At 73.0% G+C, this 228483-nt stretch carries 220 protein-coding genes, 1 other RNA gene and 1 riboswitch (1 of these 222 running past the window's edge); of the genes, 118 read left to right on the top strand and 103 right to left on the bottom strand.

Going from position 1 to position 228483, the window contains the following annotated elements; translation table 11 throughout:
• The 30 genes from flhA to LBW97_RS05895 all read right to left on the bottom strand — a co-directional run.
• A protein-coding gene (gene flhA / locus LBW97_RS06045) for a flagellar biosynthesis protein FlhA (RefSeq protein WP_224498510.1) crosses the window boundary here: on the bottom strand, positions 1-1178 show its 5' portion. 868 nt of this gene lie to the left of the window's left edge; 1178 of the gene's 2046 nt are visible here — the first part of the coding sequence; its start codon is at positions 1176-1178; its stop codon lies beyond the left edge, outside the window.
• A gap of 135 nt (positions 1179-1313) precedes the next feature.
• Complete coding sequence (locus LBW97_RS06040; RefSeq protein ID WP_224498509.1) at positions 1314-2462, bottom strand: flagellar biosynthesis protein FlhB; 1149 nt, start codon at positions 2460-2462, stop codon at positions 1314-1316.
• A 22-nt stretch (positions 2463-2484) separates the two neighbouring features.
• Positions 2485-3249, bottom strand: a complete 765-nt coding sequence (fliR, locus tag LBW97_RS06035; protein WP_224498508.1) for a flagellar biosynthetic protein FliR — start codon at positions 3247-3249, stop codon at positions 2485-2487.
• A 5-nt stretch (positions 3250-3254) separates the two neighbouring features.
• Positions 3255-3530 (bottom strand): flagellar biosynthesis protein FliQ, encoded by a 276-nt coding sequence (gene fliQ, locus LBW97_RS06030; RefSeq protein WP_104523809.1) that lies wholly within the window; start codon positions 3528-3530, stop codon positions 3255-3257.
• Positions 3530-4375 (bottom strand): flagellar type III secretion system pore protein FliP, encoded by an 846-nt coding sequence (fliP, locus tag LBW97_RS06025; RefSeq protein ID WP_224498507.1) that lies wholly within the window; start codon positions 4373-4375, stop codon positions 3530-3532. Before fliP ends, fliQ begins: the two co-directional genes overlap by 1 nt.
• Positions 4372-4827, bottom strand: a complete 456-nt coding sequence (locus LBW97_RS06020; protein ID WP_224498506.1) for a flagellar biosynthetic protein FliO — start codon at positions 4825-4827, stop codon at positions 4372-4374. The genes fliP and LBW97_RS06020 overlap by 4 nt, the downstream gene beginning before the upstream one ends.
• Complete coding sequence (gene fliN, locus LBW97_RS06015) at positions 4824-5561, bottom strand: flagellar motor switch protein FliN (protein ID WP_224498505.1); 738 nt, start codon at positions 5559-5561, stop codon at positions 4824-4826. Before fliN ends, LBW97_RS06020 begins: the two co-directional genes overlap by 4 nt.
• A complete protein-coding gene (locus LBW97_RS06010; protein WP_224498504.1) occupies positions 5558-6607 on the bottom strand; it encodes a flagellar motor switch protein FliM in 1050 nt (349 codons plus the stop codon). The genes fliN and LBW97_RS06010 overlap by 4 nt, the downstream gene beginning before the upstream one ends.
• Positions 6608-6760: 153 nt before the next feature.
• Positions 6761-7252: a flagellar basal body-associated FliL family protein gene (locus LBW97_RS06005; RefSeq protein ID WP_224498503.1), complete on the bottom strand. Its 492-nt coding sequence runs from the start codon at positions 7250-7252 to the stop codon at positions 6761-6763.
• Positions 7249-8151: a flagellar motor protein MotB gene (locus LBW97_RS06000; RefSeq protein ID WP_224498502.1), complete on the bottom strand. Its 903-nt coding sequence runs from the start codon at positions 8149-8151 to the stop codon at positions 7249-7251. The genes LBW97_RS06005 and LBW97_RS06000 overlap by 4 nt, the downstream gene beginning before the upstream one ends.
• A gap of 31 nt (positions 8152-8182) precedes the next feature.
• Positions 8183-8950, bottom strand: a complete 768-nt coding sequence (locus LBW97_RS05995; RefSeq protein ID WP_224498501.1) for a motility protein A — start codon at positions 8948-8950, stop codon at positions 8183-8185.
• 3 nt (positions 8951-8953) lie between these two features.
• Positions 8954-9235 carry a flagellar FlbD family protein gene (locus tag LBW97_RS05990; RefSeq protein WP_224498500.1) on the bottom strand — a complete coding sequence of 94 codons (282 nt, stop codon included), beginning with the start codon at positions 9233-9235 and terminating at the stop codon, positions 8954-8956.
• Between the two features lie 244 nt (positions 9236-9479).
• Positions 9480-10739 carry a flagellar hook protein FlgE gene (locus LBW97_RS05985; protein ID WP_224498499.1) on the bottom strand — a complete coding sequence of 420 codons (1260 nt, stop codon included), beginning with the start codon at positions 10737-10739 and terminating at the stop codon, positions 9480-9482.
• A 68-nt stretch (positions 10740-10807) separates the two neighbouring features.
• On the bottom strand, positions 10808-11236 hold the full coding sequence (locus LBW97_RS05980; RefSeq protein ID WP_224498498.1) for a flagellar hook assembly protein FlgD: 429 nt from the start codon (positions 11234-11236) through the stop codon (positions 10808-10810).
• An 18-nt stretch (positions 11237-11254) separates the two neighbouring features.
• Complete coding sequence (locus LBW97_RS05975) at positions 11255-12718, bottom strand: flagellar hook-length control protein FliK (protein WP_224498497.1); 1464 nt, start codon at positions 12716-12718, stop codon at positions 11255-11257.
• Positions 12715-13665, bottom strand: coding sequence for a transglycosylase SLT domain-containing protein (locus LBW97_RS20185; protein ID WP_304505407.1), 951 nt, complete (start codon positions 13663-13665; stop codon positions 12715-12717). The genes LBW97_RS05975 and LBW97_RS20185 overlap by 4 nt, the downstream gene beginning before the upstream one ends.
• Positions 13653-14108: a flagellar export protein FliJ gene (locus tag LBW97_RS05960; RefSeq protein WP_224498496.1), complete on the bottom strand. Its 456-nt coding sequence runs from the start codon at positions 14106-14108 to the stop codon at positions 13653-13655. Before LBW97_RS05960 ends, LBW97_RS20185 begins: the two co-directional genes overlap by 13 nt.
• Positions 14105-15415 (bottom strand): FliI/YscN family ATPase, encoded by a 1311-nt coding sequence (locus LBW97_RS05955; protein WP_224498495.1) that lies wholly within the window; start codon positions 15413-15415, stop codon positions 14105-14107. The genes LBW97_RS05960 and LBW97_RS05955 overlap by 4 nt, the downstream gene beginning before the upstream one ends.
• Positions 15412-16332: a FliH/SctL family protein gene (locus LBW97_RS05950; protein ID WP_224498494.1), complete on the bottom strand. Its 921-nt coding sequence runs from the start codon at positions 16330-16332 to the stop codon at positions 15412-15414. The genes LBW97_RS05955 and LBW97_RS05950 overlap by 4 nt, the downstream gene beginning before the upstream one ends.
• The gene (gene fliG / locus LBW97_RS05945) at positions 16316-17374 is read right to left on the bottom strand and encodes a flagellar motor switch protein FliG (RefSeq protein WP_224498493.1); all 1059 of its coding nucleotides are present in this window, start codon (positions 17372-17374) and stop codon (positions 16316-16318) included. The genes LBW97_RS05950 and fliG overlap by 17 nt, the downstream gene beginning before the upstream one ends.
• Entirely contained in the window at positions 17371-18966 is a 1596-nt protein-coding gene (gene fliF, locus LBW97_RS05940) for a flagellar basal-body MS-ring/collar protein FliF (protein WP_224498492.1), read from the bottom strand. The genes fliG and fliF overlap by 4 nt, the downstream gene beginning before the upstream one ends.
• The gene (locus LBW97_RS05935) at positions 18966-19280 is read right to left on the bottom strand and encodes a flagellar hook-basal body complex protein FliE (protein WP_224498491.1); all 315 of its coding nucleotides are present in this window, start codon (positions 19278-19280) and stop codon (positions 18966-18968) included. The genes fliF and LBW97_RS05935 overlap by 1 nt, the downstream gene beginning before the upstream one ends.
• A complete protein-coding gene (flgC, locus tag LBW97_RS05930; RefSeq protein ID WP_224498490.1) occupies positions 19280-19684 on the bottom strand; it encodes a flagellar basal body rod protein FlgC in 405 nt (134 codons plus the stop codon). The genes LBW97_RS05935 and flgC overlap by 1 nt, the downstream gene beginning before the upstream one ends.
• Position 19685: 1 nt before the next feature.
• Positions 19686-20033, bottom strand: coding sequence for a flagellar basal body protein (locus tag LBW97_RS05925; protein ID WP_224498489.1), 348 nt, complete (start codon positions 20031-20033; stop codon positions 19686-19688).
• Between the two features lie 351 nt (positions 20034-20384).
• On the bottom strand, positions 20385-20741 hold the full coding sequence (locus LBW97_RS05920) for a hypothetical protein (protein WP_224498488.1): 357 nt from the start codon (positions 20739-20741) through the stop codon (positions 20385-20387).
• Positions 20738-21124 carry a flagellar export chaperone FliS gene (fliS, locus tag LBW97_RS05915; RefSeq protein WP_224498487.1) on the bottom strand — a complete coding sequence of 129 codons (387 nt, stop codon included), beginning with the start codon at positions 21122-21124 and terminating at the stop codon, positions 20738-20740. Before fliS ends, LBW97_RS05920 begins: the two co-directional genes overlap by 4 nt.
• A 43-nt stretch (positions 21125-21167) precedes the next feature.
• Positions 21168-22547 carry a flagellar filament capping protein FliD gene (gene fliD, locus LBW97_RS05910; protein ID WP_224498486.1) on the bottom strand — a complete coding sequence of 460 codons (1380 nt, stop codon included), beginning with the start codon at positions 22545-22547 and terminating at the stop codon, positions 21168-21170.
• Positions 22548-22663: 116 nt separating this feature from the next.
• Positions 22664-23830, bottom strand: coding sequence for a flagellin (locus LBW97_RS05905; protein WP_224498485.1), 1167 nt, complete (start codon positions 23828-23830; stop codon positions 22664-22666).
• 156 nt (positions 23831-23986) lie between these two features.
• Entirely contained in the window at positions 23987-25060 is a 1074-nt protein-coding gene (locus LBW97_RS05900) for a hypothetical protein (protein ID WP_224498484.1), read from the bottom strand.
• 61 nt (positions 25061-25121) lie between these two features.
• On the bottom strand, positions 25122-26024 hold the full coding sequence (locus LBW97_RS05895) for a sigma-70 family RNA polymerase sigma factor (RefSeq protein WP_224498483.1): 903 nt from the start codon (positions 26022-26024) through the stop codon (positions 25122-25124).
• Positions 26025-26337: 313 nt separating this feature from the next.
• Between LBW97_RS05895 and LBW97_RS05890 the strand changes: the two genes are divergently transcribed.
• The 8 genes from LBW97_RS05890 (at position 26338) to LBW97_RS05855 (ending at position 32994) form a co-directional block, all read left to right on the top strand.
• On the top strand, positions 26338-26823 hold the full coding sequence (locus LBW97_RS05890; protein WP_224498482.1) for a flagellar protein FlgN: 486 nt from the start codon (positions 26338-26340) through the stop codon (positions 26821-26823).
• Positions 26820-28220, top strand: coding sequence for a flagellar hook-associated protein FlgK (flgK, locus tag LBW97_RS05885; protein ID WP_224498481.1), 1401 nt, complete (start codon positions 26820-26822; stop codon positions 28218-28220). Before LBW97_RS05890 ends, flgK begins: the two co-directional genes overlap by 4 nt.
• 5 nt (positions 28221-28225) lie before the next feature.
• Positions 28226-29119 carry a flagellar hook-associated protein FlgL gene (gene flgL, locus LBW97_RS05880; protein ID WP_224498480.1) on the top strand — a complete coding sequence of 298 codons (894 nt, stop codon included), beginning with the start codon at positions 28226-28228 and terminating at the stop codon, positions 29117-29119.
• Complete coding sequence (gene fliW / locus LBW97_RS05875; protein ID WP_224498479.1) at positions 29119-29562, top strand: flagellar assembly protein FliW; 444 nt, start codon at positions 29119-29121, stop codon at positions 29560-29562. Before flgL ends, fliW begins: the two co-directional genes overlap by 1 nt.
• An 88-nt stretch (positions 29563-29650) precedes the next feature.
• Entirely contained in the window at positions 29651-29965 is a 315-nt protein-coding gene (gene csrA, locus LBW97_RS19845) for a carbon storage regulator CsrA (protein WP_308010427.1), read from the top strand.
• 200 nt (positions 29966-30165) lie between these two features.
• Positions 30166-30669, top strand: a complete 504-nt coding sequence (locus LBW97_RS05865; protein ID WP_224498478.1) for a hypothetical protein — start codon at positions 30166-30168, stop codon at positions 30667-30669.
• A 72-nt stretch (positions 30670-30741) separates the two neighbouring features.
• Positions 30742-31839, top strand: a complete 1098-nt coding sequence (locus LBW97_RS05860) for a flagellar biosynthesis protein FliA (protein WP_224498477.1) — start codon at positions 30742-30744, stop codon at positions 31837-31839.
• Between the two features lie 156 nt (positions 31840-31995).
• Positions 31996-32994: a hypothetical protein gene (locus LBW97_RS05855; protein WP_224498476.1), complete on the top strand. Its 999-nt coding sequence runs from the start codon at positions 31996-31998 to the stop codon at positions 32992-32994.
• A 106-nt stretch (positions 32995-33100) separates the two neighbouring features.
• Here LBW97_RS05855 and LBW97_RS05850 read toward each other — a convergent pair whose 3' ends face one another.
• A complete protein-coding gene (locus LBW97_RS05850) occupies positions 33101-34423 on the bottom strand; it encodes a YncE family protein (RefSeq protein ID WP_224498475.1) in 1323 nt (440 codons plus the stop codon).
• Between the two features lie 253 nt (positions 34424-34676).
• Here LBW97_RS05850 and LBW97_RS05845 point away from each other — a divergent pair, with 253 nt between their 5' ends.
• Together LBW97_RS05845 and LBW97_RS05840 are read left to right on the top strand one after the other, a co-directional pair.
• Positions 34677-35027, top strand: a complete 351-nt coding sequence (locus tag LBW97_RS05845) for a hypothetical protein (protein WP_224498474.1) — start codon at positions 34677-34679, stop codon at positions 35025-35027.
• Complete coding sequence (locus tag LBW97_RS05840) at positions 35024-35788, top strand: hypothetical protein (RefSeq protein WP_224498473.1); 765 nt, start codon at positions 35024-35026, stop codon at positions 35786-35788. Before LBW97_RS05845 ends, LBW97_RS05840 begins: the two co-directional genes overlap by 4 nt.
• A 1-nt stretch (position 35789) precedes the next feature.
• On the opposite strand, the gene LBW97_RS20350 is transcribed toward LBW97_RS05840, so the two are convergent.
• The 4 genes from LBW97_RS20350 to LBW97_RS05820 all read right to left on the bottom strand — a co-directional run bounded on the left by LBW97_RS20350 (position 35790) and on the right by LBW97_RS05820 (position 40727).
• The gene (locus tag LBW97_RS20350; protein WP_224498472.1) at positions 35790-37910 is read right to left on the bottom strand and encodes an NlpC/P60 family protein; all 2121 of its coding nucleotides are present in this window, start codon (positions 37908-37910) and stop codon (positions 35790-35792) included.
• A gap of 164 nt (positions 37911-38074) precedes the next feature.
• The gene (locus tag LBW97_RS05830; RefSeq protein WP_224498471.1) at positions 38075-38266 is read right to left on the bottom strand and encodes a hypothetical protein; all 192 of its coding nucleotides are present in this window, start codon (positions 38264-38266) and stop codon (positions 38075-38077) included.
• Positions 38267-38376: 110 nt separating this feature from the next.
• A complete protein-coding gene (locus tag LBW97_RS05825; RefSeq protein ID WP_224498470.1) occupies positions 38377-39678 on the bottom strand; it encodes a citrate synthase in 1302 nt (433 codons plus the stop codon).
• A 44-nt stretch (positions 39679-39722) separates the two neighbouring features.
• Positions 39723-40727, bottom strand: coding sequence for a glycosyltransferase family 2 protein (locus LBW97_RS05820; protein WP_224498469.1), 1005 nt, complete (start codon positions 40725-40727; stop codon positions 39723-39725).
• Positions 40728-40821: 94 nt separating this feature from the next.
• Between LBW97_RS05820 and LBW97_RS05815 the strand changes: the two genes are divergently transcribed.
• The 3 genes from LBW97_RS05815 to LBW97_RS05805 are packed head-to-tail and all read left to right on the top strand — an operon-like array spanning position 40822 to position 43878.
• Positions 40822-41763 (top strand): GNAT family N-acetyltransferase, encoded by a 942-nt coding sequence (locus LBW97_RS05815; protein WP_224499014.1) that lies wholly within the window; start codon positions 40822-40824, stop codon positions 41761-41763.
• Positions 41760-42509, top strand: a complete 750-nt coding sequence (locus tag LBW97_RS05810) for a bifunctional 2-polyprenyl-6-hydroxyphenol methylase/3-demethylubiquinol 3-O-methyltransferase UbiG (protein ID WP_224498468.1) — start codon at positions 41760-41762, stop codon at positions 42507-42509. Before LBW97_RS05815 ends, LBW97_RS05810 begins: the two co-directional genes overlap by 4 nt.
• Positions 42502-43878 (top strand): hypothetical protein, encoded by a 1377-nt coding sequence (locus LBW97_RS05805; protein WP_224498467.1) that lies wholly within the window; start codon positions 42502-42504, stop codon positions 43876-43878. The genes LBW97_RS05810 and LBW97_RS05805 overlap by 8 nt, the downstream gene beginning before the upstream one ends.
• 16 nt (positions 43879-43894) lie before the next feature.
• Here LBW97_RS05805 and LBW97_RS05800 read toward each other — a convergent pair whose 3' ends face one another.
• The 3 genes from LBW97_RS05800 to LBW97_RS05790 all read right to left on the bottom strand — a co-directional run bounded on the left by LBW97_RS05800 (position 43895) and on the right by LBW97_RS05790 (position 47054).
• Entirely contained in the window at positions 43895-44977 is a 1083-nt protein-coding gene (locus LBW97_RS05800; protein WP_224498466.1) for a DegT/DnrJ/EryC1/StrS aminotransferase family protein, read from the bottom strand.
• Positions 44978-44997: 20 nt separating this feature from the next.
• On the bottom strand, positions 44998-45498 hold the full coding sequence (locus LBW97_RS05795) for an FdtA/QdtA family cupin domain-containing protein (protein ID WP_224498465.1): 501 nt from the start codon (positions 45496-45498) through the stop codon (positions 44998-45000).
• A 164-nt stretch (positions 45499-45662) separates the two neighbouring features.
• A complete protein-coding gene (locus LBW97_RS05790) occupies positions 45663-47054 on the bottom strand; it encodes an aspartate ammonia-lyase (protein ID WP_224498464.1) in 1392 nt (463 codons plus the stop codon).
• Positions 47055-47226: 172 nt separating this feature from the next.
• Here LBW97_RS05790 and LBW97_RS05785 point away from each other — a divergent pair, with 172 nt between their 5' ends.
• Both LBW97_RS05785 and LBW97_RS05780 read left to right on the top strand, forming a co-directional pair.
• On the top strand, positions 47227-47862 hold the full coding sequence (locus LBW97_RS05785; RefSeq protein WP_224498463.1) for a hypothetical protein: 636 nt from the start codon (positions 47227-47229) through the stop codon (positions 47860-47862).
• Positions 47863-47912: 50 nt separating this feature from the next.
• Complete coding sequence (locus tag LBW97_RS05780) at positions 47913-48536, top strand: DUF1707 domain-containing protein (RefSeq protein ID WP_224498462.1); 624 nt, start codon at positions 47913-47915, stop codon at positions 48534-48536.
• An 18-nt stretch (positions 48537-48554) separates the two neighbouring features.
• On the opposite strand, the gene glpX is transcribed toward LBW97_RS05780, so the two are convergent.
• A complete protein-coding gene (gene glpX, locus LBW97_RS05775) occupies positions 48555-49610 on the bottom strand; it encodes a class II fructose-bisphosphatase (protein WP_224498461.1) in 1056 nt (351 codons plus the stop codon).
• A gap of 111 nt (positions 49611-49721) precedes the next feature.
• Here glpX and LBW97_RS05770 point away from each other — a divergent pair, with 111 nt between their 5' ends.
• A complete protein-coding gene (locus LBW97_RS05770; RefSeq protein ID WP_224498460.1) occupies positions 49722-50351 on the top strand; it encodes a DUF4245 domain-containing protein in 630 nt (209 codons plus the stop codon).
• A 17-nt stretch (positions 50352-50368) separates the two neighbouring features.
• On the opposite strand, the gene LBW97_RS05765 is transcribed toward LBW97_RS05770, so the two are convergent.
• From LBW97_RS05765 to LBW97_RS05755, 3 genes are all read right to left on the bottom strand, one after another.
• Positions 50369-50587 carry an exodeoxyribonuclease VII small subunit gene (locus LBW97_RS05765; RefSeq protein ID WP_224498459.1) on the bottom strand — a complete coding sequence of 73 codons (219 nt, stop codon included), beginning with the start codon at positions 50585-50587 and terminating at the stop codon, positions 50369-50371.
• Positions 50584-51828 carry an exodeoxyribonuclease VII large subunit gene (gene xseA / locus LBW97_RS05760; RefSeq protein ID WP_224498458.1) on the bottom strand — a complete coding sequence of 415 codons (1245 nt, stop codon included), beginning with the start codon at positions 51826-51828 and terminating at the stop codon, positions 50584-50586. Before xseA ends, LBW97_RS05765 begins: the two co-directional genes overlap by 4 nt.
• A 159-nt stretch (positions 51829-51987) precedes the next feature.
• Positions 51988-53112, bottom strand: coding sequence for a hypothetical protein (locus tag LBW97_RS05755; RefSeq protein WP_224498457.1), 1125 nt, complete (start codon positions 53110-53112; stop codon positions 51988-51990).
• Positions 53113-53256: 144 nt separating this feature from the next.
• On the opposite strand from LBW97_RS05755, the gene LBW97_RS05750 reads away from it, so the two are divergent.
• Positions 53257-54231: a 4-hydroxy-3-methylbut-2-enyl diphosphate reductase gene (locus tag LBW97_RS05750; RefSeq protein ID WP_224498456.1), complete on the top strand. Its 975-nt coding sequence runs from the start codon at positions 53257-53259 to the stop codon at positions 54229-54231.
• A gap of 66 nt (positions 54232-54297) precedes the next feature.
• Here LBW97_RS05750 and LBW97_RS05745 read toward each other — a convergent pair whose 3' ends face one another.
• The 4 genes from LBW97_RS05745 to LBW97_RS05730 form a co-directional block, all read right to left on the bottom strand.
• Positions 54298-54819: a DUF6542 domain-containing protein gene (locus LBW97_RS05745; RefSeq protein ID WP_224498455.1), complete on the bottom strand. Its 522-nt coding sequence runs from the start codon at positions 54817-54819 to the stop codon at positions 54298-54300.
• Positions 54820-55144: 325 nt separating this feature from the next.
• Positions 55145-56305 (bottom strand): DNA recombination protein RmuC, encoded by a 1161-nt coding sequence (locus LBW97_RS05740; RefSeq protein ID WP_224498454.1) that lies wholly within the window; start codon positions 56303-56305, stop codon positions 55145-55147.
• Between the two features lie 41 nt (positions 56306-56346).
• Complete coding sequence (locus tag LBW97_RS05735) at positions 56347-56898, bottom strand: methylated-DNA--[protein]-cysteine S-methyltransferase (RefSeq protein ID WP_224498453.1); 552 nt, start codon at positions 56896-56898, stop codon at positions 56347-56349.
• On the bottom strand, positions 56898-58394 hold the full coding sequence (locus LBW97_RS05730) for an AlkA N-terminal domain-containing protein (protein WP_308010426.1): 1497 nt from the start codon (positions 58392-58394) through the stop codon (positions 56898-56900). Before LBW97_RS05730 ends, LBW97_RS05735 begins: the two co-directional genes overlap by 1 nt.
• A 203-nt stretch (positions 58395-58597) precedes the next feature.
• Here LBW97_RS05730 and LBW97_RS19835 point away from each other — a divergent pair, with 203 nt between their 5' ends.
• The 3 genes from LBW97_RS19835 (at position 58598) to ychF (ending at position 60964) form a co-directional block, all read left to right on the top strand.
• Positions 58598-59074, top strand: a complete 477-nt coding sequence (locus tag LBW97_RS19835) for a DUF222 domain-containing protein (protein WP_308010425.1) — start codon at positions 58598-58600, stop codon at positions 59072-59074.
• A gap of 61 nt (positions 59075-59135) precedes the next feature.
• Positions 59136-59837 (top strand): HNH endonuclease signature motif containing protein, encoded by a 702-nt coding sequence (locus tag LBW97_RS19830; protein WP_255600398.1) that lies wholly within the window; start codon positions 59136-59138, stop codon positions 59835-59837.
• A 53-nt stretch (positions 59838-59890) separates the two neighbouring features.
• Positions 59891-60964: a redox-regulated ATPase YchF gene (gene ychF, locus LBW97_RS05715; protein ID WP_224498452.1), complete on the top strand. Its 1074-nt coding sequence runs from the start codon at positions 59891-59893 to the stop codon at positions 60962-60964.
• A 75-nt stretch (positions 60965-61039) separates the two neighbouring features.
• Here the strand turns inward: ychF and LBW97_RS05710 are convergent, their stop codons facing one another.
• The 4 genes from LBW97_RS05710 to LBW97_RS05695 form a co-directional block, all read right to left on the bottom strand.
• A complete protein-coding gene (locus LBW97_RS05710) occupies positions 61040-61543 on the bottom strand; it encodes a hypothetical protein (RefSeq protein WP_224498451.1) in 504 nt (167 codons plus the stop codon).
• A 188-nt stretch (positions 61544-61731) separates the two neighbouring features.
• Complete coding sequence (locus LBW97_RS05705; RefSeq protein WP_224498450.1) at positions 61732-62892, bottom strand: NAD(P)/FAD-dependent oxidoreductase; 1161 nt, start codon at positions 62890-62892, stop codon at positions 61732-61734.
• A 102-nt stretch (positions 62893-62994) separates the two neighbouring features.
• Positions 62995-63219 carry a hypothetical protein gene (locus LBW97_RS05700; RefSeq protein WP_224498449.1) on the bottom strand — a complete coding sequence of 75 codons (225 nt, stop codon included), beginning with the start codon at positions 63217-63219 and terminating at the stop codon, positions 62995-62997.
• A 67-nt stretch (positions 63220-63286) separates the two neighbouring features.
• Positions 63287-63826, bottom strand: coding sequence for a dihydrofolate reductase family protein (locus LBW97_RS05695; protein WP_224498448.1), 540 nt, complete (start codon positions 63824-63826; stop codon positions 63287-63289).
• 79 nt (positions 63827-63905) lie between these two features.
• Between LBW97_RS05695 and LBW97_RS05690 the strand changes: the two genes are divergently transcribed.
• The 4 genes from LBW97_RS05690 (at position 63906) to LBW97_RS05675 (ending at position 66462) form a co-directional block, all read left to right on the top strand.
• Positions 63906-64358 (top strand): nuclear transport factor 2 family protein, encoded by a 453-nt coding sequence (locus tag LBW97_RS05690; RefSeq protein WP_224498447.1) that lies wholly within the window; start codon positions 63906-63908, stop codon positions 64356-64358.
• Between the two features lie 94 nt (positions 64359-64452).
• Entirely contained in the window at positions 64453-64758 is a 306-nt protein-coding gene (locus tag LBW97_RS05685) for a PspC domain-containing protein (protein WP_224498446.1), read from the top strand.
• Positions 64759-64802: 44 nt separating this feature from the next.
• The gene (locus tag LBW97_RS05680) at positions 64803-65420 is read left to right on the top strand and encodes a hypothetical protein (RefSeq protein WP_224498445.1); all 618 of its coding nucleotides are present in this window, start codon (positions 64803-64805) and stop codon (positions 65418-65420) included.
• Between the two features lie 64 nt (positions 65421-65484).
• Positions 65485-66462: an LLM class flavin-dependent oxidoreductase gene (locus tag LBW97_RS05675; protein ID WP_224498444.1), complete on the top strand. Its 978-nt coding sequence runs from the start codon at positions 65485-65487 to the stop codon at positions 66460-66462.
• Between the two features lie 12 nt (positions 66463-66474).
• On the opposite strand, the gene LBW97_RS05670 is transcribed toward LBW97_RS05675, so the two are convergent.
• Positions 66475-66756 (bottom strand): hypothetical protein, encoded by a 282-nt coding sequence (locus tag LBW97_RS05670; protein WP_224498443.1) that lies wholly within the window; start codon positions 66754-66756, stop codon positions 66475-66477.
• A gap of 69 nt (positions 66757-66825) precedes the next feature.
• On the opposite strand from LBW97_RS05670, the gene LBW97_RS05665 reads away from it, so the two are divergent.
• Together LBW97_RS05665 and LBW97_RS05660 are read left to right on the top strand one after the other, a co-directional pair.
• Entirely contained in the window at positions 66826-68115 is a 1290-nt protein-coding gene (locus LBW97_RS05665; RefSeq protein WP_224498442.1) for an Nramp family divalent metal transporter, read from the top strand.
• A 48-nt stretch (positions 68116-68163) separates the two neighbouring features.
• Complete coding sequence (locus tag LBW97_RS05660) at positions 68164-69069, top strand: DUF1028 domain-containing protein (protein WP_224498441.1); 906 nt, start codon at positions 68164-68166, stop codon at positions 69067-69069.
• A 6-nt stretch (positions 69070-69075) separates the two neighbouring features.
• Here the strand turns inward: LBW97_RS05660 and LBW97_RS05655 are convergent, their stop codons facing one another.
• From LBW97_RS05655 to LBW97_RS05635, 5 genes are all read right to left on the bottom strand, one after another.
• The gene (locus tag LBW97_RS05655) at positions 69076-69459 is read right to left on the bottom strand and encodes an MmcQ/YjbR family DNA-binding protein (protein WP_224498440.1); all 384 of its coding nucleotides are present in this window, start codon (positions 69457-69459) and stop codon (positions 69076-69078) included.
• 58 nt (positions 69460-69517) lie between these two features.
• Positions 69518-70486, bottom strand: a complete 969-nt coding sequence (locus LBW97_RS05650) for a hypothetical protein (protein WP_224498439.1) — start codon at positions 70484-70486, stop codon at positions 69518-69520.
• Between the two features lie 72 nt (positions 70487-70558).
• On the bottom strand, positions 70559-71368 hold the full coding sequence (locus tag LBW97_RS05645; protein ID WP_224498438.1) for a succinate dehydrogenase/fumarate reductase iron-sulfur subunit: 810 nt from the start codon (positions 71366-71368) through the stop codon (positions 70559-70561).
• Entirely contained in the window at positions 71365-73311 is a 1947-nt protein-coding gene (locus LBW97_RS05640; protein WP_224498437.1) for a fumarate reductase/succinate dehydrogenase flavoprotein subunit, read from the bottom strand. Before LBW97_RS05640 ends, LBW97_RS05645 begins: the two co-directional genes overlap by 4 nt.
• Positions 73312-73326: 15 nt before the next feature.
• A complete protein-coding gene (locus tag LBW97_RS05635) occupies positions 73327-73965 on the bottom strand; it encodes a succinate dehydrogenase cytochrome b subunit (protein ID WP_224498436.1) in 639 nt (212 codons plus the stop codon).
• A 228-nt stretch (positions 73966-74193) separates the two neighbouring features.
• On the opposite strand from LBW97_RS05635, the gene LBW97_RS05630 reads away from it, so the two are divergent.
• From LBW97_RS05630 to LBW97_RS05620, 3 genes are read left to right on the top strand one after another with little or no spacing between them, the layout of a single operon-like run.
• A complete protein-coding gene (locus LBW97_RS05630) occupies positions 74194-74799 on the top strand; it encodes a sulfite oxidase-like oxidoreductase (protein ID WP_224498435.1) in 606 nt (201 codons plus the stop codon).
• A 49-nt stretch (positions 74800-74848) separates the two neighbouring features.
• Positions 74849-75508: an FAD-binding oxidoreductase gene (locus LBW97_RS05625; protein ID WP_224498434.1), complete on the top strand. Its 660-nt coding sequence runs from the start codon at positions 74849-74851 to the stop codon at positions 75506-75508.
• Positions 75509-75527: 19 nt separating this feature from the next.
• Positions 75528-77099, top strand: a complete 1572-nt coding sequence (locus LBW97_RS05620; RefSeq protein ID WP_224498433.1) for a succinic semialdehyde dehydrogenase — start codon at positions 75528-75530, stop codon at positions 77097-77099.
• A gap of 60 nt (positions 77100-77159) precedes the next feature.
• On the opposite strand, the gene LBW97_RS05615 is transcribed toward LBW97_RS05620, so the two are convergent.
• On the bottom strand, positions 77160-79283 hold the full coding sequence (locus LBW97_RS05615; RefSeq protein WP_308010423.1) for a catalase: 2124 nt from the start codon (positions 79281-79283) through the stop codon (positions 77160-77162).
• Positions 79284-79410: 127 nt separating this feature from the next.
• Here LBW97_RS05615 and LBW97_RS05610 point away from each other — a divergent pair, with 127 nt between their 5' ends.
• From LBW97_RS05610 to LBW97_RS05595, 4 genes are read left to right on the top strand one after another with little or no spacing between them, the layout of a single operon-like run.
• Positions 79411-79806, top strand: a complete 396-nt coding sequence (locus tag LBW97_RS05610) for a hypothetical protein (RefSeq protein ID WP_224498432.1) — start codon at positions 79411-79413, stop codon at positions 79804-79806.
• Positions 79807-79835: 29 nt separating this feature from the next.
• The gene (locus LBW97_RS05605; RefSeq protein WP_224498431.1) at positions 79836-80657 is read left to right on the top strand and encodes a formate/nitrite transporter family protein; all 822 of its coding nucleotides are present in this window, start codon (positions 79836-79838) and stop codon (positions 80655-80657) included.
• 48 nt (positions 80658-80705) lie between these two features.
• Positions 80706-81608, top strand: a complete 903-nt coding sequence (locus LBW97_RS05600; protein WP_224498430.1) for an ABC transporter ATP-binding protein — start codon at positions 80706-80708, stop codon at positions 81606-81608.
• A complete protein-coding gene (locus LBW97_RS05595; protein WP_224498429.1) occupies positions 81605-82354 on the top strand; it encodes an ABC transporter permease in 750 nt (249 codons plus the stop codon). Before LBW97_RS05600 ends, LBW97_RS05595 begins: the two co-directional genes overlap by 4 nt.
• On the opposite strand, the gene LBW97_RS05590 is transcribed toward LBW97_RS05595, so the two are convergent.
• Genes LBW97_RS05590 through LBW97_RS05580 form a run of 3 tightly spaced genes read right to left on the bottom strand, consistent with a single transcriptional unit; the run spans position 82351 to position 85496 of the window.
• Positions 82351-82896, bottom strand: a complete 546-nt coding sequence (locus tag LBW97_RS05590) for a DUF1990 family protein (protein ID WP_224498428.1) — start codon at positions 82894-82896, stop codon at positions 82351-82353. The two genes, LBW97_RS05595 and LBW97_RS05590, sit on opposite strands and share 4 nt — an antisense overlap.
• Positions 82897-83904, bottom strand: a complete 1008-nt coding sequence (locus tag LBW97_RS05585) for a glutathione S-transferase family protein (protein ID WP_224498427.1) — start codon at positions 83902-83904, stop codon at positions 82897-82899.
• 50 nt (positions 83905-83954) lie between these two features.
• Positions 83955-85496, bottom strand: a complete 1542-nt coding sequence (locus LBW97_RS05580) for a bifunctional diguanylate cyclase/phosphodiesterase (protein ID WP_224498426.1) — start codon at positions 85494-85496, stop codon at positions 83955-83957.
• Positions 85497-85602: 106 nt separating this feature from the next.
• Here LBW97_RS05580 and LBW97_RS05575 point away from each other — a divergent pair, with 106 nt between their 5' ends.
• The 3 genes from LBW97_RS05575 (at position 85603) to LBW97_RS05565 (ending at position 89129) form a co-directional block, all read left to right on the top strand.
• Positions 85603-86472: a HipA family kinase gene (locus LBW97_RS05575; RefSeq protein ID WP_224498425.1), complete on the top strand. Its 870-nt coding sequence runs from the start codon at positions 85603-85605 to the stop codon at positions 86470-86472.
• Positions 86473-86500: 28 nt separating this feature from the next.
• Positions 86501-86893 carry a DUF3037 domain-containing protein gene (locus LBW97_RS05570; protein ID WP_224498424.1) on the top strand — a complete coding sequence of 131 codons (393 nt, stop codon included), beginning with the start codon at positions 86501-86503 and terminating at the stop codon, positions 86891-86893.
• Positions 86894-87005: 112 nt separating this feature from the next.
• A complete protein-coding gene (locus tag LBW97_RS05565) occupies positions 87006-89129 on the top strand; it encodes a PhoX family phosphatase (protein WP_224498423.1) in 2124 nt (707 codons plus the stop codon).
• On the opposite strand, the gene LBW97_RS05560 is transcribed toward LBW97_RS05565, so the two are convergent.
• The 5 genes from LBW97_RS05560 to LBW97_RS05540 all read right to left on the bottom strand — a co-directional run bounded on the left by LBW97_RS05560 (position 89126) and on the right by LBW97_RS05540 (position 93391).
• Positions 89126-89440: a 4a-hydroxytetrahydrobiopterin dehydratase gene (locus LBW97_RS05560; RefSeq protein ID WP_224498422.1), complete on the bottom strand. Its 315-nt coding sequence runs from the start codon at positions 89438-89440 to the stop codon at positions 89126-89128. The two genes, LBW97_RS05565 and LBW97_RS05560, sit on opposite strands and share 4 nt — an antisense overlap.
• Positions 89441-89530: 90 nt before the next feature.
• The gene (locus LBW97_RS05555) at positions 89531-90256 is read right to left on the bottom strand and encodes a phosphoadenylyl-sulfate reductase (protein WP_224498421.1); all 726 of its coding nucleotides are present in this window, start codon (positions 90254-90256) and stop codon (positions 89531-89533) included.
• A gap of 157 nt (positions 90257-90413) precedes the next feature.
• Positions 90414-92087, bottom strand: coding sequence for a nitrite/sulfite reductase (locus LBW97_RS05550; RefSeq protein ID WP_224498420.1), 1674 nt, complete (start codon positions 92085-92087; stop codon positions 90414-90416).
• Between the two features lie 233 nt (positions 92088-92320).
• Positions 92321-92866 carry an adenylyl-sulfate kinase gene (cysC, locus tag LBW97_RS05545; protein WP_224498419.1) on the bottom strand — a complete coding sequence of 182 codons (546 nt, stop codon included), beginning with the start codon at positions 92864-92866 and terminating at the stop codon, positions 92321-92323.
• 51 nt (positions 92867-92917) lie between these two features.
• On the bottom strand, positions 92918-93391 hold the full coding sequence (locus tag LBW97_RS05540) for an Rrf2 family transcriptional regulator (RefSeq protein WP_224498418.1): 474 nt from the start codon (positions 93389-93391) through the stop codon (positions 92918-92920).
• A 35-nt stretch (positions 93392-93426) separates the two neighbouring features.
• On the opposite strand from LBW97_RS05540, the gene LBW97_RS05535 reads away from it, so the two are divergent.
• Positions 93427-94164: a (deoxy)nucleoside triphosphate pyrophosphohydrolase gene (locus LBW97_RS05535; protein WP_224498417.1), complete on the top strand. Its 738-nt coding sequence runs from the start codon at positions 93427-93429 to the stop codon at positions 94162-94164.
• A gap of 103 nt (positions 94165-94267) precedes the next feature.
• Here LBW97_RS05535 and LBW97_RS05530 read toward each other — a convergent pair whose 3' ends face one another.
• Positions 94268-94438: a CsbD family protein gene (locus tag LBW97_RS05530; RefSeq protein ID WP_224498416.1), complete on the bottom strand. Its 171-nt coding sequence runs from the start codon at positions 94436-94438 to the stop codon at positions 94268-94270.
• A gap of 153 nt (positions 94439-94591) precedes the next feature.
• On the opposite strand from LBW97_RS05530, the gene LBW97_RS05525 reads away from it, so the two are divergent.
• The 3 genes from LBW97_RS05525 to LBW97_RS05515 are packed head-to-tail and all read left to right on the top strand — an operon-like array spanning position 94592 to position 98642.
• Entirely contained in the window at positions 94592-95296 is a 705-nt protein-coding gene (locus LBW97_RS05525; protein WP_224498415.1) for an ABC transporter ATP-binding protein, read from the top strand.
• Positions 95293-96000 carry an ATP-binding cassette domain-containing protein gene (locus tag LBW97_RS05520; RefSeq protein ID WP_224498414.1) on the top strand — a complete coding sequence of 236 codons (708 nt, stop codon included), beginning with the start codon at positions 95293-95295 and terminating at the stop codon, positions 95998-96000. The genes LBW97_RS05525 and LBW97_RS05520 overlap by 4 nt, the downstream gene beginning before the upstream one ends.
• Positions 95997-98642 (top strand): FtsX-like permease family protein, encoded by a 2646-nt coding sequence (locus tag LBW97_RS05515; RefSeq protein WP_224498413.1) that lies wholly within the window; start codon positions 95997-95999, stop codon positions 98640-98642. The genes LBW97_RS05520 and LBW97_RS05515 overlap by 4 nt, the downstream gene beginning before the upstream one ends.
• 10 nt (positions 98643-98652) lie before the next feature.
• Here the strand turns inward: LBW97_RS05515 and LBW97_RS05510 are convergent, their stop codons facing one another.
• Positions 98653-99615 (bottom strand): DUF3592 domain-containing protein, encoded by a 963-nt coding sequence (locus LBW97_RS05510; RefSeq protein ID WP_224498412.1) that lies wholly within the window; start codon positions 99613-99615, stop codon positions 98653-98655.
• Positions 99616-99835: 220 nt separating this feature from the next.
• Between LBW97_RS05510 and LBW97_RS05505 the strand changes: the two genes are divergently transcribed.
• The 7 genes from LBW97_RS05505 (at position 99836) to LBW97_RS05475 (ending at position 107650) form a co-directional block, all read left to right on the top strand.
• Positions 99836-101578, top strand: a complete 1743-nt coding sequence (locus LBW97_RS05505; protein WP_224498411.1) for an ABC transporter family substrate-binding protein — start codon at positions 99836-99838, stop codon at positions 101576-101578.
• Between the two features lie 176 nt (positions 101579-101754).
• Positions 101755-102744: an ABC transporter permease gene (locus LBW97_RS05500; protein WP_224498410.1), complete on the top strand. Its 990-nt coding sequence runs from the start codon at positions 101755-101757 to the stop codon at positions 102742-102744.
• A 25-nt stretch (positions 102745-102769) separates the two neighbouring features.
• Entirely contained in the window at positions 102770-103732 is a 963-nt protein-coding gene (locus LBW97_RS05495; protein WP_224498409.1) for an ABC transporter permease, read from the top strand.
• An 11-nt stretch (positions 103733-103743) separates the two neighbouring features.
• Positions 103744-105021, top strand: coding sequence for an ABC transporter ATP-binding protein (locus tag LBW97_RS05490; protein ID WP_224498408.1), 1278 nt, complete (start codon positions 103744-103746; stop codon positions 105019-105021).
• Positions 105018-106079: an ABC transporter ATP-binding protein gene (locus LBW97_RS05485; RefSeq protein ID WP_224498407.1), complete on the top strand. Its 1062-nt coding sequence runs from the start codon at positions 105018-105020 to the stop codon at positions 106077-106079. The genes LBW97_RS05490 and LBW97_RS05485 overlap by 4 nt, the downstream gene beginning before the upstream one ends.
• 300 nt (positions 106080-106379) lie before the next feature.
• The gene (mshB, locus tag LBW97_RS05480) at positions 106380-107267 is read left to right on the top strand and encodes an N-acetyl-1-D-myo-inositol-2-amino-2-deoxy-alpha-D-glucopyranoside deacetylase (RefSeq protein WP_224498406.1); all 888 of its coding nucleotides are present in this window, start codon (positions 106380-106382) and stop codon (positions 107265-107267) included.
• On the top strand, positions 107264-107650 hold the full coding sequence (locus tag LBW97_RS05475; protein ID WP_224498405.1) for a hypothetical protein: 387 nt from the start codon (positions 107264-107266) through the stop codon (positions 107648-107650). Before mshB ends, LBW97_RS05475 begins: the two co-directional genes overlap by 4 nt.
• Positions 107651-107659: 9 nt before the next feature.
• On the opposite strand, the gene LBW97_RS05470 is transcribed toward LBW97_RS05475, so the two are convergent.
• A complete protein-coding gene (locus LBW97_RS05470; protein ID WP_224498404.1) occupies positions 107660-110500 on the bottom strand; it encodes an EAL domain-containing protein in 2841 nt (946 codons plus the stop codon).
• 186 nt (positions 110501-110686) lie between these two features.
• Here LBW97_RS05470 and fdxA point away from each other — a divergent pair, with 186 nt between their 5' ends.
• On the top strand, positions 110687-111013 hold the full coding sequence (gene fdxA, locus LBW97_RS05465; RefSeq protein ID WP_224498403.1) for a ferredoxin: 327 nt from the start codon (positions 110687-110689) through the stop codon (positions 111011-111013).
• Positions 111010-112131: a succinyldiaminopimelate transaminase gene (gene dapC / locus LBW97_RS05460; protein ID WP_224499011.1), complete on the top strand. Its 1122-nt coding sequence runs from the start codon at positions 111010-111012 to the stop codon at positions 112129-112131. Before fdxA ends, dapC begins: the two co-directional genes overlap by 4 nt.
• A gap of 6 nt (positions 112132-112137) precedes the next feature.
• On the opposite strand, the gene LBW97_RS05455 is transcribed toward dapC, so the two are convergent.
• The 3 genes from LBW97_RS05455 to dapD form a co-directional block, all read right to left on the bottom strand.
• Positions 112138-112650 (bottom strand): GGDEF domain-containing protein, encoded by a 513-nt coding sequence (locus LBW97_RS05455; protein ID WP_224498402.1) that lies wholly within the window; start codon positions 112648-112650, stop codon positions 112138-112140.
• A gap of 89 nt (positions 112651-112739) precedes the next feature.
• Positions 112740-113438, bottom strand: a complete 699-nt coding sequence (locus LBW97_RS05450) for a hypothetical protein (RefSeq protein ID WP_224498401.1) — start codon at positions 113436-113438, stop codon at positions 112740-112742.
• Positions 113439-113500: 62 nt separating this feature from the next.
• Positions 113501-114481 carry a 2,3,4,5-tetrahydropyridine-2,6-dicarboxylate N-succinyltransferase gene (dapD, locus tag LBW97_RS05445; protein WP_224498400.1) on the bottom strand — a complete coding sequence of 327 codons (981 nt, stop codon included), beginning with the start codon at positions 114479-114481 and terminating at the stop codon, positions 113501-113503.
• A gap of 72 nt (positions 114482-114553) precedes the next feature.
• Here dapD and dapE point away from each other — a divergent pair, with 72 nt between their 5' ends.
• From dapE to LBW97_RS05420, 5 genes are read left to right on the top strand one after another with little or no spacing between them, the layout of a single operon-like run.
• Positions 114554-115666 (top strand): succinyl-diaminopimelate desuccinylase, encoded by a 1113-nt coding sequence (dapE, locus tag LBW97_RS05440; protein WP_224498399.1) that lies wholly within the window; start codon positions 114554-114556, stop codon positions 115664-115666.
• On the top strand, positions 115663-116487 hold the full coding sequence (locus LBW97_RS05435) for a TIGR00730 family Rossman fold protein (RefSeq protein ID WP_224498398.1): 825 nt from the start codon (positions 115663-115665) through the stop codon (positions 116485-116487). Before dapE ends, LBW97_RS05435 begins: the two co-directional genes overlap by 4 nt.
• A gap of 1 nt (position 116488) precedes the next feature.
• Positions 116489-116875: a DivIVA domain-containing protein gene (locus LBW97_RS05430; RefSeq protein ID WP_224498397.1), complete on the top strand. Its 387-nt coding sequence runs from the start codon at positions 116489-116491 to the stop codon at positions 116873-116875.
• Positions 116868-117326 carry an SRPBCC family protein gene (locus tag LBW97_RS05425; RefSeq protein ID WP_224498396.1) on the top strand — a complete coding sequence of 153 codons (459 nt, stop codon included), beginning with the start codon at positions 116868-116870 and terminating at the stop codon, positions 117324-117326. The genes LBW97_RS05430 and LBW97_RS05425 overlap by 8 nt, the downstream gene beginning before the upstream one ends.
• Positions 117323-118225, top strand: a complete 903-nt coding sequence (locus LBW97_RS05420; protein ID WP_224498395.1) for a DMT family transporter — start codon at positions 117323-117325, stop codon at positions 118223-118225. The genes LBW97_RS05425 and LBW97_RS05420 overlap by 4 nt, the downstream gene beginning before the upstream one ends.
• Before the next feature lies 1 nt (position 118226).
• Here LBW97_RS05420 and LBW97_RS05415 read toward each other — a convergent pair whose 3' ends face one another.
• A complete protein-coding gene (locus LBW97_RS05415; RefSeq protein WP_224498394.1) occupies positions 118227-119732 on the bottom strand; it encodes a glycosyltransferase family 39 protein in 1506 nt (501 codons plus the stop codon).
• Between the two features lie 148 nt (positions 119733-119880).
• On the opposite strand from LBW97_RS05415, the gene LBW97_RS05410 reads away from it, so the two are divergent.
• The 3 genes from LBW97_RS05410 to LBW97_RS05400 all read left to right on the top strand — a co-directional run bounded on the left by LBW97_RS05410 (position 119881) and on the right by LBW97_RS05400 (position 125681).
• Positions 119881-124770, top strand: coding sequence for a fibronectin type III domain-containing protein (locus LBW97_RS05410; RefSeq protein WP_224498393.1), 4890 nt, complete (start codon positions 119881-119883; stop codon positions 124768-124770).
• Between the two features lie 31 nt (positions 124771-124801).
• Positions 124802-125356 carry a DNA-3-methyladenine glycosylase I gene (locus tag LBW97_RS05405; protein ID WP_224498392.1) on the top strand — a complete coding sequence of 185 codons (555 nt, stop codon included), beginning with the start codon at positions 124802-124804 and terminating at the stop codon, positions 125354-125356.
• 157 nt (positions 125357-125513) lie between these two features.
• Positions 125514-125681, top strand: a complete 168-nt coding sequence (locus LBW97_RS05400) for a DUF3117 domain-containing protein (protein ID WP_012947303.1) — start codon at positions 125514-125516, stop codon at positions 125679-125681.
• 102 nt (positions 125682-125783) lie between these two features.
• On the opposite strand, the gene LBW97_RS05395 is transcribed toward LBW97_RS05400, so the two are convergent.
• The 3 genes from LBW97_RS05395 to LBW97_RS05385 all read right to left on the bottom strand — a co-directional run bounded on the left by LBW97_RS05395 (position 125784) and on the right by LBW97_RS05385 (position 130250).
• Positions 125784-127286, bottom strand: coding sequence for an NAD(P)/FAD-dependent oxidoreductase (locus tag LBW97_RS05395; protein ID WP_224498391.1), 1503 nt, complete (start codon positions 127284-127286; stop codon positions 125784-125786).
• A 37-nt stretch (positions 127287-127323) separates the two neighbouring features.
• The gene (locus LBW97_RS05390) at positions 127324-128985 is read right to left on the bottom strand and encodes a SpoIIE family protein phosphatase (protein ID WP_224498390.1); all 1662 of its coding nucleotides are present in this window, start codon (positions 128983-128985) and stop codon (positions 127324-127326) included.
• A 146-nt stretch (positions 128986-129131) separates the two neighbouring features.
• Entirely contained in the window at positions 129132-130250 is a 1119-nt protein-coding gene (locus tag LBW97_RS05385; RefSeq protein WP_224498389.1) for a spore photoproduct lyase family protein, read from the bottom strand.
• A 134-nt stretch (positions 130251-130384) separates the two neighbouring features.
• Here LBW97_RS05385 and LBW97_RS05380 point away from each other — a divergent pair, with 134 nt between their 5' ends.
• Complete coding sequence (locus LBW97_RS05380; RefSeq protein WP_224498388.1) at positions 130385-131569, top strand: zinc-dependent alcohol dehydrogenase; 1185 nt, start codon at positions 130385-130387, stop codon at positions 131567-131569.
• A 44-nt stretch (positions 131570-131613) separates the two neighbouring features.
• On the opposite strand, the gene LBW97_RS05375 is transcribed toward LBW97_RS05380, so the two are convergent.
• From LBW97_RS05375 to glgA, 5 genes are all read right to left on the bottom strand, one after another.
• Positions 131614-132723, bottom strand: coding sequence for a hypothetical protein (locus LBW97_RS05375; protein ID WP_224498387.1), 1110 nt, complete (start codon positions 132721-132723; stop codon positions 131614-131616).
• A 93-nt stretch (positions 132724-132816) separates the two neighbouring features.
• On the bottom strand, positions 132817-133650 hold the full coding sequence (locus LBW97_RS05370) for an ABC transporter ATP-binding protein (RefSeq protein ID WP_224498386.1): 834 nt from the start codon (positions 133648-133650) through the stop codon (positions 132817-132819).
• On the bottom strand, positions 133647-134747 hold the full coding sequence (locus LBW97_RS05365) for an iron ABC transporter permease (protein WP_224498385.1): 1101 nt from the start codon (positions 134745-134747) through the stop codon (positions 133647-133649). Before LBW97_RS05365 ends, LBW97_RS05370 begins: the two co-directional genes overlap by 4 nt.
• A gap of 10 nt (positions 134748-134757) precedes the next feature.
• Positions 134758-135669, bottom strand: coding sequence for an ABC transporter substrate-binding protein (locus LBW97_RS05360; RefSeq protein WP_224498384.1), 912 nt, complete (start codon positions 135667-135669; stop codon positions 134758-134760).
• A 295-nt stretch (positions 135670-135964) separates the two neighbouring features.
• On the bottom strand, positions 135965-137137 hold the full coding sequence (gene glgA / locus LBW97_RS05355) for a glycogen synthase (RefSeq protein ID WP_224498383.1): 1173 nt from the start codon (positions 137135-137137) through the stop codon (positions 135965-135967).
• Between the two features lie 279 nt (positions 137138-137416).
• Between glgA and glgC the strand changes: the two genes are divergently transcribed.
• Entirely contained in the window at positions 137417-138637 is a 1221-nt protein-coding gene (glgC, locus tag LBW97_RS05350) for a glucose-1-phosphate adenylyltransferase (protein WP_224498382.1), read from the top strand.
• Between the two features lie 12 nt (positions 138638-138649).
• Complete coding sequence (locus LBW97_RS05345) at positions 138650-139252, top strand: 2'-5' RNA ligase family protein (protein ID WP_224498381.1); 603 nt, start codon at positions 138650-138652, stop codon at positions 139250-139252.
• 30 nt (positions 139253-139282) lie between these two features.
• On the opposite strand, the gene LBW97_RS05340 is transcribed toward LBW97_RS05345, so the two are convergent.
• On the bottom strand, positions 139283-139942 hold the full coding sequence (locus tag LBW97_RS05340) for an O-methyltransferase (protein ID WP_224498380.1): 660 nt from the start codon (positions 139940-139942) through the stop codon (positions 139283-139285).
• A gap of 199 nt (positions 139943-140141) precedes the next feature.
• Between LBW97_RS05340 and sigE the strand changes: the two genes are divergently transcribed.
• The 4 genes from sigE (at position 140142) to LBW97_RS05320 (ending at position 143281) form a co-directional block, all read left to right on the top strand.
• On the top strand, positions 140142-140729 hold the full coding sequence (gene sigE, locus LBW97_RS05335; protein WP_224498379.1) for an RNA polymerase sigma factor SigE: 588 nt from the start codon (positions 140142-140144) through the stop codon (positions 140727-140729).
• A complete protein-coding gene (locus LBW97_RS05330) occupies positions 140726-141295 on the top strand; it encodes an anti-sigma factor (RefSeq protein ID WP_224498378.1) in 570 nt (189 codons plus the stop codon). The genes sigE and LBW97_RS05330 overlap by 4 nt, the downstream gene beginning before the upstream one ends.
• A gap of 161 nt (positions 141296-141456) precedes the next feature.
• Positions 141457-142836, top strand: coding sequence for a S1C family serine protease (locus LBW97_RS05325; RefSeq protein WP_224498377.1), 1380 nt, complete (start codon positions 141457-141459; stop codon positions 142834-142836).
• Positions 142837-142894: 58 nt separating this feature from the next.
• Positions 142895-143281 (top strand): twin-arginine translocase TatA/TatE family subunit, encoded by a 387-nt coding sequence (locus tag LBW97_RS05320; RefSeq protein WP_224498376.1) that lies wholly within the window; start codon positions 142895-142897, stop codon positions 143279-143281.
• A gap of 172 nt (positions 143282-143453) precedes the next feature.
• Here the strand turns inward: LBW97_RS05320 and LBW97_RS05315 are convergent, their stop codons facing one another.
• Positions 143454-144605: an Mrp/NBP35 family ATP-binding protein gene (locus LBW97_RS05315; protein ID WP_224498375.1), complete on the bottom strand. Its 1152-nt coding sequence runs from the start codon at positions 144603-144605 to the stop codon at positions 143454-143456.
• A gap of 294 nt (positions 144606-144899) precedes the next feature.
• On the opposite strand from LBW97_RS05315, the gene LBW97_RS05310 reads away from it, so the two are divergent.
• The 4 genes from LBW97_RS05310 (at position 144900) to LBW97_RS05295 (ending at position 147551) form a co-directional block, all read left to right on the top strand.
• Positions 144900-145820 carry a DUF2971 domain-containing protein gene (locus LBW97_RS05310; protein ID WP_224498374.1) on the top strand — a complete coding sequence of 307 codons (921 nt, stop codon included), beginning with the start codon at positions 144900-144902 and terminating at the stop codon, positions 145818-145820.
• A 108-nt stretch (positions 145821-145928) separates the two neighbouring features.
• On the top strand, positions 145929-146618 hold the full coding sequence (locus LBW97_RS05305) for an AzlC family ABC transporter permease (RefSeq protein ID WP_224498373.1): 690 nt from the start codon (positions 145929-145931) through the stop codon (positions 146616-146618).
• Entirely contained in the window at positions 146615-146926 is a 312-nt protein-coding gene (locus LBW97_RS05300) for an AzlD domain-containing protein (RefSeq protein ID WP_224498372.1), read from the top strand. The genes LBW97_RS05305 and LBW97_RS05300 overlap by 4 nt, the downstream gene beginning before the upstream one ends.
• The gene (locus tag LBW97_RS05295) at positions 146910-147551 is read left to right on the top strand and encodes a DUF6518 family protein (RefSeq protein WP_224498371.1); all 642 of its coding nucleotides are present in this window, start codon (positions 146910-146912) and stop codon (positions 147549-147551) included. The genes LBW97_RS05300 and LBW97_RS05295 overlap by 17 nt, the downstream gene beginning before the upstream one ends.
• A gap of 18 nt (positions 147552-147569) precedes the next feature.
• Here the strand turns inward: LBW97_RS05295 and LBW97_RS05290 are convergent, their stop codons facing one another.
• Complete coding sequence (locus tag LBW97_RS05290) at positions 147570-148112, bottom strand: DUF1003 domain-containing protein (protein ID WP_224498370.1); 543 nt, start codon at positions 148110-148112, stop codon at positions 147570-147572.
• On the bottom strand, positions 148105-149343 hold the full coding sequence (locus tag LBW97_RS05285) for a magnesium transporter MgtE N-terminal domain-containing protein (RefSeq protein ID WP_224498369.1): 1239 nt from the start codon (positions 149341-149343) through the stop codon (positions 148105-148107). Before LBW97_RS05285 ends, LBW97_RS05290 begins: the two co-directional genes overlap by 8 nt.
• A 101-nt stretch (positions 149344-149444) precedes the next feature.
• Here LBW97_RS05285 and LBW97_RS05280 point away from each other — a divergent pair, with 101 nt between their 5' ends.
• From LBW97_RS05280 to LBW97_RS05265, 4 genes are all read left to right on the top strand, one after another.
• A complete protein-coding gene (locus tag LBW97_RS05280) occupies positions 149445-150314 on the top strand; it encodes a PhzF family phenazine biosynthesis protein (RefSeq protein WP_224498368.1) in 870 nt (289 codons plus the stop codon).
• Entirely contained in the window at positions 150218-151240 is a 1023-nt protein-coding gene (locus LBW97_RS05275) for a DMT family transporter (RefSeq protein WP_224498367.1), read from the top strand. The genes LBW97_RS05280 and LBW97_RS05275 overlap by 97 nt, the downstream gene beginning before the upstream one ends.
• Before the next feature lie 106 nt (positions 151241-151346).
• Positions 151347-151847, top strand: a complete 501-nt coding sequence (locus tag LBW97_RS05270; RefSeq protein ID WP_224498366.1) for a hypothetical protein — start codon at positions 151347-151349, stop codon at positions 151845-151847.
• 113 nt (positions 151848-151960) lie between these two features.
• Complete coding sequence (locus LBW97_RS05265) at positions 151961-152914, top strand: CoA ester lyase (protein WP_224498365.1); 954 nt, start codon at positions 151961-151963, stop codon at positions 152912-152914.
• A gap of 48 nt (positions 152915-152962) precedes the next feature.
• Here the strand turns inward: LBW97_RS05265 and LBW97_RS05260 are convergent, their stop codons facing one another.
• Positions 152963-153658, bottom strand: coding sequence for a dihydrofolate reductase family protein (locus LBW97_RS05260; protein WP_224498364.1), 696 nt, complete (start codon positions 153656-153658; stop codon positions 152963-152965).
• Between the two features lie 8 nt (positions 153659-153666).
• Complete coding sequence (locus LBW97_RS05255; RefSeq protein ID WP_224498363.1) at positions 153667-154821, bottom strand: acyl-CoA dehydrogenase family protein; 1155 nt, start codon at positions 154819-154821, stop codon at positions 153667-153669.
• A 115-nt stretch (positions 154822-154936) separates the two neighbouring features.
• On the opposite strand from LBW97_RS05255, the gene LBW97_RS05250 reads away from it, so the two are divergent.
• The gene (locus tag LBW97_RS05250; RefSeq protein WP_224498362.1) at positions 154937-156133 is read left to right on the top strand and encodes an acyl-CoA dehydrogenase family protein; all 1197 of its coding nucleotides are present in this window, start codon (positions 154937-154939) and stop codon (positions 156131-156133) included.
• Positions 156134-156343: 210 nt separating this feature from the next.
• Here the strand turns inward: LBW97_RS05250 and LBW97_RS05245 are convergent, their stop codons facing one another.
• The 5 genes from LBW97_RS05245 to LBW97_RS05225 form a co-directional block, all read right to left on the bottom strand.
• Complete coding sequence (locus LBW97_RS05245) at positions 156344-156616, bottom strand: hypothetical protein (protein WP_224498361.1); 273 nt, start codon at positions 156614-156616, stop codon at positions 156344-156346.
• Between the two features lie 49 nt (positions 156617-156665).
• Positions 156666-157457 (bottom strand): ABC transporter permease, encoded by a 792-nt coding sequence (locus LBW97_RS05240; RefSeq protein ID WP_224498360.1) that lies wholly within the window; start codon positions 157455-157457, stop codon positions 156666-156668.
• On the bottom strand, positions 157454-158395 hold the full coding sequence (locus LBW97_RS05235) for an ATP-binding cassette domain-containing protein (RefSeq protein ID WP_224498359.1): 942 nt from the start codon (positions 158393-158395) through the stop codon (positions 157454-157456). Before LBW97_RS05235 ends, LBW97_RS05240 begins: the two co-directional genes overlap by 4 nt.
• A 26-nt stretch (positions 158396-158421) precedes the next feature.
• Positions 158422-159213 carry a DUF4097 family beta strand repeat-containing protein gene (locus LBW97_RS05230; protein WP_224498358.1) on the bottom strand — a complete coding sequence of 264 codons (792 nt, stop codon included), beginning with the start codon at positions 159211-159213 and terminating at the stop codon, positions 158422-158424.
• Positions 159214-159301: 88 nt separating this feature from the next.
• Positions 159302-159814, bottom strand: coding sequence for a hypothetical protein (locus LBW97_RS05225; RefSeq protein ID WP_224498357.1), 513 nt, complete (start codon positions 159812-159814; stop codon positions 159302-159304).
• A 116-nt stretch (positions 159815-159930) separates the two neighbouring features.
• Between LBW97_RS05225 and LBW97_RS05220 the strand changes: the two genes are divergently transcribed.
• The 6 genes from LBW97_RS05220 (at position 159931) to LBW97_RS05195 (ending at position 171955) form a co-directional block, all read left to right on the top strand.
• On the top strand, positions 159931-160866 hold the full coding sequence (locus LBW97_RS05220) for an NADP-dependent oxidoreductase (protein WP_224498356.1): 936 nt from the start codon (positions 159931-159933) through the stop codon (positions 160864-160866).
• A 227-nt stretch (positions 160867-161093) separates the two neighbouring features.
• Positions 161094-163907: a hypothetical protein gene (locus tag LBW97_RS05215; protein WP_224498355.1), complete on the top strand. Its 2814-nt coding sequence runs from the start codon at positions 161094-161096 to the stop codon at positions 163905-163907.
• Position 163908: 1 nt separating this feature from the next.
• Positions 163909-165189 (top strand): hypothetical protein, encoded by a 1281-nt coding sequence (locus tag LBW97_RS05210; RefSeq protein ID WP_224498354.1) that lies wholly within the window; start codon positions 163909-163911, stop codon positions 165187-165189.
• A 12-nt stretch (positions 165190-165201) separates the two neighbouring features.
• On the top strand, positions 165202-167226 hold the full coding sequence (locus LBW97_RS05205) for a serine/threonine-protein kinase (protein ID WP_224498353.1): 2025 nt from the start codon (positions 165202-165204) through the stop codon (positions 167224-167226).
• Between the two features lie 17 nt (positions 167227-167243).
• Positions 167244-171620 (top strand): FtsK/SpoIIIE domain-containing protein, encoded by a 4377-nt coding sequence (locus LBW97_RS05200; RefSeq protein WP_224498352.1) that lies wholly within the window; start codon positions 167244-167246, stop codon positions 171618-171620.
• On the top strand, positions 171617-171955 hold the full coding sequence (locus LBW97_RS05195; RefSeq protein ID WP_224498351.1) for a hypothetical protein: 339 nt from the start codon (positions 171617-171619) through the stop codon (positions 171953-171955). Before LBW97_RS05200 ends, LBW97_RS05195 begins: the two co-directional genes overlap by 4 nt.
• Before the next feature lie 71 nt (positions 171956-172026).
• Here the strand turns inward: LBW97_RS05195 and LBW97_RS05190 are convergent, their stop codons facing one another.
• Positions 172027-172323, bottom strand: a complete 297-nt coding sequence (locus tag LBW97_RS05190) for a WXG100 family type VII secretion target (protein WP_224498350.1) — start codon at positions 172321-172323, stop codon at positions 172027-172029.
• A 405-nt stretch (positions 172324-172728) separates the two neighbouring features.
• Here LBW97_RS05190 and LBW97_RS05185 point away from each other — a divergent pair, with 405 nt between their 5' ends.
• Together LBW97_RS05185 and LBW97_RS05180 are read left to right on the top strand one after the other, a co-directional pair.
• Positions 172729-173040: an EthD family reductase gene (locus tag LBW97_RS05185; protein ID WP_224498349.1), complete on the top strand. Its 312-nt coding sequence runs from the start codon at positions 172729-172731 to the stop codon at positions 173038-173040.
• 3 nt (positions 173041-173043) lie between these two features.
• The gene (locus tag LBW97_RS05180) at positions 173044-174585 is read left to right on the top strand and encodes an acetolactate synthase large subunit (protein ID WP_224498348.1); all 1542 of its coding nucleotides are present in this window, start codon (positions 173044-173046) and stop codon (positions 174583-174585) included.
• Between the two features lie 268 nt (positions 174586-174853).
• Here the strand turns inward: LBW97_RS05180 and LBW97_RS05175 are convergent, their stop codons facing one another.
• Both LBW97_RS05175 and LBW97_RS05170 read right to left on the bottom strand, forming a co-directional pair.
• Positions 174854-175594: an NAD(P)H-dependent oxidoreductase gene (locus LBW97_RS05175; protein WP_224498347.1), complete on the bottom strand. Its 741-nt coding sequence runs from the start codon at positions 175592-175594 to the stop codon at positions 174854-174856.
• Between the two features lie 42 nt (positions 175595-175636).
• Positions 175637-176137: a MarR family winged helix-turn-helix transcriptional regulator gene (locus tag LBW97_RS05170; protein ID WP_224498346.1), complete on the bottom strand. Its 501-nt coding sequence runs from the start codon at positions 176135-176137 to the stop codon at positions 175637-175639.
• 87 nt (positions 176138-176224) lie between these two features.
• Between LBW97_RS05170 and LBW97_RS05165 the strand changes: the two genes are divergently transcribed.
• Genes LBW97_RS05165 through LBW97_RS05155 form a run of 3 tightly spaced genes read left to right on the top strand, consistent with a single transcriptional unit; the run spans position 176225 to position 178692 of the window.
• Positions 176225-177307: an alkene reductase gene (locus LBW97_RS05165; RefSeq protein ID WP_224498345.1), complete on the top strand. Its 1083-nt coding sequence runs from the start codon at positions 176225-176227 to the stop codon at positions 177305-177307.
• Positions 177308-177331: 24 nt separating this feature from the next.
• Complete coding sequence (locus tag LBW97_RS05160; protein ID WP_224498344.1) at positions 177332-178270, top strand: NADP-dependent oxidoreductase; 939 nt, start codon at positions 177332-177334, stop codon at positions 178268-178270.
• A complete protein-coding gene (locus LBW97_RS05155) occupies positions 178267-178692 on the top strand; it encodes a nitroreductase/quinone reductase family protein (protein ID WP_224498343.1) in 426 nt (141 codons plus the stop codon). The genes LBW97_RS05160 and LBW97_RS05155 overlap by 4 nt, the downstream gene beginning before the upstream one ends.
• Before the next feature lie 22 nt (positions 178693-178714).
• Here LBW97_RS05155 and LBW97_RS05150 read toward each other — a convergent pair whose 3' ends face one another.
• Together LBW97_RS05150 and LBW97_RS05145 are read right to left on the bottom strand one after the other, a co-directional pair.
• Positions 178715-179692: a YihY/virulence factor BrkB family protein gene (locus LBW97_RS05150; RefSeq protein WP_224498342.1), complete on the bottom strand. Its 978-nt coding sequence runs from the start codon at positions 179690-179692 to the stop codon at positions 178715-178717.
• Between the two features lie 51 nt (positions 179693-179743).
• Entirely contained in the window at positions 179744-180718 is a 975-nt protein-coding gene (locus tag LBW97_RS05145) for an LppP/LprE family lipoprotein (RefSeq protein ID WP_224498341.1), read from the bottom strand.
• 220 nt (positions 180719-180938) lie between these two features.
• Between LBW97_RS05145 and LBW97_RS05140 the strand changes: the two genes are divergently transcribed.
• The 10 genes from LBW97_RS05140 (at position 180939) to LBW97_RS05095 (ending at position 190545) form a co-directional block, all read left to right on the top strand.
• A complete protein-coding gene (locus LBW97_RS05140; protein WP_224498340.1) occupies positions 180939-182168 on the top strand; it encodes a CpaF family protein in 1230 nt (409 codons plus the stop codon).
• On the top strand, positions 182165-183028 hold the full coding sequence (locus LBW97_RS05135) for a type II secretion system F family protein (protein WP_224498339.1): 864 nt from the start codon (positions 182165-182167) through the stop codon (positions 183026-183028). The genes LBW97_RS05140 and LBW97_RS05135 overlap by 4 nt, the downstream gene beginning before the upstream one ends.
• Entirely contained in the window at positions 183025-183966 is a 942-nt protein-coding gene (locus tag LBW97_RS05130; RefSeq protein ID WP_224498338.1) for a type II secretion system F family protein, read from the top strand. The genes LBW97_RS05135 and LBW97_RS05130 overlap by 4 nt, the downstream gene beginning before the upstream one ends.
• Before the next feature lie 29 nt (positions 183967-183995).
• Positions 183996-184193: a hypothetical protein gene (locus LBW97_RS05125; RefSeq protein WP_224498337.1), complete on the top strand. Its 198-nt coding sequence runs from the start codon at positions 183996-183998 to the stop codon at positions 184191-184193.
• The gene (locus LBW97_RS05120; protein ID WP_224498336.1) at positions 184190-184633 is read left to right on the top strand and encodes a TadE family protein; all 444 of its coding nucleotides are present in this window, start codon (positions 184190-184192) and stop codon (positions 184631-184633) included. Before LBW97_RS05125 ends, LBW97_RS05120 begins: the two co-directional genes overlap by 4 nt.
• Positions 184630-185097, top strand: a complete 468-nt coding sequence (locus LBW97_RS05115; protein ID WP_224498335.1) for a hypothetical protein — start codon at positions 184630-184632, stop codon at positions 185095-185097. Before LBW97_RS05120 ends, LBW97_RS05115 begins: the two co-directional genes overlap by 4 nt.
• Before the next feature lie 363 nt (positions 185098-185460).
• On the top strand, positions 185461-187257 hold the full coding sequence (locus LBW97_RS05110) for a glycosyltransferase family 2 protein (RefSeq protein WP_224498334.1): 1797 nt from the start codon (positions 185461-185463) through the stop codon (positions 187255-187257).
• Positions 187254-189173 carry a kelch motif-containing protein gene (locus LBW97_RS20345; protein WP_224498333.1) on the top strand — a complete coding sequence of 640 codons (1920 nt, stop codon included), beginning with the start codon at positions 187254-187256 and terminating at the stop codon, positions 189171-189173. Before LBW97_RS05110 ends, LBW97_RS20345 begins: the two co-directional genes overlap by 4 nt.
• A complete protein-coding gene (locus tag LBW97_RS05100; protein ID WP_224498332.1) occupies positions 189170-190204 on the top strand; it encodes a glycoside hydrolase family 6 protein in 1035 nt (344 codons plus the stop codon). The genes LBW97_RS20345 and LBW97_RS05100 overlap by 4 nt, the downstream gene beginning before the upstream one ends.
• A 161-nt stretch (positions 190205-190365) precedes the next feature.
• Positions 190366-190545: a hypothetical protein gene (locus tag LBW97_RS05095; RefSeq protein ID WP_224498331.1), complete on the top strand. Its 180-nt coding sequence runs from the start codon at positions 190366-190368 to the stop codon at positions 190543-190545.
• Positions 190546-190628: 83 nt separating this feature from the next.
• Here the strand turns inward: LBW97_RS05095 and LBW97_RS05090 are convergent, their stop codons facing one another.
• Together LBW97_RS05090 and LBW97_RS05085 are read right to left on the bottom strand one after the other, a co-directional pair.
• Positions 190629-192035 carry a hypothetical protein gene (locus LBW97_RS05090; protein WP_224498330.1) on the bottom strand — a complete coding sequence of 469 codons (1407 nt, stop codon included), beginning with the start codon at positions 192033-192035 and terminating at the stop codon, positions 190629-190631.
• Between the two features lie 151 nt (positions 192036-192186).
• The gene (locus LBW97_RS05085) at positions 192187-192753 is read right to left on the bottom strand and encodes a hypothetical protein (protein ID WP_224498329.1); all 567 of its coding nucleotides are present in this window, start codon (positions 192751-192753) and stop codon (positions 192187-192189) included.
• Positions 192754-192952: 199 nt separating this feature from the next.
• Between LBW97_RS05085 and LBW97_RS05080 the strand changes: the two genes are divergently transcribed.
• Positions 192953-193399: a hypothetical protein gene (locus tag LBW97_RS05080; protein ID WP_224498328.1), complete on the top strand. Its 447-nt coding sequence runs from the start codon at positions 192953-192955 to the stop codon at positions 193397-193399.
• Complete coding sequence (locus tag LBW97_RS05075; protein ID WP_224498327.1) at positions 193396-194439, top strand: hypothetical protein; 1044 nt, start codon at positions 193396-193398, stop codon at positions 194437-194439. Before LBW97_RS05080 ends, LBW97_RS05075 begins: the two co-directional genes overlap by 4 nt.
• A 48-nt stretch (positions 194440-194487) precedes the next feature.
• Here the strand turns inward: LBW97_RS05075 and LBW97_RS05070 are convergent, their stop codons facing one another.
• Complete coding sequence (locus LBW97_RS05070; RefSeq protein ID WP_224498326.1) at positions 194488-194724, bottom strand: hypothetical protein; 237 nt, start codon at positions 194722-194724, stop codon at positions 194488-194490.
• Positions 194725-195029: 305 nt separating this feature from the next.
• Here LBW97_RS05070 and LBW97_RS05065 point away from each other — a divergent pair, with 305 nt between their 5' ends.
• From LBW97_RS05065 to LBW97_RS20340, 20 genes are all read left to right on the top strand, one after another.
• Positions 195030-196751: an EAL domain-containing protein gene (locus LBW97_RS05065; protein WP_224498325.1), complete on the top strand. Its 1722-nt coding sequence runs from the start codon at positions 195030-195032 to the stop codon at positions 196749-196751.
• A gap of 59 nt (positions 196752-196810) precedes the next feature.
• Positions 196811-197923, top strand: a complete 1113-nt coding sequence (gene prfB, locus LBW97_RS05060; protein ID WP_224498324.1) for a peptide chain release factor 2 — start codon at positions 196811-196813, stop codon at positions 197921-197923.
• 191 nt (positions 197924-198114) lie between these two features.
• Positions 198115-198795, top strand: a complete 681-nt coding sequence (gene ftsE, locus LBW97_RS05055) for a cell division ATP-binding protein FtsE (protein ID WP_224499010.1) — start codon at positions 198115-198117, stop codon at positions 198793-198795.
• A gap of 82 nt (positions 198796-198877) precedes the next feature.
• A complete protein-coding gene (gene ftsX / locus LBW97_RS05050) occupies positions 198878-199762 on the top strand; it encodes a permease-like cell division protein FtsX (protein WP_224498323.1) in 885 nt (294 codons plus the stop codon).
• A gap of 100 nt (positions 199763-199862) precedes the next feature.
• Positions 199863-200339, top strand: a complete 477-nt coding sequence (gene smpB, locus LBW97_RS05045) for an SsrA-binding protein SmpB (protein WP_224498322.1) — start codon at positions 199863-199865, stop codon at positions 200337-200339.
• Positions 200340-200344: 5 nt separating this feature from the next.
• Positions 200345-201265 carry an NADP-dependent oxidoreductase gene (locus LBW97_RS05040; RefSeq protein ID WP_224498321.1) on the top strand — a complete coding sequence of 307 codons (921 nt, stop codon included), beginning with the start codon at positions 200345-200347 and terminating at the stop codon, positions 201263-201265.
• Positions 201265-202158 carry an amidohydrolase family protein gene (locus tag LBW97_RS05035; protein WP_224498320.1) on the top strand — a complete coding sequence of 298 codons (894 nt, stop codon included), beginning with the start codon at positions 201265-201267 and terminating at the stop codon, positions 202156-202158. Before LBW97_RS05040 ends, LBW97_RS05035 begins: the two co-directional genes overlap by 1 nt.
• Positions 202155-202550 carry a VOC family protein gene (locus tag LBW97_RS05030; RefSeq protein WP_224498319.1) on the top strand — a complete coding sequence of 132 codons (396 nt, stop codon included), beginning with the start codon at positions 202155-202157 and terminating at the stop codon, positions 202548-202550. The genes LBW97_RS05035 and LBW97_RS05030 overlap by 4 nt, the downstream gene beginning before the upstream one ends.
• 43 nt (positions 202551-202593) lie before the next feature.
• Positions 202594-203592 carry a GNAT family N-acetyltransferase gene (locus LBW97_RS05025; RefSeq protein ID WP_224498318.1) on the top strand — a complete coding sequence of 333 codons (999 nt, stop codon included), beginning with the start codon at positions 202594-202596 and terminating at the stop codon, positions 203590-203592.
• A 10-nt stretch (positions 203593-203602) separates the two neighbouring features.
• Positions 203603-204475: a hypothetical protein gene (locus LBW97_RS05020; protein WP_224498317.1), complete on the top strand. Its 873-nt coding sequence runs from the start codon at positions 203603-203605 to the stop codon at positions 204473-204475.
• A gap of 84 nt (positions 204476-204559) precedes the next feature.
• Positions 204560-206182: a DASS family sodium-coupled anion symporter gene (locus LBW97_RS05015; protein WP_224498316.1), complete on the top strand. Its 1623-nt coding sequence runs from the start codon at positions 204560-204562 to the stop codon at positions 206180-206182.
• Between the two features lie 232 nt (positions 206183-206414).
• Positions 206415-207548, top strand: a complete 1134-nt coding sequence (locus tag LBW97_RS05010; RefSeq protein WP_224498315.1) for a magnesium and cobalt transport protein CorA — start codon at positions 206415-206417, stop codon at positions 207546-207548.
• 42 nt (positions 207549-207590) lie between these two features.
• The gene (gene recC / locus LBW97_RS05005) at positions 207591-210812 is read left to right on the top strand and encodes an exodeoxyribonuclease V subunit gamma (RefSeq protein ID WP_224498314.1); all 3222 of its coding nucleotides are present in this window, start codon (positions 207591-207593) and stop codon (positions 210810-210812) included.
• Positions 210809-214066, top strand: a complete 3258-nt coding sequence (locus tag LBW97_RS05000; protein ID WP_224498313.1) for a UvrD-helicase domain-containing protein — start codon at positions 210809-210811, stop codon at positions 214064-214066. Before recC ends, LBW97_RS05000 begins: the two co-directional genes overlap by 4 nt.
• Positions 214063-215835 (top strand): exodeoxyribonuclease V subunit alpha, encoded by a 1773-nt coding sequence (recD, locus tag LBW97_RS04995; RefSeq protein ID WP_224498312.1) that lies wholly within the window; start codon positions 214063-214065, stop codon positions 215833-215835. Before LBW97_RS05000 ends, recD begins: the two co-directional genes overlap by 4 nt.
• A gap of 37 nt (positions 215836-215872) precedes the next feature.
• Positions 215873-216248, top strand: a transfer-messenger RNA (tmRNA) gene (gene ssrA / locus LBW97_RS04990).
• 160 nt (positions 216249-216408) lie between these two features.
• Positions 216409-216503: riboswitch (SAM riboswitch) on the top strand.
• A 65-nt stretch (positions 216504-216568) separates the two neighbouring features.
• Positions 216569-217579, top strand: a complete 1011-nt coding sequence (locus tag LBW97_RS04985) for a methionine ABC transporter ATP-binding protein (protein ID WP_224498311.1) — start codon at positions 216569-216571, stop codon at positions 217577-217579.
• Positions 217576-218235, top strand: coding sequence for a methionine ABC transporter permease (locus LBW97_RS04980; protein ID WP_224498310.1), 660 nt, complete (start codon positions 217576-217578; stop codon positions 218233-218235). Before LBW97_RS04985 ends, LBW97_RS04980 begins: the two co-directional genes overlap by 4 nt.
• 56 nt (positions 218236-218291) lie before the next feature.
• Positions 218292-219110 carry a MetQ/NlpA family ABC transporter substrate-binding protein gene (locus tag LBW97_RS04975; protein WP_224498309.1) on the top strand — a complete coding sequence of 273 codons (819 nt, stop codon included), beginning with the start codon at positions 218292-218294 and terminating at the stop codon, positions 219108-219110.
• A 144-nt stretch (positions 219111-219254) separates the two neighbouring features.
• On the top strand, positions 219255-220811 hold the full coding sequence (locus LBW97_RS20340; RefSeq protein WP_224498308.1) for an adenylate/guanylate cyclase domain-containing protein: 1557 nt from the start codon (positions 219255-219257) through the stop codon (positions 220809-220811).
• A gap of 62 nt (positions 220812-220873) precedes the next feature.
• On the opposite strand, the gene LBW97_RS04965 is transcribed toward LBW97_RS20340, so the two are convergent.
• Positions 220874-221902, bottom strand: a complete 1029-nt coding sequence (locus tag LBW97_RS04965; protein WP_224498307.1) for a TrkA family potassium uptake protein — start codon at positions 221900-221902, stop codon at positions 220874-220876.
• 92 nt (positions 221903-221994) lie between these two features.
• Positions 221995-223737, bottom strand: coding sequence for a class I adenylate-forming enzyme family protein (locus tag LBW97_RS04960; protein ID WP_224498306.1), 1743 nt, complete (start codon positions 223735-223737; stop codon positions 221995-221997).
• 101 nt (positions 223738-223838) lie between these two features.
• Here LBW97_RS04960 and LBW97_RS04955 point away from each other — a divergent pair, with 101 nt between their 5' ends.
• Both LBW97_RS04955 and LBW97_RS04950 read left to right on the top strand, forming a co-directional pair.
• Positions 223839-224690 (top strand): patatin-like phospholipase family protein, encoded by an 852-nt coding sequence (locus LBW97_RS04955; protein ID WP_224498305.1) that lies wholly within the window; start codon positions 223839-223841, stop codon positions 224688-224690.
• Positions 224691-224813: 123 nt separating this feature from the next.
• Entirely contained in the window at positions 224814-225962 is a 1149-nt protein-coding gene (locus tag LBW97_RS04950) for a glycerophosphodiester phosphodiesterase (RefSeq protein WP_224498304.1), read from the top strand.
• 161 nt (positions 225963-226123) lie between these two features.
• On the opposite strand, the gene LBW97_RS04945 is transcribed toward LBW97_RS04950, so the two are convergent.
• Entirely contained in the window at positions 226124-227719 is a 1596-nt protein-coding gene (locus LBW97_RS04945; RefSeq protein WP_224498303.1) for a long-chain-fatty-acid--CoA ligase, read from the bottom strand.
• A 62-nt stretch (positions 227720-227781) separates the two neighbouring features.
• Positions 227782-228426 (bottom strand): TetR/AcrR family transcriptional regulator, encoded by a 645-nt coding sequence (locus LBW97_RS04940; RefSeq protein ID WP_224498302.1) that lies wholly within the window; start codon positions 228424-228426, stop codon positions 227782-227784.
• Positions 228427-228483: the final 57 nt, after the last annotated feature.

Raw genomic sequence — 228483 nt, 5'->3', positions numbered from 1 at the left:
AGGTTGTCGCGGGTGCGGACGAGCGGGATGACCAGACCGGTCTCCATCGCCACCTTCCGCCGCAGGGCCTTCACGCGGTCGAGCAGGTCGCCGCCGCGGGTGGTGTCGACCAGCTCGACCAGGTCGAAGGCGACCTCGAGCTCGAGGGGATCGACGCGCATCTTCTCGGCGATCGCCTCGGGGGAGTCCGGGGCCGGTTCGTTCTCGGCGGCCTCGGCGGCGGCCTCGGCCTCCTCGTCGACCTCCTCGACGTCGGTCATCCGGGTCGCGAGGAAGAGGAACAGCCCGCCCACGAGCAGGAAGGGGAGCTTCGGCAGGCCCGGGATGAGGCAGAGGGCCAGGGCGGCGCCGCCGGCGATGCGCACCGACTGCTTGAACCGGCCCAGCTGGGCGATCAGGTCCGTGCCCATGTCGCCCTCGGTGGCCGAGCGCGTGACGATGATGCCGGTCGCGGTGGACATCAGCAGGGCCGGGATCATCGAGACCAGGCCGTCGCCGACGGTCAGCAGCGAGAAGGTGGAGACCGCCTCGCCGGGGGCCATGCCCCGCTGCATGACGCCGATCGCGAAGCCACCGATGAGGTTGACCAGCGTGACGACGATGCCGGCGATGGCGTCGCCCTTGACGAACTTGGACGCACCGTCCATCGAGCCGTAGAAGTCGGCCTCGGCGGTGACCTCCTGGCGGCGCTTGCGGGCCTGCTTCTCGTTGATCAGGCCGGCGTTCAGGTCGGCGTCGATCGCCATCTGCTTGCCGGGCATGGCGTCGAGGGTGAAGCGGGCGCCGACCTCGGCGACGCGGCCGGCACCGTTGGTGATGACCACGAACTGCACGATGGTCAGGATCAGGAAGATGACCATGCCGACGATCAGCGAGCCGCCGATGACGATGTGGCCGAAGGCCTCGATCACCTTGCCGGCGTAGCCGTCGGTGAGCACCAGGCGGGTCGAGCTGACGTTCAGCGACAGCCGGAACAGCGTCGCGACGAGCAGCAGCGAGGGGAAGACCGCGAAGTCCAGCGGCTTCTTGATCTGCATCGACACCAGCAGGACCAGCAGTGAGACGGCGAGGTTGACGCCGATCAGCAGGTCCATCATCGCCGCGGGCAGCGGCACCACCAGCATGAGCACGATGGCGACGACGCCGATCGGGACGGCGGCCTTGCCCAGCCCCTTCACTGGCCCGCTCCGGGCGCTGACGACGGCTGACTCACCCCTGCTTCATCGGCAGGCCGAGGAGGCGGTGGTACCAACGGCCCCTCTGCAGGATCCGGACGCGAGCCTGCGAGCGGCTGGGGGCAGAGGGGTCCTTCGTCAGGCGGCGGTGGGGGCCCGGCGGCGTCCGGCCTTGGGCAGGTCCGCCACGTCGGGCGCCTCGAAGCCCGGCCGGTGGAAGCCGCCCTTCACCCCGCGCGTGCCGAGGTGCATGACGAAGGCGAGCACGCGGGCGACGGCGTTGAACAGCTGCGGCGGCACCTCCTGGCCGATCTCGCAGGAGGCGTGCAGCGCACGGGCGAGCGGGATGTCCTGCACCAGCGGGACGCGGGCCTCGGCGGCGCGCTCGCGCAGCTTGGCGGCGACCTCGCCGGCGCCCTTCGCGACCACCCGGGGAGCGCCCTTCGCGGCCTCGTACTTCAGCGCGACGGCGACGTGGGTGGGGTTGACCAGCAGCACGTCGGCCTCGGCCACCTCGGCCATCATGCGGTTGCGCGACATCGACATCTGGATCCCGCGGCGGTGCGCCTTCATGTACGGGTCACCCTCGGCCTGCTTGTGCTCCTGGGTGATCTCGTACTTGCTCATCTTCAGCTGCTTCATCATCTTCTTGCGGACGACGATGTAGTCGGCGACGGCGAGGACGAGGCCGGTCACGGCCACGACGCGGAACATCAGGACGGCGGAGTCGGCGAAGGTGGCCGCGACGGCCGACAGGGGCAGCGCGCCGGAGGCCGCGACCAGCGCCTGGGCCCGGTCGCTGGTGATGAGGACGACGGTCAGCAGCGCCGCCGTCTTGATCAGCGCCTTGCTGGTCTCCCAGAGACCCTGGGTGCCGAACATGCGCTTCAGGCCGGGCAGCGGGTTGAACTTCTTCAGCGTCGGCTTGATCGGCTTGGTGGCGAAGTGCACGCCGCCCTGGGCCGCCGAGGCCGCCACACCCACGACCAGCAGCGCGAGGGCGGTCGGCAGCAGCGTGGTCAGGAACAGCTTCAGCGCGGTCCCCAGCAAGGTGGTCACGGTCTCGACCTCGGGGGTCTTCACCGCCGTGCCCACGTGCACGAACAGCTCCTGGACCGCCTCGAAGGCGTTGCCCACCATGATCGGCAGCAGCGCGCTGGCCGCCGCGACGCCGAGCCACGTGCCCAGTTCCTGGGTCCGTGGGATCTGGCCTTCCTTGCGCGCCTTCTTCAGGCGCTGGGGAGTTGGCGCTTCTGTCTTCTCACCGCCCGGGCCGTCCTTGGCCATCAGGCCTCCATCAGCTGGGTCATCAGCCGACGCCGAAGGACGTCATGGCGCGGGCGCCGTGCTCGAGCAGGCCGTCGAGGGCCGGCGGGAGCAGCGGGAAGGTCAGGCCGAGCATGGTGAGCGTGAGCATGATCTTCACCGGGAAGCCGAGGGTGAAGACGTTGAGCGCGGGCGCGGCGCGGCTCAGCAGCGCGAGGGCGACGTCGGCCAGGAGCAGCACGGCGACCATCGGGCCGGCGATCTGGATCGCGGCGAGGAACATCATCGAGAAGGCCGTGATCACGACCTGCGCGATCTGGTCGGCGGGCACGTCAGCGCCGACCGGCAGGCCCTCGTAGGACGCCGCGAAGCCCTTGACCATGAGCAGGTGCCCGCCGCTGGTGAACAGCAGCGTGCTCGCCAGCATGTAGTGCAGCTTGCCCAGGGAGCTGTTCTGGGTCATCGCCATCGGGTCGTAGCCGGGCTGGAGCGAGAAACCACCGGCGACGTCGAGGATGTCGCCGGCCATCTGCACGGCGGTGAACAGCACCTGGACGACGAAACCGAGCGCCGCCCCGATGACCACCTCGGTGACCGTGGCGACCAGCAGGAAGCCGGCGGTGGGCTCCGGCAGCGTGGGGGCGATCTGGGTGGAGAGCAGCACGGACAGGGCCAGGGCGAGCGCGCCCTTGACCGCACCGGGGATGACCCGGGAGTTGAAGGGAGGCGCCATCAGGACGAAACCGGCGGCGCGCGCCGTCCCGAGGAGAAGGGCCGCGAGCGTGACTGCCGGGACCGAGAGGTCCATGGCGGCTACGTCCGGTCGAGCAGTGCCGGCAGCTGGTCGAACAGGGTCTGGGTGAAGCTGACCAGCTCGGAGAGCACCCAGTTCCCGGTGACCAGCAGGGCCAGGGAGACGGCGATCATCTTGGGGACGAAGGAGAGCGTCGCCTCCTGGATCTGGGTCGCCGCCTGGAACAGCGAGATCAGGAAGCCGACCAGGAGCGCGGTCAGCAGGATCGGGGCGGCGACCTTCGCGGCGACCATCATGGTCTGGGCCGCGATGTCGGTGACGTCGGCGTCGCTCATCAGCCGGTACCCCCGTAGCTACCCACCAGTGCGGTGGTGATCAGCGCCCAGCCGTCGACGACGACGAAGAGCAGCAGCTTGAAGGGCAGCGACACGATGGTCGGCGGGACCATCATCATGCCCAGGGCCATCAGGGCGGCGCTGACGAGCATGTCCAGCACCAGGAACGGGATGAAGATGACCAGCCCGATGATGAAGGCGCTCTTGAGCTCCGAGAGGACGAACGCCGGGATGAGCGTGGTCATGCTGACCGCGGTGGCGTCCTCGGGTGCCTCTTCGCCGGAGAGGCCGATCATCAGCTTCAGCTCGTCCTCGCGGGTGTTGTCGAGGAGGAACCCGCGCAGCGGCACGACGCCGGCCTCGTAGGCCTGGGACGTCGACATGGCCCCGCTCATGTAGGGCTGGACGGCGACCTCGTTGATGTCGGAGAACACCGGGCCCATCACGAACAGCGTGAGGAACAGGGCGATCCCGGTGAGCACCTGGTTCGGCGGCGAGGTGGCCATGCCGAGCGCGTTCCGGGTGAGGCCGAGCACCACGATGATCTTGGTGAACGAGGTGGCGAGCAGCAGCACCGAGGGCGCCACGGACAGGACAGTGATGGCCAGGATCAGCGTGATGGAGCTCGACGGCGAGCCGTTGCCGATGGAGATGTCCACGTTGCCGTCGACCGCCGGGGCGGTCGGCGCGACGGGCGCGGTCGGCGCGACGGGGGCGGCCGAGGCGGGGTCGGCCAGCAGCATCGCGGCGAACACCGCGAGCAGGGTGAGGAGGAGGACCAGGCCGGCGCGCCGGCGGGTCCGCGAACCGGCCCCGGAGGGCAGCGGGCGCACCGGAGCCGTCATGTCCGCCGCACCGTCCGCTCGCGCAGCTCGTCGACCAGGGAGCCCCAGCCGTTGCGGTCCAGGACCGATCCGGCCAGCACGCCCTCGGAGGAGCGGGCGGCCCGCGAGGGCACGAGAGCCGGGGCGGGGACGGGCGCTGCGTCGTCGTCCTCGGCGTCGGCGGCGACCTTCGCGCGGGCCGGACGACGCTCGCGGATCGCGGCGTCGACGGCGTCGGGGTCGACCTCGGCGAGCAGGGTGACCTGCTCCTCGGTCGCGCCGATGACGAGCACCAGATCGGCGATCCGGACCACGTTGACGGTGCTGGTGCGGCCCATGCGGTGGCGGGCCACGACCTCGATCAGGCCGTTGCCCTGGCCGAGGCCGCGCTTCTTGGCCAGCTTCGCGGCGAAGAGGAGCACGCCGCCGATCAGGGCCAGGGAGAGGACGAGCCGGATGATCATCCAGGTCATGACGCCGCCCCGAGCTCGGCGGCGTCGGTGACGATCTCGCTGATCCGCAGGCCGAAGTCCTCGTCGACGACGACGACCTCGCCGCGGGCGATGAGCGTGCCGTTGACCAGCAGGTCGGCCGGCGCGCTGGCGGCCCGGTCGAGCTCGACGACCTCGCCGGGGTGCAGCGAGAGCAGCTCCTGCACGGTCATCCGGGTCCGGCCGATCTCGACGGTGACCTCCATGGCCACGTGCCGCAGCAGCTCGAGGCTGCCGCGCCGCTCGCGGGTGGCGGGCAGGGTGACCTGGAGGGCGAAGGTGGCCTGGTGCTCGCCGTCGGCCATGAGGGGGATCGCGACGAACATGCCCTTGTCGCGCAGCCCGTCCAGCGCGGCGACCGGCTCCTCGGTGCGCTCGGAGGCGACGCGGACGCGGCCCAGCGTGGCGGCGGCGGCCTCGAGGGCCGGGCGCAGCGCGGCGGAGACGTCCATCTGGCCGACGGGGGAGTTCTGCAGGGCGTCGACGACCTCGCCGGACACCACCAGGACGACGTCGCCGGAGACCTCGCCGGAGAGCCCGGCGGTGACCGCGAGCGCGGCCGACGGCGGGAGCGGGACGGTGTCCGGGTCGCTGACCGGCGTGCCGGGGACGAGCGCGGAGGTCGAGGGGACCAAAGCGGCCGCGGCCCGGGCAGCGGCGGCGACGACCGCCGTGACGGTCTGGGAGTCCTGCGAGTCGGTGCGGGGCGCGGTCATGCGGAGTCCTTCGCGGCGTGCGGAGCGTGCGGGGTGGGGACGATGGAGGCGGCCAGTCGGCGCCGGTGGTTGCTGGCGATCGCGTAGGCGAACGTCACGTCGTTGGTGGTGACCTCCAGCGGGCTGTCCCGCGGGTGGCGGAGCAGCAGCACGTCGTCGACGGCCAGGGAGAGCAGGTCGGAGGAGGAGACGCTCAGCGGGGCGAAGCGGACGCTGACGTCGACCGGCACCCAGTTCAGCCGCTCGGTGAGGGCCTCGCGGGCACGCTGGCGCTTGCGCAGCGCCTGCTCGGAGAGCTGCGGGGAGGCCGCGTTGTTCAGCGACTGCGCGAACGAGGAGAACGGCAGCACGACCGTGGCCTCGCCCTCGCGGGCGCCGACGGCCATCTCGTAGGTGGCCACCATGACGGTGTCCGAGCCGGCGGCCGCCTGGGCCAGGGCCGGGTTGTACTCCCGGCCGATCAGCACCGGCTGGATCTCGGTCAGGGCGCCGAGCGAGCGGGCGAACTCGTCCAGCAGCCGCTCCAGCAGGTGGTTGGTGATGGTGGTCTCCATCGCCGTCATCGGCCGGTTGGGCTGCGCCGCGTTGCCGGAGCCGCCGAGCATGTGGTCGACCATCGACATGGCGATGTCCAGCGGGAAGGCCAGCAGGCCCTTGCCGGCCAGCGGCTCCATGGAGAACGTCGACAGGAAGCTGGGGTTGGGCAGCGTCCCGATGTAGTCGTCGTAGGCGAACTGCTCGATGCCGACCAGCTCCATGCGGGCGCCGGCCCGCAGGAACGTGGTGAGGATCGTCGTCGCCTGGCGGGCGAACTCCTCCTGCGCGATCTGCATGACCCGCACGTGCTCGCGGGAGAGCTTCGTCGGGCGGCGGAAGTCGTAGGTCCGTGCGGCGCCGCGGGCGCGTCGCCCGCCGACCGGAGGAGCCGGGGGAGCGGGGGTAGGCGCAGCCTGCGCGGCCTCGGGGGCCGCGGGCGGAGCGGCCTCGGGGGCCGCGTCCGGGGCCGGCGCGGCGGCCGGGGCCGGTCCGGTCTCGGGGGTGGTCACAAACCCCCTCATCGGCGTTCCCCGGGGGCACCCTGACCGGGCGGACCACGGCGTCCGTGTCGCCCGGGGAGCGCGTGACCCGTGGGACTCCTGATGCGCCTCAGGGGTGCCCTCCGTGAGCGGAGGGCACCCCTGAGTGGTCGAGCGCAGGCGTTACTGGGTCACGTACTCCGTGTAGTAGATGCCCATGACCATCTGCACTGGCGCTTCTCCCTCCACCTCTTCGGTGTACGCCTCGATGATCTTCTCCTCGAGCGCCTCCTTGAGCGCCTCGCGGGCGCCGACGACGTCGGCCGGCTGCGCCTGGGAGAACGTGGAGATGATCTTGTCGTAGGCCTTGGCGCCGTCCACGCCGCCGGCACCGTGGCCGTCACCGGCAGCCGCGAGCGTGTACTCGAGCGTCACGCCGATCTTGAGGTACCCCCCGCCGGCGAGGTTGACCGCCACCGGCTCGAGCGCGGTGTAGCCACCGTGCTCGGGCGGCGGGACCTCGGCCTCCGCCTCGCCGGAGCTGGCGAAGAGGAAGAAGTAGGCGGCGCCGGCCGCGGCGAGCAGGACCACGGCCAGGATGATGATGAGCTTCTTCTTGCCGCCCTTCGCCTCGGTCTCCTCGCCCTCGGCGGGTGCGTTCTTGTCCTTGCTCATGGGGTCTCTCCCTGTTGGGCGGCGGCGTCGAGGTCCGGCAGGAGCGCATTGGCCTCGGCCGAGGCGTCGGACAGGACGACGACGTCGACCCGCCGGTTGACGGTGAGTGCGGTGGGGTCTGTCTGGGGCACCAGCGGCCTGGTCGACGAGTAGCCGACGGCGGTGAGCCGCGGCTCGGGGACGCCTGCGCTCGCGAGGTAGCGCACGACGGTGGTGGCGCGGGTCGCCGACAGCTCCCAGTTGGACGGCCACATGCCACCGGGGGTGACCGGCAGGTGGTTGGCGTGGCCCTCGACCCCGAACTCGTTGGGCAGCCCGGTGAGCGTCGGTGCGACGGCGGAGAGGATCTGCCGGCCCTCGGGGCGCAGCACTGCCTGCTCGGCGTCGAAGAGCACCTGGTCGGCCACGATGTGCACGATCAGGCCGCGCTCGTCGATCTCGTAGCGCGCGGCACCGGAATAGCCGGCCGCGGCCAGGGCCGCCTCGATCTTGTCGCGGGCCGCGGCGAGCTCGGCGTACTCGGCCTTGGCCTCCGACGCGATGTTCTCCGCGCGCTGGATGGCGGCGGCGGCTGCTGCCTTGTCGATCTCGGCCTGCTCCACGGTCGGGTCCGAGGGGATGGCCGAGGCGATGTCGATGACGCCGGGCAGGCCGTCGAGCACCGAGCCTTCCGGCGTGGGACCCGGCTGCACGGTGATCGGCCCGCCGAACGACTCGGCCATGCCCTTGGCCAGGGCGGCGAACTTCTGCTCGTCCACCTTGCTCATCGCGAACAGCACCACGAACAGCACGAACAGCAGCGTCATCATGTCGAAGGCCGACACCAGCCACCGTTCGTGGTTCTCGTGCTCCTCGTGCTCTTCGTGCTTCTTGCGGCGCCGGCCGTGACCGGCGCTCACGGTGAGCCCCCGTCGTGGGGGGAGGACGGGGTCACGCCGCGTCCTTGACGGCGCCCGGCGGCACGAGCGAGGTCAGCTTCATGCGGACCGCCCGCGGGCTGGTGCCGGCCTGGATCTCGGTGATGCCCTCCACGAGCAGCTCCATCTGCGCGGCCTGCAGCGCGCTGACCCGGAGGATCTTGGCGCCCATCGGGAGGAACCAGAAGTTGGCCGCCATGACGCCCCACAGCGTGGCGATGAAGGCCGCGGAGACCATCGGCCCCAGCAGCTCGGGCTCGTTCAGGTTCCCCATGACGTTCATCAGGCCGACGATGCAGCCGAGGATGCCGATGGTCGGCGCGTAGCCGCCCATGTTGTTCATGAACTTGGCGGCGACCTTGTCCTCGGTCTTCTTCGCCTCGATCTCGCTCTCCAGCACCGCCCGCAGCTCCTCGGGGTCGGTGCCGTCGATGCCCATCTGCAGGCCGCGGCGGAGGAACTCGTCCTCGATGTTCTTGACCTGGGCCTCCAGCGCGAGCAGGCCCTCCTTGCGGGCCTTCTCGGCGAGGCTGACCAGGGTCTGGATCTGCTCGGTCGGTCCCGGCACCTTGGCCGGCATCACGGCCATCTTGAACCAGCCGGGCATCTTCTTGAGGTCGTCCATCGTCTGGCTGGCCGCCGCCGCACCGAACGTCGCGACGATGACCAGGACGATCGCCGGCAGGAAGATCAGCGTCATCGGCGAGACGCCCTCGAGCACCATGAAGACGCACAGGGCGATCACGGAGATCGCAAAGCCGATGAGAGTGGCCGGATCCATGGGTCAGCGCTCCTCTCGGCTCGGGAACGGCACGACCGACGAGTCGGAGGAGACCTGTTCGGGAACGGCGAGCGGGTACGTCGTGCGGTCCATCTCGTAGGAGAGGGCGAGGATGCCGGCGCGGTACTCCCGGATCTCCTGCAGGACCTCGTCCACGCTCTCCCTCAGCAGGTACTTCGTGCCGTCGACGAGGAAGGCGACCGTGTCGGGGTGGCCCTCGACCTTCTCGATGAGGTCGGGGTTCAGCGCGAACTGATCGCCGTTCAGGCGCGTCACACGGATCACGGTCGGTTCCTCTTGCTCGGTGGGTGCCCGGGAACGGGCAGGAACGGCACTCTTGTCATCGGCCCACGGAGGGCCTGCCTTGAGCTGAAACGCCCAGGCCGGAGGCCTCTGGGGGCAATGTGACGGACGGCCCGGTCACCACCTCCAGGAGGTGACCGGGCCATCCGTGGTGACGTGCTGGAACGGCCTCGCTGCAGAGGCTCGCCCTGAGCCTGCGAAGGGCGAGGGGCAGCGAGGTCCTTAGTCAGCGCTTGAGGTTGACCAGGTCCTGGAGGAGCTCGTCGGAGGCGGTGATGACGCGGCTGTTCGCCTGGAAGCCGCGCTGGGCGATGATCAGCCCGGTGAACTCCTCGCTGAGGTCCACGTTGGACATCTCCAGCGCGCCCGACACGAGCTCGCCACGACCGCCGAGGCCCGGCTGCCCGATGTTCGCGATGCCGGAGTTGACGCCGACCCGGAACGAGGAGTTGCCGGCCTTCTCCAGGCCGCTCGGGTTGTCGAACGCGGCGAGGGCCAGCTGGCCGATCGGCTGGCGCAGGCCGTTGGAGTAGACCCCCATGATCGTGCCGTCGTTGCCGAGGGTGAACGACTGGAGCGAGCCCAGGGCGTAGCCGTCCGGCTTCGGGGCCGCGAGGGTGTTGGCCCCACCGAACTGGGTCAGGCCGGCGAGGCTGATCGTGACGTCGTTCGTCCAGCTCGGGTTCCCGGTGGGGGTGAACGCGGGGAGGTTGAAGCCGGGGCCGGCGGGGTTGGTGAGCACGCCGTTGGTGTCGAAGGTGATCTGGAGCGGGGTGACCGCCGGGTCGATCGGCGGCTCGGGGAGCAGCGTGGTCCCGTTGGCGTGCAGGACGGTGACGTTCCAGGTGTTGTCCGCGGCCTTGGTGAGGTTGTAGGACACCTTCTGCAGCACGCCCTGGCTGTCGAACATGTCGGCGCCGAGCTGGTAGGAGGTGCCGACGGGCACGTCGGAGGGGAGGTTGCCCTGGATGCGGCCGGTCTCGGTCGAGGTCGGGTTGACCATCGCGCCGTAGGGCACCGACAGCGGGCCGACCGGGCCGTTGGCGTTGACGGTGCCGTCCGCCTCGGCCATCCAGCCCTGCAGGATCGAACCGTCCGGGGTGACCAGGTTGCCGTTGGAGTCGAAGTCGAACGAGCCCGCGCGGGTGAACAGCTGCTGCCCGCCGGCGCCCTCGACGACGAAGAACCCGTCACCCTCGATCATGAAGTCGGTGGACCGGCCGGTGGACTGCTGCGCACCGTTGGTCCAGTTCGTGGTGATGCCGGCCAGCTTCACGCCCAGGCCGATCTGCGCCGGGTTTGTGCCGCCGCGGTCCGCGGCCGGCTGGCCGCCGGCGCGGACGACCTGGGAGAGCGTGTCCTGGAACACCGTGGCGCTGCTCTTGAAGCCGACGGTGTTGACGTTGGCGATGTTGTTGGCGGTGACGTCCATCTTGGTCTGGTGTGCACGCAGACCGGAGATGGCGGAGAACATGGAGCGCAGCATCGGGGGGTCCCTCCGGGGTGGGGGTCGGTGGTTCAGGGGCGCGCGGCGGCGCCGGGGTGGGGCGCGGGTCAGCCGGCGGTCGTGCCGACGTCGGTGATCCGGCCCAGCGGCACGGGACGGCCGGCGACCGTGGCCACGGCCTCCGCCGAGTCGGTGGCGAGGCGCACCGAGGAGACGACTCCGGTCACCTTGGCGCCGGTGTCGTCGGTGTAGGTGACGGTCTGTCCGACCATCGCGCCGGCGGCGCTGGAGCGCTGCAGGGCCAGCATGGAGGCGTTCTGCTTCGCGATCTCCTCCAGCTTCTCCACCTGGGTGAAGGTCGCCGTCTGCGACATCATCTGGTTGGTGTCGGCCGGGTTGCTGGGGTCCTGGTACTTCATCTGGGCCACCAGCAGCTTGAGGAAGGTGTCCTTCCCCATCTGGTCGCCACGGTCGACGGCGGTGCTGGCGCCGTAGGTCGGCCCCGTCGGGACTGCGCCGCTCACTGCGTCCGGCATCGGTCGTCGGCCTCCTTCTCAGACACGTACGTCCACGCCGGACGACGTGGATCCGTTGGACGGCAGAGCCCGTCCTTCCCCGTTATCGGCAGTGCGCCCCCAGGACCGTGACCGTTCGCCGGGCTGGTTCTGCTGCGACTGCCGGTCGGCGAAGCCCTGCTGGGCGAGCTGCTGCTGCTGGGCCTGCTGCTCGGCGGCGTGCTTGGCCAGCCACGAGCCGCCCGTGTCCGCGTCGACCTCCACGCGCGACGGGCTGAGACCGGCGGCCTCCAGGTCGCGGCGGAGCTCGGGCAGCGCGTCCAGGAGAGCCAGCCGGCCCTGCTCGTGGGCGCTGCGGAGCTGCAGGTCGAGGCTGCCCTGGGCGACCGTCACCTGGACCTCGACGGGGCCGAGGTTCTCGGGGTTGAGCACCATCGTCATGGTGTGCGACCCGTCGCCCGCGGCGCTGAGCACCGCCACGTGCCGGGCGACCTGTCCGGCGACCGGCAGCGTGGCCGCGGTCCCGGTGGCGGCGCCGGTGGCGGTGACCGGTGCGGCCGCAGTCGGAGCGCCCGCGGAGCCGACCGACGGCAGGACCACGGTCTCGGATCCTGCCTGGACCTCCACGTCGGCACGGGCACCGCTGACCGCGTCGGTGCGGGCGGCGCCGGACCCGGTGCCGCCGGCACCGGCACCACCGGACGAGGTGCCGCCGGCCTGGGCGCCGGCTCCACCGGCGCCGGATGCCGCGGCGGCGGGAACCGCGGGGGCCGGACCGGAGGTGCCTTCGGTGTCGGGTGCCGCGGCGCCGGTGGCCTCCGCCGTGCCGACAGGGACGGAGGTCGTCGGCTGCCCGGGCGTGGGAACGACGGTGAGCTCGACCGGGGTCTGCGCCGCGGTCGCGACGGCTGGCATCGTGCCGGGAACCGGAGCGGCGGGCTGGGGACCGGCGGGCGTGGCGCCGGCGGGCCGGACGGCAGGCGCCGCGGCAGCCGCCGCAGCCGCCGCAGCCGCAGCAGCAATGGCAGCCGGGGTGCCCGGGAGGGCGGGAACCGGCGCGGCGACGACGGGTGCTCCGTCCGCGGCCACGGCAGCGGTCTCCCCGGGGATCGGCGCGGAGGCGGTGGCCGCGATCGCGGCACCCACCCCGGCGAGCCCCTCGCCGGCAGCCGTGACCACGACCGGCGCCGCCACCGGCGTCGCCGTCGGAGCGCCGCCGCCGAGGGCCAGCGCCCAGAGCGCGGCGGCGACGCCGGCCGAGGCCGTGTCGATCACCGGGACGGCGGCCTCCTCGGCCGCGGCCGTCTCCTCGCCGGTTGCGGCCTCGCCGGACTGCTTCTGGCCGTTGCCGGTGGTGGCGTCGCGCACGGGGCCCTGGCCGCCGGCCAGCGCGCCGTCGAGCGCGGAGGCGAACGGGGCCGCGCTGTCGGTGGAGCCCCCGTCCGAGGAGGAGGTGGAGGTGGCGCGCGCGGGAGGAGCAGCGACGGTCACGGGAGCGGTCATCGGTAGGCCTCTGCCTTGCTCAGCACGGAGCGGACGTAGTTCTGGGTCTCGGGGAAGGGCGGGATGCCCCCGTACTTGCTGACGTTGCCCGGCCCGGCGTTGTAGGCCGCCAGCCCGAGCTCGGTGGAGCCGAACTGCTTGGTCAGGGAGCTGAGGTACTTGGCCGCGCCGTCGATCGCGGAGGCCGGGTCCATGGCGTTGACGCCGAGGCCCTTCGCGGTGGCCGGCATGAACTGCATGAGGCCCTGCGCACCGGCCGGCGAGACGGCGGAGGTGTTGAAGTTCGACTCCTGCTTGGCGACGGCGGCCAGCAGCGAGGGGTCGACGCCGTGCTTGCTCGCCGCGCGCGCGAAGAGGTCGCCGTAGGGGACGCCGGCCAGCGCACCACCGGCGGCCGCCGGGGCGACGGCGGCGGAGGCCTCCGGCAGCACGCGGCGGATGATCGAGGGGTTGCCGACCGCCTGCACCTTCACCGACTCGCCCGGCTGGGGCGCGGCGATCATCTGGCCGTTGCCGATGTACACGCCGACGTGGTCGATGCCGGCGCGGGAGCTGGAGTGGTCGAAGAACACCAGGTCACCCGGCCGCGCCTGCTCGAGGTTCGCGACCGGACGGCCCGCGGTGGCCTGCTGGGACGAGGTCCTGGGCAGCTCGATGCCGAGGTTGCCGAACACCAGCTTGGTGAAGCCCGAGCAGTCCAGGCCCTTGCTGGGATCGGTGCCGCCCCAGACGTAGGGCACGCCGATGTACTTCTGCGCCTCCGCGACCGCCGCGCTCTCCGAGGCGGTCCCGCCGGTGCTGGTCGCGTAGGTCGCCGACGAGGTGCCGGTCAGCCCCGCCGCGCTGGCGGCCGAGGCCCAGCCCGCGGACGTCGCGGCGCCGGTGACCGCGGTGAAACGGGCCTGGATCTCGCCGATGCGGGCCTGGACCGCGTTCAGTCCGTCCATGCCTGCTCCTCCCCGGTCGAGGACGCGCGGCCTGCGCGTCCGGTGACCAAGTCATCGGCAGCCCGCTCCTCCGCCATGTCCATGGCGTGCTGCTGGGCCTCGCGGTGCCGCTCGGCGAGCCGCTCGAGGGCCTTGGTCCGCTGCGCGGCGGCGGTCCACTGAGCCCGCACCGCCTCCGCCTGCTGGGCCTGTGCGGTGGCCAGGGAACGGGCGTCGGACGCGTCGGTGGCCGCGGCCTGCAGCAGCACCATCGCCGCGACGAACGACCCGGCCGGCAGCGATCGGGGCATCGTCGAGACGCCCAGCGCCGTCTCGTACTCGGTGGCGCGCCGGTCGGCGTCGGCGGCCGCGTTCATCGCGGCGGCCGCCGCGGCCGCCGCGGCACGCTCCTCGGTGCGCCGGAGCTCCAGGACCGGCTGCAGCCGGAACTTTCCGCGCTTCACGCGCCTCTCACGATCCGCTGCAGCCAGTTCCACGCCTCGTCGGCCTGCGTGGACTCACCGAGCGGCTGCTGCAGGAAGGCGTCGATCTGGGGGGCGAGCTGGCGGGCGCGGTCGACCAGCGGGTCGCTGCCGGCCTGGTACGCGCCGATCTCGATCAGCTCGCGCACGTCGCGCAGTGCACCCATGAGCCGGCGGATCTCGCGTGCGTCGGCCATCTTCGCCGGTGGCACCACCGCCCCCGCGACGCGGGAGATGGACTCCAGCACGTCGATGGCGGGGAAGTGGCCGACGGTGGCGAGCTTGCGGGTGAGCACGATGTGCCCGTCGAGGATGGACCGCGCGGTGTCGGCGATCGGCTCGTTGTGGTCGTCGCCCTCGACCAGGACCGTGTAGAGCCCGGTGATCGAGCCGACGGTGCCGGTGCCGGCCTTCTCCAGCAGCTGCGGCATCATCGCGAAGACGCTCGGCGGGTAGCCGCGGGTGGCCGGCGGCTCGCCCGCGGAGAGCCCGACCTCGCGCTGGGCCATGGCCGTGCGGGTGATCGAGTCCATGAGCAGCAGCACGTCGCGGCCCTCGTCGCGGAACGCCTCGGCGATCCGGGTGGCCACGAACGCGGCCTTGAGCCGCACCAGCGGCGGCTCGTCGGAGGTCGCGACGACGACCACGGTGCGGGCCATGCCCTCGGGGCCGAGGTTCTCCTCGATGAACTCGCGGACCTCGCGGCCTCGCTCGCCGATCAGGCCGATGACGCGGACGTCGGCGTCGGTGCCTCGGGTGATCTGGGCCATCAGGCTGGACTTGCCGACGCCGGAGCCGGCGAAGATGCCGAGACGCTGGCCCTTGCCGCAGGGGACGAGGGTGTCCAGGGCGCGGACGCCGAAGGTGAGCGGCTCCTCGACCCGGGTGCGGGAGAGGGCGTGCGGCGTCTCGGTCGCCAGGTCCACCCAGGAGACGCGGCTGCCCAGCGGCGGGCCGCCGTCGACCGGCCGGCCCAGCCCGTCGAGCACGCGGCCGAGCAGCGCCTCGCCGACCGGCACCTGGAGCGGGCGCCCGGTGGCGCGCACCGGGGCGCCGGCGTGCACGCCGGACAGCCCGCCCAGCGGCATGCAGGTCAGCCGGTCCTTGCCGACGGCGACGACCTCGGCCAGCAGCGGCTTGTCCGTGGGGTTGACCTCGACGAGGTCGCCCACGGCGGCGCTGACGCCGTCGACGCTGAGCGTCAGGCCCATCGCGCCCGTCACCGAGCCGGTGACCTGCGGACGAGCGGCGGCGCGGGCGCGCTCGAGCATCGTGGCGGGAAGGCTCATGGCCGCAGCACCGCCTGGACGCGCTCCAGCGCCGCGCTCAGCTGGGCGTCGATCCGGCGGGGGCCGCTCTCCGCGACGGCGCCGGCGCGCTCGATCCCCGCGTCGGGGACGACGAGCACGCTGTCGGGGAGCTCGTCGAGCGTGCCCGCGGGCAGCTCGGCGAGGTCGTCGGGGTGCAGGCGGACGACCGCCGGGGCGTCGGCGGGGACGAAGGACAGGGCGCGGCGGACGGCGTCCAGGACCGGGTGCGTGGCGAGGGCGAGCTCCCGGCCGAGCATCTCCTCGACCAGGGTGAGGACGGTGCCGATGATCGACTCGCGGATCTCGTCGGCCACCGGGATCGCGGCCTCGTCCAGCTGGCGGGCGGCCGCGCCCAGGGCGGCGGTCGCGGACACCATGCGGCGCTCCCATCGGGCCTGCACCTCGGCGAGCCGCTCCTGGGCGGCCCGCTCGACCTCTGCGACGACGGACTCGGCGGCCGTCATGCCCTCGGCGTGCCCGGCGGTGAAGCCTTCGGCGTGCGCCCGCGAGCGGAGCCGCTCCAGCTCCTCGGCGTACACGTCGCCGAGCCGGAACGACGGCTTGCTGCCGGCGACCGGCTGGTCCTCGGCACGCCGCACGGACGAGCGTCGCTCCACGACGGGGTGCTGGACCGCCACGGTCGGTGCCGAGGAACGGACGATCGCGGACGGCACGCCCGCGGACGGGGGAGAGGCGGACGGCGCACCCGGGGCGGGGGTCGCCGGGGCCGCCGGCCACACCGGGGCGGCCGGCAGGTCCTCCACGGCGGGGCGAGCGGTCGGCACGGCCGCGGCGGTGGCCGCGCTCAGCGCACGCTCGGCCATGACCTCCCGGTAGGGGCGGGCCTGCGCGGCGGAACCGCCGCGCAGGACCGTGCCCTCACGCAACGAACTCATCGTCTCCGCCGCGCGAGATGGTCAGCACACCCTGCTCCTCGAGGGTGCGGATGACACCGACGACCTTGGCCTGGGCCTCCTCGACCGTGCGGGTGCGCACCGGGCCGAGCAGCTCGATCTCCTCGGCGAGGTTCTCGGCTGCGCGCTCGGAGAGGTTGCGCTGCACCTTGTCGCGGACGTCGGGCCGGACACCCTTGAGGGCGGTGGCCAGGTCGTTGGCCTCGACCTCGCGCAGCACCAGCTGCAGGGACCGGTCGTCGATGGTGACGATGTCCTCGAAGACGAACATCTGCGCGCGGACCGCCTCGGCCAGCTCCGGGTCGCTGTTGTCCAGCCACTCGAGGATGGAGCGCTCGGTGGGCCGCGGCGAGCGGTTGATGATCTCGACGAGGGTCTCGACGCCGCCCACGGTGGTCATGTCCTGGTGCGCCAGGATCGAGCCCATCCGGCGGCCCAGCTCCTCTTCCACCAGGCGGACCATCTCCGGGGAGGTGCGGTCCATGGTGGCGATGCGGTGGGCGACCTCGGCCTGCTGCTCGGGGATGAAGCCCGAGAGGACCTCGGCCGACTGCGCGGCGGTCAGGTGGGCGAGCACCAGGGCGATCACCTGCGGGTGCTCGTCCTTGAGGAACGTCACCAGCTGGCGGACATCGGCCTGGCGCAGCGAGGCGAACGGCACCTCGGTGTAGACGACGTTGAGGCGGGAGAGGATGCCCTCGGCCTTGTCCTGGCCCAGGCCGGCGGCCAGGATCTCGCGGGCGAACTCGACGCCGCCGCGGCCGACGAACTGCTGGGCGGTCATCAGGCCGTGGAACTCCCGCATGACGCCGTCGACGTCGTCGAGCTCCACCGAGCCGAGCTTCATCAGCTCGCGGGTGAGGGCCTCGACCTCCCGCGGGCGCAGCTGCGCCAGCAGGACGCCGGCCTCCTCCTTGCTCATCTGGGCGAGGAAGACGGCGGCCTTGCGCAGGCCGGGGAGCTCGGGGCGCGGGGGAGTGGCGACCGCGGTGCCGGGGGCGGTGGGGATGCTGGCCAGGGTCATGACTTGTTCTCGCTCAACCAGCCGCGCAGCATGGCCGCGACCTCGTCCGGACGCTCGCTGACCATCGTCGAGATCTCCCCTCGCACCTTGGCGCGCTCGGCGGCTTCCAGCTCCATCTGCGCGTCGGTCAGCGGAGGCTCTTCGCGGATGCTGGACACCCGCAGGCGGTCGAGCTCGGCGAGCATGTCGTCGTCGAGCTCGAGCGGCTCGTAGTCGTCCTCGATCTCCTCGCGGCCGCGGCGGGAGCGCAGCCAGACGATGAGGACGATCAGCGCGATGCCGGCCGCGATGCCGCCGGTGCGGATCATGGACCACATCTGCTCGCTGGCCTCGGCCTCGCGCGCTGCCTCCATCGCCTCGGCGGCGTTGGTGGCGGCGGTGTCGTCGAAGGGCATCGAGGCGACCGTGATGTCGTCGCCGCGGGCCGGGTCCAGGCCGACGGCGGTGGTCATCAGGTTGGTCATCTGCTGCTGGTTCAGGTTGCCGGCGACCTCGTCGTTCATGACGACGGAGACGGTCAGCCGGTTGAGGTCACCGGGCGCCTCCTCGACCACCTCGACGGTCTTCCCGACGGCGTTGTTGGCCGTCGTGGACTCCTTCTCGTAGGTGTTCCCGCCGCCGCCGACGTTGTTCGCGGCGTCGGGCATGTTCTCCGGGCCGAGGATGCCGCCGACGGGAGCGCCGGTGCCGGTGTAGCGCTCGGTGTCGGTCTGCTCGGACACCGGCGGGGTCTCGCCGTCGTAGTTGTAGGTCTCCGACGTGCTGTTCCGCTTGGCGAGGTCGACGTCGGCGCGCACGGAGACGACGCTGTTGCCGGGCCCCACCACGGAGTCGAGGATCTTCTGGGCGCTCGCGGCGAGCCGGTTCTCGTACTCCTGCTCCACCTGGGAGCGGGCGTCGCCGGCGGCGGCGGTGATGCCGGAGCCGGGCGCGGAGAGGACCTGGCCGCTGGCGTCGGCGACGGTGACCTGCTGGGGGTCCATGTCCTGGACGCTGGAGGAGACCAGGTTCGTGACCGCCTGGATCTGCTCGCCGGTCAGCTGCGTGCCGGGGGTGAGGTCGAGCAGCACCGAGGCGGTGGGCTGGGCCTTGTCGCGGACGAAGACCTCCTCCTCGGGCAGCGCCACCTTGACGATGGCGGAGTTCACGCCGGCCAGCGCCTCGAGGGTCTTGGAGAGCTCGCCCTCCAGCGCCCGCTGGTAGGTGACCTGCTGCTGGAACTCGCTGGTCGTGATGCCCTGCTCGTCGAGCAGCGCGTAGCCGGTGTCCTGGCCGGCGGGCAGGCCCTGGCCGCTCATCGCCAGGCGCAGGTCGTAGACCTTGTCCTTGTCGACCATGATCGTGCCGCCGCCGTCGGCGAGCTCGTAGGCGACGCCCTGGGCGTTGAGCTCCTCGACGATCGCCGAGGCGTCGCCCGCGGCGAGGTTGGAGAACAGCGGGGCCTGGGTGGGTGCGGTGATCCAGGAGTAGAAGAAGAACCCGCCGAGCGTCAGCCCGACGAGCAGCAGGCCGATGACGACCTTCTGCCCCAGGCTGACGGTGGCGAACGTGGAGCGGGCACGCTCCAGCGTCCCGGCGAGTGCCGAACTCATCAGATCTGCATCCTCATGATCTCGTTGAAGGCCGCCACGGCCTGGTTCTTGATGGTCACGACCATCTCGGTCGCCACGCCGGACTCAGCGCTGGCGATCATGTAGTCGTGCACGTCCTTGAGGTCGCCGCTGGCGGCCTGGACGGCCAGGTCGGAGGTCACCGACTGCGTGGCCTGGAGCTTGTCGAAGGTGGAGGCCAGGACGGCGGCGAAGCCGTCGGTGCCCTCCGCCGCGGGGGTGCCGCGGGTGCTGCCGGCGACGCCGGCGATCCCGCCGACGCCCACGGGGGCGATGCCGCCGATCGGGAACGTCATCAGCGCTTCCCGAGCTGCAGCGCAGCCTGGTAGGCGGTGGTGGCCCGCTCGACGACGGCGAGGTTGGCCTGGTAGCCGCGCTGCGCCATGATCATGTGGGACATCTGGTCGCCCAGGTCGATGTCGGGGTACTTCACGTAGCCCTCGGCGTCGGCCAGCGGGTGGTTCGGCTCGTAGACCATGCGGCCCTCGGGGTCACCGAACTCGGCCCGCGCGACGCGCACGCCGCCCTCGCCGGAGCCGTAGTCGACCGCCTGGGCGACGACGAGCCGCTCCTGGAAGGCGTCCTCGTCGGTGCGGGTGACGGTGTTGATGTTCGCGATGTTGTCGGCGGTGGCGTCGAGCCACTTCCGGTGCGTCATCAGGCCCGACTGAGAAATGCTCAGTGCCTGGAACATGCTCATGTCAGCTCGTCCTCATCGCCGTGCGCATCGAGTTGTACTTGCCGTCGAGCGCGTTCAGGGCCAACTGGTAGCGCAGGCCGGTCTCGGTGGCGATGACCGTCTCCGCATCGAGGTTGACGTTGTTGCCGTTGGTGTTGGTCGGCTCCATCGACCGCATGGTGGTGCCGCCGTTGATGCTGGGGAGCTGCCCGTTGCTGACGGCGCCGCGCAACGACGTCTCGAAGTCCGTCCGCCCGGCGAGGAAGCCGGGGGTGTTGACGTTCGCGATGTTGTCGGCGGTCACCCGCTGCCGCTGGGCGAGGCCGGCGAGAGCCGCCTTCAGCACCGTCGACGTGGCGTCGGCGATCATCGAGCGGCGGACCGGCAGTAGGAGAAGGACACGATCGACCTCCGGGGTAGGCGGAAGAGCACTCGCGAGCGAGTGCGGGGCCGCCGATCCGTGGCGAAGGTATTGCTCTCCGTGCAAGTCCTTCATCGGCACGGCCGGGAAGCGGGTTGACCTCCGGTCCGTCACACGGGTGACGGAAGGTGCCCGGTGGGGTGACCGGTGCGTGATCGCACAGATGTGACTCGTGGGCCCGGGCGGCCGGGGGCGCGGCAGCGGCGACCGGGCCGTCCGGCGGTCGGGGGAGCGAACGACGGCGCCCCCGTCCCTCCCGGGCGGGAGGAGCGGGGGCGCTGCGGTGCGGGAGTGCCGGGCTCAGAAGGTCCGGTCGATGAAGGCGGCGGTCGGGCGGCTCGGTGCGTAGGACATCCGGGCGGCGAGGTCGCGCTGGCGCTGGGACTGCATGATCCGCTCGACGAGCTCCTCGGCGACGGCCAGCTGGTGCTGCAGCAGCTTCGCGGCGCGCTCCCGGAGGTCGTCGGGGAGCGGGCCGAGGCTCGACGGCGGGACCCAGTCCTCGCTGCGTCGTCCCCAGGCGGCGACCTCGTCGGTGCGGCCCTCGGCCATCGTGGCCTCGGCCGCGACGACCTCGCCCTCGAGGTGGGTGAGCACGCCGGCCCAGTCGACCGGGCTGGTCGTCTCCCCGCCGGACGAGGCCGGCGAGCCGGTCACGAGACCGAGCCGGCCAGGGACGCGGCGGCCTGGCGCCACGCGTCGCGCAGCGGCTCCACGACCTGGCGGCAGGAGGTGATGCGGTTGCCGTCGAGCTTGATGTTGGCCTGCTGCAGCTCGCTGATCAGCCAGTTGTAGAGGGCCGCCAGACGCGGACCGCCGTCCCAGACGTCGACCCGGAGGCTGGAGAGCAGCTCGTAGACGATCGCCTGCGCGTGCTGCAGCTGCTCGCTGGCCTCGTGCCGGTCGCCGGTGGCGACGGCGCGCTGCGCGCGCTCGAGGTCGAGTGCGAGCCGGTCGTAGAGCATCACCAGCACCTGCTGCGGGGATGCGGTCGCGACCGAGTCGCCGAGGTAACGGGCGCGAAGGGAGGCGGCACTCATCGTGGGATCTCCTGGAACGAGGGGGGTGGTGCGAGAAGAGGGATCAGAGGGCGCTGAGCTGGCTGCCCAGCCAGGTGGACTGGTTCTTCATCGAGCTCAGCGCCGTCTCCATGGCGGTGAACTGCCTGGTGAGCGTCTCGCGGCGCTTCTCCAGTCGCAGGTCCCAGGCCTCGATGCGCGCCTTGAGGTCCTTGACCGTGGAGTCCTTGCCGTTGGCCATCGAGCCCAGGGTGCCGGTGGTCGCGTCCGAGGCGGACTTCGCGACCTCCAGCAGCCGGGCGGCGACGCCCCTGACCGCCGGGATCGCCGTCCCGTCCTGCGCGGTGCCGGCGGCGCTGCCGAGCACCAGGGTCTGGGCCATCTCGGGCTTGTCCTTGAGGGCGGTCAGGAACACGGCCTTGTCGAACGTGATCCGGCCGTCCTTGGTGAGCTGGAACCCGGCCTGGGCGGGGGAGCCGTGCGGCGCCACGCCGAAGGAGACGGCGTCGAGCAGCTTGCTGCCCAGCGAGGTGATCGAGTAGTCGCCCCGCAGCGCGGCCGTGCTGCCCTTGCTGTTGTTGGTGTAGTCCTTGACCGTGTTGATGGCCGCGTTGACGGCGTCGACGAGCTTCTGCACGTTCGTCGCGACCGAGTCGTTGTTGGTGGCCACCCCGACGGTCACCTGGGCCTCGGGGTCCGCCTTCGACACGGTGACGGAGAGCCCGGTCAGCAGGTCGGGGAAGGTGTTCGTCGCGGACTTGGCCACGACGCCGCCGCCCAGGTCCAGCACCGCGTCACGCGCGGGAGCCGTCGTGACGAAACGCGACCCCAGGGTGGTGTCGTCCTCGCCGGGGCTCTTGATGGAGAAGCCGCCGGCCTCGCCGGCGGTGGTGCTGGTGAGCTGCAGCGTGTAGCGGTTCTCGCCCAGCTTCACCACCGACGCGGTGAGGCCGTGACCGGCGTCGTTGATGGCCTTCGCGGCGTCGGTCAGCGTGGCGCCGGCCGGGATGTCGACGGTGCCGAGGGAGGCCTCGTTCTCGTCGAGGATCTCGATCGGCCAGGCCATCGTGCTGCTGCGGGCGTCGGCGGTTGCCGAGGTCCAGACGCCGCGACTGAGGCTGACCTGCGTGCTGGCGAGGGACTGCACGGAGAACGTCACCGAGCTGCCGGGGACGGCGCTCGAGGTGGCGGTGGCGACGACCGCGGAGCTGCTGCTCGACGCGGTGCGGGCGCTGACGAGGGCGTCGGGGGTGAGCTTCCCGGCGGCGGCGGAGATGGCCAGGAAGGTCGTGTTGACCGTGCGGTAGGCCGAGGCGGCCTGCTCGGTGGCGGTGAGCCGGGTCTTGAGGGCCTTCTGCGAGGCGCCCTCGGCGCTGATGAGCTGGTTGATGAGGTTCGTGGTGTCCAGCCCGGAGACCAGACCGTCGACGCTCATGCCTGCCATGCGCTTCCTCCAGGTCCGGGGTGGGCGGGGTGTGAGTGAGGGGGGAGGCCGGACCGGCCTCCCCCCTCACCCGGGATGGTGCTGAGGTGTGTGCGCCCTCAGCTACTCAGCTGGGATCAGCGGAGCAGCGAGAGGACACCCTGCGAGGCCTGGTTGGCCTGCGCGAGCATCGAGGTACCGGCCTGGGTCAGGATCTGGTTGCGGGTGTACCCGACCATCTCCTGCGCCATGTCGGCGTCACGGATGCGGCTCTCCGACGCGGTCAGGTTCTCGACCGAGACGTTGAGGTTGTTGATGGTGTGGTCGAACCGGTTCTGCAGTGCACCCAGGTCGGCGCGGATCGTCGAGACCGACTTGATGGCCTCGTCGATCTGCTTCAGGCCCTCGGTGGCTCCGGAGGACTGCGTGAAGGTGACCTGAGCCTTGGCGACCTCGTCCGCGGTGGCGGACGCACCCGGCGCCACACCACTGAAGACGAGCTCGCCACCGGTGATGGCGACGCTGGCGTCGGAACCGAAGGCGTTGGTCACGGCGCTCTGCAGAGCGGTCAGGCGGGCAGCGCTGCCGGCCGTGTCGCTGTAGCTGACCGACGACAGGTCGAGGGTCTTGCCGCCCACGGTGAGGGAACCGTTGAGCTTGGCGAAGTCCTCGGCCTTGGACGGGTCCACCGTGCCGGAGGCGACGGTGACGGTCGCCGCCGAGCCGGCCACAGCCGCCACGGTGGTGGCGGTGATGCCGGCCGCGGAGGAGGTGACGTCCACGCCGTTGACGCCCAGGCCGGAAGCGCCCATGGCGGTCCCGATCTTGACCTGGATCTGCTCGCCGGCGTTGGCACCGACCTGGAACTTGCCGGCGTAGTTGCCGTCGAGCAGCTTCGTGCCGTTGAAGGTCGTCGTGTCCGAGATGCGGGTCAGCTCGTTCTTGAGCTGGCCGATCTCCGACTGGATGTTCTTCTTGGCGTCGGCGTTGAGGCCACCGTCGTTGCTGGCCTGGACGGTCAGGTCACGCATGCGCTGCAGGATCGAGTGCGTCTCGGTGAGCGCACCTTCAGCGGTCTGCACGACCGAGATGCCGTCCTGGGTGTTGCGGACGGCGACCTTCAGGCCACCGATCTGGGAGCGGAGGCCCTCAGAGATGGCCAGACCGGCGGCGTCGTCGGCCGCGCGGTTGATGCGGAAGCCGGAGGACAGCTTCTCGAGCGACTTGCTCATCTGGCCGTCGGTGACGGACAGGTTGCGGTAAGCGTTGAGCGCCGCGATGTTGTTGTTGACGCGCAGACCCATGATGTTCCTCCTTGGAAGGGGTCGTACTGGGGGATCCCGCTGCATCCGTGCTGCGGGGCCGTGCAGGTATGACTACGGCTCGGGAGCCGGAGGACTTGAGGCGAACGGGTCACGAATTGGCGACGTCCACCCGATCGGGGGCAGGCTCCGCGACCGTCAGGCGTATTTGCGCAGGCTGCGGGCCCGGTGGTCCGCGGCCCGGCGCCAGGCGGTCACCCACAGTTCCGCGGTGTGCTCGGTCAGGTGCCGGTCGAGGACGACCTCGCGGGCCTGGACGGCGCTCTCGGTCCGCCGGTCGCGGTCCCGGATGAACGTGGACAGGCCCTTGCTCCAGTCCTTGGCCGACTTGGCCCGCCAGCCGAGCCCGAGCCGCTCGTACTCGGCGCTGGGGGAGCGGACGAACGGAACGCCGCGGGCCGAGTACTCGAGTGCCTTGAGCCAGCTCTTGCACGTGTTGAAGCGGTCGATGCGCAGCGGGGCGATCCCGATGTCGAAGTTCTCGCCCACGGCGGTCGCGTACTCGTCGACGCTGTCCAGCCACGGCAGCTCGGCCGGCTCCTCGGTGAGCCCGAGCAGCTGCGTGGAGTTCAGCTTCTGGCCGATGACCATGAACCGGCTGCTCCCGCGGGTGCTGGCCAGCGCCTGCTGCAGACCGGTGCCCATCTCCTGCAGGTCGTAGGGGTGGGTGACCACGCTGCCGGTCCAGCCGACCGTGACGACCTCGGGCGTCCGCTCGTAGGCCGGCGGGAGCTCGGCGATCCGGCGGGGGATCGCGTTGGGGACGACGAGCCCGCGGCCGTGCGGCGCGTACTCCTCCAGGAGGGCGGGCGTCGTCGTCGTGACCACGTCGGCGGCGCGGGCGCACTCGGAGGCCTTGCGGCCCATGCCCTTCCGGACCAGGGCGAGGTGGGCGAGGTGCCCGAACGGGACGGCGGAGAGCAGGTCGTCCATCTCCACGACGACGGCGACGCCGTCGGCCTGGAGCACCCGGATGGTCTGCAGCATGGCGTCGGTCTTGGGCAGCTGGAGGACGACGACGTCGGCTCCGCGCGCGTCCGCCGCGACGACCTCGCCCTCGCCGCCGGTCGTCGACGGGCGGACGGTGGTCGCGATGCCGCGGACCGTCTCGATCTCGACGTCGAACCCGCCCTCGCGGATGGCCTGGAGCGGCTCCCGGACGCGGTAGTAGTCCTGGGCATCCTGCCCGGCGTGCATGACGAGCACCTTCATGGAGCGGGAACCTCTCTGGGAACCGGCCGGCCGGAGCCGTCCGGCCGTACGGGGACGGGGATCAGGCGGGGCGCCGGGTCGCCGTGTCGGGGGTGACCCAGCGGGCGCGGGCGGGGGAGACCGTCGGCATCGCGGGTGCCGGCATCGCCGGTATCCCGGAGCCGGACCGGCCGGTGAGCCGCTCGAGGTACGTGCGCTGCTGGTTGCGCGCCCGGACGCCACCGCTCGCCGGAACGGGAGTGCCGTCCCAGATCTCGCCCATCGCGGCGTGCAGCAGGGTCAGGGCCCGGGCTCGCATCTGCGAGACGCGGGAGAGCGTCACCCCGAGGTCCTCCGCGATGTCGGTCAGGGATTCATCACCGAAGAAATTCCGCTCGATGACCTCGTCCAGCCGATCGGGCAGCGCGCGGATCGCCTCGTGCAGGTGGCGGGCGCGCTCGCCGCGCATCACCGCGCGCTCCGGCGACTCCCCGGTGTCGGGCAGGTCGATGCTCGTGCCGTCGGGGCCGGTCTCGGCGTCGATGCTGACCATCACCGCGCGGTGCACGTCGACCTGCAGGTGGTCCAGCTCGGTCCGGGCGACGCCCAGGCTGTCGGCCAGCTCCTCCCGCGTCGGCGGCCGGCCGAGGCTGATGGTCAGCGCGTCGGCCGCGGCGTCGGTCCGCCGGGCGGCGGCCCGCACCGAGCGGCTGGCCCAGTCACCGGAGCGCAGCTCGTCGAGGACCGCACCCTGGAGGCGGGCCAGGGCGTAGGTGGCGAACGATGCGCCGGCGGTGGGATCGAACCGCTTGGCCACCTCCACCAGGGCCACGTGTGCGCAGGACAGCAGGTCCTCACGGCTGACGTGGCTCGGCAGCGAGATGCGGGCGGCGACCGCGTTGACGGCGAAGGCGGCGAGCGGGAGGTGCTCGGTCACCAGCGCGTCGACCTCCCGCGGCGTCCGCCCCTTGACCGGGTTCGGCACCCGGCCGTTCTGGGGCCGCTCACGCGAGGGCCGATCGTGTGCGGAGCGCTCACGGAGGGGGCGCTCGGAGACGAGGGCACGGACTGGGGTCACGTCCGTATAGATCGGCGGGCCTCGGCCGGGTCGGCACCACCCGTCGGCACAAATCGCGGGGAACTTGAGCGGCACTTGGGTGCTTCGGCTTGACCTGCTCCGAACGGGTGCCGATGGCAGCACCGATGGCGGTTCGACCCCGGGCCCTCCTCGTCGCCGAGGTGCAGGGCAGGGGAGACCGCCGCAGATGACGAGCAGGACGACGGAAGGCGGTGGACACGTGGACTACCAGCACCTGTCGACGTTGCTGTGGCGGGAGCAGGAGCTCCTGGACCTGCTGCTGTTCAAGGCAGAGGAGAAGCAGTACCTGATCCTCACGGGCAAGACCCGCTGGCTGCAGCGGATCGCCCACGAGATCGAGGTGGTGCTCGACCAGCTGCGCACCCTGGAGGTGGAGCGGGCCGCCGCGACCGAGGTCGTGGCCCAGCAGCTGGGCATCGAGTCGAACCCCTCGCTCCGGCAGGTGGCCGAGGTGGCCCCCGCGCCGTGGAACGACCTCTACGCCAAGCACCACGAGGCGCTGCTGGTGCTGGTCACCGAGCTTCGCAGCCTCTCCGACGCCAACCGCGAGCTGATCGAGAGCGGCCTCTCGGCCATCGGTGACGCCCTCCTGCAGGTGCGCACCCCCTCGGCCGGCACCTATGGCGCGACCGGTCGGCATTCCGACGGGAGCAACCGCGCCGTGACCCTGGACGGAGCCCTATGAGCACCTTCTCCGGCCTGAACGCCGCCACCACCGCGCTGTGGGCGAACCGGCGCGGCCTCGACGTCACCGGTCAGAACATCGCCAACGTCAACACCGAGGGCTACTCCCGGCAGCGGGTCGACCTGGCGGCCATCGGCGGCAGCAGCGTGCCGGCCTTCTTTTCGACGTCCTCGGGCATCGGCCAGGGCGTCAACGCCGACGACGTCATGCGCATCCGCGACGCCTTTCTCGAGGGGCGCGGGCACACCGAGCACGCCAACCTGGGTCAGCTCGTCGCCGAGACCGACGCCTACGAGCTGGTCGAGCAGGCCTTCCGCGAGCCCGGCAACACGGGCATGCAGAAGATGCTGACGGAGATGTGGAACGGCTGGCAGGACGTCGCCAACAGCCCGTCCGAGCCGGCGGCGCGCGGCCAGGTCCTCAAGCGCATGGAGACCCTGGTCGGCGGTATGCACTTCGCCCAGGAGCAGCTCACCGGGCAGTGGGACCAGACGCGCAACAACCTCTCCGTGCTGGTGGACGACGTGAACGCCGCGGCGGAGAACATCGCCCAGCTCAACATCGCCATCCAGCGGGCCACGCAGAGCGGCCTGCCGGCCAACGACCTCTCCGACCAGCGCGACGTGCTGGTCATGAAGCTCGCCGACCACGTCGGCGCCACCGTGCGCCAGGGCAAGGACGGCGTCCTGGACGTGGCGGTCGGCGGGATGAGCCTGGTCTCCGGGGGCACCCCGACGAAGTTCGCGCTCGTCGGCACCAACGACCCGGACGGGACCGGGAGCGACCCGCTGCGCATCGCCACCGCGATCGGCAACTTCAGCGTCCGAGTGGGTGGCACGGCTGCCGGCCAGGTGAACACCCTGAACACGATCCTGCCCGGTTACCGCGGCCAGCTCGACGAGATGGCGTTCAACCTGTCGGAGACGCTCAACGCCGCACACGGCGAGGGGTACGACCTCACCGGCGTCAAGGGCGGGCCGCTGCTCGGCAGCCCCGACGGCAGCAAGGTCACCGCGACCAACATCAAGGTCATGATCACCGACACCGACCGCCTCGCGGCCTCGGGCGTCCCGGGCGCGGCGAACCTGGACCGGGGCAACGCCGACCGGATCGCCCAGCTGGCCAAGGCGCCGAACGGCATCGACACCGGCTACCGCAAGATGATCGTCGAGCTCGGCGTCCAGTCCGCGGTGTCCCAGCGCAACCTCGACATCCAGACCAGCATCACGACCACGATCGACGCCGCGCGGGAGTCCGTCGCGGGCGTCAACCTCGACGAGGAGCTCACGAACATGCTCTCGTACCAGCAGGCCTACGCGGCCGCGGGCCGCATGGTCACCGCGCTCGACGAGGCGCTCGACGTGCTGATCAACCGCACCGGGCTCGTGGGGCGCTGATCTGAATGCGGATCACCCAGCGCGCCGTCGCCCTCACCAGCCTCCAGGGACTCAACCGGAACCTGGACGCCTTCAGCAGGCTCCAGGAGCAGCTCACCTCGGGGCGCATGCTCAGCGCCCCGTCGGACTCGCCGACCGGCACGAACCGCGCGATGCAGACGCGGGCCGACCAGGACTCGACGGAGCAGTTCGCCCGCAACATCTCTGACGGGCAGAGCTGGCTCAACCAGACCGACTCGACGCTGCGCCAGATGCTCGACGTCACCCGCAAGGTCCGCGAACTCACGGTCCAGGGCTCCAACGACGGCGCGATGTCGGAGTCCAGCCGCAAGGCGCTGGCCACCGAGACCGCGAGCCTGCGGCAGAGCCTGCTCGGCCTGGCGAACACCGCTGTCGCCGGCCGCCCGCTCTTCGGCGGCATCACGATGGGGCAGCGGGCCTACGACGTCGAGACCGGTGCCTTCCAGGGCGTCGAGGGCTCCCCGGTGGAGCGGCGGGTGTCGAACACCGAGTCGATCCGGGTGGACCTCACCGGGCGCGAGGCGTTCGGCTCCGACGAGGCGGGCCTGTTCGCCGTCGTCGACCGGATCGCCAAGAACCTCGCCGCTGTTCCCGCTGACACCGCGGCGCTCGAGACGGACCTCGCGGACCTCGACGTCGTCATGAAGAACATGCAGTCGTCGGTCGCCGACATCGGTGCCCGCGGGGCGCGGATGGACCGCGAGTCGCAGATCAACTTCGACATGTCCATCTCGCTGGACTCGCAGCTGGCGGAGGTCGAGAACATCGACCTGCCCAACACGATCATGCGGATGCAGATGCAGCAGACCGGCTACGAGGCCGCCCTGGCGGCGACCGCGAAGGCCATCACGCCCTCGCTGCTGGACTACCTGCGCTGATGACCACCCGACTCGCGGGCGCGCCCGTCCAGGCTCCGACGACAGCACCGGCTCCGCCCCCGGTCCAGGTGCTGTCGTTCGCCGAGCCCGTGCCGGGTTTCCCCGCTCATCGCGAGTACGCCCTCGTGCCGGGCGACACCTCCGGCCTGCTCTTCTGGCTGCAGGCCGTCGACCCGGACGGGCCGCGGTTCCTGGCCGTGCCGGCCCAGCAGTTCTTCCCCGACTACGCGCCGGCGATCCCGGCCGCGGTGCGGGGAGAGCTCGGCCTGGCCGACCTGGCGGACGCCCAGGTGTACTGCCTGGTCAGCGTGCCCGACGGCGATGTCCGTGAGGCCACGGCCAACCTCCGCGCTCCTGTCGTCGTCGCCCCCTCGACGCGCCGGGCCCGCCAGGTGGTCCTGACCGACGGATCTCTTCCCCTTCGGCGGCGCCTCCGCCGATAACCTCTGGAGGGTCGCGTTCCGCGACCCCGCGCCCGCACCGGCGGGCACCGCCACGGACGGCCACCACAACACCCATGGAGGGGTACACGTGCTCACACTCACCCGCAGCGTCGGCGAGACCATCCGCATCGGAGACGACATCGAGGTCCACGTCGTCGAGGTCCGCGGTGGCACCGTCCGCCTGGGCTTCAAGGCCCCGCGCGAGGTCGCGATCCACCGCGAAGAGGTCTACAAGCAGATCGCCGAGGCGAACCTGCTCGCGGCCCAGGTCACCGCCGACACCCTCGGCGCGCTGGCGGCGTTCGCGCCGGCACCCGCCGCGGAGGACACCGTCGAGGTGGTCGTGGAGATCGAGACCGCCGCTCCGGACGCCCCCGACGCGTCGACGCGCGCCGTCGACTGACAGAAGTGCACGGCAGCAGGGGGTGACTCCTCGGCAAACCGTGCCAAGTTGACGGCATCGCCGACCGGGGCGGGTGCGACACGGGCAACTATTGCCGAAGCTTCGGTCGTACAACTGCGTCGACACAGCGAGTTGTGTGCCGTGTTCGGTCCGCTCATGCGGCAGATTCCTCCCTACGCAAGTGATAGGGGGCGATGAACATGGCACGGAACGCATTCGCTACTTCGGTGGCCGGCGACCAGACCGGTGAGCAGGAGTCCGTGGTGGTCCACGTGCAGCTGCGACCGCGGCGCGGCGCAACCCGCAAGTGCCTGGCGGCACTCGCGGCACTGGCTGCCGAGCACGAGGACGTCGTCGTCACCGTCAGCGGGCTGAGCAAGGACGCCCGCGTGGCTCGCGTGACCGTCGGCATCGACCTCGGTCCGCGCACCGCCATCGCGAAGTTCTCGCCCCAGGCGCAGGCGGCCTACGCCTTCGTCTCGGCGATGTTCACCTCGCTGTACGACCACATGCCGGTCTACACCGCCGAGCCCAGCGCCGCCGAGCGCGCGGCCGCCACGGCGCTCTTCGACCGCATCGCCGACGGCACCGCCCGCGTCGACGACCTGGTCGCCGACCTGGGTGACGCCCGGCCCGCCTCGGCGCCGGTCTCCCCGATCCCCGCTCCGCGTCTCCCCGGTCCGGGCGAGCGCATCTCGGCCTGACGGCCTCCTCCGCAGTACGGGTCCCCGGCTCTCCGGTGACCCCTTCTTCCCCGTAGTGCCCAGGAGATCCCCATGTCCGACCGCATCTCGAACGCGTCCACCACCGACGACCGCAGCCGCGCCCGCCAGCCCCTGGTGTTCGGCGGCATCCCCGAGGCCGAGGGGTGGGCGCTGGCGCCCATCACCCCGCGCGACCGGGTGCACTTCCGCGCCGACCAGGAGCTCCCGCTCGAGCAGTTCCGCAGCGAGCTCCCCGACGGCGTGACCGTCAGCTACGACCAGGGCGACGGCCTCTACAGGGTCGACGGCGCCTGCGGCACGGCCGCCGTGCTCGCCGACTGGATCAAGGCCTGGTGCGCGGGTGCCGGCGTCACGACGATCGGCCTCCGCGCCGAGACCGACGTCCGCCGCCGGGCGCCGCGCGACCTGCCCTCGGACTTCCTCGCCGACCTGTGCCGGCACTACGGACCGGTCAGCCTCAAGCGCCTGCAGCGCAACATGAGCACGATCCGGCTGCACCTGCCCGACCCCGACGACCTCGGCCAGCAGGTCTACGAGTGGGTGCTGAAGGCCGTCGCGCAGTACGACGAGACGAAGTCGGTCCCGTTCGGCGCGTTCCTGGCCACCCAGCTCTCCAAGTGGGTGCACGACCTCGGTCGCAACGCGCACGGGCGCACCGCCGCCGACACCGAGCACAAGCAGCAGAAGGCGATCGCCTCCTTCATGGCCGAGCACCAGCGCCGGCCCTCGGAGAAGGAGCTGGCCGCCTACATGGGGCAGAGCGTCGCCACCCTGCGCCGCAACTCCCAGACCGTCGCCACGCTCAACGGGCTGCGCAACCTCCAGTCGCTGGACGGCGCGCCCGACGCGACCGAGATCCTGCTGCCGGACTCCTGCGAGGCGCCCGACGAGATCATGGGCGAGGCGGAGCAGACCCTGCTCTCGCACGCCCTCACCGCCGCCTGCGCCCCGGACCCCGAGGCCCGTCGCGACCAGCGCGCCGGTCAGCCCAACGTGCTCGGCTGGGCGACCTGGTACCTCACCACCTGGGGCGGGCAGACCAAGACGCAGCTGTCGTCCGACCTCAACACCTCGGTGCGGAACATGAACGTCTACGCCGACCGCGTGGAGAACGCGCTCAAGGACCGTCTCGCCGAACTCGCCGACTGACCTTCCCCTGTTGTTGATCAGGTCTCCTGATCAACAGGGGTCCTGGCTCACCATCGACGGTGAGCCAGGACGCCGCATGGTGAGCCAGGACGGTGCTCGTCCACAGGAACCGCCGCATTCGCCCAGCCGGCGGGTGGAGATGGCCACACTTTCCGGATGCATCCGGAGCTTCGTGCCATCGCCGATACTCGCCTCGGGGTGTTCACCAGCCAGGAGGCGCTCGGCGTCGGCTATCTCGTCGACGACATCCGCTCCGAGCTGAGAACCCGCCGCTGGATCCGCCTCCGCAAGGGCGTCTACATCGCGTCGGGCGACGTCGTCGCAGCAGATGCTCGGTCACGGCATCTGATCGACGCCCTCGCGGTGCTCCTGAGCCTCGGCCCCGGGCCGGTGCTGAGCCACGCGTCGGCTGCCCAGCTGCACGGGCTCGTGATTCCACGCGCGCAGCCCGTCGAGGTGCGCGTCACCGCCGTCGACCAGTGGCGTCGCGGTCGGGGCTACCGCGTTGCGCGTGCGGCACTGCCGGACGAGGACCTCGTCCCGTGGACGGGATTCCGGGCGACGTCGACCGGGCGCACCCTCGTGGACTGCGCGCGCGAGTGGTCGTTCGTCGACAGCGTCGTCGCGATGGACGCTGCGATGCAGGAACGGAAGATCGGGCGGGCCGCGATCCGACGCGCTGTCCTGTCCGGCAGCCACCGCGTCGGGATCGCCGGGGCTGCTCGCGCACTCCAGCTGAGCGATGGGCGAGCGGAGTCCCCGCTGGAGACTCGGGGCCGGCTGGCGCTGCTGGCTGCTGGCCTCCCGCGCCCCGAGCTGCAGGTGGACATCTACGACGACGCCGGCTTCGTGGGCCGAGTGGACGCCTGGTACGCCGAGGCGGCGGTGGCGGTGGAGTTCGACGGGCAGGTGAAGTACCTGGATCCCCGGAACGGCCTGTTGCCCGGTGAAGTGCTCTGGCAGGAGAAGCGGCGGGAGGACCGGCTTCGAGAGACGGGCGCTCGCGTGGTCCGTGTCGGCAACCAGGACCTCGGTGCGGGGTGGGCCGCCAAGGTCGCGCGGATCCGGTCGCTGTTGGCCGCGCCGTACGTGGGACAGCGGCAGTTCCGCGCCGTGCCGACCGCGGAGCCGGGATCGGAATCCGAGGCGGCCTGAGCCGGCGCGCCGCCGTCCTGGCTCACCATGGAGCGTCCTGGCTCACCATCGACGGTGAGCCAGGACGCCTAGTGATCAGCCCACCTGATCATCAGGGAGGGGGCGGTCAGCGCCAGGTCTTGAGGACGTTCTTGGCGACGACGCCCTCGCGCACGCGCTGGGGGTGGTCGCCGACCGGGATCCGCGCGATCTCCTGCGCCGAGTCGTAGTCGATGACGACGACCTCGTCCTCGCCGCTCACCGACACCCAGCACTCGTCCCCGAAGACGCCGTTCGTCGACCAGTACGGCTTGTCGCCGACCTCGACGAGGGAGTACTCCTCGCTGTCCCGGTCGATGATCGCCGCATACCCGTCCATGGTCCCGGCGGCGCAGAGGGTGGTCCCCTCCGGGTTCATCGCCAGGCCGTGGTGCGCGGAGTCGAGGGTGTAGAGCTCCCGCGGCTCGGTGGTCCGCTTCGGCAGGTCGACCACCCGGGTGACGGCGCCGACCGTGGGCTCGCCCTCGTAGCTGCTGGCCGCGTCGAGGTCGGCCGCCTGCGTGTCGAACTCGATCCAGCCGTGGAAGAACGACACCTGGAGGTAGACGAAGCGCTCGTCGGGGGCCACCGCCATCGGCCGCACCGCCGACTCCATGTCCGGGTAGCCCGCCTCGGCGAGCTCCTTGCCCATGTCCCAGCGCGACTCGATCGCCATGTCGTCGGTGCGGACGATCTGGAAGTACCGCTCGCCCTTGGCGGTGTCGTGGGGCTGACGGAGGATCGGCCGGTCGGTCGGGGTGTAGACCCGCCCGATGCTGGCGTGGAACACCCGCTCGCCGTCGGCGGTGTAGTTGTTCTCGTGCGGACTGTCCCCGCTGGGGAACTCCCCGGTCTTCGTGCCGGTGCGGATGTCGAGCTCGTGCACCTTGTTGGCGGTGGAGTCGCTGACGAGCAGCCGTTCCCCGTCGGGGGAGACGCCCATGTGGTCGGAGCGGTAGCCCTCCATCGGGAAGCGCCAGCGGATCTGGCCGGTGGCCAGGTCGAGGCCGACGACGTCGGCGAAGCTCGGCCGGCTGACCGCGAGGAGCCGGCCGTCGTGCGTGGTGAACATGTCGTCCGTGTACTGCGCGCGCCCCTCGCCGATCGCCGCCTGGATCGCGAGGTAGAAGACCAGCTTGTCCGGGCTGGTGAAGATCTCGGCCATCCGCTCGGCCCGGTCGGGGATCGTGTCGATCGTGGAGAGGGTCCGGTGCGACCGCGCGTCGACGACGGTCGCCGTCCCGTCCCAGTTGTTGCCGACGAACATGACGTCCCGCACCCCACCGGGGCGCGCCTCGGACTTCCCGGTGGGGCGGTCCGCCGACCCCGGGGTGGCGGCCGACGTGCCGCCGGTGAGGAGTGCGGCGCAGAGCCCGAGGGCGACGGCGAGCGGAGCGGCGGTACGGCGCACGGGAGCCTCCCGGTCGTGGGGTGTCGCCATGAGAACGCGCCGGTTCACCAGGGGTTACGCACGAGGTGCGACGGGCGTCACGTCGGAGGCCGACACGCGCGGTCACGACGTCGCTTTCGGAAAACCGCCGGCGAAGGGGTACACGGGGGCCCGAGGCTGCCGATATCCACGGTGTGACGCCACGTCCGAGCAATCGCTCCCACGCCGAACAGGCGGACAGGGGAACCGGACCGTGGTACCGGGCGGGGAACCGATGAGCGCGCTGCCCGCCGGTGACGCCGGCTCCCAGACACTGGTTCCGTACTGGCTGGACTCGGCCGCCCGCCGGCTCCTCGCCACCACCGTCGAGGCCGCTCTGGCCGACGGGGACGGACATCCGGTGACGACCATCCACCTGCAGGACGTGCTGACCGAGCTGCACGTGGCCGCCGCCCGCGAGGCGGTCTGGCCCACCTCGACCGCACGCGTCCGGCTCGCCACCGGCTGGGACGACGACGTGCTCCCGGTCCGGCTCAGCCCGGCCGAGCTCGCCGGCGTGCTGGAGCTGCCCGAGCTGCCCGAGAACCTGCGCGCCACCCTCGGCAGCAGGAGGGGGCGCCCGTGACGGCGTCCAGCGTCTTCGGCACCTCCTCGCGCCTCCTGCACCGTCTCCGCGCCGTCCCGGTGGACGTCACCGACCTGCTCGACGTCGCGACGGACGTGCTGCCCCGCCTCGAGACCTCCCGGCTGCGCCTCGCGCTGGTCCGCCGCCCCGGCGCCGGCACGGCGCTGCGGGTGGAGGAGGACGAGCGCACCCAGCAGATCCCGCTGGTCGAGCTCGCCGACGACATGAGCCGGGCCGGCGTGCCGCCGACTCCCGCGGGCATCGCCACCGCGCTGCGCGCCTGGGTGGCCCGCCGCCCGGTCACCGACGACGCCGCGGCCCGCGCGGGCATCGCCGTCGTCGACTGGTCCGACGCCGCGGAGACCGCGGTCGGCTGGACCGTGGTCGTGGTGCGCGACGACCTCGCCCTCCGGTGGGCGCCCTCTCCGGCCGCCCGCACCGTGGAACTGCACCGGACCCGCTCCGCCGCGACCGGCCGCGCGCACGACGTCTCGCTCGACATGCGCGTCGAGGGGCCGCTCGCGCTGTGGTCGCACCGCACGGTGCCGGTCCTCGCGACCTCGGCACTGGTCGCGCCGGAGCTGATGCTGCACCGCATCGGCACCGCCGGGCTGTCGACGCCGGACATGCACCTCGTCGTGACCCCGCACCGGCCGCTCGTCTGCGCCTCGCCAGGAGTGGCCCGGCGGCTGGCCGGTCAGACGAGCGAGGCCAGCGTCACGCTGCCCTGGCGGCACGTCGTCGACCTCCCCTGGCTCTGAGCTAGGAGATGTAGCCGAACTCCCAGTGCCACGGCTCGGGCTTCTCGGCACCGGGGCGCGCCCAGTCCGGCTGCACGAACCCGAACCGCGCGGCGTGCGCGGTCATCCAGCTCCACTGCGGCGTCCCGGCGACGTTGATCCCGCCGCACAGGTCGACCGCCAGTGCCCAGCCGTGGTTCGAGGTGCCGGGGACGGCGGCCAGCGCCGGCTTGCTGCGGAACGCCGCGACCTGCCCGCCGAAGGAGCGGTAGGAGTCGGTGATGCACAGGGTCGCGCCGAACTCGGCCGTGTAGGCCTCGGCCAGCTGGGCGTAGGAGGCGGCCGCGTCGCAGCGCAGCGCGTGCCCGTCCACGCCCAGGCGGCAGAGCGCCTCCACCGGGATCCGGCCGTTGGACCAGCCACCCCACGCGGGGTTGACCGGGCCGGGGACGGGCAGCGGCGCGCCGCAGTCCCCGATGCGGTCGGCGAGGGCCGGCAGCGGCGCGTTGGGCCCGGACGGTGCGGGCGCGGTCACCCGGGTCGCCGAGGCGCCGGGCGCCAGGCTCCGCACGCCGACCTGGTAGGTGGCGGCGGAGGCGCCGACGACGTCGCCGTCGCCGAGGTACATGCCGACGTCCGCGCCGCCGGGGGAGAACACCAGGTCGCCGACCTGCAGGTCCCGCACGGGGACGGCGGTGCCGCCGGCCCACTGGGCGCGGGGGCTGCGGGCGAGCGCATAGCCGCCCATGAGCCAGGACGCCGCGGTGAAGCCGCCGCAGTCGTAGGTGTCCGGACCGGCGCTGCCGGCCACGAACGGCTTGCCGAGCTGGGACAGCGCGTTGCTCACCGCGGCCACGGTCTCCGCGGGGAGGACGGTGACCGGCTCGGTGCCGATGATCCCCCACACGACGCCGGGAAGCGGTCGTCCGTCGGCGTCGAGCGCGGGGGAGAAGCCGTCGGGAAGGGCCGCGGGATCGGTGATCGAGGCCGCGGGCGGCGGCGCGATGCCGGCGGTGGCGAGACGGGTCAGGTAGTCCTGCCACCGGCGCATCACGGCGTCGTTGCGGTCCTGCTGGGGGCCGGCGACGGGGATCGTGCCGATGCCGGCCAGGACGCCGGAGACGGCGGGGGAGAGCTCGTCGACCTCGGCGCGCACGTCGACCAGCACCTCCTCGGCGCGGGCCTCGGCGGCGGCGAGGTCGGCACGGGCCGCCTCGACGCGGGCGCCGGCGGTCCGGAGGTCGCTCGCCGCGCGCTGGGCGTGGACGACGGCGGCCCGGATCTCCGACTCGGTCTGCTCCGCCACGGCCTGCTGGAGGAAGACGGCGGGGGCGGCGTCGGCGGTGTGTGTGTCGAGCGCCAGTACGGGCAGGCGGTCGGCAGGCCCGGAGCGGTACAGCAGAGCGGCACCGGCACCGACCGTCGACTTTTTCGCGGCGAAGCGCTGCTCGGCGGCCTCCTCGGCGTCCCGTGCCTGCTGCAGCCGGGCGCGGCGGTGGTCGGCGGCCCGCTCCAGCTGGCGGTAGCGGTCGGCCTGCTCGAGCAGCGAGCTGCGCGCGGTGAGGGCCAGGGTGACGGTGTCGGTGCCGCCGGTCGGCTGATCGGGGGCGGGAAGGCCCAGGGCTAGGACGACGGGGAGCAGCAGAGCGCTCGTGGCGACGACGCCGATCCGCGTGGACCAGCGCGAACCGGTGCGCTCGCGGGGGGTCGGGGCCGGCTTCTTCCGGCTGCGGGCCGGTGCCCGGCGGACAGCGCTGCGCCCGGCGGCGGGCCGGCGCCCGGGAGTCCGGGTGCTCGGGCTTCCACCTGAACGGCGCGCGGCGACGGCGGCACGCGCGGCGGCCAGCTGCTCGGGGGTGACCCCGGGCCGGGCCGCCACGGTCCGGCCGTGCGCCGGGGCGACGGTGCGGACGTGGGCATCCCGCGCTGCCAGTGCGTCGCGCAGGGCGGCGGCCTCCGCCGGGGTCAGGGGCGGTCGGCCGTCGCGGCGTGGAGCGCTCGCGGCGCGGGTGCGGGTCGGGGCGGTGCGGGTCGGGGCGGTGGCGCGGGTCGTCGCGGTGCGGGTCGGGGCCGTGGTGCGGGTCCGGCCCTGCGCGGTGGAGCGGGGAGAGGACGCACGCGCGGGCGTACGCGGAGCAGGCACTGCAGCGTCTCCCGGGGCGTCGACGGTACGGATGGGGCTCCTGGGACCAGGAGCTCGTACTCATCCATCGACACGCCGGGGGAAATGCTTGAAGAATCCGCCGGAGGCGGGGTCACCCGTCCGGGTAGGGGTGAACCTCGGGGGAGGTCGCCGGGGCTACCGGCTCAGGGCGCCCACCACGCGCCGTGCCGCTGCACGAGGGGGATGCGCAGCTCCCCGCCGTCCTCCGTGGAGATCACGAACTCGAGCTTGGTGATCCGCACCGGAGGGCCGTCGTCCTCGGGTTCGAGCAGCTGGCCGGTGGCCAGGGGCATGGGCGGCAGGACGAGGAAGTCCTCGCCGGGGAGCTCGGCCATGCGTCGTCGTCCTCTCGAGTGCTGGGGCGCACCCACCGTAGGGACCCCGCCGGGAGACGCAACGGGCCGGGTGACCTCTGGAGGTCACCCGGCCCGGTGGGCTCGGTCTGCTAGCGGCCGCTGAGCGGCACGTAGTTCCGCTCGGTCTCGCCGGTGTAGATCTGGCGCGGACGGCCGATCTTGGTGGTCGGGTCGGCGATCATCTCGCGCCACTGGGCGATCCAGCCGGGGAGCCGGCCGAGGGCGAACAGCACGGTGAACATTCGCGTCGGGAAGCCCATCGCCTGGTAGATCAGCCCGGTGTAGAAGTCGACGTTCGGATAGAGCCGGCGCTCGACGAAGTAGTCGTCCTTGAGCGCGATCTCCTCGAGCTGGCGGGCCAGGTCGAGCAGCTCGTTGCTGCCGCCGAGCTTGTCCAGCACGGTGTCGGCGGTCTTCTTCACGATCGCCGCACGCGGGTCGTAGTTCTTGTAGACCCGGTGCCCGAAGCCCATCAGCTTGACGCCGGGCTCCTTGTTCTTGACCCGGTTCACGAACGACGGGATGTCGCCGCCCTCGCGCTTGATCGACTCCAGCATCTCCAGCACCGACTGGTTGGCGCCGCCGTGCAGCGGGCCGAACAGGGCGTTGATGCCCGCGGAGACCGAGGCGAACATGTTCGCGTGCGACGAGCCGACCAGGCGCACCGTCGACGTCGAGCAGTTCTGCTCGTGGTCGGCGTGCAGGACGAAGAGCATGTCCAGGGCCTTCACCAGGTCCGGGTCCATGTCGTAGGGCTCGGCCGGGAACCCGAAGGTCATCCGCAGGAAGTTCTCGACCAGGCCGTAGGAGTTGTCGGGGTACAGGAACGGCTGCCCGACGGACTTCTTGTACGCGTAGGCCGCGATCGTCGGCACCTTCGCCAGCAGGCGCAGCGTGGAGATCTCCACCTGCTCCTCGTCGAAGGGGTCCAGCGAGTCCTGGTAGAAGGTCGACAGCGCGCTCACCGCCGAGGAGAGCACCGGCATCGGGTGCGCGTCGCGCGGAAAGCCGTTGAAGAACTGCTTGAGGTCCTCGTGCAGCAGCGTGTGCCGGCGGATCTTGCCGTCGAACTCGGCCAGCTGGTCGCTGGTGGGCAGCTCGCCGTGGATGAGGAGGTAGGTGACCTCCAGGAAGCTGGACTTCTCCGCGAGCTGGTCGATCGGGTACCCGCGGTAGCGCAGGATGCCGGCGTCACCGTCGATGTAGGTGATCGCCGACGTGCAGCTGGCGGTGTTCACGAAGCCGATGTCCAGCGCGACCTGCCCGGTCGTCGCCAGCAGCTTGCTCGTGTCGAGTCCGTCGGAGCCCTCCGTCCCTCGCTTGAGGGGGAGCGGGAGCTCGCCGCCGGGGTACCGGAGGGCTACGTCTGGGGTGCTCGCGGTCTCGGTCATCGTGGCCCGAGGCTACTCAGCACGCGGCGCTCGTGCAGCACTCCTCAGTCCGGCATCGCCGTGTCGAACGGAGCCGCGAGCGCGCTCAGGACGTCGCTCGCGTGGGCCCGCTCGAGCAGTGGCCGGTCCTGGTCCGCCGGCAGCGCCCCCTCCAGCTCGGCCAGGGCCACGAGGGACAGGTACGTCGCCTCGAGGCCGGCGACCGATCCTGCGTTCGGCGGCAGGACGACGTAGTTGTCCGCCGCGATGCGCAGCGCCTTCCCGAACGCGGCCCGCTGCTGGGCCGGGTCGGCGAGGAAGCCTGCCCGCCGACCCCAGTCGACCAGGACCGGCCAGTCCAGGGCTCCGCGCAGGACGCGCACCTGGTCACTCGAGCGCTGCGCCCCGTGCAGGCGGAAGCTGCTGAGCGTGCGGGGGCTGTAGTACGCGCTCCCGCGGGCGAGGAGCGAGAGCCACAGGTACAGGTCGCCCATGGCCGCCAGCCGCCGGCCGTCGGCCTCCCACAGGTGCCCGGGATCGACGTCGGCGCGCCGGAACAGCACCGTCGTCATCTCCCCGATGACGTTCACGCAGTTGGAGAGCATCAGGTCGCCGAGCTCCCGGCCGTCCAGCGGGCCGGCGCGATCGACCAGCGGCGCCTTCACGCCGTCGGGGAGGGGGCGGCCGTCCTCGCCGACGATGGAGCGCCGGGAGAAGGCGATGGTCGAGCCCTCGGTGGCCTGCATGCCGCGGACCAGCTCCTTGACGCAGTCGCGCATGAGCAGGTCGTCGTGCAGGAGGAACTTCACGAACTCGCCGCGGGCCGCCTCGAGCAGCGTCCGCGGGTTGTCGTAGGCGCCGACGTTCTCCTCGTGCCGGATGATCCGGACCCGCGGGTCGGCCGCGGCGGCCGCGGCCAGGATCTGCGGGGTCGAGTCGGTGGACGCGTCGTCGGCCACGACGACCTCGATGTCGGTCAGGCTCTGGTCCAGCGCGGAGGCGAGCGCCCGCTTGAGGAAGCGTTCCCCGTTGTACGTCGGGATCAGGATGCTGACGAGCGGGTCAGCCACGGGACACCCCGCGGGGCGCGACGACTGGCATGGGACCAGAGAACAGGATGATCGCGTCGGCGGGTACCGGATGCGGGAGGGAGACTTGACGACCGTGGGCGAGTTCTTTGGTGGAGGCCTGCTGTTCGGCCGCCCGGGGTTCCACGACCTCAACGGTGTGCCGGAGGGCAGCCGCTGGCGGTACGTCCACCGCGACGGGGACCGGCTGGTCGGCGTGCTCGAGGGCGTGGTGACCGACGGCGAGCTGCTCTCGGGGCACAGCGCCCCCTTCGGCGGGCCGGACTGGGCCCGGGCCGACCCCACGCTCGACGACGTCCTCGGTCTCGTCGACGGCGCGGTGGCCGCCGCCCGGGCCGACGGTCTCCGGACGCTGCGGGTGCGCTGCCGGCCGGGGGAGTACTCGCCCGCCGAGCCGCTGCTGGAGTACGCGCTGCACCGCGCCGGCGCCCGGGTCGAGCTCTGCGGGCTCAACCACACGGTCGACCTGCGCCCGCTCGCCGCCGGCGCGGACCCGCTGGAGCTGCTCGGGAAGAAGCGCGCCCGTGACGTCCGCGCGGACCAGGGGCTGCCCTACGCGCTGGTCGACGCCGACGACGACGACCTGCTGGCGGCGTGCACCGACGTCCTCGAGGCCAACCGGTCCGCGCACGGCCGACCGCCGGGCCTGTCGGCGTCCTACCTGTCCCGGGCGAGCGCCGCGTTCCCCGGCAGCATCCGCGCCTGCCTGCTCCGCCACGACGGGCGGGACGTCGCCGCCGCCGTCGTCTACCGGGTGCTCGACGACGTCGACCTGCTCGTCGCCTGGGGCGACCGGCCCGACCACGGGCTGCAGCGCTCGCCGATGAATCTGCTGGCCCACCTGCTCGTCCAGCGGTCGGTCGAGGGCGGCGCGCGGCTGCTCGACCTGGGCCCCTCGAGCGAGCACGACGGCTCGCCCAACCGCGGGCTCGCGCAGTTCAAGCGCAGCGTCGGCGCCGTCCCGGGCACCCGGAAGGTGTTGGTAGCGTCGCTGGGGAGCAAGGGGGTCGCCGCATGAGCGATGCGCCGCGCGACCTCGGGGACTACGCCGAGGAGTACGGCCGGTCACCGTTCGAGCCGATCCAGGTGGGCTTCCGGCGTCGCCGGGTCCTGTCCCGGGTGGCGGCGCGTGCGCCGCGCCGGCTCCTGGAGATCGGCTGCGGTCAGGAGCCGCTCTTCCTCGATCTCCCGGAGCTCGCCTGCACGGTGATCGAGCCGACTCCCGCCTTCGCCGAGCACGCCCGCCGGCTGGGCGAGGGGCGCCCGCAGGTCACCGTGGTGCAGGGGCCGGCCGAGGATGTCCGGCCCGACGACGTCGGAGGCCCCTTCGACATGGTGGTGCTGAGCGGGCTGCTGCACGAGGTCCCCGACCCCGAGCTGCTGCTCGGGAGCGCCCGCACCCTGTGCGCGCCGAACGGGGTGCTGCACGTCAACGTGCCCAGCGCGCACTCGCTGCACCGGCTGCTCGCGGTGGCGATGGGTCTCATCCCGCACCCCGCCGCGGAGTCGGCGAACCAGCGGCGGCTGCAGCAGCACCGCATCTACGACGCCGGGAGCCTGGAGCGGGCGCTCACCGCCGCCGGGTTCACCGTGCGCGAGCGGGGCAGCATCCTCGTCAAGCCGTTCACCCACGCCCAGATGCAGCGGCTCGTCGACGACGGCTTCCTCACCCCCGAGCTCCTCGACGGCCTCGACCGGCTCACCGAGCAGCTTCCGGAGCTCGGGTCGGAGATCTGGATGGATGCGGAGCCCCGTCGTGACTGACGCGCTGCTGGTCGGCAACAACCTCGCGGTCCTGGTGGCCGCCGCCGAGCTCGGCGAGGCCGGGCGTGACGTCGTCCTGGTCACCGACGGGCGCCCCGCCGGCGGGCACTTCCGCGGGCGGACGGTCAGCGGCACCACGTTCGACGTCGGCATGGTGGTCCTCGAGCGCAGCCCCGGCTCCGGCCCGGCGCCGGACCCCGCGGGTTACCGGCCCGAGCGCCGCTACGACTGGACGCGGTTCGGAACGCTGGTCGACGACTGGCTCGACGCCCACGCAGGCTTGCGGTGCTCGCCGACCCCCGAGGCCCTGGTCGAGGGTCGCCGGCGGCCGGACCACCTGCTCGCCGACCGGCTCGACGTGCTCGCCGAGCTGGACGTCCCTCCGCCGGCGCCGCTGTCCCGGAACGACCCCGCGCACGCCGCCGCCAAGACGACCGGGGCCGCCTACGACACGCTGACCTACGCGGAGGCCGCCCGGCTCAACCACGGACCGCAGCTGCACGGCCGGCTGGTCGAGCCGTTCGCGGACAAGGTGCTCGGACCGCTCGCCGGCGAGCTGCTCGCCCGCTACCACCGCGCCGCCTGGTTGCCGCTCTACTGGCCCGAGACGCTGGCCGCCGCCTGCGCCGGGGAGGCCGCCGGCCTGCCGGAGCACCGCTTCTGGACGACCGAGGGCGGCGCCGTCGCCGAGGTGGTCGCCGCTCTGGAGAGCCGGGTGGCTCGGCTGCCGAACGTGCACGTGTCGGCCGCGGCGGTGGAGTCGCTGGCCGCCGGGCCCGCGGGCTGGCAGGTGAGGACGGCGGACGGCACAGTGGTCTCGCACGCCCGGCCGGTGCTCGGACTGGGCCACGACCGCGTGCAGCACCTGCTGGGACTGCCCGTCACCGCGCGGGTCCCGGGAGCTGCCGTCGTCGTCGTGTGCTGCCTGGTGCGCGGAGCGGCGATGACGGCGCCCTCACCGAGCCTGGCCGTGCTCGACCCCGCGCTCGCGACCTACCGGATCACCGATCAGGACCTGATGGCCGGCCGGGACCCCGAGTGGCACCGCGTCGTGGTGGAGGCCGGTTCCCGCCTTCCGGGCGAGGACCTCGGCCCCCGCCTGGTGTCCGAGCTGTGCGAGCTGCTCGGTGTGGACCCGGTGACCGAGGGGGAGGGGCTGCGCGACGTGCGGGTGCTGGCGACCATGACGTCGGCCAACGGGATCGCCGTTCCGACCGCGGCCGCTCTCGCCGCCGACGAGGACGCCCGCGCCGCTCTCGCCGAGGCCTGCCCGGAGGCGCTGCCCACCGGCGTGCTGGCCGGGGTGGGCGTCTCCTCGCTGAGCGACCAGGTCGTGCAGGGTCTGGCGGTCGCGGCGCAGCTGCGCTGAGAGGCTGGGCGCCGGATCAGGCGCAGCGGCGCACGGCGGCGCAGACGGCCTCGACCTCGGCGTCGGTGAGGAGCGCGAAGCAGGGCAGGCTCACGACCTCGGCGCAGGCCTGCTCGACCGCCTCCGCCCCCGTCGGTCCGACGCGCACGGTCAGCGCCGGCTGCCGGTGGTCGGGCACCGGGTAGTGCACGGCGGTCGCCACTCCGGCCTCGGCGAGGCGCGCGGCGAACTCGTCGCGGCGCGGGTGCCGCCCCACGGCCAGATGGCCGACGTCGCCGGCGGCCGGCGGGTGCAGGACCAGCTCCGTGCCCTCCGCTGCCCGGGCGTACTCGGCCACGATCTCCCGGCGGCGGGCGTTCCAGCCCGCCAGGTGGGGCAGCTTGACCCGCAGCAGCGCCGCCTGCAGCTCGTCGAGCCGGGAGTTGCGGCCACCGGGGATCCCGATGACGTACCGCTCCGACCAGCCGTACTGGCGCAGCGCCCGGAGCCGCTCCGCGAACTCGTCGGAGGAGCAGGTGACCGCGCCTCCGTCACCGAGCGCGCCGAGGTTCTTGGTCGGGTAGAAGCTGAAGGTGCCGACGTCGCCGAGGGATCCGCAGCTCCCGTCGGCGGTGCGCGCGCCGATCGACTGGGCGCAGTCCTCCACCACCGCGACGCCGTCGGGCAGCGCGGCGCGGAGCGCGGTCACGTCGGCCGCGCGCCCGTAGAGGTGCGTGACGACGACCGCCACCGTGCGGGGCGTGCACGCGGCCGCCGCGCTCTCCGGGTCGAGCAGCATCGTGCCCGGGTCGACATCGGCGACGACGACGTCCGCGCCGGCGGCGAGCGCCGCGGTGGCCGCGTAGCCACCGGCGTTGCCGGCCGTCACCACCTCGGCGCCCGGGCCGGCTCCCACCGCGCGCAGCGCCAGCTCCAGCGCGTCGGTGCCGCTGGCCACGCCGACGGCGTGCGCGGCGCCGACCGTCGTCGCGAGCTCGACCTCGAACGCGGAGTGCTCCCGGCCGTGCACGTACCAGCCGCTGCGCAGGGTCCGCAGCGCCGCGGCCTCGAGCTCGGACTGGAGGAGGAGGTACTCGCGGACGGTCTCGTTGAACGGCACGCGCACGGGACGGTCCGGGGTCAGCCGCGGGCCGGGCGCTGGGCGGCGAGGTACTCGTCGTAGTCCCGGTAGTAGTCGGCCTCCTCGTAGGGCAGCGAGGCGAGCACCAGGCTCACGCTGCCGCTGGAAAAGTTGTCGAGGTGGGTCCAGTGCATCGCCGGGACGTACAGGCCGAAGTAGGACCGGTTGAGCGAGAAGCGGTGGCTCTGGGTGCCGTTGTCGACGACGACGTCGAAGCTGCCCGCGGCCGCGATGACGACCTGCTGGAGCTCACGGTGCGCATGTCCGCCGCGGGATTCGCCACCCGGCACGTCGTACAGGTAGAAGATCCGCTGGATGTCGAAGGGCACGTGCCCCTGGCCCTCGATGAAGGTCAGGTTGCCGCGCGGATCGGCGATGCGGGGCAGTTCGATCAGCCGGCAGCCGAGCCCGGCCGGGGAGCGACCGACGTCGTCGGCGCGACGGCCCCACGGGGTGGGGGCGAGCGGGTTGGCGACCTCGATCGCGGACAGGCTGGTCATGCCGCGAAGCAAACAGCCCCGGTACCGCCAGTCCGGGGAGGTCGCGCTCGGCGGACCTGACGATCGTGGGCGTGCGGTGCCGTGCAGTTGTGCCCAGCCGGAGCACCGGAGTCCCAGCAGTGCACGCGTGCCCCACCTCGGGGGCGGGGCACGCGTGCCGCGGATCAGGGGTGGGTCATCGAGAGGACGTCGAGGGCGGCGTCCAGCTGCTCCTCGGTGAGCTTGCCCTGCTGCACGTAGCCACGCTCCACGACGACCTCGCGGATCGTCTTCTGCTCCTTGAGCGACTGCTTCGCCACGATCGCGGCCTCCTCGTAGCCGATGTACTTGTTCAGCGGCGTCACGATCGAGGGGGAGGACTCGGCGTAGGTGCGGCACTGCTCGACGTTGGCGATGATCCCGTCGACGCAGCGGTCGGCGAGCAGCCGGCTGACGTTGGCCAGCAGCCGGATGGACTCCAGCACGTTGCGGGCCATGAGCGGCAGGGTCACGTTCAGCTCGAAGACGCCGGTGGTGCCGGCGTAGGTGACCGCCGCGTCGTTGCCGATGACCTGGGCGCCGACCTGGATGACCGCCTCGGGGATGACCGGGTTCACCTTGCCCGGCATGATCGAGCTGCCCGGCTGGAGGTCCGGCAGCTGGATCTCGCCGAGGCCGGTGCGCGGGCCCGAGCCCATCCAGCGCAGATCGTTGGCGATCTTGATCAGCCCGACGGCGATCGTCTTGAGCTGGCCGGAGCCCTCGACCAGGGCGTCCCGCGAGCTCTGCGCCTCGAAGTGGTCGCGCGCCTCGGACAGCGGCAGGTCCAGGTCGGCGGCGAGCTTCTCGATGATCGCCGCGGCGAAGCCGGGCGGGGTGTTGATGCCGGTGCCGACGGCGGTGCCGCCCAGCGGCAGCTCACCGACGCGGGGGAGAGAGGCCTGGAGCCGCTCCACGCCGTAGCGGACCGCGGCGGCGTACCCGCCGAACTCCTGGCCGAGGGTGACCGGGGTGGCGTCCATCAGGTGCGTGCGGCCGCTCTTCACGACCTCCGCGTACTCGGTGGCCTTCCGCTGCAGCGAGGCCTCGAGGTACCGCAGGGCCGGGATCAGGTCGCGGACGATCGCCCGGGTCGCGGCCACGTGGATCGCGGAGGGGAAGACGTCGTTGGACGACTGCGAGGCGTTCACGTGGTCGTTGGGGTGGACCGGCGACCCGAGGGCCTCGGAGGCCAGGGTCGCGATCACCTCGTTGGTGTTCATGTTGCTCGACGTCCCGGACCCGGTCTGGAAGACGTCGATGGGGAAGTGGTCGTCCCACTTGCCGTCGGTGACCTGGGCCGCGGCGGCGACGATGGAATCCGCGATCTCCTGGGGCAGGACGCCGAGGGAGGCGTTCACGGTGGCCGCGGCGCCCTTGATCGACGCCAGCGCGGCGATCAGCTCGCGCTCGATGGGCGTGCCGGAGATGGGGAAGTTCTCGACGGCGCGCTGGGTCTGCGCCCGCCACTTCGCCCAGGCGGGTACACGGACCTCTCCCATGGAGTCGTGCTCGACGCGAAAGTCCTCGGTGGCCACGGTGCGCTCCCGGTGGTGTGGATGGTGACGGTGCTCCGCACGGAACCCTAGAGACCCCTGGGATGCAGGGTGGTTCCGCCCCGGGCGGGCGCCGCCGATCACGGCGTCGAGCGGCCCGGAGGCGGTCGATCGTCCACCGGTGCCCGCAGGGGCGCGAGCCCGAGGAGGGCCCATGTCCCAGCCGCCGCAGTTCCCGGGCCCGGGCCCGTCGACGGACGGCTACGCCGCACCGGGGTGGCCGGCGCCCGCGGGCACGTGGCCGGAGCCCGCCTGGGAGGCGATCACGCCCACGTGGTCGCAGCCGACGCCGGTCGCCGTCTCCCCGTCGTCCGTGTCCGGCGGCGTTCCGGGGGCCCGCTGGGCGCTGGCCGGGGCGGGCCTCGCCGGACTCGTGGCCGGAGCCGTCGGAGCCACGCTGCTCATGACCGCCGTCGTCAGCGGCACCAGCGAGGACATCGGCCGTGCGATGGCCGGTGAGCTCGCTCCGGCGATCGCCGACGGCGTGAGGGACGGCATGGTCGAGGCCACCGAGGAGTCGATGGACGCCTACCTCGGTGACGAGTCGATGGGCTGGTACGCCGAGCCCCCGGGCGGCGAGGTCGAGCAGTTCCCGCCGGTCGCGCCGGCCGACCTGGGGCCCGACGAGGCGATGGACTCCTACGCGCTGAGCTGCTTCGAGGGCGATCTGCAGTCCTGCGACGACCTCATGTACGAGTCGCCGCCGCTGTCTGCCTACGAGGAGTACGCCAGCACCTGCGGCGGTCGCGTGAAGGAGTTCACCGTTCCCGCGTGCACCGAGCTGGAGTGAGCGCTCGCGAGGCGTGACACGCCTCCACCGGGATCGATAGCGTCCGGGGCGTGACCGACGACGCCCGCCTCCCCGCCGTGCGCGCCTCCGACGCCGAGCGCGAGGCGCTGGTCGCGCGTCTGCAGACCGCGGTGGGCGAGGGCCGGCTGGACCTCGACGAGTTCGCGCAGCGCGCCGAGGCCGCCTACGCGGCCGTGACCACCGCCGACCTCGAGCGGCTGGTCACCGACCTGCCGTCGCCGCGGGAGATCGTGGGCATGCGGGTCCCGGAGAGCCTGCGCGAGATCTGGGACGACGTCCGGCTGGCCGGGTCGCACCTGCCGCCGCGGCGGATCACCGCGGTCTTCGGCGACGTGCGCATCGACCTGCGGGGGCTGCGCACCGACCGGGCGGAGGTGGAACTGCACCTGACGTCGACCTTCGGGGACGTCGAGGTGATCGTCTCGGAGGGCGTCGACGCGCTGCTGGAGGGGAGCACCGTCTTCGGCAGCCGGAAGGTCCAGCTGGCGCCGGTGCCCCGGATCTCCGGAACGCCGCGGGTCACGGTGCGCGCCCGCAGCGTCTTCGGCGACCTGCGGCTGCGGACGCTCGCGCCGGGGGAGTCGCCCAGCCGCTGGCGGGCGGTGCTGGGCCGGCTGGACCGCGGCGGCGGAACCCCGCCGCCGCGGTCGTGACGCCGCCGTTCCTGAGCCTCAGTCCTCGCGGTCGAAGGGCACGGCCGAGTAGGCGCGCAGCTTCTGCAGCGAGTGCAGGCTGTCGATCGAGCGGATCGTGCCCGAGCGCGACCGCATGACCAGCGACTGCGTGGTGCAGCCCCCGGCGCTGTAGCGGACGCCGCGGAGCAGCTCGCCGTCGGTGATGCCGGTGGCCACGAAGAACACGTCGCCGCGGACCAGGTCGTCGATGTGCAGCACGCGGTCCAGGTCGTGGCCGGCGTCGATCGCCTTCTGCCGCTCCTCGTCGTCCTTGGGCCAGAGCTTGCCCTGCAGCGCACCGCCCATGCACTTGAGCGCGCAGGCGGCGATGATCCCCTCCGGGGTGCCGCCGATGCCCAGCAGCAGGTCCACGCCGGTGCCCTCGCGGGCGGCGGCGATGGCGCCGGCGACGTCGCCGTCGGTGATGAACTTGATCCGGGCGCCGGCCTCGCGCACCTCGTGCACGAGCTGCTCGTGGCGGGGGCGGTCGAGGATGCAGACCGTGACGTCGCCGACCGAGCCCTTCTTGGCCTTGGCGATGCGCTTGATGTTCTCCGCGACGGGCACGGTGATGTCGACGACGTCGGCGGCGGCCGGACCGGTGGCCAGCTTCTCCATGTAGAAGACGGCCGACGGGTCGTACATGGCGCCGCGGTCGGCCACGGCCATGACCGCGATCGCGTTGGGCATGCCCTTGGCCATCAGCGTCGTGCCGTCGATCGGATCCACGGCGACGTCGGTCTCGGAACCGCTGCCGTCACCGACCTGCTCGCCGTTGTAGAGCATCGGCGCCTCGTCCTTCTCGCCCTCACCGATGACGACGACGCCGTTCATGCTCACGGTGCCGATGAGGGCCCGCATCGCGTCGACGGCCGCGCCGTCGCCGCCGTTCTTGTCGCCCCGGCCCACCCAGCGGCCGGCGGCCATGGCGGCCGCCTCGGTGACGCGCACCAGCTCGAGCGCCAGGTTGCGGTCGGGGGCCGGGCGGTCGGTGCTGAAGCTGCCACCGGCGGTCGTCGTGGGGAGGGGGCCTTCGGGGACGGGCAGCGACACGGGACCTCCTGTAGGAGGACCCCGTCCTTGCGACCCTTCGCGAACTCGGGGCGGGGCCGGGACGGGGCCGGGGGCGACGGAGCGCGGGAGCGTTGCTGCGATCCTAGGGGCATGACCGGAATCGGCCCGACGAGCCAGGATCCCCAGGGGCCCGACGACGTGGCCGGGGACGAGCTGCCCCCGCCCCCGCCGTCGGCGGTGGAGCGGGCCAACCGGATGAGTGCGGCGAACATGCTGCGCTCGCTGCTGCCCCTGGTGGTCATCTGCCTGCTGATCGTCGGGTGGACCGCATTCCGGCAGAACGACGTCGACCCGGTGCGGGAGGTCGATCCCTCCGGCACCGTGCAGCTGGCCGACGCGCGGGCCGACTACGAGCTGCTGGTGCCCACCGGGCTGGACGACGGCTATCGCCCCACCAGCGCGGACACCGATGCCGGGAACGCCGGCGACGGCGCCCCGGTGACGCTGGAGATCGGTTACGTGACGCCGGAGGGCGCGTTCGCCGGCTTCGTGGTCAGCGACGCTCCCCGGTCGGAGCCGGTCGCGAAGGTCCTCGACGGGGCGACCGACGAGGGCTCGGTGGAGATCGGCGGCGAGGAGTGGACGCGGTCGACCACCGAGCGCGGGGAGACTGCGCTGTCCCGGGTCGACGGCGACGTCACCGTCGTGGTGAGCGGGTCGGCCGCCGACGAGGAGCTGGAGGCCGTGGCCGCCGCGGTCCGGCCGTACACCGCTTCCTAGTCGGTCCTCGGCCGGCGTCAGTCCTCGGTCGGCGCGGCGGCGGCGAGGCGTTCGCGGGCGCGGTCCAGCCAGTGCTGGCACAGCTTCGCCAGCTCCTCGCCGCGCTCCCAGAGGCCGAGGGACTCCTCGAGGGTGAGGCCGCCGGCCTCGAGCCGCCGGACGACGTCGGCCAGCTCCTCGCGGGCCTGCTCGTAGGTGGTCGTCGGCTCGGCGGTGGGCTCGTCGGTGCTGCTCATGCGGGGTCCTCCTGGTCGGTGCTGGGATCGCCGGCCCGGTCGACGCGGACGGGCAGCCGCCCGCCGGCCACCCGGACCCGCAGCGGCTCGGCGTCGGCCACCTCGGCGGGGTCGCGGACGAGCGAGCCGTTGGCGCGCTGGACGACGGCGTAGCCGCGCTCCAGCGTCGCGGCGGGGGAGAGGGCGGTGACGCGGGCGCGGGAGTGCTCGAGGTCGCGCTCGGCGGACTCGACGCGGTGGGTGAGCGTCCGCAGGGCGCGGGTGCGCAGGCCCCGGACGTCGTCCTCCCGGCCGTGCAGCAGCCGGTCGGGCGCCGCGAGCGCGGGGCGGCTGCGCATCGACTCCAGCCAGCGCTCCTGCTGCTCCAGCCGGCTGCTCACCAGGTGGCGGGCGCGGGCGCGCAGCCCGTCGACCAGCCGCCGCTGCTCGCCGATCTCCGGAACGATGCGGTGCGCGGCGTCGGTCGGGGTGGCGGCCCGGACGTCGGCGACGTGGTCGACCAGCGTCGTGTCAGTCTCGTGCCCGACCGCGGTGACCACGGGGGTGCGGCAGGCGGCGATGGCGCGGACCAGTCCCTCGTCGGAGAACGGCAGCAGGTCCTCCACCGAGCCGCCGCCCCGGGCGACGACGATGACCTCGACCTCCGGATCGGCGTCGAGCAGGCGCAACCCCTCCATCACGTTCCCCGCGGCGTTCGGGCCCTGGACCACGCAGTGGTGGACCTCGAACCGGACGGCGGGCCAGCGGCGGCGGGCGGTGACCAGCACGTCGCGCTCGGCGGCGCTGTCCCGGCCGGTGATCAGGCCGACCACGCGCGGAGCGAAGGGGAGCGGGCGCTTGCGGACGGCGTCGAAGAGCCCCTCGGCGGTGAGCAGCCGGCGGATGCGCTCGATGCGGGCCAGCAGCTCGCCCAGCCCGACGGCGCGGATCTCGGTCGCGCGGAGGGAGAACGAGCCGCGGGCGACGTAGTAGTCGGGACGGGCCCGCACGATGACGCGGGCGCCCTCGGTGAGCTCCAGGCCCGGGCGTTCGGCGACGTCCCGGTGGCAGGTGACCGGCACCGAGAGATCGGCGGCCGGGTCGCGCAGGGTGAGGAAGACGGTGGCCGCGCCGCCGCGCCGGGACAGCTGGGCCACCTGCCCTTCGACCCAGACCTCGCCCAGCCGCCCGATCCAGTCGGCCACCTTGCGGGCCACGGTCCGCACCGGCCACGGCGACTCGGGGGACGACGGAGCAGTCACTTGTTCAACCTGTCAGTCGGCCCCGCCCCGGGTCCCACCCTGAGCGTGCGAAGGGTGGGGAGGGTGGGGTCCTTCTGCACGTGCGCGAGCCTGCCACGGGGGTGTGACGCCGACCCTCCGCAGGTGCCCCGGGCGGGGACCTGCGGAGGGCCGGTTCGATCACATGCCGCGCGGGGAGAGCGGGCTGCTCTCGACGGCCTGCTCCTCGAGCTTCTCCAGCCGGTTGCGGAGCATCCGCAGGTAGGGCTCGCGGGACCGGGTGGCCTGCTCGTAGGCGAGCAGGTCGGACACGGAGCTCAGCGCGTAGCCGCGGAGACGGCCGCGCAGCTGGGCGATGGAGAAGCTGTCGTAACCGTCGATCGGCGCGGTGGTGGGCGCGCTGCTCGGGGTCTCCTCGGCGGGGGCGGCGTCGGAGGGGGCGTCAGCTGCGGCGACCGGGGTGCCGCCCTCGTCGACCGCCTCGGCGGGGGTGCTGTCGGCGGGCTCGTCGTTCCCGGCAGCGGCGTCGGTGGTCGCCACGGTCTCGTCGGTGCCGGGCTCCTCCTGGGGAGCCTCGACGGCGGCGATGCCCTCGTCGGTGATGGCCGCCTCGACGGTCTCCACCTCGCCCTCGGGGGTCAGCACGTCGACGGTGGTCGCGACGTCCGGCGTCTCGGCGGCAGCGGTCTCGGTGGTGGCGGTCTCAGCAGGAGCGACCGTGTCGGACTCCAGCAGAGCGGACTCGACGGCTGCGGCGTCCTCGGTGACGGCGGCGTCGTCGATCCCTTCCACGGCGTCCAGCGGGTCGGTACCGACGACCTCGGGCACCGCCTCGGCGATGGCCAGCTCGTCGAGCACCTCCTCGGTGCTCGGGGCGTCCTCGGTGATCTCGATGGCCTGCTCGGCCGTCGTCACGGCCTCGGCGGTGTCGATGACGGCGTCGTCGACGTCCACCCCGGCCTCGTCGGCCGCGGCCAGGAGCGGGGCGACGTCGGCATCGGCCACCCGGTCGAAGGCGGAGTCGCGGAAACCGTTGGACGGCTGGGTGACGGTGACCGGCTCGAGGTCCTCGTCGAAGGTGGCCAGCCCGGGCTCGCTCTCACCCCGCAGACCGGTGAGCAGCTCGTCGCCACGGGCGATCAGACCGGCATAGGTCTGCTGCACCTTCATCGCGTGCTGCATCGCCACGCCGATCACGCGCACGGGCAGCCCCGGCAGCGTCTCGGGCAGCTTGCGCGCCTCGTCGAGCACGGTGGCCGCCAGACCAGCGGCGGCGCGGACAACCTCGGGAATCTCTCGGGCCATGGGGCACAGCGTGCCCCAGAATGGTGGAACCGACACACCGACCTGCGCGGATACAGCGTGACGGAGGACCCGGTGAGCGTGGGGCGTGGCCCTTACCACTACTCGGGGGGCGGTTTCCGGGCTCGACGCACCTACCATGGGTGCATGGCTGAACAGCGCGGACGCGTCCTGCTGGCCGATCCCCGGGGCTACTGCGCCGGCGTGGACCGGGCGGTGGTGGCGGTGGAGCGTGCCCTGGAGATCCACGGCGCCCCCGTCTACGTCCGCAAGCAGATCGTCCACAACAAGCACGTCGTGGCGACCCTCGAGCGGCGGGGCGCGATCTTCGTGGAGGAGACCGACGAGGTGCCCGAGGGCTCCGTCGTCGTCTTCAGCGCCCACGGCGTCTCCCCGGCGGTGCACGAGGAGGCGGCCGCGCGGCAGCTGCGCACCATCGACGCGACCTGCCCCCTGGTGACGAAGGTGCACCAGGAGGCCAAGCGCTTCGCGCGCGACGACTACGACATCCTGCTGATCGGCCACCGCGGGCACGAGGAGGTCGAGGGCACCTTCGGCGAGGCGCCTGCGCACATGCAGCTGGTCGACGGTCCCGAGGACGTCGCGAGCGTGCAGGTGCGCGACCCGGACAAGGTGGTCTGGCTGTCGCAGACGACGCTGTCGGTGGACGAGACGCTGGCGACCGTGGACCAGCTGAAGAACCGGTTCCCGGGTCTGCAGTCCCCGCCGAGCGACGACATCTGCTACGCCACCCAGAACCGCCAGCTGGCCGTGAAGCAGATGTCCGCCGAGTGCGACCTGGTGCTGGTCGTGGGTTCGACCAACTCGTCGAACTCGGTGCGTCTGGTGGAGGTGGCGCTCGAGGCCGGTGCCCGCGCCTCCTACCTGGTGGATTACGCGGCGGAGATCGACGAGGCCTGGCTGGCGGGCGTCGGCACCGTCGGCGTCACCAGCGGCGCCTCGGTGCCGGAGATCCTGGTCAGCGAGGTGTTGGACTGGCTGGCCGAGCGCGGTTACGCGGACGTCGGCACGGTGAAGGCCGCCGAGGAGCGACTGGTCTTCGCGCTGCCGCACGAGCTGCGCCGGGCCGAGAAGGCTGCGCAGGCCACCCCCACCGACTGAGCACACCGGCACGAACGACGAAGCCCCGGTCCGCAGCTGCGGACCGGGGCTTCGTCGTCGGGGAGGTCAGCGGCGGCTGACCAGCCGGAAGATCGCCAGCAGGATGGCCACGCCGGTGGCGGCAGCCATGGTCGGGAAGCCGCGGACCAGCAGCGTCGCCATGGTGGCCGCGTTCAGCGTCGCCGACGGCGCGAGGGCGGCGTTGACGACGGCCACGAGTACGAAGACCAGGGGCGGCGCGACGATGACGGTGAGCAGGTCCTGCCGGCGGACCAGGAGGACGGCCATCGCAGTGCTCGCGGCGAGCGCGACCAGGGTGATCAGCCCGAGGCCGGTGCCGACGAAGGAGTCGATCCCGCACCCGGCGAGGGTGAGCAGGAAGATGCCGGTGACGGCGAAGATCCCGCGGAGCCGGCTCTCACGGGCAGCGGGCGCAGCGGTGCGCGGGCGGGCGCTGGGGCGCTCGACGGCACGGTCGGCCGGGCGCGGGCGCTCGTTGCCTCGTCGCGGCGGGGGTGCGGACTCGTAGCGGTCGGAGGCGTACTCGCGCTCGGCGGCCCGGAGGCGGTCGGCGGAGCGGCCGGGCACCGGGGCGCTCGGGCGGGCGGGACGGCTGGCTCGCTCGGCGCCGGCCGCGGGGCGGGGGGAGCGCGCCGGGTACGGCCGGTCCGGCCGTGCGCCGCTCTGCCATGCGCCTGCTGTGCTCGCGGTGGCCAAGGCGCACCTCCGTCCCGTTTCGATGACCGACCCGACTGGTCGCCCGTCGGAGCAACGGTAACGACAGAAGTCGCCAGACGGGCGGAGGACGCCGCCGGGCGGTCCGCAACCAGTGGTGGAGCAGCGGCACAGGGTGGTGCCTGGGACACGCGGTGCAAACGAGTTGCCATCCCGCCCGCCGACGGAAGCCGGCAGGTCAGCCAGATGTGCCGTCCCGCTCGCGATCCGTGGGAGCGAACGGCGTCACGGCTCCCAATGCCTCGTGCCCACTGAACGACTCGTGCCCACTGAACGACTCGTGCCCGGCGAACGACTCGGGAACTCCGGGCCGCTCGGCCGGGCGCAGCGTGCGGACGGTCGCTTCGACCTCCTGCGGCTCGGGCACGGGGGACTCGGCGACTCCGAGGTCGTCGAACCGGCGGGCGGCGGTGAGCACCGAGCGCTCGTAGGAGCCGACCGTCTCGTTGTAGCGGGTGAGCGTCGTCGACAGCGCCGAGCCCAGCCGCGTGAGGTGGCCGGACAGGGTGCTCAGGCGGGCGTGCAGCTTGCGGCCGACCTCCAGCACCTGGTCGGCGTCGCGGGCCAGGCGTTCCTGCCGCCAGGAGTAGGCGACGGTGCGCAGCAGGGCGAGCAGCGTGCTCGGCGTCGCCAGGACCACGTCGCGGGAGAAGCCGTACTCGAGCAGCCCCGGCTCGGCCTCCAGCGCCATCGTCAGGAATCCGTCCGACGGCACGAACAGCACTGTGAACGGTGCGGCCGGGCGGAAGGCGGTGGGGTAGTGGCGCGCGGACAACTGGTCGATGTGGGTGCGCAGCTGACGGGCGTGCATCACGATCCGCTGGGCGCGCACGTCCCGGTCGTCGGCCTGGACCGCCTCGATGTAGCCGGTGAACGGCACCTTCGCGTCGACCACGACCTGGCGGCCGTCGGCCAGGGTGACCACCAGGTCGGGACGGACACCCGCGCCCTCGTCGTTGGTGCCCGAGGGCTGCTCCACGAAGTCGCAGTGCTCCAGCAGTCCGGCGACCTCGACCACCCGGCGGAGCTGGACCTCTCCCCAGCGGCCGCGCACGTGCGGGGTGCGCAGCGCGGTGACCAGTGCCGCCGTCTCGTGCTTGAGCTGCGCCGACGTGGAACCGACAGTTCCCATCTGCTCGCGCAGCTCGCCGTGCGCGGTGGCGCGGGCGCGCTCCATGCCGGCCAGCAGGCGGTGGAGGTGGTCGAGCGACTCGTGCACGGGCTCCAGCCCGGCGTCCGCGGGTCGGCGGCGACCGAGCAGCGCGACCACGCCGAGGGTGACGGCGGTGGCCAGCAGCGCACCGAGGAGGAGCCCGAGGAGCAGGGAAGCGGCGTCCATGTCCCGGAGGGTGCCGGAGGGGTCCGACAGTTCCGGGGACCTCAGGCCGGGACGGCGGCGTGCGCGGCCTCGTGGTCGAGCAGCCAGCGCTTGACCGAAGTGCCCCAGCGGAAGCCGCCGAGTCCGCCGTCGGAGCCCAGCACGCGGTGGCAGGGGACGAACAGCGCCGCGGCGTTGCGTGCGCAGGCGTTGGCCGCGGCTCGCACCGCAGCGGGGCGGCCGCAGCGCGCAGCGAACCCGGCGTAGGTGTCGGGCATCCCCGCGGGGACGCGCCGCAGGATCTGCCACGCCTCCTCCAGGAAGGGGCCGGAGCGCTGGCTCACCGGGACCTCGTCGATGGCGCCCAGGTCGCCGTCGACGAACGCCTGGACGTTCTTCAGCACGGGGAGGTGGCGGTCCTCGTCGGCGCCGCCGGGGCGCAGCGTGCGGTGGATCACCGGCCAGAGGTCGCCGAGCTCCGCCGTCCACCCGCTGGCGAGGACCACGTCGCGGCCGTCGGGATCTAGATCCACCACGACCGTGAACGGACCGGGCGGCGTCTGGACGGTGGCGTAGCGGACGCGCGGGGCGCTCGGGTCCAGCAGATCGATCATCAGGCACTCCTGGTGAGGTCGGGTGCGCGGAGGGGTGGGACCGGGCGGGTGAACAACGACGGCACGGCGAGCGCCCAGAGGTGCAGCACGGCGTAGGAGCTCCACGGCCGCCAGCGCGTGGCGGCGTCGGTGTCGCTGCTGCCGAGCGCGGCGAGCGACTTCCGCAGCGCCAGGTCCCCGGGTAGCCAGACGTCGGGGTCGGCGAGGCCGCGCAGCCCCACGAGCGCCGCGGTCCACGGGCCGATGCCCGGAACGGCACGCAGTGCGCGCTCCGCTTCCGCGCGGTCGGCGCCGGGGCCCAGCGCGACGGTTCCGTCGGCGAGGGCAGCGGCGAGGGCGTGCACCGTCCGCCGTCGGGCGCCGGTGAGCCCGACGGCGGTGAGGTCGGCGTCGGCCAGTGCCTCGGCCCGGGGGAACGCGTGCGTGAGCGTGCCCACCGGCTCGGGCAGCGGCGTGCCGGCCGTCAGCAGTCGTGCGGTCAGCGTCCGGGCGCCGGCGACCGAGACCTGCTGACCGAGGACGGCGCGGATCGCGAGTTCGTCGGCGTCGGGGGAGGCCGGCACCCGTCGGCCGGGGGCTGCTGCGACGAGCGCGGTGAGAGCCGGGTCGGCGCCGAGAACGCTGTCGACGGCGACCGGATCGGCGTCCAGGTCGAGCATCCGGCGGCAGCGGCTCACGGCGGCGCCGAGATCGCGCAGCTCGGTGAGCCGCAGCCGGGCGGTGACGCCCGTTCCGTCGGCGGCGGGAGAGAGGCGGACGACGGCTGGCCCGTGCGGCAGGTCGAGGACGCGGGAGAACGTCGTGCCGTCCCACTCCTCGAGCCCCGCGACGGCGTGCGCGCCCAGGAAGAGGAGCACCTCTTCGGCGGCGTAGGGCGGACGGCCGGCGAGGCGCAGGGTCAGCCAGCCCGGGTTCGTCTCCCCGGAGCGCCGGCGGGTGCGGCGCAGTTCGGTCGGGGTGCTGGCGAAGACCTCGCGCACGGTGTCGTTGAACTGCCGGATGCTGGCGAATCCGGCCGCGAAGGCGACGTCGGCCATCGGTAGCTCGGTGGTCTCGATCAGGATCCGGGCGGTCTGCGCTCGCTGCGCCCGAGCGAGGGCCAGCGGGCCGACGCCGAGCTCGCCGACGACCAGGCGGTGCAGTTGCCGTTCGGAGTACCCGAGGCGGGCAGCCAGGCCGGGCACACCGGTGCGCTCCATCTCGCCGTCGGCGATCAGTCGCATGGCCCGGGCCACGACGTCGGCCCGCACGTCCCACTCCGGCGATCCCGGCGCGGCGTCCGGTCGGCAGCGGCGGCAGGCGCGGAAGCCGGCGCCCTGGGCGGCCGCCGCGGTGGAGAAGAAGGAGACGTTGCGGGCCAGCGGTGTGCGGGCCGGGCAGGAGGGTCGGCAGTAGATCCCGGTGGTGTGGACGGCGGTGACGAACCAGCCGTCGAACCGCGCATCCCGGCCCGCGACCGCGCGGTGGCAGCGCTCGTGGTCCAGGGCTTCGGTCACGACGCCGAGCATGCCAGGGGAGGGGGACATGCTCTGGCGGATTTCGGACGCCGCCGTGCGCGCGCGGGGCGGGCCCTGGGTCGAACGGTTGTCAAGACCCGCTCGCGATCTGTGGACAGGCCTCTGACCTGCGAATTCACGCTGCGATCGTCGGTCCCCTCGGCTATGATTCGTACATACGTTCGAGTCGGCAGGGAGGTGTCGTGCAGCAGCTGCAGGTGTTGGGATCGCTGCTCGACGAGCTCTCGGGTGAGCGGCTGGAGGGCATGTTCGGCCCGCAGCTGCTGGAGCGGCTGACTCCGCTGTTGACGCTGCAGAACCGGATCGCCGCCGAGGTCGCCCGCACGGTGCGGCAGTGCGAGCTGGCCGACGCGGCGGAGTTCGACGGCAAGGCGACGATGATCTCCTGGCTGCGCGGGCATGCGCGGTTCTCCCAGTCCGCGGCCAACACCCTGGTCCGCAACGGGCGGGCGCTGGAGCACCTGCCCGCGGTGGCTGCCACGTTCGCCGCAGGGGCGATCTCGGCCGAGGCGGTGTCGGTGATCGCGCCGGTCGCCGCACCCAAGAACCTGGCAGCCGCCGTCGAGCAGGACGTCGATGTCGCCGGGATCGACGAGGTGCTTGCGCAGGTCGCCGCCACCACCTTCCACACCGAACTGCGCACCGCGGTCGGGCACTAACCTCGACCGGCTGGATCCCGACGGCCCCGAACCCGACCCCACCGAGCAGCGGTCGCTGACCATGTCGAAGCACCCCAGCGGCAGCCTGTCCTTCCGCGGGGAACTGGACGCGGTCGGTGGGGAAAAGTTCCAAGCCGCGATCGAGTCGATCCTGCAGGCCAACCGGCCCGCCGGTGATCTGCGAACCCGCGCCCAGCAGTCCGCCGACGCGCTGGTGCAGCTGTGCGACAACCAGCTGGCCGCCGGCACCCTGCCGACGCTCCGGACGTTCAAGCCGCACGTCGTGGTCACCATCCCGATCGAGGACCTGGTCGGCTCCGACACCGGCTCCGCGACCGCCGACCTCGGGTTCGGCGCGACGATCTCCGCCGCCCGCGCCCGGTGGCTGGCCTGCGACGGCAACGTCACCCGCATCGTGATCGGCCCCGAAGGCCAACCCCTCGAACAGGGCCGCAGCCACCGGGTCGTGCCGCCCCACCTGTGGCGCGCACTCACCGCCCGCGATCAGCACTGCGTGTTCAGCGGCTGCGACGCCCCCGCCCACTGGTGCGAGGCCCACCACCTCATCCACTGGGCCCACGGCGGAGACACCGACCTGCACAACCTCGCCCTGCTGTGCGAGCGGCACCACACGAAGGTCCACCACGGATTCAGGGTCGTACGGGAACCCGACGGCCGATGGCACACCTACCGGCCCGACGGCACCGAGATCCTGATCCTTCCCCGCATCACCGACGAGCCGGTCACCACCCGCGCGGGGTGACCAGCAGGTCGCACGGCGGGGCCGGCAGTTCCCGGCCCGTACTCTGAACTCCCGTGAGCCTCACCATCGGGATCGTCGGCCTGCCCAACGTCGGCAAGTCGACGCTGTTCAACGCCCTGACCAAGAACGACGTCCTCGCGGCGAACTACCCGTTCGCCACCATCGAGCCGAACGTCGGAGTGGTGGGCGTGCCCGACCCGCGGCTGGGCAAGCTCGCGGAGATCTTCGGCAGCCAGAAGATCATCCCGGCGACGGTCTCCTTCGTGGACATCGCCGGCATCGTCCGCGGTGCCAGCGAAGGTGCGGGCCTGGGCAACAAGTTCCTCGCCAACATCCGCGAGAGCGACGCGATCTGCCAGGTCATCCGCGTCTTCACCGACCCCGACGTCGTGCACGTCGAGGGCAAGGTCTCGCCGAGCGACGACATCGAGACCATCAACACCGAGCTGATCCTGGCCGACATGCAGACGCTGGAGAAGGCGATCCCGCGGCTGGAGAAGGAAGCCAAGAAGGACAAGGAGCGCGCCGCGCTGCTGTCCGCCGCGCAGGACGCCCAGAAGGTGCTGGACGAGGGCAAGACGCTCTTCGCCGCCGGGGTCGACCCCGAGCCGCTGCGCGAGCTGACCCTGCTCACCACCAAGCCGTTCCTCTACGTCTTCAACGTCGACAGCGACGAGCTCGCCAACACCGAGCTGCTCGACGAGCTGCGGGCGCTCGTCGCCCCGGCCGAGGCGATCGTGCTGGACGCGCAGACCGAGTCCGAGCTCATCGAGCTGCCCGAGGAAGAGGCTGCCGAGCTGCTCGCCTCGATCGGCCAGAACGAGCCCGGCCTGGACCAGCTGGCGGCGGTCGGCTTCCGCACCCTCGGTCTGCAGACCTACCTCACGGCCGGGCCGAAGGAGTCCCGCGCCTGGACGATCCCGGTCGGCGCCACCGCTCCTCAGGCCGCCGGTGTCATCCACACCGACTTCCAGCGCGGCTTCATCAAGGCCGAGATCGTGAGCTTCGACCAGCTGGTCGAAGCCGGCTCCATGACCGAGGCCAAGTCCAAGGGCTGGGTCCGCATGGAGGGCAAGGAGTACGTCATGGCCGACGGCGACGTCGTGGAGTTCCGCTTCAACGTCTGATCGGGCGAGCCGCACACGCGCGCGGGTGGCCGCCGGTCCGGAACCCGACGGCCACCCGGAGGTGGTGCTGGGCCGTCAGGCCGTGATGAGCCCGCGCATGCTCTGGGTGACGACCAGCGCGAAGCGGCGCGTCACCCGCAGGCTCTGGTCGGCCAGCGCGTAGGTGGTCTCGATGACCTCCTCCGGCCGCACGAGGACGGCGGGCACGAGGCTGCGCACGATCGTCGCCACTCCCTGCACGAGCCCGGCGACCGCATCCTCGCTGCTGTCCGCCGCCGCGGACAGCTGCCGCCGCGCCTGCTCCTGCTCCTGCTCGCGGAGCTCCACGAGCAGGTCCCGGCGGACGGCGAGCACCAGCTGGCGAGCCCGCTCGTCGTGCGACCCGTTCCGGGACTCCTGCAGCACCTGGGCGGCCAGCAGCTCGCGGGCACGGTCCTCGGCCTCGTCGCGGGTGCGCGCCAGCTCCTCCAGCTCGACGGGAGCGCTCTGCCCGCTGGGCTGGATCGTGTCGTCGGCGGCGCTCTTGTCGCTGCCATTGGCGTCGGTCGCGCGCGAGGTCTTCGGTGAGGGCGTGGTCATGGCTTCCTCCTGGGTCGGTTTCCTGCGGACACCTCGAGGCTCCGGCTGCGAGGTGGCCGCAGGGCGAGCAGCGCGCGCACGGGAGGAGGAAGGGTCACCAACAGTCGGGCCCCGGCCCCGGCCCCGGCCCGACCTCGTGCGGCGGCCGTTGTCGCAGGGCGAACGGCCGCTGGAACCGGCGCAGGGGATCAGACGCGGCCGCGGAGGATGCGGCGCCAGTAGACCTGGGGCAGGCCGTAGCGGTCGAAGAACCACTGCCAGCGGCGGGGCACGAACGGGTCGATGAACGGCACCGACGGGCTGGGGCTGCCGTCGCGGGTGACCTCGTTCAGCATCAGCGTCCGCCGGGTCACGGTGATCGGCATGACCGTGTAGCCGTCGTAGCGGCTGAGTCGCTTCCCCTCACGGGCGGCTGCGATGTTCTTCGCCAGCACGTTCACCTGCTTCCGCAGGCCGCCGCCGGACGGGCGGGTGGCGAGATCGGCGGCGTCCCCGATCGCCCAGATCGAGTCGTGCCGGCGGGACCGCAGGGTCTCGGGGTCGACGTCCACCAGGCCCGGGGTCGCGTCGGCGGAGAGGCCGGCTTCGGCGATGAACCGCGGCGCCCGGTAGTGCGGCACGGCGTGCGCGAAGTCGACGTCCTCCAGCACCCGCCGGCCGGAGGGGGTGGCGAGCGTGACCGAGTGCAGGTCCCCGTCGACCCGCTCGATCCGCGACTCGCGCAGCACCTCCACCCCGAGGTCGGCGAACGCGTCCTCGAGATACCGGTCGGCCTCCGGAAGCCCGGTCGCGGTCGCAGCCGGGAGCACGAGGCGCACCTGCAGGTCGGCCAGCACCCCGGACCGCCGCCAGGAGTCGCACGCCATGAACAGCGGCTTGAGCGCGGTGGGCCCGCAGGACGCGGGCTCCGGCGGCACAGTGAAGACGACGGAACCGCTGCGCAACGACGACAGTCGAGGCCACACCGTGGGCGTGCTGCCCGGCACGTACGACGACGCGGCCCACCCCTCTGCATATGCCGACTGCAACCCGGGCGTGGCGTCCCAGTCCTCCACGAGGCCGGGGCAGAGCACGAGGGTCGCGCAGCTCAGCGTCAGCCCGCCGCGGGTCCGGACCGTCATCGCGGCCGGATCGACCGACTCGACGGCGTCGCGGACCCACCGGCAGCCGTCCGGCACGACGTCGGCCATGGGCCGCTCCAGCTCGGCCATCGTCGACTGCCCGCCGGCGACGTAGTTCAGCAGCGGCTTGTACCGGTGCCCTGGCGACGAGGCCACCACCGTCACATCGTCGAAGCCGTCGCGGAGCAGCCGCGCCGCCAGGGAGATGCCGGCATTGCCGCCACCCACGATCAACACATCTGCATCAGTTCCGGCCACCGCGGCCACCTGCCCAGTTCCGGCCGTGCGCACACCGCTCGCGCCGCCGCTGGACCGCAGGCAGCAGCCGGTTCAGCCGGCGATGCGCGCGCACTCCTCGCAGTGCGGGCCGCCACCCGCCGCCGGCCAGTCCGCCGCCGCGTGGGCGATCACGAGGACGCCGCAGACGGATGCCTCGAGCCCGTCCACCACCGGTCGGGACACCGCGTGCGCGACGTCGCCGGCGCGCCCCAGGGCATGCCCCTGTCCGCGGGACTCACGCCCGGCGGAACCCGTCACGACCACGCTTCGCGTCATGCCGTCAGCGTGAGCCCACCGGGTGTCCGGCGGGGAACGCCCGACCGAACACCCGGCAACAAGTCGGTCAGCTCTCGCGCACGGGCCGGTAGGTCAGGTGCAGCACGCCGGTCGGCAGCGACTCCGACGACACGAGCTCGAGCGGCGTCCGGCCCAACTCGTCGGTCCACCGGCGCTCGCCCGAGACCACGATCGGGTCGACCAGCAGCACCAGCTCGTCCAGCAGCCCGGCCTCCAGGAGGGCGCGGACCGTCGTCAGGCTGCCGGACATGCCGATCCAGCCCTCGGTGCCGTCCTTCAGCGCCCGCACCTCGTCGAGGCTGCGGAGCACCGAGGTGTTCTCCCAGTCCGAGTTCTCCAGCGTCGTCGACAGCACGTACTTGCGGATCGGGTTGATGAAGTCGCCGAACTCGTCGCTGGTGTTGCCGGGCCAGTACTGCGACCACTGGTCGTGCAGCACGCGGCCCATCAGGTAGGCCTCGCAGCGGCTGTTGTGCCGGTCGACCGCCTTGCCCATGGCGTCGTCGAAGTACGGGAAGTGCCACTGGTCGGGGCGCTCGGCGGACCCGTCGAGGGTGGTGAACAGGGCTACGGCGATCTTTCCCACGGGGGTTCTCCAAACGGTGAGCTGGTGTCGAGAAGGTAGACGGACGGCCGGAGGTGAACTCATCGGGCAGAGTGGCCGGATGTCGCGACCGCCGCTCCCGCCGTTCACGCTCGAGACCGCCCGCCAGAAGGTCCGGGCCGCCGAGAACGCATGGAACACCCGCGACCCGATCCGGGTCGCCCAGGCCTACACCGAGGACACCGTCTGGCGGAACCGCGACGAGTTCGTGACCGGCCGCGACGCCGTGGTCGCCTTCCTGACCCGCAAGTGGGCGAGGGAGCAGGACTACGCGCTGCGCAAGGAGCTGTGGGCCTTCACCGACGACCGCATCGCCGTGCGGTTCCAGTACGAGTGGCAGGACGCCGAGGGCCGGACGTGGCGGTCCTACGGCAACGAGAACTGGGAGTTCGCGCCCGACGGGCTGATGGCCCGGCGCGAGGCCAGCATCAACGACGTCCCGATCGCGCCGGAGGAGCGCTGGATCCTCGGCCCGCGGGACGACGACGACGAGACGCCGCTCCCGCTGCGCTGACCGCGAGCCCCTGATCGGGGCGCGCGGCGAACCAGGGTCGGATCCGGGCGTTCCCCGATGTACCGGACCATCCGTGTCGGCCAGGCTCGTCTGCATGACCACCACAGAGATCCCCACCCCGCAGCCGGCACCCGTCCGGCCCTTCCTCCGCAGCGGCACCGACCGGATGGCCGGTGGCGTCTGCGGCGGGCTCGCCGAGTACACCGGCATCGACGCCACGCTCTGGCGGGTCGGGGCCGTCCTCCTCACCCTGACCGCCGGTACCGGCGTCCTCGTGTACCTGCTCCTGTGGGTGGCCGTCCCCTCGGCGCCGCTCCCGGAGGGCACCAGTCCCAGCCTGCTCGAGGACTGGGCGCAGCGGCTGCGCGCCGCCCTGCTCGGCCGGCGAGGTGAGCGCTGAGGCGGCGCGTACGCAGACGGCTCGACGTGCGGCAGGATGACGGCATGACCGTTCCCGCCGGGCAGCAGCCGGCACCCATGGTGGTTCCGCAGTTCTTCGTCAAGCAGCGGATCACGATGATGGTGAACCGCTACGAGATCCTCATGGCGAACCCCGACGGCACTCCGGGCCAGCTCATCGCCTTCGCGCAGCAGAAGCGGATGAAGCTCAAGGAGGAGATCGTCTTCTTCTCCGACGAGTCGAAGTCGCGGCGGGTCTTCTCCTTCAAGGCGCGGCAGCGGCTCGACGTCAGCGCCGAGCACGACGTCTACGACGAGTACGGCACGGTGATCGGCTACTTCAGCAAGGAGTTCGGCGCCAGCCTGATCCGCTCGACCTGGAACCTCTCGGCGCCGGGTGTCGAGGCGAAGGGGCAGGAGCGCAACATGACCATCGCGATCCTGCGCCGCATCTGGGGCTTCATCCCGTACCTGGGCGACGTCTGGGTGCCGTTCCTCTTCCACTTCGACTTCACCGATCAGCGGACCGGGCAGATCGTGCTGTCCAGCCACAAGAAGATCGGCTTCCGCGACGCGTACAACGTGACCGTGCCCAATCCGCAGCTGGACTTCCGGGTGGCCGCGTCGATGGCCGTGGCCCTGGACGCACTGCAGAGCCGCTGACGGCGGGAAGCCCCGAGGCGTTCCGTCGGTTGTGCCTGGCAACCGACGTGAAAGGCCTGTCCCCATGAACACCAAGCTGTCCGTCCTCGACCTCGCCCCGATCCCGCGGGGGGAGTCGGCGAGCTCGTCCATCGCGGCCAGCGTCGCGCTGGCGCAGCGCGCGGAGGAGCACGGCTTCGAGCGGGTCTGGTACGCCGAGCACCACAACATGCCCTCGATCGCCTCGTCGGCGACCAGCGTCCTGATCTCGCACGTCGGCGCGCACACCCGGCGCATCCGGCTCGGCGCCGGCGGGGTCATGCTGCCCAACCACTCGCCGCTGACCATCGCCGAGCAGTTCGGCACGCTCGAGGCGATGTACCCCGGCCGCATCGACCTCGGTCTCGGCCGCGCTCCGGGCAGCGACCAGAACACCATGTACGCGCTGCGCCGCGACCCGCACTCGGCGGAGAGCTTCCCGCAGGACGTCCAAGAGCTGCAGGGCTACCTCACCGGCGAGACCCGGGTCCGCGGCGTCGACGCGATCCCGGGCAAGGGCTCGAACGTCCCGCTGTACATCCTCGGCTCCTCGATGTTCGGCGCGCAGCTCGCCGCCGCCCTCGGCCTGCCCTACGCCTTCGCCTCGCACTTCGCACCGGCCATGCTCGAGCCCGCCGTCGCCACCTACCGTGCCGACTTCAAGCCCTCCGAGCAGCTGGCCGAGCCCTACGTCATCGCCGGGGTCAACGTGATCGCCGCCGACACCGAGGACGCCGCCCGCGAGCAGCTCGCGGCCGTCAAGCGGAACCTCGCCATCGGGCTGTTCGGCCGCGGCCAGGCGCTCACCGACGAGCAGGGCGACCAGCTCCTGGCGCAGGGCGCGGGCCAGCACGTGAACACCATGCTGACCCACACCGCGCTGGGCACGCCCGGCCAGGTGGGCGACTCCCTCGAGGCGTTCCGCAAGACGGCCGACGCCGACGAGCTGATCGTCGCCTTCCAGGCCACGACGCTGGAGGGCCGGCTGCGCGCGGTCGAGCTGACCGCCGGGGCGCTCAGCTAGCCCTCGGCGCGGTCAGTCGTCGTCGTCGCAGACCTCGATCCCCAGCCGACCGTCGTCCTCCAGGTCGGTCTCGACGTCGACGTCCTCCCGTCCGCGCCGGAACTCGACGTCGGCCTCGTCCTCGTCGCCGCTGGTGTCGACGCTCCACCCCTCCTCGGGCCGCGCCTCGCCGAGCGCGATGCCGTTGCCCTGGCGGGTCAGGGTGACGGTGCCGAACCCCGGTGATCGGGTAGACGCCGTCCGGTGACTCCTGCACCGGCACGCAGGAGTCGGGCGCGGTCGCCGGCGCGGCACGTCGTCGCCTCCGCACCCGGCCAGGTGCCCCTTCTTGCGGCTTTGGCGGCGCAGGGTTGCACTGGGCGCGTGGCCGAGGACAGAGAACCGCTGACCGAGCCCGTCGACCCGGGCGCCGACGCGCCCCAGCAGCAGACGAAGAAGTGGAGCCTGGTCGGTCCCGGCATCGTCGTGGCCGCGACAGGTGTCGGCGCCGGCGACCTGGTGGCCACCCTGATCGCCGGCTCCCGGTTCGGCTACGCGCTGCTGTGGGCGGTCGTGCTGGGCGTCGTCGTCAAGATCGCGCTCGCCGAGGCGGTCGGCCGCTGGCACCTCGCGAGCGGCTCGACGATCTTCGCCGGCTGGCGGTCCCTGGGTGCCTGGACGTCGGTCTACTTCGTCGTCTACGTGGCGATCTGGGGGTTCGTCTACGGGGCCACCGCGATGACGTCGTCGGCGCTGCCGCTGGCCGCGCTCTTCCCGGCGCTCTCCATCCCGGCCTGGGGGATCATCTGCGGCCTGGTCGGGCTGACGATCGTCTGGTTCGGCAACTACCGGGTCTTCGAGAAGATCATGACCGTCCTCATCGGGGTCATGTTCGTCATCGTCGTCGGGCTGGCGATCCTCGTCGTCCCCGACCTCGGCGCGACGCTCTCCGGCCTGGTGCCGCGGCTGCCGGAGGGATCAGCGGTCTACACCCTCGGCCTGGTCGGCGGCGTCGGCGGAACGATCACGATGGCCGCCTACGGCTACTGGGTCAACGCCAAGGGCTGGCGTGACTCGAGCTGGATGAAGGTCATGCGCCTGGACAACCGGGTCGCCTACATCACCACCGGCGTCTTCGTCCTCGCGATGCTGATCGTCGGCGCCGACCTGCTCCACAACTCCGGCGTCTCGCTCACCGAGGGCGATCGCGGCCTGCTCGACCTCGACGAGATCCTCCGCGACAGGTTCGGCGACGTGATCGGCACGCTGTTCCTCGTCGGCTTCTTCGCGACCTCCTTCTCGTCGCTGCTCGGCGTCTGGCAGGGCGTCAGCCTGCTGGTCACCGACTTCGTCCGGACGTCGAAGCGCGCCGGCGGGCAGCTCGCCGAGGGCCGGGCCGAGCGCAGCCTGCCATACCGCGCCTACCTGCTGTGGTTGACCTTCCCGCCCATGGCGCTGCTCTTCCTCGAGCGGCCGTTCGCCCTCGTCGTCGCCTACGGCGCGCTCGGCGCGTTCTTCATGCCGTTCCTGGCGATCACGCTGCTCTGGCTGCTCAACAGCAGCCGGACGCCGGAGCGCTGGCGGAACGGCTGGCTGTCCAACGTCCTGCTCGCCGGCGCCGCCCTCCTGTTCCTCGCGCTGTGCATCAACGAGCTGAGCGGCCTCGGTTCGTGATCTTCGTCGGGGTTTGCCACCCGGGGGAGGAGCGGGTAGGCCCGAGGGGTGACCTACTCGATCGTTGCCCGTGATCCCGAGACGGGGGAGATGGGCGTCGCCACCCAGTCCCAGGCGTTCGCCGTCGGCAACAGCGTGCCCTTCGCCCTGCCCGGGCACGGCGTCATCGCCACCCAGTCGATGGCCGAGCCGATGTACGGCTCGGTCGGCCTGGACCTGCTGCAGGGCGGCTTCACCGCCCAGGAGGTGCTGACGGCGCTCAGCAGCGTCGACCCCCAGCCGGAGCGGCGGCAGCTGGCCATCCTCGGCGTGAACGGCGATCTCGCCGCGTACACCGGCACGAGCTGCGTCGACGACGCCGGCCACCTCCTGGGCGACAACTGCGTGGCGCTGGCGAACATGGCCAGCTCGCCGGCGGTGTGGGAGGCGATGGTCGAGCGCTTCGAGGCCTCCGCCGGACCTCTCGCTCAGCGGCTGCTCTCCTCGCTGGTGGCGGGGGAGGAGGCGGGCGGCGACTTCCGGGGACGGCGCTCCGCGGCGATCATGGTCATCCGCTCCACCACCACCGGTCGTCCGTGGCACGACATGGTAGTCGATCTGCGGGTCGACGACTCCCCGGACCCGCTGGGCGTCCTGGCCGACCTCACCGTCACGCGCGCCCGGTACCAGGACGTCGTCCGGGCGTTCCAGCAGGCCATCGACGGCGACCCGGTCACCGCCGACCGCGAGCTCGATCTGCTGCGCCCGATGGACCCGGTCACCGAGCCCGACCAGCTGATGTGGCGGGCGGTCATCGCGGCGCTCGCCGGCCGGGAGGACGCCGCCCGCGAGATGCTCCAGGACCTGGCCGCGCTGGCCCCGCAGTTCCTCGAGGCGGCCAGCCGCTTCGGCAAGGCCGGGCTCATGCCCGCCGACGTGATCGAGCGGATCATCCCGCCGGTGTCCGCGACCTGACCGAGCTCAGCCGAGGTGCTGGGTGACCAGCCGCGCCGGCGCCCGGGCCGCCCAGGCCTCGCTCACCAGCTCGGCCAGCGGTGCACCGTCCAGCCGGTCGAGCCGGCACAGCACCGCGGCCCAGCCGTCGAAGTGCGACGTCGTGAAGTAGACGTCCGGTTCGGCGGCGAGGAGTGCGGCCTTGGCGCCCTCGTCCGGCACCGCGGCGACCAGAACCGGGCCGTCCGGGGCCGCCGCGCCCAGTTCGGCGAGGTCCTTGGCGTGCAGCGGGCGCTCCCGGACGAACGTCTTCCCGCGTACGAGCCAGCGGCGCCGACCGCTGGCGGAGACCGCCTCGGACGTGCCCGGCAGCGCCAGGCACAGCCGCGCCACGTCGTCCCAGTCGGCCACGGGCGAAGGGTACGGAACGCGGGTCCGAACGGCGGGCGGCCGAGCTGCGGCGCGGGTGTCACCAGCCCGGGGTCATCCCCTCGTCCAGCCAGGTCTCGTACTCGTCGTCGGTCATCGGCCGGGCGCTCGCCAGCGTCTCCTCCAGCACGGCCACCGGGACGTCCGGTCCGGCCACGACCCCGATCCGGACGTCGGCGTCGTGGCGGACCAGTTCCTGCCCGGAGTCGGCCGTGCGCAGGTAGAGGCCGTCGCGTACCTGCACGCACGAGGTGACCGTCGCGTCACCGGCGGGCGTGCGCACGAAGGGCGCGGCGCACGGGTCGGACTCCGCTGGATCCAGAGCCAGGTCGCGGAACAGCAGGAGCTCTTCGTCGGGCCGGCCCGAGTCGGCCTCCAGCGGGGTCCAGATCAACGGGCTGCCGGTGTGCTGCGGTACGGCGTTCTGGTAGCCGTCGAGGTCGGCGACCCACGGGTGCTCCAGGGTGCCCACCTCGGTGAGGATCCGCTCGGCGAGGTTCCCCTCCTCGGCACGCTGCCCGGCGGGGATCACGACGGCCGCGCCGGCGACGACCAGCAGCACCGCGGCGGTGATGCGCACGATCCCCGGCCACTGCAGCGCGGCGACGGCGGCGAACGGCACCGCGGCGGACGCGGCGAGCAGTGGCACCGGGAGCCCGACGACGGCGTCCGCAGTGTCCGACGGCGACTGCAGCACCCAGAGGGCCACGCCTGCCACCGCAGCCGTTCCGAGCAGCCCGACCAGACACCCGCGCAGCACCGATCCGGCACGGCCGACGGTGGCCGGGCCGGCCATCCGGTCGAGGGCGACCGCGAGCAACGAGGAGATCCCGGCGGTTCCCGCCAGCGTGACGGCGACGGCGCTCCAGCCGCCGAGCGTCGAGGCGGCCACGACGGGCCCACCGGCCAGCGCGGTTACCCAGCCGAGCACGCCGGCGAGGAGCACGTGGCGCAGGGCCGGTGCCAGGGGAGAGGTCGGCAGGTCGGGCGGGGCAGCGGTCGCCGTCACGGGCGCAGTGTGGCAGCAACGACAGAGCCCCACCCCGGATTCCGGGATGGGGCTCTGTCGGATGTCGCGGAACTAGCTCTTCGGCCGTGCGCCGGCGCGCAGCGCGCCGAGCAGGTCGTGGTTCAGCCGGGAGATGGTCTCCATCGAGATGCCCTTGGGGCAGGCGGCCGAGCACTCGCCGATGTTCGTGCAGCCACCGAAGCCCTCGCGGTCCTGCTGGGCGACCATGTTGACCACGCGGTCGTCGCGCTCGGGCTGGCCCTGGGGGAGCAGGCCGAGGTGGGTGACCTTGGCGGCGGTGAACAGCATCGACGAGGCGTTCGGGCAGGCCGCCACGCAGGCGCCGCAGCCGATGCAGGTGGCGGCGTCGAACGCCGCGTCCGAGTCGGCCTTGGGCACCGGGGTGGCGTGCGCCTCCGGCGCGGTGCCGGTCGGCACCGAGATGTAGCCGCCGGCCTGGATGATCCGGTCGAACGCCCGCCGGTCGACGGCGAGGTCCTTGATCACCGGGAACGGCGAAGCGCGCCACGGCTCGATGTCGATCTTGTCGCCGTCCTTGAACGACCGCATGTGCAGCTGGCACGTGGTCGTCTGCTGCGGGCCGTGCGCCTGGCCGTTGATCATCAGACCGCACATGCCGCAGATGCCCTCGCGGCAGTCGTGGTCGAAGGCGACCGGGTCGTCGCCCTGCATGATCAGCTGCTCGTTGAGCACGTCGAGCATCTCGAGGAAGGACATGTCCGGGGAGATGTCGCTTACCTTGTAGGTCACCATCTTGCCCTTGACCGAGGGGTCCTTCTGCCGCCAGATGCGCAGGGTCAGGTTCATCCCGCGCTTCTCGTCGGCGGGGTTGCCGACGCTGGACTGCATGCTGGCTGTCACTTGTAGCTCCGCTGGGCGAGGTGGACGTACTCGTACTCGAGGTCTTCCTTGTGGAGCACCGGCGGCTGACCCTCCGGCGTCCACTCCCAGGCGGCGACGTAGGCGAAGTTCTCGTCGTCGCGCAGCGCCTCGCCCTCGGGGGTCTGGCTCTCGGCCCGGAAGTGCCCGCCGCAGCTCTCGTTGCGGTGCAGGGCGTCGATGCACATGAGCTCGCCGAGCTCGATGAAGTCGGCGACCCGGCCGGCGTGCTCCAGCGTCTGGTTGAACGAGTGCCAGTCGCCGCCGACCTTGAGGTCGCTCCAGAACTCCCGGCGCAGCTCCCGGATGCGGTCGATGGCCTTGCGCAGGCCCTCGTCCGTGCGCTCCATGCCGCAGTAGTCCCACATCAGCTGGCCGAGCTCGCGGTGGAAGGAGGCCGGAGTGCGGTTGCCGTTGATGCTGAGGAGCTTCTGCACCTCCTCCTGCACGCTCTGCATGGCCTCGACCGCGGCCGGGTGCGACTCGTCGACCTTCTCGAACGGGCCGTCGGCCAGGTACGAGCTGATGGTCGAGGGGAGGACGAAGTACCCGTCGGCCAGACCCTGCATCAGCGCCGAGGCGCCGAGGCGGTTCGCGCCGTGGTCGGAGAAGTTGGCCTCACCGATCACGAACATGCCGGGGATCGTCGACTGCAGGTCGTAGTCGACCCACAGCCCGCCCATCGTGTAGTGGACCGCCGGGAAGATCCGCATCGGCGTCACGTAGGGGTCCTCGCCCGTGATCTGGGCGTACATGTCGAAGAGGTTCCCGTACTTGGCCTCGACCGCCGGGCGGCCCAGCCGCTCGATCGCCTCGGCGAAGTCGAGGTACACACCCAGGCCACCGGGGCCGACGCCGCGACCCTCGTCGCACACGTTCTTCGCCTGGCGCGAGGCGATGTCGCGGGGCACCAGGTTGCCGAACGAGGGGTAGAGCCGCTCGAGGTAGTAGTCGCGCTCGCCCTCGGGGATGTCGTTGGCGGGGCGGTCGTCGCCGCGCTCCTTGGGCACCCACACGCGGCCGTCATTGCGCAGCGACTCCGACATCAGGGTCAGCTTCGACTGGTAGTCGCCCTTGACCGGGATGCAGGTCGGGTGGATCTGCGTGTAGCAGGGGTTGGCGAAGTACGCGCCCCGCTTGTGCGCCCGCCAGATCGCCGTGGTGTTGGAGCCCTTGGCGTTCGTGGAGAGGTAGAAGACGTTGCTGTAGCCACCGCTGGCGATGACGACGGCGTCGGCGAAGTGGGTGCTGATCTCGCCGCTGACGAGGTCGCGGGCGACGATGCCCCGGGCCCGGCCGTCGACGATGATCAGGTCCAGCATCTCGGTGCGGGCGTTCTGCTCCACGCTGCCGGCCGCGATCTGCCGCTCGAGGGCCTGGTAGGCGCCGTAGAGCAGCTGCTGACCCGTCTGGCCGCGGGCGTAGAAGGTGCGCGACACCTGCGTGCCACCGAAGGAGCGGTTGTCGAGCAGGCCGCCGTACTCGCGGGCGAAGGGCACGCCCTGCGCGACGCACTGGTCGATGATGTTGACGCTGACCTCGGCGAGCCGGTGCACGTTGTTCTCGCGGGCGCGGAAGTCGCCGCCCTTGACCGTGTCGTAGAACAGCCGGTGCACGCTGTCGCCGTCGTTGCGGTAGTTCTTCGCCGCGTTGATACCGCCCTGGGCCGCGACGCTGTGCGCGCGGCGGGGGCTGTCCTGGTACCAGAACGACTTCACCTTGTAGCCGGCCTCGCCGAGCGTGGCCGCGGCGGCGCCGCCGGCCAGGCCGGTGCCGACGACGATGACGGTCAGCTTGCGGCGGTTGGCCGGGTTGACCAGACGCCCACGGAACTGGCGCTCGCTCCAGCGCTCGCCGATCGGGACGTCGGAGGGGGCCTTGGTGTCGGCGATCGGGTCGCCGACGCTGAACAGGTCGAGAGGCATCGCGGGTGGAGCTCCTTAGTCGACGAGCCCGAAGAGGACGCTGAAGGGCACGATGAGGAAGCCGGCGATCAGCACGGTGGAGAAGACGATCGCGAAGGCGTTGACCGTCCGCTCCCGGCGCCGGTTGCTCTGGCCGAGGGTCTGCGTGGCGCTCCAGATGCCGTGGCGCAGGTGCATGCCGAGCAGCACGAGGGAGATGACGTAGAAGGCGGTGACGAAGGGGTTCGAGAAGCTCGCGACGAGGCGGTCGTACGGACTGGCGTCGCCGTCCGGGTTCACGGTGCCGGTCGTGAGGTCCAGGATGTGGTAGACGATGAAGAGCAGCACGATCACGCCGCCCCAGCGCATGGTGCGGGAGGCGTAGCTCTGGGCCACGGCCTTCTTGGTCACGTACCGCTCGGGGCGGGCGCGCTTGGCCTGGCGCCACAGCGAGACGGCCGCCCAGAAGTGCGCGACCACCGCGACCAGCAGGGCGATGCGGATGATCCACAGCGTCGTCTGCTCGGGGACCGCCGGCGTGCCGATCGTGCGGATCCACTCCGAGTAGTGGTTGAACGACTCGGCACCCGTGAAGACCTTCAGGTTCCCGATCATGTGTGCGATCAGGTACAGCACCATCACGATGCCGCTGATGGCCATGACGGCCTTCTTCACGACCGAATTGGTCTTCGCGACCTTCGGCGTCCTACGACCCGCATGCGTCACCGTCACCACAAGGCCCCACGCTAGGACTACCGGAGCCTTGCCACCAACCAAACACGTGGTGACACAGCTCATGTAAGGGTGCCCTCACCGCAGGTCAGGGCCGGTTTTCCGGCATTCGCGCAGGTGGCGGCGACTGTCACGATTGGGCCACGGGGTCGCGTGGGGGAGAATCGCGCCGTGCCCACCCCCACCCGCGGATTCCTCGGCCGGCGCGCACGTGACCCCCGTCTGCCGCCGGGGCAGTACGACGTCGGGTCCGACTGGCCGGTGCTCACCGCCGAGCCCACCCCACGCATCGCCCCGGAGACCTGGAGCGTCACGGTCGACGGGCGGGTCGAGCGACCCACCACCTGGACCTGGGACGAGGCGCACCAGCTGCCCCGTTCGGAGTACCGGGGCGACATCCACTGCGTGACGACGTGGTCGAAGTTCGGCACCTGGTTCGCCGGGATCTCGGTCGACACCCTGCTGGACGCGGCCGGGCCGACGGCCGAGGCGCAGTTCGTGATGGCGACGTCGAAGACCGGCTACACGACCAACCTGCCGCTGGCCGACGTCACCGGGGGCAAGGCGTGGTTGGTCTGGGAGTTCGACGGCAAGCCGCTGACCCCGGAGCACGGCGGCCCGGTCCGGCTGCTGGTTCCGCACCTGTACTTCTGGAAGAGCGCGAAGTGGATCAGCAAGCTCACCCTGCTGACTCGCGACCAGCCGGGGTTCTGGGAGCAGAACGGCTACCACGACCGGGGCGACCCGTGGCGGCAGCAGCGGTACCAGGGTGATTGAGCCGTTCCGCGCAGCGAACCGCGGATGGCGGACGGCGACCGTCTCCGGCGTGCGCCGGCCGATCGCTCGTGCGGTCCAGCTGCGGCTCGACGTGCACGACCGCGTCGACCACCTGCCCGGCCAGCACTACGTCGTCCGGCTGACCGCGCCCGACGGCTACACCGCCCAGCGCTCGTACTCGGTGGCGTCGGCCCCCGGGGACCCGCTGGTGGAGCTGTTCGTGGAGCGGCTGGACGACGGCGAGGTGTCCACCCACCTGGCCGACGTCGTGGAGCCCGGCGACGAGCTCGAGGTGCGCGGGCCGATCGGCGGCTGGTTCGTGTGGGACCAGGTCTCGCCGGCGCTGCTCCTGGGTGGCGGATCGGGGGTCGTCCCCTTCGTGGCGATGCTGCGCACCGCGCGGGCGCTGGGCCGCACCGACCTGCTGCGCATCGCCGTCTCCGCCCGCACCCGCGCGGAACTGCCCTACGCCGACGAGCTGGAGGCGGCGGGCGCTCTCGTCGTCCTCACCCGCGAGGCGAACGGCATCCGCCCGCCTGGCCGGCTGACCGCGATGGACCTGGTGCCGCTGATCGAGCCCGGCCAGACGGGGTACGTGTGCGGGTCGGGTCCGTTCGCGGAGGCGGCCGGGCAGCTGCTCGTCGAACTGGGGCTCGACCCGGCCGACGTCCGGGTGGAGCGCTTCGGCCCCAGCGGCGGACCGGCCTGACCTGCGGCAAGGTGTCGCCATGACGACGACCGCACCGCATCCGTCCCCCGCGCTGGACCCGGCGCTGGTGTCCCGCCTGGCCGCCCTCGTCACCGCCGCTCCCGACCGGCCCCGCCAGGCCTCGCACGCACCGTTCACCGGCGACGTGGTCGGCGAGGTGCCCACCTGCACCGCCGACGACGTGCGCGAGGCGCAGCGCCGGGCGCGCGCCGCGCAGGCCGAGTGGGCGCGCCGCCCGATGGCCGAGCGCTGCGCGATCATCCTCCGCTACCACGACCTCGTGCTCGAGCGGCAGGAGCAGATCCTCGACGTCGCCCAGGCCGAGACGGGCAAGGCGCGGGTGAGCGCCTTCGAGGAGCTGGCCGACGTCGCCATGACGGCGCGGTACTACGCGAACACCGCGGCCAAGCACCTGCGGCCGACCCGCCGCCAGGGCGCGCTGCCAGTACTCACGCAGACGACCGAGCACCACCACCCCAAGGGCCTGATCGGCGTGATCAGCCCGTGGAACTACCCGCTGACCCTCGCCGTCTCCGACGCCATCCCGGCCCTGCTGGCGGGCAACGGCGTGGTGCTCAAGCCCGACGCGCAGACGCCGTTCACCGCGCTGATCGCCGTCGAGCTGCTGTACGAGGCCGGCCTGCCGCGGGAGCTGCTCCAGGTCGTCACCGGCGCCGGCCGGGTGCTCGGCACCCCGCTGATCGACGGCGTCGAGTACCTGATGTTCACCGGCTCCACCGCCACCGGGAAGGTGGTCGCCGAGCAGTGCGCCCGCCGGCTGATCGGCTTCTCCGCCGAGCTCGGCGGCAAGAACCCGATGATCGTGCTGGCCGACGCCGATCTGGGGAAGACGGTCGAGGGTGCGATCCGGGCCTGCTTCTCCAACTCCGGGCAGCTGTGCATCTCGGTGGAGCGGATGTACGTGGAGGACGGCATCTACGACCGCTTCGTGCCGGCGTTCGTCGAGCGGGTGAAGGCGATGCGGCTGGCCGCCGGGCTGAACTGGGACGCCGAGATGGGCTCGCTGGTGAGCCAGGACCAGCTCGACGTCGTCTCCCGGCACGTCGACGACGCGGTCGCGAAGGGCGCGCGCGTGCTCGCCGGCGGCAAGGCGCGCCCGGACCTCGGGCCGCTGTTCTACGAGCCGACCGTGCTCGAGGGCGTCACCGACGAGATGGAGCTGGCCCGCGACGAGACCTTCGGGCCGGTCGTCGCGATCAGCCGGGTGCGGAACGCCGAGGAGGCCGTCGAGCGGGCCAACGACACCGAGTACGGCCTCAACGCCAGCGTCTGGTCCTCGCCGAAGCGCGGCGCGGAGATCGCCACCCGCATCCGCTCGGGCACGGTGAACGTGAACGAGGCCTACGCCGCGGCCTGGGCGTCGCACGACGCCCCGATGGGCGGGATGAAGGACTCCGGTGTCGGCCGCCGGCACGGCGCCGAGGGGATCCTCAAGTACACCGAGTCGCAGACCGTCGCCGTCCAGCGCGGACTGCCGGTCGGCCCGCTGCCCGGCCTGCCGCTGGACCGCTACGCGAAGGTGATGACCGCCGGGCTCAAGGCGCTCAAGCGCGCCCCGTTCATCCGCTGAGACGCACGAGAGCGCCGGCCCCGCGGCGTGCGGGACCGGCGCTCTCGTGCGCGGTGTGGATCAGGCGCTGACGGTGGGCGGCACCATCGAGGCGTTCACCAGCGGCGTGCGGTCCCAGGCGCGGTGCATGCCCAGGGCGGCGATGGTCTCGGCGGCCATCGCGGCGCTCGCCTTCTTGCCGGTGATGACGCCGGGCGCCTTCGGGTAGATCCCGGCGGCGCGGAGCACCTCGACGCCGTCGCCCCAGGCGCCGATGCCCTTCAGGTGGCGGAACGCCTCCTGCAGCATCACCAGGGCGCGGAAGTCGCCGTCCTTCGGTGCGCCGTCGGCGACGACGATCGCGTCGAACTCGATCGACCGGCCGGTGGCGAAGGTCCGCTCGACGATCTCCACGTCCTTGCCGCTGACCAGCTGGCCGCCGTGCGGTGCGATCACCTTGACCTGCGCACCCTCGGCCTCGAGCGCCTTGCGCAGCGTCGCGATGCCCTTGAGGTCGGCCTTCGGGCCGGCGACGACGCCGACGATGCGGCCGTCGATCGGGAACGGCGTCGGCTTGATCTGGCGCAGCGCCGGGGACTCCAGCCGCACCTTCTCCGCCTTGATCTTCTTCGGCACCGGCAGGCCCAGGCCCGCGGCGACCTGAGCGCAGAGCTTCTCGTCGATCCGGGCCAGGATCATGAGCGCCCGCTCCTTGATCGACTGCTCGAAGCACTTGCCGAGCTCGAAGGTGTAGGCGTCGATGACGTGCTGCTGCTCGATGCTGGTGAGGCTCTTGTAGAACATCGCCGGCTGCGAGAAGTGGTCGTCGAAGGATGCCGGCGCGCTGCGGCCGACCTCGCCGTGGACCGCCCGCGGCACCTGCACGTAGCCGCCCTCGGACCAGTCGGCCGGGAACGGGCTGCCGCCGTCCACGCTGTTCGGCGTGTACGGCGCCTGCCCCTGGTGGACGGCGTGCTGGTGGAAGCCGTCGCGGGTGTTGTCGTTCACCGGGGCGTGCGGCCGGTTGATCGGGATCTGGGTGAAGTTCGGCCCGCCGAGCCGGCTGAGCTGGGTGTCCAGGTAGGAGAAGTTGCGGCCCTGGAGCAGCGGGTCGTTGGTGCCCTCGATGCCCGGGACCAGGTGGCCGGTGTGGAAGGCGACCTGCTCTGTCTCGGCGAAGAAGTTCGTCGGGTTGGCGTTGAGCACCAGCTTCCCGATGGGCTGAACCGGGGCGAGCTCCTCCGGCACGATCTTGGTCGGGTCGAGCAGGTCGATGCCCTCGAAGGTCTCCTCCGGGGTGTCGGGGAAGACCTGGATGCCGAGCTCCCACTCCGGGAAGGCGCCGGCCTCGATGGACTCGTACAGGTCGCGGCGGTGGAAGTCGGGGTCGACACCCGCGGCGATCTGCGCCTCCTCCCAGGTGAGGGAGTGCACGCCGAGCTTCGGCTTCCAGTGGAACTTGACCAGCACCGTCTCGCGGTCGTCGTTCACCAGTCGGAAGGTGTGGACGCCGAAGCCCTCCATCGTCCGGTAGCTGCGCGGGATGCCCCGGTCGCTCATGTTCCAGATCGCGTGGTGGGTCGCCTCGGTGTGCAGGGTGACGAAGTCCCAGAAGGTGTCGTGCGCCGACTGCGCCTGCGGGATCTCGTGGTCCGGGTGCGGCTTGCCGGCGTGGATGACGTCGGGGAACTTGATCGCGTCCTGGATGAAGAAGACCGGGATGTTGTTCGCGACGAGGTCCCAGGTGCCTTCCTTCGTGTAGAACTTCGTCGCGAATCCGCGGGTGTCGCGCACGGTGTCGGCCGAGCCGCGCGATCCCAGGACGGTCGAGAAGCGCACGAAGACCGGCGTCTCCAGGCCCTTCTCGGCCAGGACGGCGGCGCGGGTGACCTTCGATGCGGTGCCGTAGGCGGTGAAGACGCCGTGGGCGCCGGAGCCACGGGCGTGCACCACGCGCTCCGGGATCCGCTCGTGGTCGAAGTGCATGATCTTCTCGCGGAGGTGGAAGTCCTCCAGCAGCACCGGGCCGCGGGGGCCGGCCTTCAGCGAGTGGTCGGTGTCGGGGATGCGGACGCCGTTGGGCGTCGTCAGCTTGTCGCCGGCCTGCGCCCGGGGGTCGCGGCCGTCCTTGGGCCCCTCGTAGCCCACCCCGGTCGGGCTCACGGTGCGGGGGGCGGACGTGTTCGGCTTGCGCGTGGGGGGCACGGGTCTCCTCGGGGAATCGACTTTTTCGATCTTCGCGGCGCTACCCGGTTGGTTGACCTGCGCAAACGATCGCTTCCGTGCAGCGGGAGACTTCCCCGGGGCGGCTCCCGTGCGGCAGGCTCGGCGCGTGACCGACATCGCCGCCCTCGGCCTGGCCGGGCTCATGACCGGTTCCGGCATCGGCCACGCCGTCGTCCCCGGGTACTTCCGCGGGCTGATCCCGGACTGGGTCCCCGCGCCGGGTGCGGCCGTTGCGGTGAGCGGAGTCCTGGACGTGCTGGCGGGTGCGCTGATCGCCGTCCCGTCCACCCGGGTTCCCGGCGGATGGCTGGCGGCCGGGCTGGTCACCGCCTACCTGCCGGCCCACCTCGACCCGATCCGCCGGATGGGGACGGCCACCCGCGCCTACGACCGGGCGCCGGGCATCGCGGCGCGGGTGCTCGTGAACGTGGGCTACATCGGCTGGGCGGTCGCGGTCGCCCGCGCGGCCGGCCGCGTGTCCGACAGTCCTCGTCCGGTGTGACCCCGGCGGCCACGGGTAGGGCGGCTCCCGTGGCAGTGGAGAGCGCGCGCGAGGAGCTGGGCGACACCGACGCCCCGGCCGAGGACGAGCTGGTGGAGGCGTTCGACCGGATCGTCGCCCAAGGGGCGCAGCGGCTGCACCGCACCTGGCGCGAGGTGCTGACCACCGGCCTCGCCGGCGGGCTCGAGGTCGGGATCGGGGTCGTGGCCCTGCTGGCCGTGTACGCCGAGACCGGCAGCCACCTGCTCGCCGGGCTGGCGTTCAGCGTCGGCTTCATCGCCCTGCTGCTGGCCCGCAGCGAGCTGTTCACCGAGGGCTTCCTCGTGCCGGTGACGGCGGTCGTCGCGAAGCGGGCGAGCGTCGCCCAGCTGGCCAAGCTGTGGGGCGGCACCCTGGTGGCCAACCTCGTGGGCGGCTGGCTGGTCATGTGGGTCGTGGTGCACGCGCTCCCGGAGCTGGGCCCGGTCGCCGTCGAGTCGGCCACCACCTTCGTCGACGCACCACTGGACCTGACCGCGGTGTGCCTCGCCCTGCTGGCCGGCAGCTCGATCACGCTGATGACCCGCATGCAGCAGGGGGCCGAGAGCGAGGGCGGGAAGATCGTCGCCGCGGTCGCCGGCGCCTTCGTGCTCGCCGGGCTGGTGCTCTTCCACTCGATCCTCGACTCGCTGATCATCTTCGCCGGCATCCACGCCGGCGGCCCCTTCGGTTACGGCGACTGGCTCGCCTGGTTCTGGTACGCGACGCTGCTGAACATGGCCGGCGGACTGCTGGTCGTCACGTTGCTGCGGCTGGTGCGCAGCAAGGACCTCATCGAGCGCGAACGGGACGACGTCGCAGACGGTCGGTGAGCGCGCGCCTCCGGTACACGGAGGAGCCGCTTCCGCGATGCTGACCGCGTGATCGAGCTGCGCGGGCTGACGAAGCGGTACCGCACCCGCGTCGCCGTCGACGCGCTCACGGTCACGGTCGAACCGGGCCGGGTCACCGGCTTCCTCGGGCCGAACGGCTCGGGCAAGACGACGACGATGCGCTGCATCCTCGGGCTGACCCGCCCCACCGAGGGAACGGCGACCGTGCTCGGCCGGCCCTACCGCGAGCTGTCCCGGCCGATGCGACGCGTCGGAGCGCTGATCGACCCGCGGGCCCGGCACCCGGGCAGGTCGGCCTACGCGCACCTGCTCGCCCTGGCGCAGAGCAACGCCCTGCCGCGCACCCGGGTCGACGAGGTGATCGAGCTGGTCGGCCTGGACGCGGTGGCGCACGACCGGGTGCGCGGCTTCTCCCTCGGCATGGGGCAGCGGCTCGGCATCGCCGCGGCGCTGCTCGGCGACCCCGACGTCCTGCTGCTCGACGAGCCGGTCAACGGCCTGGACCCCGAGGGCATCCGGTGGGTGCGCGAGCTGCTCCGCTCGCTGGCCGACGAGGGCCGCACGGTGCTGGTCTCCAGCCATCTGATGAGCGAGATGGAGGACACCGCCGACCACCTGGTGGTGCTGGGGCGCGGGCGGCTGCTCGCCGACGTCCCCATGACCGAGCTGCTGGGAGCGCACGCCGCCGTCCGCGTCCGCAGCCCGCAGGCACCGCTGCTCGCCTCGGCGCTGCAGCGCGCCGGCGGGCACGTGGAGCTTGAGATCGACGGGGCGCTGCGGGTCGAGGGCCTCGAGTCCGACGAGATCGGGGACATCGCCTTCCTCACCGGTGCGCGGGTGCACGAGCTCGCCCGGATCACCGCCTCGTTGGAGGCCGCCTACCTCGAGCTCACCGGTGACGAGGTCGAGTACCGCGGAGTGGCGCCGTGAGCCGCGGCGTCCCGTTCGGCGCGGTGGTCGTGAGCGAGTGGACCAAGCTGCGGTCGGTGCGCTCCACCTGGGTGTGCACCGCGCTCTACCTGCTGGTCGTGGCGACCGGGGGCTGGTTCGGGGCGGCGATCACCCAGTCCGCGCCGCGGGCGGACATCGCGGTCAGCTCGGCGCTCACCGGTTTCGGGTTCGGTCAGGTGCTCGTGGTGGTGCTCGGTGTCCTCGCCGTCACGAGCGAGTTCCGGACGGGCATGGTGCTGACGTCGCTGACCGCCGTGCCGGGTCGCGGGCGGCTGCTGATGGCCAAGACCGTCGTCGTCGTGGTGTGGACCGTGCTGCTCACCGCCCTGCTGGCGCTGTTCTGCTGGTTCGCCGCCACCCGGCTCACCGCCGTCGAAGGCGGCATCCAGCTGACCGATCCGGCGGTGCAGCGCCAGCTGCTGCTGCAGGTCGCCTGCGCCACCCTCACCGCCGTGCTGGCCGTGGGCCTGGGGGCGCTCGTGCGTTCCTCGGCCGGCGCGCTGGGCGCCGGTCTCGGCGTCATGCTGGTGCTCCCCCCGGTGCTGGCCATCATGGGCAGCGACCAGAGCCGGGACCTCGCCCGCGTCCTGCCGGTGTTCCGGGTGGGCGACGAGGCGTTCTTCTCGGTGGCGACGTCCTGGCAGCACGGCCTGCTGGTGCTGGGCGTCTGGGCGGCCGCCGCCTGGGTCCTCGGCGTCGTCCTGCTGTCCCGCCGGGACGTCTAACCGGCAGTGGCGCGGCGGATGGCCGAGACGTACCGCGCGGTCGATGCCCGCTGCAGCAGCAGGCTCGCCGGCCCGGCCAGCCGCGCGGCGGGGGAGGCGAGCCGGAAGAAGACCCGGATCCGGTAGACGACGTCGCCGTCCTCGGTCAGCCGCACGGTGAACCGCTCCTCACCGCTCTCCGGATGGCCGGGCAGCGTGCCGTAGGAGAACCCGCGCAGGTCGCCCTCGGTGCTCGCCCACACCACCCGGCAGGGGATGTCGTAGCCGAACCGGGGCAGCCCCGCGGTCAGGACGACGACGGTGCCCGGTGTGCTCGCCGGGCCGGTGGCGCGGATGCGCAGCCCCACCCCGCGCTGCGCCCGCCAGCCGAACACCGCTGCCGCCGCCCGCTCCAGGGCAGCGGGCCCCGAGCCGACGACGGCGGAGTGCTCGGCCAGGTGGTAGCCGGGTGGGAGCAGGTCCTCGCCGGTGCCGCCCACCTCGGGGTAGGTGAACGGCACGTCGACGAGCGCGGCGGGGTCCAGGGCCCGGAGCAGTCCCATCTACAGCTGCTGGGCGATGACCTCGTCCGCCGGCGTCGGGCCCGGGGGAGTGCCGTCGCCGAACGGGCGGCCGCCGAGGGACTCGCGGCCGTGCGGGGTGGTCAGCCCGGAGAGGTCGGGGCCGGCCGGCACGACCCGCGTCGGATTGATGTTGGCGTGCACCTCGTAGTAGTGCCGCTTGATGTGGTCGAGGTCGACGGTGTCGCCGAAGCCCGGCGTCTGGAACAGGTCGCGCAGGTAGGCCCAGACCACCGGCATCTCGGTGATCTTGTTCCGGTTGCACTTGAAGTGGCCGTGGTAGACGGCGTCGAACCGGATCAGCGTGGTGAACAGCCGGATGTCGGCCTCGGTGATCGTGTCGCCGACCATGAACCGCTGACCGGCCAGCCGCTCCTCCAGCCAGTCCAGGCAGGCGAAGACGCGGGTGTAGGCGTCCTCGTAGGCCTCCTGGGTGGTGGCGAACCCGGCCTCGTAGACGGCGGCGTTGAGGTCCTTGTAGATCCGGGCGTTCACCTCGTCGATCTCGCCGCGCAGCGCCTCGGGGTAGAGGTCGGGGGCGCCCTCGCGGGCGAGGGCCCGCCACTCGGTGGCGAGGTCCAGGGTCACCTGGAAGACGTCGTTGGTGACGACGGCGCCGGTGGGCACGTCGACGATCGCCGGAACGCTGATTCCGCCGTCGTAGGTCGGGTCGGCCTTGTGGTACGCGTCAGCGAGGAAGGCGATGCCGAGCACCGGGTCGACGTCGCCCGGGTCGAGCGTGAACCGCCAGCTGCGGTCGTCCTGGATCGGATCGGTGACCGCCACGCTGATGGCGTCCTCCAGGCCCATCAGCCGTCGGGTGACCAGCGTGCGGCTGGCCCACGGGCACGCCCGGCTGACGACGATCCGGTAGCGACCGGCCTCGGCCGGCCAGCCGTCGCGGCCGTCGGCGGTGATCCGGCCGGTGAAGTGGAACGGCTGCCGCTCGTAGCGGCCGTCGTCGGTCGTCGGAGGTGCACTGTTCGCCACGCTCCCAGTCTCCACGCGCGGGGCCCGGACCGCCTGCTCGTCCCCGGTCGTCAGCTCGTGCGGGAGACGGCCAGCCGCTCCTCGAGGGCCGCCACGCAGGGGGCGACGTCCTCGAACGGCTGCGGACGGGCCAGCCAGTAGCCCTGCGCGTCGTCGCAGCCGAGGCGGCCCAGGTCGTCCCAGGCAGCGCGCGTCTCGACCCCTTCGGCGACCACGCGCAGCCCGAGACCGTGCGCGAGCTCGATGGTGCTGCGGACGATCGTGCGGTCGCTCGCGTCCAGCTCCATGGTCTGCACGAACGACCGGTCGATCTTGAGCGTGCCGACCGGGAGCCGCGTCAGATAGGCCAGCGATGCGTGGCCGGTGCCGTAGTCGTCGACCGACAGCGCGATGCCGGTGTCGCGCAACCGGTGCAGGACCTCCAGGGCCCGGCCGGGGTCGCGCATGGCCACGCTCTCGGTGATCTCCAGCTCGAGGCAGGAGGCCGGCAGGTCGAGGTCGCGCAGCAGGGTGGCGATCCGGTCGGCGAGGCCGGCGTCGAACAGCCCGCGGACGGAGAGGTTGACCGCGACGGTCAGGTCCAGCCCCGCCTCGCGCCACCGGCGGCAGGCAGCCAGGGCGTTCCCCAGGACCGCGTCGGTGAGCGGACCGATCAGCCCGGTCTGCTCGGCCACCGGGATGAATTCCGACGGCGGGACCAGCCCGCGGACGGGGTGCTGCCACCGGACCAGGGCCTCGACCCCGAGCGTGCGGCCGTCGGACAGGCGCACCCGGGGCTGGTAGTGGACCACCAGTTCGCCGTCCCGGATGGCGCGCCGCAGGTCGGCGATGAGGGTGAGCTGCGCCCGGCTGTCGGCGTCCATCGACGGCCGGTAGACGGTCACCCCGGCGTGCTCCTCCTTGGCCGCGTACACCGCCACGTCCGCGTGCCGGAGCAGGTCGGCGGCCGTGTCACCCTCGATCGCGACGCCGCAGCTCCCCTCGAGCTCCAGCACCGTCCCCTCGACGGTCACGGGGCGGCCGACCACGGCGAGGGCCTGCTCGGCCACGCGCTCGGCGTCGGCCTGTCCGCGACCGGGCAGCAGCACGGCGAACTCGTCGCCGCCCAGGCGGCCGAGCACGGCGTCCACCGGGAGCTCGCTGCGCAGCCGGCCGGCGATCCGGACGAGCAGCGCGTCGCCGATCGAGTGCCCGAGGACGTCGTTCACGTCCTTGAAGCGGTCGAGGTCGATCAGCAGCACGGGGACAGGTCCGGCCTCCCGGGCGCGGGAGAGCTCCTCCAGCAGGGCGGAGCGGTTGAGCAGCCCTGTCAGGTCGTCGTGGCGAGCGCGGTGCAACAGGTCCCGCTCCGCGGCGTCCCGGGAGAGGTACTCGGCCTTGAGGTCGTCGGACCGGCGCTTGCCGAACACCATCATCAGCAGGTGCGAGAAGGCGAGGAGGAGCACGACGTGCGCGACGGGGCCGGTCAGCCGCTCCGGCAGGTCCCAGACGACGGCGGCGACGCCGAAGAGCACGGTGAGGGTCACCACGGCCAGCGCCTCCCGCAGGACGCGGCGGCGCAACGGTGCCAGGCGGGACGAACCCACGGTCATCCGTCCCCTCTCTCGTCGTCGGGTTGGTATCGGCTGTCCCGCGACCGGGGTTGAGTGGATCGGACGGGCGGTTCCCCCGCTCGGGTGGCGCCGCCTCGGAGGTAGGTTGACCAGCACTGTGCTGCCCGCCGTCACCGCCACCCGCTACGTCACCCCGCTGCGCGAGGGTGGCTCCCTTCCTGGGCTCATGGAGGCCGACGACCTCGGCACCTACGTGGTGAAGTGGCGCGCCGCCGGTCAGGGCGTGCGGGTGCTCGTCGCCGAGATCGTGTGCGCCGGAATGGCCCGCGCGCTGGGTCTTCCGGTGCCCGCGCTGGTCACGGTGGACGTCGCCCCCGAGCTCGCGGTGGGGGAGCCCGACCACGAGGTGCAGGAGCTGCTGCAGCGCTCGGCCGGGCGCAACCTCGGGCTGGACTACCTGCCCGGGGCGCTGGACTTCGAGGCCGGCGCCGACGGCGTGGACCCCGAGCTCGCCGGCCGGGTGCTCTGGTTCGACGCGCTGGTGGGCAACGTGGACCGCTCCTGGCGGAACCCGAACATGCTGTTCTGGCACGGCCGGCTGCAGCTGATCGACCACGGCGCCGCGCTGACGTTCCACCACAACTGGCCCGGCGCCGAGGCGGCGATCACCCGCCCCTACGACGCCTCCACCCACGCCCTGATCGAGTGCGCGCCGGACGTGCCCGCCGCGGACGCGGCCCTGGCCGCACAGGTCACCCGGCCGCTGCTCGAGGCCGTGCTCGCCGAGGTGCCCGACGAGTGGCTCGAGGGAGCCACCCCGGACGAGCCGGCGCACGCCGTCCGCAACCGGTACGTGGGGCAGCTTCTGGCGCGGCTGGCGGCCCGTGACGCGTGGCTGCCCGGGCTGGTGTCCGCGGCGGCGACGGGTGGCGCCGGCCGGCGCCGCCCGAAGGTGGGGGAGAACCGGCCCGGCTGGCTGGGACCTCCGCCGCCCGAGGGGATGACCCAGCGATGAGGCACGAATCGCTGCAGAGGGCAGAGCGATGACGCGGGACACCTTCGAGTACGCGGTGCTGCGCGTGGTGCCCCGCATCGAGCGCGGGGAGTCGCTCAACGCCGGAGTCCTCGTCTACTGCCGGCAGCGCGACTACCTGGGATCGAAGCTGTACCTGGACGCCGACCGGCTGCGCGCGCTCGACCCCACCGCGGACCCGGCGGCGATCGGCCGGGCGCTGCAGGCCGCGGCGGACGTCTGCGCGGCCGACCCGGGTGCCGGGGCGGCCGGGCGGGAGGCGCTGGGTTCGCGGTTCCGCTGGCTGACGGCGCCGCGGAGCACGGTCATCCAGCCCGGGCCGGTGCACACCGGGCTCACCACCGACCCTGAGGCCGAGACCGAGCGCCTGCTCGGGCTGCTGGTGCTGCCCGTTCCCGGCTGACGCCCGGATCGGTGGTCAGGAGGTCATCCCGGGTTCATGCGGTGGCCACTCCCGCGTGGACCGGGCGGGGTTTGCTGCGGGAGCCCGCCTCCCGCGCGACCAGAGGGACCCGATGACCGACACCCAGGAGCCCCGCTCCCGTGCGCTGCTGCCGTTCCTGAGCACCGTGCGGCACGGCAGCCGCAGCCACGTGACCTGCTTCTACAAGTGCGGCAACGCTTGCGACGCCGCCGTTCCCAACCAGAGCGACAACCCCACGTTCGCCGACGTCGTCCAGACGGCGTTCAGCCGGCGCAACGTGCTCAAGGCAGCGGGCGCGAGTGCGCTGCTCGTGGTGGCCGGCCCGGCGCTCTCCGCGGCGGCGACCGACCGTGGCCCGGGTGGCCGCCCGGGAGCCGGCGGCCGGAGCGGCGCGCTGACCTTCCGGCCTGTGCAGCAGAACGTGCTCGACGAGCTGGTCACCGCCCCCGGGTACCGCTACTCGGTGGTGATGCGCTGGGGCGACCCGGTGGAGTTCGGCGCCCCGGAGTTCGACATCGACCGGCAGACGCCGCAGGCCCAGGCGAAGCAGTTCGGCTACAACTGCGACTACATCGGCCTCCTCCCGCTGGACGACCGCGACCGCGAGGCGCTGCTCGTGGTCAACCACGAGTACACCAACGAGCAGCTGATGTTCTCCGGCGTCGCGAGCGAGTCCGCGCCGACGACCGCCCAGCAGAAGAAGATCGCGATGATGGCCCACGGCATCTCGGTCGTGGAGGTCCGGCGGCACGGCAACAGCGGCGAGTGGCGGCCGGTGCGCAACGGGAAGCGCAACCGCCGGATCACCGCCGAGACCCCGATGGAGTTCACCGGCCCCGCGGCCGGGTCGGAGTACCTGAGGACGAAGGCCGACCCCCGCGGGCGGACCGTCCTGGGCACCCTCAACAACTGCGCCGGCGGTCAGACCCCGTGGGGCACGACGCTGCACGGCGAGGAGAACTTCAACCAGTACTTCGGGCCTGTCTCGGGGCCGGTGGCCGACCCCGAGCGGCGGCTCGCCCGGTACGGGATCTCCACCACCGCTCCGGCCGGGCGCCGGTGGGACGAGGTGGACCCCCGCTTCGACATCGCCCGGGAGCCGAACGAGGTGAACCGCTTCGGCTGGGTCGTCGAGGTGGACCCCTACGACCCGACGTCGCGGCCGAAGAAGCGCACGGCGCTGGGGCGGTTCAAGCACGAGGGCGCGAACGTGCGGATCGCGGAGGACGGCCGGGTCGTCGCCTACTCCGGTGACGACGAGCGCTTCGACTACATCTACAAGTTCGTGTCGAAGAAGAGGTTCCGGCAGGGGCACGACCGGGCTGCACGCGCGCACAACCTGACGCTGCTCGACGAGGGCGACCTGTACGTCGCGCAGTTCACGGGAGACTCCCCGCCCGCGGAGATCTCCGGCACCGGCACGCTCCCCGCGGACCGCGAGTTCGACGGCACCGGCCGCTGGATCCCGCTGGTGAAGGACGGCCGGTCGAAGGTGCCGAACCGCGACGTCGCCTGGGTGCTCACCTTCACCCGGCTGGCCGCCGACGAGCTGAGCGCGCTCGGCCCCGCATCGGCGCCCACGAAGATGGACCGGCCCGAGGACATCCAGGTCAACCCGGTCAACGGCCGGGTGTACGCGGCGCTCACGAACAACACCAACCGCGGTATCGGCACCAACCCGAAGGCCGACGAGGCCAACCCGCGCACCGCCAACCGGCACGGGCACGTCGTCGAGTGGCAGGAGACGGCCGGAGCCGCGGGGGAGCGGTTCTCCTGGCGGATCTTCCTGGTGGCCGGCGACCCGACCGACCCGAGCACCTACTTCGCCGGGTACGACAAGTCGAAGGTCAGCGCCATCTCCTGCCCCGACAACGTCGAGTTCGACCCCGCGGGCAACCTGTGGATCTCCACCGACGGCAGCCCGAGCAACCTCCCGGGCAGCAACGACGGGCTCTACGCGGTCCCGACCGAAGGCCCCGAGCGCGGGCTGGTGAAGCGGTTCCTCACGGTGCCGTTCGGCGCCGAGTGCAGCGGGCCGTTGATCTCCCGGGACGCGCGGTCGGTGTTCGTGGCCGTCCAGCACCCCGGTGAGACCAACGGGTCGACGGTCGACTCGCCGTCCAGCACCTGGCCGGACCGGCGCCGGGTCAGGCCGTTCCCCCGGCCCAGCGTCGCCGTGGCCTACCGCGAGGACGGCGGCCGGGTCGGCAGCTAGCTGCTTCCCTCGGCGGGGTCGGCGGGCAGCAGCGCGTCGATGCGGCGGGCCAGCTCCAGGTCCAGCTCGCTGACCCCGCCGGCGGAGTGGCTGACCAGCGTCAGGTGCAGCGTGCGCCAGCGCAGGTCGACGTCGGGGTGGTGATCCATCTCCTCGGCGACGTCGGCGATGGACACGATCGCGGCGACGGCGTCCCGGAAGCTCGGCAGCTTCACCGAGCGGCGGATGCCGTCGCCGTCGCCGGACCACAGCGGCAGGCCGTGCATCGAGGCGGCGAGCTCGTCAGGAGACAGGCGTGGTGGGCGAGGCACAAGCCCATGGTGACTGGTGACGTGCTGGAACGGCCACCCCCAGGGACCCGCGGCGCGCGGAGCGTGTCGCGGGGAGGGGGTGGTCCTTCTTCAGGTGTGGAGGCCGCACTCCGTCTTGCCACGGCCGGCCCAGCGACCGGCGCGGGGGTCCTCGCCGGGAGCGACCGGGCGGGTGCAGGGCGCGCAGCCGATCGAGCCGTAGCCGATCTCGAACAGCGGGTTCACCGGGATCTGGTGCTCGACGGTGTAGGCGTCGACGACGTCCTGGGTCCAGGCCGCCATCGGGTTGACCTTGACCATGCCGCGCTTGGCGTCCCAGTCGACCAGCCGCGTGCCCGCGCGGGTGGGCGACTCGTCGCGACGCACGCCGGAGCCCCACGCGGTGAAGCCGGCCAGCGCGTGCGCCAGCGGCTTGACCTTGCGCATGTCGCAGCACAGGTCGGGGTCGCGGTCGTGCAGCTTCGGGCCGAACTCGGCATCCTGCTGGGCCACGGTCTGCGGCGCGGTGACGTTGTGCAGCGTGATCGGCAGGACGCTGCTGATCCAGTCGCGGGTGCCGATGGTCTCGGCGAAGTGGTAGCCGGTGTCGAGGAAGACGACGTTGACCCCGGGGATGACCCGGCTGGCCAGGTGCGAGAGCAGCCCGTCGGCCATGGACGACGTGATCGCGAAGCGCGCGCCGAAGGTCTCCCCGGCCCACTGGAGGACGGCGAGCGCCTGCTCCACGGGGTCGCTGATGGCCTCGAACCGGGCGTCGGCCTCGGCCGCGAGCTCTGGCGTCGGCGCCACCGGCATGGTTGCTTCTGCAGCGGTCATCCCTGCACCCCCGTCGCGATCAGGCGGACCGAGAAGGCCCGCAGACACGCACTGCAGCGCCAGCCGGAGTCCTCGTGCGGAGTGAGGTCCTCGTCGCCGCAGTACGGGCAGTGGAACACCGGCAGCTGCCGGGTCCTTCCCGACGTCGGCTCCTCGCTCACAGCAACCAGTCCTCTTCCGCCCGGGAGACGTAGTGGGCGAAGGACTCGCCCGGCGTCTTCCGCTCCTGGAAGCCGCGCAGGACGCGCTCGCAGTAGTCGGCGGTCTCCGCCTTGGTCACCTTGTGGCCGCGGAACTTGCGGCCGAAGGTGGCCTCCACGCCGAGGTGCCCGCCCAGGTGCACCTGAAAGCCCTCGACCATCTCGCCGGACTCGTCCTTGACCATCGAGCCCTTGAAGCCGATGTCGGCGGTCTGGAACCGCGCGCAGCTGTTCGGGCAGCCGTTGACGTTGATCCCGATCGGGGTGTCGAAGTCCGGCAGCCGCTTCTCGAGCTCGGTGTAGAGGTCCTGCGCGTGCTGCTTGGTCTCGACGATCGCCAGCTTGCAGAACTCCAGGCCGGTGCAGGCCATGGTGCCGCGGCGGAAGGCGCTGGGACGCACCTGGAGGTCGTGGGCGGCGAGCGCGTCGACCAGCGCCTCGACCTCGTCGTCGGCGACGTCGAGGATGACCAGCTTCTGCTGGGTGGTCGTCCGGATGCGGCCCTGGCCGTACTCGTCCGCCAGGTTCGCGATCGTGGTCAGCAGCGAGCCGCTGATCCGGCCGGTGCGCAGCGCGAAGCCGACGGCGTTGAGGCCGTCCTTCTGCCGGCTGACGCCGACGTGGTCGCGCTGGTCGTGCTTGGCCGGCGCGGGAGCGGGACCGTCGGGCAGCTCCGCCTTCAGGTACTCGTCCTGCAGCACCTGGCGGAACTTCTCCGGACCCCAGTCGGCCATGAGGAACTTGATGCGCGCGCGGTTGCGCTGCCGGCGGTAGCCGTAGTCGCGGAAGACGCTCGTGCAGGCGGCCCACACGTCGGTGACCTGGTCGGGGCGCACGAAGACGCCGACCCGCTGGGCGAACATCGGGTTGGTGGAGAGTCCGCCGCCGACCCACAGGTCGTAGCCGGCCTCGCCGGCCTCGTTCACCACGCCCACGAAGGAGACGTCGTCGATCTCGGGCTCGGTGCAGTGGTCCACGCACCCCGACATCGACGTCTTCCACTTGCGCGGCAGGTTGCTGAACTCGGGGCTGCCGAGGTACTTCGCCACGGTCTCCGCGATGACGTCCGTGGCGTCGAGGACCTCGTCCTCGAGGATCCCGGCCATCGGGCAGCCGAGCATGACGCGCGGGACGTCGCCGCAGGCCTCCATCGTGGAGAGGCCCACGGACTCGAGACGGCGCCAGATCTCGGGCACGTCCTCGATGCGGATCCAGTGGTACTGCACGTTCTGCCGGTCGGTGACGTCGGCGACGTCGCGGCCGAACTCGGTGCTGATGCCGCCGATGACGCGGAGCGCGTCGCTGGTCAGCTGCCCGCCGTCGATGCGGGCCCGCATCATGAAGTAGGAGTCCTCGAGCTCCTCCGGCTCCAGGACGGCGGTCTTGCCGCCGGGGATGCCCTGGGCGCGCTGGGTGTAGAGGCCCATCCAGCGCATGCGGCCACGGAGGTCGCCGGGATCGATCGAGTCGAAGCCGGCCTTCGAGTAGATGTCGAGGATCCGCTGACGGACCTCGAGCCCGTCGGAGTCCTTCTTCATCCGCTCGTTGGGGTTGAGCGGCTCGCGGTAACCCAGCGCCCACTGACCCTGCCCACGCTGGGGCCGGTTGCTGGTGCGGGTGGGGGTGCTCACGTGGCTTGCTTCTTCCTGCGCTCCTCGCCGTCCGGCAGCGGGCCGGGAGACGGGGCGCTGCTGGATCGGGACGCAGCCGGAGGAGCTGCGCGGAGGAACCGGGTGTCAGCGCGCGGCGCGACAGGCGGCGCTGGAGACCAGCGCCAGATCGATGTGCAGGCGCGCCACGAGGAGCGCTCCGCGATCGGTCATGGCGCCGATCCTCCCATACCTCGCGCCAGAGGCGGCGTGAGTCAGCCGACGGGGGGAGCGTCGAGGGCCGCGCGGATGCGGGAGACCGACTCCTCGAGCGGGGTGACCGAGGTGTCGATGACCAGTTCTGCGCGGACCGGTGGCTCGTAGGGGTCGCTGACCCCGGTGAAGACGGCGATCTCGCCGGCGCGGGCCTTGGCGTAGAGGCCCTTCACGTCGCGGCCCTCGCACACCTCGAGCGGGGTCGACAGGTGCACGAGCACGAAGCGGCCGTGCTTCTCGACGAGCGTCCGGGCCTCCTCGCGGGCGGCCTCGTAGGGCGCGATCGCGGCCACCACGACAGTGCCGCCGTGCTTCACGACCTCGCCGGCCACCCAGCCGATGCGCCGGATGTTGAGGTCGCGGTCCTCCTTGGAGAACGTCAGCTCGCTGGACAGGTGCGTGCGGACGACGTCGCCGTCGAGCACGGTGACCGGCCGGCCCTCCGCCTCCAGCTGGGCGACCAGGGCGTCGGTGATCGTGGACTTGCCCGCGCCGGAGAGGCCGGTCAGGAAGACGGTGACACCGGGGCGCGGAACAGCGGTCATGGGTCCCAGTGTCGCCGCCGCGCCCGGAGGCGCGGGCGACCGGGTGCCCGGTCAGTCGCGGGACGGCTCGCTGAAGGAGCGCCAGGCGTTGTCGATCGCGACCAGCTCGGCGGCGTGCTCGGGAAGCTGCCCGGCGACGACGTCGGCCACGGTCACGCCCTCGAGCACCCGCCGGTAGGCCTCGCGCGCGGCGACCCAGACGCCGGCCAGCTCGGTGGCCGGCCCCGGGTAGGTGACGTCTTCGGGCCGCTGCCCGTGCACCTCGGCGAGGAACCCCTGCTCTACCCGCATGACCCGGGCGATGGAGATCTCCGAGGCCGGCAGCGCCAGCCGGTACCCGCCGTCGCGGCCGCGCTGGCTGGTGACCAGCCGGGCGTGCTGCAGGTCGGCGAGGATCGCCTGCAGGAAGCGGGACGGGATGTCCTGGGCGGCGGCGATCTTGTCGCAGGTGAGCGCCTCGGGCGCGGCCGCGGCCAGTTCGAGGACGGCTCGGACGGCGTAGTCGACCCTCGCGTTGATGCGCACGTACCCATAGTGCCGTGGTCTGGGAGAGTCCCCGCGTGCCGACGCTGCGTTTCACCACTGTGGTGGAGGCACCACTGACCGTCGCGTTCGACGTCGCGCGGGCCCTCGGGCGGCCATGGCCGTTCGACCTGGAGGAGGTCGGCTCGGTTCGACCGGAACGCGACGTCGCCTCTGCGATGATCGGCCGACGGGGTCGGGTCACCCACTCGCGCCGCTTCTCCGGCACCGCGGCGGGCACGCTCGTCGAGGAGCAGCTGGACTGGGAGCCCGGCAGTCCCGGCGGGTTCCTCCGCAGGCGCAGGATCGCGCGGGCGATGCACGCGCACCTGGACGCCTTCGCCGCCGCGGCCGAACGGCGCGCCCTGGACGTGGTGCAGGTCGTCGGGGCGGCGGTCGTCGACGCGGGCCGGGTCCTGGTCGCGCAGCGCTCGGGAGGCGTCTTCGACGGCCGCTGGGAGTTCCCGGGCGGCAAGGTCGAGCGTGGGGAGTCCGAACTCGAGGCCCTGGTGCGGGAGTGCCAGGAGGAGCTCGGCGTCACCGTCGTCCCGCGGGAGTTCGTGGGGGAGGTGCCGCTCGACGGCGTCGTCGCCGGAGGGGCGCCGGGCGCCTCGACGATGCGCGTCTGGGCGGCCCGCCTTCCCGAGGGCGAGCCGGTCGCGCACGAGCACTCCGAGCTGCGCTGGGTCGGCCCCGAGGAGCTGGACGCGATGGACTGGATCCCGGCGGACCGGCCGTTGCTGCCGGCGGTCCGGGCACTGCTCGCCGAGAACTGACGCCGAGAACCAACGCCGGGCGACGACGCGGGCGCCGTTCCCCGAGGGGAACGGCGCCCGTGCAGCGTGCCTGTCGAGGCCCCCTCCGAAGGGGGCTCCGCGGTTACTTGAAGGCGTCCTTGACCTTCTCGCCGGCCTGCTTCAGGTTGCTCTTCGTCTGGTCCTTCTGGCCCGCGGCCTGCAGGTCCTTGTCGTTCGTGGCGTTGCCGAGAGCTTCCTTGGCCTTGCCGCCGAACTCCTCGACCTTGTTGTTGGCCTTGTCCTCGTTGCTCATGGTGGGCTCCTTCCAGCCACGGGGGCACTACCCCGGTTGTCTCGGCCCGACACACCGCCGAACGGCAGGCCTGGGCGAACACCCGTCCGGGTGATCACCGCAACTAGGGTTCCCGCTCGGAGACAGCGCCCGCTTCGGACGAGAGGTGACCCGGTGACGTCGAGCGGGGTGCCGGCCTCCTCGGTGGACGGCGCCGCGGCGGAGTGCTCCCGGGTGGTCAAGACCTACCGGACGGCGACCGAGTCGGTGACCGCGCTGGACGGGGTCGACCTCGCGATCCCACGGGCCCGGCTGACCGTGGTGGTCGGACCCTCGGGAGCCGGCAAGTCGTCGTTGCTGCGGCTGCTGGCCTGCCTCGACCGGCCCGACTCCGGTTCGGTGCACGTCGGTGGACTGCGGGTGGACGGCTTGCGGGCCCGCGGCAGGCGGCGACTGCGCCGGCGGCACGTGTCCTACCTCTTCCAGCGGCCGGGGGAGAACCTGCTGCCCTATCTCGGCGCGGCCGAGCAGGTGCGGCTGGCGGCGTCGATGCGCGGTGCGGAGGTCGACGACGACGCGATCTCCGCCCTGCTGAGCCGACTGGGCCTGGGCGCCCGGGTGTCGCACCGGCCGGGCGAGCTCTCCGGCGGGGAGCAGCAGCGCCTGGCCGTGGCTTGCAGCGTGATCGGTTCCCCGACCCTCGTGGTGGCCGACGAACCCACCGCCGAGCTGGACTCCGCCGCCGCCGACCGGGTGCTCGGCGCGATGGGCGAGCTGGCGGCCACGGGTGTGGCGTTCGTCGTCTCCTCGCACGATCCGCGGGTGATGGCCGTCGCCGACGGCGTGGTCCGGCTGGACCACGGCCGGGTGCAGCAGTGAGCGCAGGCAGGGCCGGCGTCGTCGCCCGCTCCCTCGTCCGCACGTTCGCCCGGGGCGCGGAGTCCGTTCCCGCGCTGGCCGGCGCCGACCTCGTCCTCACCGGGGGAGAGGTGGTCGCCATCGCCGGCCCTTCCGGATCGGGCAAGAGCACGCTGCTGGCGGTCCTGTGCGGCTGGGACACGGCGGACTCCGGAACGCTCACCTGCACCGGATCCCTCGCCGGGCGGCGGCCCGCCGAGCTGACGTGGGCCGAGCTGGCCCTGGTGCCCCAGTCGCTCGGGCTGGTCGCGGAGCTGTCGCTCGCCGACAACGTGCTGCTGCCCGCGCGCCTGACCGGCGACCTCCCTGCGGCGGAGCGCCGCGGGCACGAACTGCTGGCGGACCTCGGCCTGACCTCGGTCGCCGGCCGGTATCCGCACCAGACGTCGCTCGGGGAGCAGCAGCGGGCGGCGGTCGCCCGGGCACTGGTGGCCGACCCCGCCGTCCTGCTCGCCGACGAACCGACGGCGCACCAGGACCGGGAGCACGCCGACGCCCTGCTGGAGCTCATCGGCGCGCAGGCGCGGCGCGGTTCGGCGGTGCTCCTGGCGACCCACGACGAGCAGGCCTGGCGGCGGGCCGACCGGGTGCTGCGGATGCGCGACGGCCGGATCGACGAGGGCCGGATCGACGAGGGCCGTATCCCGGACGGAGCGCCGGCATGAGGCTGTGGCGGCTGGCCCCGTGGCGCCGGGCGCCGTGGCTGGTGCTCGGCTCGCCGGTCACCGTGCTGGCCGTCGTCGTGGCGACGGCGGTCCTGGCCTGCGCCCTCGCCTCGGCGCCGCTGCTGCTCTCCTCGGCGCGCTCCGCCGCCCTGCAGGAGCAGCTGGCGCCGCAGTGCGCGGAGGCGGCGCGGCCGGCGACGTCGGTGACCCTGCGGTTCCCGCCCGGGACGTCGCCGGAGGTCCTCGCCGCGGAGGCGGACGCCCCCCGGCAGATCTGGACCGACCTCGGCCGGGAGCCCGAGCGGACGTTGCTCGTCCTCGCCTCCATCGGCGCCGCCGGCAATCCGCAGGGCGGGCTGCCGGTCCGGGACGCCCGGGGCACGCTGCTGACGCTGCCGGCCAACCTGCTGTGGCGGCCGGACGCCACCGAGCACGTCGAGGTCGTGGCCTCCGCCGGCGCCCAGGGGGTGTGGCTGCCGGCCTCCTACGCCGCGGCGGCGGAGGCGACGGTCGGGGAGTCGATCTCCGTGGCGGGCGTCGCGGTGCCGGTCGCCGGCGTCTACACCGACCTGTTCGACACCGGCGGCGGGCCGTACTGGTGCGCCTACGGCGAGCTGTACCTCAACGCGGCCTCGGCCGACGTGCCCCCGCCCGCGCTGCTGCTCGCCACCGACGAGGCGACGCTCACCGCGATCAGCAGCCGGGCCGGGCTGCTCGTCGTGACCGAGGCGGTGCCCACGCGAACCGCGGACCTCACCGTCGAGGTGGCCCGCGGACTGGTGGCCGAGCAGCAACGGGCGGCCCGGGCGGTGCCCGAGGGGAAGGCGACGACGCTGCTCGGGGCCGGGGAGAACGAGCAGCTCGACGCGGCGGTGGAGCGGGCCGAGCTCGTCGAGGCCGGACTGCGCGGCCCGGTCGTGGCCGTCGCCGCCGCCGCGGCGGTGCTGGCCCTCGTGCTCGTGGCTGCCTCGGGCGGCTTCTGGGCCGACCGCCGCAGCGCGGAGGTGCGCCTGCTGGCCGCCCGTGGCGCCGGCCCGGGCGCGCTGGCCGGCAAGGCGGCCCTCGAGCTGCTGGCGCCGGCGCTCGTCGGCGCGGCCGTCGGATGGCTGGCCGCCCGGCTGCTCGTGGGCGGGCTCGGCCCGGCGGACGATCTCGATCCCGCGGCGGTGGCCGCGGCGGCCGCGTTCGGCGCCGCGGCCTTCCTCGCCGGGCTGCTCGCCGCCGCCGTCGTCGCCGGGCTTCGGGCGCACGCCACCGTGGAGCGCCCGCTCGGGACAGCTCCCGGCCGGCTCGCCGCCGTGCCGTGGGAGCTGGCCCTGGTCGTGGCCGCGGGCGCCTGCTGGCTGCTGCTGGAGAGCCGGGACGCGATCGTGGTCACCGGCGGCGTGGCCCAGGTCAACGGGCTGCTGGTCGCCTTTCCGGTGCTCGCGATCGCCGGCGCCGCGTTGCTCGCGGCCCGGCTCGGCACCCGGCTCCTCCCGCGCCTGCGGCGGCGCGCCGCTCGCCTCCGCCCGCCGGTGTTCCTGGCGGTCAACCGGCTGGCCGCGGGTCCCGGCGCGGCTGCCGCGCTGCTCGTCGCGGTGACCGTGCCGGTCGCCGTCCTCGGGTACACGGCGACGCTGACCGCGGGCTCGCAGACCACGCTCGCCGCCAAGGTCGGCGTCCAGATCGGGGCCGACCGGGCGCTGATCTCGATCCCGCAGGTGACGCCGACGACGGCCACCGACGCCGTCGGCACCGTGCTGGACCGGTACGACGGCAGCGTCGTGGACGACGCCGGCACCGCGACCGACGTGCAGGTGCTCGCCGTCGACCCGGCGACGTTCGCCGGAACCGCCTTCTGGGACGGCAGCTTCGCCGACGTCCCGCTGGAGGAGCTGGTGGCCGCGCTGCGGGAGCCGGCGGAGGACGGGCGCATCCCGGTCGTGGCTGCGGGCCTGCCGCGCGGCGACGTCGAACTCCGGCTGGGCACCCTCCCGGTCGCCGCCGAGGTCGCCGGCACGGCGCGCGTCCTGCCCGGGCGCCGGACGGCGGAGCCCGTGGTGCTGGTGGCCGCCGACCGGCTGCCCGAGGTGCCGTCGGCGGCCGGCTCCGACCGGCAGTCCGAGCTGTGGACGAACGGACCCGAGGGGCCGGCGGTGGAGGCGCTCACCGACGCCGGTGGCCGGCTCGGCCGCAGTCTCGAGCCCGCCGACGTGCTGACCACCGCCGACTTCCTGGGCATCTCGTGGACCTTCGGCTACCTGTCCGCGCTGGCCGTGTTCGTCGGGCTCGTCGCCGCGGCAGGGCTGCTGCTGCACCTGGAGTCGCGCAGCCGGAGCCGGGTGGCGGGCTACGTCATGGCCCGCCGGCTCGGGCTCTCGCGGCGGGCGCACCTCACCTCGCTCGTCGTCGAGCTCGGCGCGGTCGCCGTCGCCGGGCTGGGGCTGGGCGCGCTCCTGGCCGCCGGCGCGGTCGCCGCGGTGCACCGGCGGCTGGACGTCGACCTGCTGCGCCCGCCGACGCCGCTGCTCGACGTGCCGTGGCCGGCGATCGGCCTCACCGTGGCCGGCGCGCTGCTCGTAGCGGTGCTGGCCGCGCGGTACGCGCAGGCTGCGGCCGACCGGGCCGATCCGGTGTCGGTGCTGCGCGAGGCGGCCTGACGCCGTGCCCTCAGGCGCGCGCCGGGGCCTCCGGGTCGGAGCCGAGGCGCTGGAACAACCAGAAGATCAGGACGGCGCTGAGAGCGGTCGCGCCGGCGAACGAGGCCACGCCGCCGTCGTCCACCCAGGCCCAGACCAGGCCGAGCAGGGGAGCGGCGACCGCGGGGACGGCGTCCACCCGGACCTGGCGCAGCAGCCCGATCGTCGGCCGGCCCGAGGTCGCGCGGGGCGCGCGTTGCTCGCCCCGCGGGACCTGGTCGCGGATCCGGCCGGACGGCCAGACCTCGGCCCCGTCGACGACCGGGAGGACCAGGCGGTCGGCGAGCGGATCCCCGTGCAGGTCGATGCGGCCGCCGGGTTCCAGACCGGTCAGCTCCGGCGTCCAGAACACCGGCAGCCACCGCGGCCCGCGGGCGGTCTCCAGCTCCAGCCAGCTGCGCACCAGGAGGCCGCGCCGGACGACCAGACGGGTCGCGGCGACCGAGCCGGCCGGCCGGGAGCGCAGTCCGCGGCGGGAGAGCGCCAGCAGCGCGGTGGCGCCGGTGGTCAGGAGGAGGACGACGGCGAGGACGGCCATCGACGCGACGAGATCCTGGACCCGGCGGGTGGCGGCGTCGCCGTCGGCGTAGACGGTGCTCGCGGGGCCGTCGGCCGCGGCCGGGTCGTAGCGCACGCGCACCTCCGCGCCCGGCTCGACGGCCACCGGCTCGGCCAGGACCAGCCGGCCCGTCCGCGCAGCGCCGTCCTCGTCGTCGAAGGTCACGAGCACGCCGCGCCCCTCCGGCGGCCGGCCGGCCTCCTGCACGCGGGCGACGGCGGTCGCGGTCGCGTCGGCGAGGGGCGCCCGCGCGCCGGGCAGCTGCACACCGAGGGCCACGATCAGCGCCACCCCGACGGCGAGCAGCGGGGCCAGACCGAGCACCAACTGCGTCAGGGCCCGCCGGTGCGGCCGGGCGGGAACTGGCGGGATCACGGGGCCATCGTCGCAGTACCCATCACGGTAGGTCACAGAAGGATGACGGTCGTGGACGCCCTCGCCGGGCGTACCTAGGGTTTGGCCGCATACATCCGGCGGCGCGTTCAACGTCGAACGCACGCGTGCTCCGGGGCCTGTCACCGCTGGCTCAGCAGCTGCCCGTCGGACAACCAGTCCGTCCCCCGCCACCCGGCCGGGGAAGAGGGAGGCAACGCACGTGAACTTGAGTAGGCGCGGAACTGCGCTCCTCGCGACCGGCATGGCCGGCGCGATGGTGCTCACCGCTTGTGGCAGCGACGACGAGGGATCCGGCAACGACGGGCAGGCCGCGGACCGGTCCGGCCAGGTCGTCTTCGGTGAGTCCACCGACTTCCCGGAGAACCTCTTCCCGAACATCGCGGCGGGCAATGCGACGTCCACCGCCAACATCCTGAACGGCATCCTCCCGGGTGCCTTCAACGTGCTGCCGGACTTCAGCATCACGCACAACGAGGACCTCCTCGCCGAGGAGCCGACCCTCGAGACCGAGGGCGGCACCCAGGTCAACACCTACGTCATCAACGACGACGCGGTGTGGAGCGACGGCACCCCGATCACCGCCGACGACTTCGAGTTCACCTGGCGCTCCGGCAAGAGCACCGACCCGGCCGAGGGCGGCTGCGCCTCGCTGCTGTCGACCACGGGCTACGAGCAGATCGAGTCGGTCGAGGGCAGCGGAGACGACAACAAGACCGTCACCGTCACCTACACCAGCCCGTTCGCCGACTGGCAGTCGCTGTTCAGCGGTGACTTCGGCGGCGGCATCCTCCCCGCCCACCTGATGGACGACGAGGACCCGGCCGTGGTCTGCGAGACGATCACCGAGGGGTGGCCGATCGCCGAGGGTCTGCCCGAGGACATCTCCGGTGGCCCGTGGCAGCTCAAGGCCGACGGCATCGACGTCGGCACGCAGACCGTCGTCCTGACCCCGAACCCGGAGTGGTACGGCGAGGGCCCGTTCCTCGAGCGCCTGGTCATCCAGAACATCGGCAACGACCCGACGGCCGCGGTCCAGGGTCTGCAGAACGGTGAGATCGGCGTGATCTACCCGCAGCCGCAGCTGGACCTGGTCGACCAGGTCGACGGGCTGGCTCCGGAGGTCGAGAGCGACGTCACCTTCGGGCTCTCCTTCGAGCACCTGGACTTCCAGACCCAGGACCCGCACCTGGCCAGCCTGCCCGTCCGGCAGGCCTTCGCCATGGCGCTGGACCGCGAGGAGATCGTGGCGCAGACCGTCGGTCAGTTCTCCTCCGACGCCGAGGTGCTGCAGAACCGCATCTACTTCAACAACCAGCCGCAGTACGAGGACACCGCGCCCGAGGACTACAAGCAGCAGAACGTCGAGAAGGCGAAGCAGCTGCTCGAGGGCGACGGCTACACCCTCGGCCCGGACGGCATCTACACGCACCCCCAGCGGGGTCCGCTGCAGATCCAGCTCGACACCACGGCTGCCAACCCGCTGCGGCAGACCACGATCGAGGTCATGATCCCGCAGCTGAAGGAGGCCGGCATCGGGGCGACGTTCAACGCCAACCCGGACATCTTCGCCGGTGCCGAGAAGCCGACCTCCCTCGAGGCCGGCGGCTTCCAGGCCGCGGTGTTCGCCTGGGTCGGTTCGCCGTTCCGGTCGGCCACCCAGTCGATCTACTGGTCCCCGGAGAACGGCCTCGGCCAGAACTACTCCCGTCAGGGCACGGCTGAGATCGACGCGCTGTACGACCAGTTCGTCCAGGAGCCCGACCCCGACGCGCAGACCGAGCTGGGCAACCAGATCGACGCCCTGCTGTGGGAGGAGGTGGCGACCGTGCCGCTCTACCAGAAGCCGACGTTCATCGCCTTCCAGAGCAGCATCCAGGGCGTGGAGGACAACTCCACCCAGGCCGGTCCGCTCTGGAACTCGGAGACCTGGACCGTCGAGTGATCGACCGGTCAGGGGCTCCCGGATCGCTCCGGGAGCTCCTGACCGCCGCATGACCTGGCCGCGGCCCTCGGTGCTCTGCTCCGGGGGCCGCGTGCCGCCTCGGCCCCCGAGGCGCACGACCGACCCCGCTCCGAACGCAGGTGGAGCGGCCCCACCCCCGACGTAAGGTTCGCGCCATGCTGTTCTTCGCGATCAGACGACTCCTCGGAGCCGTCCTCGTGTTGGTCGGGAGCTCGTTCCTGGTGTTCGCGCTGTGCGCGGCGAGCTTCGACCCGCTGTCGAAGTACTACACGCTGCAGCCGCGCCCGCCCGAGTCGTTCTTCGCGAACATGCGCGAGGAACTGGGGCTGAACGACAACTTCTTCCTGCGGTACTGGAACTGGCTCAGCGGAGTGCTGACCGGTGACTTCGGCGAGACCATCAACGGCACGCCGGTGGCCGACCAGCTCTTCGCGCGGCTCGGCGTCACCTCCCGCCTGATCGCCGCAGCGGTCATCATCGCGGTCATCCTCGCGATCATCGTCGGGGTCATCGGAGCGGTCCGGCAGTACAAGCCGTCGGACTACACCTTCACCTTCCTGGCCTACCTGCTGATCGCGCTGCCGACGTTCTGGTTCGCAGCCCTGCTCAAGGAGTTCATCGCCGTCGGTCTCAACGACGCGTTCGGCCGTCAGGTGTTCTTCACCCTCGGCGAGGAGACGGCGGCGCTGGGCCTGTACGCCGACGGCTGGGAACTCTGGTCCGACCGCCTCGCGCACCTGATCCTGCCGACGATCAGCCTCGCCCTGCTCTCCTTCGCCGCCTGGAGCCGGTTCCAGCGCGCCGCGATGCTCGACGTGCTCGGCTCGGACTACATGCGGCTGGCCCGCGCCAAGGGGCTCACGTACCGGCGCACGGTCGTCAAGCACGGGCTGCGCAACGCGCTGATCCCGCTGACCACCGTCGTCGCCCTGGGCATCGGCACGCTCTTCGGCGGCGCGATCATCACCGAGCAGGTCTTCGTCTGGAACGGCATGGGGCGCTACCTGCTCGAGGACGGCATCGGCGACAACGACATCAACGTGGTGCTCGGCTGGTTGCTCGTGAGCGCCGTCTTCGTCGTCGTCTTCAACCTGATCGCCGACCTCCTGTACGCGGTGCTCGACCCGCGGATCCGGCTGTCGTGACGGCCCCCGGCCGATAGGAAATCGAATGTCATCCACACAGGCCGCATCCACGGCGGGCTCGGTCGTCCCGGCCGAGCCGGGCGCTCCGGTCGGCGGCGGCGTCGACCGCGAGTTCGGCGTCCGCGCGCGCAGCCAGCGTCAGCAGATCATCCGCCGCTTCCTGCACAACAAGGTCGGCATGAGCGGCCTCGTGCTGCTGGCGATCATGCTGCTCTTCGGCTTCGTCGGCCCGCTGATCACCGGCACCGACTACGCCCTCCAGAACCGGGAGGCCCAGTCGGTCCCGCCGGGCAGCGACGGCTACCTCCTGGGCAGCGACGCGATCGGCCGCGACCTGCTCGCCGGCCTGATGCAGGGCGTGCAGCGGACGCTGCTCATCGTGGCGGTCTTCATGGTCATCGCGCTGCCGCTCGGCCTGGTGATCGGAGCGCTGGCCGGTTACTTCGGGCGCTGGGTGGACGCCACCCTCATGCGGCTGGTCGACCTGGTCCTCACCGTGCCGCTGCTGGTGGTGCTCATCGTGGTGGCCAGCAACTTCCCCGAGCTGCGGACCCCGCAGGGCGTGGGACTCATCCTCGGGCTCTTCGGCTGGCTGGACCTGGCCCGCATCGTCCGCGGCCAGTTCCTGACCCTGCGGGAGAAGGAGTACGTCGAGGCGGCGCACGCCCTGGGCGCGTCGGACCAGCGGATCATCTTCCGGCACCTGATCCCGAACGCCCTGGGATCCATCATCGTGTGGGTCACCCTGGCGGCGGCGACGGCGATCATCCTCGAGGCCTCGCTCACCTACCTCGGCTTCGGCGTCAACCAGGCGAACGCGACATCCCTGGGCCGTCTGGTGTCCGACGGCGTCCAGGCGGCCAGCACGCGGCCGTGGCTCTTCTACTTCCCCGGCGGAGCGCTGCTGCTCATCGTGCTGGCGATCAACCTGATCGGCGACGGCATCCGGGACGCGTTCGATCCCAGCCAGAGCCGCGTGCGGGCCTGAGAGGTAGTGGCATGAGCACCATCGACCCGCGGGGGTCCGGCACGTCCGCTGCCGGAGCGACGTCCCTGGACCTGATCTCCTCCAGCCGGACGGCCGGTGCGCCGGACCGCGCCGCGCGCTCCGCCTCCGACCCGCTGCTCGAGGTCCGCGACCTCAACGTCCGGTTCCCGACCGAGGACGGCCTGGTGCACGCCGTCCGCGGCGTGGACTACTCCCTGCGCCCCGGTGAGGTCCTGGGCATCGTGGGGGAGTCCGGTTCGGGCAAGTCGGTCACCTCGCTGGCGGTCATGGGCCTGCTGCCGTCGTCGGCGCGGGTCACCGGCTCGGTGCGCTTCCGCGGCGAAGAGCTGCTCGGACTCCGCGACAAGGACATGTCGCGCCTCCGTGGCTCGGGCATCTCGATGATCTTCCAGGACCCGATGACCTCCCTGGACCCGGTCTACCGCATCGGCCACCAGATCGAGGAGACGCTGCGGATCCACGACCGCAACCTCTCCAAGAAGGCCGCGACCGCGCGGGCGATCGAGCTGCTGGAGCTGGTCGGCATCCCGCAGGCCGAGGACCGGATCCAGGCCTATCCGCACGCCTTTTCCGGCGGCATGCGCCAGCGCGTCGTCATCGCCATCGCGATGGCCAACCAGCCCGACGTCATCATCGCCGACGAGCCCACGACGGCCCTCGACGTCACCGTGCAGGCGCAGATCCTCGAGGTGCTGGGAACGGCACTGCAGGAGACCGGCGCCGCGATGGTGCTGATCACCCACGACCTCGGGGTGGTCGCCGGCATGGCCGACCGCGTGCTCGTCATGTACGCCGGCCGGCCGATCGAGATCGGTGGCGTGGAGGACATCTACTACGAGCCGCGGATGCCGTACACGCTCGGGCTGCTGGGCTCGCTGCCGCGGCTGGACCGCGCCGACCGGGAGCGCCTGACGCCGATCGTCGGGGCGCCTCCGTCGCTGCTCAACATGCCGCCGGGCTGCCCGTTCGCGCCGCGCTGCCCCCTCCACGTGCCGGAGTGCGACGTCGACGAGCCGCCGCTGGTCGACGTCGGTCCGGGGCACACCGCCGCGTGCATCCGCACGGAGGTCGTCGCCGCGGCCCACGGGCACGCCACCGAGGTGTTCGACGCGGGTGTCACCGACGACGTCCTGGTCGAGGATGCGTCGTCGGCGTTGGTCGCCGGGGCCGACGAGCCGGCCGGGACCCCGCCGCCCGACCAGACCGAGCCCACCGCGCCGCAGGGCGAGACCGGCACCGTGACCACCCCCCGAGGAGAGAAGCCGTGAGCGAGCAGACGGCGGAGCGCACCCCGGCCGGGGCAGGCCGGCGCGAGCCGATCCTGTCGGTGCGCAAGCTGGTCAAGCACTTCCCGATCACCGGTGGGGGACTGCTGCGGCGCACGGTCGGCTCCGTGCGCGCCGTCGACGGGGTCGACCTCGACCTCTACCCCGGTGAGGTGCTCGGGCTCGTCGGTGAGTCCGGCTGCGGCAAGTCCACGACCGGCCGCGCCATCCTCAACCTCCAGCCCGCCACGAGCGGATCGGTCGTGTTCGAGGGGCGGGAGCTCATCGGGCTCAGCCGCAAGGAGATGCGCCCGCTGCGCCGGGACATCCAGATCGTCTTCCAGGACCCGTACGCCTCGCTGAGCCCACGGCTGCCGGTCTTCGACATCATCGCCGAGCCGCTGGTCATCCACGGGGTGGTCAAGGGCGAGGACGCGATCCGGGAACGCGTCGAGGAGCTCGTGCGGCTCGTGGGGCTGAACCCCGAGCACACCAACCGGTACCCCGCGGAGTTCTCCGGCGGGCAGCGGCAGCGCATCGGCATCGCCCGGGCGCTGGCGCTGGAGCCGAAGGTGCTCGTGCTCGACGAGCCGGTCTCGGCGCTGGACGTCTCCATCCAGGCCGGCGTCATCAACCTGCTCGAGGACCTCAAGAACCGGCTGCAGCTGTCCTACCTGTTCATCGCGCACGACCTCTCCGTCGTCCGGCACATCTCCGACCGGGTGGCGGTCATGTACCTCGGCCGCATCGTCGAGGTGGCCGAGCGCGACGAGCTCTTCGAGCGGCCGGCGCACCCGTACACGCAGGCGCTGCTCTCGGCGATCCCGCTGCCCGACCCGCGCCGCGAGCGGGCCCGCCAGCGCATCATCATCACCGGCGACGTGCCCAGCCCGGCGAACCCGCCCTCGGGTTGCCACTTCCGCACGCGGTGCCAGAAGTTCGCCAACGAGCTCTCCGACTCCCAGCGGCAGAAGTGCATCGACGTCGACCCGGCGCTGGAGGATCGCGGTGTCGGGCACCTCAACGCCTGCCACTACGCCCAGGCGGCGAAGGTGCTGTGACATCGCGATCCTCCGGATCGCACCGCGACCAGGTGCCGTGCCCCTGCTGAGCTGAGCGCGTCAGTCGTCCCTGCGCGGACTATGACTCTGTCGTCCTCCGGACGACACCGCGGCCAGGTGCCGTGCCCCTGGTGAGCTGAGCGCGTCAGTCGTCCCTGCGCGGACTATGACTCTGTCGTCCTCCGGACGACACCGCGGCCAGGTGCCGTGCCCCTGGTGAGCTGAGCCCTTTCGTCGTCCCTGCGCGGACCCTCCGGGCCCACTCGGGACGACAGGGCCGGCTCGGAGAGAATGCCGCTCGTGATCTCTGACCGGCGTCTCCTCCTCGTCCACGCGCATCCTGACGACGAGACGATCACCACCGGGGCCACGATGGCTCGGTACGTCGCGGAGGGGGCCCAGGTCACGCTGCTCACCTGCACGCTGGGCGAAGAGGGCGAGATCCTCGTCCCCGAGGTCGCGCAACTGGCCGCCGACCAGGCCGACCAGCTCGGTGGCTACCGGATCGGTGAGCTCCGGGCGGCGATGGCCGAGCTCGGCGTCACCGACATCCGCTTCCTCGGCGGCGCGGGGCGCTACCGCGACTCCGGGATGATCGGCACCCCGGCCAACGAGCGGCCGCGCGCCTTCTGGGGCGCCGACGTCGACGAGGCGGTGGGGCACGCGGTGGCGGTCGTCCGGGACGTCCGGCCGCACGTCGTCGTCACCTACGACCCGGACGGCGGCTACGGCCACCCCGACCACGTCCAGGCCCACCGGGTGGCCATGGCCGCCGTCGAGGCCGCGGCCGATGCGGCGTACCGGCCCGACCTCGGTCCGGCCTGGGACGTCGCGAAGGTCTACTGGTGCCGCCTCCCGCGCACCGCCGTCCGCGAGAGCGACGACGCACTGGCCGCGGCGGGGCAGCGGGTGCCGTTCCTCCCGTCGGCCGCGATCGAGCACGCTCCCTTCGTGGTGGACGACGACGAGGTGACGACGGCGGTGGACGCCGGGCACCTCGTGGACCGGAAGGCCGCCGCACTGCGGGCCCACGCCACCCAGATCACCGTGCGGGACGGCTTCTTCGCCCTCTCGAACGACCTCGGCCAACTGGTCCGGGGCACCGAGTACTTCCAGCTGGTCCGCGGCGAGCGCGCCGGTGACCCTTCGGCGCGGGAGGACGACCTGTTCGCCGGATTGCCGCGATGAGCCGACCCGTCGCGGCGACAGTGGGCTGGGGACTGCTCGCCGTCGTCGTCGCCGGCTGGCTGGCGCTGGTCCAGGTGTTCTGGCTGCCCCTGCGCATCGGCGGCGTGCCCGTCCCGGTGTCGATCGTGGGCGCCGTCGTCGGCAACGTGCTGCTGGTCCGCGGCGCGATGCTGATCACCGGGTCGAGGGTCGTCGCGGCTCTGCCCGCGGTGGTGTGGCTGGTCGTGGCGTTCGCGGCGATGGGCAGGCGGCCCGAGGGGGACCTGGTGATCACCAACGGCAACGTGAACCTGGCGTTCCTCGCGCTGGGCGTGCTCGCTGCCGCGCTCTCGGTCGGCCTCGTGCTCGGCGGCGCATCACGCCCGGCCGGGCCCGGCGCGTAGCCGGCCGGGTCAGGGGCGGGTCAGGGCCGGATCGTTCTCCGCCAGCCAGCTCGGCACGGAATCGGCCGGCATCGGACGGGCGATGTGATAGCCCTGCGCGACGTCGCAGCCCCACGTGCGCAGCGCGGCGAGGGCGGCGGCGTCCTCCACCCCTTCGACGACCATGCTCATGCCCAGGTCCCTGCTCAGCTGCAGGGTGCTGCGCACGATCGCGGCCGCGCGGGAGTCGGTCGTCAGGTGGGTCACGAAGCTGCGGTCGAGCTTCAGCTCGTCCACCGGCAGTGCCCGCAGGTAGGACAGCGAGGAGTAGCCGGTGCCGTAGTCGTCGACGGAGAGCCGGACGCCGAGCCGGCGCAACCCGGCCATGACCTGCTGGCTGCGCGCGGCGTCGGCCATGAGCACGTCCTCGGTGATCTCCAGGATCAGCGCCTCGGCCGGCACGGAGAAGGCGTCGAGCAGCATCGACACCTGCTCGGGCAGCGCGACGTCCTGGAGGTTGGAGACCGACAGGTTCACCGCGACCGAGAGGTCGTGGCCCCGCGCGCGCCACCCCTGGAGGTCGCGCAGCGAGCGCTCGAGGACGCGCAGCGCGAGCCGGCGCATCAGGCCGGCCTGCTCTGCCAGCGGGAGGAAGACGTCGGGGTAGAGCAGCCCGCGCGTGGGGTGGTTCCAGCGGACCAGCGCCTCCAGGCCGGTGATCCGGCCGCTGCGCAGGTCGAGCTTGGGCTGGTAGTGCGTGGTGAGCTGCTCGTCGTCGAGCGCCGAGCGGAGCTGCTCCAGCGTCTCCAGCCGGTCCCGGGAGGCGGGGGTGCCGTCGGGCGCCCACACCTCGTAGCCGTGCCGGCCGCGCTTGGCCGCGTACATCGCGGTGTCGGCCCGTGCGAGCAGCAGGGAGCGGTCCCGGCCGTGGTCGGGGCAGAGGGCGATGCCGACGCTGGCGTCGACGTGCAGGGGCATGCCGTCCAGGACGAAGGCGTCGCGCAGGGCGGTGCCGAGCGCGGCGCCGACCTCGCGGGCGCGCTCGGCGTCGGCGTCGGGCAGGAGGACGGCGAACTCGTCGCCGCCCATCCGGGCGAGCAGGTCACCGGGGCGCAGCGCCTTCTGCAGACGCGGGCCGACGAGGCAGAGCAGGTCGTCGCCGACGCTGTGCCCGAAGCTGTCGTTGATCTCCTTGAACCGGTCCAGGTCGATCATCAGCAGCGCGCAGCTGCGGTCGCCGGCGCCGTAGACGGTGGCCTCGACCTCCTCGATGAACCGCCGCCGGTTGGCCAGCCCGGTGAGGGGGTCGGCGTGCGCCTCGGTGGCCAGCTGGGTCAGCCGGCGCTGCTCGCTGGCGCGCAGTTCGGCGTTCTCGACGACGAGGGAGCCCTCCAGCGTCACCTGCCGGACTGCGTCGCGGACCGACGGCGACCAGGTGCGCGGCGTGCCGACGGAGCCGGTGACCACGAGACCGAGCAGCCGGTCACCGGACAGGAGCGGCACGCTGAGGTAGGAGGAGAGGTCGAGGGCCTGGCAGAGCCGCGGATCGAGCAGGTCGTTGGTGGTGGTGTCCTCGACGAGGGCCGGCGCCTTCTGCTCCGAGCTCAGCCGCCAGAGCGGGATGTCGGTGGCGAGCCGGCCCACCAGGTGGTTCTGCACGACCGCCTTGTGGGCGTCGGGCCAGTCGACGTGGCGGACCTCGACGAGCCGGTCGTCGGGGCCGACCAGGTAGGCGGCGCTGCGGTGGGTGCCGGCGAGGTGCTGGACGGCGCGGGCGACCACCTCGGCCGCCTCCGCGACGCCGGTGGCGCTCGAGCCGTCGACCAGCAGTTGCCGGACCACGCGGGCGGTGTTCAGGGAGGCGGCGCGGGCCTGGCTGGTGCGGGCCTGCTCGATGACGCTGCCGAGGTGCGCGCCGGCGGCGGCGGCGAGCCGGCGGACGTCCTCGGAGAACGGCCGCACCTGGGTGCTGTCGAGGGTCAGGACGCCGGCGAGCTCGGGGCTGCGGCCCAGCGGGACGGCGAGCGCGGAGGCGATCTGGAAGGAGTCGACCCACCAGCCCGAAACCAGCGCGGAGTGGCGGTCGGCCGTCATGGGCTCGCCGGTGCGCAGCACCTCCTCGGTGATCGGGAGGGGCACCGGAGCGTTGCGGAACTGCTGCCACGTGGCGAGGTCACGGCGGCCGTCGGCGTAGGCGGCCATGCTCGGCACCAGCCGGCCGTCCTCCAGCAGGAAGACGCAGGCCCGCTCCACCTCGCCGAGCTCGGCGAGCTGCCGGCAGGCGGAGCTGAGCAGGGCGTCGGTCGACTCCGCCTGGGCGGCGGACTCGATGAGACCGAGGAGCACCGCCGCCTGGTCCAGGCGGCGTTGCTGCGATCGCCGCGCCCAGGCCTCGGAGACGGCGGCGGCGAGGCGCGGGGTTGCCTGGCGCAGCAGGTAGGGGGAGGCGGCGGCCGCGGGCTCGATGGTGAGGACGCCGACGATCTGGCCGTCGACCAGGAGCGGCTCACCGTGGGCGGAGCGGATGCCGACCTCGGCCAGCTGCCGGTCGGTCGCCCGGCGACCGTCGGCGTGGCCGGTCACGGACTGGCCCGAGCGGATGACGGCGGCGAGGAAGGGGGAGTCCGAGAGGAGTGCGGGGGTGATCAGCGCGGGGTGCTGGTCCCGGGGCTCGGCGCCGGGGCGGACCGCCTGGCGGAAGGGGACGACGAGCTCGGTGGTGGCCTCGTGCACCCACACGGAGACGCGCGTGGCACCGGAGGAGGCGCGCAGCCTGGCGAGCTGGCTCTCCAGCGCGGCCTGGGCGTCGTAGGGCGACACCGGCGACGACTGTCGCGGCGGAGCCTCGGAGCGCGGCTTCTGCTTGGACACGTCGTCATCTTCGGCTGATGCGCGCCGGTCTTGAGCAGGGACCAAAGACCCACCCCGAACGGGTCAAGCGGCCCTGAGCGGGGATCCCGTCGAACGGGCCGCGACGCCGGAGGTGATACTAGGAGCGCATCTCGCACCCCCGGTCGTCGGCCGAGGGTGCCGCCGAACGCCCCGGGAGGGAACCCCGTGACCTACGTCATCACCCAGGCCTGTGTCGACGTTCTCGACAAGGCGTGCATCGACGAGTGTCCGGTGGACTGCATCTACGAGGGCGACCGGATGCTCTACATCCACCCCGACGAGTGCGTGGACTGCGGAGCCTGCGAGCCGGTCTGCCCCGTCGAGGCCATCTACTACGAGGACGACGTCCCGGACAAGTGGAAGGACTTCTACAACGCGAACGTGGAGTTCTTCTCCGACCTGGGCAGCCCGGGTGGCGCCGCCAAGACCGGCAAGGTCGGCAAGGACCACCCGCTGGTGGCAGCTCTCCCGCCGCAGGGCGAAGGTTCCTGACCACTCCGGGCCCCGGCGCGCCCCGCGCGCTGCCGGATTTTCCCTGGGACTCCCTCGCCGGGGCGCGGGCGCGTGCCGCCCAGCACCCCGGCGGGGTCGTCGACCTCTCGATCGGCACCCCGGTCGACGCGACACCGCCCGTGCTGCGGGAGGCCCTCGCCGCGGCTGCTGACGCGCCGGGATACCCGACGGCGCTCGGCACCGCCGCACTGCGCACGGCGGCGGCGGGCTGGCTGAGCCGCCGCCTGGGCGTCGACGTCGCCGACCCGACCGGTGCCGACCCGTCGGTGATCCCGACCGTGGGCTCCAAGGAGCTCGTGGCGCTGCTGCCCACCCTGCTGGGGCTGCAGGGGACCGCCACCACCGTGCTGCTCCCGGAGGTCGCCTACCCGACCTACGAGGTGGGCGCCGTCCTGGCCGGGCTGGCCGTGCGCCGCTGCGACACGCCGCCCGCGGACGGGGCCGGCGTCTCGCTGGTCTGGCTGAACTCGCCGGGGAACCCGCACGGGCGGGTGCTGGCCGACGACGAGCTGCGTGCCTGGGTCGCCTGGGGCCGGACGCACGGGATCCCGGTCGTCGCCGACGAGTGCTACATCACCCTCGGCTGGGACGTGCAGCCCCGATCGATCCTGCATCCGCAGATCGCCGGCGCGGACCACACCGGCCTGCTGGCGGTGCACTCCCTGTCGAAGCAGTCGAACGCCGCCGGATACCGGGGCGGGCTGCTCTCGGGCGACCCGGCGCTGGTGCGGCGCGTCTGGGAGGTGCGCCGGCACCTGGGCCTGCTGGTGCCGGGTCCGGTGCAGGCCGCCATGGCCGCCGCCCTGGACGACGACGCGCACGTCGATGCCCAGCGGGAGCGCTACCGCGGCAGACGTGAACGCCTGCTGGCGGCCGTGCGCGGTGCCGGGCTGCGGGTGGACCACTCCGAGGCCGGCCTCTACCTGTGGGCGAGCGGTGACGAGGACTGCTGGGTCACCATCGACCGGCTCGCCGGGCTGGGCATCGTTGCCGCCCCGGGGAGCTTCTACGGTCCGGCCGGCGCGCGGCACGTCCGCATGGCGCTGACCGCCACCGACGATCGGATCGACGCAGCCGTCGAGCGACTCCGCGCCTGACCGCTCTTAGGCGGGCTCGCGGTACCGGATGACGGTGCCGGCCCCGACACGGCGGGCGGCGGTCAGGCTGAGCGTGGCCCGCCGGAACACCTCACCGGCGGTGAGCGCCGGGTCCAGCGGCGAGATCGCGGCGGAGGCCGACAGGCCCGGGATGCCGAGGGCGTCGATCGCGGCCAGCAGGCGCGGTGCCACGACCTCGGCGGTCGTCGTCGGGCCGGCGAGGACGATGCCGAACTCCGCGGCACCGAAGGCGCCCAGCCAGTCGTCGCCGCGCACGGAGCCCGCGAGCAGTGCGGTCACCTGGCTCAGCGTGGTCCGCGGGGTCGGCCAGCCGTCGTCGCGGCGCAGCAGGCCGACGACCAGGAGGGTCACCGGCTCCACGGCGGTGCCGGGCAGCTCGTCGGCCAGGCGCTCGAGCAGCGCCTCGCGGGTGGGCAGCAGCACCGGCATGTCGGCGACCGCGGGAGCGGCCGCCGCGGTGGAAGCCGCCGGGGGGAAGTCGTTGGACGCGATCGTCATGGGGCAGGTGTCGGATCGTGGAAGCGGTTCGTTGAGCGCCCAAACGCCCGGTTACCCCTCCTGGGGGAACTGGATCGTGCGCAACGTGATCAGCTGCACTCGAGGGTGCCCGCGGCGAGCGCGGTCGTCAGCTGCTGGGCCATGGGCTCCCACTGCTGGTACAGCTCCGGGAACGCCGAGCGCTGCACACCGTCTGCGATGACGGTGAGCCGACCGGCCTCCCAGGCGGGGATGGTGATCAGCCGGTCGTAGAACTGGTTGGCCGCGTACACGGGATCCTGCACCTGCTCCGGGGTGCCCCAGCCCTGCGACGGGCGCTGTTGGAAGAGGCCGAGGGAGTCGCGGTCGCCGTAGTCGAGGTTCCGCAGCCGGGACTCCTGCTGTGCCGTGGCCAGCGCGATGACGACGGCGCGCTCGGGCAGTCCGCGGTCCCGCCCGACCTGCGCGATCGTGGCAGCGTTCGTCGCCTGCTCTGCGGTCACAGTGACCGAGCGGTCGGGAACCGTGCACGTGCCGGCCGCTGGGATGTCCGGTCGCTGCTGCTCGGTGCCCCAGGCGACCGCGGCGAAGAGCGCCGCCGCCACCAGGAGGGCCGGCCACCAGCGGGCGATGCCCTGCGTGCCGCCGGAGCTCCCTCCACCCTTCGGTCGACGCGACGATCCGCCTCCGGACGCCCGCCGGCGGGAGCTGCTGCGCCGCGCACCGCCGCGCGCGCCGGACGGACGCGGCCGCGTGGTGCTGCGAGCCCGGGCTGCGGCGGGGTGCGTCGCGGTGCGGGGGCTGCTCATCGCCACCGAGGGTAAGCGCGGAACCTGGCAGAACCCTGGTGCCCGAGGTCACCCCGGTGCGTTCAGTTGGCGTGCAGGTCCGCGTTCAGCTCGCCCCAGGTGCCCTTGCGCGGGAGCGCCTCGAGCGCGCCGCTGACGCTGTTGCGCCGGAAGAGCAGTCCGTTGCGGCCCGAGAGCTCCTTGCCCTTCACGACCGAGCCGTCGGGCAGCGTGATCCGCGAGCCGGCGGTCACGTAGCAGCCGGCCTCGACGACGCACCCGTCGCCGAGCGAGATGCCGATGCCGGAGTTGGCGCCGAGCAGGCAGCCGCTGCCGATCGAGATGACCTCGCTGCCTCCGCCGGAGAGCGTGCCCATGATCGACGCGCTGCCGCCGATGTCGCTGTCCGGACCGACGACGACGCCGGCGCTGATCCGGCCCTCGACCATGGAGGGCCCGAGGGTGCCGGCGTTGAAGTTCACGAAGCCCTCGTGCATGACGGTGGTGCCCTCGGCCAGGTGTGCGCCCAGCCGCACGCGGTCGGCGTCGGCGATGCGGACGCCGGAGGGGATGACGTAGTCGACCATCCGCGGGAACTTGTCGACGCCGAAGACGGTCACGTGGCCCACGGCGGCGCGCAGCCGGTGCGCGTTGAACCCGGCCGCCTCCACCGGGCCCGCGCTGGTCCACGCGACATTGGTGAGCAGCCCGAAGATGCCGGTCATGTTCGCCTGGTGCGGCCGGATCAGCCGGTGCGAGAGCAGGTGCAGCCGCAGCCAGACGTCGTAGGTGTCCACAGCCGGCGCGGAGAGGTCGGCGATGACCGTGCGGACCGCGATGATCTCGACGCCGCGGGCCTCGTCGCGGCGCACCAGGCCGCCGTAGTCGGGGCCGAGTTCCCCGGAGAGCTCCAGCGCGCCGAGCCGGGCCGTTCCGGAGACGGCGCCGTCGGGCGCACCGAGCCGCGGCTCGGGGTACCAGGTGTCGAGCACCGTGCCGGACGGCGTGACGGTCGCCAGACCGGCGGCAACGGCGGAAGCGGGGGCGGACGCAGCGTCAGTCACGGGGACGACGCTACCGAGCCGCCGCCCTGCCCGGACGGCCGGTGGCCCGGCCGCCGCATAGGCTCGGGCCCTGTGACGACCCTGCCGCCGCTCGATCTCTCCGCCGACGTCCTCGCGCTCACCCGCGCCCTCGTCGACGCCCCGTCGGTGTCGGGGTCGGAGGCGGCGCTGGCCGACGCGGTCGAGACGGCGCTGCGCGCGCTCGGCGGCCTCGAGGTCGAGCGGATCGGCGACTCGGTGCTGGCCCGCACGAACCTCGACCTGCCGAGCCGGGTGGTCCTCGCCGGCCACCTCGACACCGTGCCGATCGCGGACAACGTGCCCAGCCGGCTGGATGAGGCCACCGGCCGGCTCTACGGCTGCGGCACCAGCGACATGAAGGCCGGCGACGCGGTGATGCTGCGGCTGGCCGCCACCTTCGGCGTCCCGGGCGCGCAGCCCGCGCACGACCTCACGTTCGTCTTCTACGACAACGAGGAGGTCGAGGCGGTGAAGAACGGCCTCGGCCGAGTGGCGCGGGAACGCCGTGGCTGGCTCTACGGCGACCTGGCGATCCTGCTCGAGCCGACCGACGGCGAGATCGAGGCCGGCTGCCAGGGCACGCTCCGCGCGGTGCTCTCCACCACGGGCCGCCGGGCGCACAGCGCCCGCAGCTGGCTGGGGGAGAACGCGATCCACGGGCTGTCCGGCGCGCTGGCGACGCTGGCGGCCTATCGCGCCCGGGAGGTGGAGATCGACGGCTGCCGCTACCGCGAGGGGCTCAACGCGGTCGGGATCAGCGGCGGGGTGGCGGGCAACGTCATCCCGGACGAGGCCTCCCTGACCGTGAACTTCCGCTACGCCCCGGACCGTGACGAGGACGCCGCCGAGGCGCACGTCCGCGAGGTGTTCGCGCAAGCGATCGCGGCCGGGGCCACGCTCACCGTCGTCGACAACGCAGGGGGAGCGCTGCCCGGTCTCGCCGAGGCGGCCGCGGCGGCGTTCGTCGAGGCCGTCGGCCGGCCGGCGCGGGCCAAGCTCGGCTGGACCGACGTCGCCCGGTTCGCCGCCTTCGGCATCCCGGCGATCAACTACGGGCCCGGTGATCCGCAGCTGGCCCACACCCGCGAGGAGCACGTCCTCGTCGACCGGCTGCAGCCGGCCGTCGACGCCCTCACCGCCTACCTGTCCGGGAGCAGCTCATGACCACCCCGCCGTCCGACGGCCACCGCTCGCGCTCGGCCCGCCACAAGGGGCCGATCATGCTGCGCGGTGGCGAGCCCGACCCGAAGAACCGGGGGACGACGACCGACCAGCGGCTGCTCGACCGCCGGGGCGGCGCGGATTTCGTGCACACGGACCCGTGGCGCGTCATGCGGATCACGTCGGAGTTCGTCGAGGGCTTCGGCCTGCTCGCCGAGCTCCCGCGCGCGGTCAGCGTCTTCGGCAGCGCCCGCACGCCGCAGGACCACCCGCACTACGCCACCGGGGTCGAGCTGGGAGCGGCCCTGGTCGAGGCGGGCTACGCCGTCATCACCGGCGGCGGCCCGGGGGCGATGGAGGCGGCGAACAAGGGCGCGCACGAGGCCGGCGGCATGTCGGTGGGGCTGGGCATCGAGCTGCCGTTCGAGCAGGAGCTCAACGAGTGGGTCGACGTCGGCATCTCGTTCCGCTACTTCTTCGTGCGCAAGACGATGTTCGTGAAGTACGCGCAGGCCTTCGTGATCCTGCCCGGCGGCTTCGGCACGCTCGACGAGCTGTTCGAGGCGCTCACCCTCGTGCAGACGACCAAGGTCACCCGCTTCCCGGTGATCCTGCTGGGCACCGAGTACTGGTCGGGCCTGATCGACTGGATCCGCGACACCATGGTCGCTGCGGGAACGGTCAGCCCCCGCGACCTCGACCTGATCACCGTCACCGATTCGATCGCCGAGGCGGTCGCCGCGATCCGGGCGGCCGACGCCGCCCGCGTCACCGGTGACAACGGGGGCGGCCAGGTGCCGGTCACCGGCCCGTCCGACGCCTGACGTGCTCTCGTTCCTCGTCTTCGTCCTCGCCGTCCTGCTGGTCGGCGGGGTCCTCTTCCTGGTCGGGTCGCTGCTCCTCGGTCGCGGGGAGACGCAGCCGCCGGCGGACACCGGCCGGTCGCCGGTCGCGCTGCCCGACGACCGGGCCGTCACCGCCGCCGACGTCCGCGCCCTGCAGATCACGGTGACCGCGCGCGGGTACCGGATGACCGAGGTCGACTGGCTGCTGGACCGGTTCGCCCGGACCCTGGAGGACCGCGACGCCGAGATCGCCGGGCTGCGGGCCGAGCTCGCGGCCCGGGCGGAGCAGGAGACGCCGACCGATCCGGGCGCAGCGCCCGTCGAAGCAGCCCGGCCCGTCGAAGGAGGAGTGCACCGCGATGCCTGAGCTCGTGGAACGGATCGACGTCGACGCCCCGCCGGAGCAGGTGTGGGCGGCGCTCACCGCCTGGAGCCGGCAGGGGGAGTGGATGGTCGCCACCGACGTCCGCACCGTGAACGGACCGGCGCAGGGCTTCGGTGGCCGGCTGGCCGCCCGCACCGGTCTGCCGCTGCCCGGAGGACGGCACGTGGGCCTGCTCGACACCATGGTGATCATGAAGTGGGAGCCGCCCCGGCTGGTGGAGGTGCAGCACACCGGCCGGCTGATCCGCGGCCCGGGCATCTTCGAGATCGAGCCCCGGGGCGAGCACTCGACGTTCGTGTGGACCGAGCGGCTGTACCTGCCCTACGGCTACCTCGGTGTCGCCGGCTTCGCCCTGGTCAAGCCGTTCGCCCTGCTCGGCATCCGCCGGTCGCTGCGGCGCTTCGCGGAGTTCGCCCGCACCTTCCCCGCGTGAGCCGCCGGGGCTGGGCGCTGTTCCTGGCGATGTCGGTGATCTGGGGCGTGCCCTACCTGCTGATCAAGGTGGCCGTGGGCGAGGTGTCGCCCGTGGTCGTGGTCTTCGTCCGCTGCGTCGTCGGCGCCGCGCTGCTGCTGCCCTGGACGATCGCCCGCGGGCAGCTGCGCCCGGCGCTGCGGCACTGGAAGGCGCTGCTGCTCTTCACGGTGCTGGAGATGACAGGGCCCTGGCTGCTGCTGTCCTGGGCCGAGCAGTCGCTGTCCAGCTCGCTGACCGGTCTGCTCGTGGCGGGTGTGCCCTTCGCGGCGGCGCTGGCGGCCCGGCTGGCCGGGGACGAGGACCGGCTGACCCGCTCGCGGGTGCTCGGCATGGCGATCGGCGTCGTCGGCATCGCGGTGCTGCTGGGCCTGGACCTGGAGGGCGCGCAGCTGCTGCCGATCCTGGCCGTCGGGCTGGTGGTCGTCGGCTACGCGACGGCGCCGATGGTGGTATCCCGGGCGCTGCCCGACGTCCCCGGCGTGGCCGCCAGCTCGATCGCGCTGTTCGTGACCGCCGCCGTCTACGCGCCGTTCGCGCTCCCGCGGATCGGTCAGGTGGGCGACGCCTCGTCGGATGCGCTGGTCTCGCTGGTCCTGCTCGGCGTCGTGTGCACCGCGCTGGCGCTGGCGCTCTTCTTCGCGCTGATCCGCGAGGTCGGCCCGCAGCGCGCGCTGGTCATCACCTTCGTCAACCCGGCGGTCGCGGTGCTGCTGGGGGTGTGGCTGCTCGACGAGCCGTTCACGCTCGGCATCGCCCTGGGGCTCCCGCTCGTGCTCGCCGGCTGCGTCCTCGCCACCGGCCGCGGGGCGCGGTCCGCGCCGCCCGACGTCGAGGCGCTCGACGCCGCCGCCCGCTGACTCAGCCGAGCCGCCGCAGCTCCGGCCAGATCTCCGCCCACGGCACCCGCCGGCCGGTCGCGAGCCACACGGTCGCGCCCTGCTCCTCGTTGTCCAGGCCGACGCCGTTGTCGATCCGGCCGGACGCCGTCACCGATCCGAACCACCGCTCGAGGTCGGATCGCGGCAGGCCGACGACGACGGCGGCCTCGGCGTCCTCGGGTGGCGGGCCCCAGTCCGCGTAGGCGTTGTGCCCGCTGTAGGCCGGGGCGAGTCCGGGCGCGAACCGGTCCACCGCGCCGGCCTGGCCGTAGTTCCCGGTGAGGACGACGACCCGCTCGGCGGCCGGCAGCCGGTCGCGGGCCCGCTCGACCGCGGCGGCGAACCGCGGCCAGCCGACGGTCTCCCCGGCGTCGTAGTTGACATCGGGAACCGGGGTCGACGCCAGGGCACCGACGGGGACGAGGGGCAGCCCCAGCGTGGCGTCGACGGCGAGGCTCAGCGCCAGCGCGGCGGCGAGCAGACCGCCCCGCAGTCGTGTCCCACCCCGCCGGACCCAGTCGAGGACCGGCGCCGCCCCGGCGGCCAGCAGGACGGGGTAGAGCCCGGCCAGGTAGTACGGCTTGCCGCCGGTCACGAGGAAGACCACGGCGAGGACGCCGTACGCGACGGCGAACGACCGCCAGGTGCGCAGCGCGGGGTCGCGGGCCAGCCGCACCAGCCCGGCCGCCCATACCGGCACCAGCAGCGGGCTGACCAGGACGAGCTGGAAGGGGAGGAACAGGTACCAGGGTTCGCTGGTGCCCGAGCTCCCGGAGGCGATGGCCTCGGCCAGCTCCAGCTGGGGCCACCCGGAGGTCGCCTGCCAGGCGAGGTTCGGCGCCCACAGCGCCAGCGCCAGCAGCCCGCCCAGCCACGGCCAGGGCGACCGGAGGACCGGTCGTGGTCCGCCGGCCAGGACGCCCAGGAGCACGCCGGCGAGCAGGAACGCCGGCTGCACCTTGTTCTGCAGGGCCAGGCCCGCGACCACCCCGACGAGCAGCCAGGTCCGGCCTCCGTCGCGCAGCGCCCGGACGAGCAGCCAGGACAGCGTCGTCCAGGCCAGCAGGTCCGGGGTCGTCGTCGTCAGCAGGTGCCCGGCGATCAGCAGGATGCTGGAGACCGCCATGCAGCCGGCGGCCAGCAGCTGGCCCGCCCGCCCCGCGCCGAACTCGCGGGCGAGGAGGCCGGTGAGGACGACGACCGCCCCGGAGGCGAGCGCCGAGGGCGCCCGCAGCGCCGTCAGCGAGCCGGGGAACAGGCTGTCCATGGCGCGTGCGGCCAGGGGCGTCAGCGGCCCCTGGTCCACGTAGCCGAGGGCGAGCTCCCGGCCGGCGCGCAGGAAGTACAGCTCGTCGCGGGAGTAGCCGTACCGGCCGGCGACGGCGAGCAGCAGCGCGGTGACCGCCGCCCCGAGGAGCAGGAGGTCACGCCTCGCAGCGGGTGGAGGCGCAGGGATGCCCGGCTCGCCCGGCACGACGGCGCTCACCGCGCGGACGCTAGCGGCTTCCCGGCCGGGCGGGGACGGTTCGGCGCCTGCCGCTCGTCGGGGTCAGGCCGGCTCAATTCCGGTGCCCCACCTGCCGAGAAGTGTTGCGGCAGTCGTGCGCGTCCTGGGTGCCCGGAGGGGAGGGCTCGTGCAGCAGTCCGACGGTTCCGTCGGTGTCCGGCGCTGGACGCTGCGGTGTCTCGCCGCACTCCTGGTCGCGGCCACGCTGCTGCTGCCCGGCACCGCGCCGCTCCCTGCCCCGGACCTGCGGACCGTGAGCGCCACGGACCCGGCACCCCCCACGAACGTGGTGCCGGCGGCCGCGGACCGGCCGCTGAACATCACCTGGACGGCCCCCGCCGGCGAGACGACGGTCAACGGCTACATCGTGACGCTGGACGGCTCGGAGGTCGCCCGGCCGACGACGACGTCGGTCACCGTGCCCGGGCTGGTCAACGGCCGCGGCTACGTGGTCCGGGTGACCTCGCGCTCGTCGGTCCTCGGCTTCCCGTACGAGGGAACGACCCCCAGCGCCCCGGTCACCGGCACCCCCCGTGACGCCGTCCCGGCGGCTCCGCCCACCGGCGTGACCGCCGACCGCGGCGACGGGCGCGTGGTCCTCACCTGGACGCCGAACACGGCCGACTACGACGCCGACGCCTACCGGGTGATGCGGAACAGTGCGGTCGCGAGCGCTGTCCTGCCCGGCCGGGACACCGCCACCTGGACCGACTCCGCCGTCGTCAACGACACCACCTACTCCTACGCGGTGCAGACCCGCGACACGTCGGGCAACTGGTCGGCCTCGTCGTCCCCTGCGGTGAGCGCGACCCCCACCGACCTCACGCCGCCGGCCGCGCCGACGGGCCTGATCGGCGGCCGCGGGGACGCCCGCGCCGGGCTCTCCTGGAACGCGAGCCCCGAGCCCGACCTCGCCGGCTACCGCCTGCTCCGCGACGGCGTCGAGGTGGCGGCGCTTACCGGGACCGAGCACATCGACCTCGGGCTGGCCAACGACCGGACCTACGTCTACACGCTGGTCGCGGTGGACACGCACGGCAACCGGTCGGCCCCGTCCGCGTCCGTCTCGGTCACGCCGACCGACCTCACGCCGCCGGCCACGCCCACGGGTCTGACCGCGGTGCGGGGTGACGGCGAGGTCTTCCTCTCCTGGACGGCGAATCCCGAGCCCGACCTCGCGGCCTACCGCCTGTTCCGGGACGGCGTCCTGGTCGCGACGGTTCCGGGTGCCACCACCTCCTACGTCGACGGCGGCCTGACCAACGACACGACCTACCGCTACACGCTGGTCGCCGTGGACACCCACGGCAACGCGTCGGTCTCGTCCGCGGCGGTGCCGGGGACGCCGACGGATCTGGGGGCGCCGGCCTCGCCCACGGGGCTGGCGGCCGTGCGGGGCGACGGCCGGGTCACGCTCACCTGGACGGCGAACGGCGAACCCGACCTGGCGGGTTACCGCGTGCTCCGGGACGGCGTGGAGATCGCCACGGTCACCAGCACGACCTACACCGACACGGGGCTGACCAACGACCGCGTCTACGCCTACGCCCTGGTCGCGGTGGACACCCACGGCAACCGCTCGCCGGCGACGGCGCCGGTGTCCGCGACGCCGACCGACCTCACCCCGCCGGCCACCCCGACCGGGCTGACGGCGGTCCGCGGCGACGGCCGGGTCACCCTCACCTGGACGGCGAACAGCGAGCCGGACCGCGCGGGCTACCGGGTGTTCCGCGACGGGGTGGAGATCGCCGCGGTCGCCGGCACGACGTACACCGACATCGGGCTGACCAACGACACGACCTACCGCTACACCCTGGTCGCGGTGGACACCCACGACAACCGCTCGACCCCGTCGGCCCAGGTCTCCGCGACACCCACCGACCTGACGCCGCCGGCGGCGCCGACCGGTCTGGACGTCGCCCGCGCGTCGGGGAACAACGTCCTGACCTGGACGGCCAACACGGAACCCGACCTCGCGGGCTACCGGGTGCTGCGGGACGGCGTGGAGATCGCCACCGTCACGTCCCCGACCTTCACCGACGGCGGTGGAGCCTCGCGGAGCTACGCGATCGTGGCCATCGACACCCACGGGAACCGCTCTGCGGCGTCCGCGCCGGTCACCTCGCACACCGACGTGACGCCGCCGGCCGTGCCCACCGGCCTCACGGCGACCAGGGGCGACGCCCGGGTCACCCTGTCCTGGACGGCCAACGTGGAGAACGACCTGGCGAGCTACCGGGTGCTGCGGAACGGGGTGGAGATCGCGACGGTCACCGGGACGAGCTACGTCGCGACCGGGCTGACCAACGACGTGTCGTACTCGTTCTCGCTGGTGGCCGTGGACGACAGCGGCAACCGGTCCGCGGCGAGCGCGACGGTCTCGGCCACTCCCACCGACCTCACCGCGCCTGCCCGGCCTACCGGCTTCGCGGCGGTGCGCGGGGACGGCCGGGTCACGCTCACCTGGAACGCCAGTCCCGAGCCGGACCTGGCGAGCTACCGGGTCTTCCGCAACGGCACGGAGATCGCCACCGTGACCGGGACGAGCTACGTCGCCGCCGGACTGACCAACGACGTCGCCTACTCGTTCTCCCTGGTCGCGGTGGACACGCACGGCAACCGCTCGCCGGCGACGGCGGCGGTGTCCGCGACGCCCACCGACCTCACCGCGCCCGCCACCCCGACCGGGCTGACGGCGGTACGCGGCGAGCGGCAGGTGGCGCTCACCTGGAACGCCAATCCCGAGCCGGACCTGGCGAGCTACCGGGTGTTCCGCAACGGCACGGAGATCGCGACGGTCACGGGCACCTCCTACACCGCCACCGGCCTGACCAACGACGTGACGTACTCCTTCTCGCTGGTCGCGGTGGACACCCACGGCAACCGCTCGCCGGCGACGGCGGCGCTGTCCGCGACACCGACCGACCTCACCGCGCCCGCCACCCCGACCGGGTTCTCCGCGGTTCGGGGTGAGCAGCAGGTCGCGCTCTCCTGGACGGCGAATCCCGAGTCCGACCTGGCGAGCTACCAGGTGTTCCAGGACGGCGTGGAGATCGCCACGGTGACCGGGACCGGTTACGTCGCGACCGGGCTGACCAACGACGTCGCCTACTCGTTCTCGCTGGTCGCGGTGGACACGCACGGCAACCGCTCGCCGGCGACGGCGGCGGTGACCGCCACCCCGACCGACCTCACCGCGCCCGCCACTCCCACCGGCCTGACGACGACGACCGGAGAGGGGCGCATCCCGCTCTCCTGGACGGCGAACAGCGAGTCCGACCTGGCGGGCTACCGCGTGTTCCAGGACGGCGTGGAGATCGCCACGGTGACCGGGACCGGTTACGTCGCGACCGGGCTGACCAACGACGTGACGTACTCGTTCTCGCTGGTCGCGGTGGACACCCACGGGAACCGGTCGCTCGCCTCGGCCGCCGTCCCCGGGACGCCCCGGGACCTCGCGCCGGCCTCCCCGACGGACGTCACGGCTGCTCCCGGGGACCGCCGCGCCGTGCTCGCCTGGACCCCGCCGGCGGACCCCGACGTCGTCACCTACCGGGTGCTCGCCGAGGACGGTGCCGTGCTGGCGACCGCGAGCGCGCCCGCCACCCAGATCGCGGTGTCGGGCCTGACCAACGGGACCACCTACCGGCTCCGGGTGGTGGCGGTGGACGCGGGCGGGAACGTCTCGGCGCCCTCGGCCGAGGTCTCCGTCGTGCCGGTCTCGCCGCGGGTGCCGGCACAGGGTGCGGGGGACAAGGGCGGGGCCGCGGTGAGCGCGGACGGCCGGCACGTCGTGATCGGCACCTCCGCGTCGCTCGAGCCGGGGGACACCAACACCGCCTACGAGCTGTACCTGCTCGACCGCACCGCGGGCACCGCGCGGAGGCTGGCGCCGCTGCCCGCGGGTGCGACAGGTGCGACGGATCCGACGAACACCAGCGCGCCCGCGATCAGCGCCGACGGCGGCACCGTCGTGCTGGCCACCACTGCGCCGCTGGTCGCCGCCGACACCAACACGCTGACCGACGTCTACCGCTTCGACGTCGCGAGCTCGGCCTGGTCGCTGGTGAGCGTTCCGCCCGCCGGCCGGGTCAGCTCGTCGTCCGCCGGAGCCGTGCTCCAGACCGGCAGCTCGGTGTACTCGACCAGCCCGCCGGTGGCGATCACCGCCGACGGCGACCTGGTGCTCTTCTACTCCGCGCGCAGCGACCTGGTCGCGGGGGACAGCAACGGCGTCGTCGACCTCTTCGCCAAGCGGCTCTCGACCGGCACTGTCACCCGGGTCTCGACCACCACGGAAGGCGCCAACCTCGGTGGCGCCGCGACCGGCCCGGCCCTGGAGGTCACGCCCGACGGCCGCTTCGCGCTCTTCCCGGCGACGACCTCGACCGGCACCGTCCTGCTGTACCGCAAGACCCTGTCGGGGCCGGGCGCCGGTGAGCTGGTGGTGGCCTCCTCGGTCACATCCCGCGGCACCACGACCCGGTTCGGTGTCTACCGGGACGCCGGCGACATCGCGCTCAGCGACGACGGCCGGTACGTCGCCCTCGTGACGGTCAACCGGATCGCCACCACCAACCCGGCCGCCACCAGCACGGCGGCCCTGGCCTACCGGGTGGACCTCACCACGAGCACGGCGATCGCCCTCGGCGACGGCCAGCAGACGGGATGGGAGCACCAGGTCGAGCTCGATCCGACCGGCCGCTACGCCTTCTACTCGACCGCCGAGCCCGCCCTGCCGGCCGACACGAACGGCCACACCGACCACTACCGGCGCGACCTGGCCGGCGGGGTCGCCGGCCCGCTGCTGCTGGTCACCTCCGACGCCGACGGCCGGCCGACGAGCGGCCCCGTCGGCTCGGTGGCGCCGGCGGAGTACGGCCGGCTGACGGCGTTCAGCGGCGACCGCGTCGTCCTCACGACCTCGCAGGCGCTGGTGTCGGCGGACACGAACCGGATCCGCGACCTGTACCTCAAGGACCTCGGGACCGGGGTCGCCTCCTCGCCGCTGGGCTGAGGCGTCGGTGGCCCGCGCTAGCGTCCTGCGCGTGGCGGCGGAGACAGCACGGTGCGGGTGGTCGACCAGCGCTCCCGAGTACGTCAGGTACCACGACGAGGAGTGGGGCACGCCGTTCCGCGGGGACGACGCCCTCTTCGAGCGGCTCACCCTCGAGGCGTTCCAGTCGGGCCTGTCCTGGATCACCATCCTGCGGAAGCGGCCCGCCTTCCGCACGGCGTTCGCCGGCTTCGAGATCGACGCGGTCGCGGAGTTCACCGCCGACGACGAGGAACGGCTGATGGCAGATGCCGCGATCGTGCGCAATCGCGCCAAGATCCGGGCGGCCGTCGGCAACGCCCGGGCGGCCCAGCGACTGCCCGAGGGGCTGTCCGAGCTCCTGTGGTCCTTCGCCCCGACCGGCCCCCGGACCCGCCCGGCGTCGCTCGCCGACGTGCCCGCGACCAGCCCGGAATCGGTCGCGATGGCCAAGGAGCTCAAGCGCCGCGGGTTCGTGTTCGTCGGCCCGACGACCGCCTACGCGCTCATGCAGGCCACCGGGATGGTGGACGACCACGTCGCCGACTGCTTCCGGGCGAACCCGTGAACACAGCCCGAGAGCCCCTGAGCACAGCCCGAAAGCGTGGCGCGCTGGGGCTCATGTTGGACGGATCGCCCTCATACGGGATCATTGGTGGGAGCTCACAGCATCGGACACCGCGCGCCTGCCTCCGGCAGTCGTGCGGCTGGCGAAGGAGGCACGCATGGCGGCCATGAAGCCGCGCACGGGTGAAGGTCCCCTCGAGGTCACCAAGGAAGGGCGCGGTCTGGTCATGCGGGTGCCACTGGAAGGTGGCGGTCGTCTGGTCGTCGAGCTGTCGCCCGACGAGGCGGCGGCGCTGTCGGAGGCGCTGAAGGGCGCCACCAGCTGAGCCCCGCGGACCGTCCCCGGACGGTCCGCAGCAGGACGTGATGCGGCCCCGGCCGCCGGCATTCCGCCGGCGGTCGGGGCCGTTTCCGTCGGATCGCAGGCGTCAGGCGGGCCCGATCAGCCGGGCGACGATCTCCGCGGACAGCGTCACCAGCGGCAGGCCGCCCCCGGGATGGGCCGAGCCGCCGACCAGGAACAGCCCGGGCACCGGCGAGGCGTTCCCCGGGCGCAGGAAGGCCGCCCGGCTGCCGTTGCTCGAGGTCCCGTAGATCGAGCCGCCGACGCTGCCGGTGTCGCGCTCGAGGTCCGCGGGGGTGCGCAGCACACGCCGGCGCACCCGGTCCCGCACGTCCAGGCCGCGCCTGGCCATGACGGCGAGCACCTCGTCGGCGTACCGGTCGGCCAGGCCGGGGGAGTTCCAGTCCACGCCGTGCTCCGGGTCGTGCCGCGGAGCGTTGACCAGCACGAACCAGGACTCGCTGTCGCCGTCCGGTGCCAGCGCCGGGTCGTCGGGCGCGCTCACGTACACGGTGGGGTCGGTCACCGGCACGGGGCGACCGGTGTTCCGGCCGACGCCGAAGACGGCGTCGAACTCGGCGTCGTAGTCCTCGGGGAACAGCGCGGTGTGGTGGGCGAGCCCGGGGGTGCGGCCGCGCAGCGCCAGCAGCAGCACGAAGCCCGACAGCGACGGCGTCGCCCGGCCCAGGTCCCGGCGCACCCCGCGGGTGCGCCGGTCGCCGGGCAGGAGGTGTGCGTGCAGCGCGGCGGCGTCGAGCCCCGACACCACGGCGTCGGCGGGCACCCGCTCGCCGTCGGCCAGCTCGACCCCGGCCGCCCGGCCGTTCTCCATCAGCACCCGCCGCACCGCGGCGCCGGTCCGCAGGACCGCGCCGTGCGCCACGGCCCGGTCGAGGACGGCGAGGGCGAGCCGGTGCAGCCCGCCGCGGACGTACCAGGAACCGAAGGCCTGCTCGGCGTAGGCGACGGTGGCGAGCACCGCCGGCGCCCGCCGCGGGTCGGAGCCGGAGTAGGTGGCGTACCGGTCCAACAGGGTGCGGAGGTGCGGGTGCTGCAGGTACCGGCGCCCCAGCCCGCGCAGCGACTGCCACGGGGCGATGGCCGCGACGTCGGCGGGACGGCGGGCGAGCCGGGCGAGCGTGGCGGCACCGGCCAGGGGTGAGCGCAGGAAGGGGCCCTCGCTGATCCGCCACATGTCCGCGGCCCGCTCCATCAGCGCGCTCCACTGCCGGCCGGCGCCGTCGCCCAGGGCCTCGTCGAGCGCCGACGGGACGTCCTCGAGTCGACCGGGCATCGCCAGCCGGGTGCCGTCGGCGAACCGGTAGTCGACGGCCGGGTCGAGCCGCACGAGGTCGACGGCGTCCTCGAGCGGTCCGCCGGTCGCGGCGAAGAGGTCCCGCAGCACCTGGGGGAGGGTGACCAGGCTCGGCCCGGTGTCGAAGGAGTGCCCGTCGACGGAGAGCCGGCCGAGCTTCCCGCCAACCTCCGGGCCCTGCTCCAGGATCGTCACCGCGTGGCCCGAGGCGGCGAGCCGGGCCGCCGCGGCGAGTCCGCCGAGTCCGGCGCCCACCACCACGACCCGCGCCACGGCTCCACCGTAGCGACGCCCACGTGCTGCCGAGGCGTCAGCGGGTGACGGTGAGTGCCAGTACCGCGAGGTCGTCGGGCTCGTGCCGGGAGCCGGTCAACTGGTGCTCCACCGCGGCTGCGACCGCGGCGACGGTCGCCTCGGCGTCGAGCGGCGCGCCGGCGACGACCCGGAGGAGGGCGTCCTCGCCGAACTGCCGGCCGGCGTCGTCACGGGCCTCGGTGACCCCGTCGGTGTAGAGGACCAGCGTCGATCCGGGCGGCAGGGCCAGGTCGCTCTCCGTGAACCGCACGTCGGCGTCGATGCCGAGCGGGCGGCCCACGGTGCCGACCTCCTCGGCGAGGCCGTCGGGGCGGCGCAGGACCGGCAGCGGGTGGCCGGCGACGCTCAGCCGCGCGCGATAGCCGGTGTCGGCCGGTTCGAGGACCAGGCAGCAGGCCGTGACGAAGCGCAGCGGGCCCTCGCCGGTCTCGTGCAGGAGGGCGGCGTTCACGGCCGCGAGGATCTCCGCCGGGCTCCCGGCGGCCGCCGCCCGGGCGGTGTGCCGGGTGATCGCGGTGACGGCCGCGGCCTCGGCGCCGGTGCCGCAGACGTCGGCGATCAGCACCATCCAGCGGCCGTCGGGCAGGGGCATCACGTCGTAGGTGTCGCCGCCGACCAGCGCGGTGTCGCCCCCGCCGGCGCGGTAGCGGGCAGCGAGCTGCACACCCGGGATGGCCGGGAGGTGCGAGGGGAGCAGGCTGCGCTGCAGCGTGTCGGCGAGCTCGCGGACCTCGGACTCGGCGCGCAGCCGGCCGAGGAACTGACCGATCTGCCGGCCGGCGCTGCCGAGCACGTCCAGCAGCTCCGGGGGCACCGCCCGGGCCTGCCGGGTGAAGAGCTCGCACACGCCGAGCAGCGTGTCGCCGCGGAGGACGGGGAAGGCCACGCCGGTGCGGAACCCGGCCGACCGGGCCGCCGTCGCGGCGAGGTTCGCCGGTGCGGCGGGGAGGTCCTCCAGCGCCACGGGAGCCTGCCGGCGCCAGGTGAGGCCGGGCAGGCCCTGGCCGCGGGTGAAGGTCAGCGACTGCTTCGCGGTGTGCAGCGCGGCGACGTCGACGCCGGGGACGGCCCAGATGCCGGCGTAGCTGAGTCGCCGCCCGGTCTCGTCAGGCTGCCACAGGGTGGCGCAGTCCCAGTCCAGCTCGGCGCAGAGGTGGGGGAGCAGCCGCTCGAACGCCACGTCGGCGTCGGGGGCCTCGGTGAGCGCGGCGGTCACGCGCATCGTGGCGGCGAGGTACCGGCTGACCTCGAACTGCCGCTCGAGCAGGATCGTGGCGCTCGCGTCGCGGAGGACGGCGACCACCAGCGCGTCGCCGGACCCGGCGTCGGCCGGCGACGTCAGCCGCGACAGGGTCAGGTCGATCGGCACCTCGTGCCCGTCCGCGTGCAGCGCCGGTACCTGCGTGGTGGCGCCGACGAGCTTGCCCCTACCCGTGGCGCGGAAGCGGGAGAAGCCCTCGTTGTGCCCGATGCGCAGTCGCTCGGGCATGAGCACCTGCAGCGGACGGCCCGTCAACGCCGCCGGCTCGTGCCCGAGCAGATTTCGCACCGACGGGCTGATGTAGGCGATGCGGCCCTCGGCGTCGGCGACGACGACCGTGTCCGGCAGGGCCGCGAGGAGCGCGTCCGCGGGAAATTGCGAGCTGATTTCGGACACCTGTCCTCCCTCGGGTCCAAGCATCCCCCGTGGACGGCGACCCGGGGCAGGGTCTCATACCGTTTCCGTGACGCTTCGTGCACTGTCCGTCGACGGATCGACAGAGCCGCAGGTCGCGATGTCGCTACGGCGGGCGGGGCGCCTTGTCAGAACGCGTACCGCACCCGCAGCCATGGTGCATGCGCGACCAGCAGGCCCTGCAGCCGGTCCAGCGCCGCGCGCTTCACCCCGGCCCGGTAGCGCACGTTGTCCTGGCCGTTCTGGCTCCGCTTGGGCTCCTGGAGGTCCGGCCGCCAGAGCAGCGCCTCGGCGACGGGGTGCCAGCCCAGGTTCACCTCGTGCAGTGCCTCGTTGTGGGTCAGCATGATCACCTCGGCCGCCGCCTGCGCCTTGGCGGCCGGGGAGAGGACGTCGTCCAGCTGCCGGAGCAGCCCGGTCCACGCCGCCTCCCAGCCCTCGCGGAGCACCACGGGGGAGAGGTTCAGGTGCACCTCGTACCCGGCCTCGACGAAGTCGTCGACGGCGGCGATCCGTTCCGCCATCCGGCTGGTGCGCACGTCCAGCACCCGGGCGTCGTCGTCGGGCATGACGGAGAACCGGATGCGGGTGCGCCCGGCGGGGTTCAGCTCGAGCAGCTGCCGGTTGACGTACTTGGTCGCGAACGAGGCCTTCGCGGTGGGCAGATCGCGGAAGGTGCCGATCAGGTCGGCCACGTTGTCGCTCACCAGCGCGTCCACCGAGCAGTCGCTGTTCTCGCCGATGTCGTAGACCCAGGAGGCGGGGTCGCACTGGTTCGGCTCGGCCTTGGGTCCCTGGCGGGCGACGTGCCGGCGCAGGTGTGCGGTGGTCTGCTCGATGTTGGTGAACACCGTGATCGGGTTGGCGAAGCCCTTGCGCCGCGGCACGTAGCAGTAGGCGCACGCCATCGCGCACCCGTTCGCCAGGCCCGGGGCGATGAAGTCGGCGGACCGGCCGTTGGGCCGGGTGGTCAGGCCCTTCCGGACGCCGAGGACCAGCGTCTCGGTCTTGACCCGCACCCAGCGGTCCACGTTGCCGGCGTTGCCGTGCAGCTCCGGGATCTGCCAGTGGGAGGGGACCTCGACCACCTCGGCGTCGGGGAACCGGCCGAGCACGGAGTGGCCGCGGGGTGAGTCCAGCGCCGCCGGCTCTGCGTAGATCTGCCGGATCTGCAGCAGCCGGTTCGGCGGCATCGGCGTCGCCGGCGGTCCGACGTCGAAGAGGGTGAGCGGCTCGGCGGCGGCCATGCCGGGTGCAGCGTCCCTGCTCCCGACGGCATTCCGGCCGGTCCGCGCGTCGGACATGCGGTTGCGTCCCGCCACCATCGGGCACTGCTCCACGGAGCGGCACCCGAGAAGGGGTGCTCGGCGACGGGAGACCCATGAAGGCAGTGACCTGGCACGGACAGCGCGACGTACGGGTGGAGGAGGTCCCCGACCCCTTCGTGCAGGAGCCGACCGACGCGGTCATCCGCGTGACGACGTCGAACATCTGCGGCTCGGACCTGCACCTGTACGAGCCGCTGTCACCGTTCATGGGCGTGGGCAACATCCTCGGCCACGAGAACATGGGCCAGGTGGTGGAGGTCGGGTCGGCCGTCACGAACCTCAAGGTGGGCGACCGGGTCTCCATCCCGTTCCAGATCTCCTGCGGGCACTGCTGGATGTGCCAGCAGCAGCTGTACACCCAGTGCGAGACGACGCAGGTGCGCGAGCACGGCACCGGTGCGGCGCTCTTCGGCTTCTCCAAGCTCTACGGCGAGGTCGCCGGTGGCCAGGCCGAGTACCTGCGGGTGCCCCAGGCCCAGTTCACCCACATCCCGCTGCCCGACGGCCCGCCGGACGACCGGTTCGCCTACCTCTCGGACATCCTGCCGACCGCCTGGCAGGGCGTGGAGTACGCGGCGGTGCCCGACGGCGGCACGCTCGTCGTCCTGGGGCTCGGTCCGATCGGTGACTTCGCCTGCCGGATCGCCCAGCACAAGGGCTACCGCGTGATCGGCGTCGACCTGGTGCCCGAGCGGCTGGAGCGGGTGCGGGCCCGGGGCGTCGAGGTGGTGGACCTCAACGAGGTCGAGTCCATCGGCGACGCCATCCGCGACATGACCAGCGGTCGCGGCCCGGACTCGGTGCTCGACGCCGTCGGCATGGAGGCCCACGGGTCGCCGGCCACGAGCTTCGTCCAGAAGGCGGCCGGTCTGCTGCCCAAGGCGGTCTCCGCACCGCTCATGGAGCACGCCGGCGTCGACCGGCTGAACGCGCTCTACTCCGCGATCGACATCGTCCGGCGTGGCGGCACCATCTCGCTGTCCGGCGTCTACGGCGGCGCGGCGGACCCGATGCCGCTGATGACGATGTTCGACAAGCAGATCCAGCTGCGCATGGGCCAGTGCAACATCAAGCGCTGGATCCCCGAGATCATGCCGCTGCTGACCGACGCCGACCCGCTCGGCGTGGACACCTTCGCCACCCACCGGGTGCCGCTCTCGCAGGCGCCCGAGATGTACGCCAAGTTCCAGAAGAAGGAAGACGGCGTCGTGAAGGTGCAGCTCAAGCCGGAGCTCTGAGGGAGTGCCGGTGCCCCGCCGTCCGGTGGGGCACCGGTCCCCCCTCAGGACTCCGACCGCTCAGGGTCCGAGCGCTCCGGCCGGTAGCTGTAGGCGGCTTCGCGCACCGTGTCGTCCTCCTCCAGCCCGGCGCCCAGCGCGCCGCCGACGGTGGCCAGCGAACAGGTGAGCCAGGCCAGCTCCAGGTAGTCGGAGAACCGCGCCGCGTGCCCCAGGCCCTCGCTGAACAGCGGCTCGACCACCAGGAAGAGCCCGCCGAGCAGGGCGAGCACGAACAGCGCCAGGTACAGCGACAGGACTCCGATGGTCACCGTCGCTGCCGTCGCGATGTTGAACAGCACCACCTGCTTGCGCACCCGGCGCGAGCGAGGGCGCTCCCACATGTCGGCGCCCACGATCAGCGTGACGGTGATGGCGACGACCGAGCCGATCGCGACGACCAGCAGCCGCACCCAGCCGAACGCGTCGGCGAGCATCCAGATGTCCGGGGTCACCAGCGCGAAGACGCCGGCGGCGATGGCCGCCGTCAGTGCCCGCGAGAGCCGCGCGGCCAGCCGCCAGGGGCGGTTGGCCCGCACCATGCCGCTGAGCAGCCGCAGATTGCCCGTGACGACCCGGGCGGTGAACCGCACGCCCTCGGTGGAGTCGGCCGGGTCGGTGGCCAGCTGTCGCAGACGCTGCCCCAGCTCCGCCCGGTCCCCGGGGTCGTCGGGGTCGTCGCCGCCGTCGCTCACCAGGGCCTGGACGAGACCCACCGCCGTCCCGAGTGCCCGCTTCCGGCGGCCGACCGCACCGAGTGCCGGCAGGGAGAGCACCGCGACGCCGTGCAGGGGGCTGGCGTGACCGGTCACCGGACGGCGGTCGACCTCCAGCGGCACGTCGGTCAGGCACACGGCCAGGTCCCAGTCGGCGGCGAGCAGTCGTTCGCGGGTGGCGGCGACCAGCTCGGCGTCGTCGGCAGGGGGCTGGACCAGCCCGTCCTCGACGGTGGGCACCTGCCAGGTGACCTCGGGGTGCCGGGCGGCGAGCTCCGCGGCGAGCTCGCCGGCGAGGCCCTTGGCCAGTTCGGCGGGTGCACCGGGGGCCGCCACCAGCCCGACCACGACCACGGGCGGAACAGCCTGGGCCACCGGGTTCCTCTCGTCCACGTCCACGGGGACGTCCTGGGGGATCGGCGGAGTCACGACAGCCGAGCATTCCAGGCGTCGGCCGGCTCGGCCGGTCAGGAGGACCAGGAGAGCCGAAGCTCACGCGGTCGGGTGAGCGCCCCCAGACGGGAGTCGCGCGCCGTCCCGCACGGGCAGCACGGCCGGTCCGTCGGGGCCGGTGACCACCTGTGCCCGGGCGCCGTAGTGGTCGGCCAGTGCGGTGGCGGTGAGCACCTCGCCGGGGCTGCCCTCGGCCACCACCCGCCCGTGCGACAGCAGTGCCAGGCGGTCGGCGTACTGGCCGGCCAGGGTCAGGTCGTGCAGCGTGCTGACGACGGTCAGCCCGTCCTGGCGGCGGAGCCGGTCGACGAGGTCGAGCACCTGTTGCGCGTGCCCGAGGTCCAGGGACGCCGTGGGTTCGTCGAGCAGCAGCACCCGGGGCTGCTGGGCCAGCGCCCGGGCCAGCACGGCCCGCTGCTGCTCACCGCCGGAGAGGGTCGACAGCAACCGGTCGGCCATCGGGGTCAGGCCGAGGCGCTCCATGACGTCCGCGACCACCCGCCGGTCCACACCGCGCGGCGCGGCCAGCAGCGGCCGGTGCGGGGTCCGGCCGAGGGTGACGTAGTCGCCGGTCGTCACGCCCTCGGGGAGGACCGGGATCTGCGGGGCGTAGGCCAGTGCGCGGGCGCGTTCCCGGCGTGGCATGCCGGTCGTCGGGACGCCGTCGACGCGCACCTGGCCCTGGTGCCGGTGGAACCCGAGCATCGAGCGCAGCAGCGTCGACTTGCCCGAGCCGTTGGGGCCGATGACCGCCAGCCAGCCGCCCGGGTCGACGGTCAGCCGGATCGAGTCGAGAACCTGCCGGCGGCCGTAGCCGGTCGACAGGCCGACGACCTCGACCCGCGCGCCGGTCCCGGGCGGAGGCGCGCTCACCGCTGCCGCGCTCCGATCCACAGCAGGCCCGCGAAGAACGGCGCCCCGATGAAGGCGGTGACCACGCCGATCGGCAGCTCGGCGGGCGCGATCACCACACGGGCGACGACGTCGGTCAGGACGAGGAACGCGCCGCCGATGAGCAGCGACACCGGCAGCAGCCGGGCGTTCGAGCCGCCGACGAAGCGGCGGGCGATGTGCGGCACCACCAGGCCGACGAAGCCGATGAGACCGCTGACCGCGACCGCGGACGCGGTGGCCAGTGACGCGGCCACGATCACCAGCAGGCGGAGCCGACCTGGGTGGACACCCAGCGACGAGGCCTCGTCGTCGCCCACGGCGAGCACGTCGAGCGCGCGGCCGCAGAGCAGCAGGACCAGGCAGGAGGCGCCGAGGTACGGGAGCACGACCAGGACGTCGGACCACTGGGCCTTGCCGAGCTGCCCGAGCAGCCAGCCGTAGATCTCGCGCAGGTCGTCGGTGTTCTTCTGCTGGACCAGGGTCTGGCCCGCGGAGAGGAACGCGGCGACGGCGATGCCGGCCAGCAGCAAGGTGGGACCGTGCGAGCCGCCGGTGACCGCGCCGAGGGCCAGTGCGCACCCCACGCCCAGCAGGGCACCGGCGAAGGCTGCCAGCGGCACGATGCCGACCGGCCCGAGGGACTGCACGGGGGAGTAGGCGATCACCAGGGTGGCGCCCAGCCCGGCACCCGCGGCGGCGCCCAGCAGGTAGGGGTCGGCCAGCGGATTGCGGAAGACGCCCTGGTACGCGGCACCCGCGATGGCGAGGCCGGCGCCGACGAGCGCGGCCAGCAGGACGCGGGGCAGCCGCAGCTGCAGCAGCACCGCCTCCTGCGTGCCGCTGAGGCCGCCGGGCACGTCGATGCCCAGCGGCCCCAGCAGGCGGTCGAGCAGGGTGGCGACGACGGCGCCGGGAGCGAGCGGCAGTGCGCCGATCCACACCCCGGCCAGCATGGCGAGCACGAGGGCTACCCCGCTGCCCGCGAGGACCAGGCCCGGTCGCCGGCGCCCGCGAGGGGTCGCCGGCGCGGGGGTCCCGGGCTGGGAGCGGGTGCCGCTGCCCGCCGTCGCCGTCATCGCCGGTCCGTCAGCCCTGGAGGGACTCGGCGACGGCTTCGGCGAAGTCCGCGATCCGCGGACCCCAGCGGGAGGCGATGTCGTCGTCGGCCTCAAGCACGCGGCGCTCGGTCACGGCGGGCACCGTGGCGAAGGCGGGCCGCTGCGCGACGGTCGCCGCCGACTGCTCGCAGCACTTGGTGTCGGCCAGCACGATCAGGTCCGGCGCCTCGCTGACGACGTACTCGGGGGAGAGCTGCGGGTAGCCGCCGGCCGCCTCACCGGGACCGTCGGCGATGTTCTCCAGGCCGAACATCGCGTAGATGCTGCCGACGAACGTGCTGCTGTCCGCGGAGTACAGCTCCGGACCGAGCTCGTGGTAGACGGTCATGCCTTCCACGTCGTCGGGCACCGATTCCACCGCCTCGGTGATCCGCTCCTGCACCTCGGCCACCACCTCGCCGGCCTCTTCGGGATGGCCGGTCGCCTCGCCCAGGGTCTCGATCTGGGCGTAGGTGTCGTCGACGCCCACGGCTGCCTCGAGCAGCAGGGTGGGCACGGCCAGGGCGTCGAGCGCGTCGACGATGCCGTTCTGGTCGTTGCTCAGGACCACCAGGTCCGGCTCGTACCCGGCGATCGCCTCGGCGTTCGGGGTGAAGCCCGAGAGGTCGGTGACCGGGGCGTCCTCCGGGAAGTTCGAGTAGTCGTCGACGGCCTTCACCTGGTCGCCGGCGCCGATGGCGAAGAGCATCTCGGTCGCCGAGGGCGACAGCGAGACGATCGACTCCGGCTGCTCCTCGAGGGTGACCTCGCCGTTGGAGCCGGTCACGGTGACCGGGAAGGCCGCGGAGTCCGAGCTCTCGGCGGCGCTGCCGCTGCCGGAGTCGCCGCCTCCGCAGGCGGTGACGGCCAGGAGCAGAGCGAGCAGGAGGGCCGGCAGCACGGCGGGGCTTGCCCGGCGCGGTTCCCGGGCCGTCGTCCGCGGCCGGGAGAGGAAACGGGGCAAGAAGAGCCTCCAGTGGAGGCGGCGGTGTCGCCCATGGTCTGCCGGCGGCAGGATGCGCGACCCTTACCGCGAGGGTCGGTGACATGCCGCAGGGCAGGCGATCTGGCTGGGCCGGGGATCCCGGGGGATCGGGGGCCTTCACAGTTGCGGGACAGCGCCGGGATTGCACCGGACTTCGCTGCCGCTACGGCACCGGCCCGGAGGCCGGCGGGGCGAATCTACCAGCGGCCGGTCAGGACGCGGCCCCGAGCACCGCGGAGTAGACCTCCGTCGTGCGCTGGGCGATGGCCGCCCAGCCGAACTCCGACAGCACCCGCTCGCGGCCGGCGGCGCCCATCGCCGTGGCCCGCTGCGGATCGGCCAGCAGCTCGCTCGTCCGGGCGGCCAGGCCTGCGGCGAACCCGGCCGGGTCCGCCCCGTCGTAGGGCACGAGGAGCCCGGTCCGGCCGTCGTCCACGACCTCCGGGATGCCCCCGACGGCGCTGGCGACGACGGCGGTGCCGCAGGCCGCCGCCTCCAGGTTCACGATGCCGAGCGGCTCGTAGACCGAGGGGCAGACGAAGACCGTCGCGCCGGTGATCAGCGGCACCAGCTGCTCGCGCGGCAGCATCGCCTCGATCCAGACCACTCCCTCGCGGCGGGCCTGCAGGTCGGCGACCGCCTCGGCGACCTGCTGGCGCTCTGCGGGGGTGTCCGCGGCGCCGGCGCACAGGACCAGGCCGACGTCGGCGGGCAGCTGCTCGGCGGCGGCCAGCAGGTGGACCAGCCCCTTCTGCCGGGTGATCCGCCCGACGAACAGGGCGTAGGGACGGTCGGGGTCGACGCCCAGGCCGCGGACGACCTCGGGTGCGTGCACCGGGCGGTACGCCTCCGGGTCGACGCCGTTGTAGACGACGTGCACCCGCTCGGGGTCGAGCTCGGGATAGACGGCGAGGACGTCGGCGCGCATGCCCTCGCTCACCGCGATGACGGCGTCGGCGGCGAGGTAGGCGGTCCGCTCGGTCCACGAGGAGAGCCGGTAGCCGCCGCCGAGCTGCTCGGCCTTCCACGGACGGCGCGGCTCGAGCGAGTGCGCGGTGATGACGTGCGGGACGCCGTGCACGATCGAGGCGAGCATCCCGGCGCCGTTGGCGTACCAGGTGTGGCTGTGCACGAGGTCGGCGCCGGAGAGCGCGGCGGCGATCTCCACGTCGGTGCCCCAGGCCTGGAGTGCGCCGTTGGCCTCGCGCAGCGCCTCGGGCACCGGGTGTCCGGTGGCGTCGCCCCGCGGGTCGCCGAAGCAGTGCACGTCGAGCTCCGGGCCTGCCGGCAACGAGCGCAGCGCGGCGACCAGGTGTTCGACGTGCACACCCGCGCCGCCGTAGACGGCCGGTGGCCACTCCCGCGTGACGATTCCGATGCGCACGCCCTCATCTAAAAGGACCCCCTCGTCCCCCGCCGCTCGCGGGCCCGGTGGGCACCCTGAAGGGTGGCCGTGCCATCCGCTCACGTGGCCGGCGGCAGCGACAGTCGGGCCGGGCCTTCTGCCGTCCAGCCGCGTCGTGCCACGGTCGAACGGACGGCGGACCGGCTGGACCCCTCCTGGGTGGCGGCCGGGCCCGAGAGAGGGGCTGCACCTGCCCTTAAGGGTGGTCGGGAGCGGGTTCGATGCGTGGTCCGGCCCGGCAGCGGCTACCTTTCCGGCATGCGTGGCGGTCCTCGGGTTCTCGGCATCGTCCTCGCCGGTGGCGAGGGCAAGCGGCTGTCGCCGTTGACGGCCGACCGGGCGAAGCCCGCGGTGCCGTTCGGCGGCAACTACCGGCTCATCGACTTCGTGCTGTCCAACCTGGTGAACGCCGACATCCGGCAGATCGCCGTCCTGACGCAGTACAAGAGCCACAGCCTGGACCGGCACATCACCACCACCTGGCGGATGTCGCAGCTGCTGGGGAACTACATCACCCCGGTCCCGGCCCAGCAGCGGCTCGGCCCGCGCTGGTACACCGGCAGCGCCGACGCGATCTTCCAGAGCCTGAACCTGATCTACGACGAGCGCCCCGAGATCGTCGTCGTCTTCGGCGCCGACCACGTGTACCGGATGGACCCGGCGCAGATGATCGACCAGCACCTGCGCACCGGTGCCGGCGTCACCATCGCCGGGCTGCGGGTGCCGCGCCGCGAGGCCACCGGGTTCGGCGTGATCGACGCCGACGCCGAGGGCCGCGTGCGCGGCTTCCTGGAGAAGCCGGCCGACCCGCCCGGCCTCCCGGACTCGCCCGAGGAGAGCTTCGCCTCCATGGGCAACTACGTCTTCACCACCGACGCCCTGCTCGAGGCGCTGCGGACCGACGCCGAGGACGAGTCCTCCGAGCACGACATGGGTGGCTCGATCATGCCGATGCTGGCCGCGGCCGGTGAGGCGTGGGTCTACGACTTCTCCACGAACATCGTGCCGGGCACGAGCGAGCGCGACCACGGCTACTGGCGCGACGTGGGGACCATCGACTCCTACTACGACGCGCACATGGACCTGGTGTCGGTCACCCCGGTGTTCAACCTCTACAACGACCGCTGGCCGATCTTCACCCTTCCGCCGCAGCTGCCCCCGGCGAAGTTCGTGCTCGGCGGCCGGGCCGAGGAGTCGATGGTCAGCGCCGGCGCGATCATCGGCGGCGGCTCGGTGCACAACTCGGTCATCTCGCCCGGGGTCCGCGTGGAGCGCGGTGCGCGCGTCGAGGACAGCGTGATCATGGACGGCGTCTACATCGGCGAGGGCGCGCACGTGCGCCGGGCGATCCTGGACAAGAACGTCGTCGTCCCCGCCGGTGCGCGCATCGGACTGGACCCGGAGCTCGACCGGCAGCGGTACCACGTCAGCGAGGGCGGCGTGACGGTCCTCGGCAAGGGCGCCCGCGCCTACGCCTGACGAAGGACCCTCGTGCCCCCCGCCCCTCGCTCCGCTCGGACCGGGCCCCTGCACGACGGCCGTTCCAGCACGTCACCTCTGATCGTCACGCTGCTGCTGGAGGACGACGCCCAGGCGAGGTTCGACCGGCTGCGCGCCGAGCACTTCCCGTTACGGCCCCTGTCAGGGGCCCGCCCCGAGCGTGCGAGGGGTGGGGGGACAGGGGTGTTTCGGCTCGCCGCGCACGTGACGCTGTTCCACGCGCTGCCGGGGGAGCAGGTCGACGCCGTCCGTGCCGACCTCGCCGCGGTCGCGGACCGCGACGCCTTCGACGTCGCCGTCACCGGGCTGCGGTTCCTCGGACGCGGGGTGGCCTACACACTCGAGTCGGCGGAGCTGGCGGCCGTGCGCCGCAGGCTCGCCACGGCGTGGGAGCCCTGGCTGACGCCGCAGGACCGGCAACGGCACGCCCCGCACGTCACCGTGCAGAACAAGGTCGACCCCGCGGTCGCCCGGGACCTGCACGACCGGCTGCTCGCCGGCTTCGCGCCCTGGACGGTGCGCGCCCGGGGGCTGGGGCTGTGGCGCTACCTGGGCGGACCCTGGGCGCCGGTGGGCGAGCACCCGTTCCGGTGACGTCGTCCGCCCCGGGCGCGGGGCCAGCGGTCAGGCGCGCTTCGTGGCGATCAGCAGGCCGGAGCCGATCGGCAGGACGGCGGACAGCAGCGTCTCGTCGTCCCGGACGGTGCGGGCGATCTCCCGGTAGGCCACCGAGTGCGGATCCCGTGCCGTGCGGTCCGCGACCCGCCCGTCGGCGAGCAGTCCGTGGGCGGTGAGCGAACCGCCCACGCGCACCAGCCCGAGCAGGGCGGCCAGGTGCTCGCTGTAGTCGCGCGGCGGGCCGGCGCAGCAGACCAGGTCGTAGGCGCCGGGCGAGAGTCGGGGGATGACCTCGGCCGGGGTGCCGAAGATGAGCCGGGCACGGCTGGCCGGGACCTTGGCCTCGGCGAGCGCCTTGCGGGCGGCGCCGAGTTGCTCCGGGTCGCCGTCCAGCGCGGTGAGGACGCCGTCGGGCCGCATGCCGCGCAGCAACCAGAGCGCGGCGAGGCCTCCGCCGCTGCCGATGGAGACGACCGACCGGGCGCCCGCGGTGGTGGCCAGGACGGCGAGGGTGGCCCCGACCGCCGGCTCGACCGGCGGGGGACCGGAGAGGAAGTGCGCCCGGTGCCGGGCGGCGGTCATCTCCGGGCTCTCCGCGGCGAAGCGGTCGGCGTAGGCAGCGCTCGGATCGGTGCCGCTCCCGGGCGGCGTTCCCTCGGCGCTCATCACCGGCCGAGGGTAGTGGCCGCGGGATCGGTCACCCGTGCGGCGGCGTTCCCTGTGCGTCTCCTGGGAGTCCCGGTACCCGGGAACACGGCTGTGTCGACCGTCCGTTGTCCTGTACGTGCGCGCGAAGCGAGCGATCCCTGCCGACATCCCCCCTGCCGGGGAGGTCGGAACACCTCCGATCTGCGATCCTGGTGACGTGTCCGAGGCCACGCCAGACCAGCTGGCATCCCACGGCGCCGACCCGGACGTCTGGGTGGCGCCCACGTGGGAGCAGGTCGTGCGCGACCACTCCGCCCGCGTCTACCGGCTGGCCTACCGCCTGTCGGGGAACGCGCAGGACGCCGAGGACCTCACCCAGGAGACCTTCGTCCGGGTGTTCCGCTCGCTGGCCAGCTACTCGCCGGGCACCTTCGAGGGCTGGCTGCACCGCATCACCACGAACCTGTTCCTCGACATGGTGCGCCGTCGCCAGCGCATCCGGTTCGACGCACTGCCCGAGGACACCGAGCGGCTGCCCGGCCGGGCGCCCAGCCCTGAGCAGGTCTACGCCGACACCCACCTCGACCCGCAGGTCCAGGCGGCGCTGGACGCGCTGGCGCCGGAGTTCCGCGTGGCGGTGGTGCTCTGCGACATCGAGGGGCTCACCTACGAGGAGATCGCCGCGACGCTGGGGATCAAGCTCGGCACCGTCCGCAGCCGCATCCACCGGGGTCGCGTCCAGCTGCGCTCGGCGCTGGCGCACCTCGCGCCGCGCCGGCCCGTCGCCGGGGAGGTCGGGGCGTGAACATCCCGGAGAGCCACCTCGCCCAGGAGGCCATCACCGCCCTCGTCGACGGCGAGCTGACCGCCGGTCCCGCGGGCCGGGCGGCCCGCCACCTCGCCGGGTGCATGCAGTGCCGGATGGCCGTCGAGGCGCAGCGCGAGGCCAAGGAGGCCCTGCACGGCTCCGCCGACGTCGCGGTCCCCGGTGACCTGATGTCCCGCCTCTGCGCCATCCCGTTCACCGCGGAGATGCCCGGCTCCGGGCCCGGCGCGATGAGCGCGGGTCCGGGGGAGCTGACGATGACCGGCGGCAGCGGGTCCTGGTCGCTCGACCTGACCGAGCCCGCCCCACGTCGCGGGCACCTCAGCGCGCGCTGGCTGCGCCGTGGCGTGGCCGGGACCGTGGTCGGCCTCGGCGTCGGAGTCACCGCGCTGGTCCTCAACCTCCCTGGCGACGGTCCCCGCGGCCCCGTCGGCCCGGCTGCCGACAGCGTGCGCCCCGTGCAGCACTCCGAGGTCGCCCCGCCCGCCGTGCGCACGGTCACCGTCGGCACCGCTCCCGGCGCTCCGCTGGGCGGCACCCCCTGAGCACTCCCGGGCAGCAGCGACCGGACGGCGACGCCTTCGTCCGGCCGTCCGGTCAGTCCGGTCCGTTCGACGAGACGGCGGCACGCCGGCTCGAGCCCCGCCCGGTCTCCGCGCCCGCTCCCAGCCCCGCGCAGGCCTCGGCGTTCGGCCGGCCGAACGAGGTGGACGGCAGCTTCGCCGGGAGCCGCCCCCCGCTCCCGTCCCGCCCCGTTCCGCCGCCCCCGCCCGAGGCGCTGCTGCGCGCCTTCGGCCCGCCCGCTCCCGGTGCGGCCGGCCTGCAGGAGCCGCCGTCGGGCCGACCGGGTCGCCGCCGGACCTCCTCTGGCCCGTGGTGGAAGGCCGACGCCCGCAGCGATCCGTGGCGGGATCCCGCGTCTCCCGCCGGCCTGGGTGCGCCCGCCGTCTACGACGAGGACGAGCAGCCCGGTCCGGTCGTCGTCGACGCCAAGGGACGCCGCAAGGTGCGCCTGCGCGACCTCTCCGTGCGGCTCACGACGCTCGCCGTCCTCGCGCTGCTGCTCGTCGGGATCGTCGCCGGCGGCGTGGGCTGGTACCTGACCCGCACCGCCGACGAGAGCCCGCTCTACGCGCCGGGCACCACGCTGTCGCAGGTCGATCCGGGGATCACCCGGGAGCCGGGCTCGGTGTCCGACATCGCCGACGCCGTCATCCCCGCCGTCGTCTCCATCGAGGTGCGGGTCGGGCAGGCAGGTGCCACCGGCTCCGGCGTGGTCATCGACGGCGAGAACGGCTACATCGTCACCAACAACCACGTGATCTCCGGCGCCGACGACGTCGAGGGCGCCGAGATCCGCGCCGTCTTCTCCGACGGCAGCGGGTCGGCCGCGCGCATCGTGGGCCGCGACCCGGCCAGCGACATCGCCGTCATCAAGGTGGAGAAGCCGGGCCTGGTCACCGCGTCGCTCGGCCGGTCCGAGGACGTCGTCGTCGGCGACCCGGTCGTCGCCATCGGCTCGCCCCTCGGCCTGGCCGGCACGGTCACCAGCGGCATCGTCAGCGCGCTCGACCGCCCCGTGCGGCTCTCCGGTGAGGGCACCGACACCAACGCGGTGATCAGCGCCGTCCAGACCGATGCGCCGATCAACCCGGGCAACTCCGGCGGCGCGCTCGTCGACGCCTCCGGTGCGCTCGTCGGCATCAACACCGCGATCGCCTCGACCGGTGCCGGTGGCTCCATCGGCCTGGGCTTCGCCATCCCGATCGACACCGTCAAGCGGATCTCCGAGCAGCTGATCTCGACCGGCGCGGCGGTGCACGCGGCCCTGGGCGTCAACGCGCGCTCGGTCACCGACGGCACCCGGGACGGCGCGCTGGTGCTCAACGTGGAGCCCGGCAGCGCCGCGGCCCGCGCCGGCATCCGGGAGGAGGACATCATCATCGCCGTCGCCGACACCCCGGTCGGGAGCTCCGAGGAGCTGGTGGTCGCGGTCGACGCCTACGCGCCGGGCGAGGAGGTCACCGTCGAGTTCGTCCGCGGCGGTGGCTCGCAGACGGTCCAGGCGACGCTCGACCCCGCCTAGTTCGCCGGGCGTTCACCGCCGCCACCTACGCTGGGAGCCCACGGAGGAGGGAGCGCGCGTGTTCGACTCGATCGGCTGGGGCGAGATCATCGTGCTCGGCCTCGCCGCGCTGTTCATCTTCGGGCCCGACAGGCTGCCGCACCTGGCCAAGGACGCCGCCGCCGGGCTCAAGAAGGTGCGGGCCGCGATCACCGGCGTCCGCGAGCAGATGCACGACTCGATGGGCGACGACTTCTCCGAGCTGCGCGACCTCGATCTGCGCAAGTACCACCCGCGCACGTTCATCCGCGACCAGCTGCTCAACGACGACGGCCCCACCGTCCACCGCGGCAGCGCCACGGGCTCGGCGGGGCTGTCCGCCGTCGCCGGGACGGTCGCCGCGGCGGAGGCGGCCCGGCCGCGCGACCGCAGCACCCCGCCACCGTTCGACGTCGACGCGACGTAGCGACGAGGGGGGGCCGGAGGCTCCCCGAGGAGATACGTGGAGCCGCCCTGCGAGGCGGGCAGAGGAGCGGGGCCCGGAGGGTCCCCGACGAGGCGCGGGAAACGGCTCAGCGCAGGTCGGGGACCGGTCGTGGTCGCGGTCGTCGTCCGGAGGACGACAGTGTTATCGGGGGTTACTTCCGGACGGGAGTGAGCCCCAGCGACATGCCCTGCAGGCCGCGCTGGCGGACGGCGAGCCCGTCGGCGATCTTCTCCAGCGCCTTGGCGGCCGGCGTCTCCGGGTCGGCCAGCACGATCGGCGCACCGGCGTCGCCGGCCTCGCGCAGACGCGTGTCCAGCGGGATCTGGCCGAGCAGCGGCACCCGGGCGCCGAGGGTCTTGGTCAGCGCCTCGGACACGGCCTCGCCACCGCCGGAGCCGAAGACCTCCATGCGCGAGCCGTCGGGCAGCTCCAGCCAGCTCATGTTCTCGATGACGCCGACCACCTGCTGGTGGGTCTGCGTCGCGATCGCGCCGGCCCGCTCGGCCACCTCGGCGGCGGCGAGCTGCGGCGTGGTCACGACGAGGATCTCGGCGTTCGGCAGCAGCTGCGCGATGGAGATGGCGACGTCACCGGTGCCCGGGGGCAGGTCGAGCAGCAGGACGTCCAGGTCGCCCCACCAGACGTCGGCCAGGAACTGCTGCAGCGCGCGGTGCAGCATCGGCCCGCGCCACACGACCGGGGTGTTGCCCGGGGTGAACATGCCGATCGAGATCAGCTTCACCCCGTAGGCCTGCGGCGGCATGATCATGCTGTCGACCTGGGTCGGCTTCTCCTCGGTACCGAGCATCCGCGGCACCGAGTGGCCGTAGATGTCGGCGTCCACGACGCCGACCGACAGCCCGCGCTTGGCCAGGGCCGCGGCCAGGTTCACCGTGACCGAGGACTTGCCGACGCCGCCCTTGCCGGAGGCGACGGCGTAGACGCGGGTCAGCGAGCCCGGCTGGGCGAACGGGATGACCGGTTCGGGGGTGTCACTGCCGCGGACGGTCTTGCGCAGCTCGGCCCGCTGCTCGTCGTTCATGACGTCCAGGACCACCGACACCCCGGTCACACCGGGGACGGCGCCCACGGCCGCGGTGACGCGGTTGGTGATCGTCTCGCGCATCGGGCAACCGGCGACGGTCAGGTAGACCTCGACGCGCACGGCGCCGTCCTGGCCGATCTGGACGTCCTTGACCATGCCGAGCTCGGTGAGCGGGCGGTTGATCTCCGGGTCCTGGACGGTGGCCAGGGCGGCGGTGATGGCGTCGAGCGCCGGAGAACCGGTCAGCGTGTCGGACATGCGGTGTCTGTCTCCTTCGGCGGGGGGACCCGGGCCGGAGCCGCGCACGGCGACCAGCGCACTGAGGTCGCCTGCCACTGTACGGCGGGCCGCGCGGCCCGCCGCCCGCCGGAGGGTGATCTGCCGCGCAGGGCGGCTTCCCCGCAGGGTTGTGGTTGTCCAACCCATGACCCGGGCGTCCAACCCATGCCCCGTTGGATCGGGGCTGGCCGGCACGCTGGGTTCACTGGGCCGTTGTTGCCGGACCCTATGCACAGTGCCGGCGCAGCCCGGCAACGCCGCTAGAGTGTCGGGATGGCGGGTGATGTACCTCAGACGGATTCGCGAATCGATCTGGAGGACACCCTTCGCCCACCCGAGACTTTGTTCCATTACACGTCCTCGGCTGGGCTACGCGGGATTCTGGAGACGGGGCATATCTGGGCCACCGATCTCGACTTCCTTAACGACGAGCGCGAGCTTCGTTACGGCCTCGACTTACTCCTCCCGCTGCTTCGCACGCATGTATTGGGCCGGTCCGAATCGCGGCTTGCCCGGGCGATCCTGGATGTACTGGGCAACACGCCGGGAACGAGACACTTCGTCGCGTGTTTTTGCGAGCGGGGTGATTTGCTGAGCCAATGGCGTGGCTACGGGACGCCGGGCGGCTACTCGCTGGGAGTTCGCACCAACCGATACTCGCTAGCGGACGCTCCGAACTTTGAGCGACCGGTGTACCAACGCGTCTGGTACGACCCTCAAGATGCTAAGGGGTTCGCCGACGCATGGGCGGATATGGCTAGCCAGGGCTTCATCGAGAAGTTCTCGTCAGTTATAGACGTCGAAGGGCAGGGACGGCGCGAGATTGACGACGACGACTTAGCCGAGCGTCTCTACAAGTTTGATATCGAGCACTATTGGCACCTTGAGCGACTGTGCGCCGTCCTTAAGGATCCGTCCTTTGCGGAAGAGAGGGAGTGGAGAATCCTTCGCTCGACGCATATGGGCTTCAGGCGCTCCCCGGAGATTCACTTTCGCGAGGGTTCCCTTGGGTTAACTCCGTACGCCCTGGTCGATCTTCGGGACGAATCGGGGCTCGTGCCAGTGTCGGAGGTCATCGTTGGGCCAGGCCCACACGCTCGGCTACGACTCAGCGCGGTGCAATTACTGTTGGAGAAGCTTGGCTATTCGAGAGATATCGTCGTCCGTTCGTCGGACGTCCCCTTTCGGCCTTGACTCGCTCGTGAAAGTGCTGCGATGGCTGGGTGCGGCAGGCGGGCCGCGCGGCCCGCCGCCCGCCGGAGGGTGATCTGCCGCGCAGGGCGGCGTCCTAGGGTCGGCGTCGTGCCCGTCGACCGTTCCCGCACCATCCGGGACTCCGTCGGCCTGGGGCTCGCGGTCGGTCTCTACGGCGTGGCGTTCGGCGCCTCGGCCGATGCCGCGGGTCTGGACCCCTGGCAGGCGGTGGTCCTCTCCGCGCTGATGTTCACCGGCGCCTCGCAGTTCGCGCTGGTCGGCGTCCTGGGCGCCGGCGGCAGCCCCGGGGCGGCCGTGGGCAGCGCCCTGCTGCTCGGCACCCGGAACACCGTCTACGGCGTGCGGATGGCGCCCCTGCTGGCGCCCCGCGGGGCGCTGCGCCGCGCGGCGGCGGCGCACTGGGTGATCGACGAGACGACGGCCATGGCCGTGGCCGCACCCGACCGGGAGACCGGGCGGCTGGCCTTCTGGGTCACCGGCGCCAGCATCTACCTGGGCTGGAACCTGATGACCCTGGTCGGGGTGCTCGGCGCCTCCGGGCTCGGGGGAACCGCGGAGGCGGCGCTGGACTCCGTCGTGCCGGCCGCCTTCCTGGCCCTGCTGTGGCCCCGGCTGCGCCGTGGCTTCGCCGAGCACGTCGTGCAGCGGCGGGTGGCGGTCGGGGGAGCGGTCGTGGCGCTGGCGCTGACGCCGTTCGTGCCCGCGGGCGTGCAGGTGATCGCGGCGGCGGTGGCGGTCGCGCTGGCCGGCCGGCCGCGCCGGGAGGTGCCGGCGTGAGCGCCGTCTGGATCGCCGTCGTCGTCGCCTCGCTGGGCTGCTACGCGCTCAAGCTGGCCGGGTTGTCCGTGCCCGCCGCATGGGTGGAGCAGCCCTGGGTCGCGCGGGTCGTCGACTTCGTGCCCGCCGCGCTGCTGGCCGCCCTGGTCGCGGTCCAGGCGGGAACCAGCGGCCAGGAGCTCGTGGTGGACGGGCGGCTGGCCGGCCTCGCCGTCGCCGCGCTGGCCCTGGCGCTGCGGGCGCCCTTCATCGTCGTCCTGGTCGTCGCCGGGGCGACCGGCGCCGTGGTCCATGTCCTCACCGGCTGACCGGCGGGGCGCGACCCGCCTGCTGCCGGGGTTCCTGCTCGCGGGCGTCCTGGCCGGGGTCGCGGCGAAGGCCGCCGACGAGTCGGGGTGGCGGTGGGCCGCCGACCTCGGCACGTTCCCGGCGGCATGGGTGCTGGCCGTCGCGCTGATCGGCCGGTGCGCGCCGACGGTGGTCGCCGCCGCCGTGCGCGCCGCGGTGTTCTTCGCGTCCATGACCCTGGCCTACTACTGCTACGCGGCGTGGGTGCTGCACTTCGGCTGGAACCGGCTCCTCCCGGTATGGCTCCTGCTGTCCGCCACGACCGTGGCCGCGACCGCCGCCGGCGTCCGGTGGGCCGCCCGCCGGTCCGGCCCGCTCCCCGCCGCCGGCTGGTCGCTCGCGGCCGGCATCGTGCTGGCCGGGGGTCAGTTCCTCCCGCTCTGGCGGCGGGTCACCGGGACCGCCGCGCGGGGGGAGGTGCTGATCCACCCGGTGCAGGGCGTCGTGGACGCCGTCGTCGCCCTCGTGCTGGTCCTCGTCCTGCCGCGCGACCTGCCGACCAGGATCTGGGCGCTCGTGCTGCTCGCGCCCATGACCTGGCTGGCCCTGCGGCTGTTCGACGCGTTCGGCGGCCTGATCAGCTGACCCGCGCCGGAGCGGCTGCTAGGCCCAGGGGGTGGCGGCCCGGAGGTCGGCGTCCTCGCGCTCCCGCTTCTTGCGCTTCTTCTCGCGCTTCTCGCCGTCGTCGCCCTCGTCGTTGGCCTTCCGGTTCAGCTCGCCCCGGATGAAGTCCCGGGTCGCCAGCTCGCCGATGGCCACGCGCAGGGCGGCCAGCTCGCGGGCCACGTACTCGGTGTCGGCCCGGGTCTGCGCGGCGCGGGCCCGGTCCTCCTCGGCCTGCACCCGGTCGCGGTCGGCCTGCCGGTTCTGCGCGAGCAGGATCAGCGGCGCGGCGTACGCGGCCTGGGTGGAGAAGGCCAGGTTCAGCAGGATGAAGGGGTAGGGGTCCCAGCGGAGCTTCACCGCGAAGACGTTCAGCCCGATCCAGATCAGCACGATCAGCGTCTGCACGAACAGGAAGCGGCCCGTGCCCAGGAACCGCGCGATGCCCTCGGCGAACTGGCCGACGGCGTCGGGGTTGAGCCGCAGGGAGCTGAACCGGCGGTTGCCGCCGCGGGGGACGTCGAGGCGGGGGGCGTCAGCCACGGCGCGACCGCTCCCGCCAGTCGTCGGGCAGCAGGTGGTCCAGGACGTCGTCGACGCTGACCGCGCCCACGAGCCGGCCCTGGGCGTCGACCACCGGCGCCGCGACCAGGTTGTAGGTCGCGAAGTAGTGGGTCACCTCGGCCAGCGGTGCCTCCGGCTTCAGCGGCTCCAGGTCGTCCAGCACGCCACTGACCAACGTCGAGGGAGGCTCGCGCAGCAGGCGCTGGATGTGCGCCAGGCCGAGGTAGCGGCCGGTGGGCGTGGCCGAGGGCGGCCGGCAGACGTAGACCTGGCTGGCCAGCGACGGCGTGAGCTCCTCCTGGCGCACCCGGGCCAGCGCCTCGGCGATGGTCGCGTCGGGCGCGAGGATCACCGGCTCGCTGGTCATGAGACCTCCGGCGGTGTCCTCGGAGTACTTGAGCAGCTGGCGCACCGACTCGGCCTCGTCGGGCTCCATGAGCTCCAGGAGCCGGTTGCGGTCCACGTTCGGCAGCTCCGACAGCAGGTCGGCGGCGTCGTCGGGGTCCATCTCCTCGAGGACGTCGGCGGCGCGGCTGTCCTCCAGGGTGCCGAGGATGATGATCTGCTCGGCCTCGGGGAGCTCGCCCAGGACGTCGGCCAGTCGCTCGTCGTCCATGGCCTCGGCGACCTCGTGCCGGCGCTTGATCGGCAGTTCCTGCAGGGCGTGCGCCATGTCGGCGGCGTTGAGCTCGCGATAGGTGGCGATCAGCGTCTCGGCGCCCTGGCCGGTCTGGGGGAGTGCGAGCCCGGTGACCTCGTCCCAGGAGACCTGGTGCAGCTGGCCGCGGCGGCCGATGCGGCCGGGCTCCTGCACGGCGAGGCGGGAGAGCACCCAGTCGCCGGTGCGGGCCTGCTCCATCCCGGCGTCGACGACGTGCGCCGGGCGCCCGGACTCGTTGATGGTCACCTGCCGGTCGAGCAGCTCGCCGAGCACCAGGGTCTCGCCCGCCCGCTGCTCGAACCGCTTGAGGTTGAGGGTGCCCGAGGCGAGCATCACGGCACCCGGGTCGATCGCGGTGACCCGGCCCATCGGCACGAAGATCCGCCGGCGGGCGACGACCTCGACCACGACGCCGAGGACGCGGGGCGCCGCGGTGCCCACGCGCAGGGCGACGACGATGTCGCGCACCTTGCCCACGCGGTCGCCGTTCGGGTCGAAGACGGTCAGACCCGCCAGTCGGGACACGTAGGCCCTGGTCACGGTGCTCACGGACCCTCCTCGCCGGCGCTCGTCGGCCCCTCGATCGGGGTGCGGTGTCCTCCGATGACCTCGCACGCGAGGCACCGAGGGGTGAGGTTACCGTCGCAGCCGTGGCCGCCCCGGAAACGCTGGACTACGAGATCGTGGACGTGTTCGCCCCGCGGGCGTTCGCCGGCAATCCGCTGGCCGTCGTCTTCGACGCCGACGACCTGACGACGGAGCAGTGCCAGGCGCTGGCGAACGAGTTCCACCTGTCGGAGACGTCGTTCCTCGGCGCCCCGACCGAGCCGGGCGCCGACTACCGGGTGCGGATCTTCACGGTCTCCGAGGAGCTGCCGTTCGCCGGGCACCCCAGCGTCGGCGCCGCCCACACGCTGGTGCGCACCGGCCGGCTGGCCGCCGGGACGCTGCGCCAGGAGTGCGGTGCCGGCGTGCTCGACGTCGTGGTGGACGGCGACGGCGCGACGCTCACCGGCGGGCGGCCGACGCTGGCCGACGGTCCGGCGGCGGCGGAGCTGGCCCGCGCGATGGGGCTGGCCGAGAGCGACGCCACAGGTGTGCCGGTCGCGCTCGCCGGGTGCGGCCTGCCGTTCTCCTACCTCTCCGTCGCGCCCGACGCCGTCGACCGTGCGGTGCCCGACAAGGCCGCGCTGGCCGGGCTCGGGGTGGGGGAGGGCGTGTCTGTGCTGTCCTGGGACGCCACGACGTCCACGGCGTACGCCCGGGTCTTCGCGCAGGCCGACGCGTGGGAGGACCCGGCCACCGGGTCGGCCGCGCTCGGCGCCGGGGTGTGGTTGGTGGAGAGCGGGCTGCTGCCCGGCGACGGCACGTCGTCGTACACGATCCGACAGGGCGAGCAGATGGGCCGCCCGTCGCTGCTGGAGTGCACGGTCACCGCCGCCGGTGGCGTCGCGGTCGGGGCCACCGTGCGCGGCGCCGTCGTCCCGGTGGCCGGTGGGCGCATCCGGGTGCCGAGCTGAACGCCGCCCCTGCCCCGGCCTCGGCCTGGGACCTGCACCGCCCCGGCACCCGGGACGTCGGCCTGCTGTCCCTGGCCGTCATCGGCGTCTCGCTCTCCGCGCCGCTGACCGCGATGGTCACCGCGCCGATGCTGGCGCTGGCCTTCTGGCGCAACGCCGCCGGTGCCGCCGCGCTGCTGCCGGTGCTGCTGACCCGCGAGCGGTCGACGCTCACCGGCCTGCGCCCGCGCGACCTGACCAGCTCGGTGGTGGCCGGGCTGTTCCTCGCCGCGCACTTCGCCTCGTGGCTCCCGAGCTTGTCGATGACGACGGTGGCGGCGTCGGTCGCGCTGGTCACCACCACGCCGATCTGGACGGCGCTGGCCGCGCGAATCTCCGGCGTGCAGCTCCCGGCGGCTGTCTGGTGGGGGCTGCTGCTGGCGTTCGCCGGCGTCGTGCTGATCGTCGGCGTGGACGTCACGGTGAGCACCGAGGCGCTGATCGGCGACGGGCTGGCGCTGCTCGGGGCGATCTGCGCCGGCGGCTACGTGCTGGCCGGCGCCCGGGCCCGTCAGCGGCTGGCGACATCGGCGTACGCGGTGGTCTGCTACTCGGTGTGCGCGGTGGTCATCGCCGTCGCCGCGCTGGTGGTCGACGTGCCGCTGGCCGGCTTCGAGGCCCGCGACTGGTGGCTGATCGCCGGCATCACCGTCTCGGCGCAGCTGTTCGGGCACACGCTGCTGAACCTGGTGCTCTCCTCGGTCGGCCCCACGGTGGTGAGCCTGGCCGTCCTGCTCGAGGTGCCCGGCGCGCTGCTGTTCGCCCTCGTCCTGCTGGGTCAGGTGCCCCCGCTGCTGGCCCTGCCGGGCGTGCTGCTCGCCGTCGCCGGGGTGGCGCTCGTGGTCCGGGCCAGCCGGCCGACGACGCTGGTCGAACAGGGCACCTGACAAAGGACCCCGTCGCCCCCCACCACTCGCACGCTCGCGGCGGGACCCTGCGACGGGGCCGTGAGGCGGGGTGTCACATCCCGGGCGGCGCCGTCGTCCTCTGGGCATGACGCCGACTGCACGCCGGATCCTGCTCTGGCTCCTGGTCCTCCTGGGGCTGTACGTGGGGCTCTGGGCCACCCTCTCCCCACTCTCGTTCTACGACTCGTTCCCCGGGCCGTTCAGCTCCTGGGTCGCCGCCGACGGCCCGTACAACGAGCACCTGGTCCGGGACGTCGGGACGTTCAACCTGGGTCTCGCCCTGGCGTCGGCGGCGGCATCCCGGTACCGGGAGCGCCGGCCCGGCCTCGTGGTCGCGATCGCCTGGATCGTCTACTCGGTGCCCCACCTCGGCTACCACCTGCACCACCTGGCGGGGCTGGGCGCCGTGGACGCAGTCGCGCAGGTCATCGCGCTCAGCTCCACCTTCCTGCTGGCGCTCCCGTTGCTGCTGCCCGTCCGGGAGAGCGCGCCGGCCGACCGGCCCGCCGTCGCAGCCGGTGGCGGCCCCAACCCCTGGAGGGCGGGACCTGACGGCGTGTCCTCCGCCACAGTGCCTCACCCGTAGGGCGGGCCGGGGTATCGCCGGGGCGGCGGCGTGATCACCGCGTCGCTACTCTCCGGTAACCGACTTTCCCGATCCCGCCGTTCCACCCACCCCACCACCCCAGCGGAGGCACCGTGGCCGAGCTCCGATCCCGTCGTTCCAACCTTGCCGTCCCCGGCAGCAACCCCCGGTTCCTGGAGAAGGCCAAGGGCCTCCCGGCCGACCAGGTCTTCCTCGACCTCGAGGACGCGTGCGCGCCGCTGGCCAAGCCCGGCGCCCGCAAGAACATCGTCGCCGCGCTGAACGAGGGCGGCTGGGGCGAGAAGATCCGCACCGTCCGCGTCAACGACTGGACGACGGAGTGGACCTTCCAGGACGTGCTCGAGGTGGTCGGCGGCGCCGGCGCGAACCTCGACGCGATCATGCTGCCGAAGGTCCAGGACGCCGCGCAGGTCAAGGCGCTGGACATGCTGCTGACCCAGATCGAGAAGGCCAACGGCTTCGAGGTCGGCAAGATCGGCATCGAGGCGCAGATCGAGACCGCGCAGGGCCTGATCAACGTCAACGACATCGCGTTCGCCAGCGACCGCATCGAGACGATCATCTTCGGCCCGGCCGACTTCATGGCCAGCATCAACATGAAGTCGCTGGTCGTGGGCGCGCTGCACCCGGACTACCCGGGCGACCCGTTCCACTACATCCTCATGCAGATCCTCATGGCCGCCCGCGCCCGCGGCGTCCAGGCGATCGACGGCCCCTTCCTCCAGGTGCGCGACGTGCCCGCCTTCGAGGAGGTCGCCAAGCGCTCCGCGATGCTCGGCTTCGACGGCAAGTGGGTCCTGCACCCGGGCCAGATCGACGCCGCCAACGAGATCTACGCGCCGTCGCAGGAGGACTACGACCACGCCGAGCTGATCCTCGACGCCTACGACTGGGCGACGTCGGAGGCCGGTGGCAAGAAGGGCTCGGCGATGCTGGGCGACGAGATGATCGACGAGGCCAGCCGCAAGATGGCCCTGGTCATCGCCGGCAAGGGTCGCGCCGCGGGCATGTCCCGGACGTCGTCCTTCACGCCGCCGGAGGAGTGATCCCGGCTCGCTGAGAGCCGTCGCGTCGAGTGTCGGGTCGTTCGCGGGCTACTTCCGCCAGAACAGGTGGTGGACGACACCGCTGGAGCTGGGGACGACGTCGCAGTGGAAGCGGTCGCGCAACTCGTCGGGGGACTCCCACAGCCGCGACCCGGAGCCGATCTCGATCGGCGCGACGGCCACGTGCAGGGTGTCGACGAGGTCGGCGTCCAGGAACTCCCGGATCGTCGTGGCGCCACCGCCGAGCCGGACGTCCTTCCCCTGCGCGGCCTCCTTCGCCTGCGCGAGGACCGTCGCCGGCTCGCCGTCGACGAAGTGGAACGTGGTGTCCGACAGCGTGAACGACGGCCGCGGGTGGTGGGTCAGCACGAACACCGGGGTGTGGAACGGCGGCTCGTCGCCCCACCAGCCCTGCCAGTCGGGGTCGTGCGGGCCGCGGTGCGGGCTGAACTTGTTGCGGCCCATGATCTCCGCGCCGATGTTCCGCGCGAAGTCGCGGATCAGGTAGTCGTCCAGTCCGCAGCTCCCACCGGGCTCGGTGCGGTTGGGCCAGCTCGCGGTGGCCATGGCCCAGGCGTGCAGGTCCATGGGGTTCGCGGTGCCGAACGGACGCTCCAGGCTCTGGCCCTCCCCGGCACCGAACCCGTCGCTGGAGACACCGAAGTTCTGGACCTTGAGCAGCTGGGTCATCGCGCCTCTTCCGTCGTCGGTGGTGATCAGACCGCGGGCGCCCTCGGAACTCATCGGCGCCCTCAGCCCAGGCCGCCGCGGGCCACCAGCTGTGCGGCGATGACGTTGCGCTGGATCTCGTTGGTGCCCTCCCCGACGATCATCAGCGGCGCGTCGCGGAAGTAGCGCTCGACGTCGAACTCGGTCGAGTAGCCGTAGCCGCCGTGGATGCGCACCGCGTTCAGCGTCACCTGCATGGCGGTCTCCGAGGCGAACAGCTTGGCCATACCCGCCTCCAGGTCGCACCGCTGCCCGGACTCGGCCCGCTCGGCGGCGTGCAGCACCAGCTGCCGGGCGGCGGTGAGCGACGTCGCCATGTCGGCCAGGTAGTTGCCGATGGACTGGTGCTGCCAGATCGGCTTGCCGAAGCTCTCCCGCTCCTGGGCGTAGCGCAACGAGTCGTCGAACGCCGCCTGCCCGACGCCGAGGGCCCGGGCTGCGACCTGGATCCGGCCGGTCTCCAGGCCCGTCATCATCTGCGCGAAGCCGGACCCCTCGACGCCGCCGAGCAGGGCGTCGGCCGGCGCGCGGTAGCCGTCGAAGGAGAGCTCGCAGCTCTCCACGCCCTTGTAGCCGAGCTTGGGCAGGTCGCGGGAGACGGCGAGCCCGGGCCCGTGCTCGACCAGCAGGATCGACATCCCGGCATGCCGGGGCTCCGCGTCCGGGTCGGTCTTGCACAGCAGCGCGATCAGGCCCGACCGGCGGGAGTTGGTGATCCAGGTCTTGGCGCCGTCCACGACGTATCCGTCGCCGTCGCGCCGGGCGGTCGTCGTCATCGACTGCAGGTCCGAGCCGCCGCCGGGCTCGGTGAGCGCCATGGTCGCGCGCACCTCGCCGGTGGCCATCCGGGGCAGCCAGCGGTCCTGCTGCTCGCGGGTCCCGAACGCGACGAGCAGCTTGGCGACGACGGTGTGCCCGCCCATCGCGCCGGCCAGCGACATCCAGCCGCGGGCGAGCTCGGCGGTGACGAGGGCGTAGCAGGGCATGGAGACCGGGGCCTCGCCCCACGGCCCGGGCACGGCCAGGCCGAAGATCCCGAGTTCCTTCATCCGCTCGATGAGCGCTTCGGGGTAGGTGTCGGCGTGCTCGAGCTCCCGGACGACGGGGCGCACGTCTCGGTCGACGAACTGGCGGACCGCGGCGACGATCGCCTGCTCCTCCGTGCTGAGCGTGCTCACTGCGCTCTCCTTCCCTCACCCGTCACGGGGGCGTGAGCAGGCACACGCCGGGGGACGGGCGGCGGTGGCTCATACTCCCCGGTAACAACGGACACCGGAGTCCCGGAGGAGACCGATGACGCGCCTGGCGCAGACCGCTGATCTGACCGACATCCAGCAGGAGATCCTGTCGACGGTCAGGAGCTTCGTCGACCGCGAGATCATCCCGCACGCGCAGGAGCTCGAGCACGGCGACATCTATCCGCAGGAGATCGTCGACGGGCTCAAGGAGCTCGGCATCTTCGGGCTGATGATCCCCGAGGAGTACGGCGGCCTCGGTGAGTCGCTGCTGACCTACGCCCTGGTGGTCGAGGAGATCGCCCGCGGCTGGATGAGCGTCTCCGGCGTCATCAACACGCACTTCATCGTGGCCTACCTGCTGCGCCAGCACGGCACGCAGGAGCAGAAGGACTACTACCTCCCGCGCATGGCGACCGGCGAGGTGCGTGGCGCCTTCTCGATGTCCGAGCCGGGCCTCGGCTCCGACGTCGCCGCCATCCGCACCAAGGCGACGAAGAACGCCGACGGGAACTACACGATCAACGGCCAGAAGATGTGGCTGACCAACGGCGGCAGCTCCACCCTGGTCGCCGCGCTGGTGCGCACCGACGAGGGCGCGGAGAAGGCGCACGAGAACCTCACGACCTTCCTGGTCGAGAAGCCGGCCGGCTTCGGCGAGGTCAAGCCCGGGATCACCATCCCCGGCAAGCTCGCGAAGATGGGCTACAAGGGCGTCGACACCACCGAGCTGGTGTTCGACGGCTACGAGGCCAAGGCCACCGACATCCTGGGTGGCGTTCCCGGCAAGGGGTTCGCGCACATGATGGACGGCGTCGAGGTCGGCCGGGTCAACGTCGCCGCTCGCGCCTGCGGCATCTCGATCCGCGCCTTCGAGCTCGCCATCTCCTACGCCCAGCAGCGGGAGACCTTTGGCAAGCCGATCGCCCAGCACCAGGCCATCGCCTTCCAGCTCGCCGAGATGGCGATCAAGGTCGAGGCCGCGCACCTGATGATGGTCAACGCCGCCCGCCTCAAGGACGCCGGCAAGCGCAGCGACGTCGAGTCGGGCATGGCCAAGACCCTGGCCAGCGAGTACTGCGCCGAGGTGACCACGCAGTCCTTCCGCATCCACGGCGGCTACGGCTACTCCAAGGAGTACGAGATCGAGCGCCTCATGCGTGAGGCGCCGTTCCTGCTCATCGGCGAGGGCACCAGCGAGATCCAGAAGACGATCATCAGCCGCGGTCTCCTCAAGACCTACAAGCTCAAGTAGGAGGACCCCGTCCTCCCCACCCTTCGCAAGCTCAGGGTGGGCCTCTGGACGCGGCCGACGACAGAGGCCCGGAACCGTCAGGTTCCGGGCCTCTGCGCGCTTTCCCAGCCGACGACGGGCGTCGGTCCGCCGGCCGGCCGAGCTCGCTGCGCGTCTCGGCGACCTCCTCGCGCACGCCCCGCCACCACACCTGCTCGAACAGCCGGTGGGTCAGCCGGTTGAGCGGGCCCGGGAGGCCGCGGCGTCACGAGCGCTGCGGGTAGGCCGACGTCCGGCGGACCGGGAAGCTGTGCAGCGTCCGCGGCGCTCGAGCTCCAGCGCGAGGACGGCCAGCGGCTGGGCGTCCCCGCGGGTGCCGCAGGTGAGCAGGGCGATGCGCACGTGGCGCTCCTCCGGGAGGAGGCGACGGCGTCGTCCACTGGCCGGAGCCTCCTCCGGCCGGCCGGGCGCGTCCATGCCTTCGGCGACCACTCCTGCGAACACCTCTGCCCCTGCCCACGGGTGTGGGCAGGGGCAGGGGTCTTCGCAGGAGTCAGCGGGCGGGGCGGTTCTCGTAGTTCCGTCGCGCCCAGAGGTAGCCGACCAGCGCGATGACGGCGCACCAGGCCACCGACTCGACCAGGCTGGAGCCGATCTCCGTCCCGCTCAGCAGTCCCCGGAGCGTCTCGATGAACGGCGTGAACGGCTGGTGCTCGGCGAACCAACGCAGACCGGCGGGCATGGAGTCGACCGGCACGAACCCGCTGCCGAAGAACGGCAGGAGCATCAGCGGCATGGGCAGGTTGCTCGCGCCCTCGACGGTCTTGGAGTGCAGCCCCATGGCGACGCACAGCCACGAGATCGCGAAGCTCAGCAGCGCCACGACCCCGATGGCGGCGAGCCACTCCAGCGCACCGGCCGATGGGCGGAACCCGACCAGCAGGGCGACGCCGACCACCGGGACCAGACCGATCAGCGTCTGGACGACCGCACCTGCCACGTGCCCGGCAAGCACTGCGCCGCGGGCGATCGACATGGTGCGGAACCGGGTGATGATCCCCTCGGTCATGTCCATGGCGACGGTGATCGCGGTGCCCTGCGCGGCGGCGCCGATGGCGAGCACCAGCAGCCCGGGCGTCAGGTAGTCGGCGTACTCCGCCCGTCCGCCGTCTGGTCCGCCGAGGCCTGCGCCCAGCGTGCCGCCGAAGACGAACACGAACAGCAGCAGCATCACGATCGGCACGGCGGCGGTGATCAGCGTGAGGCCGGGATAGCGCTTCGCCCGTACGAGGTTGCGGCGCAGCATGGTGGTGGAGTCGTTCAGGGTGAGGCCCAGCGTGGTCACGAGGCCACCTCCTCGGGGGTCGGCCGGCCGGTGAGGGCCAGGAAGACGTCGTCCAGGTCAGGGGTGTGCAGGGTCAGGTCGGCGACCTCGATCGCCGCTTCGTCCAGGCGGGCGAGCACGTCCTTGAGCGCGCGGACGCCGCCGTCGCTCGGCACGTCGAGCGCCAGGGCGTCGGCGTCGAGGGCGGCGGAGGGGAAGAGCCGGGCGGCGTCGTCCAGCGGGCGCCGGTCGGTGAACTGCAGCCGCACGGAGCCGCCGGGCACCTGCCGCTTGAGCTCGGCCGCGGTGCCCTCGGCGACCAGCCGGCCGCCGTTCAGCACGCCGATGCGGTCGGCGAGCTGGTCGGCCTCCTCGAGGTACTGCGTCGTCAGCAGCACCGTGACTCCGTCGGCGACGAGGCCGCGCACGACGTCCCAGACCGCCCGCCGGCTGCGCGGGTCGAGGCCGGTGGTCGGCTCGTCGAGGAAGACGATCCGGGGGTCACCCATCAGGCCCATGGCGAGATCGAGCTTGCGGCGCATGCCGCCGGAGTAGGTCGACGGGTTGGTGGTGGCGGCCTCGACCAGGTCGAACCGCTCGAGCAGGTCCGCGGCGCGGGCCTGCCCCTCCTGCCGGCCGAGGTGGAGCAGGTCGGCCATCAGGCGGAGGTTCTCGGCACCGGTCAGCAGGTTGTCGACGGCGGTGAACTGGCCGGTGACCGCGATGGACGCACGAACGGCACGGGGGTCCTTCGCCACGTCGTACCCGGCCACCCGGACCTCGCCGGAGTCGCCGGGGGTGAGCGTGGACAGGATGTCGACGGTGGTGGTCTTGCCGGACCCGTTGGGGCCCAGCAGGGCGAAGACCGAGCCCTCGGGAACGGTCAGGTCCAGGCCGTCGAGCACGACCTGCTCGCCGAAGGACTTGCGCAGTCCCCGGACGGAGATGGCGGAATTCATGTCGCTTCCTCTCGGGTGGTGGCGGATCAGGCGCGGCGGACGACGACGTCGCCGTAGGCGGTCCGGGCGTGGATCTCGACGATCTCGACGGCGTCGTCGGGACCGTCGGCGGCGTCGAGCAGGTTGCGCACGCGCCCGGCGGAGGCCTGGAGGTCGAGCCAGGCGGCCGTTCCCTCGCGGACGCCGGCCTCGACGGTCCCGTAGGACGTCTCCAGGACCAGCTCGCCGCGAACGGCCTCGGTCACCCGCACCTGGCCGTACTTCGTGGTCGCGTGCACCGAGCCCGACGCCCGGTCGACCCAGATGTCGCCGCTCGAGGAGTCCAGTCGCACGTCGCCGCGGGCGGAGCCGACCCGCACCTGGCCGTAGGCGGTGCCGGCATCGACGCTGCCGTGGGCCTCGCGGACCTCGACGTCGCCGGCGGAGCTGCGGGCGGTGACCGTGCCGGCCCGGTCGATCCGGACGTCGCCGGCCTTGCTGGTGACGCGCACGTCGCCGAGCCGGCCCTCGCAGTCGACGTTGCCGAAGCCGGAGTCGGCGTGCAGCTCGGAGCCCTCGGGCAGCCGGACGTCGATGTCGACGACGGCGGAGGGGCCGAACAGGGCCAGCCGGAGCTTGCGGGGAGTGCTGATCAGCAGCCGCCCGTCGGCGAACTCGACGCGGGTCTGCTGCGCGGCCTCGACGTCGCCGGCCTTCTTCGGGTTGGCGGGGCGGACGTCGACCTCGGTGGTGGTGCGCCGAGTCGCGCTGACCCGGGCGTTCCCGGCGGCGACGTCGATGCGGGTGGTGATCGGGTCGGGGGTGTCGAACACAGGCATGGCGGTGCCCTCCTGAGGGCGCGGATGGGACACCCGCGGCCGGGCGGCCGGGGTGGAGGTGCTGTGCGAGCTGGGGGAGGAGCGGGGGCTAGCGGGCCCAGCCCGTGACGTGCTCTCCGGGAGACCACCGGCTGCTGCGCCGGGGTTCGCTCGGGGCAGTGCGGGAGCCGGTGTCCAGAGCGCCGGACACCGCACGGACGAGCCAGGTGTTGACCGAGGAGCCGCTCGCGGCGGCGGCGTCCTCCACCCGGGACTTGAGCGCCTCGGGCAGTCGGAGGGTGATCCGGATCGTGCTTCCGTCGTCCGTGTCGGGAGCGGGCGCAGCCACGGCGGCCGGCTGCGCGGCCGGCTCGGGAGCGGGCGGCTGGGTGACGGCGAAGCCGATGTCGCCGCCGCGCAGCCGGACGTCGACGGAGCCGGGAGCCAGCTGGCCGGTCAGCTCCTCGGCGGCCACGGAGAGTGCGTTGAGCAGGGCCAGCCGCACCGAGGACTCCAGCGGCGCGACCAGTCGTTCGGCGAGAGCGCGGGCGTCCTCGCCGCCGGCCTCGGCGGCGACCGTGAGTTCGCGTCGGAGTTGTTCGACGAAGGGCGTCAGGTCCATGACGTCACTGTGACACCACTATGACGTCAGCGCAAGGGCCGATGTGATGTCGCGTGACACCACCGGATGAAGGGCCTGCTGGAGCGGGCCGGGCGGCGTCCGTGTAAGCACGGCGCATGCGTGCTGCGGGAGTGACCGAGTTCGGTGGGCCGGAGGCCCTGCACATCGTCGACGTCGAGCAGGAGCCGCTGGGCCCGGGCCAGGTGCGGCTGACGGTCGAGGCGGCCGCGGTCAGCCCGACCGACACGCACGCCCGCTCCGGCGCCTACGCCGAGCGTGACCCCGTCAAGACGCCGCCGTGGGTGCCCGGCATGGACGTCGCCGGAACCGTCGCCGAGGTGGGCGAGGGGGTCGACCACCTCTCCGTCGGCGACCTCGCCATGGGCGTCGTCGTCCCGTTCGGCCCGTACGGCGCCTACCGGGAGGACAAGGTGCTGCCGGGCAACTCCGTCGTGCGGGCACCGGCGGGCGCCACCGCCGTGGAGGCCGCGACGCTGCCGATGAACGGCCTGACCGCCCGGTTCTCCCTGAACCTGATGGCGCTGCAGCCGGGTGAGGTGCTGGCGGTGACAGGTGCGGCCGGCGCGTACGGCGGCTACGTCATCCAGCTGGCCAAGGCCGAGGGGCTCACCGTCGTCGCCGATGCGTCGGAGGCCGACGAGGAGCTGGTGCGCGGGCTCGGTGCCGACGTCGTCGTCCGGCGCGGGGACGACGTCGCCGAGCGGATCCGCGAGCACTTCCCGGAGGGCGTGCACGGGCTGGCCGACGGGTCGGTGCAGGACGAGCTGGTGCTGCCCGCGGTGCGTGACGGAGGAGCTGTCGCGACGGTCCGCGGTTACCGGGGCAACGGTGAGCGGGGCCTGCGGTTCTTCCCCACGCTCGTGCGCAAGGTGGCGGAGGAGCGGGCCTGGCTGGACACGCTGCGGCAGCAGGTCGAGGACGGCGTGCTGACGCTCCGGGTGGCGCGGACGTTCCCGGCGGAGCAGGCGGCCGAGGCGCACCGTGTGCTCGAGGCCGGCGGGGTGCGTGGGCGGCTGGTGCTGACCTTCTGAGCCGCGTCGCGGGATCGGCGGACCCGTGCGATCGTGGCTGGCGGCGAGCAGCGTGACGAGTGGCCGCTGTGCACGCCGTCCTCTCTCCACAGCCGGGCGGACCTGGCTGGACCGATACGGACCGGTCCGTCTAGTGTCTCGGCGAATGCCCGCCCCGTCGCCCTGGTGACGTCCCGGACCGCTGTCCGGAGGGGTGCGGTGACGGACTGAGCGCGGGGAGAACGTTCGTGGGCAGCACACGCCTGGTCGGTTCCGGTAGCGGACGCCGATGGGGGGTGACGGCCGGGGCGGCGGTGGTGCTGCTCGGGAGTGGCGCCGTCATGGCGCCGGTCGTCTTCGCCGAGGAGGCACCGCGGCGGGCGCTGCAGGCGGTGACGATCGACCTCGCCTCGAACGGTGCGGTCACCGGGCTCACCTCCGCGCTGGTGAGCCGCGGCGAGGACGGGGAGGACCCGACCACCAGCACCACCGCGCTGAACCCCGCCGAGCACGCCGGCGATCTCCCGGTCCGCGTGACCACTTCGTGGCGGCACGACGGCCGTGTCGGCACCGACCTCGCCGACATCGAGGGTGCCGACGGGCGGGTCGAGATCAACGTGACCGTCCAGAACCTGACCGGCCGCCCGGAGCGCTTCCAGTACGACGCCAACGGCGTGGCCCGCGAGAGCTACGAGCTGGTGACGACGCCGATGACCGTCGTGGCCAGCGCCGTCCTCCCCGGCGACGGCGCCGCGACGCTGGTCCGCCCGCAGGCCGCGGCCACGGAGCCGGGCACCACGAACGGCGTGATCACCACCGAGGACGACGCGACGACGGTCCAGTGGGCCTCGATCCTCGCTCCGCCGCGACTGCAGCCGAGCACCACCTTCACGCTGGTCCAGGACGCCGAGGACTTCGAGCTGCCGGCCATCAACCTGGCCGTGCAGCCGGGTGTGGCCACCGATGACTCCGTCGCCCGCCTCGTCGGCGACATCTTCGGTGGCTCCTCCCGCATGGTGGGGTCGGAGAACCACACGATCGGCCTGATCGCCAACGTCAACGCCACGCTCGCGCAGGTGACCGACAGCCTCCAGACGGTGCGCGAGACGCTCGCGGTCAACGCCGGCCAGGTCGGTTCGGCCGCCACGAGCGCGCTGCGGTCGACCGCCGCCTCGGTGGACTCCTCGATGGCGTCCCTGATCGCCGACCTGCAGGCGCTCGACAACTCGGTCGGGTCGACCGTTCAGGGGGCCAACAGCACCGCGACCAGCGCACTCGACGAGAGCGTGCGCGGCGTTCTCCAGTTCTTCGGCTCGCCGACCCCCGCGAGCGGCCCGACGCAGCCGGTCGGCTGTGGCACCGAGGCCGTCGCCGAGGCGCCTTCCTCGACGCTGCTCGGTCAGCTGTCGGCGGTGAGCCGCCAGCTGAACGGACTGGCCGACGCCTCGACCGACTGCGTCGACGCCCTCCGCGGCACGCTCCTCGAGGACATCGGCTTCGACATCGATCCGCAGGCCGGCACCGAGCAGTGCGCCGGTGACAGGAGCGAATCGCTGGTCTGCAAGCTGATGGGCGCAGGTAAGCAGCTCGACACGATCGCCGAGGGTGTACGAACGGACCGGGCGACAGTCGCCGCCACGCTCGACCCGGACGACACGGTGGACGCGGTCCTTGACGGCATCACCGGCCTGCAGGGTGCAGTCGCCGCTCTGCAGGCCAAGGCCGGAAACATGAAGACGCAAGGCGGGGGCGCGCTCAAGGGTCTCGACGACCTTCTCGATCCCCTCACCGACAAGATCGACGGCCTCCTGTCGCTGCTGGGGGCCGTCGAGCCCTCGCCTGGTAGCACCGAGTGGACGACCGCGCTGACCGAGCTGGCCGACCAGGCCGAGCTTCAGCAAGGCGCGCTGGTAACTGCGGATGCTCAGATCATCGCGCAGAGCAAGGCTCTCGCGGTGGAGATCTGCGCCCCCGCTTCCACGCTGCTCGCCGACGACCCCGAACTGGAGCGGCTTGACACCTTGAGCGAGCAGCTCGTGGGACTCGACTGCGGAAGCCTCGACGCGGTCAGCGGTGCCGATGCAGACTCGATCGCCGAGCGTGTGCGGGCGCAGTCCAGCGACTGGGACGACCTGGCGACTTCCCTCATCCAGGCCGCCGACCAGTCGGCCGACACGGCAGAGGACCTCGCCGCGGTGAAGACTCAGGCCGCAAATCTGAGCGGCCTCGTCGATGGTGCGATCACCACGCAACTGAGCACGGAGCTGGACGCCCTCGTGGCCGAAGTGGCCACCCTCTACGACTCCGCTGTCTCGTCGGACCTCAACTGCGCCGTCCCTCCGGTGGCGGCTTCCAAGCGTCTCAATGCGCTGCACGAGAGCTTCAAGCAGCTCTACTGCGCTCGTGAGGACACCGAGGGGGCTCTCGAGCGGCTGATCAACAAGGCCGCCGACGACGTCGACAAGGCAGCGGCCGGTCCGGTGAACGAGGCGCGTGACAAGGCCAAGGAAGCCGGTACCGGCGCCGACGCCTCGCTCGAGGAGCTGGGCGGAGACATCGGCACCCAGCTGACGACCGCCGCGGCGCAGCAGCTGGAGCAGGGGCGGGTCGTCGTCGAGGTCCAGACGCAGCGACTCCAGGCCGTGCAGGCCGCCGCCGAGCAGGAGCTCGACGCCGCCGCGCAGGAGGCCATCGGACGTCTCGCCGAGCAGATCTCGCTGGCGACCGTGTCCCAGTCGGATGCCTCGCAGGCGCTGCAGGACCAGCTGCAGAAGGTGCTGCTGGACCTGGGCTCGGCGACCGAGGGCCGCGGTCTGCTCGGCGTGATCCAGAACAGCGCCGGGCAGACCGGCGTCCGCACCGACCAGGTCACCCAGACCAGCGAGAGCGCCGCCAGCTTCCGGGGTGTCCGGCAGGCAGAGGTCGCCGACGCACAGCTGGAGCAGCAGCAATTCGCCCGCTCGCTGCAGGCCGCGCAGCGGCTCGAGCCGTTCGCCGAGCAGCTCCCCAAGGGCTCGGTCTCGGCCACGGTCTTCTGCTTCCGCATCGGTGGGGAGAACTGACGTGCGGCGATCGGTGATCTGCCTCGCCGCCGTCGCGGTCGTCACCAGCGGTTGCACGTCGGACGAAGCGGCTCCCGACGAGGAGAACTTCGAGCCGGCGCCGGCGCCCACGGTCGAGCTCTCGGTGCTGGAAGGCCTCGAGTCGGGGCTCAGCGTGGGCCTCGTCGTCACCGGGTCCGGCGCACGCGGTGAGGGAGCCGAGTTCGCCGCCCCGGCGGCCGGCGCCCGCGTGGCGGAGTTCCGGCTCGACGGCGCAGACGAGGACCGGCTCCAGCTGCAGGTCATCGACGATCGCGGCACTCCGGAGGGTGCCGTCGCCGCCACCCAGCAGCTGCTGGACGCCGGGGTCGCCGGCATCGTCTACGCCTCCGCCGGAGCGCACCTCGACCCCGCCCTGGAGCTCGCCGCCGGAGCGAGCACCGCGGTTCTGCTGCCCTACGACGGCCGCGACGCCCCGGCCGGCGACAACGCCTGGCGCACCGGCCCGAGCGACGAGCAGGTCGCCGACGTCGTCGGCGCGATGCTGGCCGGTCGCGGACAGCGCGCGCCGGTCGCGTTCACCGGTGAAGGCACGGGGGAGGGCTTCGCCGCCCTCGCGCAGCCCGACCGCCGGGTGACCATCGCCGCGGGCGACGCGCTCGCCGGCCAGGTCGCGGCCGCCGCCCAGCCGCTCGTCGACGGCGCCGCGGACGCCGTCCTCGTGTCGGCCTCCGCGGAGACCTCGGCCGAGACGGTCGCCGCTCTCCAGGGTCGGGTGCCCAGCGCACCGGTCGTCCTCGGGCCCTCGGCCCTGACGCCGGCCTTCTCCGCGCGCCTCACCGACCTCGGCTCCAGCGGTGGCGCCACCACCGCCGGGCAGTTCTTCGCCGTCGGCCCGGCGGCCACCGACGCCTCCACCGACCAGGGCGTGGTCCGCTTCCTGGACGCCGTCCGCCTCTCCGCCCAGGACGGCGACCTCCAGTCGCTGTCCGGGACCGACGGCTTCGGTCGCCTGGGGGCCGCGACCGCCGACGTCCGCAGCCACGATGCGGTCGTCGCGCTGGCCGCCGCGGCCGCCGCCGCCGGCTCCACCGAGCCCTCGGCCGTGCTCGCCGCCCTCGCCGGCCTCCAGCTGGGAGCCGACGAAGGTCTGGCCGGTCCGGAGCTCGCCTTCGCCGACCAGCAGGCGCTCCCGGACGAGGGAGTGGCCGTGCTCCAGGCGACCACCCGCGGCGCCGACCGCGGCGTCGAGCAGGACGCGCCCGCGCTGTCGTGGTTCGTGCTGCCCGACGGCGAGGGCTGATAGGACCGACCCATGCAGACCACCCGCGCGCTCGGGAGCCGTTACGTCCTCGAGCGGCAGCTCGGGTCCGGTGCGATGGGCACGGTGTGGGCCGCCGTCGACCAGCGGACCGGCGAAGAGGTCGCGGCGAAACTGCTGCGCCCCGAGTTCGCCCGCGACCCGGAGATCCTGACCAGGTTCGTCCAGGAGCGCTCGATCCTGCTCGACCTCGTCCACCCCAACGTGGTCCGGGTCCGGGACCTGGTGGTCGAGGGCGAGGACCTCGCCATCGTCATGGACCTGGTGCAGGGCGCCGACCTGCGCGCCCGGCTCCGGACGGCCGGCACCCTGGCACCCGGGGAGGCCGCACGGATCACCGCCGACGTCCTCGAGGCGCTCGCCGCCGCCCACACCGGCGGCGTGCTGCACCGCGACGTCAAGCCGGACAACGTGCTGCTCACCGCCGAGGAGCCGCCCGGCGTCCGCCTCGGTGACTTCAGCATCGCGCGGCTCGCGCAGGAGACGACCGTCCGGATGACCGGGGTCCTCGGCACGCCCGACTACATGGCGCCGGAGATCTTCACCGCCGAGACCGTCAGCGCGGCCTCCGACGTCTACGCGACCGGCGTCCTGCTCTACGAGCTGCTCGCCGGCCGGGCACCGTTCGCGGGCGGAGGCACCGGGTACGCGGTCGCCAACCGGCACGTCACCGCCGAGCCGCCGCCCATCGCCGGGCTGCCGCGGGAGCTCGACGCCGTGCTGCACGCGATGCTCGCGAAGGATCCCGCCCGCCGGCCGACGGCCGAGGACGCCGCCGCCTCACTGCGCGACCTGCTGCCCGCGCTCCAGGAGCTCCCTGCCCTGCCCGTCGCGCCCGAGCCGACCACCTGGAAGGCAGCCGGAACCGGTCCCGCGCCCGCTTTCGGCGTCCTCGGGCACCGGCCGGTCGACGAACTCGACCCCGGCCGCACCAACGTCAAGGCGGCGGCCGCCGAGTCCGCCCCGGAGCTGCCCGCACCCACGACCGGTGAGGCGGCAGCCTGGCTGGGCGCGAACTCCGACGGGGAGCTGGCCTCCGCCGAGACCCAGCTGCGCCAGCGGAAGGCTCCCGCGCACGCCGCTCCGGCGGTCGTCGAGGAACCCGAGGCTCCCCGCGGCTGGCTGCGCGACCGCCGCACCTGGCTGGTCGCGGCCGGCTCGCTGGTCACCGTGGGCGCGGTGGTGGGTGTCGTCGCGCTGACGGGCTCGGACAGCTCCGACGATCCCCGCGGCTCCGTCGGTGGAGGGGGCGGCGCCGCCGCTGAGGCGCTCGTCGTCGTCGGCCCGTCGGAGCAGCTGCCGTCCGGGCTGACCGTCGTCCGCGAGGGCTCCTACGACGCCGGGACCGGAACTCTGACGACGACCGTCACGTGGTCGGCCGAGACCGCGCTGGCCGGCCCGCTGTTCGAGTCGGTCCCCGCCGCCGAGGATGGCGAGGCGTGCCCGGACGTCTCCTGGTCGGTGGGCGCCGTCCGGGACGTGACGCCCGGCGTCCCGGTCACCGCCTGCGGGTGGGAGGTGCCGGTCGACGTCCCCGCCGGCTCCGAGGTCACCGCCAGCTACACGGCGCCGTTCGAGCTGGAGGACGACGGCGACGTCCAGGGCCTGCGGCAGCGTCTCGTCGACGCCGGCACCGCCACCGGCGACGCGCTCGACGGCCTGGTCGCGACCCCGGTCTACGCCGCCCAGCGGCTGGAGGACCTGGAGGTGCAGATCGACGGCCTCGTACGGGTGAGCGCGCCGGTCGGCATGGTCGTCGTGCCGGTGTGGCGGGGCACGAACCAGGCCGACAACATCTCCGTGCTGTTCAGCAGCCGCAACCCGCAGTCGAGCCTGCTGCTCCAGCAGCTCGGCGGCGAGCTCGAGGTCGGCACGGACGACTGCACGGGCTCCCTCGCGTTCACCGACCGGGTGCCGTACGCCAACACGGTGGGGTCCGCGTGCACGGTGTCGGTGCGCCTTGGTGAGATCGAGGCCCGCAGCCGCAGCTTCGACGTCCTGCAGAACAGCGCGGGCTGAATCCGAGAGGAAGTGCCGTGCGCGTCCAGGTGAGCGTCGGGGAGGTCGACGGCACGCTGCTCGACGTCGCCCTCGACGTCGACGACGACCTTCCGGTCAGCCGCGTCTGCGCGGAGCTGAGCCGGGTCTCCGGGATGCCCGCCGAGGGGCTCTGGATCGGCGGCGAGCGGCTCGAGGACGACCTGCCCGTGGGGGAGAGCGCCCTCGTCGACGGCAGCGTGGTGCACCTGTCCGAGGCGGCCGCCCTGGCGGCGCCCGCCGGGCCGCCCACCCGCGGCTGGCAGCTGCGAGTGCTCAGCGGGCCCAGCAGCGGGCTGGTCGCCGAGTTGCCGATGGGCGACCACGAGCTCGGCCGCAGCAGTGCCTTCGGGTTCGCCGACCGGTCCATGTCGCGCCGGCACGCCCTGCTCCGCGTCACCGCCGACGGCGCGACCCTGCGCGACCTCGGCTCGGCCAACGGCACCACGCTCGAGGGCGAGCCCGTGCCCGAGGACGACGACGGCGTGGAGGTGGCGCCCGGGCAGATCGTGCAGCTCGGCGACACCCAACTGGTCATCGGCCCGGCAGCGGTCTCCGACGCCGCGATCGAGCCGATGGCCCCGGGCACGCGGGCCTTCGTGCGCGCCCCGCGTCTGCTGCCCTCCACCCGGGAGGCGCGCATCCAGCTGCCCAAGGAGCCGCAGGCGCGCGAACCGCGCCGGTTCCCGATGGTCATGATCATCGCGCCGCTGGTCATCGGCATCGTCCTGGCGACCGTGCTGAACTCGCCGATCTACCTCATGTTCGCCATCGCCAGCCCGGTGATGATGATCAGCAACACCGTGGCCGATCGCCGGCACAGCGCGCGCGAGAACCGTCGCGCCCGCGAGGAGTACGAGCAGGACCTCGCCCGCGCGCACGAGCGGATCGAGACCGCGGTGGCCGAGGAGACGCTCCGTCGTCGGGACGCCCACCCCGATCCGGGCAGCGCGTTGCTCACCGCCGTGCTGCCGGGCCGGCGGCTGTGGGAACGGCGCCGCACCGACCCCGACGCCCTCGACCTGCGGCTGGGGTCGGCGGACCTGCCGGCGCGGGTCGTGGTGACCGATCGCTCGGGCAGCGACGAGCCACCGGAGCAGCGCGTCGTGCGGGCGGTGCCCGCGGTCGTCCCGCTGCGCGAGGCCGGGGTCGTGGGCCTGGCCGGTCCGGCCGAACCGCTGGCCGGGCTGCTGCGGTGGGTGGTCCTCCAGCTCGCGGTGCACCACCCGACGCGCGACCTCGCGCTCACCGTGCTCGCGCCGCGCGGGCGCACCGACTGGAACTGGGTCCGCTGGCTGCCGCACCTGCGCGCGGCCGACGGCGAAGGGCCGGTCGCCTTCGTCGGCAACGACCCGGAGACGGTGACCGCCCGGGTCGGGGAGCTCACCGCACTGATCAAGGCCCGCCGGGAGGCGGCCGGCAGCGGCAGTCGCCTGCAGGCCGAGTCGTTCCCCGCGCAGGTCCTCGTCGTCCACGGCTACCGCCCGCTGCGCGCGACCCCAGGGCTGGCCCAGGTGCTGCAGGACGGGCCGGCGGTCGGCGTCTACGCCATCTGCGCCGACGAGGAGGAGCGGTTCCTGCCCGAGGCGGCCACGGCCACCGCCGTGTTCGACCCGGCGGAGGAGGCCCAGCTCGTCGTCCGGCGCAGCGGCCACGACCCGGTGCCGGCGGTGCTCGCCGAGCCGATCTCCGCCGAGCTCGCCGAGCGCGCGGCCCGGGCGCTGGCGCCGCTGCGCGACGTCAGCCTGGAGGAGGACGACGCCGTCCTGCCCGACAGCGTGCGGCTGCTCGACGTGCTCGGCATGGAGCCGCCCAGCGTCGACGGCATCCGCGCCCGCTGGCAGATGGAGGGGCGGACCACCCGCCTCGTGGTCGGCTCCGGGCTGCACGGCCCGTTCAGCCTCGACCTGCGCACCGACGGTCCGCACGGCCTGATCGCGGGCACCACCGGCGCCGGCAAGTCCGAACTGCTGCAGACGATGATCGCGTCGCTGGCGGTGGCGAACCGGCCGGACGCGCTGAACTTCGTGCTGGTCGACTACAAGGGCGGCAGCGCGTTCAAGGACTGCGTCCACCTCCCGCACACCGTCGGCATGGTCACCGACCTCGACGCGCACCTGGTCGAGCGGGCGCTCACCTCTCTCGGTGCCGAGCTGAAGTACCGCGAGCACTGGCTCGCACGGGCCGGCGTCAAGGACATCGACGACTACATCGACCTGCAGGCCCGCGAGCCCGGCCGCCCACCGCTCCCGCGGCTGCTCATCGTCATCGACGAGTTCGCCTCGATGGCCCGGGAGCTGCCCGACTTCGTGACCGGTCTGGTCAACATCGCCCAGCGGGGCCGGTCGCTCGGCATCCACCTCATCCTGGCCACCCAGCGGCCCAGCGGGGTGGTGTCGCCCGAGATCAGGGCCAACACCAACCTGCGCATCTCGCTGCGGGTCACCGACGGTGCCGACAGCAGCGACGTGCTCGACGCCCCCGACGCCGCCCGCCTCCCCAAGTCCGCCCCCGGCCGCGGCTTCGCCCGGCTCGGGCACGGCGCACTGGTCCCGTTCCAGGCCGGCCGGATCGGGGGCCGCCGCCCCGGGCAGGGCGCAGTCGCCGCCGCGGTGCCGTTCGTCGTCCCCCTGGGATGGCACCAGGTCGGATACGCGGCCCCCCAGAAGCCGAAGACGGCGACCCGTCAGTCCGACGTCGAGATCACCGACCTCTCCGTGCTGGTCGAGGCGGTGCGCGGCGCGGCCGTCGCGGAGGACGTGCCGGCCCAGCGCAGTCCGTGGCTGGAGGCGTTGTCCTCCCGCGTGCTGGTCTCCGAGCTCGACGCCCCCGCGGCCGGCGCCGCGTCGTCGGCCCGGCTGCCCTTCGGTCTGCGCGACCTGCCCGCGCTGCAGGAACAGCAGGTGGCCGCCTTCGACCCGGCCACCGACGGGCACCTCCTGGTCATCGGCTCGCCGAAGAGCGGCCGCTCCCAGTTGCTGCGCACGCTGGCCGGCTCGGCCGGCGCGCGCTGCTCGACCAACGACGTGCACCTCTTCGCGCTCGACTGCGGCAACGGTGCGCTGCTGCCCCTGGCCGACCTGCCGCAGTGCGGCGCGGTCGTCACCCGGACGCAGACCGAGCGCGCCGCCCGGCTGCTCGACCGGCTGAAGCGCGAGCTGGAGCACCGGCAGCAGGTGCTGGCCGAGAGTGGTTACGCCGACATCGCCGAGCAGCGCCGGTCGGCGCCCACCGAGGAGCGGCTGCCGCACATCCTGCTGTTCCTCGACCGCTGGGAGGGCTACACGCCGACCCTCGGCGAGGTCGACGGCGGCCGGCTCACCGACATCCTCATGGCGATCGTCCGCGAGGGCGCCTCCGCCGGGATCTCCGTCGTGATCACCGGCGACCGGTCGCTGGGCACCTCCCGGCTGGCGTCGCTCACCGACAACAAGCTGGTCATGCGCCTGGCCGACCGGGGCGACTACCCGCTCATCGGTGTGCCGACCAGGCAGGTGCCCGACCAGATGCCGCCGGGCCGCGCGGTCACCGTCGACGGCACCCTGGAGACCCAGGTGGCACTGCTGTCGGAGGACGAGTCGGGCCAGGGCCAGGCGGCCGCCATCGCGGAGATCGCCAAGGCCGCGCACGTCCGTGACGCGCTCGTGCCCCGCTCGGCCCGACCGTTCCGGGTCGACGTCCTGCCCTCGCGGATCACCTTCGAGGCCGCCTGGGAGATGCGGCCGCCCGAGGCCGGTGCAGGCTTCGCCCTCGTCGGGGTCGGGGGCGATGAGCTGACGGCCACCGGCCCGGACCTGATCGGCAGCGGCTCCTCGGGGTTCGTGGTGGCCGGCCCCGGGCGGTCGGGGAAGAGCAGCGTCCTGATGGCGATGGCGGAGTCGCTGCTCCGGCAGGGCACCTCCGTCGTCGTCTGCGCGCCGAAGGCCTCACCGCTGCGCGGGCTGGCCGGGCGCGAGGGCGTGCTCGAGGTGATCGAGGAGGCGTCGACGCCGGCGGACCGCTGGAAGGAGCTGCTCAACGCCGACCCGAACCTGCCGCTGGTGCTGCTGCTCGACGACGGCGACGTGCTGCGGGACTGCCCGGCGTCGGAGGTCTTCCGCGAGGTCGTGAAGGGTTATGCGGGCCCCGGCCGCAGCCTGGTGCTGGCCGGGAACGCCGACAGCATCTGCACCGGCCTCTCGGGCTGGCAGGTGGACGCCAAGAAGTCGCGGCAGGGCGTGCTGCTCTCCCCGCAGGGCAGCACCGACGGCGACCTGATCGGCGTGCGGGTGCCGCGCGGCGCGATCGGCACCCCGGTCCAGCCCGGGCGCGGGCTGCTCCACCTGGGCGACAGCTCCCTGCTCACGGTCGCGATCCCGGCACCTCCGACGCCGTGACGAGTTCCGGTGCGCGGCGCCCCGGGCTCTCGGTAGCCGCCGTCTTCAGCGCTGCCGTCTCGGCTCTCCACCGGGCCACCCGGCGGACGATCCGGGTCCGCGCGGTGGTCTCCGGGCTCGGAGTGGGCCTGGGCCTGGTGCTGCTTCTCGCGGGGGTCGCCACAGATGGCAGCACCTTCACGATCGGCGCGGCGATCACCGGTGCGGTCGTGCTCGCCGTGTGCCCTATCGCGGCCGCGGGCGTCTCGCGCTACTCGCTCCGTATGCGCCGCGTGGCCCTCCAGCTGATCCGCGACTCGGGCGTCCCCGCCGCGGAGTCGGCTGCCCGGCGCTGACGGGCCCTGACCCGGACGCGACTGAGGCCGCCTCGCAGCAGCGAGGCGGCCTCAGTGGGGATGCGGCGTGGTCAGCGACCGAGCGCGCTGGACAGCTGGGCGTCGGCGTCGCGGAAGGTCGCGGCGGCCTGGTTCAGGTAGGAGGCCATGCCGTCGAGACCCTCGATGGTCTTCTTGGCGCCGAGCGTGAACTCCTCGTAGGAGGACCGGAAGGCCTGGCTGGAGCTGTCCGTGACGTAGCCGTCGGCGACGAGCTGCTCGACGAGGCTCTGGAGCTGCCCCAGCATGCCGTCGATCTCGGTGCGCCCGTTGGTCAGCCGACCGGCCGCTTCTTCCATCTGCTGGTAGGTGACGTTGACATTCGCCATGGTGATTCCTATCGGGGAGGTCGGGGGTGCAACCGAGCACCGGTGGATCGGATACGTCTGGGACCGTAACAGCGGAAATGGCGGCCCGCGCCCCCTCCCCGAATGCCTGTGGACAGGCGCGCGGGCCGGGGAAAGCGCAACCGGTGGCGCGCATCCTGCACGCACGTGATCACCTGCTGGGAGCGCTGGGAGACGACACATCGCAGGGGCGACGCCCTCGACCGCCTCGCCGAGAATGGGGACGACGGCGCGGGCACGAGCACTGCTGTCCGCCGTGCCCCCGAACTGCGTCCGCGGCTGCCGGCCGGGCGGCGGGGGCGCGGCCGATCGGAGTCGCGGCCCGCGCCCACGACCTGTTTGCTGGACGACGGGCAGGCGCCGGACCTGCCGGAAGCGGAGCGCGCAATGGTGCACAGGCTCGTCGTCAGCTACGGACCGCCGGAGGATCCAGCCGCCTTCGACGCGCACTACCGCGACGTGCACGCGCCACTGGCCCGGCAGATGCCCGGCCTCGTGCGGTTCACCATCGGCCACGCGAGCGCCATGGATCCCTCGCAGCCGGCGCCGTACCTCGTCGCCGAGCTCGACTTCGACTCCGAGGCGGCGATGGGCGAGGCGTTCGGCTCGCCCGAGGGACAGGCCGCGGCAGCCGACGTCCCGGGCTTCGCGACCGGCGGCGCCACCATGACCCACTACGACGTGCAGACGGTGGTCTGAGCCGTGAACGGTGCACAGGCACTCATCCGCACGCTGGTCGGCGCGGGCGTCGACGTCTGCTTCGCCAACCCGGGCACCTCGGAGATGCACTTCGTCGCCGCGCTGGACGACGTCCCCGAGATGCGCGCCGTGCTGACCCTCTTCGAGGGCGTGGCCACCGGCGCGGCCGACGGCTACGCGCGCATGGCCGGGCGGCCGGCGGTGACGCTGCTGCACCTCGGGCCGGGCATGGCCAACGGGATGGCCAACCTGCACAACGCCCGGCGGGGCAAGGCGCCGCTGCTCAACGTCGTGGGCGACCACGCGCGCTCGCACAAGCGGCTGGACGCGCCGCTGGAGTCCGACATCGACTCGGTCGCCGGCACCGTCTCCACCTGGGTGCGCCGCTCGTTGTCGCCGGCCGACGTCGCCGCCGACGCGGCCGAGGCGGTCGCCGCCATCGCGACCGGCGGGATCGCCACGCTCGTGCTCCCGGCCGACGTCTCCTGGGAGGACGGCGCCGAGGTCGCCGACGCGCAGGCCGTCCGGCCCGTGCCGCACGTGGCGCCGTCGGTCATCGACGACGTCGCCGAGGTGGTGCGCACCGGGGAGACGGTCGTCCTCTTCCTCGGAGGCGACGTCATGGCGAACGAGGCCGGCCAGCTCGCCGCCGCCCAGGTCGCCGCCGGAACCGGCGCGCGCCTGGTGGCCGAGACCTTCCCGGCCCGGGCGGCTCGTGGCGCCGGCCTGCCCGAGGTGCACCGGCTGCCCTATCCGCCGGAGATGGCGATGGCCGCGCTCGCCGGGACCACCCACCTGGTGCTGGCCGGCACGACCGCGCCGGTGCACTTCTTCGGCTACCCGGGCGTGCCCGGGCACCCGGTGCCGGAGGGCTGCACGGTGCACGTGCTCAGCAAGCCGGGGGAGGACGGCGTCGCCGCGATGCAGGCACTGGCCGACGCCGTCGCGCCGGACGCCAAGCCCGAGGTCGCCGAGTTCGAGCGCCCCGAGCTGCCCACCGGGAAGTTGGACCCGCGCACGATGTCGGCGGTCGTCGGCGCCCTGCTGCCGGAGAACGCGATCATCGTCGACGAGGCGCTCACCTCCGGTGTCGGGCTGACCGAGATGACCTCGGCCGGACCGCGGCACGACGTCCTCTCGCTGACCGGCGGGGCGATCGGCGACGGGCTGCCCATGGCGCTCGGTGCGGCGGTGGCCTGCCCGGACCGGCCGGTGATCGGGATCCAGGCGGACGGCAGCGCGATGTACACGATCCAGGCGCTGTGGAGCTACGCCCGCGAGCAGGCGAACGTCACCACGATCATCTGCGACAACGGCTCCTACGCGATCCTCGAGCACGAGCTGGAGAAGGTGGGCGCGGCCTCCGACGGTGAGCGGGCGCGCAAGCTGCTCGACCTCGGCGGTCCGGGCCTGGACTTCGTGTCGATCGCGCAGGGGCTGGGGGTGCCCGCCTCCCGCGCGACGACCGCGGAGGAGCTGGCCGAGCAGTTGCGGAAGGCGCTGGCCGAGCCGGGGCCGCACCTGATCGACGCCGTCCTGAGCTGAGGATCCGGGCCCTCGGGCCCTGTCCCGGCCGCGCGGCGGGGATCAGCATCGGACCGGGTCCACCAGGACCCGGTCCGGGTGCCGGACGGTGCCCGGGCGCGACCCGGCACGAGGAGCCGTCATGAGCGTCAAGCTCCAGCAGGGACCGAGGACCGTGCACCAGCCCGAGGGCCATCAGCGGCACGTGCGGAGCAGCGCACCCCCGGCTGCCGGGCCCGGCGAGCCGGCTCCCGGCCGGCCGGTGGGGAAGCGGGGCAGCGAGCTCCGGTCAGGCCTGCTCGCCCTCGGGGTGATCGGCTTCATCCTGCTCGCCTTCACCGCCATGGTGCTGCTCACCGCGCTCGCGGGCGGGGACACCTTCCTGGGCTGACCCCGGAACTGCCTGCACCTGGTCCCGGAGGTTTGCGGGGACGTCGGGAGCGGAGCCGGTGATCGCCGACGCGATCGCCGTCACGGCGGCCTCCACGTCGCGGGCGACCCTGGCCCCGTCCTCGGACTCGGAGTCGTGGACGAAGGCGGTCACGCCGCGTCGCATGCCGCAGAAGTCGACGACGCCGCGCTCGATCTGCGTGGCGAAGGACTGCGTGTACCCGTGCCGCGCGAACGACTCCGCGGCGGTGCCGGAGATGGGCAGCAGGTGCGCCGTCACCCGGCCCAGCTGCGGGACGACGCGGTCGTCGTCGTCGTAGGTGAAGGCCCATCCTGCGATGAACACCCGGTCGATCCACCCCTTGAGCAGCGCCGGCACGGACCACCAGTACACCGGGAAGACGAGCACGAGGTGGTCGGCGGCGTCGATGCGCCGCTGCTCGGCGGTGACGGCGGGGTCTGGTACGCCCCGGGTGACGTAGGTGCGCCGGTCGCCGGGGCTGAACCTCGGATCGAAGCCCTCCTGCGCGAGGTGCGCGAGAGCCGACCCCTCGGTGCCGATCAGCTCGCGCAGCCGTCGGGCGGCGGAGTGCGTGAGCGAGTCGGGGTCGGGATGGGCGGTCACGATGAGCGTGCTCATGCTCCTGGTCCTCCAGAGGGCTCGTGGACCGGCGGCGTCCGGTCAGCCGCGGGGGCGGGCACGGGTGGCCGATCGAGGCGGTCGGGCGCGCATGTGCTGGCGGACCTTCTCCAGCAGGCGGGTGAGCTCGGCGCCGTCCCCGGGGTCGAGGGCATCGAGGAGGATCTCGCGGACGACCGCCATGTGCCCCGGCAGGATCGCCTGGATGAGCGTGGTGCCGGACGGGGTCAGCGCGACCACCGTGCTGCGCTCGTCCTCCGGCGAGGGTGCGCGGGTGAGCAGACCCCGCTTCTCCAGCTGCTGCACCTGGTAGGTCAGGCCACTGCGACTGTGCACGAGCCGGTCGGCGATGGCGGTCATCGTCTGCGTCCCGGCGGCGTCCTCGGAGAGGATCGCCAGGATCTGGAACTGCACGAAGCTCAGGTCGCCTGACTCGCGCAGCTGCGCCTCGACGCCGTGCTGGACCAGCGCCCCGGCCTCCAGCAGCGCGAAGTACGGCGCGAACTCCGCCGGTGGTCCGCCGTGGCCGGTGCTGTCCGTCATGCCCTCATCCTAGAGTTGCTTCGAATTTGACACATCCTCCGTCCGGGTCTACCTTCGAATTCGAAGCAACGGACGAGAGGAACGACGATGACCATCACCGAGACCCTGCACCACGAGGCCATGTGGTCGCCGACCACGCTGGGCCGCATCGCCCTGCCGCACCGGCTGGCCATGGCGCCGATGACCCGGAGCCGGGCGACCGCCGACGGCCGGGTCACCGACCTGACGGCGACCTACTACACGCAGCGCGCGTCGCTGGCGATGCTGATCACCGAGGGCACCCAGCCCTCGGAGGACGGGCAGGGCTACCTGACGACGCCCGGCATCCACACGGAGGAGCAGGCGCAGGCCTGGCGGGCGATCGCCGACTCCGTGCACGCCGCCGGCTCCAGCCTGGTGATCCAGCTGATGCACGTCGGCCGGGTCGCGCACCCCTCCAACACCCCGCACGGACGGCCGCCGGTGGCGCCCTCGGCGGTCGCCGCGCAGGCGCAGATGTTCACCGCCTCCGGCCCGCAGCCGATGCCGGTGCCGCGGGAGATGACCACCGAGGACCTCGCGCAGACGGTCGCCGACTTCCGCCGGGCCGCCCGCCTCGCCGTCGAGGCCGGCGCCGACGGCGTGGAGCTCCATGGCGCCAACGGCTACCTGCTGCACCAGTTCCTCAGCACCAACGCCAACCGGCGCACCGACGCCTACGGCGGCTCGGTGGAGGGGCGGATCCGGTTCCCCGTCGAGGTCGCGGCCGCGGTGGCCGAGGAGATCGGCGCGGACCGGGTGGGCTTCCGCATCGCCCCCGGCAACCCGTTCAACGACATCGTCGAGGACGACGTCGCCGCGGTGTACCCGGCGCTCGTCGACGCGCTGGCCCCGCTGGGCCTGGCCTACCTGCACGTCGTGCAGGGCGAGGACGACGCGCTGCTGCGCACCCTGCGCGACCGCTGGCCCGGTGGGCTGGTCGTCAACCGCAGCGGCGCCGACCTCGCCAGCCGTGTCCAGGACGTCGAGGACGGGCTGGCCGACGTCGTCACCGTCGGCGTCCTGGCCCTGGCCAACCCCGACCTGGTCGAGCGGGTGCGCACCGGCGCTCCGCTCAACGCCCCCGACGGCGCCAGCTTCTACGGCGGCGACGAGCACGGCTACACCGACTACCCCCGACTCGGCGCCTGACCGCGCCCTCCTGAGGAGATCCCCATGCGCGCCATCACGTTCTCGTCCTACGGCGGACCCGAGGTCCTCGAGCCCGCCGACCTCGACCGCCCGGTTCCGGGCCCCGGTCAGGCCCTGGTCCGGGTCGCGGCCACCTCGTTCAACCCCGTCGACGGCACCATCCGGGCCGGGTACCTGCAGCAGGTCCTCCCGCTGCGGCTGCCGCACGTGCCCGGGTTCGACCTCGCCGGCACCGTGACGGCCGTCGGGCCGGGCGGGCCGGAGGAGCTCATCGGTGCCGACGTCGTCGCGTTCCTCCCGATGACCGAGCCCGGCGCCGCGGCCGAGTACGTGCTCGCACCGGTCGAGCTGCTGACCCGTGCTCCGCGGTCGGTGCCGCTCGCCGACGCCGCCGCGCTGCCCTCGGCCGGGCTCACCGCCTGGCAGGCGCTGGTCGAGCACGCCGGGCTCGCAGCCGGGCAGCGGCTGCTCGTCAACGGTGCCGGGGGCGGGGTCGGCGGCTACGCCGTCCAGCTCGCCGCCGAGCTCGGCGCGACGGTGATCGCCACGGCGAGCCCGCGCAGCGCCGCCGCCGTCACCGCGGCCGGCGCGCACCAGGTGGTCGACCACACCCGTACGCCGGTGACCGAGGCGGTGACCGAGCCGGTCGACGTCGTGCTGAACCTGGTGCGCACCTCGCCGGAGGAGACCGCTGCGCTGATCGGGCTCGTGCGGCGCGGTGGGGTGTTCGTCTCCACCACGACGCCGGGGGAGGCCGACGCCGAGCGGGGAGTGCGGGCGAGCAGCGTCTTCGTCCGGAGCGACGCCGCCCAGCTGGCCTCGCTCGTCGACCGGGTCGACGCCGGCACGCTCCGGCTGGACGTCAGCGTCCGGTACCCGCTCGAGCAGCTCGCCGAGGTGCACGCGCGGGGCGAGGCGGGCGAGCTGCGCGGCAAGGTCGTGATCACGGTGGAGGAGCGGTGAGCGACTACAACGCGACGATCATCGCCGAGTTCCGCGCGAACGGCGGGCGGGTGGACTCGGCCGGCTTCGGCACCCACCTGGTGCTGCTGCACACCGTCGGTGCCCGGACGGGGCAGCCGCGGGTGAACCCGGCGATGTCGCTGCGCGACGGCGACGCCTGGCTGGTGGTGGCCTCGGCGGCCGGCGCGGAGAAGGACCCGGCGTGGGCGGTCAACCTCCGCGCGCACCCGCACACCGAGATCGAGGTCGCGACGGCGCACGGGGAGGCGCAGACGGTGCCGGTGACCGCCACCGAGCTCGACGGCGAGGACTACGAGACGGCGTTCGCCCGCTTCGTGCGCCGGTCCTCGGCCTTCGCGAACTACCAGCGCCGGGCCGGCGCTCGTCGTCTTCCGGTCTTCCGGCTGGCACCGTGGGAGTAGGAGCCGACCGCAGAGGGGGCGCTCAGTCGCCGGTGCGGTCCGGAGGGTCGAAGGTGACGTGCACGGTCTCGAAGCCCTTGAGCCGCTCGGCCTTCGCCTTGCCGGTGTAGCTGCGGCGGTCGCCGGGGGTGAGGTCGACGTCGTCGGTGAAGGGGGTGAGCAGCGCGCGCGGGTAGAGCTTGTCGACGCGCACCACGTTGACTTCCACGCACAGCACGCCGAACACCGCGGCCAGGTAGAGGAAGGCCAGCAGGCCGAGCACGAGGGCGAACACCCCGTTGACGGCGCTGGCGCTGTCCATCACGCGGCTGACGTACGTCACCCCGAAGGTCTGGAGCAGCTGCCAGAGGACGGCGGCGAGCAGTGCTCCGGGCAGCACGTCGCGCACGGTCAGCCGCCGGGTGGTGGCCAGCCGGAAGGCGAAGGTGAAGACCAGCGCGTTGACCAGGACGGAGGCGACGAGGACCAGCGCCCGGACGAGCATGCCGAGGGAGCCCGCGGCACCCGCTCCGAGCGTGGAGAGCGCGGTCGTGCCGATCACCGCCACCCCGGCGGTGGCCAGCAGTAGCAGGCTGCGGCCGCGGGCCAGGAACGGGTTGGGGCGGTTGTTCCGCGGCACGTTCCACGCGGTGTTCATGGTGTGCTGCACCGCCTGGGCGACCCCGAGCGCGCCGTAGAGCGCGCCGAGGATGCCGACCACGACGCCCAGGGTGCCGCCGCCGAGGCCCTGCGGCTCGCCCAGCTGATCACCGACGACGGGGAGCTGGCTGAGTGCGGAGTCGATCAGCCGCTCCTGCAGCTCCGGGTTCCCGGCCAGCACCGTGCCGAGGATCGTCGTGGAGAGCAGCAGCAGCGGGAACAGCGAGACGAACGCGTAGTAGGTGATCAGCGCGGCGAGGAACGGGCCGGAGTCGTCGACGTACTTGTAGACGACGGCGATCGGGAACCCGGCGACCGGATGACGGCGCTGCAGACGGTCGAGCCGGTCCGTGAGAGCCACGCGCGCAGTCGATCACGTCCGGCGCAGGCCTGCGCCCGGCCGGCTCGCGGCTCAGTTGATGCGCTGCATGTCCAGCACTTCGCCGTCGCGCACCCGGAAGCCGAAGTAGGAGTAGCTGTCGGCCCGCGTCGCGACCACGCCGGTACCGGCCAGGTCGGCGATGTCGTCCACGGTCACGTTCCGCCCCTGGCTGTCGTCCCAGTAGGAGGCGCCCGCGCCCTCCGCGGTCGGCACCTTCCGCACCTCGTCGCTGGGGTTGCGTCCGTAGTACTCGGTGCACCAGCCGCCCGCGCCGCCCAGCTCCAGCCCGTCGGCGAGGCAGGCCTCCTTCACGGCGGCCGGGCCGGTGATCCAGTCGAGCAGGTCGACGTAGACGGAGTCGTCGGTGACGCCGCGGATGATTCCCACGTGCTCGCCGTCCTCGAGCGGCTCGGCGGAGATCGGTTGCGTGCTCAGCACCTCGACCTGCTCGGTGGGCGTGAAGCGGCCGTACGCCCACTCATAGGTCACCTGTCCCCAGTGGCTCGGGCAGCAGTTCGCGTCGTCCTCACCGGTGGTTCTGCCCTCGACGGTCAGCAGGGAGTCGTCGATGGTCACGGCGGCACCCACGAAGTAGAACTCGTCGCCCACGACGTCCAGGAGCTGCGGGGTCTCCTCCTGGACGTCGAACACCACGAGCGTCTGCGGCCAGGTGGAGGTGATGTACGGGCAGACCAGCTGGATGACGGCTTCGGGTTGCTCGTCCCCGGTGAGATCGCCGGCGTGCACCTCGACGGTGGCCTCGTCCCACGTCGCGGCGCCCAGGCCGTCAGCGGTCCAGCTCTCACGGGACTCGCAGCCGGCGGGCCCGTAGGCCAGTTCCTTCCACTCCGTCTGGGACAGCTCGGGGAGTGCCGTCGTGGTCGGGAGGGTGAGGAGCTCCTCGAGCTGATCCGCGTCGAGGCGCTCCTCGGAGCAGCCGCTCAGCACGGCCACCGCCAGGAGTGCCGCGGTGAGGGGAACTGCACGGGTCCAGTGGCGGCGCATCGGTCCTCCGGGAGTGCGGCGGTCGGAGACGGTCCGCCCAGTACATCTGAGTTCGGCCGGCCGGCGCCGATGTTGAGCGAGGGCCGGCCACCGTCCCTGGTTCACCCGCGCGGGTGGAGATGGCCCCCTGCTTGTCCACAGAACCCGTGAACGGCGGCCCGCGGACTGATTCGTTTCCTTACAGTCCGACCGTTGATCATCAGGCTCGACGGGGGATGGCGTGCCGACTGCTCTGGATGTCGTGGACGGTGAGGTCCGCGAGCTGATCCGCCGGCGTGGGCTCGATCCGTTCCTGGACCCGGGCCCGGTGCGGCTGCTGGTGCGCGACGTCGTCGCCGACTACTCCGAGCGCTCGCTGAGCTCCGCGCTGCCCCCGATCGGCGACGTCGAGTCCGTCGTCCGCGACGTGCTGGACCGCGTGGCCGGCTTCGGGCCCCTGCAGCGCTACCTCGACGACCCCGAGATCGAGGAGATCTGGGTCAACGAGCCCGGCCGGGTGTTCATCGCCAAGCGCGGCCGCAGCGAACTCACGACGACGATCCTCGCGCCGGGGGAGCTCGCCGACCTGGTGGAGCGGATGCTGCGCACCTCGGGTCGACGCATCGACATGTCGACCCCGTTCGTCGACGCGATGATGCCCGACGGCTCACGGCTCCACGTCGTCATCCCCGACATCACCCGGCGCCACATGGCGGTCAACATCCGGAAGTTCGTGCTGCAGGCGCACTCGCTCGACGAACTGGTCGCGCTCGACACGATCACCGCCCAGGCGGCCCGCTTCCTCGAGGCCGCGGTCGCCTCGGGCCTGAACATCCTCGTCTCCGGCGGCACCCAGGCCGGCAAGACGACGCTGCTGAACTGCCTCTGCGCCTCGGTGCCGGCCCGCGAGCGGGTCATCACCTGCGAGGAGGTCTTCGAACTGCGCGTCCCGCTGCCCGACGTCGTCTCCATGCAGACCCGCCAGCCCAACCTCGAGGGCGCCGGGGAGATCCCGCTGCGCCGGCTGGTGAAGGAGGCGCTGCGCATGCGGCCCTCCCGCATCGTGGTGGGCGAGGTGCGGCAGGAGGAGTGCCTGGACCTGCTCATCGCGCTGAACTCCGGGCTGCCCGGCATGTGCACGCTGCACGCGAACAGCGCCCGCGAGGCCGTGGTGAAGATGTGCACCCTGCCGCTGCTGGCCGGGGAGAACATCGGGACGTCGTTCGTCGTCCCCACCGTCGCCTCGAGCGTCGACCTCGTCGTGCACGTCGGCACCGACGCCGACGGGCGCCGCCGGGTGCGCGAGATCGTCGCGTTGCCGGGGCGGGCCGAGAACGGCGTAATCGAGACCGCCGACGTCTTCACCAGCCGCGAGGGCCGCCTGGTCCGGGCCTCGGGCTATCCGCCGCACGCCGATCGGTTCGCCGCGGCGGGCTTCGACCTGCCGGCCCTGCTCGGCGGGTCGGTGTGACGGAGTCCGGCGCGTTCCTCGGGCTGCTGCTCGGCGTCGGACTGCTGCTGATCTGGCGCAGCGGCACCCGGGCGCCGAAGCCGCGCACCGATCCCCGCCGTCCCGGAAAGCGGCAGGAACTGCTGCACGCCGCCGGGCTGACCGGCATCAACGGCGCCCAGCTGCTCGCGCTCCAGGTGGGCGCCGCGCTGCTCGTGACCGTCGTCGTCCTGCTCACCACCGCCACGGTGACCGTGAGCCTGGTGTTCGGGATCTTCGGCTTCTTCCTGCCCTATCTGCAGGTCCGCCGGATGGCCGGCAAGCGCCGCGCCGACCTGCGCGAGGTGTGGCCGGAGGTCGTCGACAACCTGGCCTCGGCGGTGCGAGCCGGCCTCTCGCTGCCCGAGGCGCTCGGCGCGCTCTCCACCCGTGGGCCCGAGGTGCTGCGGCCGCCGTTCGCCCGGTTCGCCTCCGACTACCGCTCGAGCGGCCGGTTCGGGCCGTGCCTCGACCGGCTCAAGAGCGACCTCGCCGACCCTGTCGGGGACCGCATCGTGGAGACGCTGCGGGTGGCCCGCGAGGTCGGCGGCACCGACCTCGGGCGGGTGCTGCGGACGCTGGCGACCTTCCTGCGGGAGGACGCGCGGGCGCGCGCTGAACTGGAGACCCGGCAGGGCTGGGTGGTCTCGGCCGCGCGGCTGGCGGTCGCCGCCCCGTGGGTCGTGCTGCTGCTGCTCGCCACCCAGTCGACGACGATCGCCGCCTACGACTCGGCGACGGGCACCGCGATCCTGCTCGGCGGCGGCGCGGTGTGCCTGGTGGCCTACCGGCTGATGCTGCGGATCGGGCGACTGCCCGAGGACGTGCGGGTGCTCCAGTGAGCGCCGGCCTGCTCGGCATGCTGATCGGGCTCCTCGCGGCCACCGGTCTGCTGCTCGTCCTGACGTACGCGCCGCCGTTCCGCGCGGTGCGGCTGGTCGACCGGCTCGCGCCCTACGTCCACGACACCCCACCGCCGTCGCGGCTGCTGGGCACCGCGACCGAGCCCGGGATGCTCACCGCCGTCCGCCGGATCGTCGGCCCGTCGATCAGCAACGGCGCGCGCATCGTCGACCGCTTCGTCGGGGGCCGGGCCGCGGTGCGCCGTCGCCTGGACGCCCTCGGCGGTGATCTGACGGTCGAGGACTTGCGCATCGAGCAGGTCATCTGGGGCGGGGTCGGGCTGCTCGGCACCGCCGTCGTCGCGACCGTCGGCTCGATCGCCGCCGGGAACGTCAACGTGCTGACGGCCGGGATGCTCTGCGTCTCCGGCCTCGTCGGTGGCGTGCTCGGCCGGGACTGGTGGCTCACCCAGCAGGTCAACCGGCGCGAGGAGCTGCTGCTCGCCGAGTTCCCGGTGGTCGCCGAGCTGCTGGCCCTGGCGGTGACGGCGGGGGAGAGCCCCGCGGCGGCGATCGCCCGGGTCACCCGGCTGTCGGGCGGCGAGCTGGCCCGCGAGCTGGGTGCGGCACTCGGTCGGGCGCGGGCCGGGGTACCCCTGGTCGACGCGCTGCAGCACGTCGCCGACCGCACCTCGCTGGAGCCGCTGGCCCGCTTCATCGACGGCCTGCTCGTGGCCATCGAGCGCGGCACCCCGCTGGCCGAGGTGCTGCGCGCCCAGGCCGCCGACGTCCGGGAGGCCGGCAAGCGCCGGCTGCTCGAGGCCGGCGGCCGCAAGGAGATCGCCATGATGGTGCCGGTCGTCTTCCTGGTGCTGCCGGTCACCGTTCTCTTCGCCCTGTTCCCGGGGCTGATCAGCATCGTCTCGCTGGCGCAATGAGCCGGCGGACCTGGAGAAAGGACGACGCCATGCGTCGCGTTCCGAGCACCCTTCTCGCCCTCGTGGACCGGATCCGCGGGGAGGACCCCGAGCGCGGGGACGTCCCCGGCTGGGTCATGGTCACGGTCATGACCGCGGCCCTGGTGCTCGCCATCCTGGGGGTGTTCCAGGACGCCATCGTGAACGCGGTGCAGAACGCGCTGAACTCGGTCACCACCCGCGGATGACGGCCGCCCTGCACGTTCCCGCCGCCGGGGCGGATCCGGCGGGGGACGAGGGCGCTCGCTCGGAGCGGGGGAGTGCCGTCGTCGACTTCGTGATGGTCTCGATGCTGATCGTCGCGCTGCTGATGGCGGTGCTGCAGGTGGCGGTCTACGTGCACGTGCGGAACGTCGTCACCGCCAGCGCGCAGGACGGCGCCCGGTACGCGGCGAACGCCGACATCGACTCCTCGATCGGCGCCGACCGCACCGTGCAGGTCGTCGCCCGCGCGACCTCGGTGCAGACGGCGCAGGGGCTCGACTGCACGTCGGTCGAGGAGCCGGACCCCAGTGGGTCGACGGTGGTCGTCGTGCGCTGCTCGGGCTCGGTGCCCTCGCTGCTGGCGGCGCTGGGGAACCTGCTGCCGCTGGAGGTCACCGGCCGGGCTCTCAAGGAGGGCTCGTGACCTGGTTGCGGCGGCGGCTCGGGATGATCGCGGACGAGACCGGATCGGCGCTGGTGGAGTTCGTCTTCATCGCGCTGGTGGTGTTCGTGCCGCTGGTCTACATCATCGCCGGGTTCTCGGCGGTGCAGCGCGGGGTGTTCGCCTCGCAGGCCGCGGCGCGGGAGGCCGGCCGGGCGATGGGCACCGCGCCGGACGTGGCGACGGGGCAGCAGCGTGCGCTGCGGGCGGCGCAGCTGGCGATGGAGGACCAGTCGGTGGAGGTCACCGACATGCGGCTGGCGTACGCGCCGGCCGGTGCCGACTGCGACGCGGCCGGGAGCTATCAGCCCACGCTGGCGCCGGGGGAGGAGTTCTCCGTGTGCGTGGTCGTGACCGTGCGGATCCCGATGCTGCCGGAGTTCATCGAGTCCAACACCGCGACCGGCCAGTTCGTCGTCGAGCGGGACCGCTACGTCGACGGCTGACGCCACCGCGTCACGGACATCCAATTGCGCACGACGAATGTGTGACAGCCTTCACGGTTCGGGTGTGGCTGACCGGGCAGATTACGCAGCGTACGTAACGCTTGAAGTATCTCCTCACCCACCTGGGTGAACGTGCTGTTCCGGTGTCCCGTAGTGATGGCTCTCAGTGACGAGCGCCCATAAGTTGCCGAGGGCGTCCGAAAGTCGAGCGGGAAGCAAGCTCCTCCCCCGAGGAGCGGGTGTCCCGACTGGGGATCTGCGACACCCGGAACAGGAGCCTGCCTGTGCGCCTCGCGCTTCCGTCGATGACGCCCGCCTTCCCGCTCGAGAGGGAAGGAGGCAGCCCCCCGGTCACGTGCCGGCGTGGCTGATCGGGCTCCTTACCCCTATGAGGCGTTCAGCGAGCTCGCCGGTCCGATGGAGGAGCCGCCCGCGGACGGCCGCGTCCGCTTCCGTCCGGTCACCACCGGCTGGGCCCGCGTCCGTGCCTGGCTGCTGGTCGTCGGCGCCTTCGTCTTCGAGCTGGCCTTCCTTATCTGGCTCCTGCAGCCGGCCCACTACCCGGAGTTCCTCGGCGATTGGCGCTCCGTCCTGGCCCGCGTGCTGCTGGTGAGCATCGGCATCGTCGGCGCCCTGCAGATCCTCAACGTCACGACCCTGGCCGTCGGCACGCTGAACGCCCGGGACCCGATCCCCATGGCGCCGCTGCCCGGCCGCCGGGTCGCGTTCCTGACCACCTTCGTCCCGGGCAAGGAACCGCTGGAGATGGTCCGCGGCACGCTCGAGGCCGCGCAGCGGATGCGCTACGACGGCCCGCTGCACCTGTGGCTGCTCGACGAGGGCGACGACCCGGCCGTGCGGGCGATGTGCACCGAGCTGGGGGTCCGCCACTTCAGCCGCAAGGGCGTGGCGCGCTGGAACCAGGAGAGCGGTCCGCACCGGGCGCGCACCAAGCACGGCAACTACAACGCCTGGCTCGACGCGCACGGCGACGACTACGACTTCTGGGTCTCGGTCGACACCGACCACGCCCCGCTGCCGAACATGGTCGAGCGGCTCGTCGGCTACTTCCGCGACCCCGACGTCGCCTTCGTCGTCGGACCGCAGGTGTACGGCAACTACGACAACGTCGTCACCCGCGGCGCGGAGTCGCAGCAGTACATGTTCCACAGCGTCCTGCAGCGGGCCGGCAACCGGCTGGCGTCGGCCATGTTCGTGGGCACCAGCAACGCCGTCCGCATTCCCGCGCTCAAGGCCATCGGTGGGCTGCAGGACTCGATCACCGAGGACGCCGCGACGAGCGTGGTCTGGCACGCCAACCGCAACCCGGAGACGGGCGCGCGCTGGAAGTCGGTCTACACGCCGGACGTGCTGGCGGTGGGGGAGGGGCCGACCACCTGGCGGGACTTCTTCACCCAGCAGCACCGGTGGGCCTGCGGCGCGGACCACACGATCCTGCGGCAGTTCCGGCGGTCCTTCTGGAAGCTGTCGCTCGCGGGCAAGGCCCACTACGTCACCCTGCTCGCCTACTACCCGTCGGCGGCGATCAGCTGGGTGCTCGGCGCGCTGAACCTGACCTCGTTCCTCCTCCTGGGCGTGGGCGGGCTGGACGTGACGGCCGACCTGTGGCTGATGCTCTACGTCAACTCCGCGGTGCTGCACATCGGCGTCTACTTCTGGAACCGCAAGCACAACGTGAGCCCGCACGAGCAGGAGGGTTCCTCCGGCCTCGCCGGCATGGCGATGTCGGCGATGTCCGCGCCGGTCTACGTCCAGGCGCTCAAGCAGGCGGTGCTGCGGCAGCAGCCCGGCTTCGTCGTGACCCGCAAGGGCGCGGTCTCCGGGGACCACGTCGGCGTCTTCCGCCGGCACCTGGTCTGGGGGGTGCTGATCGGCGGCGCCTTGATCGCCTCGGTGCCCCTCGGGTTCGTGCACCCGGCGATCCAGAGCTGGGCGGTCCTCGGCGCCGTCACGTGCCTCGCGCCGGTCGTCCTGTGGATCGGCGCGGCCGCGCGCCGGCCGGTACCGCTCCCGGTCGCGGTGGCCACACCGCAGTACCGCTTCGAGTCGAACGTCGTCCAGCCCCTGCCCGCCCCCGCTCCCGCGGCTGCGGCGCCCACCGTCCGTGCGACGACCCAGACGCAGGAGAGCCACCCGTGATCCGAGCCAAGCCCTCACCGATGCGGCGGCTCCGCAACGCGGCGCTGGTCTGCGTCACCGTCGCAGGCGTGACAGCGGCCAACGCGCCGGTCGTCGCCGACGCCGCCAACTACGCCTGGACCGAGTACGAGCGCCGGCAGGCGGACTACCAGGCGCAGCACGGCTTCTGGGAGACCGTCGAGCTGCCGGAGGAGTACCGGCTGTCCGCCGTCCACGCGGCGCTGCTCCACACCGGCAAGGTGCTGCTCATCGCCGGCTCGGGCAACAACGCCGCGCGGTTCGAGGCAGGCACCTTCAGCTCGGTCCTCTGGGATCCGGTCACCGGCGAGGTCGAGGAGATCCCGACCCCCGAGGACCTCTTCTGCGCCGGGCACGCCTACCTGCCCAACGGCAACCTGCTCATCGCCGGTGGCACCCAGGAGTACGAGCAGCTCGAGGAGCAGGTGGACCGTGCCGCGGGTGTCCTGTCCCTCACCAACGACCACGACCAGCCGCTCACCCTGCCCGCCGGCACGGAGTTCGTCTCCGGGCGCCTGATGTACCGCTCCACCGAGGACGTCACGCTCCCGGCCGCGCACCGGATGGCCGACGGCTCCGCGATGGGCGGTGTCGGCGAGGTGTGGATCGAGGCCGAGGGCACCGGCGACGAGTACGTCATGGACGAGGCCCGCAAGTTCGGAGTCCGCGGCCTGACCGGGGACCACATGGGGCAGGTGCACGCCGAGGCCGGCACAGTGACCAAGGAGAAGCAGAACTTCCAGGGGCTCGACGCCTCCTACGAGTTCGACGTCGCCACCTCGACGTACCGGCGCACCGGCCGGCTCGACGAGCCGCGCTGGTACCCGACGCTGATCAACCTGCAGGACGGCCGGATCCTCGCGGTGTCCGGGCTCGACGAGTACGGCCGCGTCCTGCCCGGCGACAACGAGATCTACGACCCGGGCTCGCGCACGTGGACCGACCAGCCCGAGCTCTTCCGCTACTTCCCGACCTACCCGGCGCTGTTCCGGCTGGCCGACGGCCAGCGCGTCTTCTACAGCGGCTCCAACACCGGCTACGGCCCGGCCGACGAGGGGCGGCAGCCGGGCATCTGGGACCTGTCGGACAACAGCTGGGTGGACGTGCCCGGGCTGGAGGACCCCGAGTACAACGAGACCAGCTCCTCCTTCTTCCTCGCGCCCGTCCAGGACCAGCGCGTGGGCATCGTCGGCGGCGGACTGGTCGGGGACAGCGACGAGGCGACCGCCCGGTTCAACGTGGTGGACCTGAGCCGTGACGACCCGCGGTACGAGCCCGCGCCGGACCACCCGAGCCCGGCCCGGTACATCAACGCCGTCACGCTGCCGGACGACACCACCCTGCTGACCGGTGGATCCGGGGGCTACCGGGGGAACGGCGAGAGCGACCTCCACCTGACGACGATGTACGACCCGGACTCCCACACGCTGCACGAGGCCGCGCCGAACCAGGTGGGTCGCAACTACCACGCGACGGCGCTGCTCCTGCCCGACGGCCGGGTCATGACCATGGGCTCGGACCCGCTGTTCGCGAACGCGGAGGGGACGAAGTCCGGCACCTTCGACACCCGGCTCGAGATCTACTCACCGCCGTACCTGTTCGCCGGCGACCGTCCCGAGCTCACCGACGCACCCGAGGAGGTCGACCGGGGCGGGTCCTTCGCCGTCGAAGCGGACGGTGCGGTCACCGAGGCCAGGTTGCTGCGCCCGAGCGCCGTGACCCACCAGACCGACACCGAGCAGCGCTCGGTCGCCCTCGACGTCGCGCCGGGCCGCGGCGGCTCGTACGAGCTCACCGTCCCCGCCGAGGAGGGCCTGACGCCCGCCGGCTGGTACATGTTGGTCGTGCTCGACGACCGGAACGTCCCCTCACCCGCCCGCTGGGTGCACGTCGGATGAGCCGGTTCCTCCCCAGGGCCCGGGCCGGAGCGGTCGCGTTGGCCGCCGTGGGTCTGGTCGCGTGCGGCACGTCCGGGGACCCGCAGAGCGGCGGCCCCTCGTCCGCCCCCGCGAGCGCGCCCACCGAAGAGCAGGGGCGGCTCTCCGGGGAGCTCTGGACGAACCCCGACGGGCACGGTCCGGTCGCCGTCCGGGAGGCGGAGGCGCAGGGGCGGGACGACGAGGCCGCCGCACTGGCCCCGCTGGGCGAGCAGCCCACCGCGACCTGGTTCACCAACCCGGGCGACCCCTACGTCGAGGTGGAGCGGCTCTCGCTCGCGGCCGCCGAGGCGGGGGAGATGCCGGTCCTGGTCGCCTACTACGTGCCGAACCGGGACTGCGGCTCCTACTCGGCAGGCGGCGCCCCCGGCGTCGACGCCTACCTCTCGTGGGTCGGCAGTTTCGCCGCGGCCCTGGGCGACCGCCCGGCCGTCGTCGTCCTGGAGCCGGACGCGGTCGCCCAGGCGATCGAGGGCTGCGCCGGCGTGGACCCCGCGGAGCGGTACGAGTGGCTCTCCGAGGCGGTCCAGATCCTCGACCGGCAGCCGGAGACCCGCATCTACGTCGACGCCGGCAACTCCACCTGGGTCACCGACCTCCCGGCGCTGTCGGACGCGCTGCGGCGCAGTGGTCTGGCGGACGCGGACGGCTTCTCGCTGAACGTGGCGAACTTCCGGGCCACTGACGAGAGCGCCGAGTTCGGGGCGGCGCTCTCCGAGCAGCTGGAGCGGGACGGCCTGCCGGGCGTCCACTTCGTCATCGACACCAGCCGCAACGGTGCCGGCCCGCCACCGGAGGACGGCAGCCCCGACCACTGGTGCAATCCGCCGGGCCGCCGCCTGGGCGAGGCGCCGACGACGTCCGCGGGCCTCCCGCGGGTCGATGCGCTGCTGTGGATCAAGCAGCCCGGCGACTCGGACGGCACGTGCCGCGGCGCTCCGCCTGCCGGCCAGTGGTGGCCGCAGGCAGCCCTGGAGCTGGCCGGCGACTGAGTGCCGGCCACGGCGACGACGAACCAGCGGAACTGATGCGACCATGACCGCATGTTCCGGATCGCAGCACAGGCACGGCGCAGCTTCCACGCCCCCGGGGAGCAATGCGTCCTAGTCGGCGGATGACCACGTCCGCCGGGCGCCTCCCGCAGGAGGTTTCCGTGACCAAGCGCTACCGCATCAACGACCCCGACCCGCGTCCCGACCGCACGGACGCCACGCCGTGCTGCGAGGCCGGCGACCCCGAGGGCTGGGGCTTCGTCTGCACGATGGAGCCCGGCCACGACGGCGATCACGTCGCCGGGACGGGGGTCGTCATCGGGGAGGTCTGGCCCCGGTAGGGGCGGCGTGCACGGCGAAGGCTCCGTCGTCGGACGGGGCCTTCGCTCTGCGGTCGGGGCCGTCAGGCGCTGCGAACGGGGCGTCAGCCCCACCAGGGCATCTCGACGTCCAGGATTGCCTCGCTGTGGTCGGCCAGGAGGTCGCGGATCCGAGGTGCGTCCCGCTGCAGCCGCGCCTCGACCTCGTCGGGTTCGTCCTCCCAGCCGTGGTCATCGACCTCCACGGTCACCAGCACGCCGCCCCGGTTCGAGGCGGAGAGCATCTGGGTCAGCGCCTCGTTCCAGACGGCGGAGGTGCCGTCGTCCAGCGCCAGCACGCCGCCGTTCCCCTCGTACAGGGTGCGGACGGTGGTCGCTTCCTCCTCCAGCCACAAGCGCGCAGCCGCCTCGGCGTCCTCCGCGGTGGGATAGCGCGTCACCGTGGCCCAGATGTCCAGCTGCCCGAGGTCGTCGTCGCGGTTCTCGTTCAGCCGCCGGGACTGCAGAGGAGCGGCGACGTCGTCGTCGTAGGAGAAGAAGGGGTCCCGCCCCTCTCCGTCGGAGACCCAGAACGAGGAGAGCTCGAACTCCTCCGCCCCCGGAAGGGCGAGCGGCGCGCGGGTGCCGCCTGCGTTGGCCTCATCCACCACCACCCAGACGGCGGAGGAGACCGCGAGGAGGGCGGCGACCGAGGTGTACGCCACCACGAGCGCGCCCGCCGGCCGGCGCCCGGGGCCGAACCGGCGTCGCCGCTCGTGGTGGCGGCGCAGCTGAGAGCGGGCCAGAAAGAAGGTCCCGGCGGCCGCGGCGAGCACGAGCAGCCAGGTGACCGCGGAGAGGAGCCACCCCGTCGCGCTCATCTTCCAGGCGCGGTGGGCTGACGCCGGGTAGACGCCGTAGCGGTCGCCATCGGACGGGTCGCCCTCGGCGATCGCCTCGCCGTATGGGGTGTCCAGGTAGTAGTTCGTCCCGCCACCGCGGCCCGAGCTCTCCTCCTCGCGCGTGACGTAGGTGTCCTCGCCGACGGTGAGCACGAGGCCGCCGCCGCTCAGGGCGCGCACCCCCTTGTAGGCCTCGACGGCCATGCCCGGCGTGAACACCAGCAGGGTGACCAGGCCCGCCACCGCGGCGACGGAGATCCGCTTGGGTCCACCGCCACGGCTCGGGCGGAACAGGGGCGCGGTCGCCGCCGCCTCCGCGCCTCCGGGCAGGAAGCGCACCGCCCACGCCGCGACGAAGAGGATCGCGGCCGGCACACCCAGCACCACGGGGAGCAGCGGGCCCCACTTCTCCTGGATGCGGAAGCCCACGCTGTCCGAGGGGGCGTTGCTACCGGCGGCCAGCAGCATCGCCAGGACAGCCGGGAAGATCAGCAGCACCAGCAGCAGTGCGGCCCGCTGCAGTCCGGCGCGGGCCCGAGCCGGCCCGCTCGAGGACGGGGTGGGAACGGACGGCAGGGCCGGCCGATGCGCGCGCGGGCTGCGCCGCTGCCACTTCTTGCGGTCGGTCACGCGGCTCACCGGTGTCGTCGGGAGGCCGGCGGACCGGGGCTCGCGAGCTGCTCGACCGCGCGGGTGAACTCCTCGGGCTGCCGGGTGGCCACGCGCCACAGGCGCCCGTCGCCGCCTCGGGCGGAGGGGCGTTCGACGTAGCGCGGGTTCATCACAGGCTCCCGATGGCGAGCAGGTCCTCGCGGTCGATGCTGGTGAGCAGGAGCAGGGCGACGAGCTGGTCGACGTTCCCCGCAGCGGTGTCCAGATGCACGCCGCGCTGCGCGCCGCGACGGGCGACGACCCGACCTTCCGTGGTGGTGACGGTGACGGCGGAGGGCCCCGTCGCCCGCAGCCACCAGGTGCGTCCGTCCTCCAGGACGACGCGGGCGCGCTTGCGCTCCCGCGAGAAGCCGGTGACGTTCTTCCACCAGCCCTCCAGGCCAGGCCGGTCGACGACTCCCCGCACGGGCACGCCGTCGACGGTGCCGTCCACGGTGAGCCGGCCGTTGAAGTGGAACCGGTACCGGTACTGAGGATCCTGGACGGCCGGAAGCGGTCCGGTCAGCGTGAGCCTGCCTGCCGGCGCGTCCACGACGCGGACGCGCGTGCTCGAGAGCACGCCGGCCCACCACGTCCCGCCGGGTCCACGCCAGCAGTTGCTGGCCAGCAGGTCGGGCAGACGGGCCGAGTCGCTCTCCACCGGCGCGGCGACCAGGACCTCCTGGAGACGGCTCATGCGGCGCCGTCGGCGAGCACGCTCATGTCCACTCCTCGATCGGTCGGCGGAAACCATAACCGGGATACGGCCCGTCCTGGTCTCGGGCTCCGGAGCCCCGTGGACAGCTGCACGGGGAGTCACGGGAGGGCGTACCGGGTCGCTCGTACAGGTGACGCGTGCTGTCGTCGACGGCCCGCCGGCACCTACGTTGAGCGACGTGAACTCCGGCAGGTCCGTTCTCCTCGGCTTGCTGACCGCACTCGTCTGCCTCTCGGCGTGCAGCGCAGACCCGTCACCCGAGCGCGAGACGCGGGCGGCGCTGCCGGACTACGCGCCACCCGCGGGGGCGCCGTCCCTGTGCGCAGGTCTGGCCGGGTCGACCCACTTCCTGGACATCCCCGCGGCCATGGGTGAGCTGACTGCCGGCATCGGCGGTGTCGACGGGCGCAGCCGCCTGGCCGCGGCCCGGGGCGAGCTCCGTGGCCTGGTCGCCGAGCTGCCCGCGGACGAGCACCCCGAACTGCGCGCCGCCGGGGACCGCGTCGTCGCCGCGCTCCTCGAGCTGCTCGGACCCACGTTGACCGACGACACCCGGACAGCCGTGCTGTCGAGCATGGACGACTTCGTGGCCGAGCTGCAGCCGGCCTGCGGGTTCCCCGCGTGAGAGCCGCCCGGATCGGTGCGTGCGCCGTGCTCGTGGCCGCCGTCGTCCTCGGTGTGCCCTCCGGAGCCGCCGCCGACCCCGCCCCGGAGCCGTGTCTCGTCGACGGGACCCGCGGGGTGGTGCCGGACGGTTTCGTCCTCGACGCCTGCGTGGAGACCGGCGCGATCACGCTGCGGAATCCGCTCGACGTGCCCGTCAGCGTGCGGGTCAGCGGCGACCTGGGGGCGCCGGAGCGGCGCGTCACCGCCGGCGGCGCGAGCGCCGCGGTCGGCCGGGGCACAGTCGACGCGCCGGTGCTCGCTCCCGGCGATGTCGTGCGCTGGAGCCGTGGACCGGGCGCCGGTGAGCTCGTCGTCGACGTGCTCGACCGGGCTTTCTCGCTGCCGGTGATGTCCGAGCTCGAGCCACTGGCCCCGCGCCTGGCCGGGCACCAGGACCTGACCGGTCTGGTGGCGGCCGTCGGTTCGGCGGTCGCCGCCCGGACCGACTGCATCGAGGGCCGGAGCGTCATCGAACGGGTCGCGTGCGACCTGCGCGCCGCCGACGCGATCGGCACCGCCGTCGCCGGGCAGGTCCCCGCGGACGCCGTTCCCGCGGTCGTCGACCGGGTGCTCGACCCCGCTCGGTGGGAGGCGTGGATCGCGGCCGCCGCCGAGGCCGCCCCGCAGGTCGACGCCGGTCAGCGGCGCCTGGTCCAGACCGAGGCGCCCCCGCCCCCGCCTCCGCCGCCCGTCGCGGCGCCGGCTCCGGGCTCCGCGCCGGCTCCGCGCCCTGCGCCGGCTCCGGGACCTGCGCCGGTTCCCGGTCCTGAGCGGACCGCGCCGGCGCCCAGCCCGGTTCCTGGGCCGCTGCCCGTGCCGCTCCCCGCCCCTGTTCCGCTTCCGGCTCCGCCTGTTCCGCTGCCGGCGCCGCCGCGGGTGGACCTCCGGGAAGAGGCCGAGCGCTGGCTCCGGGAGTTGGCCGAGCGCGCAGAGCGCGCCCGCGAGGCCGTCCGTGAGGAGCAGAAGAACCACGACCGCGGAGGTCGCGGGGGCAGGTGAGCGACCCGGCGGGTCACGACGGCGGTGCGCCGCGACCCGCCGTCGGAGTCAGGCTCCCCGCTCGACCTCGGCCTGCACCACGCCCCGGACCGCCTGCAGCAGCGAGTCCTCCGAGGTGTCACCGTTCGCCAGGGCGGTACGTGCCTGGTCGCTCACCAGGCTGCCGTCCACCGTCTCGAGCCAGGTCAGCTCACCCCCGACGCGTCGCCCCACCCGGAAGCCATCGCCGTCGGGGCCCACCACGTACTCGTCGCCGTCCACCTGGATCGTCATCTCGTCGGTCATGCCCGCACCCCTACCCGCGAGGACCCCGGTTCCACGCAGGCGGTTCTCCGCCGGACCGCGCGGACTCTGCGTTGCCTTCCGGTCACCGAGCGCTGGCGCGTCGGCATCCTCAATCCGGGTAGTTCCGGACGCAGCGGTTCTCCGGCGCCATGGGGCCGCTGTCGATGGGACGGGTGAGCCCCGGGCGCCGGATCCTGGGTCCGCGAGAAGAGCGGAGGGCACACGTGGGCGATGAGCCACGGCATCACGAGCTGCCCATGGATGCCCGGCGCCCGCGGACCGGGGAGTCCGCCGACGGAGCCCTGGTGGCTGCAGTGCTCGATGCCCTCCCGTCGCCGACGCTGCTCATCGATCCCGACGGGATCGTGCTGCTGACCAATCTCTCGTGGCGTGTCTGGTCGGACTCCATCGGTGACCCCCGCTTCCAGTTCGGGGTCGGCGGGGACTACTTCGCCTCGGCGCTGCGGGTCATGCGCGACGAGCAGGCCACCCGCGCCCTCATCGAGGACTTCCGCGAGCTCTCCCGCGGTGCCCGCGACAGCGTCTCGGCCGACTACGCACTGCCCACGGACACCGGCACCTACTGGTTCCACCTCGTGGCGTCGCGCGTCGACCAGGCCGGCCACATCGTCGTCACGCACACCGACGTCACCTCGCGCGTGCAGGCCGAGCGCACCTCCGCCTGGCAGGCGCGCCACGACTCGCTCACCGAGCTGCCCAACCGGGCCCATCTGCACGAGCTCATCGACCTCGAGCTCGCCCGCGCCGATGCTCCGGCGGTCGCCGTTCTCTTCCTCGACGTCGACGGGTTCAAGGACGTCAACGACTCCCTGGGCCACGACATCGGCGACGACCTGTTGCGCCAGCTGGCCGGGCGGCTGCTCGCCGTCACCCGCGCCCAGGACACGGTGGGCCGGCTCGGTGGCGACGAGTTCGTGGTGCTGAGCCGCGACTGCGACGTCGACGGCGCGGCGATGCTCGCCCAGCGCTGTCAGGCGGCCTTCGACCAGCCCTTCGTGCTCGGTGGCCGCACCCACCGGCTCAGCGCGAGCATCGGCATCGCGGCGGCGCCGGCCGGGGCCGCCGGCCTGCGCTCCACCGACCTGGTGCGCGACGCCGACCTGGCGATGTACGACGCCAAGGCCGCCGGGCGCAACCGGGTCCGGGTGTTCAGCCCGGAGCTGAGGGCTCATGTCCAGGGCAAGATGCAGCTGGCCGGTGAGCTGCGCGACGCCATCGCGGACGGGCAGCTTGTGCTGCACTACCAGCCGATCCTCCACGTGCCGAGCAACGAGTACAACGGCACCGAGGCGCTGGTGCGCTGGCAGCACCCCGAGCGCGGACTGCTGTTCCCGGGTGAGTTCCTGCCCGTCGCCGAGCAGTACGACCTGCTGATGCCGCTCACCCGGTGGGTGCTGCGGGACGTGGCCCGGGAGAACGCCGTGTGGCGCGGGCAGGGGATCAACCTGGTCGTCGGCGTGAACATCCACGCGCGGCACCTGTCCACGGGAACCCTGGTCGACGACGTCCTCGCCGCGCTGGCCGAGTTCGAGATGCCGCCGAACCATCTGGTCTGCGAGCTGACCGAGACGTCCGTGGCCGAGGACCCCGAGTTCGCCGCGGTCCAGCTGGCGCAGCTGCGCGACCTCGGCATCGAGGTGTCCATCGACGACTTCGGCAGCGGCTTCTCCTCCCTCGGGCAGCTGGTCAACCTGCCCACCGGCGTCCTGAAGATCGACCGCAGCCTCATCGCGTTCAGGGAGGGCCGCGAGGCCCACGCGGCGGCGGCGATCGCAGCGATCGTGGCCCTGGGCAGCGCCTGCGGCACCCAGACCCTGGCCGAGGGCGTCGAGACGGCGGAGCAGCTGGGCTGGCCGTCGAGCTCGGCTGCACCTTCGCGCAGGGCTACCACCTCGCCCGGCCGATGCCCGCGTCCGAGATCCCCGGCTGGATGGCCGCGCGCGGCGGCGGCCGGCGGCCGCGCCCCGGGTCGGTCCTCCCCGCCGGACAGGCCGCGGAGCGGCTGACGCCCCAGGCGTGAGCGCACCCGACGGCTCCCGGCGTCCGCGCACTACCCTGGGTCGCTGTGGCTGCTGACTTCTCCGTCGTCCTGGACGAACTCGACACGACCCTGAAGTCGATCGAGGCCGTCCTCGACGTCGACCGGCTGCGCCGGGAGGTGGCCGAGCTCGAGCAGCAGGCCGCCGCGCCCGACCTCTGGGACGACGTCGAGGCCGCCCAGGCGCTCACCTCCAAGCTCTCCTACATGCAGGGCGACCTGCGCCGCGTCGAGGAGCTGCGCAGCCGGCTCGACGACGTCGCGGTCCTGCACGAGATGGCGGTGGAGGAGGACGACGAGGGCACGGCCGCCGAGGCCGAGCGGGAGCTGGTGGCGCTGCGCAAGCAGCTCGACGAGCTCGAGGTCCGCACCCTGCTGTCGGGGGAGTACGACTCGCGCGAGGCGCTGGTGACCATCCGGTCGGAGGCCGGCGGTGTCGACGCCGCGGACTTCGCCGAGATGCTCATGCGCATGTACCTGCGCTGGGCCGAGCGCCACAAGTACCCGACCGAGGTCCTCGACATCAGCTACGCGGAGGAGGCCGGCATCAAGTCGGCCACCTTCTCGGTGAAGGTGCCCTACGCCTACGGCACCCTCTCGGTCGAGCAGGGCACGCACCGGCTGGTGCGCATCTCGCCGTTCGACAACCAGGGCCGGCGCCAGACGTCGTTCGCCGGTGTGGAGGTGCTGCCGGTGGTCGAGCAGACCGACCACGTCGACATCCCCGAGAACGAGATCCGGGTCGACGTCTTCCGCTCCTCGGGCCCCGGTGGGCAGAGCGTGAACACCACCGACTCCGCCGTCCGGATGACCCACATCCCGACCGGCATCGTGGTGTCCTGCCAGAACGAGAAGAGCCAGATCCAGAACCGCGCCGCCGCCCTGCGCGTGCTCCAGGCGCGGCTCCTCGTCGTCCGCCAGGCCGAGCAGCGCGCCGAGATGGACGCGCTCAAGGGCGAGGGCAGCAGCTGGGGCAACCAGATGCGCTCCTACGTGCTGCACCCGTACCAGATGGTGAAGGACCTGCGGACCGAGCAGGAGAGCGGCAACCCCGGGGACGTGCTGGACGGCGGGATCGACTCCTTCATCGAGGCCGGCATCCGGTGGCGCCGTCAGCAGGAAGCAGTGCCCGCCAACTGAGACCCCTCGGCGCCGCCTGTCGCGGACGTCACTGATCCGGCGCCCCGGGGAGCCGGATGCCACCCTGTGTGACATCCGACCCGGCGGATGCGGCGGCGTCGTCACAGTCCGCGAGAACGTCTCCCGGCAGGTCGCGGCCAAAGGCGCAAGAGCGGGGCCTCGGGCTAGTAGCGTGGTCCCTCGTGATCGAAATGCAACACGTCACCAAGCTCTACCCGGCGAGTGGCCGGCCGGCGCTGGACGACGTGACCACCGAGATCGACAAGGGGGAGTTCGTCTTCCTCATCGGCTCCTCCGGTTCGGGCAAGTCGACGTTCCTGCGGCTGCTGCTCAAGGAGGACGACCCGACCTCGGGCACCGTCTCCGTGAACGGCAAGACGCTCAACACCATGAGCAAGTGGAACGTGCCCAAGCTCCGCCGGACCATGGGCTGCGTCTTCCAGGACTTCCGCCTGCTGAGCAACCGCACGGTGGCGCAGAACGTCGCCTTCGCCCTCGAGGTCATCAACAAGCCGCACCGGACGATCAAGCGCGTCGTCCCGGAGGTGCTGGAGATGGTCGGGCTGGAGGGCAAGGCCAACCGGCTGCCCGGCGAGCTCTCCGGTGGTGAGCAGCAGCGGGTGGCGATCGCCCGCGCGTTCGTCAACCGGCCGCTGGTGCTGCTGGCCGACGAGCCGACCGGAAACCTGGACCCGGAGACGAGCGAGGGCATCATGCTGCTGCTCGAGCGGATCAACCGGACCGGCACCACGGTGATCATGGCGACGCACGACTACCACATCGTGGACTCCATGCGCCGCCGCGTCATCGAGCTCAACGGGGGAGTCCTGACCCGCGACCAGTCGCGCGGTGTGTACGGGGTCGGCCGCTAGGCCACCGCAAGTCGTCACGACCACGTGCCGCTGACGTCGAGGCGATCGCCTCGCCCCGTGAGCGAATCCAGATAGGGAATCCATGCGCGTCAACTTCGTGCTCTCCGAGGTGGCCTCCGGGCTGCGTCGCAACCTGACCATGACGGTCGCGATGATCCTCACGACGGCCATCTCGCTCGGCCTCATGGGCACCGGCCTGCTCATCGCCTCGATGATCTCCGAGATGAAGGAGATCTACTACGACAAGGTCCAGGTCTCCATCTTCCTGGCCGACGACGTCACCGAGGAGCAGCGGCAGACGATCCAGACCGAGCTGGAGTCCTCCGACGAGGTCGCGGGCTTCATCTACGAGTCGCGCGACGAGGCCTACGAGCGCTTCCGGCAGCAGTTCGCCCAGCAGCCCGAGCTGGTGGAGAACACCCCGCCGGACGCCCTGCCGGAGAGCTTCCGCGTCGAGTTGAAGAACCCGGAGCGCTACCAGGTCATCGCCGCCGCCTTCCCGAACGGGGAGAACGGCGTGGACCAGGTGCGCGACGAGGGCGACTTCCTCGATCGGTTGTTCAGCCTGCTCAACGGCGCCCGGAACGCGACCATCGCCGTCGCCGGTGTCCAGGCCGCCGCCGCGCTGCTGCTGATCTCCAACACGATCCAGCTGGCCGCGTTCAACCGGCGCAACGAAACGAACATCATGCGGCTGGTGGGCGCCTCGCGCTGGTACACGCAGCTGCCGTTCATCCTGGAGGCCGCGCTGGCCGGCCTCATCGGTGGTCTGCTCGCCGTCGGCGGGCTGGTGCTCACCAAGATCCTCTTCGTCGACCGCACGCTGGCCGGGCCGATCAAGGCGGGCATCATCACCGGCATCGACTGGGGCCAGATCGCCTGGACCGGCGGGATCATCACCGCCGCGGGCGTGCTGCTGGCCGGCGTCGCCTCGTACGTGACGCTGCGGCTCTACGTCCGCCTGTAGCAGAAGGACCCCGTTCTCCTCACCCCTCGCACGCTCGGGGCGAGCCTCTGAACGGGGCCGTTCCAGAGGGCCAGGTCTCGGGGCGCAGTAACCTCTAGCCATGCCGCGCGAAAAGGGCCAGAAGTACATCGCCCAGAACAAGAAGGCGCGGCACGACTACTCGATCCTCGACACGTACGAGGTGGGCCTGGTGCTCACCGGCACCGAGGTGAAGAGCCTGCGTGCCGGTCGCGCCTCGCTCGTCGACGGCTTCGCCTCGATCGACGACGGCGAGGTGTGGCTCCAGCACGTCCACATCCCCGAGTACGTGCAGGGCACCTGGACGAACCACACCCCCCGCCGCAAGCGGAAGGTGCTCATGCACCGGGCCGAGATCGACAAGCTCCTGAGCAAGACCAAGGAGGGCGGGCTCACGCTCGTCCCGCTGGACCTGTACTTCAAGGACGGCAAGGTCAAGGCCACCCTCGCGCTGGCGAAGGGCAAGAAGTCCTACGACAAGCGGCACGACCTCGCCGAGCGCGATTCGCGCCGGGAGATCCAGAAGGCCTTCGGGCGGTACGTGAAGGGACGGCGCTGAGCCTCGTGCGAGGAATTGCCTACGACCAGTTCGGCGGGACCGAGGTCCTGCACCTGCGCGACGACCTGCCGGAACCGCCCGTCGGCCCGGACACGGTGCTCGTGCGCACCCGCGCAGCGGGCGTGAACCCGGTCGACATCGGCATCCGCGCGGGAGGCCTGGCCGCCTTCTTCCCGCACAACTTCCCGATCATCCCGGGCTGGGACCTCTCCGGCGTCGTCGAGGCGGTGGGCCCCGCGATCGTCGACTTCACGCCCGGCGACGAGGTGTTCGGCTACCTGCGCCGCGACGACGTCCAGTGGGGGACGGCCGCCGAGCTCGTGCCCGCCCCGCAGCGGTGCCTCGCGCACAAGCCGGAGTCGCTGTCGTTCACCGAGGCCGGCGCGCTGCCGCTGGCCGGCCTGACCGCCTACCAGGCGCTGACCGAGGCGCTGAACGTCAACGAGGGCGACCGGGTGCTGGTGCACCGCGCGGCCGGCGGCGTCGGCTTCTTCGCCGTGCAGATCGCTGTCGCCCTGGGCGCGCACGTGATCGGCACGGCCAGCCCGCGCAACCACGGCTTTCTGCTCGAGGCCGGCGCCGCCGAAGTGCTCGACTACTCGGCCGGCCCGATCAGCGAGCAGCTGTCGGAGAAGGTCGACGCGGTGCTCGACCTCAACGGCGGCGACTCGCTGGCCGACGCCCCGAACCAGGTCCGCGACGTCTCCCGCATCGCCAGCGTCGTGGACCCGTCGGTGAACGAGATGGGCGGGCGCTACGTCTTCGTCCGCCCCGAGCGGCACGACCTGGAGGAGCTGGCGCGCATGGCCGACGCCGGCCAGCTGCGGGTCGCCGTCGCCAAGGCGTTCCCGCTGGAGAAGACCGCCGAGGCGCACGAGCTTCTGGCCGGCGGCCACGTGCGTGGCAAGGTCGTCGTCACGCTCTGATGACTCTGCTCCCGCCGGTGGACGACGCCGACGTGCCGCGCTACTGGCGGGAGCTGGGCCTGCCCGGGCTGGTCGACGTGCACGTGCACTTCCTGCCCGAGCGGGTCCAGGCCAAGGTCTGGCAGTACTTCGAGGCGGCCGAGACGCACTACGGGCCCGCCTGGCCGGTGACCTACCGGATGCCGGAGGAGGAGCGGCTCGCCGTCCTCGACCAACTGGGCGTGCGCGCCTCCTCGACGCTGCCGTACCCGCACAAGGCGGGCATGGCGGAGTGGCTGAACGAGTGGTCGGCCGCGTTCGCGGCCGGCCGCCCGCAGGTGCTGCAGTCGGCCACGTTCTTCCCGGAGCCGGACGCGCAGGAGTACGTCGAGAAGGCCCTCGACGCCGGCGCCCGCGTGTTCAAGGTGCACGTCCAGGTGGGTGGCTTCGACCCCCGCGACCCGCTGCTGGAGCCGGTCTGGGCGCGGCTGCAGGAGGCCGGAACCCCCGTCGTCATCCACTGCGGTTCAGGTCCGCTGGCCGGGGAGCACACCGGGCCCGAGCCGATGGCCGGCCTGCTCGAGGTCTTCCCGATGCTGCAGCTGGTCATCGCGCACCTCGGCATGCCGGAGTACCGGGAGTTCCTCGACCTCGCCGAGCGGTACGAGGGGGTGCACCTGGACACCACGATGTTCGCCACCGACTTCACCGAGCAGCTGATGCCGTTCGATCCGGCCGACCTGCCGAGGCTGGCCGCGCTGAAGGACAAGGTGCTCCTCGGCAGCGATTTCCCGTCGATCCCGTACCCCTACGCCCACCAGCTGCAGGCGCTGCACCGGCTCGGCCTGGGGGAGGACTGGCTGCGCGCCGTCCTGTGGCACAACGGGGCACGGATGTTCACGATCGAAGCGTGACCTCCAGTCCCCGAACGCCCGGCATCCGACTCCGGGCACCGGTCCTCGGCAGCCCCGATCCGCAGGCCCTCGCCCGCTTCTACCAGCGGCTGCTCGGCTGGCCGCTCCGCGACGACGAGCCGGAGTGGGCGGCCCTGCAACCCGACGACGGCGGTCCGGGGCTGTCGTTCCAGCTGGAGGCCGACCACGTCCCGCCGGTGTGGCCGCCCGAGCCCGGCACCCAGCAGATGCAGCAGCACCTGGACTTCCTGGTCGACGACCTCGACGCCGCGGCAGCGGTCGCGGAGGCCGCCGGCGCGCGGCTGCTGAACGCCTACACCGATCCGCACGAGGACGTCCGCACCTACGCCGACCCGGACGGCCATCCGTTCTGCATCTTCACCCAGACCTGAAACCGGTGGCTGCCCCGCCGCGGGCTGCCTAGCCTGACCACTCGTGCCTCCGCTGCCTGCCGTTCCCGACGGCTTCGACGTCCGCCCGCTGACCGCCGACGACGCCGCGGCCGTCGCCGCCCTGCTGGTCTCCGCCGAGCCGCAGGACGACACCGGTGAGTACCCCGACGCCGAGGACCTCCACGAGTGGTGGAGCGGCTGGGGCCTCGAGTTCGAGCGGGACGGCGTCGCCGTCCTCGGGGCGGACGGGCGGCTCGCCGGGTTCGCCACCGTGCTGGCCTCGCCGACGTTCCGCGACGCCTACCGGATCCACCTCGAGGGGCGGATCCACCCCGACGAGCGCGGCCGCGGCATCGGCCGGGCGCTGCTGGACTGGCAGCTCGCCCGTGGCCGGGAGGTCCACGTCGAGCGGCACCCCGAGGCGCCGGCCCGGCTGGTCGTCGAGGTGCCCGGGTCCCTGCCGCCGCTGGAGCGGCTGGCCGCCGGCGCCGGGATGGCGGCGGAGCGGTGGTACCGGTCGATGGAGCGCCCGCTCACCGATCTGCCCGAGGTCCGCGAGCTCGACGGCGTGCGGCTGGCCGGGTTCGCCGCCGATCGCGACGACGAGGTCCGGCGGGCGCACAACGCCGCGTTCACCGAGCACCACGGCTCGAGCGAGCGCGACCCCGGGACGTGGGAGCGGCTCTACACCGGCCAGCGCGCCTTCCGGCCCGACCTCTCGGTCCTCGCCCTGCGCGACGACGTCGTCGTCGGTTACGTGCTGGCCTACGTCTACGAGGCGGACGCCGCGGTGCGGGGCTACCGCGAGGCGCACTACGGCCAGATCGGCGTCCTGCCCGAGGCTCGCGGTCGCGGCGTCGCGTCGGCTCTGATCGCCCGGGCCCTGCGCCTCGCGGCGGAGGGCGGCTGCGCGCGGGCCGCGCTCGACGTCGACAGCGAGAACGTGACCGGTGCGCTTCGGCTCTACGAGGCGCTGGGCTTCGGCACGGTCCGCACCCGGGTCTCCTGGTCGCTCTCGCTGCCGCCGGTCAGGGCTGACTAGGGTGCGGCGCATGGTCAGCGCCGATCACCCCGTCTTCGATCCTGCTCTCGTCGGACGCGCCCACCGCGCGATCGACCCGCTGCACTCGCAGCTGTACTTCGCACCGGAGCAGGACGAGCACCTCGCCGCCCTCGGGCTGAAGCCGGGCCGGATGGTCTACTTCGCCGGCCGGGCCGCCGCCATGGGCGCCGTCGGGGCCGGCGTGGTGACGGCGACCTTCTACAACTTCTCGCCGTCGCTGGTCGCGCACATGGTCCCGCGGTGCTGGACGCTGGCCTCCCCGGAGCAGGTGCTCGCCGCGCGGCTGGACGCGGCCCGCGCCTCGCTCACCCGGCTGCTGGGCGACGACGTCGCGGCCTCGCCGGAGATCACCGAGCTCGGCGGGCTGCTCCGCGAGGCCTGCGACGGGCTCAGCGCCGAGGGCCGCGCACTCTTCGCCGGGCACGCCGACCAGCCGTGGCCCGAGGACCCGCTGCTGGTGGTGTGGCACGGCGCCACGCTGCTGCGCGAGCACCGCGGCGACGGGCACATCGCCGTCCTCGTGCACGCCGGCCTCACCGGGCTGGAGGCGCTGATCACGCACTCGGCCACCGGCCGCGGCTTCACCGTGCCGGCGGCCAAGGCCACCCGTGGCTGGAACGACGAGCAGTGGAGCGCCGCCTCCGCCGCGCTGGCCGACCGCGGGCTCCTGGACGACGCCGGGCTCACCGCGGAGGGCGAGGAGCTGCGCGCGCACATCGAGGTGCAGACCGACGCGCTCGCCGCCGACCCGTGGCTCTCACTGGGCGCGGAGAAGACCGCCCGCGTGGTGGAGCTCGGCAAGGGGCTGTCCCGGACGATCACCGCCAACGGCGCGTTCGGCCAGGGAGTCTTCGGCCGCTGACAACGGCCCTGCTGCAGGGTCCCGACACGAGCCTGCGAGTGGCGGGGGGCAGTAGGGTCCTTCCACTCAGCACCGGGAGACGCCATGACCGCAACGGAGCGGGCACCAGGACAGCAGGGCAAGCGGACCGACGTCGACGCCGCGTTCCGCGGTAGCGCGACCTACCGCAGCCTCGGCGAGCAGGAGCTGAGCCCGGCCGAGGAGCGGTTCGAGAAGGGCCGCCGCACCATCGGGCTGTTCCTCGCCCCGGCGGTGACGATCGTCTTCGCGCTGCTGCCGATCGACCTGCCGCGCGACCAGCACCTGCTCGCGGCGATCCTGCTCGGCGTCATCGTCCTGTGGATCACCGAGCCCGTGCCGATCCCGATCGGTGGCCTCATCGGCATCGCGGCGATCGTCGTCCTGGGCGTGGTGCCGGCCGACGACGCGCTGGCCCCGTTCGGGTCGACGACGGTGTTCACCTTCATCGGCGCCTTCATCCTGGCCGCGGCGATGCTCAAGCACGGGCTGGCCCGGCGGTTCGCGATGTTCGTGCTGTCGCTGAAGTGGGTCGGCACCTCGACCTACCGGGTGGCGATCGCGTTCGGCGCCATCACCGCGCTGCTCTCGGCGTTCGTCTCCAACACCGCCACCGTCGCGATGCTGCTGCCCACCGCGCTCGGCATCATCTCGGTGATCGCCAAGCTCCTGCAGGACAAGGAGCTGGTGAAGCCCGATTTCGATCCGCTCCGGCTGCGGGTCGGCGTCGCCATCATGCTGATGCTCGCCTACGGCGCCAGCGTCGGCGGGCTGCTGACGCCGGTCGGTACGCCGCCCAACCTGATCGGCCGCGGGCTGATCGAGGAGGCGACGGGAGAGCGGATCGGCTTCCTCGACTGGATGATCATGGCGGCGCCGATCTGCCTGCTGATGTTCGTCGCGCTGGCCGCCGTCCTGCTGCTGCTGAACAAGCCGGAGATCCGCCGCATCGAGGGCGTCAGCGAGTACGTGCAGAAGGAGCGGGCCGAGCTCGGGAAGTTCTCCCGTGCCGAGAAGAACACGCTGATCGCCTTCGCCGTCACCGTCGCCTGCTGGATCTTCCCCGGCATCATCGCGCTGACCGCGGGCACCGACTCCGACCTCTACGCGACCATCAGCGACCGGATGGACGAGGGCATCATCGCCGTCCTCGGCGCCTCGCTCCTCTTTCTGCTGCCGACCGACTGGAAGAGCCGCGAGTTCACGCTCCGCTGGAGCGACGCCGCCACCATCGACTGGGGCACGATCCTGCTGTTCGGCACCGGCATCATCTTCGGCTCGCTGCTGGCCAGCACCGGCCTCGCCGAGACGATCGGCCAGGCCTCGGCGGACTCCCTCGGCCTGACCAGCACTTTCGCGATCACGATCTTCGCGGTCATCCTCGCGATCATCATCAGCGAGACGACGTCGAACACCGCCTCGGCGGCGGTCGTCGTCCCGATCATCATCCCGGTGGCGATGGCGGCGGGAATCAACCCGTTCGTGCCGGCGCTGGCGGCCACCTTCGCGGCGTCGTTCGGGTTCATGCTGCCGGTCTCCACGCCGCAGAACGCGATCGCCTACGGGTCCGGCGTCGTGCCGATCACGAAGATGATCCGGTCGGGCGCCTCGTTCGACGTCCTGGGCGCGCTGCTGATCGTGCTGCTGCTCCCGGTGATGGTCGAGGTGGTCCTCGGCTCGGTGGGCTGACTCACCCGGCTGGGCGAGTCCGGCCGCCCGGGCGGCGTGACACCATGGACGACGGCCGTTCGACGGACGACGGCTCCGGAGCGGAAGGAGGTCGACCGATGCGCAGCACCTCGCGTACCGAGCCTCCCAGTACCGCTCCCGAGGCCCTCCCCGCGTAACAGCTCCGGCAGTCGTCGGCGGGTGGGGGCCGCTCCGGTGTCCACCACCGTCCCCGCCGTTCCGGGAGTCCGTCATGACCGAGCGCCGTCTCGCGCCGTTGTCCGCGCTGTCCACCCTCACCCGCCGTCCGCGGGTCGAGCTGCCTGCCGCGCCCCGGACGCCGCTGCCGGCCGAGCCCGTTGCGCGGCCACGCATGGTCGACAACGCCGTCTACTCCGACGGCCGCCGCGTGGCCACACCCGACTCCGCCGAGGAGAGCCGCGAGGAGCTCGGCCTGGGCGAGGGCCGGCTGGCGTGGCTGGGGCTCTACCGCCCGGACGCCGGCGAGCTGGGCGCGCTGGCCGAGCTGTTCGACCTGCCCGAGCTGGCGGTCGAGGACGCGATCAAGGCCCACCAGCGGCCGAAGTTCGAGCGGTACGGATCGACGCTGTTCGTCGTCCTCAAGGCAGCCCGGTACCTGGACGCGGCCGAGGAGGTCGAGTTCGGAGAGCTGCACCTGTTCCTCGGCCGGGACTTCGCCATCACCGTCCGGCACAGCGAGTCGCCGGACCTCTCGCGCGTGCGCCGTCGGTTGGAGAGCGAGCCCGCGCTGCTGGCCAAGGGCAGCGAGGCGGTGCTCTACGCGACGCTGGACGCCGTCGTCGACGGGTACCGGCCGGTCGTCGACGGGCTGGCGAACGACATCGACGAGATCGAGACGCAGGTCTTCGGGGGAGACCCCGGGGTCTCCCGGCGCATCTACGAGCTGTCGCAGGAGGTCCTGGAGTTCCAGCGGGCCGCGCAGCCGCTGACCGGGATCCTCGTCGCGATCACCGCAGGCTTCGACAAGTACGGCGTGGACGAGGAGCTGCGCAGCTACCTGCGCGACGTCGCCGACCACGTCGCCCAGGTGACCGAGCGGGTCGAGGGCTTCCGGCTGCAGCTGCGCGACATCCTCACCGTCAACGCGACCCTGGTGGCGCAGCGGCAGAACGAGGAGATCCGCGAGCTGACCGAGACGAGCATCGCCCAGGGCGAGGAGGTCAAGAAGATCTCCGCATGGGCGGCCATCCTCTTCGCGCCCAGTCTCGTCGGCGGCGTCTACGGCATGAACTTCGACCACATGCCCGAGCTCGACGAGTGGTGGGGCTATCCGTTCGCCCTGCTGCTGATGTTCGGCGTCAGTCTCACGCTGTACGTCGTCTTCAAGCGCCGCGACTGGATCTGACGGCTGCGCGGTTCTGTCGGCGGGGTCCGGTAGACAGACCGGGTGCTGCACGTCCACCGCGCCGAACGGACCGCGCGCCTCGCCGACGGTCTCGCGACCGTGCTGGCGACGCCGCTGGCCGACCCCTTCGCGTCCGAGGTCGTCGCGGTACCGGCCAAGGGTGTGGAGCGGTGGCTCGCCCAGCGCCTCTCGACCGCGCTCGGGGCCGGCCCGGCCGGTGACGGGATCTGCTCCGGGGTCGAGTTCCCGCCGGTGGGCCGCGTGGTCGGCGAGGCGCTCGCCGCGGCGCGCGGCTCTGACGGGGCGGACGACCCCTGGACCGATCCGGTGTGGCCGCTGCTCGAGGTCATCGACGCCTCGCTCGGTGAACCGTGGTGCGCCGTCCTGGCCCAGCACCTGGGGCACGGCGCGGACGACCACCGCCGCGGCCGGCGCTGGGCCGCCGCTGCCCGCCTCGCCGGGCTGTTCCGCTCCTACGGGGCGCACCGCCCGCACATGCTGCGCGACTGGGCCGCGGGGCGGGACACCGACGGCGACGCCCCGCTGCCGGCCGACCTGGCCTGGCAGGCGGAGCTGTGGCGCCGGTTGCGTGCCCGGCTCGGAGCGAGCCCGGCCGAGCGCCTGGAGGCCGACTGCGCCGCCCTGCGCGCCGACCCCGGGCTCTCCGACCTGCCCGAGCGGATCAGCGTCTTCGGGCCGACCCAGCTGACCGCCGACGGCCTCGCCGTCCTCGACGCCCTGGCCGCGCGCCGCCACGTCCACCTCTGGCTGCCGCACCCCAGTCCGGTCCTGTGGCAGCGGCTGGAGGGCCGGTCCGTCGGCCGGCGCCGCGCCGACGACACCGCCACGCTGCCGCGCCACCCGCTGCTGCGCAGCCTCGCCCGCGACGTGCGCGAGCTGCAGGTGCGCCTGCCCGCGCACAAGGGCGAGCACCACGCCGACGCCGATCGTCCCGCCACCCTGCTGGGCAGGCTGCAGGCCGACCTGCGCGACGACGCCGTCCCGGGCGCCGCGGAGCTCGACGACAGCCTGCAGGTGCACGCCTGCCACGGGCCGGCCCGGCAGGTGGAGGTGCTGCGGGAGCTCCTCCTGCGCCTGTTCGAGGACGACCCGACGCTCGAGCCGCGCGACGTGCTGGTCATGTGCCCCGACGTCGAGACCTTCGCGCCGCTCGTCTCCGCCACGTTCGGGCTCGGATCCGACCTGCCGCACCCCGGCGGTGCGCTGCGCGTCCGGCTGGCAGACCGGAGCCTGCGCCGGACCAACCCGCTGCTGGACACCGTCGCCGCGCTGCTCGACCTCGCGCAGAGCCGGGTCACCGCCAGCCAGGTGCTCGACCTGGCTGCCACCCCGGGGGTGCGCCGCCGGTTCGCGTTCGACGACGACGAGCTGGAGCGGATCCGGGGCTGGGTCGCCCAGTCCGGCGTGCGGTGGGGCATCGACACGGTCACCCGGCGGCCCTTCGGACTGGAAGGCGTCGCCCAGAACACCTGGCAGGCCGGCCTGGACCGGGTGCTGCTGGGGGTCACGACGTCGGAGGACGAGCCGGTGTGGCTGGACCGCGCGCTGCCTCTCGACGACGTCGACAGCAGCGACATCGACCTGGCGGGACGGCTGGCGGAGTTCCTCGACCGGTTGAGCGACGTGGTCACCGATCTCAGCGGCGAACGTCCGGCCGGCGCCTGGGTGGAGACGCTGGCGGCCGCGCTGGAGTCGCTCACCGAGACCGAGCCCGACGAGGCCTGGCAGCTGTCCCAGGCGCGGCGGGAGCTCGCCGGCGCGGGCGAGGGAGCCGTCGCTCCGGTCCGGCTGGCCGACGTGCGCGCCATGCTGGCCGACCGGCTGCGCGGGCGGCCGACCCGCGCCAACTTCCGCACCGGCAACCTCACCGTCTGCACCCTGGTGCCGATGCGGTCGGTGCCGCACCGCGTGGTCGTGCTGCTCGGGCTGGACGACGGCGTCTTCCCGCGGACGGCCGGGATGGACGGCGACGACGTGCTGGCCCGCGACCCCTGCGTCGGGGAGCGCGACGTCCGCAGCGAGGACCGGCAGCTCCTGCTCGACGCGCTCATGGCCGCGGGGGAGCGGGTGGTCGTCCTCTACACGGGGGCCGACCCGGTGAGCGGTGCCGCGCGTCCGCCCGCCGTTCCCCTGGGAGAACTGCTCGACGTGCTGGACGCGATGGTGCCCGGGGCCCGGTCCGATGCGGTCACCCGGCATCCGCTGCAGCCCTACGACGTCCGCTGCTTCACCGGTGCGACCCCGACCAGCTTCGACCCGGTGAGCCTGGCCGGTGCCCGTCGGTCGGTGCGGCCGCGCAGCCCGGAGCCCGAGCGCCGGCCGCTGCCGCCCCGCACCGGTCCGGTGGCGCTGGACGATCTCGTCGGGTTCGTGGAGCACCCCGTCCGGGCCTACCTCCGGCAGCGTCTGCGGATCACGCTGCCCGGCGAGGACGACGAGGTGGACGACGCCCTCGCCGCGACCCTCGACCCGCTCCAGGAGTGGGCCGTGGGGGAGCGGCTGCTGGCCGCGGGGCTCCGGGGCGCCTCGCCCGACGAGGCCCGGCGGGCGGAGTGGCTGCGCGGCACGCTGCCGCCGAAGGGCCTCGGTGAGCAGGTGCTGCAGCGGGTCGGCGGACGGGTCGACGCCCTCGTCGCCGTCGGCCGGCCGCTGGTCGCGGCGAGCCCCCGCACCGTCGACGTGCGCCTCGACCTGGGCGGCCGCGAGCTCTCCGGCACCGTCAACGGCGTGCGCGACGGCGCGGTCGTGAGCGTCACCTACTCCAGCCTCTCGGCCAAGCACCGGGCCCGCGCCTGGGTCCACGCGCTCGCGCTCGCGGCCGCCGAGGGCACCGGCCGGGCGGTGACCGTGGGCCGGAGCGGCAGCCGCGCGCGGACCTCCACCCTGACCGCCCCCGCCGACCCGATGGCGGCGCTGGCCGACCTGCTCGACCTCTACGACCGCGGCATGTGCGAGCCGCTGCCACTGCCGGTGAAGACCTCGTGGGCCTACGCCGGGTCGCGGCTGGGCGGGAACTCCCCGGAGCAGGCGCTGGACGCCGCCCGCAAGGAGTGGAACCGCGACCCGGGCGGCGAGCGGGAGGACCGCTCCCACCAGCACACCTGGGGTGACCGGCCGCCGTTCGAGGGGCTGCTGGCCGCGCCTCCGGGCGACGGGGAGCAGTGGACGGGTGAGACCACCCGGTTCGGCGCGCTGGCCTGCCGGTTGTGGGCGCCGGTCCGGAACGGGGAGCAGTACTCGTGAAGGCCTTCGACGTCTGCGGCGACCTGCCCACCGGAACCACGGTCCTGGAGGCCAGCGCCGGCACCGGGAAGACGTTCACCATCGCCGCGCTCACCGCTCGCTACGTGGCCGAGGGGAAGGCCGACCTCTCGCAGATCATGCTGGTCACCTTCGGCAACGCCGCCTCCCGCGAGCTGCGGGACCGGGTGCGGGAGCGGCTGGTGTCCGCCGAACGCGGCCTGCGCGACCCGGCGGCGGCCCGGGCGGACGACCGGGATCCGGTGCTCCAGCTGCTGGCCGACGCCGATCCCGACGAGGTGGAGCGGCGGCGGGAGCGGCTGGCGCGGGCGCTCGCCGGCTTCGACGAGGCGACGATCGCCACCACTCACTCGTTCTGCTCGCAGATGCTGGCCGGGCTGGGCATGGCGGCCGACGCCGACCCCACCGCCACCTTCGTCGAGGACATCAGCGACCTCGTGCGGGAGGTCGTCGACGACCTCTACGTGCGGGTGTTCGCCGGCGCCGCCGATCCGCCGTTCCTCACCCACGCCGAGCTGCTCGAACTGGGCCTGCGCGCCGTGGGCAGCGACCGGCAGGCGGAGCTGTGGCCCGTGGACGGGGACGGCGACGCCGGACGGCGGCGGCGCGCCGCGGAGGCGGTCAGGGGCGAGGTCGAGCGGCGCAAGCGGCTGGCCGGACTGGTCGACTACGACGACTGGCTGTCGCTGCTCCGCGACGCCCTGGCCGACCCGTCGGCCGGCGCTGTCGCGTGCGAGCGGATCTCTGGCCGCTACCGGGTGGTCATGGTCGACGAGTTCCAGGACACCGACCCGGTGCAGTGGGAGATCCTCGACCGGGCCTTCCACGACCGCACGACCCTGGTGCTGATCGGGGACCCGAAGCAGGCGATCTACGCCTTCCGTGGCGGCGACGTGACCACCTACCTCGCCGCGGCGGCGGAGGCGACCACCGAGGCGACCCTGGGCACCAACTGGCGCAGCGACGCCGCACTGCTCGGCGCACTGGACCAGGTGTTCGGCGGTGCCGCGCTCGGGCACGAGCGCATCGTCGTGCGCTCCGTCGAGGCGGCCCACCCCGACGCCCGGCTGTCGGGTGCGGGTGCCCCGCTGCGGCTCCGGCGGCTGGGCCGGACCGGCCACGGCCGGGTGTTCCGAGGGTTCCCGGCGGTCGCCCGGCTGCGCGACGCGGTCGCCTGCGACGTGGCGGCCGACGTCGTCGACCTGCTGTCCGGGCCCGCCGAGTACGACGGGCGGCCGGTGCAGCCGGGCGACATCGCGGTGCTCGTGCGCACCAACGCCCAGGGGCAGCTGGTGCGCGAGACCCTCGGGCGCGCCGGGGTGCCGGCGGTCTTCGCCGGTGGCGGCAGCGTCTTCGCCACCCCCAGCGCGAGGTCGTGGCTGCGGCTGCTGGAGGCCCTGGAGCAGCCGCACCGGGCGGGCCGGGCGCGCTCGGCCGCGCTCTCGGTCTTCCTCGGCCACGACGAGGAGACCCTCGACGCGGCCGGTGACGAGCTCGCCGACCGGCTCGGCCCGCGGCTGCGCCGGTGGGCCGACCTGCTCGCCGAACGCGGCGTGGCCGCCTTCCTCGAGGTGCTCACCGCCGAGGAGGGTCTGCCCGCCCGGGTGCTCGCCCGTCCGGACGGCGAGCGGGTGCTGACCGACCTCCGACACATCGGCCAGGTGCTGCACGCCGCCGTGCAGCGAGAGTCCCTCGGTCTCACCGCTCTCGTGGAGTGGCTGCGGCGGCGCATCGCGCAGGCTTCCGTGGAGGGCGCCGACGAGCGCAGCCGGCGGCTGGAGTCCGACGCCGCCGCGGTGCAGGTCATGACCGTGCACGTGAGCAAGGGGCTGGAGTTCCCCGTCGTCTACGTGCCGTTCGGCTGGGACCGGTGGGTGCCCGACAACCCGCAGGTGCTCCGGCTGCACGACGACCAGGGCCGCCGGGTGATCGACGTCGGCGGACCCGGGGGAGCCGGCTACGCGCAGGCGCGCGCCCGCCACGAGGCGGAGGAGTCCGGCGAGGACCTCCGGCTGCTCTACGTCGCGCTGACGCGGGCGCGCTGCCAGGTGGTCGCGCACTGGGCACCGAGCGGCAACACCGCCGCCGCGCCCCTGAACCGGCTGCTATTCGGCGCCGCGGGGGCCGGGGTCGAGCCCCCGGCACGGATCCCGCCGCCCGGTGACGACGACGCCGAGGCAGCCCTCGCTGCGCTCGCGGCCCGGTCGCAGGGCTCGATCGAGGTCGCGGAGGTCGCCAACCGGCCGGTGCCGCGGTGGGAGCCGCCGGTGCCGCCGTCGCCGGAGCTCTCCGTCGGCCGGTTCACCCGCGAACTCGACGACGACTGGCGCCGCACCTCCTACAGCGCGCTCACCCGCAGCGCCCACGACGCCGCGCACGAGCAGCACCTGGCCAGCGAGCCCGACGAGCCGGTCACCGACGACGAGCGCGATGCGGAGCTCCCGGTGCCCGAGGCGCCGGCCGCCGATGCGCTGCCCTCGCCGCTGAGCGAGCTCCCGGGAGGCGCGACCTTCGGCACGCTCGTGCACGACGTCCTCGAGGACCTCGACCCCGCGAACCTGGACGAGCGGTGCGCCGACGCGGTGGCGCGGCACCTGGTGCCGGGGGTGACCGCGGAGGCGCTGGCCGACGCGCTGCGTCCGGTGCTGAGCACCCCGCTCGGCGACCTCGGGATCTCGCTGGCCGAGGTGGCGGCGGCCGACCGGCTCGCCGAGCTCGACTTCGAGCTGCCACTGGCCGGTGGCGACGCCGCCGTTCCGCACGCGACGCTGGCCGACGTCGTTGCGCTGCTCCGCCGCCACGACCTCGGTTCGCTGGCCGGCTATCCCGACCTGATGGCAGCCCTGGAACCGCAGGCGCTGCGCGGCTTCCTCACCGGCAGCATCGACGCCGTGCTCCGGCTCCCGGGGCCGGTGTTCGCCGTCGTCGACTACAAGACCAACCGGCTCGGCACCGAGCCGCTGACCACCTGGCACTACCGGGCCGACGCGATGGCCGAGGAGATGCGGCGCACCCACTACGTGCTCCAGGCGTTGCTGTACTGCGTCGCCATGCACCGCTACCTGCGCTGGCGGCTGCCCGGGTACGACCCCGAGCAGCACATCGGCCCGGTGCTCTACCTCTTCGTCCGGGGCATGGCGGGCCCGGACACCCCTGCCGGGGCAGGCGTCTTCACCTGGACGCCGCCGCCGGGTCTGGTCGCCGAGCTGTCCGACCTGCTGGCAGGTCGGCCGTGATCCCGGTGCGAGCCGAGGGCCTGCTGCGGGAGTTCGCCGTCGCCGGGGTGCTGACCGCCGCCGACGTGCACGTCGCGCTGCGGCTCGCCCGGCTCGGCGGGGAGGAGCGGGAGCCGGTGCTCCTGGCGGCGGCGCTCGCGGTGCGCGGCGTGCGCGCCGGATCGGTGTGCGTGGAGCTGGCTACCGTCGCGGACTCGGTGGTGCCCGACGAGGACGCGCCCCCGGTCGAGCTGACCTGGCCGCAGGACTGGTCCGCCCTCGACGACAGCCCCCTGGTCGCCGTCGGAGCCGACGCCCCGTGGCGGCCGCTGCGCCTGGTCGACGGCCTGCTCTACCTGGACCGCTACTGGCAGCAGGAGCAGCTGGTCCGCCGGGAGCTCGACGAGCGAGCGGCCCGCCCGGCCCCGCCGGTGGACCTGGCAGCGTTGTCGACACTGTTCGACGGTCCGGCGCCGGACCTGCAGCGGTTCGCGACGGCTGTGGCCGCGGGCCGCTGGGTCAGCGTCATCACCGGCGGACCCGGCACGGGCAAGACGCACACGGTCGCCCGGCTGCTCAAGCTGCTGCTCGACCAGCCCGGCCCGCGGCCGCGCATCGCGCTCGCCGCGCCGACCGGCAAGGCCGCCGCCCGCCTCCAGGAGTCGGTCCTCGAGCAGGCAGCTGCGGTCGGGCTGCCGCTGGACCTCACCGCCTCGACGCTGCACCGGCTGCTCGGCTGGCGGCCCGGCAGCAACAGCCGGTTCCGGCACGACGCCAGCAACCGGCTGCCCTTCGACGTGGTCGTGGTCGACGAGTCCTCGATGGTCTCGCTGACGATGATGGCCCGGCTGCTGGAGGCGCTGCGGCCGACGACGCGGCTGGTCCTGGTCGGCGACCCCGACCAGCTCACCCCCGTCGACGCGGGCGCGGTGCTCAGCGACCTCGTCCACCGCCCCGCGCCCCCGGCGGCGGAGGCGACGGTTCCCGCCGAGGCGACCGCCGACGGCGCGGAACTCGACGACGAAGCACGCCGCCAGCTGCGCAACGGCGTCGTCCGGCTGCGGGTGTCCCAGCGCTACGGCCCGGCGATCGCCGGGCTCGCGGAGGCGGTGCGGACCGGCGACGCCGATCTCGTCCTGGAGCTGCTCGAGTCGGGGGAGGGGCTCGTGCTCGACCCCCGGACCGAGGCCCTGGACGAGCGGATCGGCGCGGTGGCCGGGAAGATGCAGGCGGCCGCCGAGCGCGGGGACGCCGCCGAGTGCCTGGCGCTGCTCGGTCGGCACCGGCTGCTCTGCGCCCACCGGCACGGGCCCTTCGGAGTCTCGGTGTGGAACGACCGGATCGGCCGGCTCACCGGCGCGATGCCGGGGGAGTGGTCGCCCGGGCTGCCGCTCCTGGTCACCGCCAACGACTACGAGAACTCGCTGTGGAACGGCGACACCGGCGTCGTCGTCCGGACGCCCGACGGGCTTCGGGCGGCGTTCCTCCGGGGGCAGGAGCCGGATCTCGTCCCGCTCTCCCGGCTGTCCTCGGCCGGCCCCGCGCACGCGCTGACCGTGCACCGCAGCCAGGGCAGCCAGTTCGACGAGGTGACGGTGCTGCTGCCGCCGGCGTCCTCGCCGCTGCTGACCCGGGAGCTGCTCTACACCGGGGTCACGCGCGCCCGGCGTCGCGTGCGGGTCGTCGGCACCGAGGAGTCGGTGCGGGCAGCCGTCGCCCGGCAGGTGGTGCGGGCCAGCGGGCTGCGCCGCGGCGCGCCACGCGAACCGGGGAGCGGAGGGAACACCTGACTGGCGCGTGCCGTTAGGCTGTCTGCACAACTACACAGGGGGTGATTGGTCTCGACTTCGGTCGGGTGACCAGGGGAAGCGAGCCGAGGAAGGCAACGATGAGCTCGTTAACCACGCGTTGCAAAACACACAAGCGCCGATTCCAATCAGCGCGACTTCGCTCTCGCTGCCTGACGGCAGCTAGGCGAGTCTGTCAGCCCGGGTTCGTCATCGGCCCGGATCCTGGCATCAGCTAGATGACTCACTGCACGTACCGGTCGCGGGTACGTGCGGGACATCAAACAGTGACTGGGCCCGTCACGTCGACTTGTTCGCATGATCGACGGGGTCGAGCAGAGGCAATGCGAACTGCGCTCGGAGAAGCCCTGGTCGTACGTCGAAGGACGCGGGTTCGATTCCCGCCACCTCCACCACCCCTGTTGCGTGCGAGAGCCCCGGTCGGCTGACCGGGGCTCTCGTGCGTCCGGGCCACGTCGGCGTTCGCCGACCTCCGGTTCGCCGACAGCCCGTGCGTGAGCGAACTCGCAGCTCCCGCGCGGCGAGCCGCCGTCGCGCTCCGTAGAATCGCTCCCGCAACCATCCGGAGCGACTGAGAGACCTGGCTCGTCGACGTCGCAGCAACCCCCCGCATCGGCGGGCGCGGGTGCTACTGCCAGGACCGATGGAGGAACACCATGCGGCACAGCCGTGTGTCGCTGACGCTCGCTGTCACGCGCACCTCGAGGACGACCGCGTGATCGAGCTGAAGGACGTCCGCAAGGTCTTCCCCGCCCGGGGCCGGGCCGGCGAGGTCGTCGCCGTCGACGGCGTCAGCCTGAGCGTGGAGCGCGGCGAGTTCGCCGGCGTCGTGGGTCCCAGCGGCTCGGGCAAGAGCACGCTGGTCCGGCTGGTGAACCTGCTCGAGCGACCGACGTCGGGCTCGGTCACCGTCGACGGCCGGGTGCTCACCGAGCTGCCCGCCGACGAGGTCCGCAAGGCCCGCCGCTCCATCGGCATGGTGTTCCAGCACTTCGAGCTGCTCGACTCGCGCACCGCCGCCGGCAACGTCGAGCACCCGCTGGAGCTGGCCGGCGTCGGCCGCGCGGAGCGCCGCAGCCGCGCCACCGAGCTGCTGGACCTCGTCGGCCTCGGTGACCGCGCGGACGCCCGGCCCGCCCAGCTCTCCGGCGGGCAGAAGCAGCGCGTGGCGATCGCCCGCGCGCTCGCCGTCCGCCCGAACGTCCTGCTCTGCGACGAGGCCACCTCGGCGCTCGACCAGGCCAGCACCGCCGGCGTGCTGGCGCTGCTGCGCCGGGTGCGCGACGAGCTCGGCCTCACCGTCCTGCTGATCACCCACGAGATGGCGGTCGTGAAGGCCGTCTGCGACAGCGCCGTGCTGCTCGACCGGGGGCGCGTGGTGGACAGCGGCCGGCTGGCCGACGTCCTCACCCGGGAGCGCTCACCGCTGAGCGACGCCCTGCTCCCCGCGCCGGTGGCCGACGCCGGAGCCGGTCACGGCGGTGCGCTGCTGCGGGTCACCGTCACCGACCGCACGCCGGAGACCGTCGTCCTGCAGACGCTCATCGGGAAGCTGGGCCTGGCCGTTGAGATCGCCGGCGGCTCGGTGGAGACCGTCGCCGGCGGCCGCTACGGCCGGCTGCTGCTGCGGGTCACCGGGGGAGTGGAGGGCCTGGACGACGCCGTGCAGCGCCTGCGCGCCGACGGCGTCCTCGTCGAGCGCGTGACCGCGGGAGTGGACCGATGAGCGACTGGAACCGCATCTATCCGCAGCTGCTCGACGCCACCGGGGAGACCCTCTACATGGTGGGGATCGCGGCCCTGCTGACCGTGCTCCTCGGCATCCCGCTGGGCGTGCTGCTCACCGTCACCGCCCCGGCCGGGCTCGCTCCCCGGCCCCTCCTGAACCGGCTCCTGGGTCTGGTCGTCAACCTCGGCCGCGCCCTGCCGTTCATCATCCTGCTGGTCCTGGTCGCCCCGGTCACCCGAGGAATCGTGGGGACGACGATCGGCTCCACCGCCGCGATCGTGCCGCTGACCATCGGCGCGATCCCGTTCCTCGCCCGGCTGGTGGAGACCAGCCTCCGCGAGGTCGCCGGGGGCAAGGTCGAGGCGGCGCTGTCGATGGGCGCCCGGCGCCGTGACGTCGTCCGCACCGTGCTGCTGCCGGAGGCCCTTCCGTCGCTGGTCGCGGGGGTCACCGTCACCGTCGTCGCGCTGATCAGCTACTCGGCCATGGCCGGTGCGGTCGGCGGCGGGGGACTGGGCGACTTCGCCATCCGCTTCGGCTACCAGCAGTTCCGCACTGACATCACCCTGGCGACCGTCGTGCTGCTGCTCGTCGTCGTCCAGGCCCTGCAGTGGGCCGGCGACCGCTGGGCCCGCTCGCTCTCGCACGCCTGATCGCCCTACCGGACCGCACCACCGAACCCGCACCATCCACGAGGAGAAGTTCCACCATGCGCACCCGTTTCCCTGCCGTCCTGGCCGCCACGGCGATGACGGCGATGCTCGCCGCCTGCGGCGGCGGTGACGCCGAGCTGTCGGGCGCCGACGAGCCGCTGCGGGTGGGCGCCTCCCCGGTGCCGCACGCCGAGATCCTGCGCTTCATCGACGAGAACCTCGCCGAGGACGCCGGCCTGGACCTGGAGATCAAGGAGTTCACCGACTACATCCAGCCCAACGTGGCGCTGGACGACGGCTCGCTGGACGCCAACTACTTCCAGACCATCCCCTACCTGGAGCAGCAGGAGGAGAGCGCCGGCTACGACTTCCAGGCGCTGGAGCCGGTGCACATCGAGCCCCTCGGCATCTACGCGGAGACCCTGACCGACCTCGCGGACCTGGCCGACGGCGCGACGGTCGCCATCCCCAACGACCCGACCAACGCCGCCCGGGCGCTGCGGCTGCTCGAGGCCAACGAGCTGATCACCCTCGCCGACACCGGGGACACCGCCCCGACGTCGCTGGACATCGAGGAGAACCCCAAGAACCTGGAGATCTCCGAGGTCGAGGCCGCGCAGGTGCCCCGCTCGCTCGCCGACGTCGACATCGCGGTGATCAACGGCAACTACGCCATCGAGGCCGACCTGGTGCCCGCCGAGGACGCCCTGGCGCTGGAGGAGGGCGAGGGCAACCCCAACGCCAACCTGCTGGTGGTGCGGACCGGTGACGAGGACGACGAGCGGATCCAGCAGCTCGAGGAGCTGCTGCACTCCGACGAGGTCCGCCAGTTCATCGAGGACACCTACGAGGGTGCGGTTCTCGCCGCCTTCTGAGCCATCCGCACGAGAGCCCCGGCCGGGGCTCTCGTGCTCTCCCTCCGCCGTCCGGGTGAGCCGGGCAGCGCCCGGGGCTTCGGTCGACGATCATGATCGGGTGACTCCGCAGACCGATCGGCCCCGAGGCTCGTTGGTCCCGTCGTGACGACCCCCGACGCCGCCAGGCCCAGCCTCTGGCGCCGGTTCACCGACCGCGGGTGGATGCCCGGCGGACGGCTGGCCGTACCGCTGATCGTGTCCGTGGTGATCGTGGCCAACATGATCGGCGTCGGCACCGTCGTCCTGCTGCTCATCGGCGTCGAGGACGGCAGCGGCAACACCGGGCGGGCCACCGTCCTCTGGGCCACCGCCGGCTACCTCGTGCTCGCCTTTCCGCTGGGCGCCGTCGCCGGGCTCCGTCGCCAGGCGGCCACCAACCACTGGCTGACGGCCGCCCGTCCCCCGACGAGCGAGGAGGCGTCGCGCGCGCTGCGGCTGCCGCTGGACACGGCGTCCATCGCCGGCAGCGTGTGGTTCATCGGCGCCGTCCTCATGGGCGTGGTGTCGGCCTTCGCCTTCCCCGACCCGCGCGTGGGGTGGCGGATCGGGGTCGCGGTGTTCCTCGGTGGCGTCGCCACCGCCGGCGTCACCTACCTGCTCGTCGCCTGGGCGGCCCGCGCCGTCACCGCCCGCGCGCTGGCCGAGCACCCGCCCAAGGGCGTCCTGGCGCTCGGTGTGCGGATCCGTCTGCTGCTCACCTGGGGCCTGACCAGCGGGGTGCCGATGGTCGGCGTCGTGCTGCTGTTCGTCGACCCGAGCAACCCGGGCGGACCGGGGGAGGCCCCCGTCGTCTTCCTCGTCGTGGTCGCGCTGCTCGTCGGCGCGCTGGCCACGCTGCTCATCGCCCGTGCGGTCGGGCAGCCGCTGCGGGAGCTGCGCGACGCGGTGCAGCGGGTCGGCGCCGGGAACTACGACGTCGACGTCCTGGTGGACGACGCCGGGGAGATCGGCCTGCTGCAGGAGGGCGTCAACGCCATGGCGGCCGGCCTCGCCGAACGGGAGCGCATGCGCGACCTGTTCGGCCGGCACGTGGGGACGACGGTGGCCCAGCGCGCGCTGGCCACCGGCGTCTCGCTCGGCGGAGAGGAGCGGACCGTCGCGGCGCTCTTCGTCGACATCGCCGGCTCGACCTCGCTGGTCCGCCGGACCGGCCCGGAGCAGATGGTCGGCCTGCTCAACCGCTTCTTCGAGATCGTCGTCGACACCATCGAGACCGAGGGCGGGCTGGTGAACAAGTTCGAGGGCGACGCCGCGCTCTGCGTGTTCGGCGCCCCGACCGACCACCCGGACCCCTTCGGTGCGGCGCTGCGGGCTGCGCGGCGGATCTGCGCGGCGGTGTCGGAAGCCGGCGAGGTCGACGTCGGCGTGGGTGTGGCCTGCGGCCCGGTGTGGGCGGGTCAGGTCGGGGCGGCGAGCCGGCTGGAGTACACGGTCATCGGCGACCCGGTGAACGAGGCCGCCCGGCTCACCGACCTGGCCAAGGACCACCCCGGGCGGGCGGTGGCCAGCGAGACCACGGTGATGAGCGCCGGCGCCGACGAGCGCGACCACTGGATGCCCGACGCCGAGGTCGAGCTCCGCGGCCGCGACGAGCCCACGAGGACCATGATCCTGCGGTCCTCCGGACCGCACAGCGGCCAGGAGCCGTCCCCGCGCTGAGCTGAGTCAGTCGCTGCGTCGCGCCTGCGCGGACCCCTCCGGGGCCCACTCGGCGCGACAACTCAGGGGTGGGAGCGCACGACCACCAGGACGTCGTCGGCCTGGAGCGTGCCGATCAGCTGGTCGTCGAAGCGCAGGGTGCGTCCGCTGCGGGTCACCGACAGCACGATGTCGCGCAGCTGCCGCGGCCCGAGGCCGACCTCGTCGGCGGTGACCGGGCGCTGGTGCAGGTCGAGACCCTGGCCACCGGTGACCAGGTCCTCGACGACGGCGACCACGCGCGGTGCATCGGTCGAGAGGCCCAGCAGCCGGCCCGACGTCGCCGAGGTCGTGATGACGGTGTCGGCGCCGGACTGGCGGAGGAGGTTCGCGTTCTCCTCCTCGCGCACCGACGTGGTGATCGGCACGCTCGGGTTGAGCTGGCGGACGGTCAGGGTGATCAGCACGGAGGCGTCGTCACGGTTGGCGGCCACGATCACCGCGCGGGCCCGCTCGACGGCGGCGCGGCGGAGCACCTCGGTGCGGCCGGCGTCGCCGACGATGCCGGTCAGCCCGAGGGAGTTCGCCTCCTCGATCGCCCGGGGCTCGGGGTCGACGACGACGATCTTGTCGGCCGGCGTCCCGTTGGCGATGAGCGAGCGGATGGCGCTGCGGCCCTTGGTGCCGTAGCCGCACACGATGACGTGCTGGCGCACGCGGGACCTCCAGCGTCGGATGCGGAACTCCTCCCGCGAGCGCGCCGTGAGCGCCTCGAGGGTGGTTCCGATGAGCACGATCAGGAACATGATCCGCAGGGGCGTGATCAGCAGGATGTTGATGAGCCGGGCCTCGGCGGTCACCGGCGTGATGTCGCCGTAGCCGGTCGTCGAGAGCGTGACGGTGGCGTAGTAGGTGGCGTCCAGCAGCGAGATCTCGTCGCCGCGGCTGTCCTCGTAGCCGTCGCGGTCGATGTACACGATGAGGACGACGACGACGAGGACGATCGCCGCGATCAGGACCCGGCGCAGCACCTGCCGGACCGGCGAGATCTCCTCATGGGCGATCTGGACACCGGTGTGCTCGGTCTCCGTCCCGATCCGCTCGTTCTCCACCACGCGGACACTAGTGAGCGGGCGCGTGTGCGGCGCGCTGCCGCACCCGTTCGGGTCAGGGAAACCGAACGGGTGCGGCGGTACGGATCAGCTCAGCCGCCGACCTGCTCGCGCTCCTTGGCGGCCAGCTCGCGCTTGAGCACCTTGCCCGCGGCCGACACCGGGATGGCGTCGATGAAGCGGACGGCGCGCAGCCGCTTGTACGGCGTCACCTTGTCGTTCACCGCCGTCATCACCGACTCCTCGGTGAGGGCGGCGCCGTCGGCGTCGGCCTTGCGCACCACGTAGGCGACCGGCAGCTCGCCGGCCTCCTCGTCGGGCCGCCCGACGACCGCCGCGCCCCCGACGCCCGGAACGGCGAACAGGATCTCCTCGAGCTCGCGCGGGAACACGTTGTAGCCCTTGTAGAGCAGCATGTCCTTGGTGCGGTCGACGATCGAGAGGTAGCCGTCCTCGTCGAGGATGCCGACGTCGCCGGAGTGGAACCAGCCCTCGGCGTCGATGGCGTCGGCGGTGGCGTCCGGCCGGTGGGCGTAGCCGCGCATGACCTGCGGGCCGCGGATGCACACCTCGCCCCGCTCGCCGGCCGGCAGCGGGTTGCCGCCGCCGAGCGGGCGGATGCTGATCTCGGTGTCGAAGACCGGGACGCCCACGGTGCCGGGCTTGCGGGTGCCCGAGCGGAAGGACGGCGCGCCCGTCGCCTGCATCGTCACCTCGGTCAGGCCGTAGCCCTCGCCGATCGTGGCGTTCGGCATGAGCGCGGCCATCTTGTCGATCAGCGACTTCGCCAGGGGCGCCGCGCCGGAGGTCACGCCGCGGACGTGCGAGAGGTCGGCCTCGGCGAACCCGGGCACCTGGAGCAGCGCCACGAAGACCGGCGGCGCGCCGCCGATGGAGGTGACCTCGTACTTGACCATGTCCTCGACGTACTTGACCGGGTCGAAGCGCATGTGGATCACGGTCATGGTGCCGCCCATGACCATGCCGTTGAGGTAGCCGATCGCACCCATCGCGTGGAACCAGGGCGTGAGGTTGATGATCCGCGCCTCACCGAGCCGGGTGGCGACCTCCTCCTCGCCCAGCACCTGGCGCAGCGTCACGTCGCCCTCGGCGTCGAGCTCCGGCAGCGAGCCCGACGTCCAGCAGCCGGACTGCAACACGTTGGTGACGACGTTGCGGTGCGGTAGCTCCACGCCCTTGCTGACGCCGGTGGTGCCGCCGGTGTAGGCGAGGTGGGCCAGCGCCTCGGCGGGGTCCGGGCCGGCGTCCAGGTGCCGGTCGGTGGGGTCGCCGGCGAGCAGGTCGGACAGGTCGACGTCGCTGTCCTCCAGGCCGTCCAGGCGCGCCGCGAAGTCGAGGGTGTGCGCCTCGCCGGTCACGACCACCGTGCGCACCGGGGTCTGCTCCAGCGCGCCGCGTACGAAGGGCAGCACCTGGTCCCAGGTGACCAGGACGGTGGCACCGGCGTCGGTGAGCTGGGCCGCGAGGTCGGCGGCGGGCAGCAGCGGGTTCGTGGGGGAGAAGGTGGCGCCCGACAGCATGATCCCGTAGTAGAGCGGCGGGTACTGGCGGCAGTTGGGGATGTGCACGGCGACGACGTCACCGGGGCCGACGCCGTTGTCGGCGAGCCAGCCGGCGACCGCGTGGGCGCGGGCACCCATCTCGGTGAAGGTCAGCGGGACGTCGTGGTCGACGAACGCCGTCCGGTCGCCCCATCGGCGCACCGCGGCCCGCAGGATCGACCCCACCGGGACGCTGGGGTAGTCCAGCGACCGGGGGAGCCCGGGCGGCCAGCTGGCCGCTGCCGGTGCCTGGGCGGACTGCACGGTGGTCATGCGTTTCCTCTCGTAGGACGGAGCTCGGGACACAGCGTGGCCCACGTCACACGCTCTGTCGAGGGTCTGTGCGCCGGTCAGGGGTCTGTGAGGATGGCGGCATGAGCGACCAGCGCACGGCACTCGTCCTCGGTGGCGGCGGCATCACCGGCATCGCGTGGGAGATCGGCGTGCTCGCCGGTCTGGCCGAGGCGGGCATCGACCTGACCGGCGCCGACTTCGTCGTGGGCACCTCGGCGGGCTCCGTCGTGGGTGCGCAGGTGACCAGCGGGGCGCCGCTCGAGGAGATGTACGCCCGTCAGCTCGAGCCGCCGGCGCAGGAGAAGGTCGCCCGGGTCGGGCGCGGAACCCTCGCGCGCTACGCCTGGGCGATGCTGACCAGCCGGGGGCGCGACGTGGAGTTCCGCAAGCGGATCGGAGCGCTCGCGCTGGCCGCCGAGAAGGCCGGGCTGACGCCGAGCGAGCAGGAGCGGCTCGACGTCATCGGCTCCCGCCTCGTCTCCGGGCACTGGCCCGAGCGGAACCTGACGATCACCGCGGTCGACGCCGCCACCGGTGAGTTCCGCACGTTCGACCGCGACTCCGGGGTGCCCCTCGTGCAGGCGGTGGCCGCGAGCTGCGCGGTGCCCGGCGTCTACCCGCCCGTCACCATCGAGGGCCGCCGCTACGTCGACGGCGGGATGCGGTCCGCGGCCAACGCCGACCTCGCGCAGGGCTACGACCGGCTGGTCGTCCTGGCACCGATCCCGCGCGGCGTCGGACCGCTGGCCAGCGTGGACGCCCAGGTCACCGGCATGGTGTCGCGGGTCGCCGTCGTCTCGCCGGACGAGGCCAGCAGGACCGCGATCGGCCGCAACGTCCTGGACCCGGCCGCCCGCGAGCCCGCCGCCCGCGCCGGGCGGGCGCAGGCGGCGCAGGTCGTCGCCCGCGTCGGCGAGGTCTGGGCCGGCTGACCGGGGTTCCCGAGCCCGTCACCGGGAGTTCGGGACGACGACGGCTCCCAGGCACCTGGGACCGGTGGGATCGGTCCGCGGTGCCGGCGGCGAGGGTCGCCGCCCGAGCCCGCGGGAGTTCCGATGCCTGGTGCACGCTTGCGTGCCACGGTCGCCGCCGTCGCGGTCGCCGTCCCCCTGACCCTCGCCGTCCCGGCGGCGCTCCCGGCCACGGCCGCGCCCCGGCCACCGGCCGTCCAGCCGGGCACCGCTCTGGCGGAGGACCTGGTGGTGGTCGGCCACCGCGGGGCGTCGGGCTACCGCCCCGAGCACACCCTGGCCGCCTACGAGCTGGCCGCCCGCATGGGTGCTGACTTCATCGAGCCCGACGTCGTCAGCACGAAGGACGGCGTGCTGGTCGCGCGGCACGAGAACGAGATCGCCGGCACCACGGACGTCGAGTCGCACCCCGAGTTCGCCGGCCGCCGGACGACCAGGACCATCGACGGCGTTCCGGTCACCGGCTGGTTCACCGAGGACTTCACCCTCGCCGAGCTCCGCACCCTGCGGGCCGAGGAGCGGCTGCCCGCTGTCCGGGAGGAGAACACCCTCTACGACGGGCTGTTCCAGGTGCCGACGCTGGACGAGGTGCTCGAGCTCCGCGCCCGGCTGTCCAAGGAGCTCGGTCGCGAGATCGGCGTCTACATCGAGACCAAGCACCCCACCTACTTCGACGGCATCCGGCTCTCGCTGGAGGAGCCCCTGCTGGCCGATCTGCGCCAGGCGCGTCTGGACCGGGCGCACTCGCCGGTGTACGTCCAGTCCTTCGAGACGACCAACCTGCGGGAGCTGCGCCGGGCGGGCGTGAAGGTCCCGCTGGTGCAGTTGCTCTCGGGCGCGGGTGCGCCGTACGACCTGGTGGCCCGGGGTGACCGGCGCACCTACGCCGACCTGGCCTCGGCGGCCGGGCTCCGGGAGATCGCCACGTATGCGCAGGGCGTCGGCCCGGAGAAGAACCAGGTGATCCCGCGCCGGGCCGACGGCACCCTGGGGACCCCGACCCGCTTCGTCGACGACGCGCACGCCGTGCGGTTGCTGGTGCACCCGTACACGTTCCGCAACGAGAACACCTTCCTGCCGCCGGCTCTGCGGGAAGGCGCGGCGCCCGACGACTACGGCCGGGCGCTCGCCGAGCACGCGGCCTTCTGGGACGCCGGCATCGACGGCATGTTCACCGACAACCCGGACACGGGCGTGGTCTCGCGACAGCTGTTCGAGAGCGCTTCGAACTGACGGTCGAGATCGCGCTGCGACGAGTGAGGCCCTGACCCGTCACGGGCGGCGGCCACCACTCTCTTCCCGGACGCTTGTGCTCTGCTCTCCCCTCGTAGGCAGAGCACAAGCACCGCGAGAGACCCCTGACCCCACCGGCTGGGACGTCCGCCCCCGGCCGCTCAGACGACCGGCTGGGCGACCAGTGAGCCGGCGGAGTGCTCCTGGCGCAGCGACGTCTTGAGCACCTTGCCGCTGGGGTTGCGGGGGAGCGCGCCGACGATCGAGTACTCGCGCGGGTTCTTGTACCGGGCGAGCCGCTCGCGGCACCAGGCGCCCAGCTCCTCCGACGTCGGCGGGTCGTTCGCGTCGCGCGGCGCGATCACCGCCAGCGGGGCCTCGCCGTACCGGGTGTCGGGGACGCCGATGAGCGCGACCTCGGCGACCTTGGGGTGTGCGGACAGGGCGTCCTCGACCTCGGCGCAGTAGATGTTCTCGCCGCCGGAGATGATCATGTCCTTCTTGCGGTCGACGACGTAGATGTAGCCGTCGGAGTCCTGGCGGACCAGGTCGCCGGAGTGGAACCAGCCGCCTTCGAACGCCTCGGCCGTCGCCTCCGGCTTGTTCCAGTACTCCTTCATCACCATCGGGCTGCGGTAGACGATCTCGCCGACCTCGCCCTGGGCGACGTCCTCCATGAACGCGTCCACGACGCGGATCTCGACGTTGAGGATCGGCGTCCCGACCGACCCGATCTTCCGGACGGAGTCCTCCCCGCGCAGCAGGGTGGTCACCGGGGAGCACTCTGTCTGGCCGAAGGCGGTGACAACCTCGGCCTGCGGAAAGGTGTCGATCAGCGAGCGCAGCAGCGTGGTGGAGGCGGGGGCCGCGCCCCAGGAGATGCGGCGCAGGCACGACAGGTCCCGGTCCTTGATCCCGGGTACGGACAGCACCGCGGCCCACATCGCGGGCACGAGGAAGATGCTGGAGATCCGCTCCCGCTCGATCAGGTCGAGGGTCTCGACCGGGTCGAAGCCGCCCGACTTGAGGATCACGTTCGTGCCGCCCAGCAGCAGTGGGGGCAGCCCGCCGGCGAGTCCGGCGATGTGGAACAGCGGGGCCCCGGGTGCGCCCACCCGGTCGTCGGGGTCCCAGCCGAGCGTGGTGACCTGGCTGAAGCAGTGCATCAGCAGGTTGTGGTGGGTGAGGACGGCGCCCTTGGGGCGGCCGGTCGTGCCCGAGGTGTACATGATGAACGCCGGCTCGTCCTCGTCGACGGCGATCTCGAGCGGCTCGCTCCCGGCCGAGGCCAGCGCCTCCTCGTAGGACTCGCTGCCGGGACCCGCGGCGCCGTCGCCGATGACCAGGACCGTCCTCACCTCCGGCGCCTGCTCCCGGGCCTTCGCGGCCAGCGGGGCGAGGGTCGTGTCGACGACGAGTGCGACGGCGCCCGAGTCGGTGAGGGCGTAGGCGACCTCGTCGGCGACCAGCCGGAAGTTCACCGGGACGACGATCGCGCCGAGCCGGACCCCGGCGAGGTAGGACTCCCACGTCTCCATGCCGTTGAGCGCCAGCACGGCCACCCGGTCGCCGGTCCGGACGCCGCGGTCGCGCAGGGCGCGGGCGAGCCGGGTGACGCGGTCGTCGAGCTCGCCGTAGCTGCGCCCGCCGCCGTCGAAGCGCACCGCCGCGACGTCAGGGGTCGTGCGCGCGTGCCGCGCCAGCAGATCGCTCATGGTCATGCCCCGGCCCTGGAGGGTGGGGATCGGAACGCTCACGGCTTCTCCTCGGCCTCGCACAGTTGTGACGTGCGTCATGCTGTCGAGCGGAGGAGGGGCGGTCAACCCTGACTGTCGATGGTGAGCATCCGGGCGGCCAGCCGCTTCCAGAGGTCCAGGTGCGGATCGGTCGCGGGGGACCGGTCCTCGAACGCGTAGACCAGAGCGACTCCGCGCATGCTGGTGAAGAGCAGCTCGCAGAGCTCGGCGTAGAGCGGCGCCCCGGCGATCTGCGGACCCCAGATGCCGTCGGCGACCGCGGCGATCGCCGCGCGCAGCCGCCGCTCCTCGCTGCGCAGCGCGGCACGGAGCGCCGGGTCGGTGCGGGCGGCGGTCCAGAGCTCCATCGCCGCCCAGAACGGGGGCTCCTGGAACGTCTCCCACATCAGGTCGATCGCCCGGTCCACGCGTTCCCGGCCGGTCGGCTCGTCCGCCATCAGCGCCGCAGACCGGCGCCGGACCTCGTCCAGCTGCGTCGTGGAGAGGTGCTCCGCGGCCGCGACCAGCAGCTCGGCGCGGGACGGGAAGTGGTGCAGCAGTCGCCCGCGGGACACCCCGGCCCGGGCCTGCACGGCGAGCGTCGATGCGCCCGCGGCGCCCTCCTCGACGAGGCAGGCGACCGCCGCCTCCAGGATCAGCAGCCGGCTGTCGGCCGTGCGCTCCGACCGGGAGCGCGGGGCGTCCGGGGCGGCGGGCTCGGCGGTCATCCGCGGAAGCGTAGGCCGACCTCGGCGGACCGACCAGTCACCGTTGACCGTTTGGGG

The organism is Blastococcus sp. LR1, from assembly GCF_020166105.1.
Taxonomy (GTDB): domain Bacteria; phylum Actinomycetota; class Actinomycetes; order Mycobacteriales; family Geodermatophilaceae; genus Blastococcus.
The sequence above is the reverse complement of the archived record's forward strand: the minus strand, read 5'-3'. Positions and strand labels throughout refer to the sequence as shown.

Excerpts from the sequence above, each read along its gene's own strand:
- LBW97_RS20185 (WP_304505407.1), bottom strand. The coding sequence starts at position 13,665 with ATGGACGGACTGAACGCGGTCCAGGCCCGCATCGGCGAGATCCAGGCC.
- LBW97_RS05225 (WP_224498357.1), bottom strand. The coding sequence starts at position 159,814 with ATGGACCTGACGCCCTTCGTCGAACAACTCCGACGCGAACTCACGGTC.
- LBW97_RS05590 (WP_224498428.1), bottom strand. The coding sequence starts at position 82,896 with ATGGGACTGCTCCGGGCCCTGGACCCCGCCGCGCTCGTCGACGTGCCG.
- smpB (WP_224498322.1), top strand. The coding sequence starts at position 199,863 with ATGCCGCGCGAAAAGGGCCAGAAGTACATCGCCCAGAACAAGAAGGCG.
- LBW97_RS05985 (WP_224498499.1), bottom strand. The coding sequence starts at position 10,739 with ATGCTGCGCTCCATGTTCTCCGCCATCTCCGGTCTGCGTGCACACCAG.
- LBW97_RS05435 (WP_224498398.1), top strand. The coding sequence starts at position 115,663 with ATGACCACCCCGCCGTCCGACGGCCACCGCTCGCGCTCGGCCCGCCAC.
- fliS (WP_224498487.1), bottom strand. The coding sequence starts at position 21,124 with ATGAGTGCCGCCTCCCTTCGCGCCCGTTACCTCGGCGACTCGGTCGCG.
- LBW97_RS05855 (WP_224498476.1), top strand. The coding sequence starts at position 31,996 with ATGCATCCGGAGCTTCGTGCCATCGCCGATACTCGCCTCGGGGTGTTC.
- LBW97_RS05315 (WP_224498375.1), bottom strand. The coding sequence starts at position 144,605 with ATGTCCGACACGCTGACCGGTTCTCCGGCGCTCGACGCCATCACCGCC.
- ftsE (WP_224499010.1), top strand. The coding sequence starts at position 198,115 with ATGCAACACGTCACCAAGCTCTACCCGGCGAGTGGCCGGCCGGCGCTG.
- flgL (WP_224498480.1), top strand. The coding sequence starts at position 28,226 with ATGCGGATCACCCAGCGCGCCGTCGCCCTCACCAGCCTCCAGGGACTC.
- LBW97_RS05980 (WP_224498498.1), bottom strand. The coding sequence starts at position 11,236 with ATGCCGGACGCAGTGAGCGGCGCAGTCCCGACGGGGCCGACCTACGGC.
- LBW97_RS05955 (WP_224498495.1), bottom strand. The coding sequence starts at position 15,415 with ATGAGCCTTCCCGCCACGATGCTCGAGCGCGCCCGCGCCGCCGCTCGT.
- LBW97_RS05270 (WP_224498366.1), top strand. The coding sequence starts at position 151,347 with ATGACGCCGACTGCACGCCGGATCCTGCTCTGGCTCCTGGTCCTCCTG.
- LBW97_RS05750 (WP_224498456.1), top strand. The coding sequence starts at position 53,257 with ATGGCTGAACAGCGCGGACGCGTCCTGCTGGCCGATCCCCGGGGCTAC.
- fliD (WP_224498486.1), bottom strand. The coding sequence starts at position 22,547 with ATGGCAGGCATGAGCGTCGACGGTCTGGTCTCCGGGCTGGACACCACG.
- LBW97_RS05495 (WP_224498409.1), top strand. The coding sequence starts at position 102,770 with ATGTCATCCACACAGGCCGCATCCACGGCGGGCTCGGTCGTCCCGGCC.
- LBW97_RS05100 (WP_224498332.1), top strand. The coding sequence starts at position 189,170 with ATGAGCCGGTTCCTCCCCAGGGCCCGGGCCGGAGCGGTCGCGTTGGCC.
- LBW97_RS05070 (WP_224498326.1), bottom strand. The coding sequence starts at position 194,724 with ATGACCGACGAGATGACGATCCAGGTGGACGGCGACGAGTACGTGGTG.
- LBW97_RS05640 (WP_224498437.1), bottom strand. The coding sequence starts at position 73,311 with ATGCCTCTCGACCTGTTCAGCGTCGGCGACCCGATCGCCGACACCAAG.
- LBW97_RS05185 (WP_224498349.1), top strand. The coding sequence starts at position 172,729 with ATGGTGCACAGGCTCGTCGTCAGCTACGGACCGCCGGAGGATCCAGCC.
- LBW97_RS05680 (WP_224498445.1), top strand. The coding sequence starts at position 64,803 with ATGACCGTTCCCGCCGGGCAGCAGCCGGCACCCATGGTGGTTCCGCAG.
- LBW97_RS04955 (WP_224498305.1), top strand. The coding sequence starts at position 223,839 with ATGAGCGACCAGCGCACGGCACTCGTCCTCGGTGGCGGCGGCATCACC.
- LBW97_RS05975 (WP_224498497.1), bottom strand. The coding sequence starts at position 12,718 with ATGACCGCTCCCGTGACCGTCGCTGCTCCTCCCGCGCGCGCCACCTCC.
- LBW97_RS05685 (WP_224498446.1), top strand. The coding sequence starts at position 64,453 with ATGACCACCACAGAGATCCCCACCCCGCAGCCGGCACCCGTCCGGCCC.
- fliF (WP_224498492.1), bottom strand. The coding sequence starts at position 18,966 with ATGAGTTCGGCACTCGCCGGGACGCTGGAGCGTGCCCGCTCCACGTTC.
- fliR (WP_224498508.1), bottom strand. The coding sequence starts at position 3,249 with ATGGACCTCTCGGTCCCGGCAGTCACGCTCGCGGCCCTTCTCCTCGGG.
- LBW97_RS05175 (WP_224498347.1), bottom strand. The coding sequence starts at position 175,594 with ATGAGCACGCTCATCGTGACCGCCCATCCCGACCCCGACTCGCTCACG.
- flgK (WP_224498481.1), top strand. The coding sequence starts at position 26,820 with ATGAGCACCTTCTCCGGCCTGAACGCCGCCACCACCGCGCTGTGGGCG.
- fliN (WP_224498505.1), bottom strand. The coding sequence starts at position 5,561 with ATGACCGCGCCCCGCACCGACTCGCAGGACTCCCAGACCGTCACGGCG.
- LBW97_RS05865 (WP_224498478.1), top strand. The coding sequence starts at position 30,166 with ATGGCACGGAACGCATTCGCTACTTCGGTGGCCGGCGACCAGACCGGT.
- fliQ (WP_104523809.1), bottom strand. The coding sequence starts at position 3,530 with ATGAGCGACGCCGACGTCACCGACATCGCGGCCCAGACCATGATGGTC.
- LBW97_RS04940 (WP_224498302.1), bottom strand. The coding sequence starts at position 228,426 with ATGACCGCCGAGCCCGCCGCCCCGGACGCCCCGCGCTCCCGGTCGGAG.
- LBW97_RS05580 (WP_224498426.1), bottom strand. The coding sequence starts at position 85,496 with ATGACCGTGGGTTCGTCCCGCCTGGCACCGTTGCGCCGCCGCGTCCTG.
- LBW97_RS05995 (WP_224498501.1), bottom strand. The coding sequence starts at position 8,950 with ATGGATCCGGCCACTCTCATCGGCTTTGCGATCTCCGTGATCGCCCTG.
- LBW97_RS05160 (WP_224498344.1), top strand. The coding sequence starts at position 177,332 with ATGCGCGCCATCACGTTCTCGTCCTACGGCGGACCCGAGGTCCTCGAG.
- LBW97_RS05825 (WP_224498470.1), bottom strand. The coding sequence starts at position 39,678 with ATGACCGAGACCGCGAGCACCCCAGACGTAGCCCTCCGGTACCCCGGC.
- LBW97_RS05845 (WP_224498474.1), top strand. The coding sequence starts at position 34,677 with ATGAGCGCGCTGCCCGCCGGTGACGCCGGCTCCCAGACACTGGTTCCG.
- fliG (WP_224498493.1), bottom strand. The coding sequence starts at position 17,374 with ATGACCCTGGCCAGCATCCCCACCGCCCCCGGCACCGCGGTCGCCACT.
- LBW97_RS05830 (WP_224498471.1), bottom strand. The coding sequence starts at position 38,266 with ATGGCCGAGCTCCCCGGCGAGGACTTCCTCGTCCTGCCGCCCATGCCC.
- LBW97_RS05950 (WP_224498494.1), bottom strand. The coding sequence starts at position 16,332 with ATGAGTTCGTTGCGTGAGGGCACGGTCCTGCGCGGCGGTTCCGCCGCG.
- LBW97_RS05530 (WP_224498416.1), bottom strand. The coding sequence starts at position 94,438 with ATGAGCAACGAGGACAAGGCCAACAACAAGGTCGAGGAGTTCGGCGGC.
- LBW97_RS05900 (WP_224498484.1), bottom strand. The coding sequence starts at position 25,060 with ATGAAGGTGCTCGTCATGCACGCCGGGCAGGATGCCCAGGACTACTAC.
- LBW97_RS05765 (WP_224498459.1), bottom strand. The coding sequence starts at position 50,587 with ATGAGCAGCACCGACGAGCCCACCGCCGAGCCGACGACCACCTACGAG.
- LBW97_RS05860 (WP_224498477.1), top strand. The coding sequence starts at position 30,742 with ATGTCCGACCGCATCTCGAACGCGTCCACCACCGACGACCGCAGCCGC.
- LBW97_RS04950 (WP_224498304.1), top strand. The coding sequence starts at position 224,814 with ATGCCTGGTGCACGCTTGCGTGCCACGGTCGCCGCCGTCGCGGTCGCC.
- LBW97_RS05735 (WP_224498453.1), bottom strand. The coding sequence starts at position 56,898 with ATGATCGATCTGCTGGACCCGAGCGCCCCGCGCGTCCGCTACGCCACC.
- LBW97_RS05295 (WP_224498371.1), top strand. The coding sequence starts at position 146,910 with ATGTCCTCACCGGCTGACCGGCGGGGCGCGACCCGCCTGCTGCCGGGG.
- LBW97_RS05400 (WP_012947303.1), top strand. The coding sequence starts at position 125,514 with ATGGCGGCCATGAAGCCGCGCACGGGTGAAGGTCCCCTCGAGGTCACC.
- LBW97_RS05710 (WP_224498451.1), bottom strand. The coding sequence starts at position 61,543 with ATGACCACGCCCTCACCGAAGACCTCGCGCGCGACCGACGCCAATGGC.
- LBW97_RS05190 (WP_224498350.1), bottom strand. The coding sequence starts at position 172,323 with ATGGCGAATGTCAACGTCACCTACCAGCAGATGGAAGAAGCGGCCGGT.
- LBW97_RS05260 (WP_224498364.1), bottom strand. The coding sequence starts at position 153,658 with ATGAGTTCCGAGGGCGCCCGCGGTCTGATCACCACCGACGACGGAAGA.
- LBW97_RS05220 (WP_224498356.1), top strand. The coding sequence starts at position 159,931 with ATGCGTGCTGCGGGAGTGACCGAGTTCGGTGGGCCGGAGGCCCTGCAC.
- LBW97_RS05310 (WP_224498374.1), top strand. The coding sequence starts at position 144,900 with ATGGCGGGTGATGTACCTCAGACGGATTCGCGAATCGATCTGGAGGAC.
- LBW97_RS05450 (WP_224498401.1), bottom strand. The coding sequence starts at position 113,438 with ATGAGCAGCCCCCGCACCGCGACGCACCCCGCCGCAGCCCGGGCTCGC.
- LBW97_RS05925 (WP_224498489.1), bottom strand. The coding sequence starts at position 20,033 with ATGATCGCCGACGCCACGTCGACGGTGCTGAAGGCGGCTCTCGCCGGC.
- LBW97_RS05010 (WP_224498315.1), top strand. The coding sequence starts at position 206,415 with ATGACCGAGCGCCGTCTCGCGCCGTTGTCCGCGCTGTCCACCCTCACC.
- LBW97_RS05120 (WP_224498336.1), top strand. The coding sequence starts at position 184,190 with ATGACGGCCGCCCTGCACGTTCCCGCCGCCGGGGCGGATCCGGCGGGG.
- LBW97_RS05170 (WP_224498346.1), bottom strand. The coding sequence starts at position 176,137 with ATGACGGACAGCACCGGCCACGGCGGACCACCGGCGGAGTTCGCGCCG.
- LBW97_RS05490 (WP_224498408.1), top strand. The coding sequence starts at position 103,744 with ATGAGCACCATCGACCCGCGGGGGTCCGGCACGTCCGCTGCCGGAGCG.
- LBW97_RS05385 (WP_224498389.1), bottom strand. The coding sequence starts at position 130,250 with ATGGCCGCCGCCGAGCCGCTCACCCTCTTCGACGTCGGACCGCCGGCG.
- LBW97_RS04980 (WP_224498310.1), top strand. The coding sequence starts at position 217,576 with ATGAGCGACTGGAACCGCATCTATCCGCAGCTGCTCGACGCCACCGGG.
- LBW97_RS05700 (WP_224498449.1), bottom strand. The coding sequence starts at position 63,219 with ATGACGCGAAGCGTGGTCGTGACGGGTTCCGCCGGGCGTGAGTCCCGC.
- LBW97_RS05235 (WP_224498359.1), bottom strand. The coding sequence starts at position 158,395 with ATGAATTCCGCCATCTCCGTCCGGGGACTGCGCAAGTCCTTCGGCGAG.
- LBW97_RS06040 (WP_224498509.1), bottom strand. The coding sequence starts at position 2,462 with ATGGCCAAGGACGGCCCGGGCGGTGAGAAGACAGAAGCGCCAACTCCC.
- LBW97_RS05425 (WP_224498396.1), top strand. The coding sequence starts at position 116,868 with ATGCCTGAGCTCGTGGAACGGATCGACGTCGACGCCCCGCCGGAGCAG.
- LBW97_RS05365 (WP_224498385.1), bottom strand. The coding sequence starts at position 134,747 with ATGACGGCGACGGCGGGCAGCGGCACCCGCTCCCAGCCCGGGACCCCC.
- LBW97_RS05145 (WP_224498341.1), bottom strand. The coding sequence starts at position 180,718 with ATGCGCCGCCACTGGACCCGTGCAGTTCCCCTCACCGCGGCACTCCTG.
- LBW97_RS05740 (WP_224498454.1), bottom strand. The coding sequence starts at position 56,305 with ATGGACGCCGCTTCCCTGCTCCTCGGGCTCCTCCTCGGTGCGCTGCTG.
- cysC (WP_224498419.1), bottom strand. The coding sequence starts at position 92,866 with ATGACCGCTGTTCCGCGCCCCGGTGTCACCGTCTTCCTGACCGGCCTC.
- LBW97_RS05205 (WP_224498353.1), top strand. The coding sequence starts at position 165,202 with ATGCAGACCACCCGCGCGCTCGGGAGCCGTTACGTCCTCGAGCGGCAG.
- LBW97_RS04960 (WP_224498306.1), bottom strand. The coding sequence starts at position 223,737 with ATGACCACCGTGCAGTCCGCCCAGGCACCGGCAGCGGCCAGCTGGCCG.
- LBW97_RS05020 (WP_224498317.1), top strand. The coding sequence starts at position 203,603 with ATGGTCAGCGCCGATCACCCCGTCTTCGATCCTGCTCTCGTCGGACGC.
- LBW97_RS05340 (WP_224498380.1), bottom strand. The coding sequence starts at position 139,942 with ATGAGCGCCGAGGGAACGCCGCCCGGGAGCGGCACCGATCCGAGCGCT.
- LBW97_RS04975 (WP_224498309.1), top strand. The coding sequence starts at position 218,292 with ATGCGCACCCGTTTCCCTGCCGTCCTGGCCGCCACGGCGATGACGGCG.
- LBW97_RS05810 (WP_224498468.1), top strand. The coding sequence starts at position 41,760 with ATGAGCGATGCGCCGCGCGACCTCGGGGACTACGCCGAGGAGTACGGC.
- flgC (WP_224498490.1), bottom strand. The coding sequence starts at position 19,684 with ATGAGCATGTTCCAGGCACTGAGCATTTCTCAGTCGGGCCTGATGACG.
- fliW (WP_224498479.1), top strand. The coding sequence starts at position 29,119 with ATGACCACCCGACTCGCGGGCGCGCCCGTCCAGGCTCCGACGACAGCA.
- LBW97_RS05785 (WP_224498463.1), top strand. The coding sequence starts at position 47,227 with ATGTCCCAGCCGCCGCAGTTCCCGGGCCCGGGCCCGTCGACGGACGGC.
- ftsX (WP_224498323.1), top strand. The coding sequence starts at position 198,878 with ATGCGCGTCAACTTCGTGCTCTCCGAGGTGGCCTCCGGGCTGCGTCGC.
- LBW97_RS19830 (WP_255600398.1), top strand. The coding sequence starts at position 59,136 with ATGTCGAAGCACCCCAGCGGCAGCCTGTCCTTCCGCGGGGAACTGGAC.
- LBW97_RS05755 (WP_224498457.1), bottom strand. The coding sequence starts at position 53,112 with ATGGCCCGAGAGATTCCCGAGGTTGTCCGCGCCGCCGCTGGTCTGGCG.
- glgC (WP_224498382.1), top strand. The coding sequence starts at position 137,417 with ATGCGTGGCGGTCCTCGGGTTCTCGGCATCGTCCTCGCCGGTGGCGAG.
- LBW97_RS05770 (WP_224498460.1), top strand. The coding sequence starts at position 49,722 with ATGACCGGAATCGGCCCGACGAGCCAGGATCCCCAGGGGCCCGACGAC.
- LBW97_RS05620 (WP_224498433.1), top strand. The coding sequence starts at position 75,528 with ATGACGACGACCGCACCGCATCCGTCCCCCGCGCTGGACCCGGCGCTG.
- LBW97_RS05675 (WP_224498444.1), top strand. The coding sequence starts at position 65,485 with ATGAACACCAAGCTGTCCGTCCTCGACCTCGCCCCGATCCCGCGGGGG.
- LBW97_RS05125 (WP_224498337.1), top strand. The coding sequence starts at position 183,996 with ATGCGTCGCGTTCCGAGCACCCTTCTCGCCCTCGTGGACCGGATCCGC.
- fliP (WP_224498507.1), bottom strand. The coding sequence starts at position 4,375 with ATGACGGCTCCGGTGCGCCCGCTGCCCTCCGGGGCCGGTTCGCGGACC.
- LBW97_RS05500 (WP_224498410.1), top strand. The coding sequence starts at position 101,755 with ATGCTGTTCTTCGCGATCAGACGACTCCTCGGAGCCGTCCTCGTGTTG.
- LBW97_RS05085 (WP_224498329.1), bottom strand. The coding sequence starts at position 192,753 with ATGAGCCGTCTCCAGGAGGTCCTGGTCGCCGCGCCGGTGGAGAGCGAC.
- LBW97_RS05015 (WP_224498316.1), top strand. The coding sequence starts at position 204,560 with ATGACCGCAACGGAGCGGGCACCAGGACAGCAGGGCAAGCGGACCGAC.
- LBW97_RS05690 (WP_224498447.1), top strand. The coding sequence starts at position 63,906 with ATGTCGCGACCGCCGCTCCCGCCGTTCACGCTCGAGACCGCCCGCCAG.
- LBW97_RS05555 (WP_224498421.1), bottom strand. The coding sequence starts at position 90,256 with ATGACCGCTGCAGAAGCAACCATGCCGGTGGCGCCGACGCCAGAGCTC.
- LBW97_RS05230 (WP_224498358.1), bottom strand. The coding sequence starts at position 159,213 with ATGCCTGTGTTCGACACCCCCGACCCGATCACCACCCGCATCGACGTC.
- LBW97_RS05515 (WP_224498413.1), top strand. The coding sequence starts at position 95,997 with ATGAGGCTGTGGCGGCTGGCCCCGTGGCGCCGGGCGCCGTGGCTGGTG.
- LBW97_RS05250 (WP_224498362.1), top strand. The coding sequence starts at position 154,937 with ATGACGCGCCTGGCGCAGACCGCTGATCTGACCGACATCCAGCAGGAG.
- LBW97_RS05475 (WP_224498405.1), top strand. The coding sequence starts at position 107,264 with ATGAGCCGACCCGTCGCGGCGACAGTGGGCTGGGGACTGCTCGCCGTC.
- LBW97_RS05570 (WP_224498424.1), top strand. The coding sequence starts at position 86,501 with ATGACGCGGGACACCTTCGAGTACGCGGTGCTGCGCGTGGTGCCCCGC.
- LBW97_RS05455 (WP_224498402.1), bottom strand. The coding sequence starts at position 112,650 with ATGACGATCGCGTCCAACGACTTCCCCCCGGCGGCTTCCACCGCGGCG.
- LBW97_RS06005 (WP_224498503.1), bottom strand. The coding sequence starts at position 7,252 with ATGAGCAAGGACAAGAACGCACCCGCCGAGGGCGAGGAGACCGAGGCG.
- LBW97_RS05035 (WP_224498320.1), top strand. The coding sequence starts at position 201,265 with ATGACTCTGCTCCCGCCGGTGGACGACGCCGACGTGCCGCGCTACTGG.
- LBW97_RS05795 (WP_224498465.1), bottom strand. The coding sequence starts at position 45,498 with ATGACCAGCCTGTCCGCGATCGAGGTCGCCAACCCGCTCGCCCCCACC.
- LBW97_RS05565 (WP_224498423.1), top strand. The coding sequence starts at position 87,006 with ATGACCGACACCCAGGAGCCCCGCTCCCGTGCGCTGCTGCCGTTCCTG.
- LBW97_RS05935 (WP_224498491.1), bottom strand. The coding sequence starts at position 19,280 with ATGACGTTCCCGATCGGCGGCATCGCCCCCGTGGGCGTCGGCGGGATC.
- LBW97_RS06020 (WP_224498506.1), bottom strand. The coding sequence starts at position 4,827 with ATGACCTGGATGATCATCCGGCTCGTCCTCTCCCTGGCCCTGATCGGC.
- LBW97_RS05380 (WP_224498388.1), top strand. The coding sequence starts at position 130,385 with ATGAAGGCAGTGACCTGGCACGGACAGCGCGACGTACGGGTGGAGGAG.
- LBW97_RS05905 (WP_224498485.1), bottom strand. The coding sequence starts at position 23,830 with ATGGGTCTGCGCGTCAACAACAACATCGCGGCGCTCAACGCTTACCGC.
- LBW97_RS05165 (WP_224498345.1), top strand. The coding sequence starts at position 176,225 with ATGACCATCACCGAGACCCTGCACCACGAGGCCATGTGGTCGCCGACC.